The organism is Clostridium frigidicarnis, from assembly GCF_900111985.1.
GTDB classification, from domain to species: domain Bacteria; phylum Bacillota; class Clostridia; order Clostridiales; family Clostridiaceae; genus Clostridium_Z; species Clostridium_Z frigidicarnis.
On the sequence record NZ_FOKI01000002.1, the window covers coordinates 57,672 to 222,455 of the forward strand.

The window sequence follows — 164,784 nt, forward strand, 5'->3', positions numbered from 1 at the left end:
AATATTGACAGTTGCACAGTACAGTGTGGTATAATTTACATTGATTCAGTATGACATGGGGGTGAATTCTGTTCAAAGGAACAGGTTATTATATGAGTGGTATTAAACAAGAGAATATAAGAAATTTTTCTATAGTAGCGCATATCGACCACGGTAAGTCAACCCTTGCCGACAGATTAATCGAAAAAACAGGAACTTTAACAAAAAGAGAAATGCAAGAACAAATTCTTGATAATATGGAACTTGAAAAAGAAAGAGGAATAACTATAAAGTCTCAGGCAGTAAGATTAATATACAACAGACCAAGCAATGGTAAAGAGTACATATTAAACCTTATAGATACTCCTGGACATGTAGACTTTCACTACGAAGTATCAAGAAGCCTTGCTGCATGTGAAGGTGCCATACTTGTAGTTGATGCAACTCAAGGAATTCAGGCGCAAACTTTAGCAAACTGTTATTTAGCACTAGATAATGAGTTGGAAATAGTGCCGGTTATAAATAAAATAGATCTTCCTTCTGCAAGACCTGATGAAATAAAAAATGAAATAGAAGATGTTATTGGAATAGAAGCTCAAGGTGCTCCTTTAGTATCTGCAAAATCAGGACTTAACATAGAAGATGTATTAGAAGCTATAGTTGATAAAGTACCAGCACCAAATGGTGATGCTGAGGCTCCTTTAAAAGCTTTAATTTTTGACTCTTATTATGATAGCTATAAAGGTGTTGTAAGTTATGTAAGAGTAATGGATGGAGCTATAAAAAGAGGAACAAAAATAAAACTTATGGCTACTAATAAATTTTATGAAGTTAATGAAGTAGGTGTGTTCGCACCAGGATTTATACCAGTAGAAGAGTTAAAGGCTGGAGAAGTTGGCTATGTGTCAGCAGCAATAAAAAATGTTGCAGATGCAAGAGTTGGAGATACTATAACAGAGGCAAATAGAAGTACAGAAAAGGCACTACCAGGATATAGACCAGCAATTCCTATGGTATATAGTGGTATATATCCAGTTGATGGGGCTAAGTACGAAGAATTAAAAGAAGCATTAGAAAAATTGCAAATAAATGATGCGGCTCTTCAGTTCGAACCTGAGACTTCACTAGCTTTAGGATTTGGATTTAGATGTGGATTCCTTGGACTATTACATATGGAGATAATTCAAGAGAGAGTTGAAAGAGAATTTAATTTAGATATAATAACAACTGCACCATCTGTTATATATAAAATAGTTAAAACTGATGGAGAGGTACTAGATATAACAAATCCTACAAACCTTCCAGAAATGAGTGAAATAGAACATATGGAAGAACCAGTTGTTAAGGCCTCAATTATAACACCAACAGACTATGTAGGGCCTGTAATGGACCTTTGTCAAAATAAGAGAGGTACATTTATAGATATGCAATATCTTGAAACAACAAGAGTAATGCTTAACTATGATATACCACTAAATGAAATAATTTATGATTTCTTTGATGCTTTAAAATCTAGGACAAAGGGTTATGCATCTTTAGATTATGAATTAAAAGGATATACAACAACTAAACTTGTAAAGTTAGATATTCTTTTAAATGGAGAAGTTGTAGATGCATTATCTATGATAGTTCCAGAAGAAAGAGCATATCATAGAGGCAGAGGAATAGCTGAAAAGCTTAAGGAAATTATACCAAGACAAATGTTCGAGGTTCCTATACAAGCAGCTGTAGGGGCTAAGATAATAGCTAGAGAGACAGTTAAAGCTATGAGAAAAGACGTATTAGCTAAGTGTTACGGTGGAGATATATCAAGAAAGAAAAAACTATTAGAAAAACAAAAAGAAGGAAAGAAAAGAATGAGACAAGTAGGTTCTGTAGAAGTTCCTCAAGAAGCATTCATGTCTATTCTTAAAGTAGATTAGGTAAATGAAAGAAAATAATAAGTCAAATATACTATCATACTGACTTGGTATTTTTTTGAATATGCCTTAATAATAAAGTTCACAGTCAATATTGCCTGTGAACTTTGTCATATCCAAGAGGAAGGAAGTTTATCATGAAAGAAATAGGTTTATACATTCATATACCGTTTTGTAAGCAAAAATGTTGGTATTGTGATTTTCCATCTTTTCCTTGTAAAGAATATTTAATGGAAGAGTATATAGAAGCGTTAATTAAAGAAGTAAATTATAGAATTGGCAATAATATAAATATAAACACTATATTTATAGGAGGAGGAACTCCAACTTATTTATCATCTGAACAATTGTTAAAATTAGGAGATAAAATAAATGAATTAAATTTAAATAAGAATATAGAATTTTCAGTAGAGGCTAACCCAGGTACGTTAAGCGAAGAAAAATTAAAAGCATTAAAGGCTATTGGGGTAAATAGATTATCTATGGGATTGCAAGCTGTTCAAGATTATCATTTAAAAGCTATAGGAAGAATTCATACATTTAAGGAATTTAAAGAAAACTTTAAAATGGCAAGAAAAATAGGGTTTGATAATATAAACATAGATTTGATGTTTGGTTTGCCAAATCAAAATTTAGAAGAGTGGATAGACACATTAAATACCATATGTGATCTAAATCCAGAACATATATCTGCCTATGGTTTGATTTTGGAAGAAGGCACAGCATTTTATAAGTTATATGAAAATAACAAATTACATATGCCTGATGAAAAAATAGAGAGAAAAATGTATAAATCAACTCTTGAAATATTAAATAGAAATGGATATGAACAATATGAAATATCCAACTTTTCAAAAAAAGATAAAGAATGTAAACATAATTTAATCTATTGGAATCTTGATGAATATATTGGAGTTGGTTCAGGTTCAAGTTCTTATTTAGATAATTTAAGAACTTCTAATGAAAGTAATATAGAAAAATATATAGAGTCTATAGATAAAGGTGATTGTGGAGTAAAGGAACGGTTTGAAAATTCTATAAATGATAACATGGAAGAGTTCATGTTTATGGGACTTAGAAAAATAAAGGGTATAAGTATAAAAAAGTTCCATGAAAAATTTAATAAGAATATTTATCAGGTATATGGAGAAATAATAAATAAGCACAAAAAATTAAATCTTTTAGAAGAGAAGGATGGAAACTTAGCTTTAACATCTAAAGGAATAGAGATATCTAACTTTGTAATGAGTGATTTTATAATAGACTGAGACGAGTTATAAGTAACAAGTTTTCAAAACTTGTGCTATTTCAAAATTCACAGTTGAGAGTGAAGGATATTTTTTAAATTTTAATTATAGATTTTTATAGACAAATCAAGCATAACTTTCAATTTTCAATTCTCAATATAACTTGTCAACTGGGACTTTTAAATTTAAAAAAGCATATGTGTAAATTAAACATAATAGATTTTAAGAGAAAATAAAAGATATTTAAAGAAAAGATAGGGTAATATACATAATAAAAAGATATATAAACCTAATTAGACGCTATTAGTATTGACAAAAAAATCGTAAAATGTTATTTTAAATTCGTAGTCGTTAGCACTCAGCTGATGTGAGTGCTAATAAATGAGGTGTTGCCATGAGTGATATAGATGAAAGAAAAATCAGAATCCTTCAAGCGATAATAAGTGATTATATAACTACAGCAGAGCCTGTTGGGTCAAGAACTATAGCAAAAAAATATGATTTGGGTATAAGCTCAGCGACTATAAGAAACGAGATGGCAGATTTAGAGGATATGGGGTATTTAGAACAACCTCATAGTTCAGCTGGAAGAAAACCTTCGGATAAAGGATATAGACTTTATGTAGATAAGCTAATGCCTGATGAAGCTTTAAGTTTAGAAGACGAATTAAGAATAAAAGGGTATTTAGTAGATGAGGCTTTATATGAAGTTGATAAGATGCTTAAACAGGCAACTTATATTCTTTCAGAATTAACAAAGCTTACTTGCATACTAAAAGCACCTTCAGTTAACAAAAGCCATATAAAATCTATTCAATTATTAGCAATAGATGTAAATAGCATATTGGTTGTTATGGTAACAGATGGTGGAATAATAAAAAATAGTTTAATAAGAGTTGAAAAAGCTCCGAACCAAGATGTGTTATTAAAAATATCAAATGCACTGGCTAATAGAATCAGAAATCTAACTTTAGAGCAGATAAATTTAGAGGTTATAAATAATTTAAAAAGTGATTTAAGTGGATATGATGATATATTTAATGCCATAATCCCAGCTATATATGATACTTTAAATCACAAAGGTTCCTCGGAGGTTTATACTGAAGGTACAGCTAATATTTTTAATTACCCAGAGTTTAATGATATTGAAAAGGCTAGAGATTTCCTATCACTTATAGGGAATAGAGAACTTGTAAATAGTCTTATTAATACAGATGGAGTTTTAACTATTAAAATAGGTGAGGAAAACTATGTTAAGGAAGCAAAAGACTGTAGCGTAATAACCGCTTCTTATAGTCTTGGAAATGTTCCGGTTGGAACTATAGGGCTTATAGGACCTACCAGAATTCCTTATTCTAAAATAATGACAATTGTTGGCAAAGTTATGAAAGAGCTTAATGAAAGCTTGAGACAATATAGCGATTATTAGAGAAGAGGTGTTAAACATGAAAAAGAAAGAAAAGAAGGTGGATAACCTGGAGGAAATGGATACTAAGAAGTGTTCATGCGAAGACACTATAAACAATGACCAGGTAGAAGAAATTAATGAAATTGACAAAGAGGAAAATAATTGTAATGATGAAAAAGAACAATTAAAATCTTCATTACTAAAGACAAAAGATGAGAATCAGAAACTTCAAAATGAAATAGAAGCATTAAAAGATAGATTGCTAAGAACTAGTTCAGAATATGAAAATTATAGAAGAAGAACAGCTAAAGAAAAAGAAGGAATATATACTGATGCATGCGAAGATGTGCTTAAGGATATACTTCCTGTTATAGATAATTTAGAAAGAGCAGTATCAATTGAAGGTAGTGCTGATGATATAAAAATAGGTGTTGAAATGACTTTAAAGTCTTTTGAAACAGCTTTTGAAAAATTAAATGTTGAAGAAATAAATACAAATTGCGAATTTGATCCAAATTATCATAATGCTGTTATGCATGTAAATGATGACTCCCTTGGAAACAACTCTATAGTTGAAGTTCTCCAAAAAGGATATAAAAAGGGAGACAAAGTTTTAAGATATAGCATGGTTAAAGTAGCAAACTAACAAGGAATTTTAGGAGGTAAATATTATGGGAAAAGTAATAGGAATCGATTTAGGAACAACTAACTCTTGTGTGGCAGTTATGGAAGGTGGAGAACCAGTAGTTATAACAAACTCAGAAGGAGCAAGAACTACTCCATCAGTAGTATCTTTCCAAGCTAATGGAGAGAGACTAGTAGGTCAAGTTGCAAAAAGACAATCAATAACTAATCCAGATAAAACTATAATTTCTATAAAAAGACATATGGGAACTGGATATAAGGTTGATATAGATGGTAAGGATTATACTCCACAAGAAATATCAGCAATGGTACTTCAAAAAATAAAAGCAGATGCTGAGGCTTATCTTGGAGAAACTGTAACTCAAGCTGTTATAACAGTACCAGCTTATTTCAATGATAGCCAAAGACAAGCAACTAAAGATGCAGGAAAAATAGCTGGCTTAGAAGTTTTAAGAATAATAAATGAGCCAACAGCAGCTTCTTTAGCATACGGAATGGATAAGGGTGAAGAATCAGCTCATAAAATCCTAGTATATGACCTAGGTGGCGGTACTTTCGACGTATCTATATTAGAATTAGGTGACGGAGTATTTGAAGTTAAATCTACAAATGGAGATACAGCTCTAGGTGGAGATGACTTTGATAACAATGTTATGAACTATATTGCTGAAACTTTCAAATCTGAGAATGGAATAGATTTAAGAAATGATAAGATGGCTCTTCAAAGATTAAAAGAAGCAGCAGAAAAAGCTAAGATAGAATTATCTTCATCAACTCAAACTAATATAAATCTACCATTTATAACTGCAGATGCAACAGGTCCAAAGCATATAGATATGAATTTAACAAGAGCTAAATTCAATGAACTTACTCATGATTTAGTTCAAAGAACCATAGAACCAATGAAAAAGGCTTTAAGTGATGCTGGAGTTTCTATGAATGAAATAGATAAGATAGTATTAGTTGGTGGATCAACAAGAATACCAGCTGTTCAAGAAGCTGTTAAGAACTTTACTGGAAAAGAACCTTCAAAGGGAGTTAATCCAGATGAATGTGTTGCAATGGGAGCTGCTATCCAAGCAGGAGTATTAACTGGAGATGTTAAGGATGTATTATTACTAGATGTTACACCTTTAACTTTAGGAATAGAAACTTTAGGTGGAGTTGCAACACACTTAATAGAAAGAAATACAACTATACCAACAAGAAAGAGTCAAGTATTCTCTACAGCAGCAGATGGTCAAACATCAGTTGAAATACACGTAGTTCAAGGGGAAAGACAACTGGCTGCAGATAATAAAACTCTTGGAAGATTTACACTTTCAGGAATAGCACCAGCACCAAGAGGAATTCCTCAAATAGAAGTTACTTTTGATATAGATGCTAATGGTATAGTAAATGTATCTGCTAAAGATAAAGGAACAGGTAAAGAAGCTAACATAACAATCACAGCTTCAACTAACCTTTCAGATAATGAAATAGATAGTGCTGTTAAAGAAGCAGAGAAATTTGCAGAAGAAGACAAAAAGAGAAAAGAATCTATAGAAATTAAAAACAATGCAGATCAATTAGTATATCAAACTGAGAAAACTTTAGGAGAGCTAGGAGATAAGGTTTCTGCTGAAGATAAATCTAAGGTTGAAGCTAAGCTTGAAGAATTAAAGAAAATTAAAGATGGAGAAGACTTAGAGGCTATAAAGAAAGCTTCAGAAGAGTTAACTCAAGAATTTTATGCTATATCTTCTAAAATGTATCAACAAGCAGGTGGAGCAGAAGGAGCAGAGGGATTTGATCCGAACAACATGGGTGGAGCAGGAAATGCTGGAGCAGAAGCACCTCATGATGATAATGTTGTAGATGCTGATTTTAAAGTTGATGACAAATAATTGAATTTATAATATATTAAATAGGGGAAGGCAAAAGTCTTCCCCTAATTTTAAGTAATAGGTGGTGGCTATATGGCTAAAAAAGATTTTTATGAAGTATTAGGACTACAAAAAGGTGCAAGTGATGATGAAATAAAAAAAGCATTCAGGAAATTAGCTATTAAATACCATCCAGATAAAAATGCAGGAAACAAAGAAGCAGAAGAAAAATTTAAAGAAATAAATGAGGCATATCAAGTTTTAAGTGATCCAGAAAAGAAAGCTAGATATGATCAGTTTGGTACTGCTGACTTTGAAGGTTCTGGATTTGGTGGATCTGGATTTGGTGGAATGGATTTTGATCTTGGAGATATATTTGGTGATATATTTGGTGGCTTCGGTGGAGGTTCAAGAAGAAGAAGAGGTGGACCAGAAAAAGGTTTAGATCTTGAGTATAGATTGAACTTGAAATTTGAAGAAGCTGTATTTGGAGTTAAAAAAGATGTAAAGATAACAAGAAGTGAATCTTGTGAAGTTTGTAATGGAACAGGAGCTAAGAATGGAACCTCTCCTACTACATGTGACAAATGTGGTGGAAGTGGACAAATGAGAGTGCAAAGACAAACTCCATTAGGAACTTTTGCAAGTGTCTCTACATGTGATAAATGCGGGGGACGCGGAAAAATAATATTAAATCCATGTAATTCATGTCATGGTGCAGGAAAGAAGAAAAAACAAGTATCTATTTCGGTTAATATACCAGCAGGTGTAGATACTGGAAATGTAATTCCACTTAGAGGACAAGGTGAGCATGGAAGTCATGGTGGACCAGCAGGAGATTTATATATAAGTTTATATGTTGAACCACATAACTTCTTTAAGAGAAATGGCTTTGACATATATGTAGATACACATATACCAATGACAAAAGCAGCACTAGGAACAGAGATTAAGGTTAAAACAGTTGATGGAGATGTAAGTTATGATATACCAGAAGGTACTCAACCAGGAACTGTTTTTAGATTAAAGGGGAAAGGTGTTCCAAGAGTCAATTCTTCAGGTCGTGGAGATCAATATGTAAATGTGATTGTTGATGTACCTAAGAATTTAAATGAGGGTCAAAAGGAAGCGTTAAATGCATTTATTGAGGCTTCAGGAGAAGAGTCAGAAAAAAAGAAGAAAAAAGGTTTTTTTCACAAATAATAAAAAACAAAAAATATTTTAAAAGAGCTTAGTCTTTTGATACAATAAGACTAAGCTTTAGTCTATGTAGACATAATTATATATAGAGGGTAAAATATAGTACATAATAGATAATTGAGAATGTAGGATTTAAATTAGTATTTTGGGAAGGAATTGATAATATGAACGGTACTTGGATAGAAGTAAAGATTATAACGAAATCAGAAGCACTAGAGCCTGTTCAAGGTATATTTTATGGATTAGATGTTAAAGGGGTAGCCATAGAAGACCCAAATGATATATTAGGAAGAGAACAGGGACCATTGACTTGGGATTTTGCAGATTTAAATGTATTAGAGCATAAAGGAAATGCTGCAGTGGTAAAAGGCTATTTCTCTTTAGAAGACAATATAGAAGAAGTTATTAAGTACATAAAAGGAAAACTAAATGAGCTTAAGGAAATGGGAATAGACATCGGAGAAGGTAAAGTTGAGTATGAAGAAGTTAAAGAAGAAGATTGGGCTAATAATTGGAAAAAGTATTACAAACCGACTAAAATAGGTGAAAAAATAGTTGTTAAGCCAATTTGGGAAGAGTACAATGTGGATCAGGAAGAATTGATTATAGAGATAGATCCAGGTATGGCATTTGGAACAGGAACTCATGAAACAACAAGAATGTGTGTAGCTTCACTAGAAAAGTATATAAAAGAAAATACTGTTGTGTTTGATATAGGAACAGGATCAGGAATACTTGCAATAGCTGCTGCAAGGCTTGGAGCAAAGCATGCAATTGGAGTTGATTTAGATCCTGTAGCAGTAGAGTCAGCTAAAGAAAATGTTGGATATAATAAATTAAATAACATTGAAATTTTAGAGGGAAATCTTCTTGATGTAGTAGAAGGAAAAGCAGATTTAGTTGTAGCTAATATAATAGCGGAAGTAATATGTATATTAGTAGATGATGTTAAGAAAGTATTAAATAAAAATGGATTGTTTATAACATCAGGAATAATTCATGAGAGAGTAGAAATGGTAACTGATAAGCTTGAAAGTTCAGGCTTTGAAGTTGTTGAGATAAACAAAGACGGAGAATGGAATTGTATAGTAGCTAAAATAAAGTAATTTTAGAGGAGAATTTTATATGCATAAGTTTTTTGCAAATTGTGAAATGGTAAATGACAGTTATGCCACTATTACAGGAGATGATGTAAAACACATCTATAAAGTATTAAGGCTTAATTGTGGTGATGAAGTAGTAATAAACAATGAGCAAGGAAAAGAATATCTTGGTGAAATAGAAGAAATAACTAAACAATATGTTAAAGTGAAAATAATAGAAGAGATTGAAATAAATAGCGAAAGCAATTTAAATATAACTCTTTTTCAGGGGCTACCTAAATCAACGAAAATGGACTTAGTTGTACAAAAGTGTACTGAATTAGGGGTAAACACATTTGTACCAATAATAACTTCAAGAGTTGATGTTAAACTTAAGGGAGAATTCAAAAAGCTTGATAGGCTTCAAAGAATTGCTCTTGAAGCTTGCAAGCAATGTAAAAGAGCGAAAGTTCCAAAAGTTTTAGAGCCAATTGATTTTAAGGAAATGATAAAGTCATTAGAAGATATGAATTTAGTTGTAGTTCCCTATGAAAATGCAACAGGTAACGGCATTAGAACCATGAAAAACTTAATTAAAAAAAATGCTTTAAAGAATGTTGCTATAATAGTAGGACCAGAAGGTGGTTTTGAAGAAGAAGAAATAGAAGCTTTAGAAGAGAAAAAAGCTTACATTGTTACATTAGGACCAAGAATATTAAGAACAGAAACGGCAGGATTTGTTTGTGTTTCTTTAATTCAATACGAGTTAGGAGACTTAGGAGGAAATATTTAATGAAAGTAGCATTTTCAACACTAGGATGCAGAGTAAATGTTTATGAGTCAGAGGCCATGGCTGAAAAATTCATAAGAGAAGGATATGAAGTTGTTGATTTTACAAAAGTTGCTGATGTGTATGTAATAAACACTTGTACAGTTACTAATATGGGAGATAAAAAATCAAGACAAATTATAGGTAGAGCTAGAAGATTAAATAATGATGCTGTAATAGCAGTAGTAGGATGCTATTCACAAATAGCTCCAAATGAGATAAGTGCCATAGAGGGTGTAGATGTAGTTTTAGGAACAAGAAACAAGGGAGAGATTGTCTATTGGGTTAATAGAGCTATAGATGAGCAAACTCAAATTATTCAAGTTGCAGATAATATAATAAAAAATAATGTTTTTGAGGATTTAAATATAGAGGAATATCAAGATAAAACAAGAGCATTTTTAAAGATACAAGATGGATGTAATAGATTTTGTTCCTACTGTCTAATACCTTATGCAAGGGGTGGAGTATGCAGTAAAAAACCAGAAAGGATAGTTGAAGAAATTACAAAACTTGCTCAACATGGATTTAAGGAAATAATTCTTTCAGGTATACATACAGCATCTTATGGAGTAGATTTAGAGGATAATATAACATTAGTGGATATTTTAGAGAAGATAGAAGATATAGATGGAATAGAAAGAGTAAGAATAGGTTCAATAGATCCAACCTTTTTTACAGAAGATGTTAGGAATAGAATAATTAAGCTTAAAAAATTATGTCCTCATTTTCATTTATCTCTTCAAAGTGGATGCGATGAAACTTTAAAAAGAATGAATAGAAGATACACATCAAAGGAATATGAAGATATAGTAATAATGTTACAAGAGGCTTTCGAGAATGTTTCTATAACTACAGATGTCATAGTTGGATTTCCTGGAGAAACCGAGGATGAATTTAATAAAACATTTGAATTTTTAAGTAAAATTAAGTTGTCGAAAATGCATATATTTAAATTTAGTCCGAGAAAAGGAACAAAAGCAGCATCTATGGAAAATCAGATAGATGGAAGTGTAAAGGAACAAAGAAGCAAAGTGTTAATAAATTTAAATAATAAGAATGAAAATGACTTTATGAAGAAATTCGAAAAGACAACAACATCTGTATTGTTTGAAGAAGAAATAGAGGGTAAAGAAGGGTTATATCAAGGATATACTCCTAATTATGTGAAAGTAGTTGCTAAAAGTAGCAGTTCCTCAATAATAGGTGAAATTTTAGATACAAAGATACTAAATATCAAAAATGATGTATTAGAGGGTGAAATTTTATCTGATAGACACTGTAGGTAAAACTAAGGAATGAAGATTCATTCTATAAAAGGAGGTGATACAATGGATGATTGTATATTCTGCAAGATAGTAAATAAAGAAATACCATCTACAAAAGTATATGAGGATGATAAAGTTTTGGCATTTAAGGATATTAGTCCGGAAGCTCCTGTTCACATAGTTATAGTACCTAAGGAGCATATTAGGAGTACTAATGAATTAAATGAGAACAATGCATCAATAGTAGCACATATATTTATTATTATTAATAAGATAGCAGAAGAACAAGGTATAAAGGATAGTGGATATAGGATTATAAACAATTGTGGAGAACATGGTGGTCAAACAGTAAATCATATTCATTTTCATCTTTTAGGAGGAAGAAATTTATCATGGCCTCCAGGTTAAAAAAAATTAACTAAATTCTTGACATGATATAAAATACTGTTATATAATTAGATGTGTGCTATTGAGAGCCCACAAGCTGCAATTTTTATATCTATAAGAATTGAGCTAGCGGAGGGAGGGATAGTAAATGTCAGAAATCAAAGTTGGAGAAAACGAGACACTAGAGAGTGCATTAAGAAGATTTAAGAAAAAGTGCGCTAGAGCTGGAGTTCTTTCAGAGGTCAGGAAGAGAGAACACTACGAGAAGCCAAGCGTAAAGAGAAAGAAAAAATCAGAAGCTGCTAGAAAGAGAAAGTTCAAATAAAACTTTCTTTAAAGAAGGTAAATAATATGCCGCAAACAGGAAATTTACAAACTTACCTTCCGCAGCAAATAATGAACAAAAAACTTATATCCACAATTAGTAGAAAAGCAGCTGAAAGTGGGTGCAAATAGCATCAGGATATGGGAATGTTTAGTTGGGAATTAATTTTTTTAACTAGCTGTATAAGTTCATGAAAAATTAATATTAAAATAAAAATAAAAGAACTCACTTTTGTGAGTTCTTTTTTCTTGGAAAAATTAAAAAAATAGATAGTATAAATAATAGTAAACGGGTATTAAAGGTATTAAATAGTTTCAATACATATAAAATAGTCATTAAAAGAGCAATCTTCTCATAAATTTAGTATGAAAATATTTTTAGGGGTGAGAAGATGGAAAGTAAGTTTAGAAAAGCAAAGGAACATTTTGCAGAAACATTAGATATTCCTACAGATATAGTGTTAGACCTTCCAAGAATAATTATAAAGGCTAATGAGGAAATAACTATAGAAAACCACAAGGGTATAATAAGTTTTGATGATGAAAGAGTAAGATTAGATTCTAAAATGGGTGTAATTTTAGTGGAGGGTGAAAATTTCCAAATAGTTTTTATGGGGGGAAGTACTTTAATTTTGAAGGGTAAATTTAAGGGTGTAAAATATGAATAAAAATATAAAAGAATTTCTTAAAAGAGGATGTTTTGTAATTGAAATTCAAAACTTACACCCAGAAAAAATAATTAATACTTTATGGAAAAGTGGAATAAATGTTAGAAATATTAGAAGAGAATCTATTGTTAAATGGATTATAGAAGTAGATTCTCAAGACTACTCAAAAGTAAGAGAATTAGTTAAAGAGAATAATGGAAAATTAAAAATAATAAAGACCAAAGGACTTTTAAGTTATTTTATAAAAGTAAAAAGTCATGGGTTTTTATATGTTGGAATATTAGTTTTTTTTATGCTTATATATGGTTATTCATGTTATATATGGGACATATCTATAAATACAGACAAATACTTATCGCCTTTTGAAGTGAGAAAGTACTTATTGGAAGAAGGTATAAAACCAGGTACTAGAAAAAATTCAATAAATGTATATGATACAGAAAAAAGATTAATGGAAAAAGACTCGAGAATCATGTGGGCTAGAGCTAGGTTTGAAGGATCTAGATTTAAAGTAGACATAGAAGAAAGACAAAATCCTCCCAAGATAGTTGAACAAGATAATAAAGATGATATTGTAGCAAAAATGGATGCTGAAATAATAAGGGTTTATACTACAAAAGGAACTTCATTGGTGAAAAAGGGTGATATGGTAAAGGCTGGGGATGTTTTAATAAAGGGTGTACAAGGAAAAGAAGAATCACTTTATGAAACACCAGCAGAAGGAGATGTTATTGCAAAAACTTTTTATGAAGATAAGGAACAGGTACCTATAAAAGGAGTACGCAGAGAACAAACTGGTAATATGCATAAAAGTATATATATAGAAATAATGGGTAAAAAACTTTATCTTAAAAAATGTGAGGATAAATTTGAAAAATATGATAAAATAGAAGAAAGTGGGTTAATTTTTAAGAAAACAGATTACTATGAAGTTAAGGAAAACGAATTTCAATTAGATAAGGATGAAACTATTAATGAATTATCTAGCAAAATGAAGGAAAATATGAAAAAAAATTTAGATAAAAGTTCTAAAATTCTAGATACTATTGTTAAGGATGAAATAGATGGAGATAATCTCATAGTAAGAGTTGTGTTTGTAGTTGAGCAAAATATAGCTGATAAGCCTGCTAATTAATATAAAGAGGGTGATAAGCTTGAGGATAAGAGAGAGGTTTAAGGAATATAAGATATGCAATAGAGTGCTGATTTTTATATTTACTTTTATTGTTTCATACGTTATTATAATGACCTCTTTATTTACCAAGAAGTATACATTAACTCCAGGTGAAATTGCTAAAGTTAATATAAAGGCAACAAAGGAAGTTATTGATAATAAATCTACTCAAATGAAAATTAAACAGGTGATGGATGATGTGCCAAACCAATATACTCAAAAGCCAGAAGTTAAAAAAACTGCTACAGATTATTTAAATAGTTTTTTTAGTAAATTAAATGCTCAAAGGGCTGCTACATCAGAGGAAAAAGATAAAATTAATAATATTAGAAATGATGATAGTGTGTATATTTCAGCAGAGGATATACAAACTATGTTGAGAATTCCTAATGATCAAATAACGGAGTATGAAGCACTAATTTTAGACATTACAAATCAAATTTATGATGGCACAATAACTGAGGGAAATAAAGAAGATGTGAGTAAAGCTGTAGATTTGGCAAGCACCAAACTTTCTAAAAGTAAATTTACTAAGAGCTCTAGGGATGCAGCATTAAATCTTATAAAAGGGCAGATAAAACCTAACTTTTTATATGATAAAGAAAAAACAGAGGAATTAAAAAAACAAGCTACTAAAAATGTTCAGCCTGTTATGATTCAAAAAAATCAGATTGTTGTTAAAGAAGGAGAACCTATAACTGAAACACAAATAGATATACTTAATGATTTGGGGCTTTTAAATGATAGTGGTTTTGATTGGTATATATATATTGCATTAGGAGCCTTTGTAGGGTTAGTACAGTTTTTACAGTGGTTATTCTTGAAAAGATATTTTATTGAAATGTTTAATGATGCAAGTAAAATTTTATTGATAAGTATAATAAATATATCAACATTAGTTCTTGCAAGATGTTTAAGTGTAGCAACACCCTATTTAATACCACTTGCATGTGCGCCAATGCTATTAACATTATTATTAAATTATAAGGTTTCACTAACCTTAAGTATTTTAAATGTTATACTCATAAGCAGTATTGTTGATTTTAATGTTGAAATAACATTAATAGCTATTTTAAATGCAATAATAGGATCAACTATAATAAAGAAGATGCAACAGAGAAATGATATATTATATTCGGCTATATATATAGTGCTTTTTAATGTTATGCTATCATTTACTATGGGATTATTATTATCAAGTAATATATTAGATGTTGTTAAAAAAGCTGGACTTATAGGAGTAGCAGGTATGTTATCGGCGGTACTCACAATAGGATTTCTACCGTTTTTTGAAAGTACATTTGATATAGTTACAGTAATAAAATTATTGGAGTTATCTAACCCAAATCATCCTTTAATGAAGAAAATTTTAATGGAGACTCCAGGAACATATCATCATAGTGTTCTAGTTGCTAATTTAGCTGAAGTTGCAGCCGAGGAAGTTGGAGGGAATTCAGTTCTTGCAAGAATATCAGCTTATTATCATGATGTTGGAAAAACAAAAAGACCTTATTTCTTTAAAGAAAATCAAATAGGTAAAGAAAATCCCCATGATAAGATAAGTCCTAACTTAAGTACATTGATAATAACGTCTCATGTAAAAGATGGACTTGAAATGGCAAAAGAACACAATATGCCAAAGGTTATACAAGATATAATAGTTCAACATCATGGAACTACTTTGGTTAAATACTTTTATTATACTGCAAAAAAAAATGCAGAAAATCCTGATGATATAAATGAAGAGGATTTTAGGTATCCAGGACCTATACCTCAAAGTAAAGAGGCTGGAATAATTATGCTTGCAGATGGAGTTGAAGCAGCTGTAAGGTCAATTCCAGAACCAACTCAGGGTAAGATAGAAGAAATGGTTAATAATATCATTAAAGATAAGTTGAATACTGGTCAATTAGATCATTGTGATTTGACTTTAAAAGATGTAGATAGAATAAGAAAATCATTTTTAAATACATTAAATGGTATTTATCACAAAAGAATTGAATATCCTTCAGATGATAAAAAGCATATAAAGGGAGTATAAGCAGCAATGATATATTTAGAAAATGAACAAGAAATATTAGAAGTAACGAAAGACTTTGAAAATAAGCTTAAAGAAGTTATAGATTTTGCATTAAGAGAGGAAAAAGTTCATATACCTTATGAGGTTTCTGTTTTGCTTGTAGATAATGAAAAAATTAGGGGTATAAATAGTGAGCATAGAGGAATTGATAAAGCAACGGATGTTTTATCTTTTCCGCAACTTAATTACCCTAAAGGATATGTTTTTAAGGATGTTTATATAGAACATAAATTTTCACCATGTGAATTAGATGGTGAAGACTTAGTATTAGGAGATATAGTTTTATCTCTTGAAAGAGCAAATGAGCAGAGTGTAGAGTATGGACATAGTTTTCTAAGAGAATGTTGTTACCTTGTAGTACACTCGGTTTTACATCTTTTGGGGTATGACCATATGGAAGAAGAAGAAAAAGATCTTATGAGAAAAAGAGAAGAAGAGATTCTTTGCAAACTAAATATAACTAGGTAATAAAAAATTAGAAATTCAGCTTATTGCTGAATTTCTTATTTGATTATATGAAGATAAAAATAATAATAAATATGGATAATAGACGAAATATTTGCGAAACTTATACAGTATGGGGTGATTTTATGAAACTTAGAAAACTTGTAGATTCCTTTAATTATGCTATAGAAGGTATTATATATGCAATAAGAACTCAAAGAAATATGAAAATACATATGATAGCTACATTATTAGTACTAACAATATGTTTCTTTTATGATCTATCTAAAATAGAACTTTTGATAATTGGAATAACTATCACTATGGTTATAGCAGCTGAATTAGTAAATACAGCAATAGAGGCTGCTGTAGATGCAACAACAAATTTTTATCATCCTTTAGCTAAGATAGCAAAAAATGTTGCAGCTGGAGCAGTACTAGTTACAGCTATTAATTCGTTATTTGTTGGATATATAATATTCTGGGATAAGATAACAGAAATAGTATTTACAACAGCAAATAAAATAAAACAATCAGAACCCTATATGATATTTATAATTTTAGCTATTGTATGTGTTGCAACTCTTGTTGTAAAAGCCATATATGGGGAGGGAACTCCGTTAAAGGGAGGAATGCCAAGTGGGCATAGTGCTATATCTTTTTCATTAGCAACAATAATGGCATTAATAACAGAAGAACCATTAGTTGTAATGATAGGTTATATACTAGCTCTCATAGTGGCACAAAGCAGGGTAGATTCGGAAGTCCATTCCATATTAGAAGTTATATGTGGAGGAGTATTTGGGACTTTGCTAACTCTACTTATTTTCAAATTACTATCTTAATTTTTAATAATATGAGGATGTAATGCATTAATATTGAAATAGATATAAATAGTGTTATAATTTATATACAAGAAGTTCTATCAAAGGAGGTATATACTATGTTAGACTATAATGTATTAATAGAAAAGGCAATAAATGCAAGAGAGATGGCTTATGCACCATATTCAAATTTTAAGGTGGGAGCTGCAGTATTAACTGACGATGGAAGTATATATACTGGATGTAATATCGAAAATGCCTCCTATGGAGCAACAAATTGTGCAGAAAGAACTGCCATATTTAAAGCAGTATCTGAAGGTTATACAACAATTAAAGCTATTGCTGTAATTGGAGACGTAAATAGCTACACATATCCATGTGGGATATGTAGGCAAGTAATGGTAGAGTTTGCAGAGAGTTCAGATATGCCTATATTTATAGTGAAAAATAAAAATGAGTATATTAAAACAACTTTAGAAGAAATATTACCAGGAAGTTTTGGAAAAAAAGATTTAGAGAAAGCTTAGGAGGAAATTAATGTTTAAATCAGGATTTGTAACAATTATAGGAAGACCTAATGTAGGAAAATCAACATTACTTAATCATATTATGGGAGAAAAGTTATCAATAGTATCATCAAAACCTCAAACTACTAGAAATAATATTCAAACAGTATTAACTAGTGAAGAGTATCAAATGGTATTTGTTGATACTCCAGGTATTCATAAACCAAGACATAAGCTAGGTGAGTACATGGTAAAAGTAGCAAAAGATGCATTGAAGGAAGTTGATGTAGTTCTTTTTTTAACTAATCCTAGTGATGAAATAGGAAAAGGAGATTCAATGATTCTGGAGCAGCTAAGAGAAATAGATGTACCAGTATATCTTGTTTTAAATAAAATTGATGAAAATACTCAAGAAAGAGTTGCGAAAACATTAAAAGCTTATAGTGATTTCTTTCCGTTTAAAGAGATAATCCCAATATCAGCTTTAAAGGGTAAAAACGTAGAGACTTTATTAGATCTTATGAAAAAGGAATTACCAGAAGGACCTCAATATTATCCTGCCGAAATGATAACAGATGTTCAAGAAAGATTCATAGTTTCAGAGACTGTAAGAGAAAAAGCTCTAAGGCTTTTATCAGAAGAAGTTCCACATGGTATAGCCGTAGATATAATCCAAATGAAGAAAAATGAAATAGGAACATACCATATAGAAGTTGATTTACTATGTGAAAAGGCATCCCATAAGGGAATAATCATAGGCAAGAACGGTCAGACCTTAAAGAAAATAGGAGAATATGCAAGAAAAGATTTAGAGAAATTTTTAAATTGTAAAGTAAACTTAAAAATATGGGTTAAGGTAAGAAAAGAATGGAGAGATAATCCTATGCTTCTTAAGGAATTAGGATATAAGAATAAAAAGTAAAGGGGAGAGAAACGCTGGCACTAGTTAAGACTAATGGAATAGTAATAAAAGATCAGGATTATAAAGAGAATGATAAGCTTTTATGGATATTCAGTGAAAAACTAGGCAAAATCACAGTGGTAGCTAAGGGAGCGAAGAAAAATAACAATAAACTTTTTTCTTCAGCTCTACCTTTATGTTTTGGAGAATATATTCTATTTAAAGGTAAGGGAATTCCTAACATAAGCGAGGCAAGGGTTATAAACTCTTTTAGAGGATGTCTAGAGGATTTAGAAAAGCTTACATATACAACATATTTATGTGAACTTATTGACATATCTATGGTAGAAGAAGAACCAAATTATGAATTATTCAAGGAATTTATAACATCATTATATTTACTAAGCTCAGGAGCACTAGACCATGAGCTTTTGGTTAGATCATTTGAACTAAAACTCCTAAAATCAACTGGGTATGGATTAGATTTAAACAAGTGCTGTGTATGCAAAAGAAACATAGCATACTGTGATTATATAAGTCTATCTCAAGGTGGAGGAGTTTGTTTTAATTGTGAAAAAAAGTATGGAATAGAGGTTTCATCCGAAACTTATAATATTTTAAGGTATTTAAATCAATACCCGGTACAAAGTATATATAAACTTAGGTTAAATAAGGTTATAAAAAAGGAACTTCAAGATATTATGATAAATATAATTTACAATGTTTATCAAAGAAAACCAAAAAGCTTAGAAATGTTAAGATTAATAAAGGATGGTGAATAAAGTGAATGAGAGTTATTTAGAAAAACTTGATTTAATAAGAGAAAGAGTAGGGGTTTCTTATAAAGAAGCGAAGGAAGCTCTAGAAATATGTAGTGGAGATGTTGTTGAAGCTATAATTTATTTAGAAGATAAAAAAATAGAAAATCCTTCTCCAGTTTTTACAACTTTAGAAGGATTTAAAAAGTGGCTTATGGAATTAATAGGTAAGGGGAATATAAACAGAATAAAGATAAAAAAAGAAGATAAAGTTTTAGTAAATGTTCCAGTTAATGCTGGAGTAGCAGTAGGGTTTATAGCTGTAATTTGGACTCCAATTATGCTAGCATCAGTAGCTACAGCAGTTGTGGCAAGACTTACTATAGAAATTACAAAAGCAGATGGAAGTGTGGAAATTGTTAATACCGTAATAAAGAATTCAGTTCAAGATGTAGGTAATAAGTTAGGATATTTTGCTAATAACTTAAAAGATAAGGTTAAAAACAGAAATTCTAATGAAGAAATTATTATTGATGATGAACCTATATATAAATATTCTGTTACCTTCGATGATCTTAATGATAAAAAATAATATTAAAACCTTCAAAAAGTTCAATAAAGAGGTGTACAGATAAAAAGAAGCAGTGTATAATACTTGTATATAGTGTATCACATTTAACTAATAATATATGCTATATAACAGAGAGAAAGAGGTGAGGGCGTTGAAGTTAACACCAAGACAACAAGAAATTATTAGATTAGTAAAAGAAGGACAGCCGATAACTAGCGAATCACTAGCAAGAACCCTAGGGGTTACTAGAGCAGCATTAAGACCAGATTTAGCAATTTTAACTATGACAGGAATATTAGAGGCTAGACCAAAGGTAGGATATATATATTCTCAGAAGCCCTCTCACAGCATGGTATATGATTATATAATTCATATAAAGGTAAAAGATGTAATGTCATCACCAGTGGTTGTTAATGAAGAAACCACAGTATATGATGCAATAGTGCATTTATTCTTAAATGATGTTGGAACTTTATTTGTAGAAAATAAAGGCACATTAGTAGGTGCAGTTTCAAGAAAAGATTTTCTGAAAATAGCTATAGGAGGTACAGATATACACAAAGTACCAGTTGGAGTTATAATGACAAGAATGCCAAATATAGTATTTGTAGAAAAAGAAGATAGTGGATACTTAAGTGCTCAAAGAATTATAGAACATGAGGTAGATAGTCTACCTGTAGTGGAAAGAGTCTTTGAGGATGAAAAAGAAGTTTTAAAAATCGTGGGCAAGATTTCTAAAACTAATATTACAAAATTATTTGTTAACATGGGCAAAAATAAATAATTTGACTTTTAGGGGGAACTCTTCCCCTATTAGTATATATATTCTTAAAGAATTGTAAGGAGTGTTAATAATGGGCAAGAAGAAATATGTGTATTTATTTAATGAGGGAGAAGCATCAATGAAAAACCTTTTAGGAGGTAAGGGTGCAAACTTAGCTGAAATGACTAATTTAGGCATTCCAGTACCTAAGGGATTTACTGTTACAACTGAGGCATGTAACAAGTATTATGAAGATGGTGAAAAAATTTCACAAGAAATAATAGAGGAAATATATGAAAAGCTAGAAGTTCTTGAAAAAGAAACTGGAAAAGGATTTGGAAGCTTAGATAATCCACTACTTGTATCGGTAAGGTCAGGTGCAAGAGCATCTATGCCAGGAATGATGGATACAATTTTAAATCTTGGATTAAATGAAAATACAGTAAAAGTCATGGCTGAAAAAACAAATAATCCTAGATTTGCATATGATTCTTTCAGAAGATTCATACAAATGTTCTCAGATGTTGTTATGGGAATAGAAAAAAGAAATTTTGAAGACTTATTAGATAAAATGAAAGAAAAAAAAGGTGCTAAGTTCGATACAGATTTAAATTCTGAAGACTTAAAAGAACTAGTTAGGCAATTTAAAGAATTATATAGAAAAGAAATGGGAAATGAATTTCCAGAGGATCCAAAATCTCAATTAATAGAATCAGTTAAGGCTGTTTTTAGATCATGGAATAATCCAAGGGCTATTGTTTATAGAAGATTAAATGACATACCAGGAGAGTGGGGAACTGCTGTAAACGTTCAAGAGATGGTGTTTGGTAATAAGGGAAATACATCAGGAACAGGAGTTGCATTTTCAAGAAATCCATCTACTGGAGAAAAGAAAATATTTGCTGAGTACTTAATGAATGCTCAAGGAGAAGATGTTGTTGCAGGTATAAGAACACCAGAACCTATAGAAAAATTAAATCAGGACATGCCTAGCATATATGAGCAATTTATGGGGATCGTAAATACTTTGGAAAATCATTATAGGGACATGCAAGACATGGAGTTTACTATAGAAGAAGGCAAACTATATTTCTTGCAAACTAGAAATGGGAAGAGAACAGCTCAAGCTGCTTTAAAAATAGCTGTTGATTTAGTGGAAGAGAAGATGCTTTCTAAAGAAGAAGCAGTTTTAAAGGTTGAACCAAAACAATTAGACAGTTTATTACATCCAGCGTTTGATGAAAGGGTTCTTAAAGTATCAAATCCTATAGCTAAAGGACTTCCAGCATCACCAGGAGCAGCATGTGGTAAAATATCATTTACAGCAGAAGAAGCTAAGCAAAGAGCTGAAAAGGGAGAGAAGGTTGTACTTGTTAGATTAGAAACCTCTCCAGAAGATATAGAAGGTATGATAGCTGCAGAAGGTATTTTAACAGTTAGAGGTGGTATGACTTCTCATGCTGCGGTTGTTGCTAGAGGAATGGGAACTTGTTGTGTTGCAGGTTGCGGAGAATTAAGGGTAAATGAAGAAAAGAAAACCTTAGAAGTAGGCGGAAAAGTTTATACTTCTGAAGATTATATTTCTATAGATGGGTCAACAGGTAGTGTATATGGAAGTTCTATAGGGACAGTGGAACCGAAAATAAGTGGGCATTTTGAAATCTTTATGAAGTGGGCAGATGAAATAAGATCATTAAAAGTTAGAACAAATGCAGATACTCCAAGAGATGCTAAGCAAGCTGTTGAATTTGGAGCAGAAGGCATAGGGCTTTGTAGAACAGAGCATATGTTCTTTGCGGAAGATAGAATAATGGCAGTTAGAGAAATGATTGTTTCTAAAAATGAAGAACAAAGAAGAAAAGCATTAGAGAAAATTTTACCAATGCAAAGAGAAGATTTTGTTGGAATATATGAGGCTATGGAATTTAGACCATGTACAATAAGACTATTAGATCCACCTCTACATGAATTCTTACCTCATGATGAGGAAGATATCAAAGAGTTAGCTAAGGAACTTGATATAACTTTTGATGATTTAAAGTCAACAATTGATTCTCTACATGAGTTCAATCCAATGATGGGACATAGAGGTTGTAGACTAGCTGTTTCTTATCCAGAGATTGCAGAAATGCAAACAAGGGCTATAATAGAAGCTGCATGTAAGGTAAAGGAAGAAAAGGGATATGATATTGTTCCAGAAATAATGATTCCTTTAGTTGGAGAACTAAAAGAGCTTAAATTTGTAAAAGATATAGTTGTTAAAACAGCAGATTCTATATTGAAAGAGAAAAATATAGATATGAAATATATGGTTGGAACAATGATAGAAGTTCCAAGAGCAGCTGTTACAGCTGATGAAATAGCAAAGGAAGCTGAATTCTTCTCCTTTGGAACTAATGATTTAACTCAAATGACCTTTGGATTCTCAAGGGATGATGCAGGTAAATTTTTAAATGATTATTATAGCAGAAAAATATATGAATCAGATCCATTTGCTAGATTGGATCAAACAGGAGTAGGGGCTCTTGTTAAAATGGCTGCTGAAAAAGGTAGAGCAACTAGAAAAGGTATTAAATTAGGAATATGTGGAGAACATGGAGGAGACCCATCCTCAGTTGAGTTCTGTCATGATATAGGATTAAACTATGTATCATGCTCACCATTCAGAGTTCCCCTTGCTAGACTTGCGGCAGCGCAGGCTCAAGTGAAAAATAAAAGATAATATGGAAAAGCTCCATTGATTGTGGAGCTTTTTACTTTTGATATTATAATAACTTACAATTGAATTTAAGTTCTATATGTTCTACTAATTTTTTAGAAAATTCTAGTTGAGAGTTCGTTTTACGAGTAGTGTTTTTTAGAAGATTATAGAAAGATTTTTTGTTACAACATTTTATGTTGTTGTAGTAATCTCTAGATATTCTCCAAAATTTTTGTGGAAAAATCAAGTATGATAATAAAAATTTATATTCATCAAGGTTTAATGGATTTATAGACTCATAGTGATTTAGACATTTAAGGAATAAATCAAAATTCCAATTTGTAGAATCACGTTTTAAAAGTCTTCTAAAGAAATAAGATAAATCTTTGACACAAAAGTCAATTTTACATTTATCAAAATCAATCATGTGAATATTATTATCTTCACTAAAGATGAGGTTTTTATTTACATAATCATTATGACATAAAGATACAGTCAAATTATCTTTATTCATAGAATTTGCAACATTTACTGAGAATTTAGCTAAGGATAAATTTTCATCAAAATTTTGAAGGAATAATTTGGAGAAATTATCTTTATGTTTAAAAGCTAAATTTGAACAATTAAGGATTTGTTGAAAATGTTTATTATATGATACATATAGATCATCTAGACCTATGGGTAAAGAACTTCCATTAATAGGTTTAAAGTTTTTGCTGCCAATATGGACTTTAGCTAAGTTTGAACAGGAAATATATAGATGGGTTTTATTATCAAAATCACATTTGATACCATCTACCCAAGGTGTTAGTATAAAAAGCATGTTATTTTCTTCTACAAACCTAGAACCATCAATTGTAGGAAGTAGTATAGGTACGTTTAAGTTATTTTTGTGGAGCCATTGCATAGAAGAATAAACAAAAAGAAGATTTTGCTTATTTAAATATACTTTTTTTAAACAAAAACTCTTATTTTCAGTATCAATTTTGTAAACTGCTCTTTGTTTATCGGTATCTTTAAACTTTATTTCATTAACTGTGCAATTTAAAATATTATAGTGTGGTAAAATTGATTTTTTTATATTCTCCTTATTTATCCATGAATCACTAAGATTTTTAGCCTTTTGAGGCATAATTTATAACCTCCTTGAAACTCTGTTTTAAGAGTAAATAGTAAGTAAACTTTAATGTGTCAAAAACGTTTTACTAGGTTAGCAAAAAATTAAAGTATTACTTCATAATAAAGATATGATTTTAAATAAATATTTATGAATAAAATAATTATAAAATGTAATAAATATCTTATGAGAACATATTTATTACTTTAAAATTTAGCTAGATAAAATTCATAATTTAAAAGTAAAAATAGTTACAAAAGAACCATATGCTAAATTTCTAGAAAAAACAACTAAAGATTTGAGAAAATTAACAAAATTCGCAATAAAACATATTGTTTTGGAATAAAAACATATATTCTTTGGATAAACTAACATTTGAGAGGATTATTATAAAATTTCAAGTTTATTGAAGGAAATTAAGAAAATATAAAGAATATATATATTAAACAAAAGTATGTTTTAAATATAAAAAGACATAAATTTTTATCAAAAAAGAAGGAATACAGTAGTTTATGTCGAATATAATAAAACTTGTTGCAATAAATCCTCATTTGAAATGTATTCATTAAATGAGATGTATTTATAATTATTTTGTTTCGGGTGGGATTTTTATTGATACCAGATAATATAATTGAAAAAATTAAAGATCAAAATGACATTGTGGATGTCATATCAGAGGTTGTACGTTTAAAAAGAAGTGGAAGAAACTATGTTGGGCTTTGTCCGTTTCATAGTGAAAAGACTCCTTCTTTTAGTGTGTCAAGTGAAAAACAGATTTTTAAATGTTTTGGATGTGGTGAAGCTGGTAATGTTATTACGTTTGTAATGAAAAATAGAAACTTATCATATATTGAAGCGATAAAGTATTTAGCAGAAAAGGCTAATATAACAATAGAAGATAATCCAGGAGCTAAAGTTTATAGCGATAAAAAAGATAAGTTATATTTACTAAATAAAGAAGCAGCAAAATTCTTTTTTGGTAATCTTCAAAGAAAAAATAATATTGGGAAACCATATTTTCTAAACAGAGGGATTACAGAGGCAACTATACGACGATTCGGATTAGGATATTCTTTTGATAGTTGGAATTCTCTTATGAATTACTTGAAATCTAAAGGTTATAATGAACAAATGCTTATAGAAGCTGGTCTTATAATAAAAAGTGAAAAGGGTAATTGTTATGATAGATTTAGAAATAGAGTTATTTTTCCAGTCTTTGATTATAGAGGAAGAGTAATAGCATTCGGTGGAAGAGTTTTAGATGATTCAAAGCCTAAATATTTAAATTCGCCAGAGACACTAGCTTTTCATAAAGGAACTAACCTTTATGGATTAAATTTTGCTTTAAAGGATAATAATCATAATAGGACTTTTATAATAGTAGAAGGATATATGGATGTTATTGCACTTCATCAATATGGTATAACAAATGTTGTGGCATCCTTAGGAACAGCGCTTACAATAAATCAATCAAGATTGTTAAAAAGATATGCTGATAAGGTAATTATATCTTATGATGCTGATTTAGCAGGTCAAATGGCTACCTTGAGAGGGTTAGATATACTAAGAAGTACTGGATTCGATGTTAGAGTCTTATCAGTTCCAAATAGTAAAGATCCAGATGAATTTATAAGAGCAAATGGTAAAGTGGCTTTTTTGAAATTAGTAGAAAAAGCAGAACCTTTAGTAGACTATAGGCTTAATAAAGCAAAAGAAGGAATAAATTTTTCAGACAAAAAAGACATTATTAGGTACACTAGAAAAGCTTCTGAGATATTTGTAGACTTGGATAGTATAGAAAAAGATGTTTATATTAGAAAAATTGCAGAAGAAACAGGGATAAAAGAAGAGGCTATATATGATATGTTAAAGGAAGAATTAAAAAAGGCATCCTCAAAAAATGGAAATATGAATACTTCAGAGAATTTTAGACAAAAATTATATGTAGAGTCAGCTTATACAAAGGCTGCTAGGAGTATTTTAAAACTTCTTTTAGAGGATGAATATTTTGAGTTTATTTCTAATAACATAAATGAGGAAGATTTTATAAGTAATGCTCATAAAATTCTTTATAAGCTTATTATAGAAAGCCATAAAATAAGTCAATATAATGAGAGATTAAAATTTGTGGAAAGCAAGTGTAGTGATGTAGATACTACCAAGGAACTAATAAATTTAAATGAAATTACTCTCATGTGTGATGAAGGGCAACGAGAAAAGCTTATTAAAGATTATATATATGAAATAAGAGATTTCAAACTTGAAGAAAATATAAATTTAGTCCAGAAAAAAATTAAAGAGTTTGAGAAAAAAGGTATGATAGAAGAAACCTTAAAATATGTTCAGAAGCTTAAAGAATTACAAAAACAATCAGGAAGAGGTTAGTTAAGCTTATGACCGGAGGGAGGCAAGAACATGAAAGATAAAAATACAAAGATGGCTGTGGTTAAAAAACTTATAGATAAAGGTAAGAAAAGTGGTTCTTTGACTTACAAAGAAATAATGGATGAATTAGATGATGTTGAATTAAGCCCAGAGCAAATTGAAAAAATATATGAAGTGCTTGAGTCAATGGGTGTAGAGGTTATTGGTGAGGCAGGTGAGGAAGCTCATTCTGAGGAAGAGGATTTAGACTTATCAATTCCAGAAGGAATTGCAATAGATGACCCAGTAAGAATGTATCTAAAAGAAATAGGAAAAGTTCCATTGTTATCTTCAGATGAAGAAATAAGTCTTGCTCAAAGAATAGAAGAGGGAGATAATTATGCCAAGAAAAAGTTAGCTGAGGCCAATTTAAGATTGGTTGTAAGTATAGCAAAAAGGTATGTGGGTCGTGGTATGTTATTCCTTGACTTAATACAAGAGGGAAATTTAGGTCTTATTAAGGCTGTTGAAAAATTTGACTACAGAAAAGGATACAAATTTTCTACTTATGCAACTTGGTGGATAAGGCAGGCAATAACAAGAGCCATAGCAGACCAAGCAAGAACTATAAGAATACCTGTTCATATGGTTGAAACTATAAATAAGTTAATAAGAGTAGAAAGACAGCTTTTACAAGAATTGGGAAGACAACCACAACCAGAAGAAGTAGCTAAAATAATGGAAATGCCAGTAGATAAGGTTAGAGAGATAATGAAAATAGCCCAAGAGCCAGTATCACTAGAAACTCCAATAGGAGAAGAAGAGGATAGCCATCTTGGAGATTTTATACCGGATGATGATGCACTAGCTCCAGCTGAAGCAGCAGCATTTACTATGTTAAAGGAACAGTTAATAAATGTTCTTGATACATTAACTCCTAGAGAAGAAAAAGTATTAAGATTAAGATTTGGTCTTGATGATGGAAGAGCAAGAACTCTTGAAGAAGTTGGAAAAGAGTTCAACGTTACTAGAGAAAGAATAAGACAGATTGAAGCTAAAGCTTTAAGAAAACTTAGACATCCAAGTAGAAGTAAAAAATTAAAAGATTATTTAGATTAGCACCTTATCGGTGCTTTTTTCTTTGTAATTTAATAATTGAAAATGCATAAACAAAATTAAAAAACTTTTTGAATAATAATTTTTAAATTTAAGCATCAAGTGAAGAAAAACAATTATTTAATCCTATTTGCTAAATAGTTCACTTCTTAAGTGGGATATGTATGCTTGTGATAAGTACTGATGGGTGCTAGGGTGAACTTTACAAAGTCTAAGATGAAGAAGTTAAGTATTCTCTTAGTACACTCCATGTAAAGCTTAGAATCCACTTGGTACATATGCTATGATATAATACATATTAAAACCTAGCAATTAATAGGGTTAAAAAGAAAAGGAGATAGTTTCATGGACATTAGCGCAAGGTTAAAAACTATAGTTAATTTAATTGATAAATGTGAAAGTATTGCAGATATAGGTACGGATCATGGATATGTACCTCTTGATGTTATAAAGAATAATATATGTAATAATGCAATTGCATCTGATATAAATAAAGGTCCCGTTGAAAAGGCAAGGATAAATGTATCAATGGAAGGTATGAAAGATAAAATAGAATGCAGATTGGGACCTGGTCTTACAACCTTAAAAGTAGGGGAAGTGCAAGGCGTAGTTATTGCAGGAATGGGCGGAAATTTAATAAGAGATATAATTTTGCAAGGATACGATGTTTTTAAAAACTTAGATTTTGCAATTTTGCAGCCAACACAAAACCCAGAGGTATTAAGAAAATTTATTTTTGAAAAAGGACTAGAAATTATAAAAGAAGATTTATGTATAGATGAAGGAATATATTACGAGATAATGAAAGTAAAATGTCAAGAGTTTAAAAATCCTATAGAGAAAAATGAAATATACTATGAGATTAGTGAATATCTAGTTAAAACAAAGCATCCTATTATGAAGCAATATATATGTGATAAAATAAAAAGGTATAAACTTATAAATGATAAAATAAGAGATACAACTGAAAGTGCATTAAGAAGAAAGAAAGATATTGAATTTAAAATTAATAAGTTAGAGGGGATTAAAGAATGTCTTTGAAAATTAAAGAATTTATAAGATATATGAATTTATTAGCTCCAGAGGATTTAAAAGAAAGTTATGATAATGTAGGTTTTCAAATTGGGGATAGAGAGTGTGAAGTTAAGAAAGTTTTAATAGCTTTAGATGCAACTTTAGAGGTTATAAAAGAAGCTAAAGAAAAAGAGGTAAACTTACTTATAACTCACCATCCATTATTATTTAAAAAGCCATCCAGCATTACAAATGATACATTACAAGGAAAAAAAATATTAGAACTTATAAAGAATGATATAAATCTTTATTCGGCTCATACTAATTTAGATTCTGTAAATGGTGGTATGAATGACATAATAATGATGTTGTTAGGTTTGAAAGATAGCGAGATAATGGATAAAAATATAAATGATAACAGTAGCGGAATAGGAAGAATAGCAAACTTAGATAAAGAAAAGACTTTGAAGGAAATGTGTAGACTTGTAAAAATGAATTTAGGAGTTAGATTCATAAAGGTTGTAGGAGATATGAATAGGAGTATCAAAACTGTTGCAGTAATCAATGGAAGCGGAGAAAGTTTTTTTGAAAAAGCAAAAAGTATGGGAGCAGACCTTGTAATCACAGGAGATACTTCATATCATTTTGCAAGTGATTATAATGAAATGGGCATGGCTATAATGGACATAGGTCATTTTAGTTCAGAATGGCCATTATTTAAAGAAATATCAAAGAAGATACAGGCATACTTTAAAGAAAATGATGAAAGTATAGAAGTATTTATATCAGAAAAAAGTAAAGATCCATATAGTATTTATTAAAAAAATTTGCATTTAATTAATTTATATGATAATATAAATCTTGCGAGTAAGCCAGACAATCGCCGCTGAGTAATTTCAGGGGAGGAAAGTCCGAGCTTCGTAGGGCAGGGTGCTGGGTAACTCCCAGTGGAGGCAACTTTAAGGATAGTGCAACAGAGATATACCGCCAGAATGAAGTTTTTCTTCATGAGTTTAGCTTTTAGCTAACTGGTAAGGCTGGAAAGGGGAGGTAAGAGCTCACCAGCGCGTTGGTGACTTCGCGGCTATGTAAACCCCACCTGAAGCAAGACCGAATAGAGAGGCAAATGGGGCTGCCCGTCCCGTCTCCGGGTGTGTCGCTTGAGCTTATTGGTAACAATAGGCCTAGATAGATGATTGTCAAATACAGAACTCGGCTTATAGACTTATCTCGTACATGAAAAACACTAGGTTAATGCCTGGTGTTTTTCTTATTTATACGATGACTAGGTACAGTAACAACTCCCATATACTAAAAAATGGGAAATTGAAACAATAAAAATCAAGCAAACCATATGAGTGGGTTAAATATTGCAAATTAAGCTTCGTTAAATAGATGCAACTTTTTAGTTGCCTCATTTAATGAGGCTAATTTTTTTGGAAAAATATATTGGTAGAAATAAATGTTGTGAACTTAAAATGTGGTGTAATAGAATGTCTAAGCAAGAATTAACTAAAGAAACATGATAAAAATTTGCAACAAATAACATTACAATATAAAAAAATGGAATAAAATGTATTTTTATTAATATACTATAACAATAAAAACAAATTGGAATGGAGGTATTATATGCTAAAGTATATTGGGAAAAGGCTGTTAGCCAGTATTTTAACGATTTGGGTTATAATTAGCTTGACATTTTTCTTAATGAGGCTTATGCCTGGAGGTCCCTTTGATGGTGAAAAAATAACACCAGAAATTAGGGCGAACCTAGAGGTTAAATATGGTCTCGATAAATCACTAGGTAATCAGTATACATTGTATATGAAGAACTTGTTACATGGTGATTTAGGAACTTCTATGATTTTTAAGGGAAGAGATGTTGCAGATACTATTGCATACTCATTTCCAGCATCAGCAAAGATTGGGCTTATAGCAGTTCTCTGTTCATTAATAATAGGGGTACTTCTTGGGGTTGTAGCTGCATTAAACAGAGGTAGATGGCCAGATTCTTTATGCATGATAATAGCCACGTTAGGAATAACAATACCTAGCTTTGTAATAGCAGCGCTGCTGATTTATGTATTTACAGCTAAGCTAAAATTATTGCCAGCTACGGGATTTAATAGTTGGAAAAACTGTATAATGCCAGTGATAGCATTAGCAGGTAGTTCTATGGCATTTATAACTAGATTGACGAGGAGTAGGCTATTAGACGTATTAAAAGCTGATTACATTAGAACTGCAAGAGCAAAAGGTTTAAGTAATAAGGTAGTCATATTTAAACATGCTTTAAAAAATTCATTAATACCTATAGTTACTTATTTAGGACCACTAGTTGCAGGCGTTTTAACTGGAAGCTTTGTAGTGGAAAAAATATTTGCTATACCAGGACTAGGAAATGAATTTATACAATCTGTAACCAATAGAGATTATAGTATGTTATTGGGAGTTACTGTATTTTACTGTACATTGGTTATAGTATGTAATTTCTTGGTTGACATTATGTATGGATTTATAGATCCAAGAATTAAATTAGAAAATTCATAAGGATAGGAGGTGATGATGTGGACCAAAATTTTGATTATAAAATAGACATTAGCGAAGAATTATTTTCTCCATTATCAGCTGAAGAGAAGAAGGTTGAAAATATTGTACGACCTAGTATAGGGTATTGGAAAGATGCTTGGACAAGACTTAAAAGTAATAAAACAGCACTTATTTCTTTAATAATAATAACTATAACAGTAATACTATCAGTATTTGTACCAATGATTTCAGGTTTTAGATATGATGCTACAGATCTTAAAATGACAAACCTAAGTCCTTCTGGAACTAATTGGTTTGGAACAGATCAACTTGGTAGAGACATATTTGTTAGAGTTATGTATGGTGCCAGGTACTCTTTGATTATAGGTTTTTTAGCAGCAATAATAAATATTGGTATTGGAGTTTTATATGGTGGAATATCTGGATTTTTCGGTGGAAAAGTTGACAATGTAATGATGAGATTTGTAGATGTATTATACTCAATACCTTTAACGATATATGTAATTATACTTATGGCAATACTTAATAAACCAGGTGGAGGAAGTAGTGGACTTGGGACTATATTAATAGCCTTATCTATTTCTTACTGGATTGGTATGGCAAGAATAGTTAGGGGTGAAGTGCTTCAATTAAAGCAACAAGAATTTGTGCTTGCGGCAAAATCTCTTGGAGTATCCAATGCAAAGATTATCTTAAGGCATTTAATTCCAAATTGTGTTGGTTCAATAATAGTCACAATGACTTTATTAATTCCATCTGCTATATTTACAGAAGCTTTTTTAAGCTTTATAGGACTAGGATTAGTTCCGCCACTAGCATCATTAGGAACTTTGGCTAATGAAGCTATGCCAGCTATATATGTATTTCCATATCAATTATTTTTCCCATCTTTAATGATATGTATAATTATTTTGGCATTTAACTTATTTGGAGATGGATTGACTGAAGCATTAGATCCAAAGAATAAAAGGTAGGAGGGGAGAATATATGGAGAAATTGTTAGAAGTAAAGAATTTAAAAACTTCTTTTGAAACAAACGTTGGAGTGGTTCAGGCGGTTAGAGGAGTCTCCTTCTATCTAAATAAGGGCGAGGCTTTAGGAATAGTAGGAGAATCAGGATGTGGAAAAAGTGTAACAATGATGTCTATTATGAAATTGTTAGCTGAAAATGGAAGAGTTGATTATGGACAAATTATTTTTGATGGTAAAGATATTTCAAAAGCAAAGGACTTAGACATGGAACTTATAAGAGGAAATGATATAGGGATGATATTTCAAGACCCTATGACATCGCTAAATCCAGTATATACAATAGGAAATCAGTTAGTTGAACCTTTGATGAAACATAGAGGTCTTAATAGTAATGAAGCCAAGGATATAGCATTAAATATGCTGAAATTAGTTGGTATTCCTAGCCCGGAAAAAAGAATTAAGCAATATCCCCATGAATTTTCAGGTGGTATGAGACAGAGAGCAATGATTGCTATGAGCTTGGTATGTGAGCCAAAGCTTATAATAGCGGATGAACCAACAACAGCATTGGATGTTACAATTCAGGCTCAAATATTAGATTTAATGAAGGATTTAAAAGATAAACTGAATACAGCAATAATATTAATTACCCATGACCTTGGAGTTGTTGCGGATTTATGCTCAAGGATAAATGTAATGTATGGTGGAATAATTGTAGAAGCAGGAACAGTTGATGATATATTTTATAAGCCAAGACATCCTTACACTTGGGGGTTATTAAAGAGTGTTCCTAATCATAAAAGTGATGTTAGGGAAAAATTGAAACCTATAGATGGTCAGCCACCGGATCTGTTAAAACCACCAATAGGATGTCCATTTGCAGCAAGATGTAATTATGCCATGAAAATATGTATTCAAAAACAACCACCATTATTTCCAATTGATGAAGGACATAATGCAGCATGCTGGTTAAATCATGAAAAAGCACCAAAAGTAGAAGTACCAATTAAGGGGGAAGAATAATGAAAAAAAATAAAGAAATGATATTACAAATAAAGAATTTAAGTAAATACTTCCCTGCTGATAAAGGACTATTTGCTAAGAAAAGCTTTGTTAAGGCTGTGGATAATGTTTCATTTGAATTAAATAGGGGAGAAACATTAGGTTTAGTTGGAGAATCTGGATGTGGAAAAACAACTACAGGAAGAACTATTTTGAAATTATATGAACCTACTTCAGGGCAAATTATATTTAATAAAGAAGATATAACAAAAAAATCTAGTAAAGAAATGGTGCCACTAAGAAAAAATATGCAGATGATATTTCAGGATCCTTATGCATCTTTAGATCCAAGAATGACTGTTGGAGATATTATAGCTGAAGCTATAGATGTGCATAAGTTGTTTGTTGGAGCAGAAAAGACAAATAGAATAAGATTTCTTTTAGATAAAGTTGGACTAACAGGAGATCATATAAATAGATATGCCCATGAATTTTCAGGGGGGCAAAGACAAAGAATAGGAATAGCCAGGGCCTTAGCTGTTGAGCCTGATTTTATAGTTTGTGATGAACCTATATCTGCTTTAGATGTATCAATTCAAGCGCAAATAATAAATATGTTAGAAGCATTACAAGAAGATATGAATTTAACATATTTATTTATAGCACATGACCTATCTATGGTTAAGCATATATCTACTCATATAGGAGTAATGTATCTTGGAAGACTAGTTGAAAAAGGAAAAAGTAATGAACTATATAATAAACCACTACATCCATATACTAAATCTCTTATATCAGCAGTACCTATACCTGATCCTAAGCTAGCTAAAAAAAATAAGAGGATAATTCTTCAAGGGGATATTCCATCTCCAATAGATCCTCCGCCAGGATGTAGATTTAAGGGGAGATGTAGATATGCAAAACCTATTTGTAGTGAAATTGACCCAGAACTTAAAGAAGTAGAACCAGGAAGATTTGTTGCTTGTCATTTATTTGATTAATTCTTAGCTAAAGGTTTACTTTATATAAGTAAATTTTTATATATGAAATTACAATAAAGGAGGATAAACATGAAAAGAAGTAAATTAAAAAAGATATTTGCCATAGTTTTAATTGCAACAATGGGTATATCTGTTTTAGCAGGGTGTGGCGGATCAAAATCAGCAAGCTCTGATAAAAAGGATGATCAAGTTTTAACTTACAACTTAGGTGCAGATTCAAAGACGTTAGATCCGGCCTTAAATACATCTTCAGATGGAGGTATTGTACTTGCAAATACATTTGAAGGACTTTGCAGATTAGATAAAGACAACAAGGCTATTCCAGGTGGTGCTGAAAAATGGGAAATTACAGATGATGGACTTCAATATACTTTTCATCTAAGAAAGGATGCCAAGTGGTCTAATGGAGAACCAGTAACAGCTAATGACTATGAATTTGCATGGAAAAGAGCATTAAATCCTAAGACAGGAGCAGAGTATGCATATCAACTTTATTATATTAAAAATGGACATGAGTATAATACAGACAAAGACGGAAAAATAAGTCCTGATACATTAGGAATAAAGGCTTTAGATGATTACACATTGCAAGTTACATTAGAAAGCCCAACAAAGTATTTTCTAGAATTAACTGGATTTGCAACATATTATCCAGTTAATAAAAAAATAGTTGAGAATAACCCGGAATGGTCAACTAAAGTAGAAACTTTCATTTCAAATGGACCATTTAAAATGAGTGAATGGAAAATAAAGGACTCTTTAACTTTTATTAAAAATGAAAATTATTATGATAAAGGTAGAGTTAAACTAGATAAGCTTGTTATGTCTATGGTAACTGACTCTACATCTGCATGGGCTGGATATCAATCAGGTCAGTTTGATATGGTTGATGTAGTTCCAACTCCAGAAATACAAGGAGCATTGAAAAGTAATTTAGCAACAAAGTTTCAAAATACAGCCACTTATTTTTATTCTATAAATGTAAGTGATAAAGCTAAAGAAGTAAGTCCAGATGCTGCAAAAGCATTAAGTGATGCAAAGGTAAGAAAGGCTCTTAATCTTGCTATAAATAGAAAAGATATAGTTGAGAATGTAACTAAAGGAGAACAAATTCCAGCATTTGGTTATGTTCCAGTAGGAATGTTGAAGCAAGATGGTAAAGATTTTACTGACAAAGAATACTTTAAAGCAGAAGGCGATGTTGAGGGAGCTAAGAAATTGCTTTCAGAAGCTGGGTATACAGATGGCAAAGGATTCCCAACATTAGTTTTAATGTATAATACAGAAGGAGCTCATAAGGATGTGGCTCAAGCAGTTCAAAACATGTGGAAAGAAAATTTAGGAATTAATGTTGAACTTCAAAACCAAGAGTGGAAGGTTTTCCAAACCACTAGAACAAATAAGAACTACCTAATTGCTAGACATGGATGGACTGGTGATTACAATGATCCAATGACTTTCTTAGATATGTGGACAACTACTTCAGGATTAAATGATTGTGGATTTAGTAATCCGGAATATGATAAGTTAGTAGCTGATGCTAAGAAAGAAATAGATGTAGTTAAAAGAGAAAAATTAATGCGTCAAGCAGAAGATGTATTATTAGATCAAATGCCAATATTACCTCTTTATTACTATACTCAAATTAAGGGTATAAAGAGTTATGTAAAAGGTGTTAGAGTTGCAGCTTTGGGAAATATATACTTTGATGAAGCTTATATAGAGGGAAAGTAAAAGATTAGATAGTTAAGGAGTGTTTCAAAATACATTATTTTGAAACACTCCTTTTTTATGTACAAAAGTTATAAAATTCTTTAATCAGTTATGAGTTATAAGTGACAAGCTAAGGATGAAATCTTATTAAAAAGATTTCTAGGATAAAAAAATTTAGAAAGCCAGTGGTTTTTAACATCAACTTGTGATTTAAATAATTGAATAGCAGCTTTTGTTTAAAAAACTTAGAGACATGTTTAAAAATATAAAAAATGGTAATAAATTAAGAAGTAGTAATTAAATGGTGTTTGGAGGAGAATAAATGAATAATAAGAAAATGATATTTTTATGTGTAGTTATGTGTGTAAACTTTTTTACTACAAATATAGCTTATGCTTATGAAAACAATAATTGTCTGATAAATGGTATATCAATAAATAAGCAACTTATAAATATAAATTATACTAAAGGTGTTGAAATAAAACCTAAATATATAGTGATTCATGATACAGACAATAGGGCTAAGGGAGCAAATGCCCAGGCAAACAGAGATTTTTTTGCAAATCATAAAGATGCAAAAGTATCAGCTCATTATGTAGTGGATGATAGCAATATAGTACAAGTATTAGAAGACAATTGGTTAGGCTGGCATTCTGGAGAAGTTAGAAATAATAAAATGAATAACAAAAACTCTATTGCAATTGAGATGTGTGTTAATGAAGATAATGATTTTGGTAAGACATTTGAAAACACAGTAGAATTAACAAAACATCTTATGAAAAAATACCATATATCTAAAGAAAATGTAATAAGACATAATGATGTGACTGGAAAAACTTGTCCGAAAATGATGATCGTTGATAGACCAAACCTTTGGGGAGAATTTAAAGAACAAATAGGACAAGAAAATAAAACTGATGGTAATAAGTCAAGTGATGAAATCAGTGTAGAAGAAATAAAAAATAAAACAGAAATAAATGGGAAAATAAGAAACATTAGCACTTTGCTAAATATTAGAAGAGAAGCCAACACATCTAGAGAAGTCATAGATTGTGTTGAAAATGGACAAAACGTACAAGTAATACAGCATTTAGATAATTGGTATAAAATAAGATATATAAAAGACTCATTAGAAATTGAAGGATATGTAAGAGATAAATATGTTCTATGCACAGAGAATTATGATGTTAATTATTAATTAGCTAAATGGTATTTCAAAGGTACAATGATTGGTTATGTTAATGCTAAAAACATATTTTAAATTAGGAATTAAGGCACATTCAAAAAAATAATAAGTCAGTATGCTAGTCTATTTTGTGCCATACTGCGTCAGTGATATTAGCCCATAGCTTATACTATGAACTAATATCACCTCCTTGTCTGATACAAAATATACATGGCATCTTTGACTTGCTATTTTCTTTCATGTGCCTAAAGGTTTTGATATATAATGTATATTAGAAGTATAAATAAGGTGTCTTAGTAAAAGATACCTTAGGCACATTCAAAAAGTAACAAGTCAGTATGCTAGTCTATTTTGTGCCATACTTCGTCAGTAATATTAGCCCATAGCCTGTACTATTAACTAATATTACCTCCTTGTTTGACACGAAATATACATGGCATCTTTGACTTGTTATTTTCTTTCATGTGCTAAGGAGGGTGTTATGAAAACTATAGCAATAATAACAGACAGACAAAGTCAGCTTGTTGAGTTTCTTGAGCAAAACTTAAAAATGGTTTTAGGGAATAAAATAATTATGAATAAATATTTTCTAGATAATTTAAATGAATATGATGTAATAGATGATGATGTTGTCCTTGTAATGATTAGCGAGAGAGCTTATGAAGTGAAAAAACATGTAAGTAAAAAAAGTAAAATTGTAGTATTAAATAGAACATTTCAACAAAAAGATATACATAAAATATTATCTATTCCTGAAGGTACGCAAATATTGGTTGTTAATGATAATGATCAAACAACCTATGAAAGTTTAAGTTTATTTTATGAAATTGGAATTAATCATTTAGATTTTATAGCATTTAATGAAGGGATAGATTATTCTCATATAAAAATAGCGGTAACTCCAGGAGTCAAGGAAAGAGTTCCAGATTACATAGATACTATAATAGATTTAGGAAACAGATACATAGATATATCTACATTTATACAAATAATTAGTAGTTTAGGAATAGATAATATTGAGATAAGCAAAAAACTGGTTAAGTATTCTGAAAAAATTGTGAGTTTAGATGTGGGGATAAGAGATAAGTATAAAGAGCTGTTTTTAAAAATTGAAGAGTTGGATACAATTTTAAATTTATCAAAGGATGGAATTATATTTACTAATAATAAAGGTAAAATAAATGTATTAAATGAGAGTTTTAGAAAAATAATGGATATAAATTCTGAAATTAAAGATAAAAATATAAGTGATATAATTACAGAAGAACTTGAGGGTATTACAGAAAAAGAAGAAATTATTGATGAGGTATTTCAGTTTGAAAATAAATATATAAATATAAACAAAACTGGTATAGCAGGACTTGGATATTATTATAATGTACAAGAGATAACATACATAAAACAATTAGAGCAAAATTTTACAAAACAAATAAAAACAAAGGGTCAAATAGCTAGATATTATTTTCAAGATATAAAAACACAATGTGAATCTATGAAAAAATGTATTGATATTGCAAAAAAAATGTCAAAATCAGATTTAACTGTTCTAATAATAGGGGAAAGTGGAACAGGTAAAGAACTATTGGCTCAATCCATACATAATGAATCTAAAAGAACTAAACAGCCATTTGTTGCTGTAAATTGTGCGGCTATGCCAGAAAACCTCTTGGAGAGTGAATTGTTTGGATATGAAAAAGGCGCTTTTACTGGAGCTTTAAAAGAAGGGAAAAAAGGATTATTTGAGCTTGCTAACAATGGTACTATATTTTTAGATGAAATAGGAGACATGCCATTGTTATTGCAAACTAAGCTTCTTAGGGTGCTGCAAGAAAGGCAAGTTATGCCTATAGGATCTGAAAAAATTATTGACATAAATGTAAGGGTTATAGCAGCAACAAATAAGGATATATTAAGTATGATACATAAAGGTCAATTTAGAGAAGATCTATATTATAGATTAAATGTTTTACCATTAAGGGTTCCTCCTTTAAGAAATAGAGAGGGCGATATAATGGAACTGTTAAAAGAATTTATGAAAAAGGATATAAAATTTTCAATAGATGCTATTAAAAAACTATTAAATTATAATTGGCCAGGGAATATAAGAGAATTACAAAATGTAGCATCATATATATCTTTAATGTGTAATGATATTGCAATGTATGAAGACTTACCTTTTAATGTAGAGGAAGAACAGATAAATGAATATGATGAGTGTGTTTATATTTTAAAAAGTAAGTGTAATTTTGAAAGATGTGTAGATATAGTGAAAATAATTAATAAATTTAACTCAATAAATGAATCTGTAGGAAGAAACGCAATATTTGATATATTAACAGACAAAGGGATAGAGACATCTGAAGGGGAAATAAAAAAAATACTATCACTGCTAAAGGAGTTAGGATTTATAGATTCAACGGTTGGAAGAAAAGGAAGCAAACTGACAGAGCTTGGAAAAAATATTATAACTAATTAAGAAAATAATATAGAATAGGATAGAAAATAGGAACTTAAATAGGTAATATAAATGCCAATTTAAGTTCCTGTTTTAGTTTGTGGAATTTTATATATAATCTAACAATTTCAAATCTTAAATAAAAAGATTTGGTGAAAATGTTTGCACAGAAGGGGCATTCACCATTTAAGAAGGTGAAATTAACAGAAAATTATTGGATTGGCATGAAAGTTGCTTTATAAATAAGGAAAGCACAAGGTTGGAGTATAGAGGAGGACATAAAAATGAGTAAAAAACCGATTATAGGTATATCAGGAAGTTTAATTGTAGATGGGGATACAATGTTCCCAGGATATGAAAGAGCATATGTAAATGATGATTATGTTCAAGCCGTTGTAAATGCAGGTGGAATACCTTATATAATTCCTATGGTTTATGATGAAGAAGTTATAAAATCTCAATTAGAAACTATTGATGGGATAATAATGTCTGGAGGACATGATGTTAATCCATTATTATATGGGGAAGAACCTAATATGAAACTTGGAGGGATTTTACCTAAGAGAGATGAGTTTGATAGTAAATTAATAAAATTTGCTATGGATAGTAGACTTCCAATATTAGGTATTTGCAGAGGGCATCAAATATTGAATGTTGTTAATGGGGGAAATTTATATCAAGATTTATCATTGATGGATGGATGCTATATAAAACATAATCAAGGTGCACTATCTAATGTTCCAACTCATACAGTAAAAACAGTAACCGGATCAAAAATTAATGAAATACTAGGAGATGAAACTGAAATAAATAGTTTTCATCACCTTTGTATAAAAGATGTAGCAAAAGGATTTATAGCCTCAGCTTATGCTAAAGATGGTGCAATAGAAGCCATAGAGAAAATAGGAGACCATTTTATAATGGGAGTTCAATGGCATCCAGAAATGTTAGCAAAGAATTATGAAAAAATGCTTAATATATTTAAAAAGTTAGTTGAAGAAGCATCGAAAAAATAATTACATATCAAAGGAGGAATCATTAATGGGTGATGATAAGAAAAAACTTGGTTTTTGGAGTATTGTTTTATTAGGAATAAATGCAATCATAGGTTCAGGTATATTTTTGCTTCCAAACCAAGCAATGGAATTAATAGGTCCTGCAAGTTTAGCTGTAATTTTATTTGATACTATACTTGTTATTAGTATAGCTATGTGTTTTGCAGAGGTTGGAGGACTTTTTAAGAAAAATGGAGGACCTTATGTTTATGCAAAAGAAGCATTTGGAGATTTTATAGGGTTTGAAGTAGGCTTTATGAAATGGGCTATAGGAATAATAGCTTGGGCAGCTATGGCTGCAGCATTTACTACAGCATTATCAAAAGTATGGGCTCCAGCAGCAGATAAAACAGTAAGCAATATAATTATTGTCTGTATGTTAGTTGGGCTTGGAATTATAAATATAATAGGAGTAAATATATCAAAAGCTCTTAATAATATAATAACTGTTGGAAAATTGGTTCCATTAATAATATTTGTAGCTGTTGGTATATTCTTTATAAAGGGAAGTAATTTCACACCAGTATTTCTACATGGAGAGTATCAATCAGGTTCCTTTGGAGCAGCAGCTCTTTTAATATTTTATGCATTTACAGGATTTGAATCAATAGCTGTAGCGGCAGAAGATATGGATAATCCGGAAAAAAATGTACCTAAGGCAATTATAACAGTAATGGTAATAGTTTCTTTAATATATTTATTAATACAAGCTGTGTCAATAGGAATATTAGGTGAAGGTCTTGCAAAAACTGCAACTCCAGTTGCAGATGCCACATCTATATTTTTAGGACCAATGGGGGCAGCATTAGTTAGTGCAGGAACATTAATATCAATAGGTGGAATAAATATAGCAGCATCATTTATAACTCCAAGAAGTGGAATTGCCTTAGCAGATGATGGCTTATTGCCTAAAATCATAACTAAAAAAGGAAAAAGAGGAACTCCGTATGTTGCAATTATAATAACTGTAGCTTTAGCAATACCTATAGCATTATCAGGAAGCTTTAGTAAACTTGCAGCTATAAGTGTTGTTTCAAGATTTGCCCAATATGTTCCTACTTGTTTAGCGGTTATAGTGTTAAGAAAGAAAAAACCAGAATTAAAGAGTTCATTTAGAGTACCATTTGGACCAGTTATACCTATACTAGCTGTACTTGTAAGTGGATGGTTATTATTACAATCTTCAATGGAAAAAATTCTATGGGGATTAGGTGGATTAATTATAGGAATACCTGTGTATTTTTTAATGAAAGAGAATAATGATAATAAAGAAGAAACTATATAAAAATAACATAAGGCACATTGAAAAAAAATAACAAAGAGGGTGTAACTATATGAATAAAGAGGTGTATATTAACCTTTTAAAAAATGAAGTGGTTTTAGCTTTAGGATGTACAGAACCAATAGCAATAGCATATGCAACAGCTAAAGCTAAAGAGGTGTTAAAAGAAAAAGTAGAGTCCATAGAGCTGAATTTAAGTGCAAATATAATAAAAAATGCTTTAGGTGTAGGTATACCAGGGACGGATAACATCGGTATTGATATAGCAGCAGCTTTAGGAGCAATAGGTGGGGATGCTGATGCAGGACTTGAAGTTTTGAAAAATATAAGAAAAGATCATGTAAAAGATGCAAAATTAATGGTTGAGAGCAATAAAATAAAAACAAAAATTAAGGATATAAGTGATAAATTATATATAGAAGTTATATGCAAGAGTAAAAATCACATGGCAATGGTAATAATAAAATCATGTCATGATAATATAGTTAGAATAGAATTAGATGAGAAAATTTTATTTGATAAAATAAATGAGGAAAATAGTTGTAATGAAAATGATATGTCAAAAGAAATAACAATTGAGGGAATATATAACTTTGCAAAAACAATAGATTATGAGGATATAAAGTTTCTGTTACAGGGAGCAATTGTTAACAAAAAAGTTTCACAGGAAGGGTTAAGTGGTAATTATGGACTTTCTATAGGAAAGACTATTAATGAAGATAATGAATTATCATTAAGTAATTCCATTGAAACAAAGATGATATCAGGAACAGCAGCAGCATCAGATGCTAGAATGGCGGGATGTTCACTACCTATAATGGCTACGGCGGGAAGTGGTAATCAAGGTATAACAGCAACAATGCCTTCGGTAGTATTAGTTGAGGAATTGGGTAAGAGTGATGAGGAATTGGCTAGAGCTTTAGCAATAAGCAATCTTGTTACAATACATCTTAAATCATTTATAGGCAGGTTATCGCCATTGTGTGGAGCAGGAATTGCAGCAGCTACAGGTTCTAGTGCAGCTATCGCATATCTATTAGGGGGAAGTTTGGAAAATATAAAATGTTCTATACAAAATATGATTGGAAATGTTTCAGGGATGATATGTGATGGAGCCAATGGTACATGTGCTCTTAAAATAGCTACAGGTATTGGAGGAGCTATACAATGTGCAAAACTAGGTATGAATAAAATTACACCTAAGGTTACAGATGGAATAGTAAATGAAGATGTTGAAATCACCATAAAAAACTTAGGTGTTCTAGGAAATAAAGCTATGAATAATACAGATAATGTTATATTGGATATAATGTTAGCACAATAAGATATCTAAAAAGGGTAGCAACATATTAAAATTATGATGCTACCTTTTTTAATTTGTAGAATAGTATAGAAATTTTTAATCCTAAAATGCTTACAAAATCTAGGGTTAAAGAGATTTTTAGTCAGTGACAAGTTGCAAGTGATAAGTTAAGGGTGAAATCTTCTTAGGAAGCTTGGAATGAATTGACAATTGATGATTGAGAATTGACAATTGAAGGATAAATCTTCTTAGGAAGATTTTAAAACCTAAACTTTCAACTTTCCACTCTCAACCTTTAACTTTATATTTAGGAAGTCCGTGACTTTCAACAATAATCGTCAATCGTCAATTCTCAATTGTCAATTAAAAAAGGGTGTAGCCTTTTTTATACAGCAATGAATAAATTGCTACAATGATTTGTGGTAACACAACTTATTCACTAACTATATTGTGAAAAAATATAAAAATATAAAAAGGTTTTGTATAAAAACACAAAAATATTTGGTAAAAAATAAATTTTAACCGATTATATTGTAAATATTGGTTAAATGTGGCATTCTATATATTAGAATGATTTAATGGAGGAAATATATTTTGAATTTAAAAAGACTTAAAAGTTTAATGATATTTTTGATAAGTTTAATTGTTTTATTAAATGTTAAGGTGTATTATACAAAGGCATCAAATAATGAAATTAATTTTAATAGAATAACTATAGATGATGGTTTGTCACAAGGTTCAGTACAGGGAATAGTACAAGATAAACATGGATATATGTGGTTTGCCACAGGAGATGGGTTAAATAAATATAATGGAAAAGAATTTAAGGTATATAAGTACAATAAAAATGATATATACAGCTTAAGTGAAAGCTACATATCTAGCGTTGTAGAAGATTATGATGGACAACTTTGGGTAGGAACTATAAATGGAATTAATAGATTTAATCCTGAAACAGAAACCAATAAGAGATATAATTTACAAATGGATAGTGAACCTATGTATAACAATAATGTTACTAAAATACTTATGGATAATAATGGGGAAATTTTGATTGGAACTGAAAATGGATTAATTAAATATGATAGAGAAAGAGATAAGTTTAAAAAAATTAATATACCCGAAATGGAAAAGTCTATAGAAAGCAGTTTTGTAACTGATTTATGTGAAGATAAATTGGGACAAATTTGGATAGCTACTAAATCTGGAGTATTTGTTTATAACAAAGAAAGTGATAGTACAAGAGTATATATGGAGGATAAAAATGGACTAAGTTGTGATGAGGTATATAAAATACTTGAAGATAATCTTGGAAGAGTATGGATAGGAACTAGACATGGTGGGCTAAATCTGTATAATAAGGATACTAATGAGTTTAAGTGGTACAAGTATGACAATAATAATGCTAATAGTATAGCATCAAATATGGTTCAAAGTATATTTGAAGATTCTAATAATAAGATATGGATAGGTACTGCAGGAGGTCTGTGTTCTTATAATGAAATAGAAGATAACTTTAAAAGATATATAAACAATATGTGTTACGATAAAAGTATTATTGATAATAATATCAAAAGCATTTATCAGGATAAATCAGGAGCTATATGGGTAGGAACCGTAAAAGGGATAAGTGTTTTCAATCCAAAACCTTTATTTAATCATTATAGAAAAGTTAATGACAAAAGTAGCATAAGTGATAATTGTGTTACTGGCATATACAAGGATAAAGAAGGACTTTTGTGGATAGGAACTATAAATGATGGGTTAAATGTAATAAATAGAGATACTGGACAAGTTACAAATATTAAGTATGATGAAAATAATGAAAATAGTATAAGTGATAATAAGATACTTGAAATAGTAGGAGATAAAGATGATAATATTTGGATTGCCACAAATGATGGGTTAAACAAATACAATAAAAAAGATAAAAAATTTACTAGATTTAAAACTAATGATTCGGGTAATTCAATAATAAGTAATGAAATAAGATCATTGTTTGTTGATAATAACAATATTTTATGGATAGGAACACATAGAGGTATAGATTCACTAGATTTAACTAACGAGAAATTCACAAATTATAATAAAATATTAATAGATAATGGTGTAGATGATAAAAATATAGTGGCTGTCTATGGAGACAATAACAATAATATGTGGTTTGGTTCAGCTTATTATGGTGGACTTATAAGATTTAATAAAGAGGATAACTCTATAAAATCATTTAGGTCTGATGATATTGATGAAAAAACAATAAGCAATAATGGAATAAGGGATATAACTGAAGATAAAGAAGGAAATATGTGGATAGCTACAATGTATGGTCTTAATAAATTTGATCCTAAGACAGAAATTTTCACAAAATATACAGAAGATGAGGGATTAAGTAACAACTATACATATGGGGTTTTAATTGATGAATTTGATAATCCTTGGGTTAGCACTAATTATGGGTTATGTAGATTAGATAAAAAAGATAATATATTTTCTTTATATAGTGTATCTGATGGATTACAAGGTAATGAGTTTAATGGATCTTCGGCATATAAAAGCTATGATGATGAGTTGTTCTTCGGAGGGACAAATGGATTGAATAGCTTTTATGCAAAAGATATAGAGGAAAATACAAGTCAGGATAAGGTAATAATTGACGAATTTAAAGTTTATGATAAAAAAATAAACGTACAAGAGAAAATAGAACTAAAATACAATTCAAATTACTTTTCCATAGATTTTTTTGTGCCTAGTTATAATAATGTTAATAGTATCAAATATGCTTATATGCTTGAAGGAGTAGACAAGGAATGGATATATACAAATAATAGGCAGCATGTAACATATACTAATATAGATGGTGGTAATTATAAATTTAAAGTTAAAGCTAAAACTAATAGAGGAACCTGGAGTGATGAAACACAGTTAGATATAGAAATCAATAATCCACCATGGAAGTCGGTTTTTGCATATAATTTATATATAATATTAGCATTAATTATTGCATTTATTATATGGAATTATGTTAAAATACTAGAAAATTTGGTGAAGCAAAGAACTAAAGAGTTGAACAATAAGTTAGATGAGAATAAAATTTTATATTCAAAGCTTTTAAGTCAAGAAAAATATAAGAATGATTATTTTGTAAATTTATCTCATGAACTTAGAACTCCGTTAAATGTAATATTATCAACAGTTCAGCTTATAAATAATTTTAATAAGGGTGAAATTGGAATTTCTAAAGAACATGTAAAAAAATATATGAAAATAATAAATAAAAATTCTAATAGTCTTTTGAGGATAATAACAGATATTATAGATACATCGAAAATGGAAGCAGGAAGTTACAAAATAAACTGCAAAAATCAAGATATAGTTTATATTGTGGAAGAAATTTCACTTTCTATGAAATCATATATAGAGAGTAATGGGGTAGAACTTATAGTAGATCCTGAAATAGAGGAAAAAATAATTTGGTGTGATGGTGTTGAAATAGAAAGATGTGTTGTTAATTTAATTTCTAATGCAGTAAAGTTTACTCCAGATGGGGGAACAATTACTGTGAATATATATGACAATGAAAAATATATCGAAATACATGTTAAAGATACAGGAACAGGGATAAGTGATGAGGATCAAAAACTTATATTTGAACGATTTAAGCAAGCAAATAATCAGAAGGATAGTAGAAAAGGTGGTAGTGGAATAGGTCTGGCATTAGTGAAGTCTATTGTGGAATTACATGGAGGAAGTATATCAGTTGAGAGTAAATTAAATGAAGGTAGTGATTTTATAATAAAATTACCTATAAAAAATATTAAAGAGTAAGGCACATGAAATAAAATAAGGAGAAACTACATGCTTTTATGTGGTTTCTCCCTATTTCTATTTGGATTTTACTTTTAACCAAGCATCATCATATTTCTTTAAGTTTTCTCTTAAATCGGAGAAATATTCTAAATGATTTAAAGAAGAAGCATCAGGGTATGCTGATTTGTTGTTTTTAACATCATCTTCTAATAATTCATAAGCAGCTTTATTAGCTGTTGGATAACCTATATATTCTGCATTTTGTTTTCCTATTTCAGCTTCAAGTAAAAAGTCTATAAGTTGTTCAGCTTCAGCTTTGTGAGTAGAACCTTTTGGGACACACATAGCATCTATCCAAATATTGCTTTTATCAGGTATAACATATTTTAGATCACTGTTTCTTTCCATTGCAAGAATAGCCTCTCCAATCCAAGTAACGGATAAAGATCCCTCCTCGGCAGCCATTCTTTCTTTAGTCTCATCTACCATATATGCTCTAACAAGAGGTTTTTGTTTAATTAATTCTTCTTTTGCAGCAGCAATTTCATTATCATTTGTTGAATTTAAAGAGTAACCGAGTTTTTGTAGTGCTACACCTAAAGATTCTCTCATGGAATCAACCATAAATATTTCACCCTTATATTTAGGATTCCATAAAATATCCCAATCTTCAACTGGGTCAGTTACCATTTCAGAATTATACAAAATACCTAGAGTTCCCCACATATAAGGGGCAGTGTATTGGTTGTTAGGATCATGGGGAAGATTTTTAAATTTTGAATCTATATTATCTATATTTGGGATATTATTAAAATCAAGTTTTTCAAGCATATCATCTGATATAAGTCTTTGAATCATATATTCAGATGGGATAACAATATCATATTGGTTTACACCTGATTTTAACTTTTGATACATTTCTTCATTTGTACTAAAACTTTCATAATTTATTTTTATTCCTGTTTCCATTTGGAATTCTTCTAATAATTCTTCGTCTATATAGTCTCCTTGATTTAAAAAATTTAAAGTTATACCAGTAGAATTGTTAGAACAACCAGAAAATAATGAGGTAAATAGTAATGTAATCAAAACTAAAGAAGTTAATTTTTTGAATTTACTCAATAGCTTCACCTCCAATAATTGTATCTTTTCTATTCATGAAAAGTAATAAGATTAAAACTACAGCGAACATTAAAGTTGATAATGCATTTATTTCAGGCTTAATACCTCTTTTAGCCATAGAATAGATTTCTATAGATAAGTTAGTAACTCCTGAACCAGTTGTGAAAAAGCTTATTACAAAGTCATCAACAGACATAGTAAAGGCTATTAGAAATCCAGAAATTATGCCAGGCTTTATTTGTGGTAAAATTACTTTTCTTAATGCATAGCTAGGACTTGCACCTAAATCTAATGCAGCTTCTTCTAAGTTTTGAGGAAGTTGTTTTAATTTGGGTAGTACTGACAATATAACATAGGGAATGTTGAAAGTTATATGTGCAAGAAGCATAGTAACTAATCCAAACTGAACATCAAATATAGAACGAAAAACTATAAATAAACACATAAGAGATATACCAGTAACTATATCCGGATTTAAAACTGGTATATAGTTTATATTTAGCAGTATCTTTTTCTTAAAGCCTTTACTTTTGTGTATACCTATAGCGCTTATAGTTCCGATTATAGTAGCAATTATTGACGATGCTACTGCAATTCCTATTGTGTAATAAAGTGCGCGTAATATTCTTGTATTATTAAAAAGTTGATAATACCATTTTAAGGTGAAGCCATTCCATGTAGCCATTGATTTTGAGTCATTAAAGGAAAAAACAATTAAAACGGCTATAGGAGCATATAAAAATATAAATATTAGAATAAGGTATAGTTTTGAACTTATATTTTTAAATTTTTTTAGCATAATGGACCACCACCTTCTTTAGAATCTTTGTCATATTTAGACATTAGTGCCATGGAGATTAAGATTATTATCATCATGAATATTGATATAGAAGAACCAAAATTCCAATCATCCATTGCTGTAAATTGCTGTTCTATTAAGTTACCAACTAGCATATATTGGCCTCCACCAAGAAGTCGAGATATAACAAAAGTAGTGACTGCAGGCATAAATACCATTGTAATACCAGAAACAACTCCAGGAATAGACAGTGGGAAAATAACTTTTTTAAATACTTGCCATTTTGTTGCTCCTAAATCTTCAGCAGCATCTATTAGGTCATTATCTATTTTTATAAGTACTGTGTATATTGGTAAAATCATAAATGGTAAGAAATTATATACCATACCTAGAAGGACAGCACCATTTGTATATAACATGTTAATTTTTTCAAATCCCAATTTCATAATAAGAGAATTAATAATACCTTTATTACCAAGTATGGACATCCATGAATAGGTTCTTAGTAGAAAATTCATCCACATAGGTAGAATAAGTAATGTTATTATTAAATTTCTTTTCTTAACATGAAGTTTAGAAACTATATAAGCTACAGGATAGCCTATTAAAAGGCATAAAATTGTGCATACAATAGCAAGGGAAAATGAAAGTCCGAAAACTTTGGCATATATTGGATCAATTAATTTTGTGTAATTGGATAAAGAAAATACATAGGACTGTTCATCTTTAATAGTAAAACTAAAGAATAATACTATTAATAACGGAAATACAATAAAAATACTACTCCATATAAGATATGGATAAGAAGAAAGATTTTTTGATCTTTTCATTAGTAATCATCCTTAGAGATTATATGAAGGTCAAAAGGGGTTAAATCCATTCCAATTTCAGTCCCAATTTCTACACATTTAGTATTATGAATAATCCAATTTACACCATTGTTATTTACACCAATTTCATAATGAACTCCCTTGAAAATCACAGAAGTAACCAATCCTTTAAGCATTCCTTGAGATGGGTCAACAATTTTAACATCTTCAGGTCTTATAACGACTTGTACAGGAATATTACATCCGAAACCTTTATCAACACATTCGAATTCATGATTACAAAAGTTAACTTTAAAGTCTTCAATCATGAAACCATCAATTATATTACTTTCACCTATAAAATTAGCTACAAAAGCATTTGCAGGTTCATTATATATATCTTCAGGTGAACCCATTTGTTGAATTTTACCATTGTTCATAACTATAATAGTATCGGACATAGTTAGGGCCTCTTCCTGGTCATGAGTTACAAAGATAAAAGTTATACCAAGTTTTTGTTGTATTTTTTTTAACTCAATTTGCATTTCTTTTCTTAATTTTAAATCAAGTGCGCCTAGAGGCTCATCTAGAAGTAGCACTTTAGGGTTGTTTACTAAAGCTCTAGCTATAGCTATTCTTTGTTGCTGACCACCACTTAAAGATTCTATTTTCCTTTTTTCAAATCCCTCAAGAGCAACCAATTTCAGTATGTCCTTTACGGATTTATCTATTTTATCTTTAGATAGTTTCTTTAATTTTAATCCAAATGCAATATTTTCATATACGTCCATATGAGGAAATAAAGCGTATTTTTGAAATACTGTATTTAGTGGTCTTTCATATGGGGGAATATCATTTATCTTATGTCCCTCAAATATAACATCACCACTATCAGAAGTTTCAAAGCCAGCTAATATTTTCAAAGTTGTAGTTTTACCACATCCACTAGGCCCAAGTAATGTTAAAAATTCATTTTTCTTTATATTAAGATCAAAACAATCTAAAACAGTATTACTACCATAAGTTTTAGATATGTTTTTTAATTCAATGATATGATCATTCAAAATCAACACCTCTTTCTATTAATCTAAAATGTTGGTGGAGTACTTATCCATATAACCTTTGCCTGAGTTTTGCCAGCATTAGATATATAATGGTTAGCTTTGGGTTTAAAATAAAAGCTTTCTCCTTTTTTTACTTTTATATGTCTTTCTCCAATATGAAGGTGTATATTTCCAGATAAAACATATCCAAATTCTTCACCTTCATGAGGATTATCTTCTACGAAATGACCACCTGGTTCTAAGGTAACCATTATTGGTTCCATTTCATTTTTCTGTGCATTGGGCACAAGCCACATTATTTTATATTTTAAATCATTGTTATCTGACTCAAACATATCTTCTTCAGTAAAGACTATTTTTTCTACTTGATGATCACTGAAAAACTCTTGTAAATTCGTACCTAAAATATCTAAAATATCCATAAGAGTAGCTATAGATGGAGAAGTCAGATCATTCTCTAATTGAGAAATAAATCCTTTAGATAATTCACATCTGTTTGCTAATTCTTCTTGGGTTAATTGTTTTTCAACTCTAAGTCGCTTAATTTTCTCTCCTATATGCATATTTTACACCTCCTAAGAAAAACATTTATATTAGTAAACTTTAAGTTTAAAATTTCTAAACAACAAGAAATATTATATATATTATATCACTATAAATCAATAATTTTATCAAAAAAAAATTTATTGATTTATACGTTCTATATCAATGAAATAAGTACTTAAGAAAGAAATATTAAATTAATGTTTAGAAAAAATTATCTTTTTGTTTAGTAATAGTAAGAAAAAATATTGGCGTGAAAAAATGATGAAAACTATGTTACTAAGAAATAAGTTTATAAATACTAAGAAAAAATAGGCTCAAGTAACAAAACTCCCAGGTTTCAAAGGTAAAAAGTTTATAAAAATAAGAAAAACAAAGAATTTTAATGATATAAGAAGGTAGGGTGTGGTAATATGATGAAAAAATAAAATTTAGTATAATTTAACTTGTATAAGGCATAAATTAATAAATTTCAATCAAAATATTATCAACTATAGAGAATATTTATAAACGTGATAACCTTCATAGAAAAAAATGATAGACAATTTAGAATTTATTGAAAAAATATAGTGAAGTTCTTGCTAGTTTATATTATAATATTGATAGTACAAGTTTAAAATTGAAAAATAAGCTTCAATATTAAAATGTAGTTAATTCAAATTGAATATAAAATACAATTGACAAACTTTGTAAGACTACTTTATAATGAAGTTGTAAATTAATTAGCATAGATTATGATTTATTATTTATATTTAATTAGAGGAATAGGAAGAGAACTCTAATGAAACAAAAATGTTTCGTTAGAAAAAGTTATTAATTGTTATAACTTAAAGGGTATATCAAGCTAGGAATATTTCTGGCTTGGTATATTTTTTTGCTCAAATTTACTTAGATATTAAAAAAATATATATAAATGCTTAAATATTAAGAATAATAACCACAAATTTTGAATATTTATTTAGAGAGATATAAATATATACAGCTTATTTATTATTAAATTTGTGGGAGGGAATACCATTGAGAAGACTTGTTTTGTTTTTTCACCCTGGATGTGAAAGGAATATATCAAAATATAATGATGGAATATGTCCAAGTTCAAAAGATAGGGGTCATACTAGAAAATATATGGTTACGAATGGAAAAGTTTTGAACAAGGATGTAGTACAGTGTAAATTTGGATTTTGGGGAGAATGGGAAGGTAGTTCAGAGTTTACCCTTGTTAAGGACATATTAAAAAAGAAAGACCATCCAACAGCCATCCATAGTAAACTTAATCTAGAAACAAATGAAGGTAATTTTTTTAACACAGATCCATGTGTCATGGGCAATATGTTTTTATATTCTAGCTATCAACAAAATTTTATAGCTGATTTAAAAGAACTTGAGGTTGGAGATATACTACTTTTTGGAACAGGAAAAAAATCTTTTAATAGTAGAAAGAAAAACAAAAAGGTTTATGATATTTTTATATGTGATACTGTATTTGTTATAAAGTATAAGATAGAAAATATGCCAACATCAAGCTTAGAAGAATTTGATAATGCTGTAAAATCAAACTTAAAGAAACATAAGGCACCAAAATGTACTATTGATAATTTTGATAAACTTAAGGAATGGTATTATGAAATGAATATAAAATGTTTGAATAATAAAGAAAATGCATTTTATATAGGGGCTACTTATGAAGACAAGTATAAAGGGATGTTTAGTTATATACCTTGTAAAGTTTTAGATACAATAGATGAACATGGAGGATTTGAAAGACCAGACTTAGGGCCATTATTAAAGGAGTTACCTGAATTTAAAGAGGTTAGGGAAGGTATGAAAGGGTTCGGAAATCAAAATATAAACATAAAAGATGAGGTTGTTAATAAAAAGTTATTTAACTCAATAATGGATTATATTAAAGAGGAAAATAATTTGGATATAGCAGTGGAATGTGACTTTTATGATTAAAGTTGTATTTATTGAATAAATTAACAAATTTGTATAACTATTATGAAAATTCTTGAAATATAAGGTTAACATATAGTAAATACTATATTATAAATTAAGTAATAAGATTATAATAAATATAATGTTAAGCGATATACTATATTTAATATAGTGGTCATTAAATTAATAGGAGGGGTATTATGGATTTTTTAGAGTTTGATGAATTAAGATGGTTAAATAAATATTTGGATTACAGCCCAAGGCTAGATTTAGAAGATTTAAACCAGCTTAAGTTATTTACATTCATGTGGGATATGTTTGACGCAGAAACTTGTAAAGGAAACTGTAATGCTCAGCAACTAGCAAATTTTGTTCTTAATACATTAAATATAGCTAGTGAAAGTAAATCTTCAAGTTTTATAGATGCTTATTTTACGTATTTTAAAAATCGTTATGTTGAAGATGGTAAAACAAATAAATTGTTTGATCAATTAACTTATAATGTAAATGAAACATTTACTAATGGAGAGACTGAATATAAATTTAAAGATTTTACACAAAAAGTTTTATTGGAGAACAATCCAACAGAAAAAAATAGAGTTTTGGCTACAATGCTTATAATATATAGATTAAGATTCAATTTCTTTTTGAGGGATGAAAATAGAATGGTTATAAATGATCAGTATAAGAATTTTACAGTTGCAAATAATTTAATATCAATCTTATTAGATAAATATAAAAAAGAGAATAAGCAATAGTAAAAAAAATGAAAAGCTATACATTGGTGCTTTAGGCTACTAGTGTATAGCTTTTGAGTTTTCTTAAAACATATGTTATAATTGGGCTCAATGCCTTTTATTCCATGGCTATTATTGCTAATATTCATAACTTTTTAAGTTATGAATAAGCACTGATAAGTGCCTTAGGTAAGTTATTTTAAGCTTTAGTTGTAACAATGCTAATTTTGAGAAAATTATAAGCTAAAATTAGAATAACTTTATGGAACATTAAAAGCTTTTAGGAGGATTTATGGAAAAAACATATAAGAAAGAAAAAGAAATAAAAATATCCCGAAATGAATTATGTCCTTGTAATAGTGGCAAGATACATAAAGAATGTTGTTTGCAAAAAAAACACAAGTATTTCACATTAGGAAAAAACTATGAGGGAAAAGAAATTATATTTAACAATACAAAAAATATGGATATATATGATAATATAGCAGACTATGGATTAAGTAATATATTTTGTTTAGATGACAATGAGTTTTTGAATTTATCTAATGGGTTAATAGTCGTAAAAGATATATATACTATGGCAGATAAAGGAATAGAACAATTTTCATCCTATGCACCTTGTAGTAAGGGTTGCTCACATTGTTGTAGTCTTTACTTAGAGTGTACACCAGTAGAAGCAGAACTCATAAGAAGACACTTAAAAGAAACAAGAACAGAAGAAGAGCTTATAGAAATAAAAAGTTATATAGATAAAATTAATAACAATGTAAGAACTGCAGATAGTCCTCATAACATGAAAGAAGAAGAGCTCAGAAACATGTACCATAAATATTTAAAAGAAAATAATCCATGTATGTTTTTAAATGGAGAAGGAGCATGTAGTATATATGAAGTCAGACCATTGAGATGCAGAAGTTTTATAGTTTTTTCGTCTAGTGAAGAATGCATAGGTCATGATGAAATAGTAACACCATCACTTCCACCAGTTTATATAAGTAATTTGGTTATGGATGCATTATCAACTAAGATAGCTAGATTTAAAAAATTATCTTATAGGGGTAAAGATGGACTTGAGAAGCCAATAAAGAGATGTTTGGTACAGTGGTTTAAAAATGGATTTGAAGATATTGATAGAGATTTATAAATTAAATGAGATATATTTTTACATAACATTATAGTGTTTATACATAAAAACTACTTGAGATTATAATATATTTTCTTAGGTAGTTTTCTTTTATAAAAACTGATTTTATGTGTTAATGATATAACTACTAAAATAAAAACTTATAATCTTGTACATGTTATTAAGTTATGTTATAAAAACAATTATACAAGTGTTTGATTGTGAGAAAAATAGCTTTGAAACTTAAAATATATATTTAGTATGATATTTAAAAGTGGTATACTATTATAAGGAATATTAGGTATATTTTATGTATTGAAACAATTATTTGGGGGGAAAATATATGCTTTTTAAACGAAAAGACAAAAATAAAGACATATATATAGAAAAACAAGAAGTTAATCAAATGGATATTGAGGTTGTAGAAAATGAAAACATTTGCATAATAAAAGGAAATCAAAGAGTATCTATGGGTAAGCTTATAAATAAGGTTGATGATGTTAATAGTACTATGGATGGATTGCTATATTCAATAAATCAAATCTCTCTTACAGTAGACACTCAATTCGATGTAATATCAAAGATAATAAATGAAATACATGGATTTACAGGTGTTTTAAATAAGTTAAATGGAAATATAGGAAATTCAAGTGAGGAAGCAAACAATACAATAAAGGTAGTAGAGCGAGGCAATAATATAATATTAGATTCATTAAAATCTATGGAAGATATAATAAATAGTGCTAAATATATAAAAGAAGAGGTAATAGATTTAAGTAAAAACTTTCAAAGTATAAACCATATATCTGATGCAATTAAAGATATATCATCTAAGACAAATTTATTAGCATTAAATGCATCTATAGAAGCAGCTAGGGCTGGGGAATATGGTAAAAGCTTTAGTGTTGTAGCTGGCGAAGTAAAAAATCTATCAGAACAGAGTAAAGGCTTTGCAGATGAAATAACTAAAATTTTAAAAGAAGTAAATAATGGTATAGAAAATACTTTAAATGCTATAAAGAAAAGTGATGAAAAGATAAATATAGGAATAGATTCATCAAATAAAACTAAAGAAACATTTAAAGATATATCTGATGCTTCTAAAAAGTCTAAAGTAATAATAACTGAAATGAATAAAGTAATAGAAGAACAATTGGTTTCAGTTGACTCTATAAATGTGATATCAGAAGATATACAAGTATATGCAGAAAAAATTATTTCCATAGTTGAAACAACATTAATGAGTGCGGAGTTTGTTAAAAATTCATTGGAAACTCTAAAAATATTTTCAGAGAAAGTTAAAGAAGAGAATATTAATCTTTTAAGTTTTTTAAAAGAAAATGAGAAAAGGGATTTTGTATTAAAAAGTAAAGTGAAGATAAGTTCAGATTTTATTGAAAAAAGAGACCCTATTTATTTAATACAGGTTGATGAATCTAGCATATATCAAAATGTCTGTTCTACGTTAGTTCAACAAAGATACTCAGCAGATGTTTTTCCAGCTATAGCAAAAAATTGGAATCTGGAAGAAGATAATCTTACTTGGGTTTTTAAATTAAGAAAAGGTGTAAAATTTCATAATGGAGTAGAACTTACTAGTACAGATGTAAAGTTTTCGTTGGAAAGACTTTTGAATCCAAAATCAAAATCAAACTATAAATACTTAATAGATTGTATAGAGGGGGCTGATGAATATATAGGTGGGGTATGTAATGATGTTAAAGGCATTAAGTGCATAGATAAGCATACTATTAAAATAAAACTAAAATATGCATATACAGAACTTTTAATGAATTTATCACAACCAATATGTGCAATATTCAATGAAAAAGAATACTTAAACAATAAGAAACTTGTAGGGTGTGGAGCTTATGAAATAGATAAAATAGATAACGAGGCAATTTATCTTAAATCGTTTAAAGAGTATTATGGTGGGGAATCATATATTGATAATATAAAATTAGTATATGATGATATAGATGTGAAAGAAGAATTAAGTAATAATAAATTAGATTTCATAAGATGTGATGGATTATACGAGCTTATAGAAGAATTTAAAAATAATGATAGTTTTAACTGGACATCATTTAATACATTAGCAACTAAAATAGGTATATTTAACTTAAAAAGAAAAGACATATTTGCTAAAAAAGAGATTAGACAAGCCCTTAATTATGCTATAAACACAGAAAAAATAATAAAAAATTGTTATTTAGGTCTTGCATCGAAATATGGATCTATTTTTCCAAAGGGAATGTATAATACTAGTGATGTAATATATGATTACAATGTTACAAAGGCTAGAAATCTTCTAAAAACAGGAGGATATAATTCATCCATACATACTTTAGAAATAGGAGTGGAACAATCCTTTAAAGATGATAAAACGGAAGTAATAACAAATCTTGTAGAAGATTTTGAAAACGTTGGTGTGAAAACAAAATTGATAACAATGCCAAGAAATATACTTCTAAGCAATGAGGGGTTAGAGCAATGTGATTTAATTGTTGCAACATGGGCGGCAGATACTGGAGGAGTAGATAATTATTTACAATCTTTATTTAATATGGAGGCTAGTTATTTTAAAATGGGATACTATAATAAAGAGGTAATATCATTGATGTCTCAAAGTAAAACATGTATAAATCCTAAAAAACTTAGGAAATTCCATGATAAAATAAATGAATTAATCTTAGCTGATGCCCCTATGCTATTTATTTGTAATATAAAATCAGCAGTAATATATAGTGATAAACTTAAAGATTTAAATGTAACAGTTTTAGAGAGGTTACTTTTGGATGAGGTATGCCTAAAATAAACTATGAAAACATTTTATTGAAAAATAAGAGCAGTTATTGTATAATAAGCTTGTTTTTAAATGAACAATTAATATGTTGTGGTACTTTTGTAAAGTTTAATAGGGAAAGTGGTTTAATTCCACTACAGCCCCCGCTACTGTAAATGGTGACAAAGCTTAATAACCACTGGCTTAATTTAAATATGGCTGGGAAGGTAAGCATGAGGATGATCCATGAGTCAGGAGACCTGCCATAATTTTATCTAGTCATTCGGCGGGAATGTAATATAGGTGTTTATAAATTATAAAAATATTTATGATTATTATAAACTCACATTCCTAAGAATGTGAGTTTTATTTTTTTTACAAACCAAATAAAGAAAGGATGAGGATTATGAAAACACTTAAAAAATACCTGTCTATTATAACAATTGTAATTTTAAGTTTTACAATGGTTGCTTGTAATAGCAGTGTAGACAATAAAAAGTCAGATGAAAATGCAAGTATAGCATATCCACTAACTATAAAGGATTCATTTAATAGAGAGGTTACCTTAGATAAAGAACCTGAAAGAATTATTTCTTTATCACCTAGTATAACAGAAACAGTATCCGCACTAGGAAAAGAAGATAAGTTAGTTGGAAGAACAGAATTTTGCAACTATCCAGAATCAGTTAAAAAAGTAGAAAGTATAGGAGGATTACAGGATCCTAATATCGAAAAAATAGTTGAATTAAAACCAGATTTGGTAATTGCATCAGCGCATTTTAAAGAAGATGTATTAAAAAAATTAGAATCATTAAACATAAAAGTTGTTATTTTTTATGGACCAGAAAATTTTGAAGGTACATATGACACAATAAACAATATTGCTACTGTACTCAATGCAAAGACTAAGGGTAATGAAATAGTAGATGGAATGAAAAAAAAGGTTGAAGAGGTAGAAAAAAAAGTTGAAGGTAAAGATAAGGTAAAGGCTTACTATGTTGTTGCATATGGCCAAGGTGGCGATTTTACAGCTGGTGGAGATACTTTTATAAGTCAAATGATAGAGATGGCTGGAGGAGAGAATGCAGCTAAAGATCTTAAGGGATGGAAGTTTAGTTTAGAAAAAGTTGTTGAAAGCAATCCAGACTTATTTATGGTTAGAAAAAGCGGAAATGATAAAGAAGGCTTAAAAGAAGCAAATGGATATAAAGATTTAAAGGCTATAAAAGAAGATAAAATTTATGAAATAGATGAAAATACTATAGATTTACAAGGACCAAGGCTTGCTCAAGGATTAGAAGGAATAGCTAAAATTCTACATCCAGAAGCTTTTAAGTAAGATTTGAATATGAGGAACATTGAAAAAAATAACAATTCAGTATGCTAGTCTATTTTGTGTCATACTTCGTCAGAGATATTAGCCAATAGTCTATGCTATGAACTAATATGGCTTCCTTGTCTGACACAAAATATACATGGTATCTTTGACTTATTATTTTCTTTCATATGCCTAAGTTTAAAAGGGTTATTGTTTAATTTATAAAAAAGAAGAGGATTTTATGAAGAATTTTATACGAAAATATTTTAAGTTAGTATGCATATCATTAATAGTAATATTATTTTTTACAATGGCTATGTCTTTGACACTTGGAGCTAGTGATGTATCATTTAGAGATAGCATAGCCTTACTCTTAAGTAAGATACCCTTTTTAAATAATTTTGTAGATAAATCGAATATTAAGGATACAACGGAAATTATTCTAATGAACATAAGGATGCCAAGGATAATAATGGCATCCTTAGTTGGTTGTATTTTATCTGTTGTAGGAGGAACATTCCAAGGTATGTTTAGAAATCCCATGGCAGATCCATTTGTTTTAGGTATGTCATCAGGGGCATCTTTAGGGGCTACTATTGCTATAATATTGGGATTGGACAAATATATTTTTGGAGTAGGTATGGTAAATGTATTAGCATTTTTATTTTCTATACTGACAGTTTTTCTAGCTTATAATATTTCAAAGGTTGGAAGAAAAGTTCCAACTATGAATTTGCTTTTATCTGGTATAGCAATATCATTTTTTATGTCCTCTATGGTGTCGCTTATTATGATATTAAATAGAAACCAGATGGAAAAGATAATATTCTGGACTATGGGAAGTTTAAGCTCAGCTTCTTGGAAAAATGTTATTGCATTGTTGGTTGTTTCTGTAATTGGAATAGGAATAAATCTTATCTTTTCTAAGGATTTAAATATTATGACTTTAGGAGAAGATAGTGCAATAAATTTAGGAGTAGATATTGAAAAAGTAAAGAGGATATTAATTGTAGTATGTGCTATGATGGTTTCATTTGCGGTATCATCAACCGGGGTAATTGGATTTGTAGGACTTATAGTTCCTCATGTAGTTAGAATAATAAGTGGACCAGACTATAAAAAACTTACAATCTTATCATCAATAGTTGGGGCAATCTTTCTAGTGTTATGTGATACGTTATCTAGAACAATAGCACCACCTATGGAAATACCAGTAGGAGTTATAACATCATTTTTAGGAGCTCCATTCTTTATTTATTTGCTTAATAAAGGGAAGAAGAGGGGGCTGTAATTATGGGGAAGACTATAACAGTGAATGGGCTAACATATAAAATAAACGATAAAAACATATTAAACAATATGGAGTTAGAAATAGAAAGTAATAAGCTTTATACAATTGTTGGACCAAATGGATCAGGTAAAACAACATTGATAAAGCATATATGCAAAATTATCCAATGTAAATCAGGTGAAATAAATATAGGGGACATAGATATAAATAGCATTAATGGCAGAGAACTTGGGAAAATTATGTCCTCTGTTCCACAAAATACAAATCTTGATTTTGCGTATACAGCATGGGATATAGTTCTCATGGGAAGAAACCCTCATATAGGAAGGTTTAAAAAAGAAAATGATAATGATTTAGAAAAAGTAAGAGAAGCAATGAAAATGACAAATACTTATCATTTAAAAGATGAGGATATAAGTACTTTAAGTGGAGGAGAACGTCAAAGAGTAATAATAGCTAGGGCTTTGGCACAGGAAACCCCGGTGATGATTTTAGATGAACCAATATCACAGTTAGACATTCATCATCAAATACAAGTTATGAATATACTAAAATCCTTAGTTAAAAATTACAATAAAACTGTAATATGTGTTTTACATGATTTAAATATTGCAGCTCAATATAGTGATGAACTTATATTGGTTAATGATGGAAAAGTATTAAAAAAGGGAACTCCTAAAGAAATCATAAACAATGAGGTTTTAAAGGAAGTTTATAATATGGATTTTTTTATAATGGATAATCCTATAAATTCTTGTCCGCTTATATTGCCTTTTAATAAGGAAAAATAAATAAAGCTATCCTTTTAATGTAATTAAAAGGATAGCTTTATTTGTTTATAAATATACTTAAATAAATCATCTTCAAAAAATAATCATTAAGCTTCAAGATATTTTGATTTTTCGGTGTCATTTAATGCTTCAAGATTTTTTCCCTCTAAATAAGAACATAGGTCCTTGAATACTTGAATCTCATGTATTGTTGATAAATATCTAGGATCTATGGTTATACCAGTTGATTTTTGCATTATAAACTCCATGTTATAAAGTTCGGTTTCTTTAAAACCAGTTTTATAGTTATATATACAAGGACAGAAATAATCCCAGTTATTTTCAAAATATTTTGTCTTTGCAAAACATAATCTATACACTTGAAAAACCATACCTAATACTGATGCTTTTAATGTGAATTTTAAAGAAAAATATTCTTGTGTTGGATATTTAGCTTCAACACGCTGAAAATATAATCTATCATTCAATGTGAGTTTATATTTATCCAAAACTTTACATTTATCAGGTCCTAGAATTTCTCTAACAAACCTTTCCCTAATTAAAGGTTCCATTTCTCTAATTTTTTCAAAATTTAGCATGATAATCACCCTTTAATATAATTCTTAAGTTTATATTAACTTAAGAGGGTAGGTTAGTCTAATAGTTAATATGTATAAAACATTTACAATGTATTATTAAATTAAATATAGATTAGAAGTTTAGGTATTTGCTAATAATTAAAGCTGTGTCCTCTAAAGCTCTACTTGTAACATCAATAGTTTTACAACCAAGTTTCCTCATCACTTTATCTGAATACTCTAGTTCTTCAAGAATTCTCTCTTCATTTGAATAAGAGAATTCAATATGAGGCAGTGAGAATTTATCCATTCTATGTTTTCTAATGTCTATTAAATTTAAGGGGTTTATTGTAAGTCCAAAAATCTTCTTTTTATCAATAGAAAACAGTTCATCAGGAACTGGGATTTCAGGTACTAAGGGAATATTAATAGTTTTATATCCTTTATTAGCTAGGTATAAACTTAAAGGTGTTTTAGAGGTTCTAGATAACCCAACTAATATTATGTCAGCATTTTTTAAGCCTCTTAAATCCTTAGAATCGTCATATTGAAGTGCAAATTCCATTGCTTCAATCCTTTTAAAATAATCTTCATCCATTTTCCAAACAGCTCCAGGAGAATATACTGGGGTTTTATGTAACTTTGAACTTAAAACATTTATTATTGGAGACAGGATATTTATTATTGTTATATTATTTTCAATACATCGTTGTATTAAAAATTCTCGAACATCTGATAAAACTATAGTTGAAATAACAATGCAATCTTGTTTAATTTTAATATTTTTAATAAAGTCTTCAACATCATCAAAAGTTTTAATATAAGGAGTCCTTATAACATTGATATCTTCATTAAATTGGCAAGAAGAAGCTACAGAAACTAGTTCAGCAGTTTCACCTATAGAGTCTGAGACTGCATATATTGTAATCATAAATATCACCTCTTAAACATAGTTTATCACATTTGACTTATTTTTAATTATCTAATGTTTGTAAAAATAAAAAATATGTAGTCTATATAGACTACATATTTTTGTTTTTATAATTATTTTTTCTTACCATTATTAGGTAGTGTAGGAGTAACCGGTGGAGTAACCGGTGGAGTAACTGGTGGTATCGGGTTATTTGGATCCACTGGATTGTTTGGATCAGTAGGATTATTTGGGTCTACCGGTTTGTTGGGATCCACTGGATTATTTGGGTCTACCGGTTTGTTTGGATCTACCTCTGGAGTTTTTGTCTTGTCATTTTGTTTTGGTGTTGAACTTACTCCGTGAGAAGAATCACATAAAGAAGTTGGTTCAGTACCATCAATGAAAAATTCACTATATGCAGTTCCAGCTCTTTTGCATGAATCAGTTGCAAGTTTTCCAGAAGCTTTACATATATATGATTTAGTAACACCAGAAGGCATTTCCAATTCTTTGTATTCAAGTCCTGAATGAGCTCTAGCCATGATTTTTGACCATACCTTAGCTGCATCGTTACTATTCATACCATTTAAGGTTGCAGGAGAATCATTACCTATATAAACAGCACCTGAATAATAAGGTGTTAATCCCGAAAACCAAAAGTATTCATTATTTGATGTTGTACCAGTTTTACCTGATACAGGCATTGAACCAAATTTAGCACCTGGAGCAGAATATTCTAGTGGCCCCTTAAGCATATCATACATTATATAAGAAGCTTGAGGCGAAATAATTTTATTCTGCTTTGGAGAACCATCTAGTAATACTTTTCCATTTCTATCTTTAACTGTAGTGTATAGAATAGGGGCTGTATAAACTCCTTCATTACCAAAAGTACCATAGGCAGCTGATAGAATAAGAGGATTACCTCCATCTAAATCACTAGAATTATTATCAAATTGTCCTAATGCAAGAGCTGACATACTTGATTTAGATATTTTATTAAATCTTAATCCAAACTTTTCGCCATAAGCTACGCCTGTTTTAAGTCCAAGCATATCCTCACCTTTAATAGATATGACGTTTTTAGATTTTTTTAGACCTTCTCTTAAAGTTGTATTGCCTCCGTAAGTTTTGTCAACATTTTGAGGATTAGTACTACCATAACCATATTTTTTAAGCATACTATCAGAAAGAGGAGAGTCATCGATTATTGTAGCAGCTGTTGCAATCTCAGTATCTATTAATGGACCGTATACTGTAAGAGGCTTTATAGCAGAACCAACTGGTTTTAAAAATTTATCAGAAGCAGCCCTATTAAAGGATAATGCTGGCTGCTCACCTCTACCACCTACTATTGTCTTAACTTGACCTGTAGAGTAGTCCATAACTACAGCAGAAACCTGGGGCTCAACTAAATTGGTGTTTTTATCATGTTGGTTAGGAACATTTGTGAATGTAGACACCTTATCTACAACTTCATGTTGAGTATAATCTTGTAAGCTCTTATCCATGGTAGTGTATATTTTAAGTCCTCCATAAGAGACAAGACGATTTACTTCTTTATCTGTGTAGCCATATTGTGATTTTAAATCTGCCTTAACTTGATCCATTACTGGACGTGAAAACCACTCATAGTTAAGCTTATCTAAATTTTCAGCAGGTGGATTAAACTTTATTCCATTTGCATCAATATCGGCTAGTGCTGTATCATATTCTTCTTTATTTATATAGCCTAATTCACTCATTTTTCCAAGAACTAGCTTAGTCTTTGTTATATATGAGCTAGGATCTTTCTTAGCTGATGGTGAAAAGGCATAGAATTTAGACGGGTTTTGAGTTACACCCGCAATATAAGCTGATTCTATAAGGTTTAAGTCCTTTGCTGATTTATTAAAATATTGTTTAGAAGCAGCTTCAACGCCATTTGCTCTTCCACCTAAGTGAATAGTATTTAAATATGCTTCTAGTAGTTGATCTTTAGTTAATACTTTTTCAAGTTTCAATGCTAAATACATTTCTTGAACTTTTCTTTTAATATTGACATCATTAGTTAATAAAGTATTTTTAAGCAACTGTTGAGTCAAGGTTGATGCACCATGAAGTCCAGTTTTACCCGTAAGTTTGTTTTTAACATCAGTTACGAAGGCTCCAACTATCCTTCTATAATCAAGACCATTATGTGAATAGAATCTTTCATCTTCTATACTAACAAAGGCTTGCTGTAAATGCTTCGGCATGTCCTCAATAGAAATTATTGAACGTTTTTGTTCAGTGGGGACATAGTCCATAAATTCTCCTTGATCGTTATATAATATTGAATCTTCATCAAGGGATAAAATAGCATTTATGTCTAGAGGTGGTGCGGTTTTTATTATGGCAAAAGAAACTCCTGCAACTGCTATACCACTAAGTAATATAAAAAACAGAAAACCTAGCAATATATTTTTCCAAATATTACGAGGAGCTTTCTTCTTCTTTTTCCTTGTCTTTTTCCTTTTACTCATACTTTCCTCCTAACTATTTAGTTGTAAATCATAAAAAAGAATATTATATCATATTAAAATATTATATCATATTATAGCATATTAATAGAATGATTAATTAATTTTTACAGGGGGAATTTTTGTGAAAAAACCTATAGTCAGAAGATCTATAGTAAAAAGAGCAACTAGAAATAAAGTGAAAATTAACAAAAGTAAAGTTGTTTTTATACTAATAATTATGGCTGTTATATTGATTTTTAATACAGTACTCTATGAGTTCGATAAAAAAGTTATGCCTAGAGTAATGACAATCGGCGATGCGGAAATGAGAGCTAAAGCTATTTTTATATTAAATGATAACATAAGCAAAATATTTAAAGATAATTTCAATTATGGGGATATAATAAAAGTTGATAAAAATGAAGCGGGAGATATAACAATGATAAGGGCAGATACCCTGAAGATGAATACTTTGGCCACAGAGGTTGCGTTAAATAGCCAGAAAGACTTGAGGGAAATAGGGGCAGTTGGGATAAAGATACCATTAGGTTATGTTTTGAATAACAATATAATCGCTAATCTTGGGCCTGATATAGGAATTAAAATGAAACCTGTAGGGGATATTCAGGTTACTTACTCATCTGAATTTGAGAGTGCAGGTATAAATCAAACAAGACATAGAATATATTTACACTTAAGTACAAGGTTAAAGGTTAATGTGCCATTAAAAAGTACTGATTTAGAAGTTAAACATGAAATACCTATATGTGAAACAATAATAATTGGTAAAATACCAAATACTAATTTACAAATGGATGGGGGTACAACAGAAAGCTTAATAAAAACAAAACCATAATAAAAAAAGGCTGTATCAGATTTATAAAATAAATCTGATACAGCCTTTTTTTATTAGTTTGTTTCCCAGTTGAAAACATAAGGAATATTTCTGTAGAAATCGCCATAATTTAGACCATATCCTACAACAAATAAATCTTCTATTTCAAAACAGCAGTAATTAGGTTTTATATCTAATTTTCTTCTAGATGGTTTATCTAAAAGAACACAGCATTTAACCGACTTAGCGCCAAGTTTTTTAACATGATTTATAACAAATTCCATAGTTGTTCCACTATCAACAATGTCATCAACAATAAGAACATCTAATCCTTCTATGTTATCAGGTATGTCATTTACAACAGTAACTACACCACTAGATTCTTCTCCGTTACCATAGCTAGAAGTAGTCATAAACCCTATCTGAGTAGGTACATCAATTGCTCTAACTAAATCAGCAGCAAATATAAAACTTCCTCTTAATAAAGAAAGTACATAAAGATTACCACCTTCATATGCTTCAGATATTTCCTTACCTACTACTTGAATTCTTTCAGAAATTTCATTAGCACTTATTAAAATATTTCTTTTTTTATCTTCCATAATACGCCTCCACACCTATTGTAAATATTGTTTTTATAGTATAAAATAATATGAAAGTTGTCAAGTATATTAGATTTACATAAAGATAAAATTTTCGTTAGGAGCTGGTTATTACATTTTATAGTATAATTTCAGCAAAAGTTATTAATATTATATAAGGATTAAATTATGATAATTTAATAGTTGTGATTTTAAGATAAAATCTTAAGGGAGGTTTGCATTATGATATACGGAAATGTAGACGGTGTTAGAAATAGTATATTAAATGAATTAGAAGATTTGTATGATGTTAGAATTGACAAGGATAGTTTTGCATCATTAGAGTTAATAGATACAATGGTTAAAGTTACAGGAATTTTAGAAAGAGAAATAAGTGTAGCTATTGATAGAAAAGGTAGGATAATAAGTGTTGCAGTTGGAGACAGCACAACTGTTGAGGTGCCACTTATAGATATAAAAGAAAAAAAACTAAGTGGAGTAAGGATAATACATACCCATCCTAATGGTTCTTCTAAACTGTCTGCTTTAGATAATTCTGCTTTGTTAAAATTGAAGTTAGATGCAATAGTAGCACTTGGAGTAGAAGAAGATAAGCTAAATGATATAACATTAGGGTTTTGTGAAGTGGATAACAATGTTTTAGTTGGCTCTCATACAAAACCAATAACATTAGAAGAAGCCATGGCTATAAACATATTAGATAAAATATCTCATTGTGAAGAGATGATAAAGCTTAATAAGGTAGAGGAAGATAATACTGAAAAAGCTATTTTAGTAGGATGCGATACAGAGGAAAGTCTAGTAGAATTAGAGGAATTAGCTAAGGCTTGCAATACACCCGTTTTATGTCATGTATTCCAAAATAGATATAAAATAGATTCTGCTTTTTATATTGGAAGTGGAAAAGTTGAGGAAATAGCAATGCTAGCTCAAGCATACAGAGCAAATGTAGTTATATTTGATGATGAATTATCCGGATCTCAAGTTAGGAACTTAGAAGAGGCTATAGGAATTAAAGTTATAGATAGAACGACTTTGATATTAGATATATTTGCTACAAGAGCTAAATCTAGAGAGTCAAAAATTCAAGTAGAACTTGCTCAGCTAAAATACAGACAATCGAGATTGGGTGGTCTTGGAACCATTTTATCCAGAACAGGTGGAGGAATAGGAACCAAAGGACCAGGAGAAAAGAAGCTCGAGATAGATAGAAGACGTATAAGGGAAAGAATTTATGACTTAACAAATGAGCTTAAAAAAATAAAGAAGGTAAGAGAAGTACAAAGGGAAAATAGGACTAAGCAACAAGTTATGCAAGTTGCTTTAGTTGGATATACAAATGCTGGAAAATCCACATTGAGAAATACTCTTTGTGATATAGCAGCTGCAAAAGATATGATGCAAAAGGATAAAGTTTTTGAGGCAGATATGTTATTTGCTACCTTAGATGTAACAACAAGAGCAATAACCCTTCCAGATAACAGAGGTATAACTTTAACAGATACAGTAGGGTTTGTTAGAAAGCTTCCTCATGAATTAGTTGAAGCATTTAAATCTACATTAGAGGAAGTTATATATGCTGACTTATTACTTCATGTGGTAGATGCATCATCTGATGAAGCTTTGAAGCAAATTGAAGCTGTGGAAGAGGTATTACAAGAACTTGGAGCAAGAGATAAAGAACAAATTTTAGTGTTAAATAAGATTGATAGAAAAAATGAAGAAGAAATAAAACTAATAAAAGAAAAGGTAAATGAATATACTATAATTGAAATTTCAGCTAAGGAAAGAATAAATTTAGATATATTAATGAATATTATATCAGAAAAATTACCATATACTTTAAAACAAGCTGAATATATAATTCCATACACAGATCAACAAATAGTAGCTTATATGCATAGAAATGCTAATATAATGGAAGAAGACTATAGAGACAATGGAACATATGTAAAAGCTGAAGTAGATGATGAAGTATATAATAAATGTATAGAATTTTTAATTTAAGAAAAAATACCTAAGGAAGTACTTCCTTAGGTATTTTTTTCTTGAAGAAATCAAGTTTATATAAAATGATTATAGTTAATCAGCTAGAGTTTATTAAAGTGAAGCAATATAACCTAGCTGAAGGTTAGAAGGATTTATCAAAACTCATATTAGTATACTAATTTAATTGAATTAATATAACTGATACTTGTAATAAGATAAATACGATAGATTTAGGAGGAATTTAAAATGGAGAAATTATGCCCCGTATGTAATAGTATATGTGAAAAACATGTTATATGTTACAAATGTGGAAATTACATGGAGGATATGGGAAGGAATTCTCAATACTATGATTCATATAGTTGTGACATTGAAATTGATACTAATGGAGCTTGCATACATTTATATCAATGTAAAAGTTGTAATGCAGAAAATCTTGTAAAAATTCAGGAAATTTTCATTTAGTCATTGAAATATAACATGTCTTAATTATATAATAGTAATAATAAATGTCTGTAAATAAATGGGGGGGTCATATGAAAGCAATATCAATTTACCAAGATGTATTTAATGAGTTAGTTTATAATTTAAAAAATAATGAAGAAATACTTGCCTTATTGGTTTTTGGAAGTCTTGTTACAGGGGATCTATGGGAAGGTTCGGATATAGATTTAATGGTTGTTTGTAAAGATAATCCTGTGCATGTAAAAAACATATACTTAGAAGATGAAGAGATACCGGTACACATAAAACTTATAAATAAAGAAAATTTTATGTGTCTTGGAGAAAATAATAAATCAGAAAATGCTTTATATAAGTTTTTTTCAGCATCTAAATTAGTTTTCTGGAAAGATGATGATATAAGGGATAAGTATAATCAAGGTAGATATTTTAAAGATGTAGATAAAGATAGACTATCTATGGTTTATTTAGGAAGGTTACTAAAAGATTTTAAAGTTTTAAAAAAATATTTATACCATGGAGGGAATTATACAGCCTTTTCATGTGCGGTTAGATGTATGGAAGAATTTGCACGTTTATATGTTAATAGTATGGGATATATAACAACAAAGGATGCATTAGCTATGGCATCAGAATTAAATAATGAATTTAAAATATCTCTTGAAAAATTATTTTTTTATAGTGATAATGTAAAAGAAAAATTTGAAAATACAGCATCATTTTTGGAATTTCAAATAGATAATATGTTTAAAAATAGTACAAGTTTTCTTATAGATTTTATAAAAAATGAATCTAGACATTTAAGTGCAGAAGAAATAAAGGAATTTAAGGTATTTAAAGGATTTAACATAGAGATGGAAATGTTATTGAATGAGTTATGGAAAAGAAATATAATAAAAAGAGAACTTAGGGATTATACAAGTGAAGACGGAAAAGTTCTATTTAAAGAAAATGTATATTATGTAAATTAAATACCCTTATTTGAGGGTATTTTATTTCTATGTAGGATATTATAGATTTTAAATCTAAGAATAATTTTGTTAAGCACTTCATATAGGCAAAGTTGGTAGTGACAAGTTGCAAGTGATGAGTGACAAGTTAAGGATGAAATCTTCTTACAGAAGATTTCTAAAATAAAAAAAATAGTTAGAAACCTGTGGTTTTTAACCTCAACTTGTAATTGAAAACTTGTCACTTAAGGAATGGCGTAGTAACTTTGTTTTGAGTAAAAGGAGAATTGTGTATGGAAAAATTTTATGTGGAATTTATAGAGGAAAATCCTAAATATATACAATTACAAATGCATATAAAAAAACTAATAGATAAGGAAGAAGTTGAAGATGGAGAAAAGCTTCCCACAATAAGAGCATTATCAAAATTTCTAGGAGTTAATAATGTCACTGTTGTAAATGCATATAAAAGACTTGAAATTGAAGGATATGCAGTTCAAAAAATGGGAAGTGGAACATATGCAAAAAGAAAACTACTAGGAAGATGTTTTAGAAAAGAATATAATGAAACTTTTAAAAAATTATCTATTGAAGAGTTGAGGCAAAGTATAGATTTTTCAGGGGAAAGTACAAGTAGCTCCTATTTTCCGGTACAGGATTTTAAGGAGATACTAAATGAAGTATTGGATAGAGATGGTGCAGAAGCTTTAATGTATCAGGAATCTTTAGGGTATAAGGGTTTGAGGAAAGAAATAAATAAAGAGTTTTGGAGTAATGAGTTAACCTTAGATGATATATTAATAGTTTCAGGAGCTCAACAAGGTATAGATATTGTTGCAAAATCACTTATTAATGTAAATGATAATGTAATAATAGAGAGGCCAACTTATAATGGTGCTATGATGGTTTTTAACTGGAGAAGATCAAATATATTTGAAATAGACATGGAAGAAGATGGTGTGAGTATAGAAAAACTTCAAGAAATACTAAAAAAGAATAGAATAAAGTGTTTTTATACTATGAGTTATTTTCAAAACCCAACAGGGGCATCTTACACAATAGAGAAGAAAAAGAAGATTTTAGCCTTAGCAGAAAAATATGATTTTTATGTTTTAGAGGATGATTATTTATCAGAACTAATATTTGATAAAAATATGGAATATAAAAGTTTTAAAAGTCTAGACGAAAATAACAGAGTAATATATATAAAAAGTTTTTCAAAAATATTTTTACCTGGAATAAGAATAGGATATGTAATAACACCAAGAAGATTTAGAGAGATTATACAAAACTCTAAGATACATACAGATATATCAACATCTTCACTTATGCAAAGAGCATTAGCTATGTATATAGAAACAGGTAAATGGAAAAGCCACATAGAGTTACTTATAAATGAATATAAAACGAGATATTGTTTTATGGAAAATTATTTAAGAGAACAATTGGGAGATAAGGTGGATTTCATGAGCCCAGGTGGAGGATTAAACTTTTTTATAAAACTAAAAGATAGTGTGAAAAAAGATTGTAAAGAATTATTTTTAAGATGCAGAGATAGAAATGTTATAATAACACCAGGTGTAATGTTTTTTAAAAATGAATCTGAAGGAATCAGATATTTTAGGATAGGATATTCCCAAACATCTATAGATAAAATAAAGGATGGGATAGATACAATAAAAGATATATTGGAGGAATAAAATCTATGGCATATATGACTATAAAAAAAGAAAGAGCAATAGCTGATTTTGAAGAAAAAAGATCCGAGTTTATAGGAAATATAAAGAGGGTCTCAACTGAAGTTGAAGCGAGAGCTTTTATAGATGAAATTAAAAGTCAGCATAAACAGGCTACTCACAATGTATATGCCTATATAATAGGAGAAAATATGGGTATACAAAGGTATACTGATGATGGAGAACCACAAGGAACAGCAGGTATACCAGCCCTTGAAGTATTAAAGAAAAATGGAGTTACAGATTGCTGTGTTGTAGTTACAAGATATTTTGGAGGAATTTTACTTGGTACAGGAGGACTTACTAGGGCTTATGGAAAGGGTGTAAGTGTAGCACTTAAAGAAGCAGGTATAGTAGAAAAAGTTAAAGGAATTACTATAAAGATAGAATTAGAATATGATAACTTAGGAAAAATACAATATGTATGTGCACAAAATAATTGGCATATAGAGAATACTGAATATACAGATAAAGTAAGCATATATATATTATGTGAAGAAATTGTTGAAGAACACATAATAAGAGAAATAACTGAAGCTACTAGTGGTAAGGCAACTATATGTAAGGTAAATGATGGCATTTACTTTAAAGAAGGCTATAGACTTTATGATAACATATAGACAAGTTGAAAAATTTCAACACAATATGATATAATATATTGTGAATTTTAAAGAGTTTTAAGCAACAATTTTTATATATAAGTTAGGAGGATACATACATGTCAGGACATTCAAAATGGCATAATATACAAGCAAAAAAAGGTAAAGCTGATGCTAAAAGAGGTAAGGTGTTTACAAAAATAGGTAAAGAATTAATGGTTGTAGTTAGAATGGGTGGGGCTAATCTAGATGCTAATAGCAAACTAAGAGATGTTATAGCAAAAGCAAAGGCTGCAAATATGCCTCAAGATACAATAACAAGAGCAATAAAGAAGGCTTCAGGAGAACTTGGAGATGTAAACTATGAAGAAACAGTATATGAAGGATATGGTCCTTTAGGGGTAGCTGTTATAGTTGAAGCTTTAACTGATAATAAAAATAGAACAGCAAGTAATGTAAGACACGCTTTCTCAAAACAGGGTGGTAACATGGGTTCAACAGGTTGTGTATCATTCATGTTCCAAAAAAAAGGTGAAATAGTAATAGAAAAAAATGATTCTTTAGATGAAGATGAATTAATGATGATGGCTTTAGATGCTGGTGCAGAAGATTTAGCTTCAGAAGATGAAGTTTTTGTAGTAACTACAGCTCCAGAGGAATTTGGAAATGTAAGAGAAGCTTTAGAAGCTCAAGGAATTGAATTTCTAGCAGCAGAAATTAAAGCTATACCAGATACCTACACTGCAATAGATGAGGAAACAGCAGTTAAATTTGAAAAGATGCTTGATCAACTAGAAGATGATGATGATGTTCAAAATGTGTACCACAACGCAGAATTTCCTGAAGGATGGGATGAATAATTCTGTTTAAATGAAATGGTAATTAGTATATATTGTGGATTTTTATACAAAAAGACAGTGAGTAGATTTGTAAAAACAAAACTATTTACTGTCTTTTTTCATGCACAGAAAAGTATAAAATTTTTTAATTCTAAGATGTTGATAAAACCTAGGGTTAAGGAGATTTTTAATCAGTGACAGGTTGCAAGTGATAAGTGACAAGTTAAAATGTGGCGTAGCTGCTTTAATCTTATAATTAGGCACATTCAAAAAAATAACAAGTCAGTATGCTAGTCTATTTTCTTTTATCTGCCTAAGTTAGTTGAGAATTGAGGAGTGAAAACTTTAATGAGTGACAAGTTATGAGTTACAAGTGACAAGTTGTGGTTAAATCTTCTAAGGAAGATTTTAAGATTTCAAAAATATAATTAAAGAAAATCTATGATTTTCAACATCAATTTGCCACTTGTCACTTTTAATTTGTCACTAAAAAGGGCGTGCCTTTCGTTCTCTGACACAAAATATACATGGCATCTTGGACTTGTTATTTTCTTTCATGTGCCTTAATAGGTAGATCATATTTGTAATAATTTATATATTGAGAGTAATTAATTATATTAATATATGATGTTTTAATGTAACGTTACTATTTTCAATAAATTTTTATATTTTTATAATATTTAAGTGGGCATAGGTATATTTATTTTTGTGTTTATATTGTATACATGTATATAATATAAACACATTAAAGAGAAATGGTCTGATAATTAATAAAATAGGCTTAAATTATGTAATATAAAAATAAATTTAGTATATTGCACCAGAATAAAAGCCCATTTGGTATTTTATGCTCCATAATTTAACAAATTAGATGAAGAATAATACTTAATACATGTAAAGAAAGTAGACACTTTGAAAATACAGAAATAATAAAATTACTTCTAAAGGCTTAATACATAAGCATATGCAAAAAACGAGTTAAGTTGGCATGGAAATTGCTAAATTTTGTATATATGACAATTAAGGTTTGGGGGTATAGATTATGAAATCAAAAGTTATGTCGAGAGAAAGTGCTGTTGCGCTTATAAAAGATAATTCTACTGTTGCTGTGGGAGGCTTTATTGGAAGTGGACATCCAGAGGAGATATCATTAGAAATAGAAAAGTCATTTTTAAATAATGACTCGCCAAAAGGTTTAAATTTAGTTTATGCAGCAGGACAAGGAGATGGAAAAGAAAAAGGATTGAATCATTTTGGGCATGAAGGATTGCTTTCAAGAGTAATAGGTGGGCACTGGGGATTGGCACCTAAACTTCAAAAGTTAGCACTAGACAATAAAATGGAGGCTTATAATTTACCTCAAGGAATTATATCTCACCTTTATAGGGATATAGCTGCAGGAAAGCCAGGTACTTTAACTCATGTGGGTTTAAAAACCTTTGTGGATCCTAGAAATGGTGGAGCAAAGTTAAATTCATTAACAAAAGAGGATATAGTAAAACTTATAAATATAGAAGGCAAAGAATATCTACTATATAAGACATTTCCTATAGATGTTGCAATTATAAGAGTAACATATGCTGATGAAGAAGGAAATGCAACATTAGAAAAAGAAGCAATGACTTTAGATTGTACTTCAATGGCTCAGGCTGCAAAAAACTCAGGAGGAATAGTTATTATTCAAGCAGAGAAGATAGTTGAGAAAGATACATTAGATCCAAGGTTTGTAAAAATACCTGGGATATATGTAGATGCTATTGTTGTGTCAAAGCCAGAAAATCATATGCAAACTTTCAGTGAGAGTTATAATTCAGCATATAGTGGAGAAAAAAAAGGTGTAGTTAATGATGTTGGAGTCCTTCCATTGGATGAGAGGAAGGTAATTGCAAGAAGAGCACTTATGGAGCTTAAAGCAAATTCTATTACAAATTTAGGAATAGGAATGCCAGAAGGAATATCTTTAGTTGCGAATGAAGAAGGTGTTGCACATGAAATGGTCCTTACAGTAGAAGCTGGACCAGTAGGAGGAGTTCCAGCAGCAGGACTTAGCTTTGGAGCATCAACCAACCCACTTAGTATATTAGATCAGTGTGAACAGTTTGATTTTTATGATGGTGGAGGATTAGATATTGCATTTTTAGGACTTGCACAATGTGATAAAAAAGGAAACATTAATGTTAGTAAATTTGGACCTAAAATAGCTGGTTGTGGAGGATTTATTAATATAACTCAAAATGCAAAGAAAGTAATATATTGTGGCACATTTACAGGTGGTGGGCTAAAATTAAAAATATGTGATGGAAAATTAAATATATTAAATGAGGGTAAATTTAACAAATTTATAAATACAGTAGAGCAGGTTACATTTAGTGGAGAATATGCTTATGAAGTAGGACAGATAGTTCTATATATAACTGAAAGAGCAGTATTTAGACTTGGTAAAGATGGATTAATATTAGAAGAGATAGCACCAGGAGTAGACTTGCAGAAGGATATTTTAGATCATATGGATTTCAAACCAATAATATCTGAAAATTTAAAAAATATGGATGAAAAGCTGTTTAAAGAAGACTTAATAGGTATAAAATTAAACTAATATATGGTATTATAGCAATTGTATGGGGGTGGTTAACTTATGAATATAAAAAATATAACAGTATTAGGTACAGGCACTATGGGCCATGGAATAGCATTATTAAGTGCTAAGGCAGGGTTAAATGTTGTTATGTACGGTAGAAGTGATGAAAGTTTAAATAGGGGCTTTAATAGTATAAAGTCTGGACTGAACCTTTTAAAAGAGGAAGGTAAAGTTGATGAAGAAGACTGTTTAGATATATTATCTAGAATAAAAGGGGTAAAAGATTTAGAAGAATCAGTTAAGAAAGCTGATTTTGTTATAGAATCTCTTGCAGAAGATTTAAACTTAAAGAAAGATATATTTTCTAGACTGGATAAGGTTTGTGGAAAAAATGTTATACTTGCGACAAATACATCAGGTATAAGTCCAAGTGAAATTGGTAAAAGCACTCAAAATCCTGAAAGAGTTGTTGTTGCACACTTTTGGAATCCACCCCAGTTAATACCTTTAGTTGAAGTTGTACCAGGAGAGCATACATCTAAAAATGTAGTTGATACAACAGTAGAATGGGTAGAATATATAGGTAAGAAACCTGTTAAAATGGAAAAAGAATGTTTGGGTTTCATTGGTAACCGTCTACAGTTAGCTCTTCTAAGAGAGGCATTATATATTGTTGAAAATGGATGGGCTAAACCAGAAGAAGTAGATAAAGCTATGGAATATGCTCATGGTAGAAGACTTGGAGTTACAGGACCAATATGTAGTGCAGACCTAGGAGGGTTAGATATATTTAATAATATAGCTAGATATTTATTTGAGGATTTATGTGATTATAAGGAAACATCAAAATTATTACAAAACAAGGTAGATAAAGGACAACTGGGTAGTAAATCAGGACAAGGATTTTATACTTGGGATGAAAAAGCCTTGAAGGAAAAACAAAAAGAACGTACAGAGGTATTGCTTTCATTTTTAGATAGAGATAGTAATAAAAAATAATATATATAAGTTAGGAGTTAACTATAGGTTGACTCCTAATTTCTTATGTAAGGCACCTTCAAAAAAAGGAGACCATTATTGTGATTTTACTATATTGTGTAGAATTAAATAAAAATTGGAATATAACTCTGTAAAAATATACTTTCACTAGTATAATAAAAGTATAATAAATTTATTATACTTGGGGGGAGAAATCATGGCGTTTTGTAAAAATATTTTAGAAAATATCATGGATAAGCTTTGTGAAGGGATTATTGTAATAGATATTAAAGGCAAAATAATTAATGCAAACAATGAATGCAAAAGGTTATTTCATAAAGATAAAATTGAGGAAATGAATATTAAATCCATAATTAACGATATGAAAATTAATGATGTTTTTAGAGGGGAATATATAATAAGCAGCAAAAAAATAGTCACACTAAACAAATCACTAGATATGTATGCTATTCCTTTTAAAGATGAGGATAAGAGAAAAGCAGTTCTTTTATTTAAATACTATAACGATGTAAACAATTGCAAGGGGTTGGATGATGAAGACAACATTAGAAATATAGATATTTTAAATACTATCATGAATAGTGCAGATGAGAGGGTTGTAATTATTGATAAAAACGGAGTTATAACAATGATGAGTAATTCGTACAAAGAATTTATAGGTTGTGATGATCCAGAAGGAAAACATGTAAGAAAAGTAATTGAAAATACTAAATTACATAACATATTAGAAACTGGAAAAGTTGAGGTTGGGGATATCCAAGAAATAAAAGGAAAGCAAATGATCTCTATGAGATTTCCTATAAAAAAAGATGGACAAGTAATCGGGGCAATTGGCAAAGTTATGTTTAAGGATATAAGTGATTTGTATAAACTAAATAAAAAAATAGATTTAATGCAAAAGGAATTAGAGTTCTATAAAAATGAATTTTCAAATAAGAGAAAAGCACTTTATTCTATAGATGATATTATAGGAAAATCAGAAAAAATAATGCAAATAAAGTTGCTATCTAGAAAAATTGCTAATACAAATTCAAATGTTTTAATTGTAGGAGAAAGTGGAACAGGTAAGGAGCTTTTTGCACATTCAATACATAATTTAAGTAATAGATATTTAGGCGCTTTTATAAAAATTAATTGTGCAGCGATACCATCAGAATTATTAGAATCAGAACTGTTTGGATATGAAGGTGGCGCTTTCACAGGGGCAAATAAAAAAGGGAAAAAAGGAAAATTTGAATTAGCTAATGAAGGAACAATTTTTTTGGATGAAATAGGGGATATGCCTTTAACTATGCAGGGAAAGCTATTGAGGGTAATTCAGGAAAAAGAAGTTGAAAGATTAGGTGGAAATGAATTAAAAAAGATAGATGTAAGAATAATAGCAGCTACAAATAAAAATCTAGAGGAACTTGTTCGTAAGGGAGAATTTAGGGAAGATTTATATTATAGATTAAATGTGATGAAAATAACTGTACCAGCATTAAAAGATAGAAAAGATGATATAGAATCATTATGTGAAATACTTATATCTAAAGTGTCAAAAAGATTAGGAATTTACGTTGAGGGAATCTCAGAAGAGGCAGTGGGATATTTAATAACATATAATTGGCCGGGAAATATTAGAGAGTTAGAAAATGTTATTGAGAGAGCTATTAATTTACTGGACTCAGATTTGATAATCAAAGTAAAACATTTACCAATGAGGATAACAGAAAATGAAAAAAAATATAATTATAAGAAAGATAGGTACTTAAAAGAAGTAATAGAAGAAGTTGAAGAAAATATTATAAGAGATTGTCTAATTAAGAATAATGGAAATAAAAACAGAACTGCTAAGATATTAGGAATTAGTAGAGCTGGATTGTATAAAAAGATAGATGAGTATAATCTGCAAAATTATTAACTAACTTATTATTAATATGATATAATTATTTTTAATTTATATATATATATTTCATTAATAAAACTACATTTATATTGTCGTAGTATATGAGCAGCACTTATTCTAAATGAATAAACTTTATTGAATCATATATACTAAAAAAAATATTGTTCTAGCTAAGGAGATTAAGAATATGAAATTATTAGTAGAAAAAATAAATGAAAATGCCATAATACCATTTTGTGCTCACAAAGGTGATGCTGGATTAGATTTATTTTCAATAGAAGAGGTTGTCATTAATCCAGGTGAGAGAAAGCTTATACATACTGGCATAAAGATAGGTCTTCCAGAAAATACTGAGGCACAAATTAGACCAAGAAGTGGATTGGCATTAAAACATGGTATTACAGTGTTAAACACTCCTGGTACAATAGATGAAGGATATAGAGGAGAAATAGGAGTAATTCTTATAAACCTTGGAGATAAATCTTTTAATGTTGAAAAAAATATGAAAATAGCTCAAATGGTAATAAAGCCAGTACTAAGTGTAAAGATAGAGGAAGTTAAAGAACTTGATGAATCAGAAAGAGGCGAAGGTGGATTTGGTTCTACAGGATTCTAGTAAGTATAAGAAAAACAACCTAATTTAAATTAGGCATCTTCAAAAAATAATAGACCAGTATTTTTGTTTATTTGGCATAATACTTGGAATCTTTGGCCTATTATTTTTTTCATATGCCTTAGGTTGTTTTGTTTAAATTAGTTGGAAAATAATTGGGATTCATAGGCTATATCTCCATTAGAAGAAAATGCAACGCCTATACCCATTTTGTTAAATCTAGTGTTTAATATATTAGCTTTATGTCCTGGGGAATTCATCCAATTTGTAACTATAAATTCAGCTGTTACAGAAGATTTAGACATACCTTTACTAGTTTGAACATTTTCTCCAGCGGCAGAATAATTTATTCCAAAACTTTTAATTAAGTCAAATGGACTGCCAGTATAAGGAGAGTTATGATCGAAATACCCATATTGTAACATTTCGTTAGCTTTGTATTTAGAAGCTTGTCTAAGCGTTGAATCCATGGATAAGGGTTGTAAACCAGCTTTATCACGTTCAATATTACATAGATTTAAAATTTCGGTTTCAACATCATCTAGAAATTCCATATCATAGTTATTGGGTATTTGGGGTAAATTACCTGGATAATGATTATTCTTACTATTGGATGAAGCAGATGATGCATTGTCTTTTTCATTTGAAGTAGCATCTGTTGAAGTTTCATCATTCGTTGAGTTGCTAGGCATTTCTTCTGAATTATTCTTTGAATTATGTACATTATTATTGGATGAATCTGTTTTTTGTGTGGTATCAGTGTTTTTAGTACCACTATTTTTAGATTCATCTAATTTAGCATTCTCATCAGTTTGTTTATTTTCAGAAGAAGAGGCATAAGCATCTGGAGTATTATCCACATCAGTATTCTCATCAGATTTTACAAAAGATTCAATAGGTTGTACATCGCTTGGGGTGTTAAATTTATTGTATATAAACACACTTCCTGTTATTCCTAAAGTTATGGCTAAGGGAATAATTATTTTTAAATTCTTATTCATAAATTAAATCACCTCTTTTATCCTTTAAAGTATGTTTTAAATTATACTGGTCTTTATTGTATAAACCTATAGTAATGTGATGGATAATAGAAAATAATAAACTAAATATGTATATTTATACTAAATGTTGTACATAATTCTTCATGAGGTGATAGTAATGAAGAATAAGAAGAATATTTTTGCTTTTTTCATAGGAATTATACTTATAATATTTCTATTTTCAATAAGTTTTTATTTCACATTTAATAAATTATCTGCAAGAAAAGATAAAAATAATCCAGATGTTGCAGTACAAACAGTGCCAACAGAATTTATTAAGCCTAATGCAAAGATAAATCTATATATAAAGGATAAAAATGGCCAATCTACAAAAGTTGAAAGTGTTGAGTTTAAGGTTGTTATGGATAATCTAGAAGGAGATTATGATCTCAAAGCACTTCAAACATATTACCAAGGGTTAGGCTATTATTATAGAGAATTAGATGAAGATGGATATGCTTTTGAAAAAAGATTTGTACCAAATAGATATTATATAAGCGTATGCAAAGATGAAAAAAACAAAGAAGTTTTAGCTATATTTAAATCTGATGAAGAGGGTAAACTTGAAATAGAGGACGAAAAAAGTGATATAACACAAACATCTATAAATAAAATACCAAAAGAACAAGAAAGAGAATTATATAGAAAAGGATTTGGTGGCGTTGATGACAAGGGTAATGTTGTTAATGAGGGATTCAAAACAAAAGAAGAAGCTTTTGAAGCTTTAAGTGCAATAATATCATAAAAATACCTCTATAAATAAGATTCAGGGTATTAAATGCTATCAATATGATTAGTAAATTATATGAGGTGTTTAATACCTCTTTTTTATTGAATTATCTTTTTTAAAATGTTAAAGTATATTATGGATTACATTTAATAATATGAGGAGGTTATCATGTTTGAGTATATAAGAGGAAAATTTATTTCCATAAGCAAAGATTATATAGTTTTAGAAAATAATAATATAGGTTATAAAATATATACTTCAGGAAACACAATATCTCAAATGCCTCCTGTAGAAGAAATGGTATTGCTTTATACAGAGCAGATAGTAAGGGAAGATTTTATTGGGTTATATGGTTTTTATACAAAGGAAGAACTAGAGATGTTTAAATTACTTATAACTATAAATGGAGTAGGAGCAAAGGCTGCATTGTCATTATTATCTATAAGTAATGTGAATAATTTAAAATATGGAATATTAACAGGAGAAGAAAAATTATTGACAAAGGCTCCTGGTATAGGTAAAAAGATAGCTCAAAGAATTATTCTAGAACTTAAAGACAAGCTAACATGTGAGGACTTATTAAATGAAGAAAAAATAATAGATGGAAATATAGTAACTATTGATAAAAGTAGGATTAATGATGCTTTAGAGGCATTAATGTCTCTTGGATTTAATGAAAAAGAGAGTAATAAGGCATTAGATAATATAGATATGAGTAACTCCTTAGAGGAAATAATTAAAGAGAGTCTAAAATACCTTATGGGCTAAGGAGGGTAATATTTTGGATGAAAGAATAATAACCTCTTCAAACTTAGTAGAGGATAATAATGAATATAGTTTAAGGCCTGAAAACTTAAGAGAATATATAGGCCAAGATAAAGTTAAAGAAAGACTAGAAATATTTATAACTGCAGCTCAAAACAGAAAAGAAGCATTGGATCATGTGTTATTATATGGACCTCCAGGTCTAGGAAAAACTACTTTAGCTAATATAATAGCAAAAGAAATGAGTGGAAACCTTAAAATAACATCTGGACCGGCTATAGAACGGGCTGGGGATTTGGCGGCAATTTTGACAACACTTCAAACTAATGATGTTCTTTTTATAGATGAAATACATAGGTTAAATAGAGCGGTAGAAGAGATATTATATCCAGTAATGGAGGATTATGCTCTAGATATAGTTATAGGTAAGGGTGCTACAGCAAAATCTATAAGAATAGATTTGCCAAAGTTTACCCTTATAGGAGCCACAACAAGGATAGGTTTATTAACAGCACCACTTAGAGATAGGTTTGGTGTTATGTGTGATATGGAATATTATAATGAGGATGAACTTAAAGAGATAATAGTAAGATCAGCTCATATTTTCAAGTGTGAAATAACAGAAGATGGTGCATTAGAAATAGCAAGAAGAAGCAGAGGGACTCCGAGAATAGCCAATAGGTTATTAAAAAGGGTTAGAGACTATGCACAAGTTAAGGGTAAAAACATTATAAATTATAGTGCATCAAAACTTGCATTAGAACTTTTAGAAGTAGATGAAGAAGGCTTTGATAGAATAGACAATAGAATATTAGAGGCAATAGTGGATAATTTTAATGGGGGGCCTGTTGGAATAGAAACTTTAGCATATTTTGTTGGAGAAGAGCTTGATACAATAGAAGATGTATATGAACCGTATTTACTTCAAAAAGGATTTATAATAAGGACAGCTAGAGGACGTGTTGCTACAGATAAAGCTTATGAACATTTAAAAAAACAGAGGGTTCAAAAAATTAGTGATCAAATTTCAATTTTTAATAAACATTAAGGAACGATAAGAAGGTGTAATATATTATGAACGTTAAAGATTTTGATTTTTATTTACCAGAGGAACTTATAGCTCAACATCCCCTAAAAGAAAGAGAAACGTCAAGACTTATGGTTTTGGATAGAAATACAGGGGATATAGATCATAAGCATTTTTATGATGTTTTAAATTACTTTAATGAAGGGGACACTTTAGTATTAAATAATACAAGAGTAATACCAGCAAGGCTTATTGGCGAAAAGGCAGATACCGGTGGTAAAATAGAATTTCTTTTATTAAAAAGAATAGAAGGAGATAAATGGGAGGCTCTAGCTAAACCTGGAAAAAGAGCTAGAGTTGGAAGAGAGTTCACTTTTGGTGATGGAAAATTAAAGGCTACGGTAGTAGAAGTTTTAGAAAACGGAAATAGAATAATTGAATTTTCATATGAAGGAATATTTGAGCAAATACTAGATGACCTTGGACAAATGCCACTGCCACCATATATAACAGAAACTTTAGAGGATAAAGAGAGATATCAAACAGTATACTCTAAGGAAAAAGGATCTGCTGCTGCTCCTACAGCAGGGTTACACTTTACTACAGAACTCTTAGAGAAAATAAAAGAAAAAGGGGTAAATATAGCTTACTTGACACTTCATGTGGGCTTAGGTACTTTTAGACCGGTAAAAGTGGATGTAATAGAAGAACATGATATGCATTCAGAATTTTATTGCTTAGACAAAGAAAATGCAGATATAATCAATAAAACAAAAGAAAGAGGAAATAAGGTTATAGCAGTAGGAACTACTTCATGTAGGACGCTAGAAACTATAGGTGATGGCAATAATAGAGTTCAAGAACAAAGTGGATGGACAGATATTTTTATATATCCAGGATATAAGTTTAAAGTTGTAGATAGATTAATAACTAATTTCCATTTGCCGGAATCCACATTAATAATGCTTGTAAGTGCATTAGCCACTAAAGAAAATGTAATGAATGCATATAGTACTGCAGTAGAAAATAGATATAGATTTTTCAGCTTTGGGGATGCTATGTTTATCAAATAAATTAATAAAATTAAGTGACAAGTTGCAAGTTACAAGTAATAAGTTTATGAAATTGAAAATGAAGGTTTATGCAAAGTCTTCATACAATTATGGGTTTTAATTTTAAAGTGCATATAGTTTTGGAATATATAGTATGGATATTGTAATTTTCAATTTTTAACTTTGACTTCAAAAGGTGATTGAGAGACTAATTTAAGAAGGAGTGGAATAATGTATAAACTACTTAAGAAAAGTGGAAAGGTTAGAAGAGGTGAGTTTCATACTCCTCATGGGGTGATACAGACACCTGTATTTATGAATGTTGGAACTTTAGCAGCTATAAAAGGTGCAGTTTCATCTATGGATTTAAAGGATATAGGATGTCAAGTTGAACTTTCTAATACATATCATTTACATTTAAGACCAGGAGATAAAGTTGTTAGACAAATGGGCGGGCTTCATGAGTTTATGAATTGGGATAGACCAATTCTTACTGATTCAGGTGGATTCCAGGTTTTTTCTTTGGCAGGTCTTAGAAAAATAAAGGAAGAGGGAGTTTACTTTAGTTCTCATATTGATGGAAGAAAAATATTTATGGGACCAGAGGAAAGTATGCAAATTCAAAGTAATTTGGGTTCAACTATAGCCATGGCCTTTGATGAATGTATAGAAATACCTTCTCCACGTGAGTATGTTGAGAAATCTGTAGGAAGAACTGTTAGATGGTTAGAAAGATGTAAAACAGAAATGGATAGATTAAACTCTTTGCCAGACACTGTTAACAATAAACAAATGTTATTTGGAATAAACCAAGGTGCTACATTTAAGGATATAAGAATAGAACATGCTAAAACTATAGCTAAGATGGATTTAGATGGATATGCTATAGGTGGTTTAGCTGTTGGAGAAACTCATGAAGAAATGTACGATATAATAGATACTGTTGTACCATACCTTCCACAAGATAAGCCTATATATTTAATGGGAGTAGGTCTTCCAAGTAATATCTTAGAAGCTGTATCTAGAGGGGTAGATTTCTTTGATTGTGTATTACCAGCTAGAAATGGAAGGCATGGTCATGTGTTTACTAAAGATGGAAAGATAAACATAATGAATGCAAAATTTGAACTAGATGGAAGTCCCATAGATGAAGGATGCCAATGTCCAGCTTGTAAAAATTATACAAGATCATATATAAGACACTTATTTAAGGCAAAAGAAATGTTGGCTATGAGATTATGTGTTCTTCATAATTTATACTTCTATAATAAATTAATGGAAGATATAAGAAATGCAATAGATGGAGATTACTTTGAAGATTTTAAGAAGGAAAAATTAGAGGCTTGGCAAGGAAGAGCTTAGAAAGTTTTTAATTATGTAGTAGCTTTTAGATTAAAATTGAGTTATTATATATTTTGATAAGTTATAAACTGTTAAGGAGGAAAAAATTATGCAACAAATCATGGCTTTTTTACCGTTTATAGTAATGCTTGCGGTATTTTATTTTCTAATTATTTTACCAGAGAATAAAAGAAAGAAAAAATATAGTTCTATGTTAGGTTCTATCAATGTTAATGATGAAATATTAACTAGAGGTGGAATAATAGGTAAAGTAATAAATATAAAAGATGATTATGTAATAGTAGAATCAGGTCCAGATAGAGCAAGATTTAAAATTGTTAAAAATGGAATAGCTGATATTTTAAACACTAAGGAAGAAAATGAAGAGAATTAGAACATAAAAAGAATAAACACCCTTTTTGTTTCATATTAATTAGTAACAAAGGGGGTGTTTTATTTTATGGATAAAAAAGTTCTTATGTTAAATGTAAGCGGAGGAGTATTAAGAGGAGTTATTGTTACGACTATTTTATTGGTTATATATTCAATAGTTATGAATTTTGTTGATGTAACTCCTAAAATAACATCAGTAGTTTACATGGTTACTACTTGTTTAAGTATTTTAGTTGGAGGAGTGTATGCTTCTAAAGTTAATGGAGAAAAGGGCTGGCTTACTGGATTATTAGTAGGTGCTGTATATATGGGAATATTAATAATAGTAACAGCACTTGTTAATAGAGAAATTGATTTTTCTTTACTTATATTAACTCAATTAGCTGTAGCTCTAGGGGTTGGAACATTGGCGGGAATGTTAGGAATAAATTTATAGTGAAAATAGCCGTTAAGTATATGCTTTTTAGTTGATACTTAGTAAAAATTACTGATTTGAGATTATGATTTTAAGACATATGTATATTGAGGATTAATAGTAGAAAGTTATATGTAAAAATTATACTTTAATAAAATAAGTTTTTATGGTATACTTGATGGGAATTTATTTGAATGGAGGAATATAGCAATGAAACATATAAAAACAATCAATAAGGCAAATATAAAAGACAGCTTAAAGAAGCCAGGTTGTAAGGAATGTGCTAACTCTTGCCAATCAGCATGTAAGACTTCTTGTACAGTAGCTAACTTAGAGTGCGAGAACTAGTAGCTTATTTAAGTTAAAACTATAGCTGGCAGTAACTTTTTCAGTTACTGCCTTAAATTTAGTCAAAATAACGAATGGAGGAGTAAAGATGGCATTAATTCATAAATTTAAACAAGATAATGATTATTATGTTATAGATGTAAATACTGGAAGTTTACATATTGTGGACGAGCTAGTTTATGATTTATTAGATGAGAATACATTAAGAAATGAAGAGGAACTTATTTGTGAGTTTTCTAAAAAATATAGTAAAGAAGATATATTAGAGGCTATAGATGATATAAAGGAATTGAAAAAAGAAGGACTTTTATATTCAATAGATTTATATGAGAATATAGCTTTAAATGACAAAACTCAATCCTATATAAAGGCTGTATGCCTAAATATAATTCATGATTGTAATTTGAGATGTAAGTATTGTTTCGCTGATGAGGGTGAATATAAGGGAAAAAGAAAAATGATGAGCGTAGAGGTTGGTAAGAAGGCTATAGATTACGTACTAGCTAAATCAGGACCAAGAAAGAATATAGAAATAGATTTATTTGGAGGGGAACCTCTAATGGCTTTTAATAATATAAAAGAAATAGTAGATTACGGAAGACAACAAGAAAAAATCTACAACAAGAATATAAGATTTACAATGACAACTAATGCAACATTACTAGATGAAGAGAAAATGGAATATTTAGATAAAAATATGGGAAACATAGTATTGTCTATAGATGGAAGAAAAGAAGTAAATGATAAAGTAAGAGTAAGATGTGATGGATCAGGTTCATATGATTCTATACTTCCAAAAATAAAGGAAATGGTTTCAAAAAGAGATAAATCAAAACAATATTATGTTAGAGGAACATTTACAAGAGAAAACACAGATTTTTTCAATGATGTTTTAGCTCTTGCAAATGAAGGGTTTGAAGAGATATCTATAGAGCCTGTTGTATTACCAGATGAGCATGATCTTTCACTTAGAGAAGAGGATCTTGAAACTATATACGGTCAATATGATAAATTATATGACGAGATGTTAAAAAGACACAAAGAAGGAAATGGATTTAAGTTTTATCATTTCAATATAGACCTTAAAGGTGGTCCTTGTGTATATAAGAGAATATCTGGATGTGGAGCTGGTCATGAGTATGTTGCTATAACCCCAGATGGAGAGGTTTATCCTTGTCATCAGTTTGTTGGGAATAAAGATTTCTTATTAGATAATATATATAATGAGAATTTTAATAATGAATTATCTAAAGATTTTAGAAAGGCACATATATATAATAAACCAAAATGTAAAGAATGTTGGGCTAGATTCTATTGTAGTGGTGGATGTCAAGCAAACAACTTTAATTTCAATGGGGATATGAATATACCATATGAAATTGGTTGTAAGATGCAAAAGAAGAGAATTGAATGTGCTATAGCATTAAAAGCTAAACTTATGGAACTTGAATAAGAGCATAACAAAATATTGACTAAATTTTGGTAAAAATATATAATTGACCTATAAGTAGACAGTTAGGGGGAGAATTATGAAAACCAAAGGTAAAAGTTGGATAGCGTTTTTGCTTATAATTTTATTAATAGGTTTCTTTGGATATGCTGGAGCCTATGGAATAAAAATATTTAATGCCTATGAAATATTACCTTTTAGCTCTGTCATAACAAGAGGATTAGATCTTCAAGGTGGAGTGTCTGTTGTGGAGGAAATAACAACAGATGATGGAGAGGTTAAAAGTGAGGACTTAGAAAAAACAAAGAATTTATTAAGTTTAAGAGTAAATAAAATGGGTGTAGCAGAAACTACTGTTGCAACAGAAGGAAGCAATAGAATTAGAGTTGATATACCAGGAAAATTTGAATCTAATTCTATAATAGATACTCTTACAAAAACTGGAGAATTAAAGTTTGTAGGACCAGATAATGAAGTGATTTTAACTGGTAAATCCATAAAAAATGCTACAGCAAGACCGGGACAAACTGGAGAACCTTTAATTGATTTAGAATTTAATGATGAGGGCGTTGAAAAATTTAGAGAGGCAACTCAGAAGTATATAGGACAAAAGATATCAATATATATGGATGAAGAACTTCTAACTGCACCAGTCGTTAAAGCTGTTATAAATGATGGCAAGGCTGTAATTGAAGGTAGTAAATCTTTAGAAGAAGCTAAAACTCAAGCAGGAGTAATTCAATCTGGGTCATTGCCAGTTACGTTAAAGACTGTTTCAGTAAAAACTGTAGGGCCAACGTTAGGAAGTAATGCAATACCAAGTAGTTTAAAAGCTGGAATGGTTGGAGTAGCTATAATATTCATATTTATGATTAGTATTTATAAAGTTCCAGGGATCTTAGGTGATATAGCATTAATTACATATATTTTATTAGTGCTTTATATATTTGCTGCTTTAGGAGTAGTTTTAACATTGCCAGGTATCGCAGGATTTTTACTTACAGTTGGAATGGCTGTAGATGCTAATATACTTATATTTGAAAGAACAAAAGAAGAATTGAAATTAGGGAAATCTGTTAAATCTTCTATAGATGCTGGTTTCCATAGAGCATTATCTTCAATAATAGATTCTAATACAACTACAATGATAGGTGGATTGGTGCTGTATTTCTTCGGATCAGGTGCAGTAAAAGGCTTTGCCATAACGCTTATGATAGGTATACTTGTTTCAATGTTTACGGCTATAACAATGACTAGAACATTAGTTAAGTTGTGGGTGAATATGGGAATGCTAAATAAACCATCATTGTTTGGGGTAAGAAAGAGGGGGTAGAAGATTATGTTGAAAATTATTGAAAAAACAAAAATATGGTTTGCTGCTTCCCTTATAATTATAATTATTGGATTGGGATTTATTATAACTAAAGGGTTTAATTTTGGGATAGACTTCAAGGGTGGAACCCAGGTAGTAATAGATATAGGTAAAGATTTTGATAAGTTTGAAGTTGAAGAAATAATTAAAAATTATGCAAATGATGTTACTACAAATAAAGTTGATGGTAATCAAATAGAGATAAAGAGCAATAATTTAGATAGTAACAAAGTATCCGAAATGTTTAAAGAAATAAAAGATACTTATTCTTTAGAGGATAGTGCACTAATTTCACAGGATGAAATAGGAGCTACTATTGGAAAAGAACTTGCAAAAAAATCTGTAATAGCTCTTATAATATCAACATTAGCTATTTTGATATATGTAGCTATTAGGTTTGAATTTAAATTTGGTAGCGCAGCGGTATTGGCATTAATACATGATGTTTTAATAACCGTAAGTGTATATGCTATATTTCAAATACCAATAAATACACCTTTTATAGCAGCAATACTTAGTATTGTTGGATATTCTATAAATGATACAATAGTAATATTTGATAGAATAAGAGAAAATCAGAAGAAGATGAGGGGTGTGACACCTACAGAGTTAGCAAACGTAAGTATAACACAAACTATTAAAAGATCAATAAATACGTCATTGACTACAGTGATTACGATATCTTGTGTTTATGCGTTTGTTCCATCTATTAGGGATTTTGCATTTCCGTTATTATTAGGTATAATTTGCGGAGCGTATTCCTCCATATTTATAGCTAGTCCATTATGGGTAATATTTAAAAATAAGGGAAAACATAATACTGTGAAATTAAAAAAATAAAAAATAAGACATGGCTTTTAAAACAGCCATGTTTTGTTTTTCAAGAAAAATATTTGTCAAAAGAGGGTTTTTACATTATAATATATTTGTTTTCTAATAATTTGGAGGAGTTAACTATGCACAAAGTTTGGGAGGACAAATGTAGCCCCAATAAAACTTTAGGCCATAATCCATTTTTAATAAATAATATGGATATTGCTATAAATAGAATTGCAAAGGCTATAAATGAGAGAGAAAAAATAGTTGTATACGGTCCCTGTAACGTGGATGGCATATGTTCTATTTCTCTTTTGATGTTATTATTTAAATACTTAAATGCAGATGTAGAATATTATATTTCAGAGGACAAGCAACAAAATATTTCTTCAAAAGTTATCGGAGAACATGTTAGCATGCTAGGAGCTTCTTTAATAATATCTCTAGGATGTATTATAGAATCTATAGAACAAGAGAATTTTATAAAAAAATTGGGGATGGAAGTTATAGCTCTTAACAATTGTGATGTTAAGAATGATTTTGAATCAACACTTATAAAATATAAAAAGGGTTGTATAAGCACTATTACATTTAAGTTAGCTCAAGCAATAGCTGCTTATTATAATATGAAAAGTATAAATAAGTATATAGATTTGGCTATGATTGGTATATATTCTGGAAATGAAGGGATTGTATCAGGTGAAAATAAGGTTTTATTTGATGAGGGAATAAAGTATATTTTAAAAACTAATAATTATGGATTAAGAGCTTTAATGAATTATACAGGAATAAATGTAGCTAATGAGGAAAATATAAATAATATGATATTAGTTATGACTCCAACAAAAAATGCTGTTGGGACAATGGATAATGCAAGAATAGTAGTTGAACTTTTAACTACTAACAACCAATATAGAGCTCATCAAATAGTTAAATATTTAAATAAAGAAGTTAACAACAGTTTGGAATTATAAAATTAAATTACATATTAATATTAAGATGGAGGAATAACTATGAATTTATCAGAGAAAATAAGGGTTGTAGATAATTTCCCTAAGGAAGGAATAAGTTTTAAAGATATAACAACATTAATTGGTGATGGAGAAGCTTTAAAATATACAATAGATATTATAGCTAATAAATTAAAAGAGAAAAATATTGATGTTATTGTTGGACCAGAAGCAAGAGGATTTATCTTTGGAGTACCAGTTGCATATGCATTAGGCGTTGCATTTGTACCAGTTAGAAAACCAGGAAAACTTCCTTGCGAAACAGTAAGTTTAGAATATAATCTAGAGTATGGTACAGATTTTTTAGAAATGCATAAGGATTCAATAAAAAAAGGTCAAAGAGTTGCTATAGTTGATGATTTATTAGCTACTGGAGGAACAATAGCTTCTGTTGCAAAACTTGTTGAACAAGTTGGAGGAGAAGTTGTTTCTATGGATTTTGTAATAGAACTTACAGAACTTAATGGTAGAGATAAATTAGAAGGGTATGATGTTGAAAGTATAGTTCAGTACGACCTTTAATATATGATGATTAGAAAAAAATAGAATTGCAAAATTCTACACAATATTATATAATTTTGTTATATGGTGTAATGGCTGGTTTTATAACCAGCCATTGATATTATGAAGTTTAGTTTAGAGGAGAGAAGTCTAAATGCTGGATAAGTTAATAAGTAAAATCGATAAAAATTGTATTAATGTAGATAAAGAATTGGTAAAAAAAGCATATAACTTAGCGGCTGAGGCTCATAGTATTCAAAAGAGAGAATCGGGAGAGCCTTATTTAGTGCATCCAATTGAAGTGGCATGCATTCTAGCTGAAATGGGCATGGATACAAATACTATAGTTGCAGGGCTTCTTCATGATGTAATAGAAGATACACATTATAGTTATGATGATATAGAGGATATGTTTAATGAAGAAGTAGCAAATCTAGTTGATGGAGTAACAAAACTAGGGAAAATACAATATAAAACTAAGGAAGAGCAGCAAGCTGACAATGTAAGAAAAATGCTTTTAGCAATGACAAAAGACATAAGAGTTATACTTATAAAACTTGCAGACAGACTTCATAATTTAAGAACATTAAAATTTATGCCAATAGAAAAACAAAAACAAAAAGCAAAGGAAACCTTTGATATATATGCACCGTTAGCTCATAGATTAGGTATGTCTAAAATAAAATGGGAATTAGAAGATTTATCTTTTAGATATATGAATCCTAATGAATATTATGATTTAGTAAAACAAATAGCAGAAAAAAGAATAGAACGAGAAGCATATACGTCTAATATAATAAATGATTTGCAAGAAAGATTGTTACTATCTGGTATAGAAACGGATATAGAAGGAAGACCTAAACATTTATATAGTATATATAGAAAAATGACAAATAAGAATAAATCCATAGATCAGATTTTTGATTTAACTGCCATAAGAATTCTTGTTAATAATATAAAGGATTGTTATGCAGTGCTAGGAATTGTTCATACAGTATATAAGCCTATACCTGGGCGTTTTAAAGATTATATAGCTATGCCTAAACCTAATATGTATCAATCTCTTCATACCACTGTTATAGGACCGCAAGGCAAAACCTTTGAAATACAAATAAGAACTTTTGATATGCATAAAACAGCAGAGTATGGTATAGCTGCTCACTGGAAATATAAAGAAGGTCAAAGTGAAAATAATGGAGAGAATTTTGAAAATAAGCTTTCTTGGATAAGAGATATGCTTGAGTGGCAAAGGGAAACATCTGATGCAGAAGAGTTTATGGAAGCATTTAAAATAGATTTGTTTTCAGATGAAGTATTTTTATTTACACCAAAGGGTGTTGTTATAAACTTACCTAATGAAGCAACAGCAATAGATTTTGCATATAGGATACACACAGATATAGGAAATAGGTGTATTGGAGCTAAAGTTAATGGAAAGATGGTTCCACTAGACTATCACTTGAAAACAGGAGAGATAGTAGAGATTTTGACATCATCAACTCCAAAAGGACCAAGTATTGACTGGCTTAATATTGTAAAATCTAATCAAGCAAAAAGTAAAATTAGATCATGGTTTAAGAAACAGAAAAGAGAAGAAAATATACTTAAGGGTAAAGATATATTAGAAAAAGAATCAAAGAAACAGGGTTACAATTTTGGAGAATTAACAAAGACTACAACATTCCAAAAGATGATAAAAAAATATAACTTTAATTCTATTGATGACTTATATGCTGTGGTTGGTAGTGGAACTGCTTTACCATCTGCAATAGTATCAAAACTAAAAGAAGAGATAGAAAGCACTAAATCTAAAGAAGAAGTGAATTCTGAAACACTAAAGAAAGTAGAAGAAAAGTTAAATAATAATGCCAACTCAAATAAAAATCAAAATATTGGGGTAACGGTAAAGGGATTAACCAATGTTATGGTTAGATTTGCTAAATGCTGCAATCCAGTTCCTGGAGATAATATAATAGGTTATACAACAAAGGGAAGAGGAATATCAGTTCATAGAAAAGATTGCAAAAATATATATGCAATTTCCGATTATGACAAGAGTAGATTTGTAGAAGTAGGTTGGGGTAATTCATCTAAAGGAGATTATATAACAGAAATACAGGTTCAAAGTGATGATAGAAATGGAATTTTAGCAGATATTATGATTATAATTACAGAGCTTAAGATACATCTTGAGACTGTAAATGCTAAAACTAATAAGGAAAGTATTTGTGTTGCAAATGTAAAAATGAAAATTACTAATGTAGACGAACTTAAGGAACTTATAAAGAGATTAAAAGGTGTAAAAGGTGTTATTGAAGTATATAGAGTTAAAAATTAGAGAGGTTGATATTTATGAGAGCTATAGTACAAAGAGTTTTATCTTCTAGTGTTACAGTTGATGGAGAAATAGTGGGAAAAATAAATAAAGGCTTTAATGTTCTTTTAGGAATACAAAAAGAAGATACAGAGGATGATATAAATTACTTAGTAAGAAAAATAGTAAACCTTAGGGTTTTTAATGATGAAAATGATAAAATGAATTTATCATTAAATGATGTAAAAGGGGAACTATTAATAGTTTCCCAATTTACTTTGTATGGGGATTGTAGGAAAGGGAACAGGCCAAACTTCATGTCAGCATTAGGCGGAGATGAAGCAAAGAAACTTTATGAATGCTTTGTGGAAGAGTGTAGGAAAAGTGGATTGAAAGTTGAAACAGGTGTATTTGCAGCGGATATGAATGTGTCTATTGAGAATGATGGACCAGTTACATTATTATTAGAAAGTAAGAAGACTTTTTAAAATTTGGAGGTATGGTTATGTTAATTAAAAGAATACCAGCAGGAATATATGCAGCAAATTGTTATATAGTAATGGACGAAAATACTAAAGATACAATTGTAATAGATATTGGTGGAGATGTAGATGATATAATAAAAGAGCTTAGAAATCTTAAGGCTAATCTAAAAGCAATATTGTTAACTCACGGACATGTTGATCATGTAAGTGGAGTGTTGGAGTTGAAAAGAGAGTATGATGTTCCAGTTTACTTAAGTTCAAAAGATGAAGAACTTATGATAAAGAATACTTATATATATGGAAATTTTGGAGATAAAAGAGCTGACTATTCTTTAAATCAAGGAGATAAATTAAAGATTGGATCTTTAAATATTCAGGTTATAGCAACACCAGGTCACACCCCAGGAGGAGTTTGCTTTTTAATAGAAAATGATTTGTTTACTGGGGATACTTTGTTTTATGGATCTGTAGGTAGATCAGATTTAGAGGGTGGAGATCATATAGAACTTATAAATAATATTAAGAGTAAACTTGTAGTATTATCAGATGATATAAAAGTTTATTGTGGACATGGACCATCAACTACTATAGGAAAAGAAAAACAAATAAATCCATTTTTAAGATAAAAAGCAGGAGATGTCATGGTGAAAATAGTATTAAATAATGAAAAATTTAGGTATGATATATATCAAATAGTAAATTTATATTATGGTTTTCAAGATATAAAATTTGTAGATGATGACGGAGATTTCTACATTAATATAGATGAAAATAGTATGGAAATAAAGGGTATAACATTAGAAAAGACTTATGAATTAAAAAATAATATTAAAGATAATGTTAAAGAAGGTGTATTTAGATATTTTTGTGATTTGACCAACAAAAATCTACCTTGGGGTACATTAGTTGGTATAAGGCCAAGTAAAATAGCACTAACTTTATTACAAGAAAATAAATCAGAAAAAGAAATTGTTCAATATTTTAAAGATAAGTATCTAGCAATTGAAGAAAAAGCTAAACTATGTATAGATGTTGCAAAATATGAAGATAAGTTTATTAATAATAAAAAAGATAAGGTAAGTATTTATATAGGAATGCCATTTTGTCCTACAAGATGCTTATATTGCTCATTTACATCAAATCCAATAGCTTCTAATAAAAAACTTGTAGATCCATATTTAGATGCACTAATTAAAGAAATAATAGCATTAGGTGCATATGTAAAAGAAAAGAATTTAGAAGTTGAATGTGTGTATTTTGGAGGGGGAACTCCAACAGCTGTAAATGATAAGCAGTTTGAAAGATTAATGGTAGAAATATATAATAATCTTATCAAGGATAAAATTATAGGGGAATTCACAGTAGAATGTGGAAGACCAGATAGTATAACTAAAGAAAAGCTTACAACCATGAAGAAATATGAGGTTAGTAGGATAAGTATAAATCCTCAAACTATGAATGATTCTACATTAAAGGCCATAGGAAGGAATCACTCCTCTACACTTGTAAAAGAAGTGTTTAAAGAAGCTAGAGATATGGGATTTGATAATATAAATATGGATTTAATAGTAGGATTACCAGGAGAAAGAACTTTACAAGTTGAAAAATCATGTGATGAAATCTTAAAATTAGAACCAGATTCATTAACAATACATGGTATGTCTGTAAAAAGGGCATCTAGACTTTATGAACAAATTTGCTTGAAAAAAGAGTTCTCAATTCCCGAACAAGAGGAATTAAACCATATGTATAATTTAACTAAGGAATTAGCTAATAAATTATATATGAAGCCGTACTATATGTATAGACAGAAAAATATGGTTGGGAATATGGAGAATGTAGGGTATTCTAAAGTTGAAAAAGAAGGAATATACAACATTCAAATGATAGAGGAACATCAAACTATAATAGCATTAGGGGCAGATGCTGTATCTAAAGTTGTATTTTTAGATGAAAATAGGATTGAGAGATTTGCAAATGTTAAGGATGTTAGGGAATATATATCTAGAATTGATGAAATGATTTATAAGAAGCAGCAACTGCTTAATACTTTATATTAGGAGGAATTTTCACATGGAAAAGATGCAAAAACCAAAAGGTACTAATGACATGCTTCATGTTGATGCATATAAATGGCAATATGTAGAAAATAGTCTTAAAAACTTAGCAGAAGAGTATGGAATAAGAGAAATAAGGACTCCTATATTTGAACATACAGAACTTTTTTCAAGAGGAGTTGGAGAAACTACAGATGTGGTTCAAAAAGAAATGTATACTTTTGAAGACAAGGGTGGAAGAAGTGTAACATTAAAGCCAGAAGGAACTGCTGGAACAGTTAGAGCCTTTATACAGCATTCTGTATATGCAGATGCGCAACCAACTAAAATGTATTATTTTACACCTGTATTTAGATATGAGAATGTCCAAAAAGGACGTCTTAGACAACATCATCAATTTGGTGTTGAAATGTTTGGAGCTAAAGAAGCTTCTATGGATGCAGAAATAATATCCTTAGCAATGAGAGCTTTTAAAGAGTTCGGAGTTAAGGATTTAAGTCTTAATATTAACAGCATAGGATGTCCTAAATGTAGAAACAAATATAACGAAGCATTGAAAGAATTTTTAAATCAAAACTATGATGAATTATGTGGTACTTGTAAATCTAGATTTGAGAAAAATCCTATGAGAATTTTAGATTGTAAAGAAAAAAAGTGCAAAGAAATAAATAAAAACGCACCTGTTATATTAGATTATATATGTGAAGAGTGCCAAGATCATTTTGATAATTTAAAAAGATATTTAGAAGTTATGGGGATAGAATATAAGATTGACCCATACATAGTAAGAGGATTGGATTATTACACAAAAACAGTATTTGAAGTAATAAATAAGGATATAACTGTTTGTGGTGGAGGAAGATATGATAAGCTTATAGAAGAAATTGGAGGACCAGATATGCCAGCAGTTGGATTTGGTATGGGACTTGAAAGGCTTCTTATGACATTGGAAGAAGAAAATATAGAAATTCCGAAGCCAGATCTTTTAGATTTATATATAGGATCAATGGGAGATGTAGCAAATCTTCAAAGCTTTAATATAATATACAATTTGAGAAAATTAGGATTAAGCTGTGACGGGGATCACATGAAGAAAAGTGTAAAAGCTCAGATGAAGTTTGCAAACAAGCTGGAGGCTAATTATTCAATAATATTAGGTGATGATGAGCTTTCAAATAAAAAAGCAAATCTTAAAAGAATGAGTGATGGAGAAATCTTTGAAGTGGATTTAACTAATTTACAACAATTAGTTGATATAATCAAAAAGTAAACTAGGAGGAGTAGCCATGGGTGAAGCGCTAAATGGGGTCAAACGTACTATAATGTGCGGAGACTTAAGAGAATCTCATATAGGTAATAAAGTTACTGTCATGGGATGGGTCCAAAGAAAGAGAAATCTTGGGGGATTAATCTTTATAGATTTAAGAGATAGAGAAGGAATTCTTCAAGTAGTGTTTGGAGAAGCAATAAATAATGAAGCTTTTATAAAGGCTGATACTGTAAAATCAGAGTACTGTATAGCTGTTACGGGGGATATTGTAAAAAGAGAATCAATAAATGAAAATATGCCAACAGGTATGGTAGAATTAAAAGGAGAGAACATAAAGATTCTTTCAGAGTCTGAAACACCTCCAATATATATAAAAGAAAATTTAGATGCATCAGAAGCTATAAGGTTAAAGTATAGATACTTAGATTTAAGAAGACCAGATATGCAAAATATCTTTAAAATAAGACATAGAACAGCTAAAGCTATAAGAGACTTCTTAGATAAAGAAGAGTTCCTTGAAATGGAAACTCCTATGCTTACAAAAAGTACTCCAGAAGGAGCAAGGGATTATTTAGTTCCAAGTAGAAATTATCCAGGAATGTTTTATGCATTACCTCAATCTCCACAATTATTTAAGCAATTACTTATGGTATCAGGTTACGATAAGTATTTCCAAATAGTTAAGTGTTTTAGAGATGAAGATTTAAGAGCTAATAGACAACCAGAGTTTACTCAGGTGGACCTTGAAATGTCTTTTGTTGAGCAAGATGATGTTATTTCATTAAACGAAAGATTGATAAAACATGTATTTAAAGAAGTTATAGATTTAGATATAAAGCTTCCTATAAAAAGAATGCCATTTGCAGAAGCAATGAGTAAATATGGTAGTGATAAACCAGATTTAAGATTCGGAATGGAAATAAAAAATTTAACAGAAGCTGTTAAAGGTTGTGAATTTAAGGTATTCAATGATGCTTTAGCTAATGGAGGATCTGTAAGAGGTTTAACTGTTGAAGGTGGAGCTTCTATGGGTAGAAAAGACATAGATAGATTAGGTGAGTTTGTAAAAACTTATAAAGCTAAAGGATTAGCATGGATACAATACAAAGAAGAAGGTATAAAATCACCTATAGCTAAATTCTTAAAAGAAGAAGAAATTAATGCTATTATAGAAAAGGCTGAAGCTAAAGTTGGAGACTTAATATTAATAGTTGCTGATAAAAATAGTGTAGTATTACAGTCATTAGGTGCATTAAGATTAGAATTAGCTAAAAAACTTGATTTAATAAAAGATAAAAATGAGTTTAATTTTGTATGGATAACAGAGTTTGCACTTCTAGAATACAATGAAGAAGAAGGAAGATATTCCGCAGCTCACCATCCATTTACAATGCCTATGGATGAAGATATAGAATATCTTGATAGTGATCCAGGTAGAGTAAGAGCTAAAGCATATGACCTAGTATTAAATGGTGAAGAGCTAGGTGGCGGTAGTATAAGAATACATGATACAAAACTTCAAGAGAAGATGTTTAATGTATTAGGATTTACAAGTGAATCTGCATGGGAAAGATTTGGATTCTTACTGGAATCATTTAAATATGGTCCACCACCACATGGTGGATTAGCATTTGGTCTTGATAGAATGGTTATGTTCCTTGCAGGAACTGATAACATAAAAGATGTTATAGCATTCCCTAAGAATCAAAATGCATTCTGTCCATTAACAGAAGCACCAAATGTAGCTGATGAAAAACAGTTAAATGAACTTGGTATAGAAATACAAAAAACTGAAGAGTAAAAACAAAAATCCGTATCGGTACTTTGCTGATACGGATTATTTTGCTTTAGATACATGGAAAAAATAAATATGTAGATAGCTTTGAGAAGCATTTTGTCTGGAGTTAATAGTGACGTAGACACTTTTTTATTTATATGTCTAAAAAGGTAAAATTTGTGATATAATAATTTTAATAATGGTGAGGGGGAATTTTTAATGAATAAGGATTTATTAAAAAAATATGCAGAGTTAACAGTAAGAACAGGAATAAATATTCAAAAAAATCAAATTCTACATATAAATGCCACAATAGATTGTATAGAATTTGTAAGATTTATAGCAGAGAGTGCTTATGATGCAGGAGCAGAAAATGTTATAGTGGATTATGTAGATGAAGAATTGAGTTTAATGAAGTACAAAAAAGCTCCTAAAGAAAGCTTTTCTAAGATGCCAACATATGCAGCTATAGGTAGAACAGCATTAGCTAAAGAAGAAGGAGCAGCCTTTTTAAGTATATCCTCTAGAAATCCAGAATTATTAAAGGATATTGATCCTAAATTAGTAGCAGAAGCTAACAAAGCTAATAGCACAGCATTTAAAGAATTCTATGAATGTGTAATGGGTGATAATAATCAATGGTGTGTTGTTGCTGTGCCAACAGAGGCCTGGGCTAAAAAAGTTTTTCCTAATTTAGATACAGATGAAGCTGTGGAAAAATTGTGGGAACAAATATTTAAAATAGTGAGGGTGGATAAAGAAGCTCCAGTTGAAGCATGGAATAAGCATTTAAGCAATTTACAAGAAAAACGTACTTTTTTAAACAAAAAGAGATTTAAATATTTATATTACAAATCAGAAGGAACAGATTTAACTATAGAGTTACCAACCAAGCATCAATGGTTAGGTGGAGCAGATAAGTCTACTAAAGAAATTACTTTTGTTGCTAATATGCCAACAGAAGAAGTATTTACTTTGCCATTAAAAACAGGGGTTAATGGTTATGTTAAGAGTACAAAACCATTAATATATGGAGGAAATGTAATTGACAACTTTGTATTGACTTTTAAACATGGAAAAGTTGTTGATATAAAAGCTGAAAAAGGATATGAGATTTTGAAAAATTTAATTGAAACAGATGAGGGATCTCATTATCTGGGCGAGGTAGCTTTAGTTCCATATAGTTCGCCTATTTCTGAAAGCAATATAATATTCTTTAATACTTTATTTGATGAAAATGCATCTTGTCACTTAGCATTAGGAAGTGCATACTCAAGTTGTATAGAAGGATTTACTAGTTTAAGTGAAGAAGAGAAGAAGACACAAGAAGTCAATAACTCATTAAATCATGTTGATTTTATGATAGGATCTAAAGAATTAAATATTATTGGTGAAACTGTTGATGGAGAGAAGATTCAAATATTTAAAGATGGCAATTGGGCATTTTAAATTAAAATAAATTGAAATGAGAGGAGGTTAAGATACCCCCTCTTATTTCTTGTCTGTATTTAATCTATAATTAAAGTCTAAAATTAAACATGTATAGTCCTTTTAAGTTGAAAGCTTCCTTAAGTAACAAGTTTGGGAGGCTTTTGTTCGCGATGTTCTTGAAAACTTAGAATTTAATTTTTTTATTTTAGATTTTCAACCTCGACTTGTCACTTATAACTAAGAAATGTATTTTCTTTAGGGGAATTTGTAATAATAAATAAAGAATGATATAATTTGTGTATACTATATAGGGGTATATATAAGGAGTGAATTTACTATGGATTCAAAAAAACAAGCGCTAAAAAAGGATGTATTAGTTAGGTTAAGAAGGATAGAAGGACAGGTAAAAGGCATACAAAATATGGTTGATAAAGAAGTATGTTGCAAGGAAGTATTAGTGCAAGTAGCAGCAGTAAGGGCGGCTATGAACAAGGTAGGAGGGCTTATGCTCGAAAATTATGCCTATAACTGTATGGAATTTGATGAAGAAGATGAGAAGGTACAACAATTAATAAGCGCATTAGTAATGTTTTTAAAATAACTAAAAAGAAAGCCTTAGGAATGTTTTCCTAAGGCTTTCTTCAATTTTGAATAATTTACAAATCTGGCTACAGAAGATGTTAAAAGAACACCTATAGCTATTGCTCCAGCACAAGACAAGGTGTTTATACCTAGTTCTAATGAACGGGATGCATTTCCCTCTATTGATGCATACATTGTATGGTACATGCCGCCCCCAGGAACTAAAGGGATTAAAGCACACACAACAAATGTTGTAACTGGGGATTTAAGTCTTCGTGCAGATATTTCAGAATAAGCACTAAGAGCAATAGAACCGAAAAAGAGACCTGTTATATTAGAACAATTTAGGCTTAATGCTATTTCATATACAAACCATCCTAGCCCACCACCAACGGTAGCAGCTCTTAGGTTTTTTCCTTTTATATTAAATAATATTCCGAAGCAGAAAGTTGCAACTAAAGCATAAAATGAGTTTAAAAACATAATTAAAAACCTCCTATATAAGTAAACCATATTTTAAGAATTATACCTGTCCCTGTAGCTATTCCTACAGCTATAAGAAAGGCCTCTAGGGCTCTAGCTAAAGCAGCTAATAAATCACCAGCTATGGTGTCTCTTATTGCATTAGTTATAGCAAGTCCAGGAACTAATAGCATAAGAGAGCCTATAATTATAGTATCAACATTGTGACCAAAACCTAAGTATGTACTTATTAAAGTTAATAATGCAGTTAAACCACCGCCGAATAAGTTTATAAAAAAATCATTAATTTTATATTTTGCCATAAAACTACAGGTATATTTTAGAAGTAAACCTATAAAAAATGATACTATTCCATCGTTTACTGAACCACCAAATAATAAAGTGAAGGATGCAGCTGCTAGTGCACCACAAAAATTAGACAAAGCTTCACCGTATCTAGGGTCTTCTTCTATCTTTAGTAATTTTTCTTTTACTTCATCAGCTGTTAATCCACTTACTTTAATGTTTCTTGAAAGATCATTAACTTGAGATATCTTTTCTAAGTTTACTGTTCTAAACTTTACTCTCCTTACAAGAGAAGTTGTCTGACCAAATCTATCTGAAACCGATACCATTATTCCCGTAGTTGTAACAAAACTATCACAATCATCTATACCAAAAGCGGTACAAATCCTAAGAATAGTTTCTTCTACTCTATAGGTTTCGCCGCCATTTTCAAGTATTATTCTACCAGCTTCTGTGGCAATATGAAGAATTTTATTTATATCCATGTATACTACCTCTAAAATTAAATATTTATCTAAGATATTATAGCATATTTTTTAGTATAAACAGCATTTCTTAAAATAAACAATTTTCCGACAAGTAACAATAGTTCTTGATGAATCTTGTCATTGGATATATAATAAAAGTATAAAATGTATTGTTTTCCAAGGGAGGATGTAAAATGAATTTTAATAATTTACAACAGGTGGATAAAGATGTCTTAGACATAATGAACGAGGAGATAAAAAGACAAGAGTATAACATAGAACTTATAGCATCTGAAAATTTTGTTTCAAAAGCTGTTATGGAGGCAATGGGGTCTCCAATGACTAACAAGTATGCAGAAGGATATCCTCATAAAAGATATTATGGTGGATGTGAAGTTGTGGACAAGGTAGAAGACTTAGCTAGAGATAGAATGAAACAACTTTTTAATGCTGAGCATGCTAATGTTCAACCACATTCAGGTTCACAAGCAAATATGGCAGTTTATTTTACAGTACTTAATCCAGGAGATACAGTACTTGGAATGAATTTAAGCCATGGTGGACATTTAACTCATGGAAGTCCTGTGAATTTTTCAGGAAAGTTATTTAACTTTGTATCTTATGAAGTGGATAAAGAAAAAGAAGTAATAGATTATAATGAAGTAAGAAAATTAGCAATAGAACATAAACCTAAGCTAATTGTAGCTGGAGCTTCTGCTTATGCAAGAGTTATAGATTTTAAGAAATTTAGAGAAATAGCAGATGAAGTCGGTGCTTATTTAATGGTTGATATGGCACATATAGCAGGATTAGTAGCAACAGGACACCATCCATCACCAGTACCTTATGCAGATTTTGTTACAACAACAACACATAAGACGTTAAGAGGACCAAGAGGTGGAGCTATTCTATGTAAAGAAAAGTATGCTAAGGAATTAGATAAAACTATATTCCCAGGAATGCAAGGCGGACCTTTAATGCATGTTATAGCTGCTAAAGCAGTATGTTTTAAGGAAGCTTTACAAGATGATTTTAAAAACTACATAGATGAAGTAGTAAAAAATTCTAAAGTATTTGCAGAAGAACTTATAAAATATGGCTTTAGATTGGTATCAAATGGTACTGACAATCATTTAGTGTTAGTTGATTTAACTAATAAAAATATAACAGGTAAGGAGGCTGAAAAGCTTCTTGACACTGTAGGTATAACTGTAAATAAGAATACAATACCATTTGAAACAAGAAGTCCTTTTATAACATCAGGTATAAGAGTTGGTACAGCTGCAGTAACTTCAAGAGGATTTAAAGCAGAAGATATGAGAGAAGTTGCTAGAATAATGAATTATGTTATAGAACATAGAGAAGATGATTTATCAAGTGTAAGACAAGAAGTTATAGATTTATGTTCTAAATATCCATTATATAAATAATAAATATAGTATAATTTAGGGGGTAAGTTAATTACCCCCTAAATTTAATTTTATCGTATATGAGACTATAGAAATTTTTGATGCTAAAATGCTGAAAGCCTAGGGTTAAACAGTTCTTTAAGCAGTGACAAGTTGCGGATAAATTTTCAGAGGAGGATTTTAAAATTAAAAAAATACAATTAAAGAAAATCTGTGATTTTCAACCTGAGCTTTCAACTTTCCACTCTCAACCTTCAACTTTATATTTAGGAAGGCTGTGACTTCCAACAATAATTGTCAATTTTTAATTCTCAATTGTCAATTAAAAAAGGGCGTAGCCCTTTTTCATTAATTATATGGAGGAATTATAAATGTTTGATTGTCATGTTCATAGTAATTTTTCAACAGATTGTAAAGAGGATATTATCAATATAATAGAAAAAGGTAAAAAAGATAATGTAGGTATTACAGTGACAGACCACATGGATTTAAATTATCCGGATTTAAATTTATTTAGATTTAATGTAGACGAATACTTGGAAAAGTATTGGTCACTTAGAAATGATAAATTTTGTGTTGGTATAGAGCTAGGTATGGGAGATGAAATTAAAGAAGAAAATAATGAATTGGTTAAAAAGTATAATTTTGATCAGATAATTGGTTCAATACATATGATAGAAGGAAATGATATTTTTCAAAAAGAAACTTATAGAGAAAAAAGTAAAAGAGAAGTCTATGAAAAATATTTCAGTTCTATGGAGATGTGTATACGAACTCATGATTATATAAACATTTTAGCTCATATAGATTATATAAGTAGGTACAGTACCTATAATGATACAGAAATATGGTATAGGGAGTTTAGTGACTATATAGATGAGGTTTTAAAAAGAATTATAGAAAGAGATATAGCTTTAGAATTAAATACTAGAAGATTTAATTCAGATAGTGCTATAAAAAACACCTCTGATATATTGAAAAGATATAAAGAATTAGGTGGGGTTCTTATAACTTTAGGATCAGATTCACATACAGCATCATCTGTTGGAAACAACTTTTTCAAAGCAAAGGATTTAGTAAAAAATATGGAATTAAAAAATGTATATTATAGATGTAGAAAAATTCAAGATTTATAAATCTTGAATTTTTTTCATAAAATATTTATAAAAAATATATTGACAGAAAAAAACTAAAGTAATATACTTTGATTATCAAAGTAATTAGTTTGACTATCAAAGTATATTGTTTTGGTGGTCAAAATACTTCTAGGAGTGAAATAATGAGTAAAAGTATAAGTGTACTTAATGAATTATTGGTAGAGCTATTTAATGATATATTGAAAATAGAACAAACCGCCTTACAGGAAGGACATTTTAGTGATTTATCTGTGACAGAAATACATACAATAGAAGCAATTGGAATGTATGATGAAAAATCTATGTCTGAAGTAGCGGAGAAACTTAATATAACTGTTGGAACACTTACAACAGCTATAAGTAGGCTTATAAAAAAAGGTTATGTAGAAAGAAAAAGACAAGAAAAAGATAAGAGAGTGGTTTTAATAGGTCTTACTAAAAAAGGTAAACTAGCTTTTAGAATTCATGAAAAATTTCATAAGGATATGATAAGAGCAACTATTAATGGTCTCTCTGAGGAAGAGGAAAAAATTCTTACTACTTCTTTAGAAAAGTTGAATAAATTTTTTGTTAAAGAGTATAACCTTAAAAAGTAAGGAGAATTATTATGGCTTATGTAAAAATATTAGGCACAGGGGCATATGTTCCTGAAAGAGTTTTAAAAAATTCAGAACTTCAAAAAATGGTTGATACAAGTGATGAATGGATTACAACAAGAACTGGAATAAAGGAAAGAAGAATTTCTACATTTGAAGATGCTAGTGATCTAGGGGCAAATGCAGCACGTATTGCACTAGAAAACTCAGGAGTATCTAAGGATGATATTGATTATATAATTGTAGCTACAATAAGTAGTGAGACTTTAACTCCATCAACTGCTTGTGTAATACAGAGTAAATTAGAAGCTTCAAATGCTACAGCATATGATTTAAATGGAGCATGTAGTGGATTTATGTTTGCTTTAATACAAGGAGAAGCTCTTATAAAAGCTGGTAAAGCAAAAAAAGTATTAGTAATAGGCTCTGAGGTATTATCTAAAATTACTAATTGGAAAGATAGAGGAACTTGTGTATTATTTGGAGATGGAGCAGGAGCTGCAGTCTTAGGAGAAGGAGATAAAGGAATATTAAGTACTTATTCAAAATCTTTTGGAAACTTAGGAATGTATCTTACTGCGGGTGGAAGAAGTTTAGGAAGTCCTTTTATAGAAGATAAGTTAGATTCTGTAGATGGATTTATAAACATGAATGGTAAAGAGGTATTTAAATTTGCAAGTTATGCAATGACAAATGCTGTTAAGAAGCTTTGTGAAGATGAGAATATACATCTTGAAGACATAGATGTAATAATTCCACATCAAGCAAATTATAGAATAATTGAGTATGCTAGCACAAAACTTAACATACCAATTGAAAAATTCTTTATTCATTTAGAGAAGTATGGAAATACTTCGGCAGCTAGCGTACCTATGGCTATGCATGAAGCTATTGAAAAGAAAATCATAAAGGAAGATATGAATGTCGTATTAGTAGCATTTGGCGGTGGATTAACTGTTGGAGCTGCATTAATAAAATTTTAAATTATAAGAATGTGAGGAGATTTATTATGGTATTTGAAAAAATAAAGGAAATAATAGTTGAGCAATTAGGATTAAATGAGGATGATGTAAAAGTTGAAACAACTTTTGAAGAATTAGGGGTAGATTCATTAGATTTATTCCAAATAATAATTGAATTAGAAGAAAGTTTTAATATACAAATAGAAGATGCTGAAAATTTAAAGACTGTTAGTGATGCAGTTAAATATATAGAAAGTAAAATCCAATAACTAGAACTGCAAATAGGTCAGATATTCAAAAGATATCTGACTTATTAAATAGGAGGACTGAAAATGAACACTAGAGTTAATGAAATATTACAGATTGAATACCCAATAATCCAGGGTGGTATGGCTTGGATTGCTGATAGTTCTTTAGCAAGTGCAGTTAGTAATGGAGGCGGACTTGGAATTATAGCCGGAGGAAATGCACCGGTTGAATACATAAGAAATGAGATTAGAAAAACAAAGGAATTAACTGATAAACCTTTTGGGGTTAACATAATGTTATTAAGTGAAAATGCAGAAGAACTTGCAAAAGTTGTATGTGAAGAAGGGGTAAAAGTAGTAACAACAGGAGCAGGAAATCCAGGCAAATATATGGCTATGTGGAAAGAAGCTGGAATAAAAGTTATACCTGTGGTTGCATCGGTAGCTTTGGCAATTAGAATGGAGAGAAGTGGAGCAGATGCTGTAATTGCTGAAGGATGCGAAGCCGGTGGACATATCGGAGAATTAACAACTATGACTTTAGTTCCTCAAGTTGTAGATGCTGTAGATATACCAGTTATTGCAGCAGGTGGTATTGGAGATGGTAGAGGAGTTCTTGCGTCCATGGTTTTAGGAGCTGAAGGCGTTCAAGTTGGAACAAGATTCTTAGTTGCAGATGAATGTACAGTACATGAAAATTACAAAGAAAAAATAATAAAAGCTAATGATATAGATACTATGGTAACAGGTAGATCCACAGGTCATCCAGTAAGAGTATTAAAAAATAAACTTGCAAGAAAGTTCAAGGAACTAGAAAAAAATAATGGGGATTTAAATCAATATAACGAGTTAGGAAAAGGTGCTTTACCTAAAGCAGCAAAAGATGGTGATGTTGATTTTGGTTCTGTTATGGCAGGTCAGATAGCTGGTCTTGTGAATAAAAAACAAAGTTGTAAAGATATTATAGAAGAAATGTTTAAAGAAACTGAAAAAGTTTTAAACAATATTTATGAGGGAGCTAAATAGAATGAAAAAAATAGCTTTTGTATTTCCTGGGCAAGGAGCTCAATACGTAGGTATGGGAAAAGAATTTTACAATGAGTTTCAGTTTGTTAAAGATTTATTTCATGAAGCTGATAACATACTTGGTTTCAAGATAAGTGAAATGATACTTAATGGAGATGAAAAAGAGCTAAGTAAAACAGAAAATACACAGCCAGCTCTACTAATTGTTTCAACAGCTATCTTGACATTGTTAAAAGGAAAGAATATAAATCCAGATATGGTTGCAGGACTTAGTCTAGGAGAATACTCGGCTCTAGTTTGTGCAGGTGCCTTAAGTTTTAAAGATGGATTAATGCTAGTAAGAAAACGTGGTGAACTTATGGCAAAAGCTATGCCAGAAGGAAAAGGGGCTATGGCTGCTATATTAGGTGCAAAAAAAGAGAATGTTGAAAAACTGTGTGAAAAAAGTTCATGTAAGGGAATAATAGAAATAGCTAACTATAACTGCCCAGGACAAATTGTTATATCAGGAGCAAGAGAAGCTATAGAGTATGCTATAGAAATTTCAAGGGAATTTGGAGTACTAAGGGCTATACCATTAAAAGTAAGTGGTGCATTTCATTGTTCTTTATTAGATGATGCAAGTAAAAAATTACAATTAGAACTTGAAAATATAGAAATAAATGAATTAAAGATCCCATATGTAACTAATGTTACTGGGGAGGTTGTAAGTAATAATAAAAACATAAAAAACTTGCTGAAAAATGGAGTTAAATCTTCAGTGTTATGGGAACAATCAGTAAATGAAATGATAAATAATGATGTAGACATATTTATTGAAGTTGGATCAGGAAAAGTTTTAAGCAGTTTTATAAAAAAGATAAATAGAAAAGTAAAAGTTTTGAATACAGAAAATTTGCAAGACTTTAATGACGTTTTGGAGTTTTTAGGGAGGAATTAATCTATGGAGATTAGATGTGCACTTATTACTGGAGGAAGTAGAGGAATTGGTAAAGCTATATGTTTAAAGCTTGCAAAGTTAGGATATAAGATTGCTTTAAATTATAGAAGTGATGAAGCGGGAGCAATAGAAGTAGTTAATTTGATTAAAAATAATGGTGGGGAAGCAATTGCTATTAAAGGTGATGTTAGCAATTATGAAGATGCACTTAATGTTATAGAAAAAACAAAAGAGATATATGGAACTATAGATGTACTTGTGAATAATGCAGGTATAACTAATGATAAATTAATCCTTAGAATGAAAGAAGAAGATTTTGATAAAGTAATAAATGTAAATCTAAAGGGAACATTTAATTGCGTGAAACATGTAGTACCATTAATGCTTAAAAATAAAAGAGGGGTAATTATAAATTTATCATCTGTTATTGGCATAATAGGAAATGCAGGTCAAAGTAATTATGCTGCTTCTAAGGCAGGTATAATTGGGTTAACAAAATCACTAGCAAAAGAGCTTGGTGGAAAAGGAATAAGGGTTAATGCTATAGCTCCAGGATTTATAAAAACTGATATGACAGAGGCTTTATCAGAAACTGTTAAGGAAAAATTAAAAGATTCTATACCTCTTAAAAGGTTGGGCGATGGAGAAGATATAGCAGAAGTTGTAAGTTTTTTATGTAGTGATGGAGCATCTTATATAACAGGTCAAGTTATAAACGTTGACGGTGGAATGGTAATGTAGGGAGGATATTTATGAATAGAGTTGTTATTACATCTATGGGAGCTATTACTCCAATAGGTACGAATGTAGATACATTTTGGGAAGCTAACAAACAAGGTACTAATGGAATTGAAAAAATAACTGCCTTTGATACTAGCGATTTTAAGGTTAAATTAGCTGGAGAAATAAAGGATTATAGTGTAGAAAAATTCTTGGATAAAAGAGAAGCAAAAAGATATGATAGATTTTGTCAGTTTGCTATGATTGCTACAGAAGAAGCTATAAACAATAGTAAATTAGATTTAGGAAACATAGATAAAGATAGATTTGGAGTTGCAGTAGGAAGTGGAATAGGTGGATTTAATACATTAGAAAAAGAGCATAAAAATTTAATCGAAAAAGGTCCTAGAAGGGTTTCACCTTTATTTATACCTATGATGATAGGAAATATTGCAGGAGGAAACATTGCTGTGAAATATGGAGCTAAAGGGTCAGTTTTAAACATTGTTACAGCATGTGCAACAGGAACTCATTCTATTGGGGAAGCTTATAGAATGATTAAACATGGATATATGGATTTAATGATTGCTGGGGGTTGTGAGGCTTCTATAACTCCATTATCTTTAGCAGGATTTACTTCATTAACTGCTTTAAGTACAAGTGAAGATGTAAATAAGGCATCTATACCATTTAATAAAAATAGAAGTGGTTTTGTAATGGGAGAAGGATCTGGAGTTTTACTTTTAGAAAGCTTAGAACATGCAAAAAAAAGAGGAGCTACTATACTAGGAGAAATTGTTGGGTATGGAAGTACTTGTGACGCATACCATATGACTAGTCCCCATCCAAATGGTGAAGGTTCTAAAAAAGCTATGAAATTAGCAATAAATGAAGCTGGAATAGAAAATAAAGATTTAGGGTATATAAATGCACATGGGACAGGAACACCATACAATGATAAGTTTGAAACATTAGCTATAAAGGGTGCTCTTGAAGAAGAGGCTTATAATATACCAATAAGTTCTACAAAGTCAATGACTGGACATTTATTGGGGGCAGCAGGAGCAGTTGAATCAATTGTATGTATAAAGGCGCTTCAAGAAGGATTTATTCCTCCAACAATAAATTTAGATGAGAAAGATGAAGATTGTGACTTAAATTATGTACCTAACGTAGGGATAAAGAGAGAAATTAAATATGCTATGTCTAATTCATTAGGCTTTGGTGGTCACAATGCAACATTGTTATTTAAAAAATGGGAGGAATAATTCATGAAGTTTGAAGAAATAAAGGAATTATTAGAATTTATAGATAAATCTTCATTAAGTTATTTAGAAATAAAAGAAAGTGATTTTTATATAAAATTAGATAAAGCTTTGAGTAGAAGTGTAAATAAACAAGAAGAATTTATTGAAGAAAAAATAAATTCAGTATATAAAGAATCGAAAAATATAGATGATTATAAAATTAGTGAGGAAAACTATAAGAATGTAGAAGCTAATAAGGAAATGGATGATTGTGGAGAACTTATTTTATCTCCTATGGTAGGGACTTTTTATTCAACTCCAGCTCCAGATAAAGAAGCTTTTGTAAAAATAGGAGAAAGAGTTAACAAAGGCGAAGTGATTTGTATAATAGAGGCCATGAAGCTTATGAATGAAATAGAATGTGAGTTTGATGGAGAAGTAATAGAGATATTAGTCAAAGATGGTGAAATGGTTGAATATGGTCAACCACTATTTAAAATTAAAAAGTAGGTGTTTTAAATGAGTAGTTTAAATATTATGGATATACAAAAAATAATACCCCATAGATATCCTTTTTTATTAATTGATAAAGTTGAAAGTTTAGAAGAAGGTAAGCACATTGTGGCATATAAAAATGTAACAATGAATGAATATTTCTTTCAAGGTCATTTTCCAGTTGAACCTGTAATGCCGGGAGTATTAATAGTAGAAGCATTAGCTCAGGCTGGAGCTGTTGCAATATTAAGCTTAGAAGAAAATAAAAATAAATTAGCTTATTTTACAGGTATAGATAAAGTTAGATTTAGAAGAAAAGTTGTACCTGGAGATACATTGAGACTAGAAGTTGAAATAATAAAAGTAAAGGGTCCTATTGGTATAGGGGCTGCAGTAGCAACCGTTAATGGAGAAAAATGCTGTGATGGACAAATAATGTTTGCAATAGGTAAATAGGAGAAAAAAATATGTTTAAGAAAATTTTAATAGCAAATAGAGGGGAAATTGCTGTAAGAATAATAAGAGCATGTAGAGAAATGGGAATAAGAACTGTTGCGGTTTATTCAGAAGGAGATAGAACTGCGCTTCATGCACAACTTGCAGATGAAGCTGTCTGTATAGGTCCTTCACCATCAAAAGATAGCTATCTCAATATACAAAATATAATAAGTGCTACGGTTCTTACAGGAGCAGAAGCTATACATCCTGGATTTGGGTTTTTATCTGAAAACTCTAAGTTTGCTTCTATATGCGAGGAATGCAAAATAAAATTTATAGGACCCAAAAAAGAGTGCATAGAACTTATGGGTGATAAAGCTAAAGCTAGAGAAATAATGAAAAAATCTAAGGTGCCAGTAGTTCCAGGCTTTGAAGGAGTAATTAAGGATGAAGAGCATTTAAAGAAAGAATCTCAAAAAATAGGATATCCTGTAATGCTAAAAGCCGCAAGTGGTGGTGGTGGAAAAGGAATAAGAATTGTTAGTAGTGAGGAAGAATTAATAAAATCATATAATTCAGCTAAAAGTGAAGCTGAAAATGCTTTCGGAGATGGAACTATATATATAGAAAAATATATAGTGAATCCTCATCACATTGAATTTCAAATTCTAGGGGATAATTTTGGAAATATAATACACCTATGGGATAGAGATTGTTCAATTCAAAGAAAAAACCAAAAGGTCTTAGAAGAAGCTCCGTCTACTTTTTTAAATGATGACATTAGAAAAAGTATGGGTGAAGTTGCTGTAAAGGCAGCAAAATCGGTAAACTATAATAGTGTAGGAACAATCGAGTTTTTAGTTGATGATGATAAAAACTTTTATTTTATGGAAATGAATACAAGAATTCAAGTAGAACATCCTGTAACTGAAGCTATAACTGGTGTTGACATAGTAAAAGAACAAATTAACGTAGCGTCAGGGTTAAGTCTTACTTTTAAGCAAGATGATGTAAAAATAAATGGTCATGCAATTGAATGTAGGATAAACGCAGAGGATCCAGAAAAAAACTTTATGCCTTGTCCAGGGAAAATAGAAGCTTTAATTATGCCTGGTGGACATGGAATTAGAATAGATAGCGGTATGTATGCAGGATGTACAATACCACCCTACTACGATTCTATGATAGCTAAATTAATAGTTCATGGAAAAGATAGAAATGAAGCAATAATGAAAATGAAGAGATCTTTGTGGGAGTTCGTTGTTGAAGGGGTTAACACCAATATCGATTTGCAGTTTGATATTTTAAGTAATGAAGATTTTGAAAAAGGATATTATAATACAGGTTTTTTAAAGGATAAGTTGGTGAATAATTTATGATAAAAAGTTTTTTTAAAAGAAATAATTATATAACCGTAAGCAAAACATCTTTTCAAAATGAAGATAGATGTGAAAAGGGTCCTAATATTCCTGAGGGAACATGGGTTAAATGTAATTCGTGTGGAAAAATTATTTATTCTAAAGACATGATTAATGAATATAAATCTTGTAAATATTGTGGATATTATTTTAGACTAAATCCTAGAGAAAGAGCAAAATTAATATTTGACGAAGAAAATCCAAAGAAGATTTTTGAAAATATAAGGACCAGTAATCCATTAAACTTTCCAGAATATGATAAAAAGATAAATAAGGCTATAAAAAATTCAGGAGAAACAGAAGCTGTAACATGTTATGAAGCTCATATTAATGGCGAAAAAGTAGTGGCATGCATAATGAACAGTGAATTTTTTATGGGAAGTATGGGATCAGCTTTAGGAGAAAAGATAACAAGATGTGTAGAGATGGCAACAGAAAAAAAATTGCCACTTATAATTTTCACTGCTTCCGGTGGGGCAAGGATGCAAGAAGGTATGTTTTCTCTTATGCAAATGGCAAAAGTAAATAGTGCTTTAAAAAGGTTGCACAAATGTGGAGGGTTATATATATCAGTTTTAACTGATCCTACAACAGGAGGTGTAACAGCATCATTTGCTATGATAGCAGACATAGTTTTAGGTGAAAAGGGAGCATTAGTAGGATTTGCTGGTAGAAGAGTTATAGAGAACACCATTAAAGAGAATTTGCCAGAAAATTTTCAAACGGTAGAATTTTTATTAGAAAAAGGATTCATAGATAAAATAGTTGAAAGAAAAAATCTCAAAAAAATTCTTTGTAAAATTATTTTAATGCATAAGGGAGGAAATTATTTTGAGTCAAAATAATGCTTGGGATAAAGTTGAGAAAGCAAGAAGCAAGGAAAGACCTTCCGCTAAGTTGTATATTAGTAGTATATTTGATGATTTTATAGAATTACATGGAGATAGGTACTATAGTGATGATAAGGCAATAATTTCGGGGATAGCTTTACTGAATAACAATCCAGTAACTATTATTGCTCAGTGCAAAGGAGAAAATACAAAAGAAAATATAGAAAGAAACTTTTCAATGCCCCATCCAGAAGGATACAGAAAAGCTTTAAGACTTATGAAACAAGCTGAAAAATTTAATAGGCCCATTATTCTATTTGTTGATACTCCAGGTGCTTTCTGTGGAGTAGAAGCAGAAAAAAGGGGGCAGGGAGAAGCTATTGGAGAAAATTTGTTTCATATGAGTGATTTAACAGTACCTACAATAACAGTAGTTATAGGAGAAGGGGGAAGTGGTGGTGCTTTAGCTTTAGCGGTAAGCGATGAAGTTTGGATGATGGAGAATTCAATATATTCAATATTATCACCAGAAGGTTTTGCGTCTATACTTTGGAAAGACAAAAACAGAGTTAAAGAGGCAGCAGAAATTATGAAAATAACAGCCCATGATTTAAAAGGCTTTAATATAATAGATTATGTAGTAGAAGAAAATAGTAGCTTAGAAATTACAATGAGTAATTTAAAAAGTGATTTAATAGAAACTTTGAATAAATATATGAGTTTGACAAAAGAAGAGATTTTAGAAAAAAGATATTTCAAATATAGAAATATGGGTAATTATATTGAACTATAAGTATTATAAATAGGCTAAAGGAATGTAAAAAAGCAATCCTTTAGCTTATTTTGCTTTAGGCACATTCAAAAAAATAACAAGTTAGTATGCTAGTCTATTTCGTGTCATACTGTGTCAGCAATATTAGCCCATAGCTTGTGCTATGAACTAATATCACTTCCTTGTCTAACACGAAATATACATGGCACCTTTGACTTATTATTTTCTTTCATATGTCTTATAGGAATTTATATTGAAGTTGAATTTATGAATAACTTATTAAATGGTAGAGGCTTTTATAATTTGAGATTGAGAATGAACAATTGACAATGGCGGATGAAATCTTTTTAGGAAGATTTCTTAAATAAAAATATTTTTAAGAAAACCGTTGGATTTCAACCATAATTGTCAATTCTCAATTTTTAATTGTAAATCGTCAATAAGAACGTGGCATAACCATTTTTATTTTATTGCAAATGATAGTTTTATAACTAAGACATTTACTTAATAACATAAGAATTGCTTTATACAATAAAGATTGGATAATATGTTATAATACATAATGAAATAAAAAGTTAAATGGTAGGTGAAGTGGGTATGAATATACCTTTAGCTGAATTTATGAGACCTAGGACATTAGATGAAGTTGTAGGACAGAAGCATTTATTACAAGAGGGAAAGCTAATTGATAGAATATCAAAGTCTAAATATATACCTAATATGATATTTTATGGACCACCAGGTGTGGGTAAAACTACTGTGGCTAATATAATAGCAAAGATAAGTGATAAAAAACTATATAAGTTAAATGCAACAACTGATTCACTTAAAGATATTAAAGATATTATAGGTGACTTGGATACTTTTCTTGGGTATAAGGGTGTTGTTTTATATATAGATGAAATACATCATTTTCCCAAAAGAACACAACAAATATTATTAGAGTTTATGGAAAATGGCAAAATAACATTAATAGGTAGTACAACAGAGAATCCTTATTTTCATATTTTTAAAGCTATATTGAGTAGGTCTATGGTTGTAGAATTTAAGCCATTAACTGATGAAGATATAGAAGATGGTTTGAAAAGTACTATAAGAAGGATTAAAGAAGAAAAATCTATAGATTTAAATATTGATTGTAAAGTTATTAGAGAAATACCTAAATTAAGTGATGGAGATTTTAGAAGAGCTCTTAATGTGCTAGAAATATTGATTAACAGCAGTAATAATGGTGATATAAATGAAAGTGACTTAAAAGATATCATTACAGAAAAAACTTTGAATTTTGATAGCTCAGGAGATGTTCATTATGATGTTTTAAGTGCTTTTCAAAAATCAATAAGGGGAAGTGACCCTAATGCAGCGGTTTTTTATTTATCTATGCTTATTAAAGGTGGAGATTTAACATCTATATGCAGGCGATTATTGGTTATAACCACTGAGGACATAGGTCTTGCTCATCCTCAAGCTATAACAATTGTTAAATCTTGTGTTGATGCTGCTAGAGAATTAGGATTTCCAGAAGCAAGAATACCATTGGCACAGGCTACACTTTTTTTAGCTACATGTCCAAAATCAAATAGTGCTTATATGGCTATAAATAAAGCTATGGAAGATTTAAATACATTAAACATAGGGGAAGTACCTTCCCATTTGAAAGATTCTCATTATGATGGGGGAAAATTAATGGGTAGAGGAGAAGGATATAAGTATCCTCACAATTACAAGAATAATTATATAGAGCAACAATACTTGCCTAATAAAATAAAAAATAGAGTGTATTACAACTATGGAAACAATAAGCTTGAGAAAATATGTGAATCATATTGGGAAAGCATAAAAAATGAAAATTAATATATAATATATAGCCTAAGTATTGTTGACAAGTATACTCGGGTTTGATAAAATATTTTTTGTAAAGCATAGTGAAACACTCAACTTTGGGAGTGATAAAAATGAAACTATCAACTAAGGGTAGATATGGAGTAAAAGCAATGGTAGATTTAGCAATCCACTATGGTGAAGATCCTGTATCTATAAAAATAATATCTAAGAGACAAAATATATCTGAATATTATCTAGAACAGTTATTTTCGCCACTAAGAAGAGCAGGTCTTATAAAAAGTATAAGAGGAGCTCAAGGTGGATATGTACTTAATAAACAGCCTAAAGAAATCACAGTAGCGGATATAATGGATGTATTAGAAGGCCCAATTGAGATATCAGATTGTGTAGATGGGGTTACATGTACAAATGTAGATTGTTGTGCTACTAGATTATTATGGGAAAAAATAAAAAAAAGTATTGATAGTGTTATGACAGAAGTTACACTTCAAGATATAGTAGATGATTATTTAGCCATGACGAATAAGCATGGAATAATAAATGAAATAAAAATAAAATAATTAGGGAGTGAAACCATGGATAAGAAAATAATATATATGGATTATGCAGCTACTACTTACACTAAAGAAGAAGTATTAAAAGAAATGCTACCATATTTTACAGAGTATTATGGTAACCCATCTTCAATATATTCAATAGCTAGAGAAACAAAAAAAGCTATTGATGTTGCAAGAGATAGAGTTTCAAAAGCTTTAAGTTGTGGAACTGATGAGGTGTATTTTACAGCAGGGGGATCTGAAGCAGATAACTGGGCTATAAAAGGAATTGCATTTGCTCATGCTAATAAGGGAAAACACATAATAACAACAAAAATAGAACACCATGGATTATTACATACTTGTGAGTGGCTAGAAAAAAACGGATTTGAAGTTACTTATCTAGATGTTAATGAAGAAGGATTCGTTGATTTAGATCAACTAAAGAGATCAATAAAAGATGATACAATACTAGTATCTGTTATGTTTGCAAATAACGAAATTGGAACAATTCAGCCAATAAAAGAAATAGGTGAAATTTGTAAGGAAAGAAAAATTATATTCCATACAGATGCAGTTCAGGCTGTAGGCCATGTAGAAATAGATGTAAAAGAATTAAATATAGATTTACTTTCTTTAGCAGGACATAAGATATATGGACCTAAAGGGGTAGGTGCTCTTTATATAAGAAAAGGATTAAAGATAGACAATCTTATCCATGGCGGTGGACAAGAAAGAGCAAGAAGAGCAGGTACAGAGAATGTAGCTGGAATTGTTGGTCTTGGTAAAGCCATAGAGCTTGCAACAGCTGATATAAAGAAAGATAGCGAAAAATTAAGTTTTTTAAGAGATAAATTAATGAGTGGAATAGTAGAAAAAATTCCATATACAAAAATTAATGGTCCAAAGGGAGAAAAGAGACTTCCAGGAAATGTTAATATATCATTTAAATTTATAGAAGGAGAAGGAATCCTTTTATCATTAGATTATGAGGGTATTTGTGCATCAAGTGGAAGTGCCTGTACATCAGGAGCTTTAGATCCGTCACATGTATTGTTATCAATAGGCTTAGATCACGAGACAGCTCATGGATCATTAAGACTATCATTAGGAGATAACACAACAGAGGAAGAAGTAGAATATGTTTTAGAAAAACTTCCTCCTATAATAGAAAGACTTAGAAGTATGTCACCATTATGGTATGATTTTAAAAAGAGAGGGGAAAAATAGTAATGATATACAGTGATAAAGTAATGGATCATTTCAGAAATCCTAGAAATGTTGGAGAAATAGATAATGCCAATGGAATAGGTGAAGTTGGAAATGCTAAATGTGGAGATATAATGAAAATATATCTAAAAGTAGAGAACAATATAGTTAAGGATGCTAAGTTTATGACTTTTGGATGCGGTTCTGCTATAGCATCTTCAAGTATGGCAACGGAATTAATAATAGGAAAAAATTTAGAAGAAGCTTGGAATTTAACTAATAAAGCAGTTGCAGAAGCATTAGATGGCTTACCACCAGTTAAAATGCATTGTTCTGTACTAGCAGAAGAAGCAATTCATAAAGCTATAAATGATTACAGAGTACAACAAGGACTAGAACCATGGGAAACTAAAGAATATCATGATATACATGATCATGTTCATGGACATGAATAATAATTTATAAAGGTGATTTTATAATGAAGAAAAAAGTTGTAATAGGAATGAGTGGAGGCGTAGATAGCTCTGTTGCTGCATATCTTTTAAAGCAACAAGGATATGATGTAATAGGGGTTACTATGCAAGTTTGGCAACAAGATGATGAATATGAAGAAAAGGAAGGCGGATGTTGTTCATTATCGGCTGTAAATGATGCAAGAAGAGTTGCTGATAAGTTAGATATTCCTTTTTATGTTTTAAATTTTAGAGATATATTTAAAAACAAGGTTATAGATTATTTTGTTGATGAATATATTGAGGGAAAAACTCCAAATCCTTGTATAGCATGTAACAAGCATATAAAATTTGATGAACTTTTAAGAAGATCATTAGGTCTTGGAGCTGATTATGTAGCAACGGGGCACTATGCAAAAGTTATAAACAAAAATGGAAGATATTTACTTGAGAAATCAGATGATGATAAAAAAGACCAAACTTATGCATTGTATAATATGACTCAGTATCAGTTAGAACGTACACTAATGCCTTGTGGTGAATATTCTAAGGATAAAATAAGAGAAATAGCAAAAGAAATAGGTTTAGAAGTTCATAATAAAAAAGATAGCGAAGAAATTTGCTTTATACCAGATAATAATCATGGTAGGTATATAAAAGAGGTTACAGATGGAAAAGTTAAAGAAGGCTATTTTGTTGATAAGGAAGGAAATAGGCTAGGAAAACATAAAGGGATTGTATATTATACTATTGGACAAAGAAAGGGGCTAGGCATAGCACTTGGAAGACCAGTATTTGTAATAGATATAAATCCTATGACTAACGAGATTGTCCTTGGTAGCGAGGAAGAAATCTTTAAAACAACTCTTACAGCAAAAGATATTAATTTTATACCATTTGAAAACTTAATTGAACCTATGGAAGTTCAAGCTAAAATAAGATATTCTGCAAAGCCAGCAGAAGCAATTATAACTCCATTAGAAAATGGTAGGGTAAAGGTTGAATTTAAAGAAAAACAAAGGGCTATAACGAAGGGTCAATCAGTAGTATTTTATGATGAGAATATAGTTATTGGTGGCGGCGTTATAGATGGTTTAATATAGAAGTTGGTGTATATAATACCTCAAGTTTGTTAAATAACTTGAGGTATTATTTTTTTTTCTGTGGACAAAATAAATTAGAAAGGAAGTTGAGGCAATGCTACGAACTAAGGAATTTCAGTATATGAAAGTTGAAAACAAACATGGGAAATATTTAGGGTTTGTTAAAGACATAGCAATCAATTACAATAGTAAAAATGTAGTTGGGTTCAAAATATCTACATTTTCTCTATTTTCTAAAGATACATATGTTTTAAAGGAAGACATAGTTTGTGTGAATGAAAAATTAATAGCAGAAAAAACTATAAAAGAAGATTTATTATGTTTCAATGATATAAAATTTTTAGATGTTATTACATGTAAAGGATGTATGCTAGGAGTTCTAGAGGATTTAATAATTGATATAAAGACATTTACAATAAAAGCCATTATTGTAGGAACTGGAATAATAAATAAGATGGTAAATGGAAAAGAAGTATTACTTATTAATAATACGATACTAGGAGAATTTAATGTATTGTATTATCCAAATAGTAATATAAGGTGTTTCTCACTTCCACATAAGCTCATAGGAGTTGAAGAGTATGAAGAGGATTGCTATTAATGTAATTATTTTAAGTTTATCAGCTGTTTTATGTGTATGGCTCTTAAATAATGATATTATAAGAGAAATATTTTATATAGTTTTAATATCATTTATTGTTGCATACGCAATAAAGCCTATTGTTAGGTATTTTAACAAAAAAGGATATAATAAAAAATTTATATCTATAGCAGCAATATTATTTGTCTTTGGAGTATTTATATCTATTTTAGCATTTTTTATACCTAAAATGATAAAAGAGAGCTCTAATTTATCAGGGTCAATAGAAGAAATAGAGAAGAGTATAAGTTATATTTATAATAACATAACGAATAATAAACTTTTTGGACTAGTACATACTGAAATTGAGGGGAAGGTCATAGAATATACCTCAAAAACTTTAAATGATATGATTAATAATGCATTGGAATTAGGAGAACATTTACTTTCATTAGCTGTAATACCAGTGATATCATATTACTTTTTAGCAGATGGGAAAAGGTTTTGGGAAAAATTCTTAATGATCATGCCTGTTAGAAGAAGAAGTGTTATTAAATTAATAATAAATGATGTTGATAAAATATTATCTAAATATGTTATAAGTCAAGTTCTTTTAAGCATACTTATAGGAGTTTTGACTTTTATAATTTTAATAGTCTTAAAGGTTGATTTCCCCTTGGTATTGTCATTTATCAATGCCACAGCTAATATTATTCCATATTTTGGACCGATATTTGGGGGGATTCCAGCTATACTTTTAGCTTTATTGCAGTCTCCACAAAAAGCATTATATACAACAATATTATTGATAATAATACAGCAGATAGAAGGAGATTTAATTTCTCCTAAAATAGTTGGAGATAGCATATCTATTCATCCTATGATAGTTATAATTCTTTTGATAGTAGGAGGGAAAATAGGTGGTTTTATTGGAATGGTTTTAGTTATACCATTTGCAGTTATAATAAAAGTTATATATGAAGATATTAACTATTATTTATTTTAAAATCTTGACATAGAAATGATAATAAAATATAATTTTTCATAAGTAATAAAATTAAATAATATTTAGCTATGATAAGAATGAGTAAATTTATATTTTCATTTAGAGAGAAAGTGGTTGGTGAAAGCTTTTTGAAATATAAATTGAAGGCTGTCTTTGAGCTTTGTCAATAGAGTGATGGATTATATTTTAATCCATAATTAGGGTGGTACCACGGAAACAAGCTTTCGTCCCTTGGGTGTAGGGATGGAGGCTTTTTATATTTTTTTATAATAATTTAAATTAAAAAAGGTAATAGGAATAAATAAGTAATATTGAGATCTATATTACACTAAATATATTCAAAAACATAAAAATTAGGAGGAATATACATGAAAAAAATGGGATTAAATGAACTAAGAGAAGAATACTTAAAATTCTTTGAGGGCAAAAAACATTTAAGGTTATCGAGTTTTTCACTAGTACCTCAAGAAGATAAAAGTTTACTTTTAATAAATGCAGGTATGGCGCCATTAAAACCATATTTTACGGGGCTAAAAACACCACCAAGCACAAGGGTTACAACTTGTCAGAAATGTATAAGAACAGGTGATATAGAAAACGTAGGTAAAACATCAAGACATGCAACGTTTTTTGAAATGCTTGGAAACTTTTCCTTTGGCGATTATTTTAAAGGAGAAATAATACCTTGGGCATGGGAATTTATAACAGAAGTGTTGCAAATACCAAAGGATAAACTTTATGTAACAATATATCTTGATGATGATGAAGCTTTTGATATATGGACTAAAAAAACAGATGTTGATCCAAGTAGAATTTTCAGATTAGGTAAAGAAGATAACTTCTGGGAAATAGGGGTTGGACCTTGTGGACCGTGTTCAGAAATTCATTATGATAGAGGAGATAAAGTAGTAACTACATCAGAGGAATTCTTACAGGCTTCTGATAAAGATATAATAGTTGAATTCTGGAATTTAGTATTTACTCAATTTGATAAAGATGAAGATGGAAATTACAATAAACTTGCTCATCCAAATATAGATACAGGAATGGGTCTTGAAAGAATTGCAACAATAATGCAAGGAACAAATAACATCTTTGAAATAGATACTATAAAAGATATTGTAAATAAGGTTTGCAAAATAGCAAATGTTTCTTATGGTAAGGATGGAATTACAGATACATCATTAAGAATAATAGCGGACCATGCTAAAAGTGTAACATTCTTAATATGTGATGGGGTATCACCATCAAATGAAGGTAGAGGATATGTATTAAGAAGATTGTTAAGAAGAGCTTTAAGACATGGAAGATTATTAGGAATAAAAGAAATGTTTTTAAGCAAAATAATGGAGACGGTAATAGAAAATTATGGTTCAGCTTATGAAGAACTTAAAGAAAAATTTGACTATATAAAGAAAATAATTGATTTAGAAGAAGAAAGATTTAATGAAACATTAGATAGTGGAATGGAAATACTTAAATCATATATAGTAGAAATGGAAGAATCTAAAGAGAATGTTTTAATTGGAGAAAAAGCATTTAAACTTTATGATACTTATGGTTTTCCAATAGAACTTACAGAAGAAATTCTAAACGAAAAAAATATATCAGTTGATGTAACTAGTTTTAATAAAGAAATGGGACTTCAAAGAAAAAGAGCTAGAGAAGCAAGACATGAAAGTAACTATATGGGGGTAGATGATTCTATTTTAAATAAAATAGATAATAAAATAGTTACTGAGTTTAAAGGATATGAAACTTTAAGCTACCAAGGAAAAGTTATTCTAATAATAAAAGATGATAAATTTGTGGAAAAATTAAAACCTGGTGAAGAAGGTATTGTTATAACGGATGTTACTCCTTTTTATGCTGAAATGGGAGGCCAAGTAGGGGATACTGGATTTATATATGGAAGTACAACAGAAGTTAGTGTTATAAATTGTAAAAAGAATATAGAAGGAAAGATAGCTCATTTTGTAAAAGTTAATAGTGGAGAAATAGGTATAAATGATACTGTAAAACTAGTTGTTGATGAAGAAAGAAGAACTAATGTATGTAAAAATCATACAGCAACTCATATGTTACATGAAGCTCTTAAAGAAATATTGGGAGATCATGTAAATCAATCAGGATCATATGTTGATGAAGAAAGATTAAGATTTGACTTTACACATTTCTCAGCATTGACAGAAGAAGAGTTATTAAAAGTTGAAACTTTAGTAAATAACAAAATCATGGAAGTATTTGATGTTGTAACAAATGTAATGTCAATAGAAGAAGCTAAAAAGTGCGGAGCTATAGCTTTATTTGAGGATAAGTATAAAGAGGCAGTAAGAGTTGTTTCTGTTGGAGAATTTAGTAAGGAACTTTGTGGTGGAACTCATGTAAGAAATTCAGGACAAATAGGCTTATTTAAAATAGTTTCAGAAGCAGGAGTTGCAGCCGGAACTAGAAGAATTGAGGCAGTAACAGGAACTGGGGCAATTAAATTTATAGAAAATAAAAATGAAATGTTAAAAGATGTTTCTAAGGTATTAAAATGTACAGAAAAAGATTTAATAGAGAAAATAAATCAAAATATAAGCTTATTAAAAGAAAAGGATAAAGAAATACAAGAGCTTAAATCAAAAATGATTAATGGTGTAGAAGATGATATCTTAAAGGAAGTCAAAGAAGTAAAAGGGTTGAAATATGTTGCTTACAAATTATTAGATATTGATGGAAATGCACTAAGAGACATTGGAGATAAAGTTAAAAATAAACTTGGAGAAGGAGTAGTAGTTTTAGCTTCAGTTGTAAATGGAAAAGTACAAATTGTTACAATGGCTTCTAAAGAAGCTGTGGCTAAAGGAGCTCATGCAGGTAAGATAATAAAAGAAGTCGCAACAATTGCTGGCGGTGGCGGTGGCGGAAGACCAGATATGGCTCAAGCTGGTGGTAAACTTCCAGAAAAAGTTGATGAGGCTTTAGAAAAAGTTAAAGAAGTATTAGAAAAATCATTATAATAAATGTATATACATTTTTGCCGTTTTGATTTATAATATAAGTATTAAATGAGAATGAATAATGCTAAATTTAATTACTTTATAGTAAAAGTTGAATACTTTTATAAGAAATGGTTATACTGATTAAGGTAACTACGTACATGTTATAATGTAATTGTAGGGAGGTGAAGCTGCATAAGCAGCGTTACTTATGGCTAATAATATTAATGAAAATACAATGCAGTTCGATTTCGATAGGGATAAGAAAGATTTAACTAAATCTATACTTACAGAAATATATAGCTCATTAAAAGAAAAAGGATATAATCCAGTTAATCAATTAGTGGGATATTTGATTTCAGGGGATCCAACGTATATTACTAATTATAATGGTGCTAGAGCTTTGGTTAGAAAGCTAGAGAGAGATGAAATTTTAGAAGAAGTTTTAAAATCTTATTTGGACGTAAAGTAATGATGGTGCCCTATTTTAGGGCACTTTTACTTTAATATCCTATTTTATATAAAATAAGGAGCATATTTATGAGAATACTTGGATTAGATATAGGAGATAAAACTATAGGGGTTGCCATTAGTGATCCATTAGGGTTTACTGCTCAAGGAATAACAACAATAAGACGTAGAATTGATCCTTTAGATTTGAAAGATTTGAAGAAAATTTGTGACGATTATAAAGTTGAAAAAATAATATCAGGACTTCCTAAGAATATGAATGGCACATTAGGGCCTCAAGGAGAAAAAGTTATGGAGTTCTGTAAGAAAATAAAAGATGAATTAAATATAGAGCTAGAGTATTGGGATGAAAGGCTTACAACAGTTGCAGCTCATAGAGCAATGCTTGAAGCTGATATGTCTAGAGCAAAAAGAAAAAAAATAGTTGATAAAGTAGCGGCTACATATATCCTACAAGGATATTTAGATAGAATATCAAACAGCTAATAACCATTCTTGGAATATGATGGTTGTTGGTGTAAAACAATTAATAATTGAGGAGTGTTAATGAATGAATGATGAGAAACAAACAATATTGCTAGTTGATGAAGATGGTGTAGAGTGCGAATTTGAAATTTCTGAGGTTTTCGGTGTAGATGAATTAAATAGTGAGTATGCTGTAGTTATTCCTGTTGATAGTGAAGAAGAGGAAGGAATACTATTAAAAATGATAGAAGAAGCAGATGGAAGTATGACATTAGCAACAATTGAAGATGAAGAAGAGTATGATATAGCAGCTGAGGTATATGCTACACTTTTCATGAATGAAGATAATTAGTAATTAATAATATAGGAAATGGGGTTGTTATTATATGCCAAATTTAACTATAACAGAAATGAATAATCTTAAAGAAGAATTGAAAAAGAAAGGATATAAATTAACACCTCAGAGAAGAGCCATAGTTGATACAATAATTGAGAATGAAGGCAAGCATTTAACAGTAGAAGAAATTTATGATGAAGTAAAAAAAGATTGTCCGGAAATAGGTTTAGCTACTGTTTATAGAACCATTTTACTTTTAGAAGAATTGCAAATAGTATATAAATTAGATTTGAATGATGGATGCAGTAGATATGAAATGGTTCATAAAGACGAAATTCACAGACATCACCATTTGATTTGTACAAAATGTGGCAGTGTAATCGAGGTAGAAGGTGATTTGTTGGAAAATTTAGAAGTTAAAATTGAAAAACAATATAATTTTAAAATAAAGGACCATAGCGTTAAATTTTTTGGGATATGCCAAAATTGTGGTGAGTAGTTTTAAAATATATAATAAAAGCAAGGAGGGGAGATAATGAAAAGAGAGAAGGATAAGGTTAAGATAATTCCTCTTGGCGGACTTAATGAAATCGGAAAAAATATGACAATTATAGAGTACAAAGAGGATATTATAGTAATAGATTGTGGTTTAAAATTTCCAGATGAAGATATGTTTGGAATAGATATTGTTATACCGGACGTAACATATTTAATAAAAAACAAAGAAAAAGTAAGAGGAATATTTTTCACACATGGACATGAAGATCATATAGGAGCACTTCCATATATCCTAAAACAGTTAAATGTACCGGTTTATGGTACAAAACTAACATTGGGAATTATTGAGACAAAACTTAAGGAACATGGATTATTAAGTACAACAAACTTAATAACAGTAAAAGCAAGAGATATAATTAGACTTCAAAGTGCTTCAGTAGAATTTATAAAAACAAATCATAGTATTGCTGATTCTGTAGCAATAGCTATACATACACCGTTAGGTGTTATATTGCATACAGGAGATTTTAAAATAGATTATACTCCAATAGATGGAGAGATAATGGATTTTGCAAGATTTGCAGAATTGGGGAAAAAGGGCGTGCTAGCTATGCTGGCAGATAGTACTAATGTTGAACGTCCAGGTTATACAATGTCTGAAAGGACAGTTGGAGAAACCTTTGAAAATATATTTAGTAGTGCAAATGGAAGAATAATAGTTGCAACTTTCGCATCTAATATCCATAGGATACAGCAAATACTCATGGCAGCAGAAAAGTATGGAAGAAAAGTTGCTGTTTCAGGTAGAAGTATGGAGAATACTGTTGCAGTTGCAACGGAACTTGGGTATTTAACACCAGGTAAAGATGTTGTTATAAATATAGATGCAATAAATAGATATCCTAATGATAAGATTGTTATAATAACTACAGGAAGCCAGGGGGAGCCAATGTCTGCTCTAGCTAGAATGGCTACATCAGAACATAAAAAGGTTAATATAATAGAGGGAGATATGGTTATAATATCAGCTAGCCCTATACCTGGAAATGAGAAGCTTATATCAAAAGTTATAAATCAATTATTTAAAAAGGGTGCAGAAGTTATATATGAAGCATTAGCAGATGTACATGTATCAGGACATGCGTGTCAAGAGGAATTAAAACTTATGCATTGTTTAGCTAAACCAAGATTTTTTATACCTGTTCATGGAGAGTATAGACATTTAAAGCAGCACAAAGAGCTAGCTCAAAAACTAGGTATGAATTCTAACAACATCATTATAATGGATAATGGTGAGGTTGTGGAAATCACAAGGGATTCTATAAGAAAAAATGGAACAGTTATTTCAGGTCAAGTTTTTGTAGATGGTCTTGGTGTTGGAGATGTTGGAAATATAGTACTTAGAGATAGAAAACATTTATCACAGGATGGAATTTTAACAGTTGTAGTAACAATTGAAAGAGAAAGTGGAGCTGTTATAGCTGGACCGGATATTATTTCTAGGGGATTTGTATATGTTAGAGAATCAGAGGATTTAATGGGTGAGGCTAGAGAAATAGTAAAAGCTGCCCTTAAAGAATGTGAGGCTAAGAAAATATCTGATTGGGCGTCAATGAAAGCTATGATAAAAGATGCTTTAAGAGTATACTTATATGAGAAAACAAAGAGAAAACCAATGATACTACCAATAATAATGGAAATATAGAGATTTTAGTTGGAGGTATTTGATGACTATCTATGATAGAACTCATGAATTAGCTAATGAACTGAAAAATACTGCAGAAGTATTAGAGTATAGAAATTCTTACAAAAAGATTCAAGAAAATGAAAAAAATAAAGAATTGGTTGATAAATTCAGAAAAATTCAATTTGAGGCATATAATGAACAAATTGAAAAAGGAGATATATCACAAGAGACTAAAGAAAAAATGCAAAATTTAGGAGCTATTTTATCTGCTAATATAGATGTATCTAACTATATTCAAGCGGAATCTAAGTTTGCAGTACTTTGGGAAGATATAATTAAAATATTACATGATTCGGTTGGATTGGATTTAACTTTAAAAAATGACAATCAATAGTCAAAAAATTTGACTTTTTAACATTGTAATATTAGAATTAATATGGTCAAAGTAGAATTGGATACCCACGTATCCAATTTTATTTTGCATATTAATAATATTTTGTGCAAAAATAAAGTTAAATAATAAATAAATAAGTAAATAAATAAATAAACTTTGGAGGAAAAGAAAATAATGAATATATTTGAAAGAAATGATATAAGAAACATAGCTATAATTGCTCACGTTGACCACGGTAAGACAACTTTGGTAGATGCTTTATTAAAGCAAAGTAATGTTTATAGAACAAATGAAAAAATAGAAGAAAGAGTTATGGACTCTAATGATTTAGAAAAAGAAAGAGGTATAACAATACTTTCTAAAAATACATCTGTTAGCTATGAAGGTGTAAAGATAAATATAATAGATACACCAGGACATGCTGATTTTGGTGGAGAAGTTGAACGTGTACTTAAAATGGTAGATAGTGTTCTTTTAGTAGTAGATTCATATGAAGGTGCTATGCCTCAAACTAAATTCGTTTTAAGAAAAGCTCTAGAACTTGGATTAGATCCAATAGTAGTAATAAATAAAATCGATAAACCAGATGCTAGACCAACAGAAGTAATAGATGAAATATTTGAATTATTTATGGATCTAGGGGCTACTGATGAGCAGTTAGACTTCCCAATAATGTATTGTTCAGCAAGAGATGGATATGCAATGCTTGAGCCAGAAGATAAAGGCGAAAATATGATACCACTTTTAGATATGATAATAAAAAATGTTAAGGCACCTGTAGGGTACATAGACAAGCCGCTACAAATGCTTGTTACAACTCTTGATTCAAGTGAGTATGTAGGAAGAATAGCAATAGGAAAAATTGAAAGAGGAACTATAAGAAAAAATCAAATGGTAACTCTTATGACTAAAGAAGGAAATAAGTCAAATATAAAGGTTTCGAATCTTTACGTATATGATGGATTAAAAAGAGTAGACACTGAAGAAGCTAAACTTGGAGATATAATTGCTATAAGTGGTGTTGGAAATGCAAGCATAGGAGATACTATAGCAGATAATGAAAATCCAGAAGCTTTACCATTTGTACACATAGATGAGCCAACAATAAGCATGAACTTTATGGTAAATGATTCACCTTTTGCTGGTAGAGAAGGAGATTTTGTTACATCAAGACATTTAAGAGATAGATTATTAAAGGAATTAGAAACAAACGTTAGTTTAAGAGTTAATGAATTATCTCCAGACTGTTTTGAAGTAAGCGGAAGAGGAGAACTTCATTTATCAATACTTATAGAGACAATGAGAAGAGAAGGATATGAATTCCAAGTTTCTAAGCCAATGGTTATATTCAGAGAAGAAAATGGCGTTAAAGTAGAGCCAATGGAATACTTGACAATAGATGTTCCAGAAGAATTTATGGGACCTGTAATGGAGAAGCTTGGACCTAGAAAAGCTGAAATGGTTAATATGACATCAGCTATAAATGGATACGTTAGACTTGAATTTAAAGTTCCTGCAAGAGGACTTATAGGATTCAGAAATGAATTTATGACTGATACTAAAGGTAATGGTATAATGAACCATGTCTTTGATAGTTATGAGAAGTTAAAAGGTGATATACCTGAAAGATCAAGAGGATCTTTAGTGGTATTTGAATCAGGAGAAGCTATAACTTATGGTCTTTTCAATGCTCAGGAAAGAGGAAGATTATTTATAGGACCAGGAACTGAAGTTTATTGTGGAATGATTGCTGGAGAATGTTCAAGAGCAGATGATATAGAAGTTAATGTTTGTAGGAAAAAGCAACTTACAAATACTAGATCATCAGGAGCTGATGATTCATTAAAATTAACTCCAATAACAGAACTTTCATTAGAGCAATGCTTAGAATTTGTAAGAGCTGATGAAATAGTTGAAGTTACACCAGTTAATGTAAGAATGAGAAAAAGATTATTAGATCCTAATGAAAGAAAAAGAGCAACAAGTAGAAAAAAATAAGTTCTATTTTATAATATAAGATAAATTTTAATGGGTTAATTATTACCATAGGTTCATAATAGTATTGTAAATATTATTATGAACCTATGGTTATAAAAAGCCCTTTAAAACTAAATAAACAAAATAATTTGTACATATAAGTTTTAACTTTAAAGATATATTCTGATAAAAGTAAGTTGGAGGAGTTTATGAGTGGAGTAACACATGAATACATGGAACAGTATTTAAGAGAGCTCATCCCAAAAAGAGAAGGAATACTTCAAGAACTAGAGAAATTTGGGGAAGAGAATAAAGTACCTATAATACAAAAAGAAGGTGCTAAATTTTTAGAGTTTATGGTAAGCATGAAACAACCAAAGAAGATATTGGAGTTAGGAACGGCTATAGGGTATTCTTCAATATTAATGGCTAATAGTGTTAATGACCATGTGAAAATAACTACTGTCGAAAGAGATGAAAATATGGTTAAAATTGCACAAGAAAACATAAAAAAATACGGTTATAAAGATAAAATAAATATAATTGAAGGAGATTGTCTAGAAGTCTTAGAAAATCTTCAAGATAAATTTGATATTATATTTATGGATGCAGGAAAAGGCCATTATAATCATTTTCTTCCGCATTGTTTAAGACTTTTAGCTGATGACGGAATAATCATAGCTGATAATGTGTTATTTAGAGGAATGGTAGCTTCAAATGAATTAGTAAAAAGAAGAAAAATTACTATAGTAAAGCGTATGAGAACTTACCTTGAAATGGTATCTAAAGATGAAAGTCTAATTACATCAGTTATACCAATGGGTGATGGGATCGCGATTACTAAAAGGAGGAAAAATTAATGAAGAGAAATCCAGAAATACTTGCTCCAGCTGGAAGCTTAGAAAAGCTAAAAACTGCTATAGATTTTGGTGCTGATGCAGTATATATAGGAGGAAGTAAGCTTAATTTAAGAGCTTTTGCAGATAACTTTACTCCAGAGCAAATAAAAGAAGGCGTTGAATATGCTCATTCTAGAGGAAGAAGAGTCTATGTTACAATGAACGTATTTCCACATAACGGGGATCTTGAAGGCGTAGAAGATTACATAAGAGAACTAGAATCATTAGGTGTTGACGCTATAATAGTATCTGATCCATCTATAATAGTAACTGCTAAGGAGGTAGCTCCTAAGTTAGAAATTCATTTAAGCACTCAAGCCAATAATGTAAACTGGAAATCAGCTCTGTTTTGGTACAATATGGGTGTTAAGAGAATAGTACTAGCTAGAGAATTAAGTTTAAAAGAAATAAAAGAAATAAGAAGTAAATTACCAGAGGGTTGTGAATTAGAGGCTTTTGTTCATGGTTCAATGTGTATGGCTTATTCAGGAAGATGTTTGATATCTAATTATATGACTGGAAGAGATGCCAATAGAGGTGCATGTGCTCAACCATGTAGATATAAATATTATTTAATGGAAGAAAAGAGACAGGGAGAGTATTTTCCAGTAGTAGAGGATGAAAAAGGCACTTATATAATGAATTCTAAGGATTTGTGTATGATAGAGCATCTAAAAGATGTTGTAGAAGCAGGTGTATATTCTCTAAAAATAGAAGGTAGAATGAAAAGTTCATATTATGTAGCAGGAGTTGTTAAATCTTATAGACAGGCTCTTGATACATATTTACAAGACCCAAAAAACTGGAGTTTTAATGCTAAATGGATGGATAATTTATTAAGAGTTAGCCATAGACAATATCATACAGGATTCTACTTTGGTGAGACTAACAAACAGGTTTATGAAGATTCATCTTACATAAGAGATTATGATATTGTTGGAATTGTAAGGGAATATAATAGTGAAACAAACATGGCAGAAATAGAACAAAGGAATAGAGTGTTTGAGGGAGATAAGGTTGAAGTATTAAGACCGGATGGAGATAATTTCTATATAACCCTTGATGACATGAAAGAAACCAATGGAACAAAAATAGAGGTAGCCAATAGAGCACAAATGTATTTTACAATTAAGTGTGGTACTGAACTTAAACCAAAGGATATGCTTATAAAAAGTAAGGGGGATAATTAATGAAAAAGCCAATATTTATAGGGATAGCTGGTGGAACAGGATCTGGAAAGAGCACAATAGCTAAAGAGATATATGGACAATTCGATGGGGATTGTATAGCTATGATAGAACATGATGCTTATTATAAGGATCAAAGTAATATACCCTTTGAAGAAAGAATAAAAACAAATTATGATCATCCTAATGCTTTAGAAACTACACTTTTAATAGAACACTTGAGACAATTAGCAAGTGGTAAAGCTATAGAAAAACCTATATATGATTTTGCACAACATACTAGATTAAAAGAAACAATAAATGTTGAAGCTAGGGATATAGTTATTGTGGAAGGGATTATGATATTGGATGACCCTGAACTTAGAGATCTTTTAGATATAAAAATATATGTAGATACTGATGCAGATGTTAGAATAATAAGAAGAATGGTAAGAGATATAAACGAAAGAGGAAGAACTGTTGATTCAGTTATAGAACAGTATTTAAATGTTGTTAGACCTATGCATATGCAGTTTGTAGAACCTTCAAAAAAGTTTGCAGACATAATAATACCAGAAGGTGGACACAATAGAGTTGCAATAGATGTAATGGCATCAAATATAAGACATATTTTACAATGTAGATAAGAATAAAACACCTAACTTTTGGCAAGAATTAGCTGAGAGGAGGTGTTTTTTTTATGAGAAGGCGTAATACTATAATATTTTGTGCATTAGCTATATCATTTATCTTACTTATAGGAAGATTAATTCAAATTCAGTATTTTAAGAGTGATGAGTTGAATTTAAAAGCAAATGCACAACACACATATAAAGAAAATATTAGCGAGTTAAACTATGATATTTTAGATTGTAGTGGAAAAAGCTTAATAGAATATAGCAATAAGTATGTTCTTGTAATAGATACTATTACATTTAAGAGAGAGAATAATTCAACACCTTTAGATCAAGTTTATGCATTAGATTATATACTTAAAAATTATGATAAAACTTATGATTTAATGATATCTCTTAATAAAGGGGGAGAGGGAAAAAAATATTTTGTAATTGATGAGGAATGTAAACATAAAATTGAGGAATTAGAACAATTAAAGGGAATCTATACTTACGATTATAATGAAATTAATCGTATGGAATCATGGAACTTAATAAATATGGTTACTAAGGGCATAAATAAAGATAATGAAAAAGAATCGATAGAAGGAATGTTATATGATGTAATAAAGGATAATAAAACATCTACCATTACATATGAAAAAGATGATAATGGAAATATAAAACAAGAGTCAATTGATACAAATAAGGGTAATTGTAATATACAACTTACTTTAAACAAAGATATGGAAGACAAAGTGAAAAATATTATAAATAAAGATGATTATAGCAAATATAAGGATGTAGGTGTGGCTATAATGGAATGTAATAACGGAAAGATAAGAGCTATGGTGCAAAAGGATGATAGTAGACCCAATATTTTATTAGCATCAACTACTGAAAATGGATATGCTCCAGGATCAATTTTTAAATTAATAGTTTTAGAAGCTGCATTAAATGAAAAACTTATAACACCTAGTGATAAATTTTTATGTGAATACAATCCATTATTACCATGCAAAAAAGGACATGGTAATCTTACGTTACAAGATGCATTGGTTCAGTCCTGTAATAACATATTTGCTCAAATTGGTACTAAAGTAGGAGGAGAAACTTTAATAAAATATGCAAAAGCTCAAGGATTTTTTGATAAGACCCTTAGATTTAGTGGAGATAAAGAAGTCCCAGGAGATTATGCTATTGATGATATTGATAAAGGTGGAGTAACAAATATATCAATAGGTCAAAATATGAGAATTGCACCTATACAAGCTTTAAGTCTTCCAGCAACGGTTGTTAATGAGGGAGCCTTTATAAGGCCATCAATATTAGAAAAAGTAGTTGACAATGATGGAAAGGTAATACAAAGCTTTAGTGAGGATAAAACAAAAGTTTTTGACAAAACAGTTAGTGGGTATGTGAAATCATTGATGAAGCAAGTTATTTTAAATGAAAAGGGAACGGGTAAGGAAGCATTTGTTGCGGGAGTAGATATGGGAGGAAAAACAGGTACAGCTACGAGAATGGAGCCAAGTGAAAATGGTAAAATGGAAAAACATGATGATGGATGGTTCATTGGATATTTTAAAATAAATAATAAATACTATTCTATGATGGTATTTGTAAAAGATATAGAAGATAATCAAGGAGGAGGAAGTACAGCAGCACCTATTTTTAGAGATGTTATAAAAGAATTAATTGGGAAATAGTAATTTTTTTGTGTGTAAATCATATCATAGTAGTAAGCAATAATAGGGGGAGCAGCTTGTGTTCATCTTTCAATGCTTTTTTGGTATGATTGGCAGTGTGAATTTTCTAGCGGGATATGTTACTGGGAGTAACTCATTTCCAAAACCACTAGATGAAAAAGAAGAACAGTACTATTTACGTAAATTAAAAGATGGTGATGAAGTAGCAAAGCAAGTGTTGGTTGAAAGAAATTTAAGGTTAGTAGCTCATATTGTTAAAAAGTATTCTTTTCCGGGACGAGAAATTGATGATTTGATTTCTATTGGGACTGTAGGTCTTATTAAGGCAATTGATTCCTTTGATTATGAAAAGGGTACTAGGTTAGCTACTTACGCGGCAAGATGTATTGAAAATGAAATTCTTATGTTAATAAGAAATAATAAAAAAAGCAAAGGTGAAGTTTTTTTACATGACCCAATAGGAATAGATAAAGAGGGAAATGAAATTTCTTTAATCGATGTATTAAGTACAGATGAGGATTCAGTAGTTGATATTGTAGAAAATAAGATACAGATAAAAAGATTATATAAAAAAATGAATATATGCTTAACTGATAGAGAAAGAAGAATAATAGAGATGCGATATGGATTGTTAGATGGAAATCCCAAAACTCAAAGAGAGATAGCTGGAATGCTTGATATCTCTAGATCTTATGTATCAAGAATAGAAAAAAGAGCATTGAAAAAGCTATTTAAAGAATTAAATGGTAAAAATAGAGTTTGATAAAAAGTGCTAAATTTCTTTTGTAACTTAATCTTATAAGAGGAGTTTAGCACATTTTTGTAGAATATAACTTTTAGGAGTTGATATATTTGAAAAAATGTGGTTTATTAGGGAAAAATATAGCATATACTAAATCACCATGTATACATAATGATTATTATAAAAAAAACAATGTTAACTTAAAATATGAAGTTTTTGATATAGATGAAGCTAAGATAGATAAATTTTTCTTTGAATTAAAAAATAATGATATAGTTGGTTTTAATGTTACAATACCATATAAAGAAAAAGTTTTGGAATACTTGAATAAATTGGAATATCCAGCTAATATAATAGGTGCGGTGAATACTGTTGCAGTGAAAGAAAATAGTTATTTAGGATACAATACAGATTACTTTGGGTTTATAAGAAGTTTAAAGGAAAACAGTATAGATGTTAAATATAAAAAAGTCCTTATATTGGGAAATGGTGGTTCGGCAAAGGCTGTATTTTATGCACTAAGGGATTTAGAAGCTAAAACAATAGATGTTGCAGGTAGAAACTTATCAAAAATAGAAATGGAATTTCCATTAGTAAACAATATACTAAATATAAGTGATGATTTAAATTTATATGATTATGATATATTGATAAACTGCACACCTATGGGGAATATAAATAACCCTATAATAGAATTTAAGATAGAAAAAACAAATAAAAATTTAATAATATATGACTTGAATTATGAACCAGAAAAAACAGAATTGATTAAATTAGGCGAAAAATTGGGGCTAAAATGTATAAATGGTTTAGATATGTTAAGATTTCAAGCCTATGAGTCGATAGAAATATGGAAAGATACAATGAATTAGGGGGAAAAAACTTGAATACACTAAGAGAGTTATTAGAAATAACTTTAAAAGAAAAAGCATCAGATTTACATTTAACAGTAGGAATTGCTCCTATAATAAGGACAAATGGTCAGCTAGTATCCATAGGAGATAAGAAGTTATTGCCTAAGAATATAGAACTATTTGCAAAAGAAATTTTAGAAGATAATTTCGAGGAGTACCAAAAAAAAGGAGAGTTTGATACATCTTATTCAGTAGCAGGTCTTGGGAGATTTAGAGTAAATGTTTTTAAACAAAGAGGAAGTGATGCTATAGCATTAAGAGTTATAACATTAAAGGTTCCAACTCTTAATGAATTAAATCATCCTCAAGTATTAAAAGAATTGATAAACAAGCAAAGAGGTTTAATTCTGGTAACAGGACCAACAGGAAGTGGTAAAAGTACTACTTTAGCTGCTATGATCAATGAAATAAACAATACAAGAGGAGCTCATATAATAACATTAGAAGACCCTATAGAATATTTGCATAAGCATAATAAATCTGTAATAAATCAAAGAGAAATAGGTAAAGATACAGAATCTTACAAAAGTGCTTTAAAGGCTATTCTAAGGGAAGATCCAGATGTTATTTTGGTTGGAGAAATGAGAGATTTAGAGACTATATCTATTGCTATAACTGCAGCAGAAACAGGACATTTAGTTTTATCAACTCTTCATACAATAGGAGCAGCTAAAACAATAGATAGAATTGTTGATGTGTTTCCACCTCATCAGCAACAACAAATAAAAGTACAATTAGCAGCTGTAATGCAAGGAATAGTTTCACAGCAATTGCTTCCAAGGGAAGATAAAGAGGGAAGAGTTTCTGCCTTAGAGGTTATGATTACAACTCCAGCGATTCAAAACCTTATAAGAGAGGGAAAGACTCATCAAATAGAATCATCAGTACAAACTGGAAGTAAATATGGAATGAAAACAATGGATATGTCAATAGTGGAATTATACAAACACAGTATAATAAGCCAAGAAACTGCATTGAGTTTTTCTGTAGACAGAGAAATGATGACTAGAATGATGCTTCTATAATTATAACTAAAAACAAAAGAGTATTGAATAGAAAAGATTTCTTTCAATATTCTTTATTTTTTTGAGAAAATTAAGGTTAAATATAGAAATAATATATATACTTAATATGAAAAACATAAAATTAATGAAAATAAGAAGATATATTATTTGAATAAAACTATAGTATTTACAAGGGTTTTGTGTTAAAATATCTTTTGATTAAGGAGGAGAGATTCAATGGAAATATTCAAGTCGTTATTACATATTACTTCAGCTATATTTACCAATATAGTTTTTGTTGTATCTATGTATTACCTGATTCTTTCGTTTTTTGGAATATTTAGATTTAAAGATAAAAAGGAATATTCTCCTATAAAGAATTTTGCATTTATAGTTGCAGCACATAATGAAGAGGTAGTTATACAGGATATAGTAAATAGTTTAAAGAAGGTTGAATACCCAAAAGAGATGTATGATATATTTGTAATTGCTGATAATTGCACAGATAGCACAGCTATAAAAGCAAGACAAGCAGGGGCTTCGGTATATGAAAGATTTAATAAAGACCAAAAAGGTAAAGGTTATGCTTTAGAATGGATGTTTGACAACATTTTTAATATGGAAAAAAAGTATGATTCAATTGTTGTATTAGATGCGGATAATTTAGTTTCTAAAAACTTTTTAAAAGTTATGAATAATAAATTATGTGAAGGGTATAAAGTTGTACAGGGATATTTAGATAGTAAAAATCCTAATGACTCTTGGATTACAGGAAGTTATTCTATAGCATTTTGGACATCTAATAGAATGTTTCAATTATCCAGAAATAATATTGGATTATCTAACCAACTCGGTGGTACAGGATTTTGTGTAGATACTGATATTTTAAAAAAATTAGGATGGGGAGCTACATGTTTAACAGAAGATTTAGAGTTTACATGTAAACTTGTTTTAAATGATTGTAAAGTAGGGTGGGCCCACGATGCTATAATATATGATGAAAAGCCTTTAAACTTAAAGCAGTCTTGGGCACAAAGAAAAAGATGGATGCAAGGATTTGCAGATGTAGCATCTAGGTATTTCTTTAAGTTGTTAAAAAAAGGAATAAAAGAATTTAATTGGATGGCGTTGGATTGTGCGCTTTACAGCATACAACCAATTATAACTATTTTATTAGGAATTGCTATGGTTTTAAATATGGTGAATTATTTCACTATGGCACCAGAACTTATAACTCAAGCCATTAATATAATTCAAAGTGCTAATTTTAATATTTTGAGGGTAGGTACAGTGTTATTAGTTGTTATGCAATTTATATACACACCATTTATTTTAATATTAGATAAAAAATTTAGTTTTAAAATATTTTTATATTACTTAATATATCCTATATACTCTGTAACATGGATACCAATTTCAGTTCAGGGTATTCTTAATAAAAATAATAAAGAGTGGTCACATACTACCCATACTAGAAGTATAAAAATTACTGACCTTGAAAATGTTAACTAAGGACGAGTTTTCTCGTCCTTATAATTTTATATATGTTTTAATAATGTTTATTCATAAAAGTGCTAAAACAATACTTTAATTGCATGAAGATTTTTTAATTTAAATATATATAATCTAAAAATAGACTATAATGATATGGCATAAAAAAACGATATATATAATGTTTGCTATTTTGTAGTTTCGACAATGAATTTTTTCGAAAAAAAGTGAAAAAATTTATTTTATGTAAAAAAAAGTATTTTATTGTTGGGAAAATTACAAAATAATAATAAATTTGGCAATTGAAAAATGCTAAATTTATGTCAACACGGTAATAATTAAAAGGATTTTTTTAAACAGTGTTGAATATATAGTAAGAGTTAAATGCTATCTGCAAAGGAGGTAAGCTAAATAAATATGAATAACAATTATATAGTTGGTATTGATATAGGATCCTCAGCTATATATGGCGTGATAGGTAAAGCAGATAAGCAGGGAAAGCTAAAGATATTAGCAAATACTGAAGTAAGGTGTGATGGAGTAAAAAAAGGTATAGTTGTTAATATAAGTAGTGTTGCTGAAGCTTTAAAAGAATGCCTTGAAAAGATGGAAAGAATCATTAATCTATATATAGATGAGGTCTTTTTAGGAATACCAAGTGGTATGTGTAAATTAGTATCTAGTACAGGAATAGTTGCCATTTCAAATGATGAAGAAGTGATTACTAATAATGAAATTAAAAGAGTGTTAAATGAAGCAAAAGTTATTTCAATTGGCAAAGATGAAAAAGTCATAGATATAATTCCTGAAAAGTTTATAATAGATGATTCCTATGAAATAAGTAACCCTTTAAATATGAAAGGAAATAGGCTTGAGGTTGTAGCTAAAGTAGTTGTGTGCAATGAACTAAACTTAAGTGCTTTATACAAATGTTTTGAAGAAATAAATGTTAATGTAAAAGGTACAATGTTACAAATTCATGCAGCATCATCATTTGTGCTTACACAAGATGATAGACGTGAAACAGTAGCCATTGTTGATGTTGGTGCTCAAACAACAAATCTAGCTATATATAAGAATGGAGCCCTAGTTCATATGAATTCTTTTGAATTAGGAGGAGATAATATCACAGGAGATATTATGTATTGCACAAAAGTTTCATTTAAGGAAGCAGAAGAATTTAAAAAGCAATATGAAAAAGAGGGTAGGAATATTAGCGATATATTGATTGTAAGAAATGGAGATGAATACACTCTTCAAGGAGATATATTGTGTGATATAATAGAAGCTAGAATAGAGGAAATTTTAGGATTCATAGAAAAAGATTTAAAAGAGTCACCATATAGTTCAAATATTACAAGTGTAATACTATATGGCGGAGGTGTATCTTCTTATGAATCACTAGAAAATATATGGAAAAAGATATTTAACAAACCTATATATGTTTTAAATGAAGATACTATAGATTTAGAAAAACCATTGACAATTAATTCATTAGGTATTGTTAAACATGTATTTAATGAGTTAAAATTAAGTTATAACAAAGAAGAACACATTAAAGAAATTGAAGAAAACACTAATAGTGTTGAAGATAAACCTAAAGCCAACAATAAAAGTAAAAATAAAAGTAGAACTGAAAATAAAGGGTTTATGGGAAAAGTAAAGAGTTTTTTTGATGAATATTTCTAAAGAGGAGGAATTATCTTGTTAGATTTCGATGTAGATGTTCAACAGTTTGCCAATATTAAAGTTATAGGTTGTGGTGGCGGAGGAAATAACGCCGTAAACAGAATGATAATAGAAGGATTAAAAAATGTAGAATTTATTTCTGTTAACACAGATAAACAAGCGTTAATGTTATCTCATGCTACACAAAAGATACAAATTGGAGATAAATTAACAAAAGGACTAGGAGCTGGAGCTAATCCTGAAATAGGAATGAAGGCAGCAGAAGAAAGTAAAGAGGAAATTTCCCAAGCTATAAAAGGTGCAGATATGGTATTTATAACTGCAGGTATGGGTGGTGGAACTGGTACAGGAGCTGCCCCAGTTGTAGCTGAAATAGCTAAGGAAATGGGAATTTTAACTGTTGGAGTTGTAACGAAACCTTTTCCATTTGAAGGAAGAAAGAGAATGTTACATGCAGAAATGGGTATAGAAAATTTAAAACAAAGGGTAGACACACTTGTTACAATACCTAATGAAAGGTTACTTTCAATGGTTGATAAGAAAACAACATTGTTAGATTCTTTTAAAATGGCTGATGATATATTAAGACAAGGTGTACAAGGTATATCAGACTTAATAACAATTCCGGGTTTAGTTAATCTTGACTTTGCGGATGTAAGAACAGTTATGATTGATAAAGGATTAGCACATATGGGTGTAGGTAGAGGCGATGGAGATAACAGGGCGGCTGAAGCTGCTAGACAAGCTATTTCATCACCATTATTAGAGACATCAATAGTTGGAGCTACAGGAGTTCTTTTAAATGTTACTGGTGGAGCTGATTTAGGACTTTTAGAAATAAATGAAGCAGCTGAAATTGTTCAACAGGCAGCAGATCCAGATGCTAATATAATATTTGGTGCTGTTATAGATGAAAATCTTAAAGATGAAATAAGAATAACAGTTATAGCTACAGGTTTTGAATGTGAGAAAGAAATTCAACAAGGAGTTGTTGATGAAAAAACACATAAGGCTTTAACTGGAGAACAAATATCAAACCGTGAACCACAAGCCAAAAAAGAAGCGGCTGAAGAAGTAGCACCTACAAGAACATATAATGATAATGATATAGAGATTCCAGCATTTTTAAGAAAAAATAAGAGATAGTCAACTGACTATCTCTTTTTTTACTTTAACTTGTAATTAAAAACTTTCAACTTCATACTTAGAAAATCTGTGGCTTTTAACCATAATTGTAAATTGTCAAATCTCAATTTTCAATTAAAGTGTTGCGTAGCCATTTTTTTTGTGAAAAAAATTAAGAGACTAAGAATAATTAAAAAGTATAATAAATTACAATAAAAACCTGTAGTAAGAAGCAATGTTAATAAGTTATAGGAAGAGATAAACAAAATATAAATTAAAATGTAAAAAAATAACAAAATAAAAACTATATAATAATCATGAAATGACAAAATTTTGAAGCAACAATCTATATAATTATTAATAAAGGGGGAGGTGTTATGGAAGTATATCTAGATGTCCTCATTTTAGAGAATTTAGTAGTAAATTTTTTTTTATTAGTATTAACTGCTAATACTCTGAAAATAAAGGTGTATTTCAAAAGTGTTTTTCTCCCAGCATTAGCTGGCGCTTGTTATTGTATAGTATTGCTTTTCCCAAGTTTAAGATTCTTTAATAGCATTATATTTAAACTTATAGTTTCTTTATTAATGACCTTTTGGGTTTTTAAAAAAAAGAACCTTATATTTTTAATAAAAAGTACTTTTATTTATATTATGTACTCTATGCTATTGGCAGGGCTATGTATCTTTTTAGATATATCTAAAAATGGAGTGAGTTTAAATCCTTATACAACAGTTAAGTTTTCGTATAAATACTTATTTTTAGCAATAATAATAATATATCTTACAATTAACAGAATTATGATTTATATAGACGACAGAAAAACTATGAATAAGTATATATATGATATTGAGATTTTAGACAATAATTGGAATAAAACTATAAGAGCTTTTTTAGATACAGGAAATGAACTTAGGGAACCAGTAACAAACTTACCTGTGATTATTGTTGAAGAAAAAAATTTTAGTGATGTAAATTTAAAAGAAAAAGATTTTTATAAAATACCATACAAAGTTGTAAATGGAGATACAGGACTATTAAATGGCTTTAAGCCATTGGGAGTAAAAATAGTTTTAGATAAAAACAATATACAATTTAGGGAAGCTATTGTTTGCATATGTAAAGATAGATTAAGTAGCACTGGTGATTATGATGGACTTTTATCAAGAGGATTAATATAGGGGTGATATTTTATGAATAAATTAAAATTATTATTAAACAAAATCTTATCTAAGTTAGGAATATTTAGAAATAAACTTTATTACATAGGAGGAAACGATGCTCTTCCACCACCATTAACTAAAGATGAGGAAGAGAGTCTAGTCTCAGAATTAGTTAAAGGAGATAGAAATGTTAAAAGTACTCTCATAGAAAGAAATTTAAGGTTAGTTGTATATATTGCAAGGAAATTTGAAAATACAGGAGTTGCAGTTGAGGATTTGACATCTGTAGGAACTATAGGTCTTATAAAGGCTGTAAGTACATTTGATCCAGAAAAAAAGATAAAATTAGCAACATATGCTTCTAGATGTATAGAGAATGAAATTCTTATGTATTTAAGAAGAAATTCAAAGATTAAATCGGAGATATCTTTTTATGAACCACTAAATACAGATTGGGATGGAAATGAATTATTGCTTTCTGATATATTGGGTACAGAAAATGATACAGTATATAATTATATAGAAGATGAAATTGACAGGGAACTTTTATGTGTGGCTTTAGACAAATTAAATCAAAGAGAACAAGAAATTGTTAGATTAAGATTTGGTCTTCAAGGACACAAAGAAAAAACACAAAAGGAAGTTGCGGATATGCTTGGAATATCACAATCTTATATATCAAGGTTGGAAAAAAGAATAATAAATAGATTGAAAAAAGAAATAAATAAAATGTTATAGGGTTGTCAGCGGTATAAAAATTATTCTCTCAGGGAACAATTTAATTGAAACACTCTGAAGGGGCTGATAACTATATGATGATTAGTAAGGTGGAAATTTGTGGTGTTAATACATCCAAGTTGCCAATATTAAAAGAAAAAGAGATGAAAGCGCTTCTTATATCAATTAGGCAAGGCAATGAACAAGCGAGGGAGGAATTTATAAGAGGTAATCTAAGACTAGTTTTAAGTGTTATTCAGAGATTTAATAACAGAGGAGAGAATGTAGATGATTTATTTCAGGTAGGATGTATAGGACTTATGAAATCAATAGATAATTTTGATTTGGGTCAAAATGTAAAATTTTCAACCTATGCAGTTCCTATGATTATTGGAGAAATACGCAGATATCTTAGAGATAATAATTCTATTAGAGTAAGTAGATCTTTAAGGGATATAGCCTATAGAGCTTTACTTGTAAGAGATCAACTGATTAACGATAATAATAAGGAACCTACAATATCTCAGATAGCACATGAACTACAAGTTCCTAGAGAAGAGGTAGTGTTTGCATTAGATGCTATTCAAGATCCAGTTTCATTATTTGAACCTATATATAATGATGGCGGAGATGCCATATATGTTATGGATCAGATAAGTGATTCTAAAAATTTGGATGATAGTTGGCTAGAGAATATTTCCATAAAGGAGGCTATGAAGAAACTTAATAATAGAGAAAAATTAATATTAAATTTAAGATTCTTTGATGGAAGAACTCAAATGGAAGTGGCAGATGAAATAGGAATATCTCAAGCACAAGTATCAAGATTAGAAAAAACAGCACTAAGGCACATGAGAAAATACGTATAGAAGAGTTAATAATTGAAAAATACTTTAGGAATTATAAGACGAATATTAAATCATTTTAAACTATATTAGATGCATTAATAAAAAATTATGCCATCTAATATAGTTTTTTTATTTAAGACGTATACCATGCAGATAAACAACATATAAATCATTAATAAGGGGGAGATTTTATGGATTTAGATTCAATGCATTCAGTAAATCAATTAAGGACTATGGAAGTAATTGATATAAATTTAGGTATGAAACTAGGGTATATAAAGGATTTAAAAATTGATTGTGATAACTATAAAATTTTAGCTTTAGTATTGCCAGAAGAAAAAGCATCTTGGTTTAAAAAGGAAGATGCAAGAGAAATACCTTGGGAAAATGTAGTCAAAATTGGAGTTGATGTAATATTAGTTAATTATAATAAAACTAATTCAAATGAAGTGTAGAAATTATAGAAAAATATAGTATAATAATATAATACTATATATAATTTCAACAAAGGGGCGTGAAGAAGCATGAAATGTCCATATTGTACCCATGAGGAAAGTAAAGTTGTGGATTCGAGATCTACTGATGATGATAGTGCAATAAGAAGAAGAAGAGAATGCTTAAAGTGTGGTAAAAGATATACGACTTATGAAAAAATAGAAGACATACCTATATTAGTTATAAAAAAAGATTTAACTAGAGAATATTTTGATAAAAGTAAAATAATAAATGGACTAATAAAGGCATGTCAAAAAAGACAAGTATCAAGATCTCAAATAGAAGAGATTGCTCAACATATAGAAAAAGACCTAAGTAATAAAATGCTTACTGAAGTTAAATCAGAATACATAGGGGAGCTAATTATGGAAAGATTAAAGAACATCGATGAAGTATCCTATGTAAGATTTGCTTCTGTATATAGACAATTTAAGGATATAAATACATTTATGGAAGAAATCGAAAACTTAATGTCAACTAAATGAGCCAGACTAATTAATTAGTTTGGCTTTTGTTAATATTCAATTAAAAACGTTAAATATAAGGAATTATATTTAATATATTATAGAATTAGTGTTAAAATTATTTGAAAGATAATATGAAAATACTATTATAAAATATTTATGGAGGAAAAAATGGAGATAGAAACAATAGAAAACAATTATGATTTCATTAAAATAAAAAATGACAATGTTACATTTATATTTTCAACAGCTAAAAATAATTTGGATTTCTCGAGGAATAGGGATGATTTCAAGAAGAAAATAGATTTCATAAAGGATAAATACAAATTAGAGGATATAAAATATTTAAGTCAAACTCATAGTAAGTTAGTTTGGGATGTAACTGAACTTAATTGTGAAAAAATTTTAGAAGGAGATGGACTTATAACCAACAAGTTTAATTTGGGGATAAGTGTATTTACGGCTGATTGTACTCCAGTTGTTTTATATGATATTAAAAATAAAGTTATAAGTGCCATACATAGTGGATGGAAGGGTACATTAAACCATATAGTTGGAGCAGCAATAGAAAAAATGAAACAAACATATGATACTAAGGGCGAGGATATTATAGCTATTATAGGACCACATAATAGAGAATGTTGTTATGAAGTAAGTGAAGAAATGATAGACATTTTCAAAAAAGATGAGCTATTTAGTAAACATAATATAAATAAGGGTAGATACCTTAGTTTAGAAAATTGTATAATTGCAGATCTTAAAAATAAAAATGTTAAAGAAGAAAATATAAAAAGTTTAAATCAATGTACTTATTGTAGTTCAAAGTTTGATTTTCATTCATATAGAAAAGATAAAGAAAAAAGTGGACGGTTGTTGACTCTTGTGTTTATGTCTTAATATATTAATTTGGAGGTGTTAAACAATGGCTAAGGATAAAATTTTAATAGTAGATGATGAGGAACATATATTAGAACTCATAAAATTTAATTTGGAAAATTCGGGATATGAGGTTGTTACTTGTAATACAGGAACTAATGCTTTAAATGTTATAAGAAAAGAGCTGCCTAAGCTTATATTACTAGACTTAATGTTGCCAGGAATGGATGGCTATGATATTTGTAAGGAAATAAGAAAAGATAATACAATAGCCAACATACCAGTTATTATGATCACTGCAAAAAGTGAGGAACTAGATAAAATACTTGGATTAGAGCTAGGTGCAGATGATTATATAACTAAACCTTTTTCAGTAAGAGAGTTACTTGCAAGAGTAAAGGCTGTCCTTAGAAGAGTAAGTACACAATTTGTTGATACATCATGTAAATTTGGAAATATGACTATAGATTTTGATAAACATGAAGTTTTAAAACACGAGAAACGAGTAGATCTTACACTTAAAGAATTTGAACTTCTAGAAATACTTATAAAAAATAAGGGTAGAGTTATGACTAGAGATTTCCTTCTAGATAAAATATGGGGGTATGAGTATATTGGAGAAACAAGGACTGTAGATGTTCATATAAGGCATTTGAGACAAAAAATAGAGGATGATGATAAAAATCCTAAGTATATAGAGACTATAAGGGGTATAGGCTATAGGTTTAGCTATGGGGATTAACAATGAGAAAAAAAATACTCATATTGGTTATAAGTACAATAATTTTTACCTTAATAGTGATAAGCTCATTGTTTATAGTTATTTCTAATTATCAACAAATAACTAATACAAAACAAGAATTAAGTATAAATAACAGAATCATAAATAGAGCAATTGAGAACAAAAGTATTAATGATATTAATTATGTATTTGATGAACTTTATAATAAAGAAGACTTTAGAATAACGTGGATAAATAAAAATGGAGAAGTTTTATATGATTCAGATGTGGACTCTAAAATAATGGGAACTCATTCTGACAGAGAAGAGGTGAAACAGGCTAAAGAATCTGGGAATGGAAGTAGTATAAGATATAGTGGCTCATTAGATAAAAATATGCTTTATTATGCAACGGAGTTAAGTGATGGGGGCATAATAAGAACAGCTATTGCATTAGATAATATCAACATATTAAAAAGTGAATTTATAAAGTATTATATTATTGTTTTTATATTAGTTATATTTATGGCAGTAATGTTATCTGTCAGATTATCTCAGATAATTGTTGATCCAATAAAGGAATTAGAGTTTGTAACATCTAGAATTGCAGGTGGAGATTTAAATAGAAGGGTAAAGGCATATTATGGTGATGAGGTAGGAGACTTAGCAAAGACATTTAACAATATGACTAATAAACTTCAAAGCACTATTAGTGAAGCTAGAGATAAACAGAATAGACTAGAGGCAATTTTGAAAAGCATGGATAGTGGTGTGGTTGCAGTAGATAGAAATTCAAAAATTATAATGATGAACCCTTATGCAAAAAAAATATTTGGAATAAAAAAGAATATTATAGGGGAAAACCTTATGGATAATATAAGGGATTTTGAATTTGAAAAAGTTTTTAAAGAAAATAGTGATGATTTTAAAGAACTAACTATACTATGGCCAAGTGAAAAAGATCTTAGAATAAGGACGGCAGAAATAAGAACAGATACAGAGCTCATTGGTACAGTAGCTGTGGTACAAGATGTAACTGATATTAAAAAGTTAGAGAATGTGAGATCAGAGTTTGTGGCTAATGTATCTCATGAATTAAAAACACCTTTAACATCTATAAAAGGATTTGCAGAAACACTAAAATATGTAGATGATGATGTAAATAAGGAAAGATTTTTAAATATAATAAATGATGAAGCTGAAAGGCTTACTAGATTAATTGAAGATATATTAATTTTATCCCATATAGAGCAGCATAATGATGATGTTATAGAAATAATAAAAGTTGACGAAGTTCTAAAAGATTTATATTATCTTATGAAGAACACCGCTGATAAAAAAGATATTTTATTAGAATTTAATCTTAATAGTAATGTAACATTAATAGGAAATAAAGATAGGTTTAAACAAATGATGATAAACTTAATAGATAATGGTATAAAATATTCTGATTTTAAAGGAAAAGTAAAGGTTATATCAGGTAAAGAAAGCAATAATTGTGTAATTAAAATTATTGATAAAGGAATGGGTATATCAGAAGAACATATATCGAGATTGTTTGAACGATTCTATAGAGTTGATAAAGCTAGATCAAGAGCTAATGGCGGTACTGGCTTAGGACTTGCAATAGTAAAACATATAATAATAACATTTGAAGGAAAAATAGATGTAAAAAGTGAAGTTGGAAAAGGAAGTGAATTTAAAATAACACTTCCAATTAAAAAATTATAAACTTTTAAAGAGGTATATATATTGTAAGAATTTAAATTCTTTAATATATATACCTCTTTTGGATGTACATGAAAGTATAAAAAAATTTGATTCTAAAATACTGATAAAACATAGTGTTAAAGAGATTGAGAATTAAGAATTTACAATTGACAATGTTGGATGAAATCTTATTAAAGAAAGTCTATGATTTTCAACAACAACTGTCAATTCTCAATTATAACGTAGCGTAGCCACTTTTGTTATTTTATAAGATGTAAGTATATTATATTTATTTTAAAACATAATAAAAATAAGTTGAAAAATTTATCTGATGGCCCAACCTGAATAAAGATTCATTCTATGTTAAAATTTTTTAACTTGTCTATAATACGGGGTTAACCTTGAAATGGCAATATGTAAGTATAAAGTTTAGAAAAATAAAACTTTTAGGAGGCTTTATAACTATGAAGAAGAATTTTATTAAATTTGGTATATTATCATTAACATTAATATTAGGAACAACATTATTATCTGCATGTGGAAGCAAAGAGAAAAATAGTGAGAAACCATATTCAGGTACGGTATTATCAATAGGATCAACGGCTCTTCAACCACTAGTTGAAAAAACAGTGTCAGGATTTAATCAAAAATATCCAGATGTAACAGTAAATGTTCAAGGTGGAGGAAGTGGTGTTGGAATAAATCAAGTGGCTCAAGGGAGTGCTCAAATAGGGAATTCGGATATACCAGCATCATCAAAAATCAAGGATGAAAGTATTCTAAAACAATTAGTTGAAACAAAAGTATGTGGAATAGGATTTGCTTTAGTTACAACTAAAGATGTAGGCGTTGAAAATTTAACAATAGAACAAATTCAAGATATTTTTACAGGAAAAACAACCAATTGGAACCAATTAGGTGGGAAAAATATTAATATAACTATTGTAAATAGAAGTAAATCATCTGGAACAAGAGCGGCATTTAAAAATACTATCTTAAAAGAAAATGATGAAAAAGAAGGATTAGGAATAACTCAAGATTCCACATCAGCAGCACTAAAGGCTGTTAAAGAAACAGATGGATCAGTATCATATGTGGCACTATCAAATTTAATGACTGATAAAGATAAAGAAGGAGTTACCTTAATAAAAATAAATGGAATTGAACCTACAGATAAAAATATAGTAGATAACCAATATCCTTTCTGGTCTTATGAGTACATGATAACAAAGGGAGAGCCCGAAAATGAAGTGAAGGCATTTATTGATTTTATAAAAAGTGATGAAAATAAAGGCACTGTAGAAAAGCTAGGATATATTCCAATGGGAAATTTTAAGTAGTATATTTTCAGGATGGAATTATATCTAGAGTGATTAATTTAATCGTAAAGAGGTTGTGAGATTATATGAAAAGCAAGAGTATTTCAAAACTAAAAAATGAATCACTGGGTAAGTGGTATGCAAGTTTTTGTGGAATATTAATAGTAGTACTTACATTAGCAATAATAGGATTTGTATTTTGGAAAGGTGCAGCAACATTTAAAACAACATCTATAAGAGAATTTTTGTTCTCACCAATTTGGCTTACAGATGGTGAAACACCTAAGTTTGGTGCATTAATATTTTTAACAGGGTCTGCATTAGTTTCGTTTGGGGCCATAATAATAGCAGCTCCAATAGCTATAGCATTGGCTATTTTTATGAATTTAATTTCTCAAAATATAGGTAAAAAGGTTTTGCAACCAGCATTGGAGTTATTTGTTGGAATACCTTCAGTTGTTTATGGATGGATAGGTATATCATTTTTAGTACCAGTTATAAAGAACTCTTTTGGAGGTATAGGATTTTCATTATTAGCCGCTATAATAGTTCTGAGTGTTATGATATTACCAACCATAGCTAGTATTGCATCAGATGCTATTAAGACGGTTCCAAGAGAATATATAGAAGGATCATATGGACTAGGTGCAACTAGATGGCAGACCATATCAAAAGTTGTTGTACCATCAGCAAAAAATGGTATATTAACAGGTATAGTTTTAGGAGTGGCAAGAGCTTTTGGGGAAGCTCTTGCAGTACAGATGGTAATAGGTAATTCAATAAAGTTTCCTAAAGGATTGATGGATTCAACATCTACAATAACAGGAATTCTAACAATGGATATGGCTAACACTATAAATGGAACTCAATGGAACAATGCTTTGTGGTCATTAGCTGCATTATTATTGTTTGTATCTTTTATTTTTATAATAATCATAAGATCTATAGGAAAAAGAGGTGAAGCTAAATAATGAATGCTAAGACTATAGACAAAATTTGGACAGGGATTTTATATGCATTATCTATTTTTATTGTTGCAATATTAGCTTTATTGCTAGGTATAATATTTATAAAGGGGACAGGTTTTTGGGATCCTAATTTTTTATTTGGATCACCTAAATTAGGAGAAGCGGGAGGAGGCATAGGTCCTCAGTTGTTTAATTCTTTTTATTTGCTAGTTTTAGCATTAATTTTAACAGTTCCTATTGGATTAGGATCAGGAATATATCTTAGTGAATATGCTAAAGAAGGAACTTTTTTAAATATAATAAGACTTTGCATAGAGACAATGGCATCATTACCATCAATAGTAGTAGGATTATTTGGACTTCTTGTTTTTGTGAATTTTTTCAAGATGGGATTTACAATATTAGGTGGAGCTTTGGCTCTTACTATATTAAATTTGCCATCACTTACTAGGGTTTGTGAAAATGCAATAAATGATGTTTCAAAAAAGTTTCAAGAAGCTAGCTTAGGTTTGGGTGCAACTAAATGGCAAACTATTAAAAATGTTTTAATACCAGCATCAATACCTCAAATTCTTACCGGAGTAATATTGGCAGCAGGAAGAATATTTGGAGAGGCAGCAGCATTGTTATATACAGCGGGTATGACTACTCCACATTTTAAATTAGGATCTTCCATAGCAAGTAAAGCAAATCCATTTAATATATTTAGACCGGCTGAAACTTTATCTATTCATATATGGAAGTTAAATTCAGAGGCTAATTTACCAGATGCAGCAGCAATAGCCAATAAATCTGCGGCAGTGTTAATATTAATGGTACTTATCTTTAATATTGCGGCAAGAGTCTTAGGAAAGAAAATTTACAATAAGTATGCTGGGATAAAGTAGGAGGAAATATAGAATGAGCATAATAGAAACTCAAAACCTAAATTTATATTATGGAAAAGTCCATGCATTAAAAAATATAAATTTGAAAATAGATGAGAATAAGGTCACAGCTTTAATTGGACCTTCTGGTTGTGGAAAATCAACATTCCTTAGAAGTATAAATAGAATGAATGATTTAATAGAAGGGGTTAAGGTAGAAGGAAATATAGTATATGAAGAAGAAAATATATACAGTAAGGACTATGATGTTATAGAATTAAGAAAAAAAATAGGGATGGTATTTCAAAAACCCAATCCTTTTCAAATGTCAATATATGACAATGTAGCCTATGGATCTAAAATTCATGGAATTAAAAATAAGAAACAGTTAGATGAAATAGTTGAAAAAAGCTTAAAGGGTGCAGCTTTATGGAATGAAGTTAAGGATAAATTAAAGAAAAATGCATATGGATTATCTGGTGGTCAACAGCAGAGATTATGTATAGCAAGAACCTTGGCAGTAGAACCTGAAGTGCTTTTAATGGATGAACCTACATCTGCTCTTGATCCTATATCCACATCAAAAGTGGAGGAACTTATGGATTCATTAAAGAAACAGTACACTGTAGTTATAGTAACCCATAATATGCAACAAGCTGCTAGAATAGCAGATAACACTGTATTCTTTTTAAATGGAGAAGTAATAGAAAATTCAAAAACAGATGATATATTTTATAGACCAAAAGATAAAAGAACGGAAGACTATATAACAGGAAGATTTGGCTAATATTAAATTAGAGGTGAGTACATGGCAAGAATAAGTTTTGATAATGAGTTAAAAGATCTTCATAATGATTTGTTAAGGATGAGTAGCATAGTTGAAAAGCAAATATATTTATCAATAGAATCATTAAAAAAACAGGACGATAAATTAGCTAGTGAAATAATAAAAAATGATGATTTAGTAGATGATTTGCAAAGAGAGATAGAGGGGAAATGTATAAAGCTTATAGCTAAAGAGCAGCCAGTAGCTACGGACTTAAGAAATATTTTCACAACAACTAAAATAGTAACTGACTTAGAGAGAATGGCAGATCATGCTGTGGATATAGCTAAGATAGTAATTAGATTAAAAGATGAAAAATATATAAAAGAACTTATAGATATTCCCCAAATGTCTAATCTGTTGCAAAAAATGATTAAGAATTCTATAGATTCATATATAACAGGTAATGTAAATCTTGCATATAAAACATGTAAAATGGATGATGAAATAGATGAAATATATAGAAATGTATTTACAGAATTATTAGAACTTATGGTAAAGGATAGCGCTATAATTCATCAAGCAACTCAATTTTTATTTGTTTGTAAATTTTTAGAGAGAATGGCCGATCATGCAACTAATATATGTGAATGGACTATATATTTAGTAACAGGAGACACTGTAGATTTAAATGATTAGAAACAAACTAGGTACCAAAGGTGCCTAGTTTGTTTTTGAAGAAATTTATAGATAAATGTAAAATAAAAAACTTTGCTATAAAGTTAAATTGAAAGAAAAAATATAATTAAACTTATAAAAAACATAGATTAATTTTATTTAAATATCATATTTTAACATAAATTATAATGAAGTACCATTTATATAGAGCTTGTAGTATACAACTTATAGGCTTGAAACAACAGGATATTTTTACTATAATAATCTAAAAATAGACAATATACTAAGCAATTATATTTAATCTTAAAGATATCACTGATAATTTAAAAGTTAAATAATTATTTATAGTAAGAAGGGGATTTTAAGATGAAATTTTGGAAAAAACATACTCAACAAGAACTTGACACAATAATAACAAAGGCATTAGGACGCACATTGAATTATGATAATACAGATACAATAGGAATTCCAGGGACAAAATTAGATGATGCTGTATTTTATGATAGACATCAATTTGTAAAGCAGTCTCCATATTTAAGAACTTTTATACAAAATCCTAATCATATAGGATGTCATACATATGATAAGGCAGATATATTATTTGGAGGAACTTTTGATATAGAAAGAGAGCTAATTCAATTATTGTCAATTGATGTATTGAATGGTACAGATGAAGAATTTGATGGATACATAGCTCAAGGGGGAACTGAGGCAAATATTCAAGCAATGTGGGTATATAGAAATTATTTTAAGAATGAAAGAAAAGCAAAGCATGACGAAATAGCTATAATAACGTCTGTAGACACTCATTACTCTGCTTATAAAGGTGCAGATTTATTAAATATTGATATTATACAGGTTCCAGTAGACTTTTATAGCAGAAAGATAGAGCCTAGTACATTAGATAAAATAGTAAAAGATGCCAAAAATAAAGGAAAGAAATATTTTATTGTAATATCCAACATGGGAACCACTATGTTTGGCTCTGTAGATGATCCAGATTTATATGCAGAGATATTCGATAATAATGATTTGGAATATAAAATACATGTAGATGGAGCATTTGGAGGATTTATATACCCTATAGACAATCCAAATTGTAACACAGATTTTTCAAATAAAAATATAAGTTCTATAACTTTGGATGGACATAAGATGTTGCAAGCACCTTATGGAACAGGAATTTTCCTATGCAGAAAAAATTTGATCCATAATACTCTTACAGAAGAAGCTACTTATATTGAAAATTTAGATGTTACAATAAGTGGTAGCCGTTCAGGTGCAAATGCGGTGGCAATATGGATGATTCTTGCAACTCATGGCCCATTCGGTTGGATGGAGAAGATAAATAAATTAAGAAATAGAACAGAATGGTTCTGCAAGGAACTAGACAAGCTAGGTATAAAGTATTATAAAGAAGATAAAATGAATATTATTACTATGGAGTCACAGTATATTAGTGATGAAATAGTTGAAAAATACTTCTTAGTACCTCAAGTGCATAATGAAACTAATAAATGGTACAAAGTTGTTGTAATGGATCATGTAGAACTAGACAAGTTAAGCTCGCTAATAGAAGATTTAAAGTAAAGATAAATAAAAATGCCTGTTTGCTTTTAGGTAGACAGGCTTATTTTCATTTAATTTATGATAATGCTTTATAAAAAAGTAAATATGTCAATAATATTTAATAAGATTAAATGTATTGTGTAAAATAAACATTAATTATTTATTAAAAATACAAAATTCAACTAAAGGTAAGAAATTGTATTATTTATTGACTAGTTTATTTAATTAAGGTATCATACTATAATGATAGTAAGTAATTAGGAGTGGAATTTTATGAACACAAAAATCTCTAAGGTAATGTATAATAGCATTGGGGAAGAGCTTGGAATTGAAGTTGGAGATAAACTTATTAGTATAAATGAAACAATTATTAAGGATATAATAGATTATAAATTTTTGATTGCCGATGAGTACTTAGAGATTGAAGTAGAAAAAGTAGATGGAGAAATATGGCAATATGAAATAGACAAAGATTATGAAGAGGATCTAGGTCTTGAATTCGAAGAAGGAATAATGGATAAAGCAAAAAGTTGTAACAATAAATGTATATTTTGCTTTGTAGATCAAAATCCTAAAGGAATGAGAGAAACAATTTATTTCAAAGATGATGATTCTAGATTATCATTCCTTCAAGGTAACTTTGTTACGTTAACTAATATGAAGGACGAGGATATAGATAGAATAATAAGATATAGAATTAGTCCTATAAATATTTCAGTACATACTACTAATGATGAGTTAAGAACCAAAATGTTAAATAATAGATTTGCAGGGAAAATTAATGAGAGAATGCAAAGATTAAGCGATGCAGGAATAGAGATGCATGCTCAAATAGTTTTATGTCCAGGATTAAATAATGGAGAAGCGCTGAAGAGTACAGTTGAAGATCTTTATAAGTTATATCCTCAAGTACAAAATATAGCAGCTGTTCCTGTAGGTGTAACTAAATTTAGAGATGGATTATTTAATCTTAATACATATACAAGAGAAAGTGCAAAGAAAGAAATAATGGATTTATTACCTCTTCAAGAAAAATATATTAAAGAAACAGGAAATCCATTTATAAGACTTGCAGATGAATTCTATGTTATGGCTAATATGGACGTTCCCAATGAAGAGTTTTATGGAGAATATGACCAACTAGAAGATGGAGTTGGTATGATAAGAATACTTAGACAAATTATAGATAGAGATTTAGAGTTTTTAGATAAAGATACAAACTCATCATTTACATTTGTTACAGGAAGTTCTGCATATGAAGAAGTTCTTAAAATGTGCAATAAAATAATGATTAAAAATTCTAACTTAAATTTAAAAGTAGAAAAAATATTAAATAAATTTTTCGGAGAGTCAATAACAGTAGCTGGCCTTTTAACAGGTGGAGATATAATAAACCAGTTGAAGGACAAAGAGTTAGGAAAGTATATAATGATACCAAGAAATATGCTAAGAGCTAATGAAAGAGTATTTTTAGATGATATAACTATTGAACATATGGAGAATACCTTAAATAGAACGGTTATTGTTTTTGATTATACAGGAGAAGGTTTAATTAATTTAATAAATGAATGTGGAAAAAGGGAGGATTAAAAAATGGCAAAACCGATAGTTGCAATGGTTGGAAGACCTAATGTAGGAAAATCAACTTTGTTTAATAAATTAGCAGGAAAGAGAATATCTATTGTTCAAGACACACCAGGTGTTACAAGAGATAGAATATACGCCGAAGCAGAATGGCTTACTCATACGTTCACAATGATAGATACAGGTGGAATAGAGCGTGACAATGGAAGCGTAATAGTTGAAAAAATGAGAAGACAGGCACAAATTGCTATAGAAACTGCAGATGTAATAACATTTATAGTTGATGGTAAAGAAGGATTAACTGCAGCGGATCATGAAGTTGCTCAAATGCTTAGAAAATCTAAAAAACCAATAGTCTTGGTTGTTAATAAGATAGATAACTTAAAAGATGAAGATAATGCATATGAGTTTTACAATCTAGGAATAGGTGATCCAATAACAATATCAGCATCTCAAGGTTTAGGATTAGGAGATCTGCTTGATAGGATTGTGGAACATTTTAATACAGATGGCGATAATGGTGAAGATGAAGAAAATATTAATATAGCGTTAATAGGAAAACCTAATGTAGGAAAATCTTCTTTAATAAACAAGTTATTAGGAGAAGATAGGGTAATAGTTTCTAACATACCAGGAACAACAAGAGATGCCATAGATAGTTATATTGAAAATGATTTAGGTAGATTTACACTTATAGATACAGCAGGTCTTAGAAGAAAAAGCAAGGTTAAAGAAGAAATAGAGAGATATAGTGTAATAAGAACTTTAGCTGCCATAGAAAGAGCAGATGTATGTATATTAATGGTAGATGCAGAAGATGGTGTAACTGAGCAAGATGAAAAAATTGTTGGGTATGCACATGAACTTAATAAAGCTATAATGGTAATAGTTAACAAGTGGGATCTTATAGAAAAAGAAACTAAAACTTTAGATAATTATAAAAAAGACATTCAAAGCAAATTAAACTTTATATCTTATGCACCATATTTATTTATATCAGCTAAAACAGGTCAGAGAACTCACAAAGTTTTACAAATGGCTAAAGAATGTTATAATAACTATAACAAGAGAATAGCAACGGGTATATTAAATGACGTTATAAGTAAAGCGGTACTTATGAAGGAACCACCAGTTGTTGGCTTAAGAAGATTAAAGATATACTATGTAACACAACCAGTTACTAAGCCACCTACATTTGTATTCTTTATAAATGACTACAACACAATGCATTTCTCTTATCAAAGATATTTAGAAAACCAGCTTAGAAATAGTTTTGATTTCTCAGGAACTGGTATTAAAATGGAGTTTAGAGAAAGGAAGGAATAGTATATGTCTAAGATAGCTTTCCTTGGGGGAGGAAGCTTTGCCACAGCTCTCTCTAATTTATTAGCTAAAAAAGGTCATTGTGTATGCATATGGGCAAGAGATGAAAAAGTAGTTAATGATATAAACGAGAATAAAAGAAATTCTAAATATATGAAAAACTTAAAGCTTAATAGTAGCATATATGCTTCTTGCAATATGAAAGAAGTATTAGATAATGCTGATTATGTTGTATTTGCTACAGCATCTCATGTTGTAAGACAAATATGTGAGAAAGCTAAACCATATATGAATGATAAATCTATAATAATAAATGTTGCAAAGGGAATTGAAGAAGGAACTTTGAAACTTATGTCAGATATATTAGAAGAAGAATTTTCTAATCCTGTAGTTGTATTATCAGGACCAAGTCATGCAGAAGAGGTTGCAGAGGAAACTCCAACTACGGTAGTTGCATCATCTAAAAATATAAAGTATGCAGAAAAGGTACAGGAATTGTTTATGACTTCATACTTTAGAGTTTATACAAATGATGATTTACTTGGTGTTGAAATAGGCGGAGCAGTTAAGAACATTATAGCCTTAGCAGCAGGTATAACTGATGGAATAGGCTATGGAGATAATGCAAAAGCTGCTTTAATGACTAGAGGAATGAGCGAAATAATTAGAGTGGGTGAAAAGCTTGGAGGGAAAAAAGAAACCTTTTTTGGACTTACTGGAATGGGTGATTTAATAGTTACATGTACCTCTATGCATAGTAGAAATAGAAGAGCAGGAATACTCATAGGCAAAGGAAAGACCATGGATGAGGCTATTAAGGAAGTAGGCATGGTAGTTGAAGGAATAAAGGCATGTAAGTCATTTTATTTATTCAAAGAGGATTTAGGGGTATCCATGCCAATTACAGATATGCTATATAAAGTTTTGTTTGAGAACAAGGATCCTAAACAAGGGGTTCATGAACTTATGCAAAGAGATAAGAAAAAAGAGTGTTATTAAGATTAATATAAAAAGAGAGAATATGGAAACATATTCTCTTTTTTTACGAACAAATATAAAGTATAAGAATATAATATGTTGTTGGGAAAAATTACAAATATTTAAGACTGTTTTATATATAAAATATGGAAATTAAATTTTAATAACATCATTGGTAATAAATCAAGCATAAAAATAATATATATATAATGTTAATATGTAAATTTGGGAGGGTTAGACTTGGAGGATTTTAACATATACAAGAATATTGCGGAAAGAACTCAGGGAGATATTTATGTTGGCGTAGTCGGTCCTGTAAGAACAGGAAAATCCACGTTCATAAAAAGATTTATGGATATGATGGTTATACCAAAGATAGAAAATGATTATAAAAAGGAAAGAGCTAAAGATGAACTACCACAAAGTGGATCAGGCAAAACCATACACACTACAGAGCCTAAGTTTATACCTAATGAGGCAGTAGAGATAGATCTTGAAGACGGAATAAAATTTAAGGTTAGAATGGTTGACTGTGTAGGTTATATTGTTAGAGGAGCGTTAGGCTATACTGAAGGAGAAAATGCTAAAATGGTTACAACTCCTTGGTATGATTATGAAATTCCTTTCGAAGAGGCTGCCGAAATAGGAACTAAAAAAGTTATAACAGATCATTCAACTATAGGATTAGTTATAATAACAGATGGATCTATAACAGATATACCTAGGGAGGAATATATTGAGGCTGAAGAAAGAGTAATAGACGAATTAAAGAGTATAAACAAACCATTTATGCTAGTACTTAATTCAGCACATGGATATTCAAAAGAAACAAAACAATTAAAAAAAGATTTGGAAGAAAAATATGATGTACCAGTTCAAATAATGGATGTACTTAACATGAATGAAGAAGATGTTATGAATCTTTTTCAAAAAATATTGAAGGAATTTCCTATAAAAGAAATAAATATAGAATTGCCAGAATGGATAGAGAAATTAGAACCTTCACATTGGCTAAAAGAAGAATTTTTAAATATTATAAAAGAAATGTGCAAAAAAGTATATAAGGTTAGAGACATAAAGAAGGTTTTAGATGACTTTGAAGATGAAGAGTTTATGGGAAGTTCAAACATCAATGAAATGAATATGGGTGAAGGTACAGCTGTGGTTGAAATGAGACCAAAGCAAGGTATATTTTATCAAATCCTAAGCGAAATTTGTGATTGTTCAATAAGAGGGGAGAATGAACTCCTTGCAATAATTCAAGATTTGCATATTGCAAAAGTTGAATATGATAAGATATCAGATGCATTAAAAGAGGTTAGAGAAACAGGATATGGTCTTGTAGCGCCGGAACTTTCAGAAATGAAATTTGAAAAACCAGAAAGAGAAGGAGATAGGATTAAATTTAAAGCAAGTGCTCCATCATTACATTTTATAAAAGCTGATATAGAAACTGAAATTAGACCAAGTATAGGTGTTGGAAAAGAGACAGAGGACTATTTCAATGGACTATTGGAACAGTTTGATAGTGATCCAGCAAAACTTTGGCAAAGTAATATGTTTGGCAAGCCTTTAGAAGTTATGGTTAAAGAAGGATTGCAAAATAAATTGTATAGAATGCCAGAAGATGTTCAAACAAAAATACAAAGAACACTTCAAAAAATTATAAATGAAGGAAATGGTGGGTTAATTTGCATAATACTATAATATAAATAAGAATCTCTCATTAGTTTTAATGGGAGATTTTTATTTATATAGGTTCTAAAAAATTTTATTCAGTTGACTTTAAAGTGTGATTTTAGTATTCATAATAATGTAAATTAGCAAATTATGAATTTTATTAATTAGAACTTATATATAGATGAATTTAATATTTTGCATAACCATAAATTTAAATAAGTAAGAAGAAAAGTGTATATTACATATACAGATAAAATCTGTTATGGATAAAGGGATTAAGTTCTTCAAATACTATATACTAAATGATAAAATACAATTATATTGAAATAAAAAATTGGGGGACATTTAATGGACAGTAGAAATAGAAAAAAACTAATTTTAGAAGGAAACATGTATAAAGTTCTTATAACTTTATCTGTACCAATAATGATTAACAATCTAATACAGACTTTATATAACTTAATTGATGGTATTTGGGTTAGTAAAATAGGGTCTACTCAATTTGCAGCAACATCTTTTGTGTGGCCGGTTAGTTTCCTATTCATATCTTTAGGTATAGGAATATCTATAGCAGGAACAGCCATATTGTCTCAGCTCATAGGAGGTGGAAAAGAGAAAGAAGCAAATAAATACGCTAGCCAGTTTATTGCATTGTCTTTAGTGACATCTGTAGTTTTTGCGATAATAGGATATGTTTTAACTCCGCTTATAGTAAGAATTATGGGAGCAACTGGTGATTTGGAAAACTATAGTATTATATATTTAAAAATAAGTTTTTTGGGAACTCCATTGGTATTCTTAATTAATAACTTTAACTCTATAATGAATGCACAAGGCAATACGGTTACGCCAACAATGTTAGGTGGAATTAGTGCCATTTTAAATGCTATTTTGGATCCCATATTTATATTTACTTTTAATTTAGGAATTGGAGGAGCAGCATTTGCAACATTGTTGTGTCAAGCCTTATTATGTGTAGTTATTATTAAGATAGTGAACAAGCCTACCTCTATAATAAGACCTAGTTTTAAGGGATTTAGATTTGATAGAGAAATGATAAATAATATTTTAAAGGTTGCATTGCCATCATCTATAGGACAGTCAGGTTCAGCCTTAGGATTTATAGTTTTAAATAGTTTTATTGCATCTTATGGAACAGCCACTATGGCTGCTTTTGGCATGGTCAACAGAATTACTTCTCTTATAATGCAGCCAGCAATGGGTGTTGGTGCTGCACTTACAACAATTGTTGGTCAAAACTTAGGAATGAATCAGATAAAAAGGGTAAAAGATGGATTTTATAAAGCTGTAAAATTTACAGTTGCTTTTTCGATAATAGGATGTATTCTATTAATTTGGAAAGACGATGAGACAATAAATTTTTTTATGCAGTCTAAAGATAATATGGATGTAATAACTCAAGGAATGACTTATCTAAAATATATATCTTTTTCAATGCCACTTATGGGTATATTTAGTGTGTTACAAGGTATATTTCAAGGATCAGGACACACAAAGTATTCTATGGCAATGGAAATAGGAAGGCTTTGGTTTGTTAGGTTACCTATGATATTAATATTTAAGTATTTTACTAATATAAATGAGGAAGGTATATGGTTTGCTATGAGTTTTAGTAATCTAATAATATGTATATATGGTTATATGATTTATAAAAGTGGCAAATGGGAAAGGAAAATTATAAAAACAGGGGAAAATAAAGTCGTAACAACTTAAAAATAATTAAAAACTTCATTCATTTTCTTCCAGCATATAAATCAATTCTTTGGACAAAATATTTATTGAAAGGAGTTGATTTATAATGCATAGAGAAGATAAAAAGGCTAAGAAAAAAACGGATAAATTTAAAAAACCGGAGGTTATAAAAGACGATGAAGTAAAAAAACAAAAGTAATTGTATAGAAGGGAGAGTGGTGATTAATATGGCAAAAGAATTTAAAAAAGGCCAATATGAGGATGCTGCAGAAAAAGCTAAGGAACTTCTAGACAAAGGTATAGGAATAACAGAAATAATTTCAATGACAGGGCTTACAGAGGAAAGAGTTAATAAACTAAATAGGAAAATGAAGGACAAGTTGACATAAATATATAACATTTAAAATCATATTTATTTTCTACATTAACTTTTAAAATAGTATATTGTAATAGAATATTTTAATATATTGATAAGTTTAAATAAAAAAAGGAGGAAAATGTAATTGCCTCCTTTTTTGTAGTATAAAATAATGGTGAATTTTTAATATGTATGGTGTAGAATATACAATGTAAATAAAAAATGTAAAATATATGCTCATAGGGGGAAAACTCATGAAAAAAATAGCAGTAATTTTTAATGGGGGAACCATTTCCATGAAAGTGGATCCAAAGCTTAAAGCTGCAGTTCCTAGTTTAACTGGAGAAGAGATAATGGCTATGGTAACAGGTATAGAAGGGTATGCTAAAATAGAGTCACATACTTTTTCTTCACTACCAAGTCCACATGTAACTCCAGAAATTATGTTTAAATTGTCTAAATTCATAAAAGAATTTATAGATAGAGAAGATATAGATGGTGTTGTTGTTACCCATGGAACAGACACTCTAGAAGAAACGGCGTATTTGCTTGATTTAACTATAAACACAGAGAAACCTATAATAGTAACAGGGTCTATGAGAAGTGGCTCAGAACTAGGTTATGATGGTCCATCAAATTTAGCTGCATCTATATGTACAGCTATTTCTGATGAAGCTAGAGGAAGAGGTGTACTAGTTTGTTTAAATGGAGATTTAAATTGTGCATCAGAAGTAACGAAAACAAATTCAATGTCACTAGGTACATTTAAAACTCCAAATTTTGGACCTATAGGAATGGTGGATAATAATAAAGTGTTATTCTATAGAAATAGCAATGATAAAGAAAGATTTGATATAACAGAATTAGAAGATAAAGTTGCTTTAATCAAATGTGCATCAGGAATGGATTCAAGTTTTATAGATTTCGCAATAGACAAAGGATATAAGGGGATTGTAATAGAAGCCTTAGGTAGAGGTAATATACCTCCAGAAATGGTTTCAGGTGTTAAGAGAGCTATAGATAACAAGATACCTGTAGTTGTAGTATCTAGATGTTTTGAAGGTAGGGTATGTGATTCATATGGTTACCCTGGCGGTGGAAAAGATTTAAGGAAAATAGGAGTAATATTTGGAGATACACTACCTGGACAAAAGGCAAGAATAAAGCTTATGGTAGCACTAAGTAAAACAAATGATTTAGAAAAAATAAAAGAAATATTTGAGAAAAGCCTATACACATCATAGGATATAAAAAGATAAGTCAAACTTTGGCTTATTTTTTTTGATTTATAGTATATTATAAAATTTCGAATCTGTGGATAACTTTGATAACTATTAAAATATATAGATTTTTTAGTTGAAAACTTTAATGAGTGAAAAATTACAAGTGGCAAGTTGCAAGAGTTTAAGAAATTGACAATTGACGATTGAAAATTGACAATTCAAGGATAAATCTTCTAAGGAAGATTTTAAAATTTAAAAAATATAATTTAGAGAAAATCTGTGATTTTTATCCATAACTTTCAACAATAATCGTCAATCGTCAATTCTAAATTGTCAATTTAAAAAGGGCGCAGCCTTTTGCTCTATTAGGAATTTGTGATC

149 protein-coding genes, 1 other RNA gene, 1 riboswitch and 1 other annotated feature are annotated in these 164,784 nt (G+C 29.7%); of the genes, 137 read left to right on the plus strand and 13 right to left on the minus strand.

Annotation, left to right across the window (positions count from 1 at the left end; translation table 11 throughout):
* Positions 1-92 precede the first annotated feature (92 nt).
* The 22 genes from lepA to ppdK all read left to right on the plus strand — a co-directional run bounded on the left by lepA (position 93) and on the right by ppdK (position 23,564).
* Positions 93-1,901 carry a translation elongation factor 4 gene (gene lepA / locus BM119_RS01385; protein WP_090038147.1) on the plus strand — a complete coding sequence of 603 codons (1,809 nt, stop codon included), beginning with the start codon at positions 93-95 and terminating at the stop codon, positions 1,899-1,901.
* Positions 1,902-2,035: 134 nt separating this feature from the next.
* Positions 2,036-3,166, plus strand: a complete 1,131-nt coding sequence (gene hemW / locus BM119_RS01390; protein ID WP_090038150.1) for a radical SAM family heme chaperone HemW — start codon at positions 2,036-2,038, stop codon at positions 3,164-3,166.
* Between the two features lie 373 nt (positions 3,167-3,539).
* On the plus strand, positions 3,540-4,574 hold the full coding sequence (gene hrcA / locus BM119_RS01395) for a heat-inducible transcriptional repressor HrcA (protein ID WP_090038153.1): 1,035 nt from the start codon (positions 3,540-3,542) through the stop codon (positions 4,572-4,574).
* 46 nt (positions 4,575-4,620) lie between these two features.
* Positions 4,621-5,199, plus strand: coding sequence for a nucleotide exchange factor GrpE (gene grpE / locus BM119_RS01400; RefSeq protein ID WP_423230992.1), 579 nt, complete (start codon positions 4,621-4,623; stop codon positions 5,197-5,199).
* A 25-nt stretch (positions 5,200-5,224) separates the two neighbouring features.
* Positions 5,225-7,084 carry a molecular chaperone DnaK gene (gene dnaK / locus BM119_RS01405; RefSeq protein ID WP_090038158.1) on the plus strand — a complete coding sequence of 620 codons (1,860 nt, stop codon included), beginning with the start codon at positions 5,225-5,227 and terminating at the stop codon, positions 7,082-7,084.
* A gap of 72 nt (positions 7,085-7,156) precedes the next feature.
* Positions 7,157-8,266 (plus strand): molecular chaperone DnaJ, encoded by a 1,110-nt coding sequence (dnaJ, locus tag BM119_RS01410; RefSeq protein WP_090038162.1) that lies wholly within the window; start codon positions 7,157-7,159, stop codon positions 8,264-8,266.
* 161 nt (positions 8,267-8,427) lie between these two features.
* Positions 8,428-9,369 (plus strand): 50S ribosomal protein L11 methyltransferase, encoded by a 942-nt coding sequence (gene prmA / locus BM119_RS01415; protein WP_090038165.1) that lies wholly within the window; start codon positions 8,428-8,430, stop codon positions 9,367-9,369.
* A 19-nt stretch (positions 9,370-9,388) separates the two neighbouring features.
* Entirely contained in the window at positions 9,389-10,138 is a 750-nt protein-coding gene (locus BM119_RS01420; RefSeq protein WP_090038168.1) for a 16S rRNA (uracil(1498)-N(3))-methyltransferase, read from the plus strand.
* Positions 10,138-11,463 carry a tRNA (N(6)-L-threonylcarbamoyladenosine(37)-C(2))-methylthiotransferase MtaB gene (mtaB, locus tag BM119_RS01425; protein WP_090038172.1) on the plus strand — a complete coding sequence of 442 codons (1,326 nt, stop codon included), beginning with the start codon at positions 10,138-10,140 and terminating at the stop codon, positions 11,461-11,463. Before BM119_RS01420 ends, mtaB begins: the two co-directional genes overlap by 1 nt.
* A gap of 42 nt (positions 11,464-11,505) precedes the next feature.
* A complete protein-coding gene (locus BM119_RS01430; protein WP_090038175.1) occupies positions 11,506-11,850 on the plus strand; it encodes a histidine triad nucleotide-binding protein in 345 nt (114 codons plus the stop codon).
* A gap of 127 nt (positions 11,851-11,977) precedes the next feature.
* Positions 11,978-12,154 (plus strand): 30S ribosomal protein S21, encoded by a 177-nt coding sequence (rpsU, locus tag BM119_RS01435; RefSeq protein WP_090038177.1) that lies wholly within the window; start codon positions 11,978-11,980, stop codon positions 12,152-12,154.
* A gap of 391 nt (positions 12,155-12,545) precedes the next feature.
* Complete coding sequence (yqfC, locus tag BM119_RS01440; protein ID WP_090038180.1) at positions 12,546-12,821, plus strand: sporulation protein YqfC; 276 nt, start codon at positions 12,546-12,548, stop codon at positions 12,819-12,821.
* On the plus strand, positions 12,814-13,956 hold the full coding sequence (yqfD, locus tag BM119_RS01445; RefSeq protein WP_090038183.1) for a sporulation protein YqfD: 1,143 nt from the start codon (positions 12,814-12,816) through the stop codon (positions 13,954-13,956). The genes yqfC and yqfD overlap by 8 nt, the downstream gene beginning before the upstream one ends.
* A 109-nt stretch (positions 13,957-14,065) precedes the next feature.
* Positions 14,066-16,036, plus strand: a complete 1,971-nt coding sequence (locus BM119_RS01450) for an HD family phosphohydrolase (RefSeq protein ID WP_090038478.1) — start codon at positions 14,066-14,068, stop codon at positions 16,034-16,036.
* A 6-nt stretch (positions 16,037-16,042) separates the two neighbouring features.
* A complete protein-coding gene (gene ybeY / locus BM119_RS01455) occupies positions 16,043-16,543 on the plus strand; it encodes an rRNA maturation RNase YbeY (protein WP_090038185.1) in 501 nt (166 codons plus the stop codon).
* A 122-nt stretch (positions 16,544-16,665) separates the two neighbouring features.
* Positions 16,666-17,364, plus strand: coding sequence for a diacylglycerol kinase (locus BM119_RS01460; RefSeq protein ID WP_090038188.1), 699 nt, complete (start codon positions 16,666-16,668; stop codon positions 17,362-17,364).
* Between the two features lie 98 nt (positions 17,365-17,462).
* Positions 17,463-17,870, plus strand: a complete 408-nt coding sequence (locus tag BM119_RS01465) for a cytidine deaminase (RefSeq protein WP_090038191.1) — start codon at positions 17,463-17,465, stop codon at positions 17,868-17,870.
* A gap of 10 nt (positions 17,871-17,880) precedes the next feature.
* On the plus strand, positions 17,881-18,771 hold the full coding sequence (era, locus tag BM119_RS01470; protein ID WP_090038194.1) for a GTPase Era: 891 nt from the start codon (positions 17,881-17,883) through the stop codon (positions 18,769-18,771).
* Positions 18,772-18,785: 14 nt separating this feature from the next.
* Positions 18,786-19,532 (plus strand): DNA repair protein RecO, encoded by a 747-nt coding sequence (gene recO / locus BM119_RS01475; protein WP_090038196.1) that lies wholly within the window; start codon positions 18,786-18,788, stop codon positions 19,530-19,532.
* 1 nt (position 19,533) lies between these two features.
* Positions 19,534-20,100 (plus strand): DUF4342 domain-containing protein, encoded by a 567-nt coding sequence (locus BM119_RS01480; protein WP_090038198.1) that lies wholly within the window; start codon positions 19,534-19,536, stop codon positions 20,098-20,100.
* A gap of 121 nt (positions 20,101-20,221) precedes the next feature.
* The gene (gene ccpN, locus BM119_RS01485) at positions 20,222-20,863 is read left to right on the plus strand and encodes a transcriptional regulator CcpN (RefSeq protein ID WP_090038201.1); all 642 of its coding nucleotides are present in this window, start codon (positions 20,222-20,224) and stop codon (positions 20,861-20,863) included.
* A gap of 70 nt (positions 20,864-20,933) precedes the next feature.
* A complete protein-coding gene (ppdK, locus tag BM119_RS01490) occupies positions 20,934-23,564 on the plus strand; it encodes a pyruvate, phosphate dikinase (RefSeq protein WP_090038203.1) in 2,631 nt (876 codons plus the stop codon).
* A gap of 43 nt (positions 23,565-23,607) precedes the next feature.
* Here the strand turns inward: ppdK and BM119_RS01495 are convergent, their stop codons facing one another.
* Positions 23,608-24,675, minus strand: a complete 1,068-nt coding sequence (locus tag BM119_RS01495; protein ID WP_090038205.1) for a CotS family spore coat protein — start codon at positions 24,673-24,675, stop codon at positions 23,608-23,610.
* Between the two features lie 585 nt (positions 24,676-25,260).
* Here BM119_RS01495 and dnaG point away from each other — a divergent pair.
* From dnaG to BM119_RS01575, 16 genes are all read left to right on the plus strand, one after another.
* Complete coding sequence (dnaG, locus tag BM119_RS01500; RefSeq protein WP_090038208.1) at positions 25,261-27,045, plus strand: DNA primase; 1,785 nt, start codon at positions 25,261-25,263, stop codon at positions 27,043-27,045.
* A gap of 30 nt (positions 27,046-27,075) precedes the next feature.
* The gene (gene rpoD / locus BM119_RS01505) at positions 27,076-28,143 is read left to right on the plus strand and encodes an RNA polymerase sigma factor RpoD (protein ID WP_090038209.1); all 1,068 of its coding nucleotides are present in this window, start codon (positions 27,076-27,078) and stop codon (positions 28,141-28,143) included.
* A gap of 342 nt (positions 28,144-28,485) precedes the next feature.
* Positions 28,486-29,181 (plus strand): tRNA (adenine(22)-N(1))-methyltransferase, encoded by a 696-nt coding sequence (locus tag BM119_RS01510; RefSeq protein WP_090038211.1) that lies wholly within the window; start codon positions 28,486-28,488, stop codon positions 29,179-29,181.
* A complete protein-coding gene (locus tag BM119_RS01515; protein WP_177199286.1) occupies positions 29,178-29,975 on the plus strand; it encodes a Nif3-like dinuclear metal center hexameric protein in 798 nt (265 codons plus the stop codon). Before BM119_RS01510 ends, BM119_RS01515 begins: the two co-directional genes overlap by 4 nt.
* A gap of 43 nt (positions 29,976-30,018) precedes the next feature.
* Positions 30,019-30,391, plus strand: an RNA gene (gene rnpB / locus BM119_RS01520) — RNase P RNA component class A.
* A 392-nt stretch (positions 30,392-30,783) separates the two neighbouring features.
* Positions 30,784-31,704, plus strand: a complete 921-nt coding sequence (locus BM119_RS01525) for an ABC transporter permease (RefSeq protein WP_090038217.1) — start codon at positions 30,784-30,786, stop codon at positions 31,702-31,704.
* A 17-nt stretch (positions 31,705-31,721) separates the two neighbouring features.
* Positions 31,722-32,678: an ABC transporter permease gene (locus BM119_RS01530; protein ID WP_090038219.1), complete on the plus strand. Its 957-nt coding sequence runs from the start codon at positions 31,722-31,724 to the stop codon at positions 32,676-32,678.
* A 13-nt stretch (positions 32,679-32,691) separates the two neighbouring features.
* Complete coding sequence (locus BM119_RS01535; protein WP_090038222.1) at positions 32,692-33,699, plus strand: ABC transporter ATP-binding protein; 1,008 nt, start codon at positions 32,692-32,694, stop codon at positions 33,697-33,699.
* Entirely contained in the window at positions 33,699-34,679 is a 981-nt protein-coding gene (locus tag BM119_RS01540; RefSeq protein WP_090038225.1) for an ABC transporter ATP-binding protein, read from the plus strand. The genes BM119_RS01535 and BM119_RS01540 overlap by 1 nt, the downstream gene beginning before the upstream one ends.
* A 69-nt stretch (positions 34,680-34,748) precedes the next feature.
* Complete coding sequence (locus tag BM119_RS01545; RefSeq protein ID WP_090038228.1) at positions 34,749-36,413, plus strand: peptide ABC transporter substrate-binding protein; 1,665 nt, start codon at positions 34,749-34,751, stop codon at positions 36,411-36,413.
* Positions 36,414-36,714: 301 nt separating this feature from the next.
* Entirely contained in the window at positions 36,715-37,590 is an 876-nt protein-coding gene (locus tag BM119_RS01550; protein WP_090038231.1) for an N-acetylmuramoyl-L-alanine amidase, read from the plus strand.
* A 469-nt stretch (positions 37,591-38,059) separates the two neighbouring features.
* On the plus strand, positions 38,060-40,054 hold the full coding sequence (locus tag BM119_RS01555) for a sigma-54 interaction domain-containing protein (RefSeq protein WP_090038234.1): 1,995 nt from the start codon (positions 38,060-38,062) through the stop codon (positions 40,052-40,054).
* A 263-nt stretch (positions 40,055-40,317) separates the two neighbouring features.
* Positions 40,318-41,049 carry a gamma-glutamyl-gamma-aminobutyrate hydrolase family protein gene (locus BM119_RS01560; protein WP_090038236.1) on the plus strand — a complete coding sequence of 244 codons (732 nt, stop codon included), beginning with the start codon at positions 40,318-40,320 and terminating at the stop codon, positions 41,047-41,049.
* 25 nt (positions 41,050-41,074) lie between these two features.
* Entirely contained in the window at positions 41,075-42,373 is a 1,299-nt protein-coding gene (locus BM119_RS01565) for an APC family permease (protein ID WP_090038239.1), read from the plus strand.
* 49 nt (positions 42,374-42,422) lie between these two features.
* Positions 42,423-43,694 carry an L-cysteine desulfidase family protein gene (locus tag BM119_RS01570; RefSeq protein WP_090038240.1) on the plus strand — a complete coding sequence of 424 codons (1,272 nt, stop codon included), beginning with the start codon at positions 42,423-42,425 and terminating at the stop codon, positions 43,692-43,694.
* Positions 43,695-44,267: 573 nt separating this feature from the next.
* Complete coding sequence (locus BM119_RS01575; RefSeq protein ID WP_090038243.1) at positions 44,268-47,498, plus strand: ligand-binding sensor domain-containing protein; 3,231 nt, start codon at positions 44,268-44,270, stop codon at positions 47,496-47,498.
* Between the two features lie 57 nt (positions 47,499-47,555).
* On the opposite strand, the gene BM119_RS01580 is transcribed toward BM119_RS01575, so the two are convergent.
* The 5 genes from BM119_RS01580 to BM119_RS01600 are packed head-to-tail and all read right to left on the minus strand — an operon-like array spanning position 47,556 to position 51,837.
* Positions 47,556-48,602 carry an ABC transporter substrate-binding protein gene (locus BM119_RS01580; RefSeq protein WP_090038245.1) on the minus strand — a complete coding sequence of 349 codons (1,047 nt, stop codon included), beginning with the start codon at positions 48,600-48,602 and terminating at the stop codon, positions 47,556-47,558.
* Positions 48,595-49,401, minus strand: a complete 807-nt coding sequence (locus BM119_RS01585) for an ABC transporter permease (RefSeq protein ID WP_090038248.1) — start codon at positions 49,399-49,401, stop codon at positions 48,595-48,597. The genes BM119_RS01580 and BM119_RS01585 overlap by 8 nt, the downstream gene beginning before the upstream one ends.
* Positions 49,395-50,231: an ABC transporter permease gene (locus tag BM119_RS01590; RefSeq protein ID WP_090038250.1), complete on the minus strand. Its 837-nt coding sequence runs from the start codon at positions 50,229-50,231 to the stop codon at positions 49,395-49,397. Before BM119_RS01590 ends, BM119_RS01585 begins: the two co-directional genes overlap by 7 nt.
* Entirely contained in the window at positions 50,231-51,274 is a 1,044-nt protein-coding gene (potA, locus tag BM119_RS01595; protein WP_090038253.1) for a spermidine/putrescine ABC transporter ATP-binding protein, read from the minus strand. The genes BM119_RS01590 and potA overlap by 1 nt, the downstream gene beginning before the upstream one ends.
* Before the next feature lie 23 nt (positions 51,275-51,297).
* A complete protein-coding gene (locus BM119_RS01600) occupies positions 51,298-51,837 on the minus strand; it encodes a helix-turn-helix domain-containing protein (RefSeq protein ID WP_090038255.1) in 540 nt (179 codons plus the stop codon).
* 997 nt (positions 51,838-52,834) lie between these two features.
* Here BM119_RS01600 and BM119_RS01605 point away from each other — a divergent pair.
* The 7 genes from BM119_RS01605 (at position 52,835) to BM119_RS01635 (ending at position 61,797) form a co-directional block, all read left to right on the plus strand.
* The gene (locus BM119_RS01605) at positions 52,835-53,773 is read left to right on the plus strand and encodes a hypothetical protein (protein WP_090038256.1); all 939 of its coding nucleotides are present in this window, start codon (positions 52,835-52,837) and stop codon (positions 53,771-53,773) included.
* Positions 53,774-53,952: 179 nt separating this feature from the next.
* Positions 53,953-54,510, plus strand: a complete 558-nt coding sequence (locus BM119_RS01610; protein WP_090038259.1) for a hypothetical protein — start codon at positions 53,953-53,955, stop codon at positions 54,508-54,510.
* Between the two features lie 271 nt (positions 54,511-54,781).
* Positions 54,782-55,633 carry a YkgJ family cysteine cluster protein gene (locus BM119_RS01615; protein WP_090038480.1) on the plus strand — a complete coding sequence of 284 codons (852 nt, stop codon included), beginning with the start codon at positions 54,782-54,784 and terminating at the stop codon, positions 55,631-55,633.
* 322 nt (positions 55,634-55,955) lie between these two features.
* Positions 55,956-58,430: an ABC transporter substrate-binding protein gene (locus tag BM119_RS01620; RefSeq protein ID WP_090038261.1), complete on the plus strand. Its 2,475-nt coding sequence runs from the start codon at positions 55,956-55,958 to the stop codon at positions 58,428-58,430.
* Positions 58,431-58,492: 62 nt separating this feature from the next.
* A riboswitch (cobalamin riboswitch) is annotated at positions 58,493-58,679 on the plus strand.
* Between the two features lie 124 nt (positions 58,680-58,803).
* A complete protein-coding gene (locus tag BM119_RS01625; RefSeq protein WP_090038264.1) occupies positions 58,804-59,736 on the plus strand; it encodes an ABC transporter substrate-binding protein in 933 nt (310 codons plus the stop codon).
* A 220-nt stretch (positions 59,737-59,956) separates the two neighbouring features.
* A complete protein-coding gene (locus tag BM119_RS01630; RefSeq protein WP_090038267.1) occupies positions 59,957-61,006 on the plus strand; it encodes a FecCD family ABC transporter permease in 1,050 nt (349 codons plus the stop codon).
* Positions 61,007-61,008: 2 nt separating this feature from the next.
* A complete protein-coding gene (locus BM119_RS01635; RefSeq protein ID WP_090038269.1) occupies positions 61,009-61,797 on the plus strand; it encodes an ABC transporter ATP-binding protein in 789 nt (262 codons plus the stop codon).
* 86 nt (positions 61,798-61,883) lie between these two features.
* Here BM119_RS01635 and BM119_RS01640 read toward each other — a convergent pair whose 3' ends face one another.
* The 3 genes from BM119_RS01640 to BM119_RS01650 form a co-directional block, all read right to left on the minus strand.
* Positions 61,884-62,375 carry a hypothetical protein gene (locus BM119_RS01640; RefSeq protein WP_090038272.1) on the minus strand — a complete coding sequence of 164 codons (492 nt, stop codon included), beginning with the start codon at positions 62,373-62,375 and terminating at the stop codon, positions 61,884-61,886.
* A 112-nt stretch (positions 62,376-62,487) separates the two neighbouring features.
* Positions 62,488-63,285 carry a pyruvate, water dikinase regulatory protein gene (locus BM119_RS01645; RefSeq protein ID WP_090038275.1) on the minus strand — a complete coding sequence of 266 codons (798 nt, stop codon included), beginning with the start codon at positions 63,283-63,285 and terminating at the stop codon, positions 62,488-62,490.
* Positions 63,286-63,398: 113 nt separating this feature from the next.
* The gene (locus BM119_RS01650) at positions 63,399-65,771 is read right to left on the minus strand and encodes a transglycosylase domain-containing protein (protein WP_090038277.1); all 2,373 of its coding nucleotides are present in this window, start codon (positions 65,769-65,771) and stop codon (positions 63,399-63,401) included.
* Positions 65,772-65,892: 121 nt separating this feature from the next.
* On the opposite strand from BM119_RS01650, the gene yunB reads away from it, so the two are divergent.
* Complete coding sequence (gene yunB, locus BM119_RS01655; protein WP_090038280.1) at positions 65,893-66,606, plus strand: sporulation protein YunB; 714 nt, start codon at positions 65,893-65,895, stop codon at positions 66,604-66,606.
* Between the two features lie 53 nt (positions 66,607-66,659).
* Here yunB and hpt read toward each other — a convergent pair whose 3' ends face one another.
* A complete protein-coding gene (gene hpt / locus BM119_RS01660) occupies positions 66,660-67,187 on the minus strand; it encodes a hypoxanthine phosphoribosyltransferase (RefSeq protein ID WP_090038283.1) in 528 nt (175 codons plus the stop codon).
* Positions 67,188-67,409: 222 nt separating this feature from the next.
* Between hpt and hflX the strand changes: the two genes are divergently transcribed.
* From hflX to dut, 10 genes are all read left to right on the plus strand, one after another.
* Positions 67,410-69,194 carry a GTPase HflX gene (gene hflX, locus BM119_RS01665; RefSeq protein ID WP_090038287.1) on the plus strand — a complete coding sequence of 595 codons (1,785 nt, stop codon included), beginning with the start codon at positions 67,410-67,412 and terminating at the stop codon, positions 69,192-69,194.
* A 228-nt stretch (positions 69,195-69,422) separates the two neighbouring features.
* Positions 69,423-69,641: a hypothetical protein gene (locus tag BM119_RS01670; protein ID WP_090038290.1), complete on the plus strand. Its 219-nt coding sequence runs from the start codon at positions 69,423-69,425 to the stop codon at positions 69,639-69,641.
* 71 nt (positions 69,642-69,712) lie between these two features.
* A complete protein-coding gene (locus tag BM119_RS01675; protein ID WP_177199282.1) occupies positions 69,713-70,609 on the plus strand; it encodes a nucleotidyltransferase domain-containing protein in 897 nt (298 codons plus the stop codon).
* Between the two features lie 272 nt (positions 70,610-70,881).
* Positions 70,882-72,288 carry an aminotransferase-like domain-containing protein gene (locus BM119_RS01680; protein WP_090038295.1) on the plus strand — a complete coding sequence of 469 codons (1,407 nt, stop codon included), beginning with the start codon at positions 70,882-70,884 and terminating at the stop codon, positions 72,286-72,288.
* Positions 72,289-72,293: 5 nt separating this feature from the next.
* Complete coding sequence (locus tag BM119_RS01685; RefSeq protein WP_090038297.1) at positions 72,294-72,944, plus strand: YigZ family protein; 651 nt, start codon at positions 72,294-72,296, stop codon at positions 72,942-72,944.
* A 98-nt stretch (positions 72,945-73,042) separates the two neighbouring features.
* Positions 73,043-73,783 (plus strand): YebC/PmpR family DNA-binding transcriptional regulator, encoded by a 741-nt coding sequence (locus BM119_RS01690; RefSeq protein WP_090038299.1) that lies wholly within the window; start codon positions 73,043-73,045, stop codon positions 73,781-73,783.
* Positions 73,784-74,804: 1,021 nt separating this feature from the next.
* A complete protein-coding gene (locus BM119_RS01695; protein ID WP_090038301.1) occupies positions 74,805-76,358 on the plus strand; it encodes an acyl CoA:acetate/3-ketoacid CoA transferase in 1,554 nt (517 codons plus the stop codon).
* Positions 76,359-76,397: 39 nt separating this feature from the next.
* Entirely contained in the window at positions 76,398-77,339 is a 942-nt protein-coding gene (locus BM119_RS01700) for a 3-hydroxyacyl-CoA dehydrogenase family protein (RefSeq protein ID WP_090038303.1), read from the plus strand.
* 196 nt (positions 77,340-77,535) lie between these two features.
* Positions 77,536-79,242, plus strand: coding sequence for a sigma 54-interacting transcriptional regulator (locus tag BM119_RS01705; RefSeq protein WP_090038305.1), 1,707 nt, complete (start codon positions 77,536-77,538; stop codon positions 79,240-79,242).
* 172 nt (positions 79,243-79,414) lie between these two features.
* A complete protein-coding gene (gene dut, locus BM119_RS01710) occupies positions 79,415-79,843 on the plus strand; it encodes a dUTP diphosphatase (RefSeq protein WP_090038307.1) in 429 nt (142 codons plus the stop codon).
* Between the two features lie 137 nt (positions 79,844-79,980).
* On the opposite strand, the gene BM119_RS01715 is transcribed toward dut, so the two are convergent.
* The gene (locus tag BM119_RS01715) at positions 79,981-80,841 is read right to left on the minus strand and encodes a CAP domain-containing protein (protein WP_090038310.1); all 861 of its coding nucleotides are present in this window, start codon (positions 80,839-80,841) and stop codon (positions 79,981-79,983) included.
* Between the two features lie 157 nt (positions 80,842-80,998).
* On the opposite strand from BM119_RS01715, the gene BM119_RS01720 reads away from it, so the two are divergent.
* The 21 genes from BM119_RS01720 (at position 80,999) to BM119_RS01820 (ending at position 102,035) form a co-directional block, all read left to right on the plus strand.
* Complete coding sequence (locus BM119_RS01720; protein ID WP_090038313.1) at positions 80,999-81,625, plus strand: hypothetical protein; 627 nt, start codon at positions 80,999-81,001, stop codon at positions 81,623-81,625.
* 153 nt (positions 81,626-81,778) lie between these two features.
* On the plus strand, positions 81,779-82,378 hold the full coding sequence (gene ruvA, locus BM119_RS01725; RefSeq protein WP_090038315.1) for a Holliday junction branch migration protein RuvA: 600 nt from the start codon (positions 81,779-81,781) through the stop codon (positions 82,376-82,378).
* A gap of 13 nt (positions 82,379-82,391) precedes the next feature.
* Positions 82,392-83,423, plus strand: a complete 1,032-nt coding sequence (gene ruvB / locus BM119_RS01730) for a Holliday junction branch migration DNA helicase RuvB (RefSeq protein WP_090038318.1) — start codon at positions 82,392-82,394, stop codon at positions 83,421-83,423.
* Positions 83,424-83,449: 26 nt separating this feature from the next.
* A complete protein-coding gene (gene queA / locus BM119_RS01735) occupies positions 83,450-84,475 on the plus strand; it encodes a tRNA preQ1(34) S-adenosylmethionine ribosyltransferase-isomerase QueA (protein ID WP_090038320.1) in 1,026 nt (341 codons plus the stop codon).
* 210 nt (positions 84,476-84,685) lie between these two features.
* On the plus strand, positions 84,686-85,816 hold the full coding sequence (gene tgt / locus BM119_RS01740; RefSeq protein WP_090038323.1) for a tRNA guanosine(34) transglycosylase Tgt: 1,131 nt from the start codon (positions 84,686-84,688) through the stop codon (positions 85,814-85,816).
* Between the two features lie 88 nt (positions 85,817-85,904).
* Positions 85,905-86,189, plus strand: coding sequence for a preprotein translocase subunit YajC (yajC, locus tag BM119_RS01745; RefSeq protein ID WP_090038326.1), 285 nt, complete (start codon positions 85,905-85,907; stop codon positions 86,187-86,189).
* A gap of 66 nt (positions 86,190-86,255) precedes the next feature.
* Positions 86,256-86,624, plus strand: a complete 369-nt coding sequence (locus tag BM119_RS01750; protein ID WP_090038328.1) for a TIGR04086 family membrane protein — start codon at positions 86,256-86,258, stop codon at positions 86,622-86,624.
* Positions 86,625-86,813: 189 nt separating this feature from the next.
* Positions 86,814-86,951 (plus strand): six-cysteine ranthipeptide SCIFF, encoded by a 138-nt coding sequence (scfA, locus tag BM119_RS01755; RefSeq protein WP_090038330.1) that lies wholly within the window; start codon positions 86,814-86,816, stop codon positions 86,949-86,951.
* A gap of 88 nt (positions 86,952-87,039) precedes the next feature.
* Entirely contained in the window at positions 87,040-88,404 is a 1,365-nt protein-coding gene (scfB, locus tag BM119_RS01760; protein ID WP_090038331.1) for a thioether cross-link-forming SCIFF peptide maturase, read from the plus strand.
* A gap of 76 nt (positions 88,405-88,480) precedes the next feature.
* Positions 88,481-89,734, plus strand: coding sequence for a protein translocase subunit SecD (gene secD, locus BM119_RS01765; protein ID WP_090038333.1), 1,254 nt, complete (start codon positions 88,481-88,483; stop codon positions 89,732-89,734).
* Between the two features lie 6 nt (positions 89,735-89,740).
* Complete coding sequence (gene secF / locus BM119_RS01770) at positions 89,741-90,613, plus strand: protein translocase subunit SecF (RefSeq protein WP_090038335.1); 873 nt, start codon at positions 89,741-89,743, stop codon at positions 90,611-90,613.
* Positions 90,614-90,729: 116 nt separating this feature from the next.
* The gene (locus BM119_RS01775; protein ID WP_090038338.1) at positions 90,730-91,563 is read left to right on the plus strand and encodes a DHH family phosphoesterase; all 834 of its coding nucleotides are present in this window, start codon (positions 90,730-90,732) and stop codon (positions 91,561-91,563) included.
* 39 nt (positions 91,564-91,602) lie between these two features.
* Entirely contained in the window at positions 91,603-92,121 is a 519-nt protein-coding gene (locus BM119_RS01780) for an adenine phosphoribosyltransferase (RefSeq protein ID WP_090038340.1), read from the plus strand.
* 133 nt (positions 92,122-92,254) lie between these two features.
* Positions 92,255-94,438 carry a RelA/SpoT family protein gene (locus tag BM119_RS01785; protein WP_090038342.1) on the plus strand — a complete coding sequence of 728 codons (2,184 nt, stop codon included), beginning with the start codon at positions 92,255-92,257 and terminating at the stop codon, positions 94,436-94,438.
* A gap of 14 nt (positions 94,439-94,452) precedes the next feature.
* Positions 94,453-94,902 carry a D-aminoacyl-tRNA deacylase gene (gene dtd / locus BM119_RS01790; protein WP_090038344.1) on the plus strand — a complete coding sequence of 150 codons (450 nt, stop codon included), beginning with the start codon at positions 94,453-94,455 and terminating at the stop codon, positions 94,900-94,902.
* 17 nt (positions 94,903-94,919) lie between these two features.
* On the plus strand, positions 94,920-95,525 hold the full coding sequence (locus BM119_RS01795; RefSeq protein ID WP_090038347.1) for an MBL fold metallo-hydrolase: 606 nt from the start codon (positions 94,920-94,922) through the stop codon (positions 95,523-95,525).
* 15 nt (positions 95,526-95,540) lie between these two features.
* Positions 95,541-96,959, plus strand: a complete 1,419-nt coding sequence (locus BM119_RS01800; RefSeq protein ID WP_090038348.1) for a coproporphyrinogen III oxidase — start codon at positions 95,541-95,543, stop codon at positions 96,957-96,959.
* A gap of 13 nt (positions 96,960-96,972) precedes the next feature.
* Complete coding sequence (gene hisS, locus BM119_RS01805) at positions 96,973-98,226, plus strand: histidine--tRNA ligase (RefSeq protein ID WP_090038351.1); 1,254 nt, start codon at positions 96,973-96,975, stop codon at positions 98,224-98,226.
* A 16-nt stretch (positions 98,227-98,242) separates the two neighbouring features.
* Positions 98,243-100,027, plus strand: a complete 1,785-nt coding sequence (aspS, locus tag BM119_RS01810; RefSeq protein ID WP_090038353.1) for an aspartate--tRNA ligase — start codon at positions 98,243-98,245, stop codon at positions 100,025-100,027.
* Positions 100,028-100,222: 195 nt separating this feature from the next.
* On the plus strand, positions 100,223-101,452 hold the full coding sequence (locus BM119_RS01815; RefSeq protein ID WP_090038355.1) for an aminopeptidase: 1,230 nt from the start codon (positions 100,223-100,225) through the stop codon (positions 101,450-101,452).
* A gap of 319 nt (positions 101,453-101,771) precedes the next feature.
* Positions 101,772-102,035 carry a metal-sensitive transcriptional regulator gene (locus BM119_RS01820; RefSeq protein ID WP_090038358.1) on the plus strand — a complete coding sequence of 88 codons (264 nt, stop codon included), beginning with the start codon at positions 101,772-101,774 and terminating at the stop codon, positions 102,033-102,035.
* Positions 102,036-102,049: 14 nt separating this feature from the next.
* Here the strand turns inward: BM119_RS01820 and BM119_RS01825 are convergent, their stop codons facing one another.
* Together BM119_RS01825 and BM119_RS01830 are read right to left on the minus strand one after the other, a co-directional pair.
* Positions 102,050-102,499 (minus strand): threonine/serine exporter family protein, encoded by a 450-nt coding sequence (locus BM119_RS01825; protein WP_090038360.1) that lies wholly within the window; start codon positions 102,497-102,499, stop codon positions 102,050-102,052.
* Positions 102,500-102,501: 2 nt separating this feature from the next.
* On the minus strand, positions 102,502-103,269 hold the full coding sequence (locus BM119_RS01830; protein WP_090038363.1) for a threonine/serine exporter family protein: 768 nt from the start codon (positions 103,267-103,269) through the stop codon (positions 102,502-102,504).
* A gap of 176 nt (positions 103,270-103,445) precedes the next feature.
* Between BM119_RS01830 and glyA the strand changes: the two genes are divergently transcribed.
* The 60 genes from glyA to BM119_RS02125 all read left to right on the plus strand — a co-directional run bounded on the left by glyA (position 103,446) and on the right by BM119_RS02125 (position 164,424).
* The gene (gene glyA / locus BM119_RS01835) at positions 103,446-104,681 is read left to right on the plus strand and encodes a serine hydroxymethyltransferase (protein ID WP_090038366.1); all 1,236 of its coding nucleotides are present in this window, start codon (positions 103,446-103,448) and stop codon (positions 104,679-104,681) included.
* A gap of 350 nt (positions 104,682-105,031) precedes the next feature.
* Positions 105,032-105,796, plus strand: a complete 765-nt coding sequence (locus tag BM119_RS01840; protein ID WP_090038368.1) for a histidinol-phosphatase HisJ family protein — start codon at positions 105,032-105,034, stop codon at positions 105,794-105,796.
* Positions 105,797-105,939: 143 nt separating this feature from the next.
* On the plus strand, positions 105,940-106,392 hold the full coding sequence (locus BM119_RS01845; protein ID WP_090038370.1) for a MarR family winged helix-turn-helix transcriptional regulator: 453 nt from the start codon (positions 105,940-105,942) through the stop codon (positions 106,390-106,392).
* An 11-nt stretch (positions 106,393-106,403) separates the two neighbouring features.
* Positions 106,404-107,375 (plus strand): beta-ketoacyl-ACP synthase III, encoded by a 972-nt coding sequence (locus tag BM119_RS01850; RefSeq protein WP_090038373.1) that lies wholly within the window; start codon positions 106,404-106,406, stop codon positions 107,373-107,375.
* Between the two features lie 26 nt (positions 107,376-107,401).
* Complete coding sequence (gene acpP, locus BM119_RS01855) at positions 107,402-107,623, plus strand: acyl carrier protein (RefSeq protein ID WP_090038376.1); 222 nt, start codon at positions 107,402-107,404, stop codon at positions 107,621-107,623.
* A gap of 63 nt (positions 107,624-107,686) precedes the next feature.
* Positions 107,687-108,628, plus strand: a complete 942-nt coding sequence (gene fabK / locus BM119_RS01860; protein WP_090038379.1) for an enoyl-[acyl-carrier-protein] reductase FabK — start codon at positions 107,687-107,689, stop codon at positions 108,626-108,628.
* A gap of 1 nt (position 108,629) precedes the next feature.
* Positions 108,630-109,568, plus strand: a complete 939-nt coding sequence (gene fabD, locus BM119_RS01865; protein ID WP_090038382.1) for an ACP S-malonyltransferase — start codon at positions 108,630-108,632, stop codon at positions 109,566-109,568.
* 3 nt (positions 109,569-109,571) lie between these two features.
* Positions 109,572-110,309 carry a 3-oxoacyl-[acyl-carrier-protein] reductase gene (gene fabG / locus BM119_RS01870; protein ID WP_090038383.1) on the plus strand — a complete coding sequence of 246 codons (738 nt, stop codon included), beginning with the start codon at positions 109,572-109,574 and terminating at the stop codon, positions 110,307-110,309.
* A gap of 11 nt (positions 110,310-110,320) precedes the next feature.
* Entirely contained in the window at positions 110,321-111,556 is a 1,236-nt protein-coding gene (fabF, locus tag BM119_RS01875) for a beta-ketoacyl-ACP synthase II (protein WP_090038386.1), read from the plus strand.
* 3 nt (positions 111,557-111,559) lie between these two features.
* Complete coding sequence (gene accB / locus BM119_RS01880; protein WP_090038388.1) at positions 111,560-112,045, plus strand: acetyl-CoA carboxylase biotin carboxyl carrier protein; 486 nt, start codon at positions 111,560-111,562, stop codon at positions 112,043-112,045.
* 9 nt (positions 112,046-112,054) lie between these two features.
* Positions 112,055-112,486 carry a 3-hydroxyacyl-ACP dehydratase FabZ gene (gene fabZ, locus BM119_RS01885; RefSeq protein WP_090038391.1) on the plus strand — a complete coding sequence of 144 codons (432 nt, stop codon included), beginning with the start codon at positions 112,055-112,057 and terminating at the stop codon, positions 112,484-112,486.
* Positions 112,487-112,497: 11 nt separating this feature from the next.
* Complete coding sequence (locus BM119_RS01890; protein ID WP_090038393.1) at positions 112,498-113,847, plus strand: acetyl-CoA carboxylase biotin carboxylase subunit; 1,350 nt, start codon at positions 112,498-112,500, stop codon at positions 113,845-113,847.
* Positions 113,844-114,731, plus strand: coding sequence for an acetyl-CoA carboxylase, carboxyltransferase subunit beta (accD, locus tag BM119_RS01895; RefSeq protein WP_090038395.1), 888 nt, complete (start codon positions 113,844-113,846; stop codon positions 114,729-114,731). The genes BM119_RS01890 and accD overlap by 4 nt, the downstream gene beginning before the upstream one ends.
* On the plus strand, positions 114,718-115,509 hold the full coding sequence (locus tag BM119_RS01900; RefSeq protein WP_423230991.1) for an acetyl-CoA carboxylase carboxyltransferase subunit alpha: 792 nt from the start codon (positions 114,718-114,720) through the stop codon (positions 115,507-115,509). Before accD ends, BM119_RS01900 begins: the two co-directional genes overlap by 14 nt.
* A gap of 576 nt (positions 115,510-116,085) precedes the next feature.
* The gene (locus BM119_RS01905) at positions 116,086-117,342 is read left to right on the plus strand and encodes a replication-associated recombination protein A (protein WP_090038398.1); all 1,257 of its coding nucleotides are present in this window, start codon (positions 116,086-116,088) and stop codon (positions 117,340-117,342) included.
* 101 nt (positions 117,343-117,443) lie between these two features.
* Positions 117,444-117,893, plus strand: a complete 450-nt coding sequence (locus BM119_RS01910) for an RrF2 family transcriptional regulator (RefSeq protein ID WP_090038399.1) — start codon at positions 117,444-117,446, stop codon at positions 117,891-117,893.
* A gap of 15 nt (positions 117,894-117,908) precedes the next feature.
* Positions 117,909-119,099: a cysteine desulfurase NifS gene (gene nifS, locus BM119_RS01915; protein WP_090038401.1), complete on the plus strand. Its 1,191-nt coding sequence runs from the start codon at positions 117,909-117,911 to the stop codon at positions 119,097-119,099.
* 2 nt (positions 119,100-119,101) lie between these two features.
* Positions 119,102-119,533: a Fe-S cluster assembly scaffold protein NifU gene (nifU, locus tag BM119_RS01920; RefSeq protein WP_177199283.1), complete on the plus strand. Its 432-nt coding sequence runs from the start codon at positions 119,102-119,104 to the stop codon at positions 119,531-119,533.
* Between the two features lie 23 nt (positions 119,534-119,556).
* Entirely contained in the window at positions 119,557-120,633 is a 1,077-nt protein-coding gene (gene mnmA / locus BM119_RS01925) for a tRNA 2-thiouridine(34) synthase MnmA (RefSeq protein ID WP_090038403.1), read from the plus strand.
* A 121-nt stretch (positions 120,634-120,754) separates the two neighbouring features.
* Positions 120,755-121,234: a PRC-barrel domain-containing protein gene (locus BM119_RS01930; protein WP_090038404.1), complete on the plus strand. Its 480-nt coding sequence runs from the start codon at positions 120,755-120,757 to the stop codon at positions 121,232-121,234.
* Complete coding sequence (locus BM119_RS01935) at positions 121,215-122,219, plus strand: AI-2E family transporter (RefSeq protein ID WP_090038406.1); 1,005 nt, start codon at positions 121,215-121,217, stop codon at positions 122,217-122,219. The genes BM119_RS01930 and BM119_RS01935 overlap by 20 nt, the downstream gene beginning before the upstream one ends.
* Before the next feature lie 59 nt (positions 122,220-122,278).
* Positions 122,279-122,454, plus strand: a binding site (T-box leader).
* 133 nt (positions 122,455-122,587) lie between these two features.
* Positions 122,588-125,224 carry an alanine--tRNA ligase gene (gene alaS, locus BM119_RS01940; RefSeq protein WP_090038407.1) on the plus strand — a complete coding sequence of 879 codons (2,637 nt, stop codon included), beginning with the start codon at positions 122,588-122,590 and terminating at the stop codon, positions 125,222-125,224.
* 190 nt (positions 125,225-125,414) lie between these two features.
* Entirely contained in the window at positions 125,415-125,675 is a 261-nt protein-coding gene (locus BM119_RS01945; RefSeq protein ID WP_090038409.1) for an IreB family regulatory phosphoprotein, read from the plus strand.
* A 68-nt stretch (positions 125,676-125,743) separates the two neighbouring features.
* Entirely contained in the window at positions 125,744-126,160 is a 417-nt protein-coding gene (ruvX, locus tag BM119_RS01950) for a Holliday junction resolvase RuvX (protein ID WP_090038410.1), read from the plus strand.
* 64 nt (positions 126,161-126,224) lie between these two features.
* Positions 126,225-126,491, plus strand: a complete 267-nt coding sequence (locus BM119_RS01955; protein WP_090038412.1) for a DUF1292 domain-containing protein — start codon at positions 126,225-126,227, stop codon at positions 126,489-126,491.
* Positions 126,492-126,525: 34 nt separating this feature from the next.
* Positions 126,526-126,975: a Fur family transcriptional regulator gene (locus BM119_RS01960; protein ID WP_090038413.1), complete on the plus strand. Its 450-nt coding sequence runs from the start codon at positions 126,526-126,528 to the stop codon at positions 126,973-126,975.
* A 36-nt stretch (positions 126,976-127,011) separates the two neighbouring features.
* A complete protein-coding gene (locus tag BM119_RS01965; protein WP_090038415.1) occupies positions 127,012-128,679 on the plus strand; it encodes a ribonuclease J in 1,668 nt (555 codons plus the stop codon).
* A gap of 22 nt (positions 128,680-128,701) precedes the next feature.
* Positions 128,702-129,055 carry a YlbF family regulator gene (locus BM119_RS01970; RefSeq protein WP_090038417.1) on the plus strand — a complete coding sequence of 118 codons (354 nt, stop codon included), beginning with the start codon at positions 128,702-128,704 and terminating at the stop codon, positions 129,053-129,055.
* Positions 129,056-129,229: 174 nt separating this feature from the next.
* Positions 129,230-131,053 carry a translational GTPase TypA gene (gene typA / locus BM119_RS01975; protein WP_090038418.1) on the plus strand — a complete coding sequence of 608 codons (1,824 nt, stop codon included), beginning with the start codon at positions 129,230-129,232 and terminating at the stop codon, positions 131,051-131,053.
* Between the two features lie 188 nt (positions 131,054-131,241).
* On the plus strand, positions 131,242-131,892 hold the full coding sequence (locus tag BM119_RS01980; RefSeq protein ID WP_090038420.1) for an O-methyltransferase: 651 nt from the start codon (positions 131,242-131,244) through the stop codon (positions 131,890-131,892).
* On the plus strand, positions 131,892-133,121 hold the full coding sequence (locus BM119_RS01985) for a peptidase U32 family protein (protein ID WP_090038422.1): 1,230 nt from the start codon (positions 131,892-131,894) through the stop codon (positions 133,119-133,121). Before BM119_RS01980 ends, BM119_RS01985 begins: the two co-directional genes overlap by 1 nt.
* Positions 133,121-133,744 (plus strand): uridine kinase, encoded by a 624-nt coding sequence (gene udk / locus BM119_RS01990; RefSeq protein WP_090038424.1) that lies wholly within the window; start codon positions 133,121-133,123, stop codon positions 133,742-133,744. The genes BM119_RS01985 and udk overlap by 1 nt, the downstream gene beginning before the upstream one ends.
* A gap of 53 nt (positions 133,745-133,797) precedes the next feature.
* Positions 133,798-135,420: a peptidoglycan D,D-transpeptidase FtsI family protein gene (locus BM119_RS01995; RefSeq protein WP_090038425.1), complete on the plus strand. Its 1,623-nt coding sequence runs from the start codon at positions 133,798-133,800 to the stop codon at positions 135,418-135,420.
* 58 nt (positions 135,421-135,478) lie between these two features.
* Entirely contained in the window at positions 135,479-136,183 is a 705-nt protein-coding gene (gene sigK / locus BM119_RS02000) for an RNA polymerase sporulation sigma factor SigK (RefSeq protein WP_177199284.1), read from the plus strand.
* Positions 136,184-136,272: 89 nt separating this feature from the next.
* Entirely contained in the window at positions 136,273-137,034 is a 762-nt protein-coding gene (gene aroE / locus BM119_RS02005) for a shikimate dehydrogenase (RefSeq protein ID WP_090038427.1), read from the plus strand.
* A gap of 11 nt (positions 137,035-137,045) precedes the next feature.
* Positions 137,046-138,101, plus strand: a complete 1,056-nt coding sequence (locus tag BM119_RS02010; RefSeq protein ID WP_090038486.1) for a type IV pilus twitching motility protein PilT — start codon at positions 137,046-137,048, stop codon at positions 138,099-138,101.
* 216 nt (positions 138,102-138,317) lie between these two features.
* Positions 138,318-139,592 carry a glycosyltransferase family 2 protein gene (locus BM119_RS02015; protein ID WP_090038428.1) on the plus strand — a complete coding sequence of 425 codons (1,275 nt, stop codon included), beginning with the start codon at positions 138,318-138,320 and terminating at the stop codon, positions 139,590-139,592.
* A gap of 396 nt (positions 139,593-139,988) precedes the next feature.
* Positions 139,989-141,260 carry a cell division protein FtsA gene (ftsA, locus tag BM119_RS02020; RefSeq protein WP_090038430.1) on the plus strand — a complete coding sequence of 424 codons (1,272 nt, stop codon included), beginning with the start codon at positions 139,989-139,991 and terminating at the stop codon, positions 141,258-141,260.
* A gap of 15 nt (positions 141,261-141,275) precedes the next feature.
* Positions 141,276-142,406, plus strand: a complete 1,131-nt coding sequence (gene ftsZ, locus BM119_RS02025; protein WP_090038432.1) for a cell division protein FtsZ — start codon at positions 141,276-141,278, stop codon at positions 142,404-142,406.
* Between the two features lie 356 nt (positions 142,407-142,762).
* Positions 142,763-143,566: a sigma-E processing peptidase SpoIIGA gene (gene spoIIGA, locus BM119_RS02030; RefSeq protein WP_090038433.1), complete on the plus strand. Its 804-nt coding sequence runs from the start codon at positions 142,763-142,765 to the stop codon at positions 143,564-143,566.
* A 12-nt stretch (positions 143,567-143,578) separates the two neighbouring features.
* Positions 143,579-144,286 (plus strand): RNA polymerase sporulation sigma factor SigE, encoded by a 708-nt coding sequence (gene sigE / locus BM119_RS02035; RefSeq protein WP_090038435.1) that lies wholly within the window; start codon positions 143,579-143,581, stop codon positions 144,284-144,286.
* Positions 144,287-144,360: 74 nt separating this feature from the next.
* Complete coding sequence (gene sigG, locus BM119_RS02040; protein WP_090038437.1) at positions 144,361-145,134, plus strand: RNA polymerase sporulation sigma factor SigG; 774 nt, start codon at positions 144,361-144,363, stop codon at positions 145,132-145,134.
* A gap of 170 nt (positions 145,135-145,304) precedes the next feature.
* The gene (locus BM119_RS02045) at positions 145,305-145,568 is read left to right on the plus strand and encodes a YlmC/YmxH family sporulation protein (protein WP_090038438.1); all 264 of its coding nucleotides are present in this window, start codon (positions 145,305-145,307) and stop codon (positions 145,566-145,568) included.
* Between the two features lie 69 nt (positions 145,569-145,637).
* Entirely contained in the window at positions 145,638-146,093 is a 456-nt protein-coding gene (gene nrdR / locus BM119_RS02050) for a transcriptional regulator NrdR (protein ID WP_090038440.1), read from the plus strand.
* A gap of 150 nt (positions 146,094-146,243) precedes the next feature.
* On the plus strand, positions 146,244-146,969 hold the full coding sequence (pgeF, locus tag BM119_RS02055) for a peptidoglycan editing factor PgeF (RefSeq protein ID WP_090038441.1): 726 nt from the start codon (positions 146,244-146,246) through the stop codon (positions 146,967-146,969).
* A 25-nt stretch (positions 146,970-146,994) separates the two neighbouring features.
* Positions 146,995-147,690 (plus strand): response regulator, encoded by a 696-nt coding sequence (locus BM119_RS02060; RefSeq protein ID WP_090038443.1) that lies wholly within the window; start codon positions 146,995-146,997, stop codon positions 147,688-147,690.
* A gap of 2 nt (positions 147,691-147,692) precedes the next feature.
* On the plus strand, positions 147,693-149,399 hold the full coding sequence (gene pnpS / locus BM119_RS02065) for a two-component system histidine kinase PnpS (protein ID WP_090038445.1): 1,707 nt from the start codon (positions 147,693-147,695) through the stop codon (positions 149,397-149,399).
* A gap of 443 nt (positions 149,400-149,842) precedes the next feature.
* The gene (locus BM119_RS02070; RefSeq protein ID WP_090038446.1) at positions 149,843-150,718 is read left to right on the plus strand and encodes a phosphate ABC transporter substrate-binding protein; all 876 of its coding nucleotides are present in this window, start codon (positions 149,843-149,845) and stop codon (positions 150,716-150,718) included.
* 65 nt (positions 150,719-150,783) lie between these two features.
* Positions 150,784-151,668: a phosphate ABC transporter permease subunit PstC gene (gene pstC, locus BM119_RS02075; RefSeq protein ID WP_090038447.1), complete on the plus strand. Its 885-nt coding sequence runs from the start codon at positions 150,784-150,786 to the stop codon at positions 151,666-151,668.
* The gene (pstA, locus tag BM119_RS02080; protein WP_090038448.1) at positions 151,668-152,552 is read left to right on the plus strand and encodes a phosphate ABC transporter permease PstA; all 885 of its coding nucleotides are present in this window, start codon (positions 151,668-151,670) and stop codon (positions 152,550-152,552) included. Before pstC ends, pstA begins: the two co-directional genes overlap by 1 nt.
* A 13-nt stretch (positions 152,553-152,565) precedes the next feature.
* Complete coding sequence (pstB, locus tag BM119_RS02085; RefSeq protein ID WP_090038449.1) at positions 152,566-153,318, plus strand: phosphate ABC transporter ATP-binding protein PstB; 753 nt, start codon at positions 152,566-152,568, stop codon at positions 153,316-153,318.
* A 21-nt stretch (positions 153,319-153,339) separates the two neighbouring features.
* Positions 153,340-153,996 carry a phosphate signaling complex protein PhoU gene (gene phoU, locus BM119_RS02090; protein WP_090038452.1) on the plus strand — a complete coding sequence of 219 codons (657 nt, stop codon included), beginning with the start codon at positions 153,340-153,342 and terminating at the stop codon, positions 153,994-153,996.
* A 345-nt stretch (positions 153,997-154,341) separates the two neighbouring features.
* Complete coding sequence (locus BM119_RS02095) at positions 154,342-155,565, plus strand: pyridoxal-dependent decarboxylase (RefSeq protein ID WP_090038454.1); 1,224 nt, start codon at positions 154,342-154,344, stop codon at positions 155,563-155,565.
* A gap of 252 nt (positions 155,566-155,817) precedes the next feature.
* The gene (locus tag BM119_RS02100) at positions 155,818-157,134 is read left to right on the plus strand and encodes a DUF512 domain-containing protein (RefSeq protein WP_090038456.1); all 1,317 of its coding nucleotides are present in this window, start codon (positions 155,818-155,820) and stop codon (positions 157,132-157,134) included.
* Between the two features lie 3 nt (positions 157,135-157,137).
* Complete coding sequence (der, locus tag BM119_RS02105; RefSeq protein ID WP_090038458.1) at positions 157,138-158,454, plus strand: ribosome biogenesis GTPase Der; 1,317 nt, start codon at positions 157,138-157,140, stop codon at positions 158,452-158,454.
* Between the two features lie 3 nt (positions 158,455-158,457).
* A complete protein-coding gene (locus BM119_RS02110; RefSeq protein WP_090038460.1) occupies positions 158,458-159,450 on the plus strand; it encodes an NAD(P)H-dependent glycerol-3-phosphate dehydrogenase in 993 nt (330 codons plus the stop codon).
* A 219-nt stretch (positions 159,451-159,669) separates the two neighbouring features.
* A complete protein-coding gene (gene spoIVA, locus BM119_RS02115; RefSeq protein ID WP_090038462.1) occupies positions 159,670-161,136 on the plus strand; it encodes a stage IV sporulation protein A in 1,467 nt (488 codons plus the stop codon).
* Between the two features lie 321 nt (positions 161,137-161,457).
* Positions 161,458-162,843, plus strand: a complete 1,386-nt coding sequence (locus BM119_RS02120) for an MATE family efflux transporter (protein WP_090038464.1) — start codon at positions 161,458-161,460, stop codon at positions 162,841-162,843.
* Positions 162,844-163,049: 206 nt separating this feature from the next.
* The gene (locus BM119_RS19735) at positions 163,050-163,211 is read left to right on the plus strand and encodes a hypothetical protein (protein ID WP_177199285.1); all 162 of its coding nucleotides are present in this window, start codon (positions 163,050-163,052) and stop codon (positions 163,209-163,211) included.
* Between the two features lie 223 nt (positions 163,212-163,434).
* On the plus strand, positions 163,435-164,424 hold the full coding sequence (locus tag BM119_RS02125; RefSeq protein ID WP_090038467.1) for an asparaginase: 990 nt from the start codon (positions 163,435-163,437) through the stop codon (positions 164,422-164,424).
* The last annotated feature ends 360 nt before the right edge of the window (positions 164,425-164,784 follow it).

Coding starts and splice junctions, on each gene's coding strand:
- BM119_RS01670 (WP_090038290.1), top strand. CDS start 69,423: ATGGAGAAATTATGCCCCGTATGTAATAGTATATGTGAAAAACATGTT.
- yqfC (WP_090038180.1), top strand. CDS start 12,546: ATGGAAAGTAAGTTTAGAAAAGCAAAGGAACATTTTGCAGAAACATTA.
- nrdR (WP_090038440.1), top strand. CDS start 145,638: ATGAAATGTCCATATTGTACCCATGAGGAAAGTAAAGTTGTGGATTCG.
- nifU (WP_177199283.1), top strand. CDS start 119,102: ATGATATACAGTGATAAAGTAATGGATCATTTCAGAAATCCTAGAAAT.
- BM119_RS01675 (WP_177199282.1), top strand. CDS start 69,713: ATGAAAGCAATATCAATTTACCAAGATGTATTTAATGAGTTAGTTTAT.
- BM119_RS01715 (WP_090038310.1), bottom strand. CDS start 80,841: ATGAATAAGAATTTAAAAATAATTATTCCCTTAGCCATAACTTTAGGA.
- pstC (WP_090038447.1), top strand. CDS start 150,784: ATGAAAAGCAAGAGTATTTCAAAACTAAAAAATGAATCACTGGGTAAG.
- sigG (WP_090038437.1), top strand. CDS start 144,361: ATGATGATTAGTAAGGTGGAAATTTGTGGTGTTAATACATCCAAGTTG.
- BM119_RS01690 (WP_090038299.1), top strand. CDS start 73,043: ATGTCAGGACATTCAAAATGGCATAATATACAAGCAAAAAAAGGTAAA.
- BM119_RS01600 (WP_090038255.1), bottom strand. CDS start 51,837: ATGCATATAGGAGAGAAAATTAAGCGACTTAGAGTTGAAAAACAATTA.
- dnaJ (WP_090038162.1), top strand. CDS start 7,157: ATGGCTAAAAAAGATTTTTATGAAGTATTAGGACTACAAAAAGGTGCA.
- BM119_RS01910 (WP_090038399.1), top strand. CDS start 117,444: ATGAAACTATCAACTAAGGGTAGATATGGAGTAAAAGCAATGGTAGAT.
- pnpS (WP_090038445.1), top strand. CDS start 147,693: ATGAGAAAAAAAATACTCATATTGGTTATAAGTACAATAATTTTTACC.
- BM119_RS01620 (WP_090038261.1), top strand. CDS start 55,956: ATGCTTTTTAAACGAAAAGACAAAAATAAAGACATATATATAGAAAAA.
- phoU (WP_090038452.1), top strand. CDS start 153,340: ATGGCAAGAATAAGTTTTGATAATGAGTTAAAAGATCTTCATAATGAT.
- BM119_RS02110 (WP_090038460.1), top strand. CDS start 158,458: ATGTCTAAGATAGCTTTCCTTGGGGGAGGAAGCTTTGCCACAGCTCTC.
- alaS (WP_090038407.1), top strand. CDS start 122,588: ATGAAAAAAATGGGATTAAATGAACTAAGAGAAGAATACTTAAAATTC.
- glyA (WP_090038366.1), top strand. CDS start 103,446: ATGAATTTTAATAATTTACAACAGGTGGATAAAGATGTCTTAGACATA.
- BM119_RS02100 (WP_090038456.1), top strand. CDS start 155,818: ATGAACACAAAAATCTCTAAGGTAATGTATAATAGCATTGGGGAAGAG.
- BM119_RS02060 (WP_090038443.1), top strand. CDS start 146,995: ATGGCTAAGGATAAAATTTTAATAGTAGATGATGAGGAACATATATTA.
- secF (WP_090038335.1), top strand. CDS start 89,741: ATGTTGAAAATTATTGAAAAAACAAAAATATGGTTTGCTGCTTCCCTT.
- pgeF (WP_090038441.1), top strand. CDS start 146,244: ATGGAGATAGAAACAATAGAAAACAATTATGATTTCATTAAAATAAAA.
- mtaB (WP_090038172.1), top strand. CDS start 10,138: ATGAAAGTAGCATTTTCAACACTAGGATGCAGAGTAAATGTTTATGAG.
- BM119_RS01705 (WP_090038305.1), top strand. CDS start 77,536: ATGGCGTTTTGTAAAAATATTTTAGAAAATATCATGGATAAGCTTTGT.
- der (WP_090038458.1), top strand. CDS start 157,138: ATGGCAAAACCGATAGTTGCAATGGTTGGAAGACCTAATGTAGGAAAA.
- BM119_RS01420 (WP_090038168.1), top strand. CDS start 9,389: ATGCATAAGTTTTTTGCAAATTGTGAAATGGTAAATGACAGTTATGCC.
- BM119_RS01785 (WP_090038342.1), top strand. CDS start 92,255: ATGCTGGATAAGTTAATAAGTAAAATCGATAAAAATTGTATTAATGTA.
- BM119_RS01985 (WP_090038422.1), top strand. CDS start 131,892: ATGAAGAGAAATCCAGAAATACTTGCTCCAGCTGGAAGCTTAGAAAAG.
- dtd (WP_090038344.1), top strand. CDS start 94,453: ATGAGAGCTATAGTACAAAGAGTTTTATCTTCTAGTGTTACAGTTGAT.
- rpoD (WP_090038209.1), top strand. CDS start 27,076: ATGAAAGATAAAAATACAAAGATGGCTGTGGTTAAAAAACTTATAGAT.
- prmA (WP_090038165.1), top strand. CDS start 8,428: ATGAACGGTACTTGGATAGAAGTAAAGATTATAACGAAATCAGAAGCA.
- BM119_RS01685 (WP_090038297.1), top strand. CDS start 72,294: ATGGCATATATGACTATAAAAAAAGAAAGAGCAATAGCTGATTTTGAA.
- scfA (WP_090038330.1), top strand. CDS start 86,814: ATGAAACATATAAAAACAATCAATAAGGCAAATATAAAAGACAGCTTA.
- BM119_RS01450 (WP_090038478.1), top strand. CDS start 14,066: ATGACCTCTTTATTTACCAAGAAGTATACATTAACTCCAGGTGAAATT.
- BM119_RS01820 (WP_090038358.1), top strand. CDS start 101,772: ATGGATTCAAAAAAACAAGCGCTAAAAAAGGATGTATTAGTTAGGTTA.
- BM119_RS01935 (WP_090038406.1), top strand. CDS start 121,215: ATGAAGAGGATTGCTATTAATGTAATTATTTTAAGTTTATCAGCTGTT.
- BM119_RS01545 (WP_090038228.1), top strand. CDS start 34,749: ATGAAAAGAAGTAAATTAAAAAAGATATTTGCCATAGTTTTAATTGCA.
- typA (WP_090038418.1), top strand. CDS start 129,230: ATGAATATATTTGAAAGAAATGATATAAGAAACATAGCTATAATTGCT.
- BM119_RS01645 (WP_090038275.1), bottom strand. CDS start 63,285: ATGATTACAATATATGCAGTCTCAGACTCTATAGGTGAAACTGCTGAA.
- BM119_RS01640 (WP_090038272.1), bottom strand. CDS start 62,375: ATGCTAAATTTTGAAAAAATTAGAGAAATGGAACCTTTAATTAGGGAA.
- hflX (WP_090038287.1), top strand. CDS start 67,410: ATGATATACGGAAATGTAGACGGTGTTAGAAATAGTATATTAAATGAA.
- BM119_RS02015 (WP_090038428.1), top strand. CDS start 138,318: ATGGAAATATTCAAGTCGTTATTACATATTACTTCAGCTATATTTACC.
- ruvA (WP_090038315.1), top strand. CDS start 81,779: ATGTTTGAGTATATAAGAGGAAAATTTATTTCCATAAGCAAAGATTAT.
- BM119_RS01970 (WP_090038417.1), top strand. CDS start 128,702: ATGACTATCTATGATAGAACTCATGAATTAGCTAATGAACTGAAAAAT.
- BM119_RS01630 (WP_090038267.1), top strand. CDS start 59,957: ATGAAGAATTTTATACGAAAATATTTTAAGTTAGTATGCATATCATTA.
- BM119_RS01525 (WP_090038217.1), top strand. CDS start 30,784: ATGCTAAAGTATATTGGGAAAAGGCTGTTAGCCAGTATTTTAACGATT.
- dnaK (WP_090038158.1), top strand. CDS start 5,225: ATGGGAAAAGTAATAGGAATCGATTTAGGAACAACTAACTCTTGTGTG.
- dut (WP_090038307.1), top strand. CDS start 79,415: ATGAAATTATTAGTAGAAAAAATAAATGAAAATGCCATAATACCATTT.
- BM119_RS01795 (WP_090038347.1), top strand. CDS start 94,920: ATGTTAATTAAAAGAATACCAGCAGGAATATATGCAGCAAATTGTTAT.
- yqfD (WP_090038183.1), top strand. CDS start 12,814: ATGAATAAAAATATAAAAGAATTTCTTAAAAGAGGATGTTTTGTAATT.
- accB (WP_090038388.1), top strand. CDS start 111,560: ATGAAGTTTGAAGAAATAAAGGAATTATTAGAATTTATAGATAAATCT.
- rpsU (WP_090038177.1), top strand. CDS start 11,978: ATGTCAGAAATCAAAGTTGGAGAAAACGAGACACTAGAGAGTGCATTA.
- aspS (WP_090038353.1), top strand. CDS start 98,243: ATGGGTGAAGCGCTAAATGGGGTCAAACGTACTATAATGTGCGGAGAC.
- fabG (WP_090038383.1), top strand. CDS start 109,572: ATGGAGATTAGATGTGCACTTATTACTGGAGGAAGTAGAGGAATTGGT.
- BM119_RS01840 (WP_090038368.1), top strand. CDS start 105,032: ATGTTTGATTGTCATGTTCATAGTAATTTTTCAACAGATTGTAAAGAG.
- BM119_RS01930 (WP_090038404.1), top strand. CDS start 120,755: ATGAAAGTTGAAAACAAACATGGGAAATATTTAGGGTTTGTTAAAGAC.
- hpt (WP_090038283.1), bottom strand. CDS start 67,187: ATGGAAGATAAAAAAAGAAATATTTTAATAAGTGCTAATGAAATTTCT.
- BM119_RS01750 (WP_090038328.1), top strand. CDS start 86,256: ATGGATAAAAAAGTTCTTATGTTAAATGTAAGCGGAGGAGTATTAAGA.
- BM119_RS01460 (WP_090038188.1), top strand. CDS start 16,666: ATGAAACTTAGAAAACTTGTAGATTCCTTTAATTATGCTATAGAAGGT.
- BM119_RS01775 (WP_090038338.1), top strand. CDS start 90,730: ATGCACAAAGTTTGGGAGGACAAATGTAGCCCCAATAAAACTTTAGGC.
- BM119_RS02120 (WP_090038464.1), top strand. CDS start 161,458: ATGGACAGTAGAAATAGAAAAAAACTAATTTTAGAAGGAAACATGTAT.
- pstB (WP_090038449.1), top strand. CDS start 152,566: ATGAGCATAATAGAAACTCAAAACCTAAATTTATATTATGGAAAAGTC.
- tgt (WP_090038323.1), top strand. CDS start 84,686: ATGTATAAACTACTTAAGAAAAGTGGAAAGGTTAGAAGAGGTGAGTTT.
- BM119_RS01465 (WP_090038191.1), top strand. CDS start 17,463: ATGTTAGACTATAATGTATTAATAGAAAAGGCAATAAATGCAAGAGAG.
- BM119_RS01815 (WP_090038355.1), top strand. CDS start 100,223: ATGAATAAGGATTTATTAAAAAAATATGCAGAGTTAACAGTAAGAACA.
- BM119_RS01780 (WP_090038340.1), top strand. CDS start 91,603: ATGAATTTATCAGAGAAAATAAGGGTTGTAGATAATTTCCCTAAGGAA.
- scfB (WP_090038331.1), top strand. CDS start 87,040: ATGGCATTAATTCATAAATTTAAACAAGATAATGATTATTATGTTATA.
- BM119_RS02095 (WP_090038454.1), top strand. CDS start 154,342: ATGAAATTTTGGAAAAAACATACTCAACAAGAACTTGACACAATAATA.
- secD (WP_090038333.1), top strand. CDS start 88,481: ATGAAAACCAAAGGTAAAAGTTGGATAGCGTTTTTGCTTATAATTTTA.
- BM119_RS01830 (WP_090038363.1), bottom strand. CDS start 103,269: ATGGATATAAATAAAATTCTTCATATTGCCACAGAAGCTGGTAGAATA.
- BM119_RS01590 (WP_090038250.1), bottom strand. CDS start 50,231: ATGAAAAGATCAAAAAATCTTTCTTCTTATCCATATCTTATATGGAGT.
- BM119_RS01825 (WP_090038360.1), bottom strand. CDS start 102,499: ATGTTTTTAAACTCATTTTATGCTTTAGTTGCAACTTTCTGCTTCGGA.
- BM119_RS01650 (WP_090038277.1), bottom strand. CDS start 65,771: ATGAGTAAAAGGAAAAAGACAAGGAAAAAGAAGAAGAAAGCTCCTCGT.
- fabF (WP_090038386.1), top strand. CDS start 110,321: ATGAATAGAGTTGTTATTACATCTATGGGAGCTATTACTCCAATAGGT.
- BM119_RS01495 (WP_090038205.1), bottom strand. CDS start 24,675: ATGCCTCAAAAGGCTAAAAATCTTAGTGATTCATGGATAAATAAGGAG.
- udk (WP_090038424.1), top strand. CDS start 133,121: ATGAAAAAGCCAATATTTATAGGGATAGCTGGTGGAACAGGATCTGGA.
- BM119_RS01550 (WP_090038231.1), top strand. CDS start 36,715: ATGAATAATAAGAAAATGATATTTTTATGTGTAGTTATGTGTGTAAAC.
- BM119_RS01980 (WP_090038420.1), top strand. CDS start 131,242: ATGAGTGGAGTAACACATGAATACATGGAACAGTATTTAAGAGAGCTC.
- BM119_RS01850 (WP_090038373.1), top strand. CDS start 106,404: ATGGCTTATGTAAAAATATTAGGCACAGGGGCATATGTTCCTGAAAGA.
- BM119_RS01700 (WP_090038303.1), top strand. CDS start 76,398: ATGAATATAAAAAATATAACAGTATTAGGTACAGGCACTATGGGCCAT.
- BM119_RS01535 (WP_090038222.1), top strand. CDS start 32,692: ATGGAGAAATTGTTAGAAGTAAAGAATTTAAAAACTTCTTTTGAAACA.
- accD (WP_090038395.1), top strand. CDS start 113,844: ATGATAAAAAGTTTTTTTAAAAGAAATAATTATATAACCGTAAGCAAA.
- yajC (WP_090038326.1), top strand. CDS start 85,905: ATGCAACAAATCATGGCTTTTTTACCGTTTATAGTAATGCTTGCGGTA.
- BM119_RS01570 (WP_090038240.1), top strand. CDS start 42,423: ATGAATAAAGAGGTGTATATTAACCTTTTAAAAAATGAAGTGGTTTTA.
- BM119_RS01955 (WP_090038412.1), top strand. CDS start 126,225: ATGAATGATGAGAAACAAACAATATTGCTAGTTGATGAAGATGGTGTA.
- hrcA (WP_090038153.1), top strand. CDS start 3,540: ATGAGTGATATAGATGAAAGAAAAATCAGAATCCTTCAAGCGATAATA.
- BM119_RS01720 (WP_090038313.1), top strand. CDS start 80,999: ATGAAGAATAAGAAGAATATTTTTGCTTTTTTCATAGGAATTATACTT.
- BM119_RS02045 (WP_090038438.1), top strand. CDS start 145,305: ATGGATTTAGATTCAATGCATTCAGTAAATCAATTAAGGACTATGGAA.
- ftsA (WP_090038430.1), top strand. CDS start 139,989: ATGAATAACAATTATATAGTTGGTATTGATATAGGATCCTCAGCTATA.
- fabZ (WP_090038391.1), top strand. CDS start 112,055: ATGAGTAGTTTAAATATTATGGATATACAAAAAATAATACCCCATAGA.
- fabK (WP_090038379.1), top strand. CDS start 107,687: ATGAACACTAGAGTTAATGAAATATTACAGATTGAATACCCAATAATC.
- BM119_RS01890 (WP_090038393.1), top strand. CDS start 112,498: ATGTTTAAGAAAATTTTAATAGCAAATAGAGGGGAAATTGCTGTAAGA.
- BM119_RS01635 (WP_090038269.1), top strand. CDS start 61,009: ATGGGGAAGACTATAACAGTGAATGGGCTAACATATAAAATAAACGAT.
- BM119_RS01585 (WP_090038248.1), bottom strand. CDS start 49,401: ATGCTAAAAAAATTTAAAAATATAAGTTCAAAACTATACCTTATTCTA.
- BM119_RS01560 (WP_090038236.1), top strand. CDS start 40,318: ATGAGTAAAAAACCGATTATAGGTATATCAGGAAGTTTAATTGTAGAT.
- BM119_RS01965 (WP_090038415.1), top strand. CDS start 127,012: ATGAAAAGAGAGAAGGATAAGGTTAAGATAATTCCTCTTGGCGGACTT.
- BM119_RS01945 (WP_090038409.1), top strand. CDS start 125,415: ATGGCTAATAATATTAATGAAAATACAATGCAGTTCGATTTCGATAGG.
- era (WP_090038194.1), top strand. CDS start 17,881: ATGTTTAAATCAGGATTTGTAACAATTATAGGAAGACCTAATGTAGGA.
- BM119_RS01610 (WP_090038259.1), top strand. CDS start 53,953: ATGGATTTTTTAGAGTTTGATGAATTAAGATGGTTAAATAAATATTTG.
- BM119_RS01540 (WP_090038225.1), top strand. CDS start 33,699: ATGAAAAAAAATAAAGAAATGATATTACAAATAAAGAATTTAAGTAAA.
- queA (WP_090038320.1), top strand. CDS start 83,450: ATGAACGTTAAAGATTTTGATTTTTATTTACCAGAGGAACTTATAGCT.
- ppdK (WP_090038203.1), top strand. CDS start 20,934: ATGGGCAAGAAGAAATATGTGTATTTATTTAATGAGGGAGAAGCATCA.
- BM119_RS01995 (WP_090038425.1), top strand. CDS start 133,798: ATGAGAAGGCGTAATACTATAATATTTTGTGCATTAGCTATATCATTT.
- BM119_RS01800 (WP_090038348.1), top strand. CDS start 95,541: ATGGTGAAAATAGTATTAAATAATGAAAAATTTAGGTATGATATATAT.
- ruvX (WP_090038410.1), top strand. CDS start 125,744: ATGAGAATACTTGGATTAGATATAGGAGATAAAACTATAGGGGTTGCC.
- pstA (WP_090038448.1), top strand. CDS start 151,668: ATGAATGCTAAGACTATAGACAAAATTTGGACAGGGATTTTATATGCA.
- mnmA (WP_090038403.1), top strand. CDS start 119,557: ATGAAGAAAAAAGTTGTAATAGGAATGAGTGGAGGCGTAGATAGCTCT.
- BM119_RS01695 (WP_090038301.1), top strand. CDS start 74,805: ATGAAATCAAAAGTTATGTCGAGAGAAAGTGCTGTTGCGCTTATAAAA.
- BM119_RS01510 (WP_090038211.1), top strand. CDS start 28,486: ATGGACATTAGCGCAAGGTTAAAAACTATAGTTAATTTAATTGATAAA.
- BM119_RS02125 (WP_090038467.1), top strand. CDS start 163,435: ATGAAAAAAATAGCAGTAATTTTTAATGGGGGAACCATTTCCATGAAA.
- hisS (WP_090038351.1), top strand. CDS start 96,973: ATGGAAAAGATGCAAAAACCAAAAGGTACTAATGACATGCTTCATGTT.
- ybeY (WP_090038185.1), top strand. CDS start 16,043: ATGATATATTTAGAAAATGAACAAGAAATATTAGAAGTAACGAAAGAC.
- BM119_RS01565 (WP_090038239.1), top strand. CDS start 41,075: ATGGGTGATGATAAGAAAAAACTTGGTTTTTGGAGTATTGTTTTATTA.
- BM119_RS01960 (WP_090038413.1), top strand. CDS start 126,526: ATGCCAAATTTAACTATAACAGAAATGAATAATCTTAAAGAAGAATTG.
- BM119_RS02070 (WP_090038446.1), top strand. CDS start 149,843: ATGAAGAAGAATTTTATTAAATTTGGTATATTATCATTAACATTAATA.
- BM119_RS01680 (WP_090038295.1), top strand. CDS start 70,882: ATGGAAAAATTTTATGTGGAATTTATAGAGGAAAATCCTAAATATATA.
- sigE (WP_090038435.1), top strand. CDS start 143,579: ATGAATAAATTAAAATTATTATTAAACAAAATCTTATCTAAGTTAGGA.
- BM119_RS19735 (WP_177199285.1), top strand. CDS start 163,050: ATGGCAAAAGAATTTAAAAAAGGCCAATATGAGGATGCTGCAGAAAAA.
- lepA (WP_090038147.1), top strand. CDS start 93: ATGAGTGGTATTAAACAAGAGAATATAAGAAATTTTTCTATAGTAGCG.
- BM119_RS01555 (WP_090038234.1), top strand. CDS start 38,060: ATGAAAACTATAGCAATAATAACAGACAGACAAAGTCAGCTTGTTGAG.
- BM119_RS01430 (WP_090038175.1), top strand. CDS start 11,506: ATGGATGATTGTATATTCTGCAAGATAGTAAATAAAGAAATACCATCT.
- fabD (WP_090038382.1), top strand. CDS start 108,630: ATGAAAAAAATAGCTTTTGTATTTCCTGGGCAAGGAGCTCAATACGTA.
- nifS (WP_090038401.1), top strand. CDS start 117,909: ATGGATAAGAAAATAATATATATGGATTATGCAGCTACTACTTACACT.
- BM119_RS01845 (WP_090038370.1), top strand. CDS start 105,940: ATGAGTAAAAGTATAAGTGTACTTAATGAATTATTGGTAGAGCTATTT.
- BM119_RS01905 (WP_090038398.1), top strand. CDS start 116,086: ATGAATATACCTTTAGCTGAATTTATGAGACCTAGGACATTAGATGAA.
- hemW (WP_090038150.1), top strand. CDS start 2,036: ATGAAAGAAATAGGTTTATACATTCATATACCGTTTTGTAAGCAAAAA.
- BM119_RS01615 (WP_090038480.1), top strand. CDS start 54,782: ATGGAAAAAACATATAAGAAAGAAAAAGAAATAAAAATATCCCGAAAT.
- acpP (WP_090038376.1), top strand. CDS start 107,402: ATGGTATTTGAAAAAATAAAGGAAATAATAGTTGAGCAATTAGGATTA.
- BM119_RS01625 (WP_090038264.1), top strand. CDS start 58,804: ATGAAAACACTTAAAAAATACCTGTCTATTATAACAATTGTAATTTTA.
- spoIIGA (WP_090038433.1), top strand. CDS start 142,763: ATGGAAGTATATCTAGATGTCCTCATTTTAGAGAATTTAGTAGTAAAT.